This is a genomic window from Thermomonospora cellulosilytica, assembly GCF_014138835.1.
GTDB lineage: Bacteria > Actinomycetota > Actinomycetes > Streptosporangiales > Streptosporangiaceae > Thermomonospora > Thermomonospora amylolytica.
Genome location: NZ_JACJII010000001.1, coordinates 4,641,502 through 4,870,477, shown reverse-complemented (window position 1 = coordinate 4,870,477; position 228,976 = coordinate 4,641,502). Strand labels below are relative to the sequence as shown.

The window sequence follows — 228,976 nt, the reverse complement described above, 5'->3', positions numbered from 1 at the left end:
GCGGCGGCGATCCGGGCGTGCATACGGGCTGTGCGGAGGCGGCTGAGGTCGGCGATGAGCGTGTCCCTGACAAGGGCGTGGACGAAGCGGACGCGTCCGGGGGCGGGCTCGTTCAGCAGCCCGGCGATGACGCCCGCGTCCAGCGCGTCCATCACGCCGTCCTCGTCGGTGTCGGCGGCCTTGACAAGGACGTCCACCGAGCTTTCCCGGCCTGCGACCGCGGCCAGCCGGAGAATGGACACGCCTCCCTCGGGCAGGCGCGCGAGCCGGCGGCGGAGGACGTCCCGTACGCCTTCGGGGACCTCGGAGAGGGCGACCAGCGCGCCTTCGCCCTTCAGCAGCCGGGCGCTTTCTCGCACGTAGAACGGGTTGCCGCCGGTGCGCTCGGCGATCCCTGCGATGGTCTCCTCGTCGGCCTCGCATTCGGCCCGTACGAGCTGCGCGACGGCCTCGGCGTTCAGCCTCGGCAGCGCCAGGCGGAGGGGCGTGGCGCGCGCGAGGGAGGCCAGCGTTTCGGTGAGGTGCCCGCTCTCGTCCGCCCGGTACGCGGCGACGACCAGGATCGGAGCCCGCACGCCGAGGCCGCCGCCGAGCAGCTCCAGCGTGGCGGCGTCCGCCCAGTGCAGGTCGTCCAGCACGACGGCGACCGGGCGTTGCGCGGCGACCGCCGCCAGCCACTTCCACACGGCCCGGCGCAGGCGGAACCGTCCCGCGGTGGCGTCGGCGTTGACCGGCTCGGTGTCGGTGAGCAGCGGCGCGAGGTCGTCGGCGAACTCGCCCGGGGACGTGACCGCGGTGATGGCCCTCAGCGCCTCGGTCCAGGCCCACGCGGGCGGCGCGCTGTCGACCTCGGGGCAGTGGCCCACGGCGACCAACCATCCGTCACGTTCGAGCCGCCTGCCGAGGTGTTCCAGCAGCGTCGACTTGCCGAGCCCGGCCTCGCCGGTGACAAGGGCGATGCGGGCTCCGTCGGCGGCGGCCTCGGCGGCGGCCGTGACCAGCGCCGACAGCTCCGCCCGGCGTCCGACGAACGGCGCCTCGATGACCGGAGCCGGCCGCGGCGGCGGTGCGGGCGGCGGTGGCGGGGGCACGGTCTCGCGCAGGACGTCCGTGCGCTGGGTGAGGATCGCCTCCTCCAACGCCGTCAGGCCCGGGCCGGGGTCGAGCCCGAGCTCCTCGGCGAAGACGCCGCGGGCGCGGCGGAGCGTCGCCAGCGCGTCGGCCTGGCGGCCACTGCTCCACAGCGCCAGAGCGTGCAGCCGCCAGCCCTCCTCGCGGAAGGGCTCGTCGCGGGTGAGCCGCTCGGCCTCGGGAACCACCGCGGCAGGGTCACCGATGCGCAGACCCGCCGCGACGTGCAGCTCGGTGGCGACCAGGCGCAGCTCGTTGAGCCGGGCGGTCTCGGCGGCGGCCCACGGCTCGTCGGCGACCTCGGCGAACGCCGGTCCCCGCCACAACCCCAACGCCTCGGCGAGCCGAGCCCGGGCGGCGCGCGGGTCGGTGACCGTCCGGGCCTGGTCGAGCAGGTCCTCGAACCGCCACGCGTCCACCGACTCCGGCGGCAGCCGCAGCGCATAGCCGGGCGACGCGCTCACCAGCAGCCGGGCCGGCGTGCGCGGCGGGCGCCCGGGCTCCAGCAGCCGACGCAGGTTGGACACATACGCCTGCAAGGACATCAGCGCCCGCGCGGGCGGCTCCCCGCGCCACAGATCCTCGATCATCCGGTCGACCGGCACGACCTGCCCACGCGCCGCCACCAGCAACGCCAGCACGCCCCGCTGCCGCGGCCCGCCGAGGTGAACGCTCTCACCGTTCACCTCGGTCGCGAACGCGCCCAGCACCCGGACGAAGACCATGATCCGCACATCGTACGCGGGCCGTTCCAAGTCGACTCCAAATCCCCTCCAAACACCCGGGAGCAGCCTGAACACGTCGCAACCGATGAAGGGCGGGAACAGATGAGCGTCAACACCCAGGACATGAAGATCGTCCACCGCGCCTTCCGCCGCGAGTCACGGCTGCTGGTGGAACTCGTCGCGGCCGTCGCCCCGGGTGACACCGCCCGCGCCAAGGTGATCGGCGACCACTTCCGCGTCTACCGGCTGGGCCTGCACCGCCATCACGAGGGCGAGGACGAGCTGCTGTGGCCGCCGCTGCTGTCCCGGGTGGACCTGGAGGCCGACATCGTGCTGCGCATGGAGGCCCAGCACGAACGGGTCGCGGCCACCCTGACCAGGCTGGACGCCGCGGTCCCCGCCTGGGAGGCCACCGCCGGGGCCGACGAACGCGACGCACTCGTGGCGGCCCTGTCCGAGCATCGCGTGGTCCTGCTGGAACACCTCGACGACGAGGAGGCCACCCTCCTGCCGCTCGCGGCCGAGCACATCACCGAGCAGGAGTGGGCCTCCCTGGGCGACCACCTGGTCAACAACACCCCCAAGCCCACTCTGCTCACGCTCTTCGGCGCCGTCCTGGAAGACGCCGACCCGGCCGAGCGCGCCCTCGTCCTGCGCGGCCTTCCCGCCCCGGCCCGCGTCATCTGGCACCTCATCGGCCGCCCCCGCTACGCCCGCCACATCCGCCGCGTCCGCGGCTGAAACCCGCCCGGTCCGACCATCGAAGGAGAAGAACCATGTCGCTGAAGAACATCAACACCGTCCTGGCCACCGCCGTCGTCCTGTTCACCTTCTACCTCGGGATCTCCTTCGTCCTGATCCCGGAGACGCAGGCCCCGGGCTTCGGCCTGCCGAACTGGCCCTCTGGCGACGGCGGCGGCTTCCTCAACGTGAAGGGCAACCGCGAAAACGCGATGGGCCTGGCCATGGGCGTCCTGCTGGTGACGGGCCACCGCCGCGCCCTGGGCTGGGTCCTGCTGATGGTGGCCGTCGCCCCGTTCGGCGACATGATCACCGTCCTGGCCCACCACGGCTCCATGGCCGCCGCGTTCGGCGTCCACGGCCTGACCTCGGCACTGATCGCGATCACCGGCCTGCTGATCCTCCGCGAGACCAGCAAGGCCCGCAAGGCCCAGGAGGCCGCGGCGCAGCCCGCCTGACGTCTGCACGCCCCGAAGGGGCGGCCCGAGAACTTGCCGAAGCAGCAGCGTGTTGACGTGCACCAGCGCAGACCACCACAGGTGCAGGGCCGGCATCGAGGTTTCGGCGTGCTCCTTGTCCGGCCGGTCCGGGCGCCGTCCTTCCCGTGGTGCAGCACGGTATTCCTTCGCATTTTCTGAGAACTCGAAAAGGGAGACGACGATGACGATCAACGATCTGCGCGGTGTCCTCAAAGGGCGCGTGCTCCTGGCCGACGACGACGGCTTCGAACAGGCGGCCACCGCGTGGAATCTGACCGTCGGGCAGCCCGTGGCGGCCGTGGCCGAGGCCGCGGACGCCGATGACGTGGCGGCGCTCGTGCGTTACGCACGGCGGACGGGTATGACGGTGACCGCGCAGCCGAGCGGGCATGGCGCCTCGGGTGATGTGGAGGGCCTGATCCTGTTGCGCACCGGCCTGCTGAACGAGGTGGAGGTACGCGCGGAGGAGCGCGTGGTCCGGGTGGGCGCGGGCGTGAAGTGGGGGCAGGTGCTGGCGGCGGCCGGACCGCTGGGTCTGACCGGCCTGTCCGGCAGCGCGCCGGGGATCAGCGTGACCGGCTACACCCTGGGCGGTGGGGTCGGCTGGTTCAGCCGCAAGTACGGCTTCGCCTCCGACAGCGTGCGGGCCATCGACATCGTCGACGCCGATGGCGAGCCGGGCCGGGTGACCGCCGAGTCCGATCCCGAGCTGTTCTGGGCGCTGCGCGGCGGTGGCGGGGACTTCGCGGTGGTGACCGCCCTCGAACTCGAGCTGTATCCCGCGCCGGTCCTGTACGGCGGGCGCGTGATCTGGCCGGAGCACCGGACCAGGGAGGTGTACGACGCGTTCCTGGAGATCACCGCCGAGGCGCCGCGTGAACTCAGTGTCTGGATCAACCGACTCCAGCCCCCCGGCGCGCCGCCGATGGTGACGCTGGATCTGGCCTACCTGGGTGAGGCGGCTCAGGGGGAGGACCTGCTGGCGCGCATCGACAAGATCGAGGGCGCGATCTCCGACAGCCGCGGCGTCGTCCCGGTCGCCGACCTGGGTGACATCGCCGCCGAGCCCAGCGATCCGGCCCCGTCCATCGCTCGTGCGGAACTGCTCACCGGCCTGGACGCGGACGCGGTGGAGCTCCTGCTGGCCAAGCCGGTCGAACCGCTCATCAACGTGCAGATCAGGCACCTGGGCGGGGCGCTCGCCGAGCCGGGCGGCGGGGCCGGTGCCGGCGGCGCGGTGGCTGAGCCGTACCTGCTCGGCCTGCTGGGTCTCGGCCTGCCGCACGCGGCCGACGCGACGCGCGCCAAGCAGGCCGAGGTCGCGGCCGACCTGGAGGCCTACATCAGCGGCCGCAAGCCGTACACCGTGCTGTCCCCCGGTGACACGGCGGCGAAGTCCTTCTCCGGCAGCGCGCTCGCGCGGCTGCGGGAGATCAAGCGGGCCCGTGACCCGCACAACGTGTTCCGCGCGAACTACCCGGTGCTCGGATAGATCGGTTCCCAGCAGGTCACGGCCCCTTTGCCCACCGGGGCGGCGGGGCCGCGCCGAACCCGCGTGACAGATGTCGCCGCGAGCGCTGTGAAGGGCACACCCAGACCCCGGGCCCTGCTCGACGACGTGTGGGCCGGTCTTCCGTTCCCGGAGGTCGGAGCCGACGACTTCCCCGTGATGCTCGACGCGCTGAAGGCGGCCTACGACACCCGAAAGGAGCCCTTCGCGGTCCGCCTCCTGTTCGCGGTGCGCTGGAAGCTCGGCGCCCTGCTCGGCTGGGACACTCCCCAGGCGGGCCTGGGCGGCCGGGTCGCCTCGCTGCGTGACCGCCTCCCACCCGACCTCGCCAAGACCGCGGACGACGCCACCCCCTGCACCGACCCGTTCACCGAGGCGTACCAGCTCGGCAACGAGGCCGCCCGCGAACTGGCCAACAAGACCGTCCACGACATCATGCACCTGGGCTGGGCGGCGACCGGCGACGGCGAATACGAACTGCGCATGGCGGCCCTGGTCAAACCCAACGGACTGTTCGGACGGCTCTACATGGCCTTCATCGCGCCATTCCGCCACCTGATCATCTACCCGGCACTGACCCGCCAGTGGGAACGCGCCTGGCGAGACCGCGCCCGCCTGCTCGACAGGACCGACCGCACCATCTGACATCCCCCAGCCACCGGGGATCACCGTCTCGGCACCCGAGCGCCGGCCCGAACCCCTGGGCGGACAACGCCCCCCGCGCCCAGCCCCCTCGAAGGCCCGCGCCCACCCCGCTACCCTCACCCCACATGGACGCCGCACACCAAACGGTCACCGTCGACCGGGTCCACGGCACCACCGGTGAACTCGTCCTGCGCCGCACCGGCCCCCACCACGAGATCATCAGCAACGGCGTCTTCCTCATGGACACCCGCGACGGCACCTCCGAACGCCTCCTGGTCACCGCCGCCCTCGACCACCACACCCCACCCGCCGCCGTCCTCATCGGCGGCCTCGGCGTCGGCTTCACCCTCCACGCCGCCACCCGCCACCCCGCCGCCGGCACCATCACCGTCATCGAACGCGAACCCGCCGTCATCACCTGGAACCGCACCCACCTGCGCCACCACCACGACGACGCCCTCAACGACCCCCGCGTCCACCTCCACCAGGCCGACCTGCACACCTGGCTGCACACCACCACCGACACCTACGACGCCATCTGCATCGACACCGACAACGGCCCCGACTGGACCGTCACCGACGACAACGCCCGCCTCTACCACCCCCAAGGACTCGACCTCGCCGCCGCCCGCCTGTCCCCCCACGGCACCCTCGCCGTCTGGAGCGCCGCCCCCTCACCCGCCTTCGAACACCGCCTCCGCGCCCGCTTCACCCACGTCACCACCCGCACCGTCCCCACCCGGCACGGCCCACCCGACGTCATCTACCTGGCACACCACCCCGTGGCCCACACCACACCGCACATCTTTTGAACGGGTTCAACTCTCCCGTACAGTGGACCCCGTGAAGCCCGCAGTGGACTCTCCCCCACCACTGACCGTCCGCACCGTCCCGGTCCCCGACCCCGGCGACCTGCCGGCCCGCCTCCCCCACCCCGACGCCCTCGCCTGGATCCACCACGGCGAAGGCATCGTCGCCTGGGGCCAGGCCGCCCGCACCACCATCCCCGGCGGACCCGACCGCTTCACCCGAGCCCGCGCCTGGCTCGACGACCTCTTCACCACCGCCCACATCGACGACCCCCTCGGCCTCCCCGGCACCGGCCCCGTCGCCTTCGGCAGCTTCACCTTCGACCCCGCCGCCCCCGGCTCCGTCCTCATCGTCCCCCGCCACATCCTCGGCCGCCGCGACGGCCACGCCTGGCTCACCACCATCGGCGAACCCACCGGCGACCCCCTCACCCTCGCCCACCCCCCCACACCCCCCACCGGCCTGCGCTGGAGCGACGGCACCCTCACCGCCCCCGCCTGGCAGCACGCCGTCGCCACCGCCGTCCAGCGCATCCGCCACGGCCGCCTCGGCAAAACCGTCCTCGCCCGCGACCTCACCGTCCAGGCCGCCCAGCCCATCGACCCCCGCGTCCTCCTCGACCGCCTCACCACCCGCTACCCCGCCTGCTTCACCTTCGCCGTCGACGGACTCATCGGCGCCACCCCCGAACTCCTCATCCGCCGCACCGGCGACCACATCGACTCCCTCGTCCTCGCCGGCACCCTCCCCCGCGGCGCCACCCCCGCAGACGACCACGCCCGCGCCCAACGCCTCCTGAACTCCCCCAAAGACCGCCGCGAACACGCCTACGCCGCCGACATGGTCCGCGACGCCCTCACCCCCCTCTGCGCCGACCTCCACGTCCCCCACCAACCCGAGATCCTCACCCTCCCCAACGTCATCCACCTCGCCAGCCCCGTCCACGGCACCCTCGACAAAGAACGCTCCGTCCTCGACGTCCTCGCCGCCCTCCACCCCACCCCCGCCGTCTGCGGCACCCCCACCGGCCCCGCCCTCGACCTCATCCGCGAACTCGAAGCCATGGACCGCGGCCGCTACGCCGGCCCCGTCGGCTGGATCGACGCCACCGGCGACGGCGAATGGGGCATCGCCCTGCGCTGCGCCGAACTCGACCCCGCCGACCCCACCCGCGCCCGCCTCTTCGCCGGCTGCGGCATCGTCGCCGACTCCGACCCCGCCGCCGAACTCGCCGAAGCCCAGGCCAAATTCCGCCCCATGCGCGAAGCCCTCCAAGGCTGAACCCGCGCCATCCTTGACCACGTGCGCGCCGACCGCCTCCTGACCCTCCTGCTCCTGCTGCAGAACCGCGGACGCCTCACCGCCCGCCAGCTCGCCGCCGAACTCGGCGTCTCCCTGCGCACCGTCTACCGCGACATCGACGCCCTCTCGGCCGCCGGCGTCCCCGTCTACGCCGACCGCGGCCCCGACGGCGGCTACCGCCTCCTCGACGGCTGGCGCACCCGCCTCACCGGCCTCACCACCGGCGAAGCCCACACCCTCTTCCTCACCGGCATGCCCGGCCCCGCCACCGAACTCGGCCTCGGCGCCGACCTGGCCACCGCCCAGCTCAAACTCCTCGCCGCCCTCCCACCCGACCTGCGCACCCGCGCCGAACGCATCCGCGAACGCTTCCACCTCGACACCCGCGGCTGGTTCCACCACCCCGACCACACACCCCACCTCGCCACCGCCGCCCAAGCCGTCTGGGACCGCCGCCGCATCCACATCCGCTACCAGCGCTGGCGGCACCCCCACGAAGTCACCCGCACCCTCGGCCCCCTCGGCCTCGTCCTCAAAGCCGGCCGCTGGTACCTCATCGCCCACGCAGACGACCGCACCCGCACCTACCGCGTCGCCCGCATCCTCGACCTCACCGTCCTCCCCGACCACTTCACCCCACCCGACGGCTTCGACCTCGCCGTCTACTGGCAGGACTGGGCCGAACGCTTCGAAACCGACTCCTACCGCGACACCGCCACCGTCCGCCTCTCCCCCCGAGGCCGCGAACGCGCCCAGCACCTCCTCCCACCCGTCATGGCCCGCGCCGCCTGCGACGAGACCGCCACCCCCGACCCCGACGGCTGGACAACCGTCACCATCCCCACCGAATCCATCCGGCACGCCATCACTGAATTCCTCAAACTCGGCGCCGACGTCGAAGTCCTCGAACCCCCCGAACTACGCCGCACCCTCGCCGCCACCGCCCACGCCCTCGCCCGCCTCTACCCCCCACCCCCCGACCAACCCTGACCACCCCACCGACGATGATCGAGGACATGGCACTACGCGTCGCACTCATCGGCTACGGCACCGGCGGAGCGTTCTTCCACGCCCCCCTCATCGAGGCCGTACCCGACCTCACCCTGGCCGCCGTCGTCACCGGCAACCCCGAACGACAGCAGGCCGCCCGCACCCGCCACCCGGACACCACGATCATCCCCACCCCCGACCGGCTCTGGGACGACGCCGACGCCTACGACCTCGCCGTCATCACCGCCCCCAACCGCCACCACCTCCCCCTCGCCCGCGCCGCCCTCGACGCCGGCCTGCCCGTCGTCATCGACAAACCCGTCGCCGTCACCGCCGACCAGGCCCGCGGCATCGCCGACCTCGCCGCCGAACGCGGACTGGCCGCCATCCCGTACCACAACCGCCGCTGGGACGGCGACTTCCGCACCCTCCGCCGCCTCATCGCCGACGGCGCCCTCGGCCACGTCCAGCGCCTCGAATCCCGCTTCGAACGCTGGCGCCCCACCGTCAAACCCGGCTGGAAGGAAAGCGCCGACCCCGCCGACGCCGGAAGCATCCTCTACGACCTCGGCTCCCACCTCATCGACCAGGCCATCGCCCTCTTCGGCCGCCCCACCCGCGTCTACGCCGAACTCGACATCCGCCGCCCCGGCGCCCTCACCCACGACGACGCCTTCGTCGCCCTCCACCACCCTGGCGGCACTCGCACCCACCTGTGGATGAGCGCCACCGCCGCCGACCTCGGCCCCCGCTTCCGCGCCCTGGGCGACCGCGCCTCCTACGTCACCCACGGCATGGACGGCCAGGAGGACGCGCTCCGCGCAGGCCGCACCCCGCTCGACGAAAACTGGGGGCTGACACCGCCGTCCCAGTACGGGCACCTCGGCACCCCCGGCGACACCCGCCCAGTCCCCACAGAACCGGGCGGCTACCAGGACTTCTACATCGCCACAGCCCAAGCCCTACGCGGCGAGGCACCCCCACCCGTCACCATGGCCGACGCCATCACCGGCCTGGAAGTCATCGAGGCGGCCTTCCGCTCCGCTGATTCCGTCGATCTTGTTGATCTTGAAGGCGAATAACCGCGACCCTTTACAATGTAGATCATTAAGCTTCTCATGGTGCCGACGGGTCGTACCGCCTCAGAGGAGACGGCGTCTGCTCGGCGGTGAACGGCTGCCACAGCCCACCCTGGGCGACCGCCACCGCCGAGACAGAGGCCCTCCCCCGACCCGGTCGGTCCTCTCGACGGTCTCTCGGCCTGCGCTCCCCCGAGACGACCGAAATAGGGCCCCAGTCGGAATACGGCAGAAGGACACCGCAGCCTGAGATGCGGCATCTCCCCCTCCCCCAGAGGGGGCTGAGTGCAGGAATTGGCGGTAGTCGTGCTGGTAGCCAGGTGACTGTCGGCGTCTGGGCTGTGGCGCAGTGCCATGGGGCCGGCATGATCTCGTCCGGGAACGGGCCTGCCGGCGCGTCCACCGTGACCGGCCACCTGGTCACGCCTATGTGCTCGACGGCCGGCGCATCACTGACGTTCCCGGCCTCTACCTGGCGCTCGGCGAGGCGGTGAACGGGCCGGGCGGCTGCTTCGGCGACTGCCTGCGCGGCGATTTCGGCTACACCGCCCGGCGACCCTGCTCTGGCGGGACGCCGCAACGGCGCACGAGCACCTGTCCCGGGCCCTGGCACCGGACGGCGCGTTCTACGACCTGTTCGCCGAGGTCTTTGATGTCCTGGCCGAGGGGTATGGACGTCGCGCCGGCGTAGGCCTTCCCAAAATCGGTGCGCTCGGGATGTCGAGAACGACCGGCGGGCTCCGTCCCAGGGACATCGGCGGCCGCGACGGGCCGCCCGGCCGACGGAGGAACGACCATGGACCAGAACGAGATCACCGAGATCCTGAACCGGCCGCTCAGCCAGGAGCTGCTGGCCCGCGACCTGACCCGCCTGGCCTACGTCGCCACGGACGGCACACCGCGCAACATCCCGATCGCGTTCACCTGGAACGGCGCGGAGATCGTCATGTGCACCTCGACGAACGCGCCGAAGCTCCGGTCCCTGCGCGCGAACCCGATGGTCGCCCTGACCATCGACACCGAGGTACACCCGCCGAAGATCCTGCTCATCCGCGGCCGGGCCGAGCTGGACCTCGTCGAGGGCATCCCGGACGAGTACCTGCAGATGAACGGCAGCTACCAGATGACGCCCGAGCAGCGGGCCGAGTGGGAGGCCGAGGTCCGCTCGCTCTACGACGGCATGGTCCGGATCGTCGTGACCCCGACGTGGGCGAAGCTGATCGACTTCGAGACGACGCTGCCGAGCGCGGTCGAGGAACTGGTCCGCCGGCGGGAAGAGCGTGCACGCGCCTGAAATCCGCCCGGAAACGCTCCGGCGGAATGTCGAGAATCCGTACCCCGCCCCGTCCCAGCACTGAACGCGGCCACAATGGGCCGTACCCACCAAGGAGATCATGATGGCCAAGTACCTGCTGCTCAAGCACTACCGCGGCGCCCCGGCACCGGCCAACGACGTGCCGATGGACCAGTGGACGCCGGAGGAGATCTCGGCGCACGTGAAGTACATGGAGGATTTCGCGCACCGCCTGGAAGAGACGGGCGAGTTCGTCGACGCCCAGGCGCTCTCCCCCGAGGGCACGTTCGTCCGCTACGGCGGCGAGGGACGGCCGCCGGTCACCGACGGCCCGTTCGCCGAGACCAAGGACCTGATCGCCGGCTGGATGGTGATCGACGTCGAGACCCGCGAACGGGCGCTCGAGCTGGCCGCCGAGCTGTCCGCCGCCCCGGGCGCCGGTGGGAGGCCGATCCACGAGTGGCTCGAGGTGCGCCCGTTCCTGACCCCGCCCCCGACCATCACGGAGTGACGCACGGTGGACGAGGCCCTGCTACGGACTCTCACGCCCACGGTGATCGGCGTTCTGGTCCGCCGCGGAGCCGACTTCGCGGCGGCCGAGGACGCCGTGCAGGAAGCCCTGGTCGAGGCCCTGCGCGTGTGGGCGGACGATCCGCCGCGGGACGCCAAGGGCTGGCTGGTCACGGTGGCCTGGCGCAAGTTCCTCGACGCCGCCCGCGCCGACAGCTCCCGGCGGCGCCGCGAGGAGCTCGTCGAGGGCGAGCCCGCCCCCGGCCCCGGCGAGGCGGTGGACGACACGCTCCAGCTGTACTTTCTGTGCGCGCACCCGTCCCTGACGCCGGCCTCGGCGGTCGCGCTCACGCTGCGCGCGGTCGGCGGCCTGACCACGCGCCAGATCGCGCAGGCCTACCTCGTGCCGGAGGCGACCATGGCCCAGCGCATCAGCCGGGCCAAGCGGACCGTCTCGTCCGTCCGGTTCAACCAGCCCGGTGACGTCGCCACGGTGCTGCGCGTGCTCTACCTCGTCTTCAACGAGGGCTACTCCGGCGACGTCGACCTCGCCGCCGAGGCGATCCGGCTCACCCGCCAGCTGGCGGCGAAGACCGAGCATGAGGAGGTGGCCGGCCTGCTGGCGCTCATGCTGCTCCACCACGCGCGGCGCCCGGCACGGACCGGTCCCGACGGCAGGCTCGTGTCTCTCGCCGAGCAGGACCGGAGCCTGTGGGACACCTGCCTGATCGCCGAGGGCGTGGACATTCTCCAGGCGGCCCTCGCCCGCGACCGGCTCGGCGAATTCCAGGCCCAGGCCGCCATCGCCGCGCTCCACGCCGACGCCCGGACGGCGGAGGAGACCGACTGGGTCCAGATCGTCGAGTGGTACGACGAACTCGTGCGCCTCACCGGCAACCCGGTGGCCCGCCTCAACCGGGCCGTCGCGGTCGGCGAGGCCGACGGCCCGCGGGCCGGGCTGGCCGCCCTGGCCGACCTCGACCCCTCGCTGCCCCGCTACGCCGCCGCCGCGGCGTACCTGCACGAGCGGGACGGTGACCTGGCGACCGCGGCACGGCTCTACGCCGAAGCCGCCCGGTCGGCGCCCAACATCCCCGAACTCGACCACCTCACGCGCCAGGCCGCCCGGCTCAACGCGCAGCTGCGCGGTGGAACCGCGACGTGACCGGCCACGGATGACGGGCGCACCACCTACCTCCACGGTGACCCGCTGGAGGAGACCGGCGGCCGGTCCCGGCTGGTTGGATCGGCCCGCGAGCCGGCGCCGGCGGAGGCTCGGCGCCGCGACATCGTCCGCAAGACCAAACGACTCGGCGCGATACAGGCCAGTCCAGGAGCGTCCCGGCCTGGGGCAAGGCGGTTTCGGTCCCGGCCCGATAACCCTTTGCCCGTGCCGCGAACGCGAACCTAGGCTCGCACCCCATGCGAGCGATTACCGAACGCGACCTGCGGTCCTGCTTCGTCAACTGCTCCAAGGGCGACGCCAAGCGCCTCAACCTCCCCAAGGACTTCGCCCAGTCACCCTGGGACGACCTCGACTTCCTCGGCTGGCGAGATCCCAAGGCCCCCGACCGCACCTACCTGGTCGCCGAGACGGGCGACCGGCTCACCGGGATCGCGCTGCGACTCGCGTCCGCGCCCGGCAAGGCACGCGGATTCAACTCGACCAGCCTGTGCTCGTTCTGCCAGACCGTGCACACCGGCGGCGGTGTCGCGTTGATGAGCGCGCGGCGCAGCGGCGAGGCCGGCAAGCAGGGCAACACCGTCGGGCGGTACCTGTGCACCGACCTGGCCTGCTCCCTTTACGTGCGGGGCAAGAAGCAGACCCTGCTGGGCGACGGCCACGACGACGGTGTCCCCCTAGCGGAGAAGATCGCGCGCATCAGGGCCAACCTGGACGCCTTCGTCACCTCGGTCGTCGCCTGATCAGCGGGTGCGCAGGGCCGGCGTCAGGCCCTCGACCGCGAGCCGCGCGTGTGACGTGCCGGACCAAGCCCGGCAGGCCCACGTCACGGTGGTCGTCCACCGGATGAGGGTCGATGCCCAGGAGACCACCGGCGGCTGGAGGCCGCCGCCCGCGCCAGCAAATGAATGCTCATCTTGGGTACGGCCGCGCGCCCACTCGACAGGAGCCGACGAATGCACTCTGCACCGTACGAGGGGACTTCCCCCGACGTTTGGCGGGAGCGGTTGCGCCACGTCTACTGGATCGGCGGCGGCAGCGGATCCGGGAAATCCACCATCGCCCGGCGCATCGCCGACCGGTATGGGATGCGCCTGTACGACACCGACGCGGTCATGCCCGACCACGCCCGCCGCATGTCCGCGGAACAGGCTCCTTACCTGGGCGAGTTCGCCGCCATGGACATGGACGAGCGGTGGGTGGCCAGAAGCCCGCGCGAGATGCTCGAGACCTTCCACTGGTTCCGCGGCGAGGGATTCGACCTGATCATCGAAGACCTTCTCGCCCTCCCCGCCGACCGGCCGGTGGTCGCCGAGGGATTCCGGCTGCTGCCCGACCTCGTCCAACCCCTGCTCACCGAGGTGGGCCACGCCGTGTGGCTGCTGGCGACCCCCCGGTTCCGTCAGGCGGTGTTCGACGGCCGTGGCGGCCCGGCATGGGGATTCATCGCCAAGACCGGCGACCCGCGGCGGGCGCTGCGGAACCTGCTCCAGCGCGACGCGCTGTTCACCGACCGGATCGCCGAGCGGACCCGGCGCCTGGGCCTCCACGGGTTCAGGGTGGATTCCACGGTCACTGAGGAGGATCTCGCACGGCGGGTCTCCGCGGTGTTCGGCCTTGAGAACCAGGCGATCACGACGTGGCCGCAGCCACCGGCGAATCCCTGACGTGTGATCCCCCGGCGCAGGTATGGCTGGGCCGTTCTCCTGGGCCGGCGGTATCGCCGTACGCGGCGTGCCGCCGTTTTCGCGAGGGGGAGGTCGTCCGTCCGCAGTGGACGATGAGTGGAAAGGAGAATGTCATTCCTTTCCACTCTCAATGTATAGCGCACCGGGGGGCTTGCGGCAAGACCCGGGTCGTGCCGCAGAATCGTCGGCCGAGGCCGGAAATGGGGGGTCGCGAGATGCGTGTGCCGTTGTCGACGATCGGGTCGCGTGGGGACGTCGAACCGCTGGGGGGACGCGCGGAGCGGCCGATCGTTTTCGGGGATCACTGCGGCCCGTAGGCCGGTCGACGCGGCAATGCCCGAAGCCGCGGCGTCAAGTCGGAGAAGGTCCCGCCGGGCGGGATCGTGGAGGCCGGAGCAGCATCAGCTCCCGGAGCACCTGGCCGGCTCGTCGAGCAGCAGTGCCGCGAGGCGCGCCAGCCCCGTGTAAGGGGGCCGCGTAGAGCCCGGCGAGCAGGCCAGGCGAAGCGTTGCTCGCCATGACTACCGGGTTCGTCCCGCCGGTCCGAACGCCTTGCTGCGCGCAATGGTCGCAGCGACTCCCCTTTCTCCTTCACAGCAAGTCCAGCCGCGCTCGTGAGCGCCGCCAACATTGACGACCCTCAGATCGGAGCCGATGACGTGAGCCCCTTGACCACCAGTGCGTTCGACCTTCCCGACCATCTCGCCGCCAAGGCCGACCCGGCGCTGATCGCCGACGACGAGCGGCATTTCGCGGCCATCGCGGAGTGCCTCGAGCAGTCGATCGCCGCCCTGTCCGAGCGCCTCGACGCCGAGCGCAGGGCGCCCGGCGGCATCGGCCAGGCGGCGATGGACCGGGACATGGAGATTCACCGGCTGACCGTCCGTCTGCGCACTCTGCGCCGCTTCGGTCTGGACCTGTGCCTGGGACGCATGGTCGGCGCAGACGACCCCGAGCCCGTCTACATCGGACGGCTCGGCCTCACCGACAGCGCGGGTCGCCGGCTGCTGCTCGACTGGCGCTCCCCCGCGGCCGAGCCGTTCTTCGGCGCGACCCACGCCAACCCGATGGGCCTGGCGAGCCGCCGCAGGTATCGCTGGACCAACGGCCGGATCAGCGACTACTGGGACGAGGTGTTCACCTCCGACGGGTTCGAAGGGCACGCCGCGCTCGACGACCAGTCCGCCTTCATCGCCAGCCTGGGCGGCCACCGGTCGTCCCGGATGCGGGACGTGCTCGGCACCATCCAGGCCGACCAGGACGCCATCATCCGCGCGGGATCCAGCGGCGCCCTGGTCGTCGACGGCGGTCCGGGTACGGGGAAGACCGTCGTCGCCCTGCACCGCGCCGCCTACCTCCTCTACTCCGACCCCCGCCTCGGTCACCGCCGGGGCGACGTGCTGTTCGTCGGTCCGCACCAGCCCTACCTGGCCTATGTCTCCGACGTCCTCCCCAGCCTCGGGGAGGAGGGCGTGCAGACCTGCACCCTGCGGGATCTCGTTCCCGAGGGAGCCGCGGCGGCGATCGAGACCGACTTGGACGTGGCCCGCCTGAAGTCGTCCGCGGACATGGTGAAGGCGATCGAGAAGGCCGTCAGGTTCTACGAGAACCCGCCCGCCAAGGGGATGACGGTCACGACCCCCTGGGCCGACGTCCGGCTGAGCCCCGACGACTGGGCCGAGGCGTTCGAGGCACCGGAGCCCGGTACTCCGCACAACGAGGCGCGTGACCAGATCCTGGAGGAGCTGGTCACGATCCTGATGGACAAGCACGACGGCGACGTGCCGGTCGACCTGCTCCGCAAGTCGCTGCTGCGGAACAGGGAGCTGCTCATGGCCCTCAACAGCGCGTGGCCGCTGATCGAAGCGGCCGACCTCGTCGGGGACCTGTGGTCGGTACCCGCCTACCTGCGGATGTGCGCTCCCTGGCTCACCCCCGACGAGATCCGGAAACTGCAGCGCACGGACGCCCAGGCCTGGACGGTGTCCGATCTGCCGCTCCTGGACGCGGCACGGAGGCGGCTCGGCGACCCGCAGGCGTCACGGCGCAGGCGTCGGCACGAGGCCGCCGTCGCCGCCGAGCGCGAGCGCATGGCCAGGGTCGTGGACGACCTCATCGAGGCCGCCGACGACGAGTACGGCGTGGGCCTGGTCACGATGCTGCGCGGCGAGGACTTCCAGGACGCCCTGGTCGACGAGGCCGCACTGTCCAGCGCCGACCCCGACCGGCTCGCCGGCCCGTTCGCGCACATCGTCGTGGACGAGGCCCAGGAACTGACCGACGCCGAGTGGCAGATGCTGCTGCTGCGCTGCCCGTCCCGGAGCTTCACCATCGTCGGGGACCGCGCCCAGGCCAGGCACGGGTTCACGGAGTCGTGGCGGGAACGGCTGGAGCGGGTCGGGTTCGACCGGATCACCCTGGCCTCCCTGAGCATCAACTACCGGACGCCGGAAGAGGTCATGGCGGAGGCCGAGCCGGTCATCCGGGCCGCGCTCCCGGACGCCAACGTGCCGACCTCCATCCGCAGCAGCGGCGTCCCCGTCGTCCACGGATCCGTTTCGGAGCTGGACCCGATCCTCGACGGCTGGCTCGCCGAGCATGCCGACGGGATCGCCTGCGTCATCGGCGACCCCACGTTCCGGTCGACGTCCCGCGTCCGGTCGCTGACCCCGGAGCTGGCGAAGGGACTCGAGTTCGACCTGGTCGTCCTCATCGATCCGGAGGCGTTCGGCGAGGGCATCGAAGGAGCGGTCGACCGCTATGTCGCGATGACCCGGGCGACCCAGCGGCTCGTCATCCTCACGAGCTCCTGACGTCGGTCTTTGAGGCGGATCGGACCGGTTTCGGCAGCACCTCGAAGGGACGCTCCGGCCGCTCTGCGCGCCGAACGTCAGGCCGAGGGCTTCCGTCCGGGTCCGGCCTGGTCGATCCAGAGATATTCCTTGACACGAATATTCGTCATGGAGAATCCATGTCTCCATGGACGCACTCCTCACCGCACTGGCCGACCCGGCCCGCTGGCGGCTGGTGCACCTGCTGGCCGAGCGGCCCCGCTCGGTCGGCGTCCTCGCCCAGCTCGCCGGGGCGCGCCAGCCGCAGACGACCAAGCACCTGCAGACCCTCCAGCGCGCCGGCGTCGTCACCTCCCAGCGCACCGGCCAGCGCCGCATCTACGCGCTCCGGTCCGCTCCCCTGCGGGACCTGGCGGCCGCGCTCAGCCGGCTCGCCGACACCGCGGACCAGGTCGGCGGCCTGCGCGAGACCTACGACCGCTACGGACTCAGCCTCCGCGCGGAGCGGCTCGCGGCCGAGGAGCCGGGGTGGGCCGACGGCCGCTCGTTCAGGTTCCTCCGGTCGCTGACGGGGCGCCCCGAGCTGGTCTGGCGCCACCTGACCGAGACCTCGCTGCTCGCCCGCTGGTGGACGCCCGACGACCTGCGCGTCTCCGAGCTCGTCTTCGAGGCGCGACCGGGCGGGCGGATCGTCCTGGAGTACCGCGACGCCGAGGACGCCGACGGCTCCGACCTGGTCGCCGGGCGCGCGGAGGGAGTCGTCGACGACGCACGTCCCGGTGAGCGCCTCGCCTACCGGCTCTCCCCCGCGCTTCCCGACGGCGGCCCGGCCTTCACCGCCCACGTCGACTTCGACCTCCGGCCCACCGGCACCGGCACGGACCTCGAGGTCCACTACCGGATCACCGGCAGCACGGTCGACTCCGCGGACTTCATCGCAGGCATCGAGATCGGCTTCGGCCAGAGCCTCGACAAGCTCGCGGCGGCCCTCGCCGCGGATCCCCACAGCACCGACGACACCGAGCACGACACCGACACAAGGAGCACGAAGTGACAGAGCAGACCGGCGGCCGCAGGGTCGTCACCAACATGAACCTCTCCCTCGACGGCCGCTACGCCCGGCCGGACGACCCCCAGGACATGAGCTGGGTGATGCCGTACGCCGTCACCGACGTCTCCCGCGACCACCTGACCAGCCTCTGGGAGCCGGCGACGACGGCCCTGCTCGGCCGGGTCAACGCCGAGGGGTTCCTGGGTTTCTGGCCCACCGTCATCGGCATGGAGGGCGCCGACCCGCGCGACGAGGCCTTCGCCAAGTGGCTCGCCGACACCGACAAGGTGGTGCTGTCCTCCACCCTCGGCGAGGCCCCGTGGGAGCGGACGACGATCGTCGACAAGCCGGCCGCCGAGGTGGCCGCGGACCTCAAGGCGACCGAGGGCGGCGACATTCTCGTGCTCTCCAGCGCGAGCGTCATCAAGGCGCTGCTGGCGGCCGACAAGGTCGACCGGCTGGCGCTCACGATCTTCCCGGTCTTCCTCGGCGGCGGACCGCGCCTGTTCGACGACGGCCTGCCCGCAGGACGGTGGACGCTCGTCAGCCAGGCCACCGGCGAGCACGGCACGTTGGCCCTCGTCTACGACCGAGTCCGCTGAACCTGCCGATCAGCGGACTCGACCGGCAAGGCGACCCCGGCGCGGAGCCCCTGACGCCATGGACCGGTAGCGGCCTCGCTCGCGACGAGAACGCGGACTGGCTCAGCGAGCGGTGCCGGATGTCGCGGCCGGTCATTGACGAAGCGACGACGGCTGTGAGCCGTGATCCACGCGGTTTTCAATTTCCCGAACGCGGCCTTTACATTGTAGATCATTGATTGAGCTGGGTCTCGATGCCGTCCAGGACGACGTTCAGGCCCAGCAGGAAGCCCTCCTCGAAGTCGTCCATGTCGAGCCGGGCGTGCCGGGTGAGCACCGGATAGCGGTCGGCGTGCCGGGCGATGTGCTCGGCGGCCCGGTGCCGCAGGTCCGACTCCCCCGCCGGGTCGCGGTGGCGGGACCGCCAGGACAGCTCGGTGAGCACGAAGCCGTTGACGTAGCTGGAGAGCGCGCCGACCGCGCCGAGCAACTGCGGGCCCGTCAGGCCGGCCTCGTTCAGCACCGCGTAGACGCGTTCGGAACGGGCCAGCGCCTGCGGGCCCAGCAGCGGGCGCGTGCCCAGCAGCGCGGGGATCCACGGGTGGCGCCGCATCACCTGACGGCTGCGGGACATCAACCGGGTCAGCGTGTCCCGCCATGTCGGCCCGGCGGCCTCCGCGAGGTCGATCTCCCCCAGCGCGGCGTCCAGGGCGAGGTCCAGCAGATCCTCCTTGGACGCCACGTACTCGTAGATCGACATCGTTCCGCAGTCCAGGCGAGCGGCCAGCCGCCGCATCGACAGGCCGCCGACGCCCTCGGCGTCCAGCAGGGCGACCGCGGCCTCGGTGATGCGCTCCCGCGACAGGCGCGGTCGGCGCGGACGCTCTTCTTCGAACCACACCGGCACCGATATCGTCCTTTCAGGGCACGGCCTTTACGTTGTAGATCATTTGATCCGTGCAGTGTACGGAAGATCGTACGGTCGGCGGAATCGGGCCTCTCCCCCACCGTGGGCCCGTCCTCAGGTGACCTGGAATCTCCGCGCACCTACCGAGGACGGGAGATTTTCCACACCCCGGACGGAATCGCTACAGACCCGGCATATAGGGTTTCGGGGTGATGAGCACGCACACACGGTGGATCGAGTTGGAAGGCGCGGTCAACGTCCGTGATCTCGGCGGGCTGACCACGGCCGACGGGCGGACGACCCGGTTCGGCCGGGTCCTGCGTTCGGACAACCTGCAGGGGCTCACGCACGGGGATCTGCGGACGCTGCTCGGCGACTATGGGCTCACCGACGTCATCGACCTGCGCAGCGGCGCCGAGGTGCGGCTGGAGGGGCCGGGGCCGCTGACCCGGGTGCTGGCGGTGACCATCCACCACCTGTCGCTGTTCTCCGAGGGCGGCGTGCACACCGACGTGGCCGCAGACCTGCCGAAGGTGGACGTGGACAAGGTGCTGCCCTGGCAGACCCGGTCCCGGGAGGGCGACGAGCACGACCGTTCCATCCGGCACTACCTGGGCTACCTCGAGGACCGCGCGGACTCGGTGGTGGCGGCGCTGCGGGTCATGGCCCGCACCCGCGGCTCGGCGCTGGTGCACTGCGCGGCGGGCAAGGACCGCACCGGCGTGGTGTGCGCGCTCGCGCTGGAGGTCGTCGGGGTGCGCCGCGAGGAGATCGTCGCCGACTACGTGCAGACCGGCGAACGCCTGGAGGCGATCCTGGCCCGGCTGCGGGCCAGCGACACCTACGCCGCCGACCTGGACTCCCGCCCGGCCGACACCCACCTGCCGGACGCGGCGATCATGGAGAAGTTCCTGGCCGCCGTGGACGAACGGTACGACGGGGTGCTCGGCTGGCTGACCGGGCACGGCTGGGACGACTCCGACACCGAGGCGCTGCGGGCCCGCTTCCTCGACTGACCCTTCCGCCGGGAAGAAGCCCCGGACCCCCGCGACGCTCCGCCGCGGTCGCCCACGCAGGCCGCGGACCGGGTCAGACGCCCAGCACCGCGCGGACCGCCTCCTGGGCGGCCTGCCGCATCCGGGCGTGCAGCGCCGCGTTGGCCTCCCGGTCGGTGCGCGCCTCCACGATCCGCAGGCCCTGCCCGGAGATCGCCTTCGGCAGGTCCCCCGCCGACTCCAGCAGCGTGTACGGGATCCGGTGCGCCGCCGCCACGTACGCCAGGTCCACCTCGTGCGGGGTCCCGAAGACCCGCTCGAACGGGTCCGCCAGCGCCGCCTGCGGCAGCAGCGAGAAGATCCCGCCGCCCCGGTTGTTGACCACCACGATCGCCAGGTCCGGACGCGGATCGTGCGGGCCCAGGATCAGGCCGTTCTGGTCGTGCAGGAACGACAGGTCCCCCAGCAGCGCGTACGACCGGCCGCCGTGCGCCAGCGCCGCGCCCATCGCCGTGGACACCAGCCCGTCGATGCCGCTGGTCCCCCGGTTGGCCAGGATCCGGATGCCGCGCCGCGGCCGCATCGTCTGGTCCAGGTCCCGGATCGGCATGCTGGCCGCGCAGAACAGCAGCGACCCGCCCGGGATCGAGGCCACCAGGTCGCGCGCCAGCCGCGGCTCGGTCACCTCGTCGCCGGCGTCCAGCACCGCGTCCACGGCCCGGGTGGCGGCCAGGTCCGCGGTCCGCCACGACCGCAGCCAGCCGTCGTCCCCGGACATCACCGGGATCTCCACCTCCTGGGCGACCTGGGTGGCCGACCGGACCGGGTCCGGCCAGCGGCTCAGGTCCGGGGAGACCACGATGTGCTCCTCGGTGCGGCGCAGCAGCGACAGCAGCGGCCGCGACAGCCCCGGCTTGCCGAGCGTCACCACCACGTCCGGCCGGTGCCGTTCCACGAACTCCGGCATCCCCAGCAGGAAGTGGTGCGACGACAGGGCGTGGTCGCCGTAACGGGCGTTGCCGTTCGGCTCGGCCAGCACCGGCCAGCCCGCCATCGACGCCGCCGCCACGTACCGCTTGACGTTCGCCGCGCCGTCCCCCACCACCAGCACGCCGCGGCGGGTCGGCGGGACGTGCAGCACCGACCCGGGCGTGGCGGCCCGCACCCGCGTCCACGCGCCGGTGGCGTCGCCGTCCAGCGGCTCGCACCAGGTGTCGTCGCCGTCGGGGATCAGCGGCTCGCGGAACGCCGCGTTCAGGTGCACCGGCCCCGGCGACGGCGCCAGCGCCAGCCCCCACGCCCGGCTGACCAGCGACCGCCAGTACGCCACCATCCCGGGCCGCTCCTCGGGCACCCCGATCTCGCAGCTCCACCGGACCGCGGTGCCGTACAGCCGCATCTGGTCGATGGTCTGGTTGGCGCCGGTGTCGCGCAGCTCCGGCGGCCGGTCGGCGGTCAGCACGACCAGCGGCACCCGCGCCTCGTGCGCCTCGATCACCGCCGGATGGAAGTTGGCCGCCGCCGTCCCCGACGTGCACACCACCGCCACCGGCCGGCCCGACCGCTTGGCCAGCCCCAGCGCCAGGAACGACGCCGACCGCTCGTCGATCCGCACGTGCAGCCGCATCCGGCCGGTCCTGGCCACCTCCTCCAGCGCCAGCGCCAGCGGCGCCGACCGGGATCCGGGGGCCAGCACCGCGTCGGTCATCCCGCACCGCAGCAGCTCGTCGACCAGCACCGTGGCCAGGGCGGTCGCCGGGTTCATCGCACGACTCCGATCACGGGCGGCGCGTCCATCAGCGCCTGGGCGTCGGCCACCCGGCGCCGCCAGGCGGCCCCCGTCGCCGCGTCGGCCTCATGGCGGTCCAGCTCCGCCGGATCGGGCTCCGGACGGCGCACCGGGATCTCCCCGTCCACCGGCACCAGCGGATCGGCGGTCACGTCGCCCTCCAGCAGCGCCATCGTGGCCAGCCCGCACGCGTACGGCAGCTCCGGCAGCGCGGCGGCCAGCGCCAGCCCGGCCGCCAGCCCCACCGAGGTCTCCACCGCGCTGGACACCACCACCGGCAGGCCCGCCTGCTCGGCCACCCGCAGCGCGGCCCGCACCCCGCCCAGCGGCTGGACCTTCAGCACGGCGATGTCGGCGGCCTCGGCGGCCCGGACCTTCAGCGGGTCCTCGGCGCGGCGGATCGACTCGTCGGCGGCGACCGGCACGTCCACCAGCCGCCGCACCCGGGCCAGCTCCTCCAGCGTCGCACAGGGCTGCTCGACGTACTCCAGGTCGAACCGGCCCAGCGTCCGGATCATCCGGGCCGCGTGGTCGACGTCCCAGGCGCCGTTGACGTCGACGCGGATCCGCCCGTCCGGGCCGAGCGCGTCACGGACGGCCTCCACCCGGGCGATGTCGTCGGCGTCGCTCTGCCCCCGCTCGGCGACCTTGACCTTGGCGGTACGGCACCCGGACGCGCGGGTCAGCTCGGCGGCCCGCTCCGGGCCGACGGCGGGGATCGTCACGTTCACCGGGATCGAGTCGCGCACCGGCGCGGGCCAGCCGTCGTAGGCCGCCTCCCGCGCCGCCGCCAGCCAGCGGGCGCACTCGCGGGGGCCGTACTCGGCGAACGGGGAGAACTCCCCCCACCCGGCGGGGCCGCAGATGAGCACGCCCTCCCGGCGCGTGATGCCGCGAAACCGCGTCCGCATCGGGATGGAGTAGACCCGCACCCGCTGACCCCCTGCCCATGCGCCGTATCGCCTCGTACCGGCACGTACCGAACCGTACCGGCCTTTAGTAGTACCAGGGGAACCGTGACCAGTCGGGGTCGCGCTTCTCCAGGAACGAGTCCCGGCCCTCGGCCGCCTCGTCGGTCATGTACGCCAGCCGGGTGGCCTCGCCGGCGAACACCTGCTGGCCGACCAGACCGTCGTCGATCAGGTTGAAGGCGAACTTCAGCATCCGCTGCGCGGTCGGGCTCTTGCCGTTGATCTTACGGGCCCACTCCAGCGCCGTGCGCTCCAGCTCCGCGTGCGGCACCACGGCGTTGACCATGCCCATCCGGTGCGCGGCCTCGGCGTCGTAGGCGTCGCCGAGGAAGAAGATCTCCCGGGCGAACTTCTGCCCCACCTGCCGGGCCAGGTACGCCGAGCCGAACCCGCCGTCGAAGCTGGCCACGTCCGCGTCGGTCTGCTTGAACCGGGCGTGCTCGCGGCTGGCCAGCGTCAGGTCGCACACCACGTGCAGGCTGTGCCCGCCGCCGGCCGCCCAGCCGGGCACCACGCAGATCACGACCTTGGGCATGAACCGGATCAGCCGCTGCACCTCCAGGATGTGCAGCCGCCCCGCCCGGGCCGGGTCGATCGTGTCGGCGGTCTCCCCCTCGGCGTACTTGTAGCCGTCCCGCCCGCGGATCCGCTGGTCGCCCCCGGAGCAGAACGCCCAGCCGCCGTCGCGCGGGGAGGGGCCGTTGCCGGTCAGCAGCACGCAGCCCACGTCGCTGCTCATCCGGGCGTGGTCCAGCGCCCGGTACAGCTCGTCGACGGTGTGCGGCCGGAACGCGTTGCGCACCTCCGGCCGGTTGAACGCGATCCGCACGGTGCCCTGGTCGACGGCGCGGTGGTAGGTGATGTCGGTGAAGTCGAATCCCTCGACTTCCTTCCACGCCGCCGGGTCGAACAGCTCCGAAACCATGTGTCCCTTCCCTCGGCCGGCGCCGCTCGCCGGCCGGGTCCATTCAACCGCCATGCCGGTACGACCCTGTTGGGAAGGGGTCCTTTAGGCTGGGCCGCGCCATGGATCGCCCGCTGCACGCCCTCGTCCTGCCGCCCGGACCCCGGCTGCTGCGGGCGCTGGCCGAGGCGCTGGACGGCACCGGCCCGGCGATCTGCCCGCTGGACCCCGGCCTGCCCGGTCCGGCGCTGGAGTCCCTGCTGAACGCGCTCGCGCCGCAGGCCGTCGAGACCGCCGAGGGGGTCCGGCCGCGCGGCGGGGGCGAGCCGGTGGCGCCGGACGTCGCGGTGCTGATCGCCACCTCCGGGTCCACGGGGACGCCCAAGTTCGTGGAGCTGACGGCGGGCGCGCTGCGGCACTCGGCGTCGGCCACGCTGGAACGGATCGGCGCCGCGGACGGGGACCGCTGGGTGTGCTGCCTGCCCACCAACCACGTCGCCGGGCTCCAGGTGCTGGTGCGGTCGCTGGTGGCCGGGACCGACCCGGTGATCGTGCCGCGCTTGTCCCCCGCCGCGGTCTCCGAGGCCGACGCGCGTCACCTGTCGGTGGTGCCCACGCAGCTCCGCCGCCTGCTGGACGCCGGGGCGGACCTGTCGCGGTTCGGATCGATCCTGCTGGGCGGCGCGGCCGCCGCGCCCGGGCTGGTGGAGGAGGCGCGGGCACGGGGCGGGCGGGTCTTCACCACCTACGGGATGAGCGAGACCAGCGGCGGCTGCGTCTACGACGGCGTTCCCCTGAACGGGGTGCGCGTGAAGGTCGGCGGGGACGGGCGGATCCGTCTGGCCGGCCCGGTGCTGTTCTCCGGGTACCGGCTGCGGCCCGACGCCACCGCCGAGGCTCGGGACGGGGACTGGTTCCGCACCCAGGATCTCGGGGCGTTCGAGGACGGCCGGCTGCGGGTGCTGGGGCGGGTGGACGACGTCATCAACACCGGCGGCGAGAAGGTCCTGGCCACCGAGGTCGCCGCCGTCCTGGCACGGCACCCGCGGGTCGGGGACGTGGTCGTGGTGGGCCGCCCGGACCCCGAATGGGGCGAGCGGGTCACCGCCGTGGTCGTCCCCGACGGCGACCCGCCCACCCTGGCCGAGCTGCGCGACCTGGTCCGCGCCACCCTGCCGGTCTACGCCGCCCCCCGTGAGCTGGACCTGCGGGAGGCGATCCCGTTGCTGCCCTCCGGGAAGCCCGACCGGCAGGCCCTGCGCAGGCCCCGCTGACTCCGGCGGGAGGTTCAGCGGAAGGCGGCGGCGTTGCGCCGGGCCCAGGCGGCGAAGGTGCCGGGCGGTCTGCTCGACGAACCGGACGGGCTCGCCGAGCGCGTCGCCGTCTATAGTCAGTCAGGTGACCGACTCAACGAGGGTCCGGGCGCGCGGGGCCGACAAACGCCGTCGCCTGACCGCCGCGGCGGCCCAGGTGCTGCACCGGCAGGGCGTCGAGCGCACCACCATCGCCGACATCGCCAAGGCCGCCGGCGTGCCCGTCGGGAACGTCTACTACTACTTCAAGACCAAGGACGAGCTGGTCCAGGCCGCCCTGGCCGAACACGAGGGCAGCCTGGCCGAGCTCACCGGCGCGCTCGACCGGCTCCCCGACCCCCTCGACCGCCTCAAGGGCCTGGTCGACGCGTGGGTCGGCCGGCGCGACGTCGCCGCCCGCTACGGCTGCCCCACCGGCACCCTGGCCGCCGAGCTCGACAAACGCGCCGACGGCGTCCTCGACCTGGAGGCCGGACGGGTCATCCGGAGGCTGCTGGACTGGGTGGAACGCCAGTTCCGGGAACTCGGCCTCCCCGACGCCGCGGACCACGCCGTCACCCTCGTCGCCGCGTACCAGGGCATGTCGCTGCTGGCCAACGCCCTGCGCGACCCCGAGATCATGACCAGCCAGGGGGCCCGCCTGACCCGCTGGCTCGACTCCCTGACCGCCGACGGCGACGCCTCCTGACCCCGGCCGGATCCCCTCGGCACGCCCCTCCGGCGGCCGCGGGCGACCATGGCATTGCGCTCGTGGAACCGCCGTGCCACAGGTCGGGTTCATTCGGTGCAATGAGCGGCGCTTCTGGGGCGATGACCGGGGTCGCGGCCAATACCCGCTGCCTTGACAAAGTAAGGTGGGGCTTGAGCAGGCGGTTTCAGGGCGGTGGGAACAACTTCGGCGGTCGGAGGCGTTCCGACTAGTGCGCACAGCCGCACAATCCACCACCCATGAACGCATCCACCGCAGGTGAGGCATGCGTCGATCGCTTACGTCACAGAGAAGGGAGGGGGGTGTCCCCATGCCGCGTACCGCCGTGTCGACCCCGACCAGGGAGACGACGCCCGGACCGCTCGAGGACCTCCTGGAGCGCGGTCGGGCACGGGGCCACCTCTCTCTCAGCGAGGTCCGCGAGGCCTTCGATGCCGCCGGGATCAGCCCGGCGCAGGGCCGTTCGCTGCTGCGGCAGATCTCCGAGGCCGGCGTGAGCCTGGCCACCGAGGACGAGACACCCGCCCCCGCCCGCCGTCGCGCCGCCAAGGCCGCCGGGACCGCCGGCGCCTCCGGCCGCACCCGCAGGACCGCCGCCAAGGCGGCCCCCCAGACCGGTCCGAAGGCGGTGCCGGACGAGCCGGTGCTCCCCGGCGGGGACGTTCCCGTGGACGACGACGAGGCGTTCCAGATCGAGGCCGTCGAGACCGAGGCCGACGAGGTCGCCGACCTGGACGACGTCTCCAGCGCCATGGGCGACTCGGTGCACACCTACCTGAAGTCGATCGGCCGCCGCCAGCTGCTGACCGCCGAGCAGGAGGTCGAGCTGGCCAAGCGGATCGAGGCGGGCCTGTACGCCGAGTACAAGCTGGAGACCGAGACCGGCCTGTCCGCCGAGGCGCGCGAGGAGCTGGAGTGGGTGGCCGAGGACGGCCGCCGCGCCAAGGCCCACATGCTGGAGGCCAACCTGCGCCTGGTGGTGTCGGTCGCCAAGAAGTACTCCGACCGCGGCCTGTCCCTGCTGGACGTGGTGCAGGAGGGCAACCTCGGCCTGATCCGCGCGGTGGAGAAGTTCGACTACACCAAGGGCTTCAAGTTCTCCACCTACGCCATGTGGTGGATCCGGCAGGCCATCCAGCGCGGGTTCGCCGACTCGGCCCGCACCATCCGGCTGCCGGTGCACGTGCTGGAGATGCTGAGCAAGCTGAGCCGGGTCGAGCGGGACATGCACCAGCGGCTGGGCCGCGAGCCCACCCCCGAGGAGCTGGCCGTCGAGCTGGACAAGAGCCCCGAGCAGGTGCGCGAGCTGCTGCGCACCAGCCGGCAGCCGATCAGCCTGGACTCCACCATCGGCGAGGACGGCGAGACCCGGATCGGCGACCTGATCGAGGACATCGACAGCCCCGAGGCCTCGGAGATGGTCGACCGGCAGCTGATGGCCGACCAGCTGCGCCGCACGCTGTCCATCCTCTCCCCGCGGGAGGAGATGATCATGTCGATGCGGTTCGGGCTGTACGACGGCACCCCGCACACCCTGGACGAGATCGGCAAGCACCTGGGCCTGACCCGCGAGCGGATCCGCCAGCTGGAGAAGGAGTCGCTGTCCAAGCTGCGGCACCCCAGCAACGCGATGCCGCTGCTGGACTTCGCGGTCTGACCGCCCTTCCGCACGCCCCCCGGCGCACCGCCGGGGGGCGTCGCGCTCTCCGGGGTCCGGGCCCCCGGAACGACGGGGTCAGTCGCCGCGGCGGAACCGGGCGATCGCGACCGCCAGCAGGACCAGCCCGATGCCCGCCACCATGACCAGCTCCAGCCAGACCGGGACCGGCCAGCCGTTCCAGGTGATGCCCGAGTTGAACGTGCGCTCCAGCTCCGGCGGCAGCTCCAGCCGGCCGAACACCGCCTGCCGCATCGGGTCGACGGCGTAGGTCAGCGGGTTCAGCTTGATCAGCACGTTCAGCCAGGACGGCAGCCCGGTCAGCGGGTACAGCGCCCCGGACAGGAACAGCATCGGCATCATCGCCATCTGCACCACGGCGAAGAACGACTGCATGGTGGAGATCCGCGCCGCCAGCATCACCCCGAGCGCGGTCAGCGCGAACGCCCCCAGGAACAGCTCCGCCACCAGGGTCAGCATCAGCGCCGGGTGGTAGGGGACGCCGACCAGCCCGCCCAGCGCGACGATCACCAGCCCCTGCGCGGTGGCCACCGACGCCCCGCCCAGCACCTTGCCGAGCACGATCGCGCCGCGGCTGACCGGCGCCACCAGCATCTCCCGCAGGAACCCGAACTCGCGGTCCCACACGATCGAGGCGGCCGAGAACATGGCGGTGAACATCACCGTCATCGCGCACACCCCGGGATAGATGAACGTGCGCAGGTCCACCTCCCCGCCGCCGGCGGCCGTCAGGCTGGACAGGCCGGTGCCCAGCACCAGCAGCCACAGCACGGGCTGCACCAGGCCGGAGACGATCCGCATCCGGTCGGCGGCGAACCGCAGCAGCTCCCGGTGGAACACGATCTTGACGGCGCGCAGGTCGTGCCGGACGCTGCGTTCGGGCACCCGGACCCGCACGATCTCCGCGGAGGTCCGCGTGGACGTCGTCATCATCGCCTCACCGGTTCCGCACGGCCAGCCGCATCCAGTCCCGGGACGAGCCCTCGGCGTCCCGGATGGTGGTGCCGGTGTAGGCCATGAAAACGTCGTCCAAAGAGGGCCGGGCCAGGTTGACCGACCGGATCGGCAGTCCCAGCTCGGTGAACAGCCGCGGCACGAACTCCTCCCCCCGCGCGACCGCGAAGGTGACCGCCCCGTCGCGCACCTCGGCGTCGATGCCGAATCCGTCCTTGAGCGCGCGGATCGCCGCCCGGTCGGTCTCCTCGCCGCCGGTCTGCAGGCGCACCCGGTCCTTGCCGACCCCGGCCTTGAGCGCCTCGGGGGTGTCCAGCGCCACGATCCGGCCGTTGTCCATGATCGCGATGCGGTCGCAGTACTCGGCCTCCTCCATGTAGTGGGTGGTCAGGAAGATCGTGATCTGCTCGGCCCGCTGCAGCCGCCGGATGTAGTCCCAGATCGACGCCCGGGTCTGCGGGTCCAGGCCGATGGTCGGCTCGTCCAGGAACAGCACCCGCGGCGAGTGCAGCAGTCCCCGTGCGATCTCCAGCCGCCGCCGCATGCCGCCCGAGTACGTCCGGACCTTGTCGCGCCGCCGCTCCCACAGGCCCACCATCTCCAGCACCTGCCGGATCCGGTCGGCCACCACCGAGCGGGAGATCCCGTACAGCTCGGCGTGGAACCGCAGGTTCTGCTCCCCGCTCAGGTACGCGTCCAGGGTGGGGTCCTGGAACACCAGCCCGATGTTGCGCCGCACGTCGTCGCGCTCGCCGACCACGTCGTGCCCGGCGACCCGCGCGGTGCCGGCGGTGGGCCGCAGCAGGGTGGCCAGCATGTTGATCGTGGTGGACTTGCCCGCCCCGTTCGGCCCCAGGAACCCGAACACCTCGCCGGGCGCGACCGTGAAGTCGATGCCCCGGACCGCCGTGACCTCACCGAACCGCTTGACCAGACCCGCCACCGCGATCGCGGGCTCCGACATCACGCCCCCTCGGGATCGACTCGATGCTCTGGAGCCTAGCCGGGCGCGGGCGGATCAGTCTTTGGGCGTGAAGACCATGAAATGCGCCCCGCACGGATCCGCCATCAGCGCGAACCGCCCCGGCGGGATGTCGGTCGGCGGGACGCGCACCGACCCGCCCAGCGCCCTGCCCTTGTCGGCGGTGGCGTCGCAGTTGTCCACCGCGAAGTACGGGATCCAGTACGGCGTCGCGTCATCGGGCCAGCGGTGGTCCATCCGCACCATCCCCGCCACCGACCGGCCCTCCAGCAGCCACTCGGTGTAGGAGAACCCGCCCTCCTGCTCCTCGGTGAACTCCCAGCCGAACACCGTCCGGTAGAACGTACGGGCCGTCTCCACGTCCCGGCAGGCCAGCTCCGTCCACAGCAGCGTGCCGGGCTCGTCGACCCGCCGGGCGCCGGCGAACGCCGCCGGCTCCCACACCCCGAACCCCGCGCCCAGCGCGTCGGTGAAGACCGCCATGCGTCCCAGGTCCATCACGTCCATCGGCGGAACCCGCACCCGCCCGCCGGCCGCCCGCACCAGCTCGGCGGTCGCCCCGGCGTCGGCGACGCTGAAATAGCAGATCCAGTCGGACGGCTGGGCCGGATCGGCGGCCTTCAGCAGCCCGGCCACCTCGGTGCCCGGAGTCCCGCCGAGAGTGAACGTGGTGTAGCCGCCGTACTGCGGTCCCGGTGAGGCGCAGTCCCAGCCGAACAGCCCGCCGTAGAAGACCTCGGCCGCCTCGACGTCGGGACTGGCCAGCTCCACCCAGCAGGGCTCTCCGGGGGCGTAGGACGTCTTCTCGGCCATCAGCAGCCTCCCTGATGTCGAGGGGTCTGCCGTTCAGGCTATGCGGGGTCCCGGTAAACGCTCACGCCGCGGGCGGCATCGGCATTGCCAAGCGCCGCGGTCAGCCCGCCGCGACCGGGCGGCTCCCGGCGTCCCGCGCCCCGGCGCGGGCCTGGTCGAAGCGCCGCAGGACCAGCCGGGCGACCGCGTCGTGCGCCCCCAGCGGAGCGCTGACCACGTCCGCGCCCGCCCCGGTGATCCGGTCGTGGAAGAACCCGGGCGCCAGCAGGTACGAGGCCACCGCCACGCGCCGCGCCCCGCGCGCCCGCAGCCCGGCGACCACGTCGGGCAGGGCGGGCCCGCCCGCGGCCACGAAGCCGTGCGCCACCGGGCGCCCCAGCCGCCGGGTCAGCAGCCGCGCCGCCGCCCGCACGTCGGCCAGCCCGGCCGGGTCCGAGGACCCGGCCGCGCCCAGCACCACCGCGTCCACCCCGTCCGGGCCGCCCGCCGCGACGCCCTCGGCGCGGCAGGCGGCCGCCAGCCGGTCGGCCAGCGCCTCCCCGAGAAGGGCGTCCGGCCCCAGCGGGCGGGCGAGCGCGACGGGACGCGGCCCCGCGGCCTCGCAGGCCCGCCCCGGGATGTCGATCAGCGCGTGGTAGCCGCGGGCCAGCAGCAGCGGCACCGCCACCACCGGGCCGCGGGCGGCGCGGACCGCCTCCTCCAGGGAGGGCTCGGCGAGCTCGGCGTACGCCTCGGCGACCGGCAGCCGGGGCCGCAGCGCCCGGACCCGGTCCAGCAGCGCCCGCACGGTGGCGGGGCCGGCCGGATCGCGGGTGCCGTGCGCCACCGCGACCAGCGTGGGAACGCTCACCGCGGCACCTCCACCCGCACCGGGTCGCACGCCAGCCGGTAGCCACGCTTGACCACGGTCTCCACGATCCCGGACCGGCCCAGGCCGCGCCGCAGCCGCGCCACCGCCATCTCCACCGCGTGCTCGTCGGCCTGCGGGCGGCCGTCGCGGGCGAACGCGGTCCCGTTGCCGCCCCCCAGCATCCGGCTGGGCAGCACCGTGCACAGCTCGGCCCGGGACACCACGTGGCCGGGACGGCGGGCCAGCGCCCGCAGGATCGCCATCGGCGCCGGGGCGATCGGGCGGAGCTGGCCGTCCAGCACCACCGCGTGACCGCGCAGCTCCAGCGCATGGCCCCGCACGTTGATCAGCCGGGCCCGGCGGCGCGGCAGGTCGGAGACGATCGCGCGGACCAGCGCCCCGATCCGGGCCCGTTCGGGCTGCACGGTCGGCACCCCGCGGGCGGTCAGCGGCTCGGCCGTCACCGGTCCCACGCAGGCGGCGACCGCATGGGTGCGCAGCGCCTCCAGCAGCGCCTCCTCCAGGCCGTCCTCGGCCGCCACCGCCAGCGTCGCGGTGACCGCCGGGGCGCTGGTGAAGGCGATCGCGTCGACCGTGCCGGCCACCGCCTGGCCCACCAGCCGGCGCAGCGGCGTGGAGTCGTCGGTGCGCGACCAGCGGTACACCGGCACCTCGATCACCTCGGCCCCGGCCCCGCGCAGCGCCGCGGTGAAGTCCGGCAGCGGCTGCCCGTACAGCTGGACGGCGATCCGGGTGCCGGCCAGGTCCCGGGTGAGCAGGTGCCGCAGCACCTCCTCGCAGCTCTCGGACTCCGGCGACCACCGCTCGGTCAGCCCGGCCGAGCGGATCGCGCCGCGCGCCTTGGGGCCGCGCGCCAGGATCGGCACCTTGTGCAGGCACTCGATCAGGTCGTCGCGCATCCCCCAGCCGTCCGCCGTCTCCAGCCACGCCCGGAAGCCGATGCCGGTGGTGACCACCACGTAGTCCAGCCGCTCGCCGATGCAGGTCGTGGTGGCCTGCAGCAGTTCGGCGTCGTCGGACAGCGGCACCAGCCGGATGGCGGGGGCGTGCACCACCCGCGCCCCGCGCCGCTCCAGCAGCGCCGCCAGCTCCTCGTGCCGGCGGGCCGCGGTCACCCCGACGGCGAACCCGGCCAGCGGCTCGCTGTCAGTGTTCATGGCCGCCGCAGCCCGCTCCCCCAGGTCGGTCGGAACGTTCACGCAAGCGCCACCTCCACCCGGTCCCCCGGTGTTCGGCGGATCCGGAACGTGGGCAGGGCGACCTCGGCGTCGTCCAGGCACCGCCCGGTGGCCAGGTCGAACACCTGCTTGTACATCGGGGACGCCACGGTCGGGGTGCCGCCGCGGGTGCCCAGGATGCCCCGGGCCATCACGTACGCGCCGCTGAACGGGTCGAAGTTGGACAGCGCGTACAGGTCGCCGTCGAACGTCCGGAAGATCGCCACCTGGACGCCCTCGACCAGCGCGGCGGCGCCCCGCTCGGGCAGCAGGTCGTCGTAGGCGCACACGTCGTGCCAGCGGGTCGCCGTCCGCTGCGGGACGGCGGCGACGGGCTGCATCTGCACGTCTGCGGTCATCGGCTCAGCACCTCCAGCTCGGGTCCGGCCACCAGTACCGGCTTGATCTGGTCGCGTTCGGGTTCGAAGACGATGCTGGGATCGGGCACGTCGGGGGCGTTGACGAAGGACACGAAGCGGCGCAGCTTGTCGGGGTCCTCGAGGGTGTCGCGCCACTCGTCGGAGTAGGAGTCCACGTGCCGGTCCATCGCCGCGTCCAGTTCGGCGCAGATCCCCAGCCGGTCCTCGATGATCACTTCGCGCAGGTAGTCGATGCCGCCGTCCAGGCTCTCCAGCCAGCTCGCGGTGCGCTGCAGCCGGTCGGCGGTGCGGATGTAGAACATCAGGAACCGGTCGATGTAACGGATCAGGGTCTCGTCGTCCAGGTCGGAGGCGAACAGGTCGGCGTGCCGGGGACGCATGCCGCCGTTGCCGGCCAGGTAGAGGTTCCAGCCCTTCTCGGTGGCGATGACCCCGAAGTCCTTGCTCTGCGCCTCGGCGCACTCGCGGGCGCAGCCGGACACCGCCGACTTGAGCTTGTGCGGGGCGCGCAGGCCGCGGTAGCGCAGCTCCAGCCGGATCGCCATGCCGACCGAGTCCTGCACCCCGTACCGGCACCAGGTGGAGCCGACGCAGGACTTCACCGTGCGCAGCGCCTTGCCGTAGGCGTGGCCGGACTCGAACCCGGCGTCCACCAGCCGCTTCCAGATCAGCGGGAGCTGGTCGACCCGGGCCCCGAACAGGTCGATCCGCTGCCCGCCGGTGATCTTGGTGTAGAGGCCGAAGTCGCGGGCCACCTCGCCGATCACGATCAGCTTGTCGGGGGTGATCTCCCCGCCGGGGATCCGCGGCACCACCGAGTAGGTGCCGTTCTTCTGCATGTTGGCCAGGAAGTGGTCGTTGGTGTCCTGCAGCGCGGCCTGCTCGCCGTCCAGGATGTGCCCGTTGCCCAGGCTGGCCAGGATGGAGGCGACCGCCGGCTTGCAGATGTCGCAGCCGCGGCCGCGCCCGTGCTCGGCGATCAGCTGGGTGAACGTGGTGATCTGGCGGGCCCGCACGATGTCGAACAGCTCGGCGCGGCTGTAGTCGAAGTGCTCGCAGATGGCCTTGCTGACCTCGATGCCGGCCGCGACGAGCTCGGCGTCCAGCAGCTTCTTGACCAGCGGGACGCAGCTTCCGCAGGAGGTGCCGGCCCGGGTGCAGCCCTTGACCCCGCCCATCTCGGTGAGGCCCTCGTCGCGGATCGCGCACCGGATGGTCTCGGCGGTGACGTTGTTGCAGCTGCAGATCACGGTCGCGCCGGGCAGGTCGCCGCCGGCCGGCTCGGTGCCGCCGAACAGCGTCTGCTCGGGGCTGCCCGGCAGCGTGGCGCCGACGTAGGCGCGCAGCGTCGGGTAGGCGGAGGCGTCGCCCACCAGCACGCCGCCCAGCAGTGTCTGGGCGTCGTCGCTGACGATGAGCTTCTTGTAGACCCCGCCGACCGGGTCGGTGTAGGTGACGCCGAGCGTGCCCTCGGCCTGGTCGGCGAACGGGTCGCCGAAGCTGGCCACGTCCACGCCCATCAGCTTCAGCTTGGTGGAGGTGTCGGCGCCCTCGAAGCGGGCCTGCCCGGCGCCGCCGGTCACCTCGGCGACCAGCTGGTCGGCGACCACCTCGGCCATCGAGAAGCAGGGCCCGACCAGCCCGTACACCTGGCCGCCGATCAGGGCGCACTCGCCGATCGCGTACACCGCCGGGTCCTCGGTGCGGCAGGTGGCGTCCACCACGATGCCGCCGCGCTCGCCGACCGGCAGCCCGCAGCCGCGGGCGAGCTCGTCGCGGGGCCGGATGCCCGCGGAGAACACCACCACCTGCGCGTCGATGGCCGAGCCGTCGCTGAGGGCCACCCGGGCGACCGTGCCGTCCTCGCCGGCCTCCAGGCCCGCCATGGGCGTCCCGGCGTGCACCGTGAGCCCGAGCGCCTCGATGTGGCGGCGCAGCATCGACCCGCCGCCCTCGTCGAGCTGGCGCGGCATCAGCCAGGGCGCCACCTCGACCACGTGGGTGTCGATGCCCAGGTCCTGCATGGCGCGGGCGGCCTCCAGACCCAGCAGCCCGCCGCCGACGACCACGCCGCCGGCGCCCGGCCGGGCGGCGCAGTGGTCGCGCAGCGCGTCCAGGTCGTCGATGGTGCGGTAGACGAACACCCCGGGCAGGTCGCGGCCCGGGACCGGGGGCACGAACGGGGACGAGCCGGTGGCCAGCACCAGCGCGTCGTAGCCGAACTCGCGTCCCGAGGCGGTGGTGACCGTGCGCGCCGCCCGGTCGATCCCGGTCACCGGGTCGCCGGTGTGCAGCGCGACCTCGGGTCCGTGCGCCGGGAAGGCCAGATCGGCGCCCTCGGTGAGATGGGAGGTCAGCGCCACCCGGTCGTAGGCGGGGCGGGTCTCCTCCCCGATGACGGTGATCTGCCATGCGCCCGCGGCGTCCCGCTCGCGCAGCGCTTCGACCAGGCGATGTCCGGCCGGGCCATGACCGACCACGACCAGCCTTTTCTGGGTTTCCCCTCCGACGTCCATGGGGCGATACTCAGCAGGAGGCGTTTCGCGACTGGGTCCCCTTTGTCACCGGCGTGTTAAAAGCCGCTCACCTCGAGATGCATTCGTGGTCATCCCGTGACCTCCCACAAAGGCGAAACCCGCCGCGGACGGCGGGTTTCGGTTTCGTCGTTCGGTTTGGGCGGGACCGCCGGAGCGGGCCGCAGCACGGTGTCACGGGTCAGCCGGTGGGCGCGGACTCCTGCTCGTCCAGCCAGGCCACGATGCCCTCCACCGCGTCCCGGCAGCTGCCGCACCCGGTGCTGGCCCGGGTCTGCCGGGCGACGTCGTCGGCGGTCCGGGCGCCCCGTTCCCAGCAGGCGCGGATCTGGCCCTTGGAGACGTTGTTGCAATGGCACACCGTCGCCGCGTCCGGCATCCGCACCGGCGAATCGCTCACCGCGGCGCCGTTGATGCCGGGGAACAGCAGGCTGAGCCGGTCCGACGGCAGCGGCGACTCCCGGTCGTACAGCTGGGTGAGGGTCCCGGCGGTGCTGGTCTCCCCCAGCAGGATCGCGCCGATCAGCCGGTCGTCCTTGATCACGACCTTCTTGTAGGTGCCGCGGGCGGGGTCGGCGAACTGCACCACCTCCACCTCGGGGTCGTCGTCGGTGTGGTGGGTCTCCCCCATCGCCGCCAGGTCCACGCTGGCCGCCTTGAGCCGGGTGATCTGCCGCGCCCCGGTGAACCGGGCGGCGGCGTCGGTGCCGGCCAGCAGGTCGGCCAGGATCGTGGCCTGCTCCCACGCCGGCGCCACCAGCCCGTACACCATGCCGCCGTACTGCGAGCACTCCCCGATCGCGCGGACCGACGGGTCGGTGACCGACCGCAGCATCTCGTCCACCACGATGCCGCGGTCCACCTCCAGGCCCGCCTCGCGGGCCAGCCGCACGTCCGGCCGCACCCCGCAGGCCATGATCACCAGATCGCCGGGCAGGAACTCCCCGTCGGCCAGCTCCACCCCGACGGCCCGGCGCTCCCCGTCCGGTCCGGTCCCGGTGCGCAGCGCGGACACGTTGGCCTCGACCCTGGTGCGGATCCCCAGCCTGGCCAGGGTCCGTGCCAGCACCCGGCCGGCGCCCTGGTCGAGCTGGCGTTCCATCAGGTGCCCGGCCAGGTGCAGCACCGTCACGTCCAGGCCGCGGCCGGCCAGCCCGCGGGCGGCCTCGATGCCCAGCAGCCCGCCGCCGACCACCACCGCGCGCTCGGCCCGGTCGGCCAGTTCCAGGATGCGGTGGCAGTCCTCCAGCGTCCGGAACGCCAGCGCCCCGGCCGGCAGGCCGCCCTCGGTGCCCGGGATCGGCGGCACGAGCGCCACACTGCCGGTCGCGACGACCAGGGTGCCGTACTCGGTCACGCTGCCGTCGGCGGCGTACACCAGCCGCTGGTCACGGTCGATCTTGACGACCTCGACGCCCAGCCGGGCGTCCACGTCGTGCCGGTCGTACCAGGCGGGGTCCACCAGGCCGATCTGGTCCGGCCTGGCCGCCCCGGCCAGCACGTTCGACAGCAGCACCCGGTTGTAGGGCTGCTGCGGCTCGGCGCCGAACACGGTCAGCGGCACGGCGCGGTCGCGGGCGCGCATCTCGGTGACGAACCGCGACCCCGCCATGCCGTTGCCGACGACGACGATCCGATCGCTCCCCGATTTCACTGATCGGCTCCGTTCTGCTCGATGGGCTCGATCCGCACGGCGCACACCTTGAACTCGGGCATCCGTGACAGGGGGTCGAGCGCGGGATTGGTCAGCAGGTTGGCGCGGCCCTCCCCGGCCCAGTGGAAGGGGATGAACACGGTGTCGTGCCGGATGGTGTCCACCAGCCGCGCCCGGACGGCGACGGTGCCGCGCCGGCTGGTCACCCGCACCATGGCGCCCTCGGCCACGCCGTGCCGCTCGGCCAGGTCGGGATGCAGCTCGACGAACGGCTCGGGCGCGGCCTCCACCAGCGGCGCCACCCGGCGGGTCTGCGCGCCGCTCTGGTACTGCGCCAGCACCCGGCCGGTCGTCAGATGGATCGGGTAGTCCCGGTCGGTGCGCTCGGCCGCGCCGCCGTGCTCGACCGGGGTGAACCGCGCCCGCCCGTCCGGTGTGGCGAAGCGGTCCAGGAAGGGCCGGGGCGTGCCCGGATGGTCCTCCGACGGGCACGGCCAGAAGACGCCGCCCTCCCTCTCGATGCGTTCGTAGGTGATGCCCGAGTAGTCGGCCAGGCCGCCGGCGCTGGCGGCCCGCAGCTCGTCGAACACCTCGGCCGGGTCGGTGCTCCAGGTGCCGGGGGCGTCCAGCCGCTCGGCCAGCCCGGCGAGGATCTCCAGGTCGGACCGGACCCCGGCGGGCGGGTCGACCGCCCGGCGGCGGCGCAGCACCCGGCCCTCCAGGTTGGTCATCGTCCCGGACTCCTCGGCCCACTGCGTCGTGGGCAGCACCACGTCGGCGCGCAGCGCGGTCTCCGACAGCACGAAGTCCGACACCGCCAGGAAGTCCAGCGCGTTGAGACGGTCCTCGATCCGGTTGGACCGCGGGGCCGACACCACCGGGTTGGAGCCGAACAGCAGCAGCGCCTTCGGCCCGTCGTCGGTGCCGAGCGCGTCCAGCAGCTCGTAGGCCGACCGGCCCGGCCCGGGGATGATGCCGGGGTCCACCCCCCACACGGCGGCGACGTGGGCGCGCGCCGCCGGGTCGTCGATCTTGCGGTAGCCGGGGAGCTGGTCGGCCTTCTGGCCGTGCTCGCGGCCGCCCTGCCCGTTGCCCTGCCCGGTCAGGCAGCCGTACCCGGAGCCCTCCCGGCCGGGCAGCCCCAGCGCCAGCGCCAGGTTGATGAACGCGGTGACGGTGTCGGTGCCGCGGGCGTGCTGCTCGGCGCCCCGGGCGGTCAGGATCAGTGACCTGCGCCCGCGCGCCAGCAGCCGCACCGCCTCGCGCATCTGCGGCACCGGCACCCCGGTGATCCGCTCGACCCGGTCCGGCCAGTAGGCGTTCACCGACAGCCGCACCTGCTCGAACCCGCCGGTGCGCGCGTCGATGTACTCCTCGTCGATCAGCCCTTCCTGGATCGCCAGGTGCAGCATCCCGTTGGCCAGCGCCAGGTCGGTGCCGGGGGTCGGCTGCAGGTGCAGGTCGGCCTGCCGGGCGGTGGCGGTGCGGCGCGGGTCGATGACGATCAGCGCCCCGCCGCGCTCGCGCATCTCGGTCAGGTGCCGCATGAACGGCGGCATGGTCTCGGCGACGTTCCCGCCCGCCACCATGATCGCGTCCGCCCGCGCCAGGTCGGTGATCGGCACCGGCAGCCCGCGGTCCAGCCCGAACGCCCGGTTCAGCGCGGCGGCGGCCGAGGACATGCAGAACCGGCCGTTGTAGTCGATCTGCGAGGTGCGCAACGCGATCCGGGCGAACTTGCCGAGCTGGTAGGCCTTCTCGTTGGTGAGCCCGCCGCCGCCGAACACCCCGATCGCGTCCCGGCCGTGCCGTTCCTGCAGCCGGGCGATCTCGGCGGCGATCCGGTCCAGCGCCTCGTCCCAGGTGCACGGTTCCAGCGGCGCGTCCAGGTGCGCGCGCATCAGCGGCGTGGTCAGCCGGTCGGGCACGGTCAGCAGCTCGGCGGCCGTCCAGCCCTTCTGGCACAGCCCGCCGCGGTTGGCCGGAACGTCCTCGCGGGGCGTCACCCGCACCGGGGCGCCGCCCACCGTCATGCCGCACTGCAGCGCGCAGTACGGGCAGTGGGTGGGGGTGTCGCCCACCACGGCCGGAGCGCCCGGCGCGCTGGTCTGTTCACTCACCGCCATGGCCCCGATCGTGTGCGTGGGGCGTTTCGCGGGCGGGTCCCGGCTGTGTCCCGGATGTTAAAAGCGCTTCACCGAGTCGCGTTCGGCGAGGTCAGAGCCCGGCGTGGCACGGTCCAGCCAGATGCCCCGCACCGGCCCGCGAACGCCCCGGGGCACGACCGCGTCTTCGCTGTTCTCACCGCCGGTCACGGCCGTATTCGGCGCCCGGCGCCGCCGCCTCGAACGGATCGACGGCCCCTCCCGGCACCGGGCCAGATTGCGGACGGACGCCCCGGAGGGGGCCTTCGCGCACGCCTTAGCCTCGTCTGCATGCCCGACACCGCCTACTACGCCTCCCTGCCCCGCACCCGGGGCGCCGCCGCCGCCCTGCTGCTGGACGATCTCGGCCGGGTGCTGCTGGTCAAGCCCACCTACAAGGAGGGCTGGTTCCTGCCGGGCGGAGTGATCGAGGAGGGCGAGTCCCCGCTGGCCGCCTGCATCCGCGAATGCGAGGAGGAGCTCGGCTTCGTCCCCCGGCTCGACGGGCTGGCCTGCGTGGACTGGGGGCCGCCCCGTGAGGGCGTGGACGCGGTCAACGTGTTCGTGTTCGGCGGCGGCATCACCGCCGAGGAGGTCGGCGGCATCCGGCTGCCCGCCGACGAGCTGTCCGACCACGTGCTGGTCGCCCCGGACAAGGTCGCCGAGCTGGCCGCCCCGCACATCGCCCGGCGGATGGCGCCCAGCCTGCGCGGTCTCGCCGAGGGCCGCACGGTCTACCTGGAGGACGGGTACGAGCCTGCCTTCGGCCCGGCCCGGTCACCTGGCGGGGGGCGGTAGAGGCCCGCCCCCGGCGGGTAGGTGGCACCGCGTACGGCCGGCGAACCGGGGGGAGATACCGCCATGGCCACATGCGAGGTCTGCGGAAACGACTACGAGCTGTCCTTCGAGATCCACGCGCAGGGCGCGGTGCACACGTTCGACTCGTTCGAATGCGCCATCACCAAGATGGCCCCGATCTGCGAGCACTGTTCCTGCCGGATCCTCGGCCACGGCGTGGAGGTCGACCGCCACTGGTACTGCTGCGCCCACTGCGCCCGCGCCGAGCACCCGCAGCAGGCCGATCTGGTCGCCGACCACGTCTGACGGCGCCGACGACGAGCGGCGCCGGCGGGCCCGCCCGCCGGCGCCGCTTCGGCACGCCCTCCGTCACACCCCGGCCTGCGCCAGGCTCATCCGGGTCTCCCCGATGCGCACCTTCCGCAGGTAGACCGCCCAGGTGAGGGTCATGCACAGGGCGTAGAAGACGGTCAGCCCCACCAGCGCCGGGCCGATCCCGCCGGTCTGCTCCAGCGAGATCCGGAACGCCTGCTGGACCAGCACGCCGCCGAACGCGCCCACCGCCGAGGTGATCCCGATCGCCGCCGCCGCGTTGCGCCGCGCCCTGGTCAGCGCCCGCTCCACGGCCGGCCCGTCCGCCGGGTCGACCCCCTCCATCGCCTTGGCCCTGAAGATCGCCGGGATCATCTTGTAGGTCGAGCCGTTGCCGATGCCGGTGGTGATGAACACGAACAGGAACGCCGCCAGGAACACCGGCCAGCTGCCGGCCCGCACCGCCATCGCCACCGCCCCGATGCCCAGCGCCATCAGCAGGAAGTCCACCGCGGTGACCCTGGCGCCGCCGAACCGGTCGGCCAGCCAGCCGCCCAGCGGGCGGGCCAGCGACCCGGCGAACGCGCCCAGCCAGATGTAGTCGGCGCCCTTGATGTCGGGGAACTGCGACTTGATCAGCACCCCGAAGGAGAACGAGTAGCCGATGAACGACCCGAACGTGCCGATGTACAGCACCGACATGATGACCGTCTGCGGCTTGCGGGCGATGGCGCCCATCTCGCGGACGGTGTAGGCCGAGGTCGCCTTGCGCAGGTTGTTCATGAACAAGTACGCGCCCGTGGCGGCCAGCAGGACCAGCGGCATCCACACCCAGCCGACCGCGACCAGCCCGAACGCCACGATCAGCGGCGGCATCGCCAGCTGGGTGACGCTGGTGCCCAGGTTCCCGCCGGCGGCGTTCAGGCCCAGCGGCAGGCCCTGCTTGCCGGTCGGGTAGAAGTGCGTGATGTTGGCCATCGAGGAGGCGAAGTTGCCGCCGCCCAGACCGGTGGTCGCCGCGATGACCAGCAGCACCCAGAACGGGATGTCGGGGTTCTCGATCGCGTACACGAACAGCCCGCACGGGATCAGCAGCAGCAGCGCGCTGACGATCGTCCAGTTGCGGCCGCCGAACCGGGCCGGCGCGAAGGTGTACGGGATGCGCATCGCCGCGCCGACCAGGTTGGGCAGCGTGGTCAGCCACAGGGTCTGCCCGACCGACAGCTGCATCCCCACCGAGCTCAGGTTGAGGACGGCGATGCTCCACAGCAGCCAGACGCAGAACCCGAGGTGCTCGGTCAGGATCGACCAGGCCAGGTTGCGGGCGGCGACCCGGCGACCGATCCGTGCCCAGAACTGCTCGTCGTCCGGTTCCCAGTGGTCGATCCAGCGGCCGCCTTTCGGGACCGCGGCGGCCGTGCGGGCCTCCTCGGGCCCGGTCAGAACCGTCATTGCGCTGCCTCCAGATGTCGAGTGGACACCTGGACGCTAGGAACGGCGGGTTACACGGGACGCCCGTCGGTGTACCCGCAGTGATACATCCTCCGCACAGACGCAACCCCCCGGTGTGAAACCGACGCCGGATCGTCACCTGGCCCGAACGAAACGCCTCGTCCGCCGGGTCTCATCGACGTCGGGCCAGCGCGGTGAGCGTCCCGACGAGCGCAGCACCGACTCCCACGGGTCGCCCCCGGTGAGCGGCAGGTGCGGCACCCCCCAGTGCCAGGCGGGCACCAGGACCTCCGGGTCGCGCGGCCGGTAGTCCAGGCCGATGGCCCTGGCCAGGTCCCACGCGTGCAGGTGCCACTCCACGCAGGCCGCGCCCGCGTGGTCGCCCACGGTGTACTTGGTGCCCCGGTAGATCAGGTGGGTGCGGTCCCAGGCGTCCGGCATCAGGTCGGCGTACGCCCCGGCCGACACGGTGAACGACATGATCCGTTCCGGGCCGGACTCGGCCGGCAGCACCGCCAGCTCGGCGGCGTTCTGCCGGGCCTGCTGGCGGATCAGCACCGCCGACGGCGCGTTCTGCGCGAACAGCTTGGCCAGCCGGCTGTCGGGCGCGTCCTGCAGGTACTCCAGCTGGTTCTCGGCCACGCAGCGCAGGTGCCCGGCCAGGTCCAGCGCCGTCCACTCGGTACAGGGGGTCGGCACCGACCAGTCCTCGACCTGCGCGGCCAGCCCCCGGATCGCCTGGACCCCGTCCTGGTAGGACTCCAGCAGGCGATGCCTATCTGGCGGCGTGCCCTCCAATGGATCTCCCCGTCCCCCGACTGTTCACCGATGCGCCACCGCATCGTCTGGCTCGCGGCGATCCCGGCGCATCCTCGAGTGCGTAGGGTCTCAAAGTTCCGGCCCGGGTGCCACCCGCCGTGGCACCCGTTCCCCGGGCCGGTCCGCGCCGCCCGCCGTCAGGCCGCCACGCCGCGCCCGACCCGGAAGGTCAGCCGGTGCGCCTCGCGGGCGGTGCGCAGCCGGTCCACCTCGTCGGTCCACGGCCGCACACTGGTGCGGGCCTTGGCCTTGCGCCGGGCGATCTCGGCGGCGCGGCGGGCCTTGGCCGGGTCCTTGGCGTCCTGCGGGGCGTAAGTCTTGGGGCCCATCGCCACCCGCTCGGCGGCCTCGGCGGCGCGCAGCGCCTCGGTCAGCGCCCGGTCCAGCTCGACCGCCAGCGCCCGCAGTTCCTCGGTGGGCCGGGCCGCGCCCTCGGCCTGCGCCCGCCGGAACGCGTCCTCGGCCCGCACCGCGTCCGCCAGCCGGTCGCGGTAGGTGCCGGCCAGCTCCTGATCGGCGGCGTACCGCTCCATGACATCCTTGGTCATCCGGCGGCCCAGCGGCATGGCGGGGGTCCTTCCTCTCGCTGCGGTCGTTTCCGGAGGACAGGGTACGCGCATGGCCGCTTTCCCGGGGGCGGGGGCACCGCGTCGGACGGGATCTCTACCGGCCCGTGCCTTTACGCAGTAAGGTGCAGCCATGGTCAGACAGCCCAGCGTGGCGGCCCAGAACCGCCCGCCGCTCACCCGCGAACGCATCATCGAGGCGGCGCTGCGCATCGTGGACGGCCAGGGACTCGGCCGGCTCACCATGCGGCGGCTCGGCGACGCCCTCGAGGTCGAGGCGATGGCGATCTACCACCATCTGCCGCGCGGCAAGGAGGAGCTGCTGGACGGGCTGGTCGCCCATGTCGCGGTGCACCCCGCGCAGATCGGCCGGACCGGCCGGGCCGCCGACTGGCGGGCGGCACTGCGCGGCTGGGCCGGCGACTACCGCGCCCGGCTGCTGGAGCACGCCGGGGTGCTGCCGCTGGTGGTGACCCGGCGCAACCCCGCGGCGTTGGCCTCCACCACCGCGTCCCTGCGGGAGATCCTGCGGCTGGCCGGGCTGCCCGAACGCGCCGCCGCCGACGGCGCGCACGCCCTGCTCGGCTACGTCATCGGGCACGCCGCCCTGGAGGTGCGGGGCGAGGCCGCCGGCGAGGAGGCGGTGGACTGGCAGGCCCGCTTCACCGCCGGGCTGGAGCTGGTCCTCACCGGGCTGGCCGCCCAGAACCCCCGCTGAGCCGGGCCGGGCACCCGTCCGGGCGGTGCCGGGGAGCCGGTCGTGGCTAGTCCGGCGGTAGGAAGGTGTCAGATCAACATCGTCCCAACGGGCTATGTCGCGGTGACCTGAACCACAGCAAACTGGTGAACGTCCAAGGAGACAGTTCCGAACATCCGCGAGTAGTCGAACCCGGAGGCACGCCGATGTGCCCGCACCAGCCGCCCTGTCCGCCCCACGACGCCCCCGACCGCGACGCCGCCCGCACGCTGGCCCGCCATCCCGAACAGGGGTGGAGCCTGCTGTGCAACGGCGTGGTGGTCTTCGAGGACACCGGTGAGCTGCTGCCCGACGGGGAGGTCATCGCCCCGCAGCGCCCGATCGCAAGGTCGGCCACGCCCGCGGTCTGAGCGGTCTCCACGACGGGGGCCTGTTCAACGCAGTGATCACTTCGGGGGCACAGCCGCCTGCCCGATCCCGGGCCACCCGGCCCGGGATCGGCTCACGCGCGTGTCCGCCCGTTCACGCCGGGGCGCCGATCCGGGCCCAGCGGCGCAGCCACGGCTCCACCGCGGCGCCAACCGCGGCCGGGTTCCTGTCGAGGTCGTGCCGTTCGCCCGGCAGCACCGTCACCTGCGTGGCGTCGGCCGGGTCGGGGATCCCGAACGGATCCCGGTCCCCGTTGACCACCAGCACCTCCGTCCCGGCGGTGCGCAGTTCGCCGGCGCGGGAGACCCCGGGCCGGCGCGGCGGACACAGCGGGAACGCCAGCGCCACCACCCCGGCGGCGCCCGCGGCGCGGGCGGTGCGGCAGGCCACCCGCGCGCCGTTGCTGCGGCCGCCCTGGACGAGCGGCAGGCCGCCGATCCGGTCGCGCAGCGCGCCGATCACCTCGAGCCACGCCTCGTCCTGCTTGACCGGTGAGCCGGGGGCGCGCCGCCCCGCCAGCCGGAACGGCTGCACGACCCGCGCCACCGCGCCGCCGAGCCCGAGCGCCGCCGCGCGCACCGCCAGCAGGTCGGGGGCCTGCACTCCCCCGTTCGAGCCGTGCGTCAGCACCAGCCAGAACGCCGGGTCGCCCGGTTCGTCCAGGGTGACCTCGGCGGGCCCGTGCGCCGTCATGATCCGCATGGGGCCACGCTAACGGCGGCCGGTCCGTCCCCGGCACCCGGCCCGCCGGGTCAGCGCTCGGGCGTGTCGGGGCCCAGGGCGCGGCGGGCCCGGTCGTCGAAGCTCTCGTGCAGCAGCCCGCCCCACCAGTAGTCGTCGGGGACCCGGATCGCCTCGCCGAGCACCTGGTGCGTCTCGGCGGGATCACCGGCCGGTCCCTGGACGTGGCGCAGCGCGGCCAGCGCGTAGATGTGGTCGAGCGCGCCGAACACCTCGCCGGTCAGGGCGGGCAGGCTCCCGTCGGCCACCGCCGACTCCACCACCGGCTCCCACCAGGGGATCTCGGCGTCCTCGTCGCGCTCCCCGAACCCGCGGCGCAGCCTGGCCCGGACCTGCCCGGCGACGGCGGACCGGGTCAGCCCCTGCGCCCACACCTCGCCGGCCTCCTCGGCGCGGCCGCGCAACGGCAGCGTCCGCGCCAGCAGCTCGGTCGCCAGCGGCCCCACCTCCGGGTCGGTGGCGGCCTCCTCGTCCTCCAGCACCGTCCGGAACGCCCCGATCGCCTGGTCCAGGTAGGCGATGCCGATCGCGGTGGCCAGCCGGGCGTAGGCGTACGGGGAGGTCTCCCGGTCGATCATCCGCAGCGCCGCGGTCAGCACCCGCTGCGCCCGGGCCGGCTCGCCGCGTTCCAGCAGCCGCTGCGCCAGGTCGTGCGCGGCGACCGGGGCGTACTGCGGGTTGCCGGTCTCGATCACCCGCTCCCACCAGCCGCGGGCGGTCTCGAAGTCGCCGTCCTCGTCGGCGAGCTGCGCCAGCGCCAGCAGCGCGGGCGGCAGGTAGCCGGGGTTGCCGAAGTCCACCACCGTCCGCCAGGCCCGGGCGGCCTCGTCGCGCTCCCCCGCGCGCTCGTGCAGCAGCGCCAGGTGGTAGGCGGCGCGCGGCCCGTACTCGGGGTCCTCGGTGCCGATGGCGATCCAGTCGGCGTCCCGGGCCCCCGCCACGTCCCCGACGTCGTCGAGCACGACCGCCAGCCCGAGCGCGGCCCGCGCCCGGTGCGGCCCCTCCCCCATCCTCAGGACCTGCTCGAACAACCGGGCGGCCGCCTCCGGCTCACCGCCCTCGGCGAGCCGGCGGGCCTCCTCGCACAGCAGCGACGGATCTGCGGTCGCCTCGTCCGGGGTCGTGCTCATGGTGCCTTCCGGGGGGTGGGCCGACAAGTCCCTGAAACCCTACCCAGCAGGGGCCGGAAGACCCGGTGAAACGCCGGGGCGTGCCCGGCGTTCCACCGGAAAACGATCTCAGTCCTCGAAGGCCTCCGGGGGCGGGCAGGCGCACACCAGGTTGCGGTCGCCGTACGCCTGGTCGATGCGGCGGACCGGCGGCCAGTACTTGGCCTCGCGCAGCGACGGCAGCGGGTAGGCGGCCTCCTCCCGGCCGTAGGGGTGCTTCCAGGAGTCGGCGGCCAGGTGCTCGGCGGTGTGCGGGGCGTTCTTGAGCGGGTTGTCGGCGCGGTCGTAGGTGCCGTCGGCGACCCGGGCGATCTCCCGGCGGATCTGGATCATCGCGTCGCAGAACCGGTCCAGCTCGGCCAGGTCCTCGCTCTCGGTCGGCTCGATCATCAGGGTGCCGGCCACCGGGAACGACAGGGTCGGGGCGTGGAAGCCGTAGTCGATCAGCCGCTTGGCCACGTCCTCGGCGGTGATCCCGGTCTCCTTGGTGATCTTGCGCAGGTCGGCGATGCACTCGTGCGCGACCAGCCCGTTCCGCCCGGTGTACAGGATCGGGTAGTGCGGGGCCAGCCGCCGGGCCACGTAGTTGGCGGCCAGGATGGCGCCCTCGGTGGCCTCGCGGAGCCCGTCGGGGCCCATCATCGCGATGTAGGCCCAGGAGATCGGCAGGATCCCCGCCGAGCCCCACGGGGCCGCCGAGATCGGGCCGACGCCGGTGTCGGCCGGCCCGGCCTCCGGGCGCAGCGGGTGGCTGGGCAGGAACGGCACCAGGTGCTCGGCCACGCCGACCGGGCCGACGCCCGGGCCGCCGCCGCCGTGCGGGATGCAGAACGTCTTGTGCAGGTTCAGGTGCGAGACGTCGGAGCCGATCTCGCCGAGCCGGGCCAGGCCGACCAGGGCGTTGAGGTTGGCGCCGTCCACGTACACCTGCCCGCCGGCGTCGTGCACGGCCTTGCACACCTCGACGATGGTCTCCTCGAACACCCCGTGGGTGGACGGGTAGGTGACCATGATCGCGGCGAGGTTCGCGCCGTGCTGGGCGATCTTGGCGTGCAGGTCGTCCAGGTCGATGTTGCCGCCGGAGTCGCACTTGACCACCACGACCCGCATCCCGGCCATCGCGGCGCTGGCGGCGTTGGTGCCGTGCGCCGAGGACGGGATGAGGCAGACGTTGCGGTGCTCCTCGCCGCGGGAGGCGTGGTAGCCGCGGATCGCCAGCAGCCCGGCCAGCTCGCCCTGCGAACCGGCGTTGGGCTGCACCGAGACCTTGGCGTAGCCGGTGATCTCGGCCAGCCAGCCCTCCAGCTCGCCGATCAGCTCCAGGTAGCCGCGGGCCTGGTCGATCGGCGCGAACGGGTGGATGTTCGCGAACTCCGGCCAGGTGATCGGCTCCATCTCGGTGGTGGCGTTGAGCTTCATCGTGCACGAGCCCAGCGGGATCATCGTGCGGTCCAGCGCCAGGTCCTTGTCCTGCAGCCGGCGCAGGTAACGCAGCATCGCGGTCTCGGACCGGTGGGCGTGGAACACCGGGTGGGTCAGGTAGACGCTGTCGCGCCGCAGCCCCTCCAGCAGGTCCCCGGCCGGCGCGGGCCCGCCGGGCCCCTCGATCCCGAACGCCTCCAGCACCCGCGTGACGTGCTCGGCGGTGGTGGTCTCGTCGCAGGCGATCCCCACGTGGTCGGCGTCGACCGGACGCAGGTTGATCCCGCGCTCCAGGGCCGCCCCGACGACCTCGGCGGCGCGGCCCGGCACCCGGGCCAGGACGGTGTCGAAGAACACGTCGTGAACGATCTGCACGCCGCCGGACCGCAGCCCCTCGGCCAGCGTGCGGGCGTGCCCGTGCACCCGCTCGGCGATCGCCCGCAGCCCCTCCGGGCCGTGGTAGACGGCGTACATCCCGGCCATCACCGCCAGCAGCACCTGCGCGGTGCAGATGTTGCTGGTGGCCTTCTCCCGGCGGATGTGCTGCTCGCGGGTCTGCAGCGCCAGCCGGTACGCCTGGCGGCCGTCGGCGTCCACCGACACCCCGACCAGCCGGCCGGGCAGCTGCCGCTGGATGCCCTCGCGGACCGCCATGTAGCCGGCGTGCGGGCCGCCGAAGCCGTACGGGACGCCGAACCGCTGCGAGGAGCCCACCGCGATGTCGGCGCCCAGCTCGCCCGGCGGGCGCAGCAGCGTCAGCGCCAGCAGGTCGGCGGCCACCACCACCTGGGCGCCGCGCTCCTTGGCCTGGGCGATCACCGGGGCCAGGTCGCGGACCGCGCCGCCGGCCCCCGGGTACTGCAGCAGGACCCCGAAGCAGCCGTCGCGCTCGGGCAGGCCCTCCGACAGGTCGGCGACCTCGACGGCGATGCCGAGCGCCGCCGCGCGGGTCCGCACCACCTCGATGGTCTGCGGCAGGACGTCGGCGTCGATGAGGAACGCGCCCGGCTCCTTGGCCTTGGACACCCGGTGCGCCAGCGCCATCGCCTCGGCGGCGGCGGTGCCCTCGTCCAGCATCGAGGCGTTGGCCACCGGCAGCCCGGTCAGGTCCGCCACCACGGTCTGGAAGTTCAGCAGCGCCTCCAGCCGGCCCTGGGAGATCTCCGGCTGGTAGGGGGTGTAGGCGGTGTACCAGCCCGGGTTCTCCAGCACGTTGCGCAGGATCACGCCGGGGGTGATCGTGCCGTGGTAGCCCAGGCCGATCATCGAGGTGAGCACCGTGTTGCGGGAGGCGATCTCGCGCAGCCGGGCCAGCGCGGCGCTCTCGTCCAGCGCGGCGGGCAGCGCCAGCGGCCGGCCGGTGCGGATCGCGGCGGGAACGGCGTCGGCGACCAGCGCGTCGATGTCGCTGTAGCCGATCCGCTCCAGCATCCGGGCGTGGTCGTCCGGCGAGGGTCCGATGTGCCGGTCGGCGAACGTGGTGTGGGCTGTCGTCATGGCTGGGGAGCCTCCTGGGCTGCGGCGCGGGCTGTCGCAGTGGTCCGGCCCGCGGGCGGGCCCGCCGGCCGTCTCCCCCTCTGTCATCTGCACCTGAGAGCTTCACCCGCCGGGCGGCGGGCTTGCACCTTCGGTGAGACGCCGTTCCCCGTTCGCACCGGGAACACGCCTGCTTTCCAGAGATGCCTTCCCCGCACGGTCCTTTTGCCTGAGAGGTTCCGGGGAGGGTTGCCCCTTCGGCGCCCCGCGCCCTGCGGCGCGAGGTCTCTCCCGCGCGGGGTTTGACGGCTACCTCCGCCACTGTACTCAACCCCTGGGCCAAGCGATCACAACGGTCCCGCCTCGAGACGGAAAACGCAGGTCGACGTGGGGATGCACACGCTTTGCCGACCGCTACGATGGCCCCCGACAACACGACGGGGACCCCAGGCCGCTCCGGCCGCGGGACGGGGCTGGGGGTTGGTGCAGTGGAGCCGACGAGGGGCCCTCGACGCGTCGCGCCCGGTTCTGGGACGCTGATCACGATGAAGTGTCCGGACGGCGGTGTCACGTGACACCGACTCACGACAACGCGGTGGACCGGCGGCAGGCCGGCACCGCTCCCGGCGAGCCCGGCGGGCGGGAGCCCCGGGCGCAGCGGCCGGAACCGGCCGAGCCGACCCCGGCCGCCGCGGCGACGGTGGACGAGCCGTCGCTGCCGCGCCGGATCCGCCGGCCCGGCGACGCGATCCGGTTCGCCGCCTCGGTGGCCGGGGTGGCCGGGGTGCTGCTGCTGGTCAACATCGCCCAGGGCACCACCCAAGGGCTGCAGACCGACATCCGGGAGGGCACCGAGCGGGCCCCGCACGTGCTGCTCGGCCTGGCCACCCTGGTGTCCAGCTTCGGGGTGCTGGCGGTGCCGGTGGCGTTCGCCGTCGAACGGCTGCTGCGCCGCGAGGGGCTGCGGGTGGCGGTGGGCCTGCTGGCCGCGGTGATCGCGTTCGCGCTCACCGTGCTGCTGGACGGCTGGGAGATCCCGGCCGCGCCCGGCGGGGTGCTGGACTCGCTGATCTGGGGCGGCTCGCGGACCGCGCCGCTGCACACCGACATCACCCCGGTGATCGCGTTCGTCACCGCGGTGGGGACGGCCGGCCGGCCGCGCTGGCAGGCGGCGATCTGGACGATGATCGGGCTGGCCGCGCTGACCGGGCTGACCGCCCAGTACGCCTCGGTGTCGGCGCTGGCAGCCACCTACTTCCTGGGCCGCGCGATCGGCTACGGCACGCTGTACGCGGTCGGCGCCCCCAACCCGCGGCCGCCCGGCGCCGCGGTGCTGGCCGCGCTGGGCCGGCTGGGGCTGCGGCCGGTGCGCGCCCGGCGGCTGCCCGACCGCGACGACGTCCGCCGGTACGGCGTCGCCGTGGAGGACGGCCGGCGGCTCGGCGACCCGCCGCATCCGGACGCCGAGTGGCGGCTGGAGGTCACCGTCCTGGACCGCGACCAGCAGACCGCCGGGATGCTGTACCGGGTGTGGCGGCTGGTGCGGCTGCGCGACCGCTCCACCCGCCGCGCGGTCCGGTCGCTGCGGCGGTCGCTGGAGCAGGAGTCGCTGATGGCGTACGCGCTGCACGCCGCCGGCGCGCGCACCCCGCAGCTGCTGGGCACCTGCGAGGTGGGCACCGAGGCGGCGCTGCTGGCCTACGAGCACGTCCCCGGCCGGACCCTGGACGCCCTCGACGACGCGGAGCTGACCGACGAGTTCCTCACCGACCTGTGGCGGCAGTTCGGGCTGATGCAGGAGGCGCGGCTGGCGCACCGGCGGCTGGAGCAGGGGTCGGTCCTGCGCGACGACTCCGGCGCCGCCTGGATCGTCGATCTGCGCGCCGGGGAGACCGCCGCCAACGACCTGCTGCTGCGGCTGGACCTGGCGCAGCTGCTGACCACGCTGGCGCTGCGGGTGGGCGCCGAACGGTCGGTCGGCACCGCCGCCGCCGTGCTGGGCGCCCGCGCCCTGGCCGGCGCGGTGCCGCTGCTGCAGCCGGTGGCGCTCAACCGGGGCACCCGCGCCGCGCTGCGGCACGACCGGGAGCTGCTGACCCGCATCCGCGAGCAGATCCTGCGGCTGGAGCCGGAGACCGAGGCCGCCCCGGTCCGGCTGGAGCGGTTCCGGCCGAGCACCATCGTCAGCATCGTGGCGCTGACCATCGCCGCCTACATCGTCTTCCCGCAGCTCAGCGATGTCGACGTGGGCGGCCTGGTGGCCAACGCCCACTGGTGGTGGGTGCTGGTGGGGATCGCCGGCGCGGCGGCCTCCTACCTGGCGGCGGCCTGGATGCTGATGGGGTTCGTGCCCGAACGGCTGCCGCTGGTGCGGACCGTGCTGGTGCAGCTGGCCGCCTCGTTCGTCAAGCTGGTCGCCCCGGCCGCGGTCACCGGCGTCGCGCTCAACACCCGCTACCTGCAGCGGGCCGGGGTGCGGCCGGGGCCGGCGGTGGCCAGCGTCAGCGCCTCCCAGCTGATCGGGCTGGCGATGCACGTGCTGCTGCTGGTGCTGTTCGGCTTCGTCACCGGCTCCACCGGCACCGCCACCGAGAACCTGGCCCCGTCCCGGATGATCGTGATCGTGCTGCTGGCGGTGGCGGTGGCGGCCGGCGCCGCGGCGATGGTCCCCCCGATCCGCCGGCTGGCCGCCGATCGGCTGCGGTCGATGTTCTCCGGGGTGCTGCCGCGGCTGGCCGACGTGCTGCAGTCGCCGCGCAAGCTGATCACGGGGTTCGGCGGGACGCTGCTGCTGACCGCGTCCTTCGTGCTGTGCCTGGACGCCTCGATCCGGGCGTTCGGCGGGGAGCTGGCCTGGACGTCGGTGGTGGTGGTGTTCCTGACCGCCAACGCGCTGGGTTCGGCGGCGCCCACCCCCGGCGGGCTGGGAGCGGTCGAGGGCGCCCTGTCGGTGGGGCTGACCATCTCCGGGCTGCCCGCCGAGACCGCCACCTCCGCGGTGCTGCTGTTCCGGCTGCTGACGTTCTGGCTGCCGGTGCTGCCGGGCTGGGGGGCGTTCGCGTACCTGCAGCGCAAGGAGATCATCTGAGCGCCGGGGGCGGCTCGGGGGAACCTCCGGGACTATATGATCGTTTGTGGGTTATGTGCCGGGTTTTCCGGGTATAGGGGCGGGCACTGATCGTCTGATGTGTGTCTCAGCTGGTGCGCCGGACCCGCCGACGTGCCAGCTCGTCATGAGGATGGGGGGCGTCATCGCGGACCGCGCGCTCGGCGGGCAGCTCGGCCAGGCTGCCCTCGACCTCCTGCCAGACCCGGCCCAGGGCTATGCCGAACACGCCCTGCCCCCCGGCCAGCAGATCCACCACCTCGTCGGCGGAGGTGCACTCGTAGACGCTCACGCCGTCGCTCATCAGGGTGATCTGGGCCAGGTCCTTGACCCCGCGGTCGCGCAGATGGGACACCGCGGTGCGGATCTGCTGCAGGGACACGCCCGTGTCCAGCAGCCGTTTGACGACCTTGAGCACCAGGATGTCCCGGAAGCTGTACAGCCGCTGGCTGCCCGAGCCGTGCGCGGCCCGCACACTGGGCTCCACCAGCTGGGTGCGGGCCCAGTAGTCGAGCTGGCGGTAGGTGATCCCGGCCGCCGCGCACGCCGTGGGACCGCGGTAACCGACGTTCTCAGGCGGGGGCGACACCTGGGTGTCGAACAGCAGTCCCTGCTCTCCGGCACGCTGTGAGGCGACGTGCCTGTCAGGGTGCTCAGAGTGCGCCTTGCCCTCGCCGCTGCTCACCGCCACGCGGACCTCCGGCTTCTATCAGCCCGTGCCGCTTCGTCAAGGGGGTTTGACGAATTACACCACGGGTGTTCCACCAGCACGGTAGGTGCCGGTCAGGGTGTGGTCAACGTTCGGCGTCGGCGCGTCGCATGCCCGGATGAACCGGCTTCACGTGGGCAAACTGCGCGCAGGCGCCCTCATCGCTTCCCTTACCCCGTTCCCCAGCGTAATCAACGGCCAGGAGCGAACCGGTCCGCGGGGGGCCGGTGGGCGCGTCGTCAGCCGGCCCGGCCGAAGTCCTCCGGCGAGATGGTGTTGAGGAACTCGCGGAACTTCTCCACCTCGTCCTCCTGCTCGTCGGGGATCGCCACCCCCGCCTCCTCCAGCACGTCCTCGCTGGCGAAGATGGTCGCCCCGGTGCGCAGCGCCAGGGCGATCGAGTCCGAGGGGCGGGCGCTGACCTCGACCCCGTTGGAGAACACCAGGTCGGCGAAGAAGATGCCCTCGCGCAGCGCGGTGATGTTGACGGTGCGCAGCTGGACGCTGAGCGCCTCCAGGACGTCCCGGAACAGGTCGTGGGTCAGCGGCCGCGCCGGCAGCACCCCCTGCTGGGCGAAGGCGATCGCGGTGGCCTCCACGGCGCCGATCCAGATGGGCAGGTACCGATCCCCGGCCGTCTCCTTCAACAGGACGATCGGCTGGTTGGAGGGCATCTCGACCCGGACGCCGACGACCTCCATCTGCTTCACAGCGGCTCCCTGCTGCTTCTCGGCTGTTTCGATCGGCTCGTGACGGACCCTTATGCCAACGTACACCCTCCGGTCGGCGGCGATCCCCCGCCGGGCGCGATGATCCGTCGCCGGATCGGGCGGTTCACCGGTCCAGGGTCTCCCGCAGCCCGGCGCAGACCAGCGCCGCGTGCACCCGCGCCAGCAGGTCGGCGATGGCGCGGGCGGTCCGCTCGGCCTCCTCGGGCCCGCCGGGGCCGCGCCGCCGCAGCAGCGGGGCCACCGCCTGCTCGATCAGTCCCAGCTCCCGGTCGGCGGCGGCCTTGACCGCGCGCAGGTGCCGCACCTGCACGCCGTGGCGGCCCAGCGCGGCGGCGGCGCGGGTCACGGCCAGCGCCTCGGCGCCGTAGTGCCGGCCGGTCCGCCGGACCAGCCCGGCGTCCTCCAGCTCGGCCAGCAGCTCCTCGTCGGCGGCCGCGCCGTCCAGCAACTGGCGGCGGGTCAGCCGGACGTCCGGGACGTCCTCGCCCGGCGCGGCGGCGGCCCCGTCGGCGGCGACCAGGCGGCGCGGCGCCCGCGCCGGCCGGGCCGGTGCCGCCCACGGCGGGTCGACCTCCTCGCCCCGGTCCCTGGCCTGCAGGTACTCCTTGATCACCCGCAGCGGCAGATAGCGGTCGCGCTGCGCGGACAGGATGAAGCGCAGCCGGTCCACGTCGGCCGGGGTGAACTTGCGGTACCCGGAGGGGGTGCGCTGCGGCTCGATCAGCCCCTCGGCCTCCAGGAAGCGGATCTTGGAGACGGTGACGTCCGGGAAGTCGGGCCGCAGCAGCGCCAGCGCGTCCCCGATCGTCATCGTCCGCCGGGCGGGCTGGACGCTCACCGGCCTCCTCCCGGGCACGCCGGCGGCGGGCCGGTCCCACCGGCCCGCCGTGCCGTCGGTTCGGTTCGCGGCTCGCTCACGCCCGTGTCACACCCCGCCGCGGACGGCCTCAGCCGTAGTGCTGCGGATTGGTGAGGAACACCAGCCGGAACTTGCCGATCTGCACCTCGTCGCCGCCGGACAGCCCGGCCTGGTCGATGCGCCGGCGGTTGACGTAGGTGCCGTTCAGGCTGCCCACGTCGCGGACCGAGAAGGTGCCGCCGTGGCGGGCGAACTCGGCGTGCCGCCGCGAGACGGTGACGTCGTCGAGGAAGATGTCGCTCTCGGGGTGGCGGCCGGCCGAGGTGCGGTCCTTGTCCAGCAGGAACCGGCTGCCGGCGTTGGGGCCCCGCTTGACCACCAGCAGGGCGGTGCCGGGCGGCAGCTGCTCCACCGCGATCTGGTCGGCGCCGGTGTCCTCGGCGGGCTGGGCGTCGGGTTCGTAGGCCTCGATCCCGGCGATCGAGATGGTGGACGTGGACTCGCCAGGCGACTCCCGCGGGGGCATGGGCGGCGGTCCGCCCCGGGTGAGCGGAGTGCCGCACTGGGAGCAGAAGCGGGCATCATCCGGATTGGCGTGACCGCACTGCGTGCAGTAGACGCTCGGCATCGATCGGCTCGGCCTCCTACCTTCGGCGTGCCCCGGCGCGCCCGCGTTCCGCGAGCGCGACGACCCGCGCTGCTCTTCCCGACTCCCGCCCGTCACGCGACGGTTGCCGCAACTTATGCCGGGCGAGCCCGGAGGGTCAACCGAGACAGGGACCCGGGACTCCCCACGCTACTTCGTCAATGATCGCAGGTCCACGCCGCCGCGCGGGACGTCCCCGCCCGCGGCCGCGACCTGGCCGGAACCGGACCGGCACCTTTACATCGTAGATCACACGATCGCGGTGGTCAGCGCCCGGACGCGCGGACCGGCAGCGGGTCCAGGGCCAGCCGCACCGCGCCGTGGTCGAGGGCCTGCGGCAGCGGGCGCCCGGGACTCAGGCCGCGCGGCCGGCGCAGCAGCCGCGGGTCGTGCCCGCGCAGCAGGCTCGCCAGCAGCGAGGTGGTCACCAGCAGCGCCAGGCTCTCCCCCGGGCACCGCCCGGCGCCCGCCCCGAACGGCGTGACCGCCCCGTCCGCCGCCGCCCGGCCGTCCAGCCAGACGTCGGGGTCGAACCGGTCGGCGTACGGCAGCGTCGCGCGGTCCCGGCCGAACAGCGGCAGCAGCACCATCAGGGCCGATCCGGCCGCCAGGACCCGGTCCCCCCACCGGGTGTCGGCGGTGCTGCGCCGCCAGACCACCGGGGCGACCGGCCACAGCCGTGCCGACTCCAGCACGCAGGCCCGCAGGTACGGCACCGACACCGGGCTCGGCGGATGGGCGGCGTGCAGGCCCGACAGCTCGTCGCGGACCCGGGCGAGCCGGTCGGGATGGGCGGCCAGCAGCACCAGCGTCCGGTACGCCGTCACCCCGGCCGCGCCGAAGCCCGACAGCCAGCGGGCCACCTGGCTCAGCGGGTCGCCGCCCTCCCCCGCCGGGCTGCGCGCCAGCTGCCCGGCCAGGCTCTCCGGCTCGGCCCGTTCGACGTACATCCGCAACCGGCGGCGGAACGTGTCCTGCAGCGCGGCGGGCGGCCTGCGGCGGCGGAACCGGCCCGCGCCCGGCGCGGTCCCGGCCAGCAGCGCGCCGAACATGTCGGTGAGCATCCGGTCGTCGCGGGCCGAGTCGCCGAGCACGATCCGGCGGGCCAGCCGCCGGTACGCGGCGGCGTAGGCGCCCCACGTCAGCTCCCCGTCGGCGGCGACCGCGTCCAGCAGCCGCGACGTCTCCCGCTGCACCCGCAGCATCATCGGCCCGGCGATCCGGTGCACCTGCTGGTGGGCGTCCAGCACGTCCTCGTCGACGCTGCGGCGTTCCACCGCGTCCTCGCCCGGCGGCGACGGCACCCGGTGGGGCAGCAGGTGCGGGGGAACCCCGTCCCCGCCGGTGAGGTCCGGCGGGGCGAACTCGGCGGACCCGCCGGTCAGGACGCGCCGCGCGTCGCGCCGCGACAGCACCAGCACCAGGCGGCCGCCGGGCAGCGCGATCCGCACCGGGCCGGGCCCGTACCGGCGGCGCAGCCGCAGGACGCGCCGGTCGGTCCACAGGGCCGGGCGGGGGCCTCGCGGCGCCAGCAGCGCGCCGCCCAGGCGGACGGTGTCGACGACCGAGGTCCGTCTGATGCCTTCCCTGCCGGATGTCCGCCTCATGTGCCCCCTCCGCGATCGGTGAACGCCGGTGTCCCCGGCGCTACCCGGCAGGGGCACCGTCATTCCTCGGCGGGGCGGGCGGCCCGGCTGTGGAGCTTTCACCGCCCTTTCAGGGGCCCCGGTGGGGAGGCTCCCAACGTTGCCTCCGGCGTCTTCAACGGCCGTGCGGCGCGTGCTGGACTTCTGGACCACCCGAACCCGAGCAAGGGGAGGATCCCATGACCATCGCGCGTTCGGCCGCGCTGATCGGCGGCGGCGCCGCGCTCGCGCTCGCGGTCTCCGGCTGCGCCTCGGCCGTGCAGGTCCGGCAGGTGGCGCAGCAGGCGGCCGCCGCCTTCGAGAGCAGCCCGGTGGGGTACGCCAGCCTCAACGGCGGCACCACCGGGGGCGCCGGAGGGACCACGGTGACGGTCACCGGCGCGACCGACTTCGTCCGGTACGCCACCGCGAGCGGCCGGTACGTCATCCGGGTGAACGGCACCGTCCGGCTGTCGGGGATGCAGAAGGTCGCCTCCGACAAGACGATCATCGGGGTGGGCACCGCCGGGCGGATCACCGGCGGCGGGCTGAACCTGAGCGGCGTCCGCAACGTCGTCATCCGTAACCTGGCCTTCAGCGGCTCCTCCGACGACGCGATCAACGTCGAGCGGTCGACCAACGTCTGGATCGACCACAACGACCTGACCGACGCCTATGACGGGCTGATCGACATCAAACGCGGCTCGGACTACATCACGGTGTCCTGGAACCACGCTTTCGGTCACGACAAAACGTTCCTGCTCGGACATTCCGACGACAACGGCGCGGAAGATCGCGGACACCTGCGCGTCACCTACGTGCACAACTGGTTCGACCGCACCAACCAGCGCCACCCCCGGGTGCGGTTCGGCAACCCCGTGCACGTGCTGAACAACTACTTCTACGGAATCGGCAGCTACGGCGTCGCCTCCACCGAGAACGCCGGCGTCTACGTCGAGCGGAACTACTTCGAGAACACCTCCAAGCCGACCGTCACGCAGACCGGCGACTCCGCCTCCGGCAACATCAAGCTGCTCAACAACCACCTGGTCAACTCGGGTGCCCCGGCCTCGCGCAACTCCACGCTGGTCGCCCCGATCCCCTACTCCTACACCCCCGACGGCGCCCCGGACGTGAAGTCCATCGTGACCGCGGGAGCCGGCGTCGGAAAGATCTGAACGACCGGCCGGTCCGGGCGGGAAGGACGAAGAATCCGGCCCGCCCGGGTCCGCGGCGCGAAGGAATTCAATGCCGCGAGCGTGATATCCCTTGGCATCTCACGACGTTCACGCCATGCTGTTGCGCCACGGAAGACGGACACCGGTCATCGGATCATCGGGACTGCCATGGCGGACAACGTCGTCGACATGGTCGTCGTGGAGTGCGACGGATACACCGTCGCGCTGCTCTGCGGCGAGATCGACTGCCACACCGTGCCGGACCTGCACGGCCGGCTGCGCCGGCTGCTCGTCCGGCTGGACCGCCCGCTCATCGTCGACATGAGCGGCGTGGCGTTCTGCGACGGGAGCGCGCTGCGGATGTTCTCCGCCGTGGAGGGCGAGTGCTCGCGGCGGCGCGTCCCGCTGGCGGTCGTGGGGCTGCGCGAGTACCTGGAGGGGCTGTTCCGGGCGTTCGGGCTGCACGAGCGCATCCCGCTGTGCACCACCCACCAGGACGCCCGGTGGTGCCTGCTGCCGCTGAGCGACGCGGAGATCGCCGCCTGGCCCACCGGCTGACCGCCCCGGCCGCGCCGGGGCCTCAGCGGGCGCCGGGCGGCTCCAGCCCGGCCGCGGCCAGCTGCCCGGAGGTCAGCAGGGCGGCGACCGGCCCGGGTTCGCGCAGCCGCCGCAGGCGGTCGGCGGCCTGCCGCTTGCGCGCCGCCAGCCGCCGCCGGGACGCCACCCGCCAGAACCTGGCGCGGTCGGCGGGCGAGGGGGCGGGCGCGCCGGACAGCTCGTAGCCCAGCGACCGCAGGTGCCGGCCGGCCTCCGCCTCGCACAGCGCGACCTCCCAGGGCGCCAGCCGCCGCACCCAGGTCCCCGAACGGGCCGCGCTCACCCTCTCGTGGGTGCGCCGGTGCCAGACCTTGCGGCTCGGCACCGCCTCGGGGGCCACCGCCGACGGCTCGGCCATCTGCGGGCCGTACTCGACGCCGAGGAACTCGCACAGCCGTCTCAGCTGGTGCTCGGGGTCGTCGACGAGGTCCTCGTAGCGCAGCTCGTGGTAGGAGTCGGGGCCGAGCAGGCGGGCGGCGCGGCGGCCGGCGTCGATCGCCTCGATCCAGGTCGACAGCGCGTGGTAGGAGTCCAGCTTGTACCAGGGCATCTCCTTGAGCGAGGCGACGCAGTCGCGGCCGTCGCGGATCAGGTGCACGATCTGCGCGTCGGGGAACAGCCGCAGCAGCACCGGGATGTACTGGAAGTAGCCGGGCCGCTTGTCGCCCCAGCGCGGCTTGTCGAACCGCCGGGCGTACGCGCGGAACACGATGCCCAGCGCCGACCCGAGCGTCCCAGGTCCGGCGACGATCTCGTCGATCACCTTCTGGGCGTCCAGGCCGAGGTCGCCGAACCGGGTCTTCCTGCGGTCGGTGATCCACCGCGCCAGCGTCTCCCGGTTGGCGGGGTCGGCCAGATCGCCGAAGCCGGTGCGCTCCTCATAGGCGGCCAGCAGGAACCGGGTCTCCGGCGGAATCGCGATCTGCGGATGGGCGTGCAGCATCAGCTGCAGCAGGGTCGTCCCCGACCGGGGGCAGCCGACGACGAAGATGGGCCGGTCATTCGTCGGACGCATGCAGTCAGACTCTACTTGCGCAGCGTATCGCCCGCTAGAGGGGGTCCGGCGGCGTCCCGTGGCGCCCGCTGCGGAACGGGCGCCACGGGCGCGGGTCAATCGCGCGGCCGCGGGATCGGGGCCTTGTCGACGACGCCCGCCTTGAGCATCGTGGCGTAGGACAGCACGGTGCCGGCGGGCGCACGGGCGACGGCGGGGTCCACCACGACGGTCCGCTCGCCGAGGAACGCGTACGTCCTGGGGTCGAAGACGTACTCCACCCGCGTCCCGGCGCGCCGGTCGATCCGGGCGGCCGCGACGCCCTTGCGGCCGGTGCCGTCCCGGGCGTCCCGGACCACCGTGACGCCGGGGATGGCCCCGGCGGCGCGGAACAGCGCGGCCCGCTGCGGCGCCGGCATGTACGCCTCGTAGAGCATGCCGAGCACTCGCGACCAGGCCTCCCGGTGGGCCTCCTCGTCGTCGCCCAGGCCGGTATACAGGTGCCGGTACATGCCCCGGGGATCGGCCGGCAGCCGGCTCAGGTAGGCGTAGTCCGTGCGCAGGTATTCCGGACGCTGGTCGAAGTCCAGCAGCTTCTCGGGCACGCCGGTCCGTGCGGTGCGGGGCGCGGTGGCCGGCAGCGGGTATCCCGGGTACGGCCGGGCGGGCAGCACCGTCTCGAGCACCACGGCGTCCAGCGACGGGCCGTTCACCGGCCACCACGTCGTCCGGCGCCCCCGGGACAGGTAGCGGCCGTACACCCCGCCGCCCACGTCGCCCTCGACGCCGGCCATGGATTCGGTCTCGAAGACCAGGTACTGGCCCGGCCGGGGCCGCAGCTCGGTACGCGGGGCGTGGTCGGCCGCGCGGTCGAGCACCTCGACGGAGGCGTTGGGCATCACGTGCACGACCGGCCGCCGAGGCGAGGGGTCGTCGCCGCGAACGGCGAGGGTCCCTCCGGCGAGGACGAGGGCGGTGCCCGCCGCGGCCAGCATCACCACGGATCCACGGCGCGGCCGGAACGCGCGGCGGCCGGGGCGTTCCGCGACGGAGGCCCCGGAGACGGCGGCCATCAGCCGCTCCTCTTCGGCGCGCAGGTCGGCCGGGTCCGGCACCGGGACCTCGGCGCGCAGGTTCTCCAAGCGGGTCATCTCATCCACCGACGGGCTCCTCGCTAACGGTCGAAGTGGGGTTGACCCCGCCGAGCTCCCGGCGCAGCCTGGCGCGCGCACGGCTGATCCGCGATCGGACCGTGCCGATGCGCACGCCCAGGGCCTGGGCGGTCTCCTCATAGCTGAGGCCGCCCCAGGCGACCAGCAGGAGCGCGTCGCGGTGCCCGGCGGGCAGCCCGGCCAGCGCGGCGGCCAGCGCCCGGCGGGCCGCGACGGCGCTGACCCGCTCGTCGCTGCGCTCGGTGAACGGCGCGGTGACCGGGTCGACGCCGGTGCGCTGCAACGCCCGCAGCGCCCGGACCTCGGTGCGCACGTGCCGCCCGATCAGGTTGGTGGCGATGCCGTACAGCCACGGGCGCGCGTCCGGGCGCGCCGTGTCGTAGCGGCCGCGGCGGCGGAACGCCGCCAGGAACGTCTCCGCCACCACGTCCTCGGCGGCGTCGGCGCCCAGCCTGCGGGTGACATAGCGCTTGAGGGCGGGCGCGTGCCGGTGGAACAGCTCGGCGAACGCCTCGGGCTCGTGCCGGGACCGGGCGATGAGATCGGCGTCGGCCGATCCCGCGATCCGGCTGGTTTCGCTCATGTGGGGGCCTTCCGGCTCTCGGTCGGGACACCCGTTGTTGCCCGCCCGAGCGCCGCCGGTTCCCTCGGGAACCCGCTTCCCTCAGGAACCCGCGCGTTCGACCACGGCGGCCCACTCCTCCAGGAGGGCCTGGGCGGCGTCGTCGTCGGCGGCCTCGGCCCACAGGTGGGTGACCGCCTCGGCCGGGTCGGGCAGCACCAGCACCCAGCGGCCGTCGTCCTCGACCACCCGCACCCCGTCGGTGGTGTCGATGGTGCGCCGCCCGGCGGCCTCCACGACGCTGCGCATCACCCCGCCCTTGGCCGCCCACGGGGTCGGCACGGAACGGCGCAGCAGGTGCGCCTGGGGGATGCGCGCGTCGATCTGGGAGAGGGTCAGCCGGGTCCGGGCGACCAGGCCGACCAGCCGGACGAACCCGGCGATCCCGTCGACGGTGTTGCTGAACTCGGGGAACACGAACCCGCCCCGGCCGTCCCCGGCGAAGATCACGTCCGGTGCGGCGGCCGCCTTGGTCAGCGCGTCCTGGGAGGTGGAGATCCACTCCACCTGGACGCCGTGGAACCGGCAGACCTGCTCGGCGACCCGGGTGGTGGTGACCGGCAGCGCCACCCGCCCGCCCCGCCGCTCGGCGGCGACCAGGTCCAGGAACACCAGCAGCGCCCGGTCGTCGCCGATCAGCTCGCCGTTCTCGTTCACCATCGACAGCCGCTCGCCGACCGGGTCGAACCGGGCGCCGAACGCGGCCCGCGAGCTGGACACCAGGTCGCCGAGCCGCTGCAGGTCCCGCATCCGCTCGGCGAGGGTCTCGGTGGGGTTGGCCTCGTCCAGCCGGTTGTTCCTGGTGAGCACCTCCACCCCGACCAGGCCGAGCAGGCTGGGCAGCACCAGCGAGGCGGTGCCGCCGGCGCAGTCCAGCACGATCTTCAGCTCGGCCTCGCGGACGCCGCGCTGGTCGACCCGGGTGAGCAGGTCGCGGGTGTAGGTCTCCAGGGTGCGGGCCGGATAGCTGAGCTGGGCGATCTCGCCGGGGAAGGCGCGGCGGAACTCCTGCCGGCCGAACACCCGCTCCAGCTTGCGCTGCGCCGCCAGCGACAGGTCGGCGCCGTCGGCGTCCAGGAAGATGATGTCCACGCCCTGCGGGTCGCCGGGGGTGGTGCGGATGTAGATGCCGCCGCCGGCGTCCTCGCGGGCGGTCTCGAACCGGGTGACCGGCAGCGGGCAGGCCTCCAGGTCGGCGACGTCGATGGCGCTGGCGGTGAGCGCGCTGATGATCGCGCGCTTGAGGGTGCGGGCGGCGCGGGAGGCGTCGCGGCCGGTGACGACGGTGGCGCCCTTCTTGAGGGTGGTGGCGTAGGCGCTGGCCAGCCGGACCGCCAGCTCCGGGGTGATCTCCACGTTGACCAGCCCGGACACCCCGCGCGGCCCGAACAGGGTGCGCTGGCCGCGCGACTCCCAGATGACGCTGGTGTTGACCACCGCGCCGGCCTCGATGGTCTTGAACGGGTAGACCTTGACGGCGCTGGAGACGTACGCCTCGGCCTCGATCACGCACTCGTCGCCGACGACCGCGCCCTCCTCGACCCGGGCGCCGGCCATCACGTCGGTGTTCTTGCCGATGACGCAGCCGCGCAGGTTGGTGGAGGGGCCGACGAACACGTTGTCGTGCACCACCGCGCGGTGCAGGAACGCGCCCTCCTTGACCACCACGTTGCTGCCGAGCACGGTGAACTCGCGCAGTTCCACCCCGGCCTCGACCTTGGCGTAGTCGCCGATGTAGAGCGGGCCCTTGAGGACGGCCTCGGAGTCGACCTCGGCGCCCTCGGCGATCCACACGCCGGGCGAGACCTCGAAGCCGTCCATCTCCACGTCGACCTTGCCGGACAGCATGTCGGCCTGGGCCTTGAGGTAGCTCTCGTGGGTGCCGACGTCCTCCCAGTAGCAGTCGGCGACGTACCCGTACAGCGGGGCGCCCTCGGCGAGCAGCTTGGGGAACACGTCGCTGGACCAGTCCACCGGGACGCCCTCGGCGACGTGGTCGAGGACCTCGGGCTCCATCACGTAGATGCCGGTGTTGACGGTGTCGGAGAACACCTGCCCCCAGGTGGGCTTCTCCAGGAACCGCTGGATGCGGCCGGCCTCGTCGACGATGATGATCCCGAACTCCAGCGGGTTGGGCACCCGCTTGAGCCCGATGGTGACCAGCGCCCCGTTCTGCTCGTGGAAGCGCACCATGTCGGTCAGGTCGATGTCGGTCAGGGCGTCCCCGGAGATCACGCAGAACCGGTCGTCGCGCAGCGCCTCCTGGGCGTTCTTGACGCTGCCGGCGGTGCCGAGCGGGATCTCCTCGGTGGCGTAGCTCAGCGACATGCCGAGCTCCTCGCCGTCGCCGAAGTAGTTGCGGATCAGCGCGGCCAGGAACTGCACGGTGACCACGGTCTCGGTGAGCCCGTGCCGCCGCAGCAGCCGCAGCACATGCTCCATGATCGGCCGGTTGATGACCGGCAGTAGCGGTTTGGGCTGGTTGGCGGTCATCGGGCGCAGCCGGGTTCCCTCTCCGCCCGCCATCACAACGGCCTTCATGGAGTGTCGCGCTCCCTTCGCTCAGCCGGCCTGAGGTCCGGGGTCCAGCCCCGTCCCGCCGCCGCGCGGCGGATCGTGGACGCCGGTGCGGTCGGCCAGCAGGAGCTGCCGCACCTGGACCCAATAGAGGACGGCCGCCCACCAGTACAGCGCCGTTCCCCAGATGGCGAAGGACCAGCCGATGATCCTCGCTCCGGTCGCCACCGCGCCGGAGTGGTCGCCCAGCAGGAGCAGCGGGAAGGCGTACAGCAGGCACAGCGTGCCCGCCTTGCCCACCATGTGCACCGGCAGCGTGCCGTTGTAACCGAGCCTGCGCAGCACCGGGACGATGGGGGTGATGGCGACCTCCCGGCCCACCAGCAACAGGGTCAGCCACAGCGGGATGATCTCCCGTGCCGTCAGGCCGACCAGGGTGGCCAGGATGTAGAGACGGTCGGCGGCCGGGTCCAGCAGCACGCCCAGCCGGCTGGTCTGCCCGAGCGTCCGCGCCAGCATGCCGTCCAGCCAGTCCGACAGGCCGGCGGCGGCCAGCAGCGCCAGCGCCCACCAGTCGTGTCCGGCCAGCACCAGCCACAGGAACAGCGGCACGCCCAGCAGCCTGGCCAGGCTCAACGCGTTGGGCACCGTCCACACGCGGTCCACGGCCCGCCCGGCCGGCTCGACCGGTGCCTCCACCAGCTCACCTCCAGTCCCGATGATCCCGACCCTACCCGCCGCGCCGGGCCGGGCTCGGGTAGCGTCCCACCTCATGCGCTGGACCCTGCACGGAGAACGCTCCATTTACGTCAGTCCGTGGCTGGATCTGCGACTGGCCGACGTGGAACTTCCGGACGGACGCCGATTCGATCATCATCTGGTGCGCGTACGGCCGTCCGCCGGGGTGGTGGCCGTGGACGGGGAGGGCCGCGCGCTGCTGATCTGGCGGCATCGGTTCATCCCCGACAGCTGGGGCTGGGAGATCCCCGGCGGCCGGGTGGAGCCGGGCGAGGATCCGGCCGCCACCGCCGCCCGGGAACTGGAGGAGGAGACCGGCTGGCGGCCGGGACCGCTCCATCATCTGCTCGACGTCCGCCCCTCCCCCGGCCTCACCGATGGGATTCATCACATTTTCCGGGCCGAGGGCGCGGTGCCCGCCGGCGAGCCGACCGACGTGGAGGCCGAGCGGATCTCCTGGGTGCCGCTGGAGTCGGTGCCCGCCCTGATCGCCCGGGGCGAGATCGTCTCCGGGTCCACCGTGGCGGCGCTGCTCTACCTCATGACCGGGGCTTGCGGCAACGGGGCGGGCGCGGGTTAACGTCTGGGCGGCAAGACGCGGGAGCCCGGCGAACCGGGCTGAGAGTGCGGCTGACACGGCCGCAGACCGCTGGAACCTGACCGGGTAATGCCGGCGTAGGGAGTAGTCGAGTCGCCATGACCGAAGCTGCAGTGTCCGCTGCCCGCAAGACCTACCTCACCAGCCCCACCCGCCCCGACCTGCGGGTGCCGATGAAGGAGGTGCCGCTCAGCACCGGCGAGTCCGTGGTGCTGTACGACACCTCCGGCCCGTACACCGACCCCGCCTACGAGGTGGACGTGCGGCGCGGGCTGCCCGCCCTGCGGGCGAAGTGGATCGCCGAACGCGGCGACACCGCCGAGTACGACGGCCGCCCGGTGCGGCCCGAGGACGACGGCCGCCGCTCCACCAATCGCGACCGGGCCGCCCTTTCCTTCCGCCCCCCGCGCAGGCCGCGCCGCGCCACCGGCGGGCCGGTGACGCAGCGGGCGTACGCGCGGCGCGGCGAGATCACCCCGGAGATGGAGTTCGTGGCGCTGCGCGAGGGCGTGGAGCCGGAGTTCGTGCGGGCCGAGCTGGCGGCGGGCCGGGCGGTGCTGCCGGCCAACGTCAACCACCCGGAGATCGAGCCGATGATCATCGGCCGGAACTTCCTGGTGAAGGTGAACGCCAACATCGGCAACTCGGCGGTGGCCTCCTCCATCGAGGAGGAGGTGGAGAAGATGACCTGGGCGACCCGGTGGGGCGCCGACACGATCATGGACCTGTCCACCGGCCGGGACATCCACACCACCCGGGAGTGGATCTTGCGCAACTCCCCCGTGCCGGTGGGCACGGTGCCGCTGTACCAGGCGCTGGAGAAGGTCGGCGGCAACCCGGCCGACCTGACCTGGGAGGTCTTCCGGGACACCGTGATCGAGCAGGCCGAGCAGGGCGTGGACTACATGACGGTGCACGCCGGGGTGCTGCTGCGGTACATCCCGCTGACCGCTCGGCGCAAGACCGGCATCGTCTCGCGGGGCGGGTCGATCATGGCGGCGTGGTGCCTGGCGCACCACGAGGAGAACTTCCTCTACACCCACTTCCGGGAGCTGTGCGAGATCTTCGCCGCCTACGACATCACCTGGTCGCTGGGCGACGGGCTGCGGCCCGGCTCGATCGCCGACGCCAACGACGAGGCCCAGTTCGCCGAGCTGCGCACCCAGGGCGAGCTGACGAGGATCGCGGCCGAGTACGACAACCAGGTGATGAACGAGGGTCCCGGCCACATCCCGATGCACAAGATCAAGGAGAACGTGGACCTGCAGCGGCAGTGGTGCGACGACGCGCCGTTCTACACCCTCGGCCCGCTGACCACCGACATCGCGCCCGGCTACGACCACATCACCTCGGCGATCGGCGCGGCCATGATCGGCTGGTACGGCACCGCGATGCTGTGCTACGTCACCCCCAAGGAGCACCTGGGGCTGCCGGACAAGGACGACGTCAAGGCCGGCGTGATCGCCTACAAGATCGCCGCCCACGCCGCCGACCTGGCCAAGGGGCACAAGGGGGCGCAGGCGTGGGACGACGCGCTGTCGGACGCGCGGTTCGAGTTCCGCTGGGAGGACCAGTTCAACCTGTCGCTGGACCCCGACACCGCGCGCTCGTTCCATGACGAGACGCTGCCGGCCGCCCCGGCCAAGACCGCGCACTTCTGCTCGATGTGCGGCCCGCACTTCTGCTCGATGAAGATCACCCAGGACGTGCGGAGGTTCGCCGAGGAGCGCGGGCTGTCGGAGCAGGAGGCCCTCGCCGAAGGCATGAAGGCCAAGGCCGAGGAGTTCACCGCCTCCGGCGGGCGGGTCTATCTCCCGCTGACCCCCACGGACGGCTGACGGCCCCGGAGACGTTCGACCAGGACGACACGGACGGTCATCCCGGACGGTCCCGTTTCAGCCCGGCGTACAGGCGGCCCCCCTCGGCACGGGCCGCCTGGAAGCTCGCCCATGAGGTGAGGCCGATCAGCGCCGCGTCGCCGGGCCGGGCACGGCGGAAGTCGTCGACGACCGTCCGGTCGACCTGGTAGGAGGCCCGGGCGGTGAGCAGCGCCAGCCGCCCGGCCGGCACGTCGGCGGCGGGCAGCCCGGCGAGCATCGGCTCCACCCAGGCCCGGCTGGGCATGGCCGGGCCGTTCTCCCCGGCCATGCCGTCCGGCGGGTCCGGCAGGAGGGCCCGGACGGATTCCGGCACCGAACGCCGCCCGACCTCGGCGAAGGCCGCGGCCGCGCGCGCGAAGGCGCCGGCCACGTGCGGGCTGCCGGCCGCCCAGCGCATGTCCTCGGGCAGTGCCGCGTCGGGCAGCAGGTCCAGCGACCGCCCGGGGCGGCGGCCCCGGGCACCGGCCCGCATCACGCGGGCGAGCAGCCGCCTGGCGCCGCCTCGCAGCGCCGCCGGCACGCCCGGTGGGAGAGGCGAATCGCCCAGGAACACGTTGACCATGCGATTGAGGTAATGGAAGGTGACCGCCACCCCGACCAGCTCGGCGGCCTCGGCGTCCGTGCGGAGCATTCCGGGCGGTGCCGCGGGACCTCCGGACGGTCCCCCCATCCCCCAGGCCGCGATCTCGCGCAGCCGTGGATCGGCGACCGACGCGAGCCGTCCCTGGGAGACGGCGGTGGCGTCGCGCCCCGAGGCCAGGCCGTGCAGCACGGTGCCGTGCACCTCGACGCAGTAAGGGCAGGTGTTGCCCAGCGACACGGCGGCCGCCGCCGTCTCCTTGACCGCACGCGGCACGCGGCCCGAGGCCAGGAGCGTCTCCCGCAGCATCATCCAGCAGGCCGCGAGGGACTCCGGCACGGGGGCGTGCAGCGCGACCGGTGGGGCGAGCATGCCGAAGTCCTGCTCGACCTGCGCGTAGACCGCGCCGGCCAGCCCCTCCGCGGCGCCGTACGGCACCGCGGAGACGTGGCGGATCTGGACCTGTGCCCCTCTGCGGGCCGCCCGGGCCAGCATTCTGCTCATTGCCGGGCCGTCATCCGCGGATCACGCCGGGCACCAGCGGCTCCACCGCGCGGCGGGCGCTCGTGGCGCCGTCCGGCGCCGGCGCCCCGTACCTGACCGGTATGCCGCGCTCCTGCGCCGCCCGCACGATGGCGGGCATGGCACGTTCGGCCAGCGCGGCGATGGTCATCGCCGGGTTGACCGTCAGGCCCGTCGGCACGGCGGAGCCGTCGGTGACGAAGATGCCGGGATGGCCGCGTAACTCGTGGCGGTCGTCCAGCGCCGAGGTGGCCGGATCATCGCCGATCCGGCAGGACGCGAGCGGATGCACCGTGTAGGCGCCGACCAGGTCGTTCGTCCACGGCCGCACCTTGGCCAGCCCGTCGCGCTCGAGGATCTCGCGCACCGCGGCGTCCGCCTCGGCCCAGCCTCGCGCCGTGTTCAGGGTGGGGCTGTACCGGAGGTTGCCGCGCCCGAGCATCTGCTGGGAGATGCGCATGGCGTTGCCGGTGGCCGGGGGCGGGCCGAAGACCCCCTCGTTGTCGTCCTCGGACATGATGAAGATCGTCAGCCAGGACTGCCAGCGCCGCAGCATCTCCTTCTTCCGCACCCCGAACCAGGTCGGGGCGCCGGCGTCCTCGGCGTCCGGCGCCTGGGCCAGGATCGTGCCCAGGCCCGGCGGGAAGTACAGCTGCTCCAGCGAGAAGCGGGAGAACTCGGGCAGGTCTCCGTCCAGCCGGTCCCAGTTCGCCACGACCGGGCCGCGGCCGATCTGGTTGGCGGCATAGGCCAGGCCGCCCTCGCGGGAGAGCCCGAGCACCTCGCGCACCCGGTCCTCGTCGATGACCGCCGTGTTGAGGCGTTCGCCGTTGCCGGAGAAGTACCGGCCCACCGCGTGGGGCATCTTCCCCAGGTCGGCCTCGGAGCGCTGCAGGATCACCGGGGTGGCCCCGGCCCCCGCGGCGAGAACGACGATCTTGGCGTCGATCGTCCCGCTCGCCGTGTGGATGCGGTAGTCCTCGTCGTCGATGACGTTGTAGTGGACCCGGTAGCCGCCGTCGTCGGTGCGGGTCAGCCGCTGCACCTCGTGCAGCGGGCGGATCTCGGCGCCGTGCGCCAGGGCCGCGGGAAGGTAGTTGAACAGCAGCGACCGCTTGGCGTCGAAGCGGCAGCCGGCCATCATCCAGTTGCAGTTGGTGCACTTGTCGTTGTCGACGGCGACCGGCACCGGATTGGCGGTCAGGCCCGCGTGGGCGCACGCCGCCGCCCACAGCCCGCCGGCGTAGGTGACCTCGTTCCAGTCCTGCCCGGTGACCGGCAGCGCCTCGGCCACCCGGTCGTACCAGGGCTCCAGCGTGTCCCGGGAGATCGCCTTCGGCCAGATCCGGCGGCCGATGCTGCCCTGGCGGTCGAAGACGAAGCGCGGTGCGCGGGGCATCGCGGCGAAGTACACGACGCTGCCGCCGCCCACGCAGTTGCCGCCGAGCACGCTCATGCCGTCGCCCACCACGAAGTCGAAGATCCGGGTGTAGGACGAACCGAGCTTGAAGTCGTGCTCGAACTCCCTGCTCTCCAGCCAGGGGCCGCGTTCGAGCACCACCACGCGGGCGCCGCCCGCGGCGAGGTGGTACGCGGCGATCGCGCCGCCGAAGCCGCTGCCCACCACCAGGACGTCGGTGCGTTCGACACTGCTCATCGCGGGCTCCCCGAAGGCGTGGTGTCGGGATGGACGTCGGCCAGCCGGCGGCCGTAGGAGTAGGCGGGGAAGCGCCACAGGCCGTCGGGGGAGGGCTCCATCAGCCCCATGGCCAGCAGGCCGGGATGCCCCTCGGCCAACGCGTCCCGGGTGTGCATGTGCGCGGCGGTGTCGAAGGCCATGTTGCTGAACAGGGCGAGAAGGACCCAGGCGTCCTTCTCCGGATGGCCGGGGGCCACCAGGGAGCGGACCAGGGCGGTCCGGTCCTCGAACGCGAGCGCGACGAAGGCGGGGACGCCGGGGTCCAGCGTCAGCCCGTGCTGGTCCGCGTACGCGCGCGCATGCTCGTTCAGCATGTCCGCCAGCACCGGCAGATCGGTGTGGATCCCGGTCGCTGGCGTCCGCAGCAGCTCGACCGCGCCCGCCGCGACCGCCCCGGGGCCCTCGGCGGCGCCCGCGACCGCCCTGTCGTCGGGGGAACGCCGTTCACCGGGAACGATGGTGTCGGCGAATGCCTCGAGTGTCATTGTCTCGGCTTCTTTCTCTTCCGCGGATGCCGATTCCATCGGCGGCACACCTCCCGTTCGCCGTGCGAAACCCATGGATATACGGAACATATGAGGCGAATCGGCGTCATCGACTCATCGCGCGCGATACCCGTCAGGAATCTCATTCCTGTCCGTTATCGTCCACTTCTTCCGGCGTCCCCGGCATCCTTGAGAGTGTCGTCCGCGGGGCCGGCGCGCACTGAAGACGCGTATCGGTACCGGTCCCCTTCTCGGCGCCGCCACTGGAAGTTGCACGACCGGTTGCCCGGTGCTATAACCCTGCTCCCATCGAACACTTGGACAGGAGATGCAGAAGAGAGCCGAACGGACCCGTCAGGCGATCCTGATGGCCGCCGCCGAGATGTTCGAGGCCAAGGGATACCAGGCCACCAGCCTCCAGGACATCGTGACCGGGCGCGACGTGAGCAAGGGCGCGGTGTACTTCCATTTCCCGAGCAAGCAAAACCTCGCAGTCGCCATCCTCCAGGAGCAGCTCGGCCGCTGGCCCGCCCTGGTGGACGAGCTGCGTCAACATAACCAGCGTGTGATCCGGCTGCTTCCGGAGCTGCTGTGGCGCGCCCACGCGATCTTTCACGACGACGTGCTGACCCGCGCGAGCACCCGGCTGGCGTGTGAGGGGGACCTGATCGGCGCCTCGGCGCCGCACCTGTTCTGCGGGCAGGCCGACGTCATCGACGCCCTGCTCCAGGAGGCGCGGGAGCAGGGCGACCTGCGGCCGGACGTCGACACCCGGATCGTGGCCGAACTCATCGTGGCCACGTTCGCCGGGCTGCAGCGCATGGCCGTGCTGCACAGGACCGGGAACGCCGACGTGCGCGCCCACCTGGCGGAGATGTGGCGGTGGCTGCTGCCGGGACTGGTCAAGGCCGAGCACATGAACGAGGTGATGCGCGGCATCAACGGAATCGGGCCGACGCCGGACACCGGCACGCCGCGCCCGGATCTGTCCAACTGAGATCCCGCCGGGCCCGTCGGGCGTCCCGGCGGCAGGACGGGCGGCAGCGGCCGCCCGGCACGCCTGCGGGAAGCCCCCGCGCCGGTCCCGGCGATGTGCCGGTCCCGGCGATCACGGGCGCCGGAACAGGGGCGCCCCCGGGTCCGGATCGCCACCCTCGCGGGATGGCGATCCGTGTTCACCCGGCCCGGCCGTCGGCGGCGACGGGCTTGTCGAACTGCCCCGGCCTGCGGCCCGGACCGGCCGGGCCGCGGTACGCCTGGGCGATGTCCAGCCACTGGTCGGCCTCCTCCCCCGACGCCGTGACCGCCAGGTCGTCGCGATGCCGGCGCCTGGTCACCAGGAGGCAGAAGTCGACGGCGGGACCGGTGACGCGCTGCGGGGAATCGGCCGGGCCGAACTCCCAGACCGCGCCCGACGGCGCCGTGATCTCGAACCGGAACTGGGTCCTGGGCGGGGTCATGCCGCGCGCCTCGTATCCGAAGTCCCGGGTCAGGACCGCGAAGCCGACCAGGTGCCCGATCCTGTCGGTCCGCTCGATCTCGACGCCCAGCGCGTCGGCGATGTCCTGGCCGTGGGCGAACACCTCCATGATCCCCGCGCAGGCGAGGATGGTCGGCGGGAGCGGATTGACCAGCCAGGGCACCGTCTGCCCGGCGGGCACCGAGCTGAGCGCCTCGACCGCCGCCGCGCGCTCGTCCTTCCAGCGGGCCAGCATGACGTCCGGTTCGGCACGGTACTGGGCCAGCGCGGCGTTGACCGCCCCGTCGAAGTCCGCCTTGGCGGCGGCGGCCATCGCCTTGAACGCCTCCGGCTCGGCGGCCGCCATCCCGGCCAGCCGGAAGATGAACGACAGATGCGCGACCTGGTCGGCGATGCTCCAGCCGGGCGCGGGCGTCGGCAGTTTCCATTGGCGCTCGTCCAGGCCGGACACCAGGTCGTCGATCTGCAGGCTTTCGGCGGTCAGATCGGAGAACACGTCCAGTTCGGCCACTTCTCGCTCCTCGGATGGGTTCACAACGGTCGGGAGTGGCCGCCGGCGTCATCCCTTTTCCAGCGCATGGTCCTGGGACCGCGCGGCGGCCGGGAACGGCGCCGGAAAAGGATCATCGGCCGGGCGGCGTGAAAGGGGTCGCCCACCGATCGCACCGCCTTTGTGCAGCCGAGGCCAGTATCGATCAGATCGCCCCGGCCGGCTTCGCGCATTGTGCTCCATGGTCCCGGCATTTCAGGGAATCGGCTCCGGTGGCGGGCGCACCGGCCCGCATGGCGAACGCCCGTCTCTTCCGGCTCCGGCACACCGCCGCGCACGACGCCGAGCTCACCGATGCCTTCATCAGGGTGGCCGGACTGGTGGACCCGCCGGTCACCCTGATGCGCCCTCGTACGGCATTCCGGTGGTGCCGCATTCCCCGCGCCGGTCAGCGGCTCCCCTGCACCGATCCGAGACGAGCGGCATGCCGGCGAGCGAGGCCGATCCGACACGTGTCCCCGGGACCGGGCGCATCGGCCTTCCGCCGGCCCGGACCTCGCCTGTCTCGGAACGCTCCCAGCATGCCCCACCGGAGATCCCGCGGGCTTCTTCCAACGCGCCGCCGGCGCCCGGGATCCGGCGGCGGTCACGGACGACCGAGTCGTGCACGTCAGGCCGGCCGGAACCCGGTCTCCGCAGCGAGTCCCCCTCCGCGGGACCGCCCAGCGCGAGCCCTCCGGAACCGCGCCGACCAGCCCCGGCGCCGGAGACGACACGACCATGCCTGGCCGCTGACTCCCGCAGTTAGGAAAGTCTTGCCTAGCGTGCTGTTTACATCGGCCGGCCGCCGCCCGGAGGATCCGTCCAGATGACGGGCGTCCCCAGGAGCAGGCAGGGAACACGGTGGGCGATACGGACATCACGAGGTGCTACGGACGGGCCTCGTTGCAAAATTCCGGCCAACCGGTATCTTTCTGGACAAGTGCCAGCCATCCTGCGATGTTCGCTCCATGCGGGACCACTGGCGCACAGTCCTTACACCGTTCCAAGGGTGCAGGGGGCATCGTGGACAAACTTTTGCAGGCAACCGCATGCCCTCCGGATGGAGATGATCAGCCGAAGATATCCAGGGCCTCCGGCGCGGAGGCGCAGAGCGTACCCATAGAACTGCTGCGCTCCGGCATATCCCCGAGAGCGGCCGAGGACGAGAAGCACATATTCCGCCTGGCGCAGACCGAGAGCCCGCTGCCGCCGATTCTGGTGCACCGGCCGAGCATGCGCATCATCGACGGCATGCACCGTCTCAAGGCGGCCATGCTGCGGGGAGAGACCGAGATAAAGGCGATCTTCTTCGACGGCAGCGAGGAGGACGCCTTCATCCTGGCGGTGCAGGAGAACGTCACGCACGGGCTGCCGCTCCCGCTGCCCGACCGCAAGTCCGCGGCGGCGCGCATCATCTCCTCCCACCCCGACCTGTCGGACCGGGCGATCGCCGCGCGCACCGGGCTGGCCACCAAGACCGTCGCCGCCCTGCGCCGCCGTTCATGCGGGGATTCACCGCAGTCGAACATCCGCCGGGGCCTGGACGGCCGGCTGAGGCCCCTGGACGCGGCCGAGGGCAGGCGCCGGGCCGCCGCGGTGATCGAAGAGCACCCGGGGGCGTCGTTGCGCGAGATCGCGCGCATGGCCGGGGTCTCCCTCGGCACCGCGCACGACGTGCGCTGCCGGCTCGCCCGCGGCGAGGATCCGGTGCCCCTGCGGCTGCGGGACCGGCGCCTGGCCGCGCCCGTCGCCGACGCCGCCCCCTCCCGCCGGCCGATCAACGTCGAGGTCCAGACCCTGCTGCGCAAACTCGTCAAGGATCCCGCCCTGCGGCAGACCGACTCCGGCCGCCGGCTGTTGCGGCTGCTGCACGAGTGCTCGTCGGCGATGCGGGAATGGGGCGCGCTGATCGACTCGGTGCCTCCGCACTGCGCGGCGATCATCGCGCTGATCGCCCAGCAATACGCCGAGCACTGGAACTGCCTGGCGAGCGCGCTCGAAAACCGGGAGAAGTCGGCGCCGTGAGCTGACCGGGCAACACGGTGACGGCCGGTCCGCAGCGCCGGACCGGCCACAACTCCCGGCCGCGGTGCCGGCGACGGCTCCGCCCACCCCGCCGCCGCCGCACCGGCCGCCGAAGCGCGAGTCCGTTTCGAAAGAATTCTCGATCCACGGTGCGCGAGCCCGGTCGCGGGTTAACCCGGTGATACGTCCCGCCATACCGGGCGGCATCCTGCGATAAGCAGGACTCCCGCACTTGGGCTAAGCGCCGGAATACTTTACCCAGCGTTTCCGGGACATCACCTGGAGTCCGCCGGCGTTCAGGTGGGGACATACATTTCTTGACACCCCCATGATAACCTCAGCGCGGCGTTTACCACCCGGCAGCATCACCATCGCGGTCCACCACGCACCCTGTTTCTGACATAACCGCACCCGCCAGAACATGGCTTCCGTAAGGCATTAGAGGGAAGGGTGAAATGGACAGTAGGACGGAAGAGAGCATCCAGCGGGCGATCGAGAGCATCCACCAGAACATTGACAAGAGAATAACCATTGACGACATGGCGAAGACCGCGATGTTCAGCAAGTTCCACTTCACCCGCCTCTTCCAGCGGATGACCGGGGTCTCCCCCGGCAGGTTCCTCTCGGCGGTGCGCCTGGAGGAGGCCAAGAAGCTCCTGCTGACCACGTCCCTGAGCGTCACGGAGATCACGTACCGGGTGGGCTACAACAGCGTCGGCACGTTCAGCACACGTTTCAAGAACAGCGTGGGCCTGTCCCCCACCGCCTACCGCGAACTGCACGGGTTCACCCCGCGGATCTGCGACGAGACCCGGCGTCCGGGCAAGCGCACCGCGGTCGTGCACGGGGATTTCGCGACGCCGGACTCCGGCGGAGCGCAGGGAACGGTCTTCATCGGGCTCTTCCCCGACACCATCCCGCAGGGCACACCCGTCAGGTGCACGATCCTGGACCGGCCGGGCCCGTTCCGTCTGGAGAGCGTTCCCGAAGGGGTGTGGTACCTGCTGGCCCAGTGCGTGCCTTCGGAGCTGAGGGACAGGTCCGACGCGGTGCCGGTCGTCGCGGCGCACGGGCCGATCGAGATCCGGCCCGGGACCATCACCCCGCCGCTGGAGCTGCGGCTCAGGCCGATGCAGCTCCTCGACCCGCCGGTGCTGATGGCGCTCACGGACGTCCGCAGGACGGCGCTGAGCTCGGCCGCGAGCTGACCCGGCGAGCCGGAGGCCGCACCCCGTCCCGGGGAGGGGACGGGCGCCGGCCGGAGGGTCGAAGTGAACTTGGGGCGGTCCCGCCGATCCGGCGGGACCGCCTTCTCTTGCGGGCGGGCGCGGCACCGGCCCGCTCGCGTCATCGCGGCCCGCGCGGGTGGGCTCCGCAGATGACGACAAGCCGGAAAAGCGTCCCGGGCCGGCAGGCCCGGGACGCTTTTCTCCGTGGTGGGCGGGTCCGTGGCGGCCGGGTCACGGCCCGGCGGCGTGCACCGTCATCGGCAGGCCGCCCCGGATGCGCAGGGACAGCATCGGCTCGGGAACGGCCTTGCGGCCCGGCACCCCGGTCAGGCGCAGCTCCCGTCCCACCATGGCGAGCACGAAGACGGCCTCCATCGTGCCGAGATGGCTTCCCACGCAGAACCGGGGACCGGCGCCGAACGGTATGTAGGCGTACCGTGGCCGGGGCGCGGAATTGGCCGGGGCGAACCGCTCGGGATCGAAGTCCTCGGGCGAGTCCCAGAACTCCGGATGCCGGTGCAGCGTGTACGGGCAGACCATCACGTCGCTGCCGGCCGGCACGTGGAAGCCGCCGACCTCGTCCGCCCGCTGGGCCACCCGCGTCAGGATCCACACCGCCGGGTACAGCCGCATGGTCTCCTGGAGGACCATCGTCGTGTAGGACAGCCTGGGCAGGTCGTCGACGACCGGCGTCCTGTCGCCGAGCACCTCGACGGCCTCCTCGCGCACCCGCCGGGCCGCCTCCGGATGCCTGTCGAGCAGGTGGAACGCCCACCCGAGGGTGCTGGCCGTCGTCTCGTGGCCCGCCAGCAGCAGGGTCACCAGCTCGTCGCGCAGGCGCCGCCGCCCGACCCGCGGGTCCGGCTCCTCCCGGACCGAGGCGATCAGCCGGGACAGCGCGTCGTCCCCGTCGGCCGGGCGCGCGGTGCGCTCGGCCACCAGGCTGTCGACGACGTGCTCCAGCCGCCGGCGGGCCCGGCGGAACCGCCGCTGCCGGGGCAGCGGCAGCCACATCGGGACCAGGCCCTGGGTCACCATCTCGAACATCGCCTGGTCCTGGACCGCCTCGAAGTCCTCGCCGATCGACCTGTGCGCGTGCAGGTCCGCGTCGAGCAGCGAGCGGCCGAGCACTCCGAGGGTCAGCCCGGTCAGCTCCCGCACTATGTCGACCGGCGGGCCGCCCGCCCGGGCCCGCAGCCGGGCCACCAGCTTGGCCGCCTCCTCGGCGACCACGTCCGCCTGCCCGGAGACGCGCTTGTGCTGGAAGGCGGGCTGGACGACCCTGCGCTGCCTGCGCCACAACTCGCCCTCGCTGGTCAGGAGCCCGTCCCCGAGAGCGCGCCGGGCCTGCACGAGACCGATTCCCTTGTGGTAGTTGGCGCTGTTGTCGGCCAGCACGTGCTTTGCGTGGTCGGGATGGTTGAAGAAGTAGAGCGTCCGGGGGCCGATCGCGATGCGGACCGCGTCACCGTAGCGCGCCGCCGACCTCATCAGGTCCAGCCGGTCCATCGCCAGCTTCCTCAGCAGGCTGAAGGTCGCCGTCCTGGGCGGGCCGGGCGGCACCCGCCGGGCCCGCCCCGGGGCGGGCCCGGCGCCTGCGGAACCGCGCGTGGAGGTCATGCCGTCACCTCGCTCCAGCCCGGTTGGAGCTGGTGGAAACGTCCCTGGTAGAACAGCAGGGCCGCGTCCCCCGACTCCGGCCGGTCGATGGACAGCAGCCGGCCGAGGAAGATGGTGTGGTCTCCCCCGTCGTAGGACTTCCACAGCTCGCATTCGAAGTGCGCCAGCGCGCCGCTGATCAGCGGGATGCCGGTGACCCGGCCCGGCTCGCAGTCGATGCCGTCGAACTGGGCCGCCCCCATGGGCCGGGAGAAGTCCGCGAAGTGCCGGGCCACCGCCTGCTGGTGGGAGGCCAGCACCGACACCCCGAAGAAGCCGACGGCCAGCCTGCGGTGCAGGATGGCGGTGCGGCCGACGCAGATCAGCACGAGCGGCGGATCGAGCGACACCGAGGTGAAGGAGTTGGCGGTCATGCCGTGCGGGGTGGCGCCCCCGGTGGTCACCACCGTCACCCCGGTGGCGAAGGTGCCCAGCACACGCCGCAGCCGCCGGGGGTCCGTCATCTCGGGGGGCGGTGGCGCGGGATCGGAGCTCATGCCGCCCTCCCCGGCTGCGCCGCGGACTCGGGAGGGAACTCGCGGCCCGCCTTCGGGGTGAACGGCCTCAGGTCGTCCCGCGGCCGTGCCGGCACCTCCGGGGCGCGCTCCTGGAGTAACCTCTCGCGGCGGCTCCCCTGCCACCTCGGGTGGTTGACGTGATGCACGTTGTCGGCGATGTCGTTCTCCTCGAATCCGGCCGTGTGCCGGTACTCGTAGTGGTTCTCCATGGTCATGGCCGTCCTTCCACCGGGACTGCGAACACCAGCGGGCCGGGGATGTCCCGCGAGATCGTGACGGGCGTGGCGATCCGCGCCTGCGGAGCCCCTCGCCGGGGTCGGCGAGGAGCGCGGGCTCCTCGCCGACCCCCGCCGGACGCGGCGGCCGTTCGCGGAACGGCGCCTCGTTCCGGACCGGAGCCCCCGACGGCGCAGGCGAGCCGGTGACCGGCGGCCTCGGGCCGGGTGACGCCGCCCTGCCGGCCGGAGGAGACGCCCCGGCCGACGACGGCGGCGCACCCGCGGTGGCCGCCGCGGCGGGCCGTGCCGACGAGGGCGGGCCCGGTCATGCGGGAACGACCTTCTTCCCCAGGTCGATGGACTCCGCGGTGCCGTCGACGGCCTGCCGTGCCCGCGCCTCCGCCTCACGCTGCTCACGGGCGCGGTCCACGAAGTGCAGCGACCACAGGAACACGCCGCGGATCAGGCAGACGGCCGCGGTGGCGAAGAACAGCCCGTAGGCGATCGACATGCCGGTGAGCAGCCCGTAGATCACCGCGACCCCCGCGCCGAAGGCGAACTGCGAGGCGGGCTTGGACGGGGTGGTGCCGGGGTCGGTCACCATGTAGTTCGTGTAGAGGACGAACGCCACCCCGGTCATCATGATCAGCGCCGCCGGGATCGAGGTGTCCAGCACGATCCCGCGGAAGACGGCCTGGACGACGTAGAACGAGACCCAGCCCATGATCAGCCAGGTGCGGCCGGTGAGCTTGGCGTTGAGCATCGTGCCCGCGGCCAGGATGACCGCCGGGATGATCCAGTCCACCGGGCCGCCGACGTGCTCGGTGAAGTGGTAGGGCGGGGCGATGCTGGCCCACGGGAAGACCAGCAGGATGACGGTGATGCCGAAGTTGGAGGGGTTCATGTAGTGCCGCATCCGGCCGCGCACCGGGGCCCGCAGCACCCACTTGGTGCCCACCGCCACGACCACGCCGAAGACCATCACCCAGACCTGGTCGTTGACGTAGATCAGCATGTTCATGGCCAGCGAGGTGATGTGCGCCGGGTAGAGGAACTCCACCAGCCCGCGGAACCCGCCGCCCCGGTAGCGCGGGGCGCGGCCCTCCACCCGGGCGCCGACGGCCTCCAGCACGATCTCCGTGGAGTAGCCGGTGGCCAGGGCGATGAAGGGCCACAGCCACGGCTGCTCGAAGCCGAAGACCGTGTAGCCGAGGATGTTGAACACCGACATCGAGATGGCGAAGTTGCGCAGCGCCTTGACGACCTTGGGGTCGTGGTGCTTTCCCCCGGGCGGCCGGACCTGGCCGTTCGTGCTCGCGGTCGTGCTCGCGGTCATCTGCCTCACCTCTCCTTGACCTGGGACCCGAGCAGCAGCGTGTGCCGTCCCGGGGCGAGCTGGAGTTCCTGCCGGCGCACCTGGCCGGTCCGGTCCCGCCAGCGCAGCTGGACCCGCACCGGTCCGCTGTGCGCGCCGAGCCCGACGTGCACCTCGTGGCTGCGCTTGCCGGAGTGGCCGCTGCCGCCGTCGACCCGGGCCAGCTGCCTGCGGCGGTCGGGGGTGATCACCGTCACCTGGGCGCCGACCACCGGGGAGCCGGAGGCGGGCAGCGCGTCCTTCGCCGGGCCCTGCGCTCCGGCGGCCGGCGTGTCGTGCAGCAGCCGCAGGTTCAGGTGGTTGCCGGGCGAGGGGCTGACGTTGCGGTAGAACACCGGCTCGTCCCACTGCCGGGCGACCGCCAGGTCGAGCCGGCCGTCGCCGTCGGCGTCGCCGGTGGCGATGCCCCGGGTGGGCACCGGGACGCCCAGGCCGAGCCGGTCGGCGATGTTGACGTAGCGGCCGTCGTCGTTCTTGGCGTAGAAGTGCAGCTTCTGGCTGCCGGCGATGTCGTCGCCCTCCCTGACGTTGGGCCAGAACTGAGGGTGCTCCAGCACCAGGTCGTTGGAGGCGGCCAGCTCCTGCAGCTGCGGCCACCGGTTGACGTCGCCCTTGACGAACCCTGTGGTCTGGGCGATCGCCAGGTCGCCGCTGTTGTCGAAGTCGGCCATCTTGACGTCCCAGCACCAGCCCGACCAGGCCGTGCCCGCCTGGGTGCTGCGGTCCTCGTACGGCGCCCTGCCGTTCAGCAGCTGCGTCCGCAGGTCGGTGACGTTCTTGGCCGTGGCCATGAACTGGAAGTTGCTCTCCTGGATGCCGAACGTGGTGGTGATGTTGCTGACGAACATGTCGTACAGGCCGTTGCCGTCCAGGTCGGCGAAGTCGATGCCCATGCCCTTGAAGGAGTCGACGCCGACCCGCTTGGACTTGGGCACCGTCGGGGTGCGCGGCGCCTGCACCGTGTCGAACCTGATCCGGCCCGGCACGGAGCGGTTGTGCAGCAGCGCGTCGGTGCCGTGGTCCTGGGCGATGTACAGCTCGGGGCGGTGGTCGCCGTCCAGGTCGTTGGCGCCGGCGGCCAGCACCCATCCGCCGGAGACGTCCTTGGGCAGGACGTTGTCCAGCAGCTGGTAGCGCGCGCCGTTCCCGTCGGCCCCGGTCCAGCGGAAGAAGTAGTCCGGGCCGCCGTTGGTCGCGGCGGACAGGGACCGGTTCATCGCCACGCCGTAGCTGACCCGGTCGTCGAGCACGGGCCCGTGGGGGAAGTAGTTGCCGATGTAGATGTCGTCGTGGCCGTCGCCGTCGAAGTCGTCGACCGCGGCGGCGTTGCTGTTCCACTCGGGGCCGGTGTAGGTGCCGCCCGTGCCCGCTCCCGGGACCAGCTCGGTGGCCGTGTAGGCGGCGGCCGTCAGCGTCTTGGCGTCGGCGCGCGCCAGGTGGATGATCGGGGTGCGGCCCCACAGGTAGACCAGCAGGTCCGTGCGGCCGTCCTCGTTGAAGTCACCGGGCACGCAGCCCATCGGCGCCATCGTGTCGTTCATCGGGAGCGTTCCCGGGCTGAGCGCGAACGGCGCGTAGCGGTCGGCGCCCGCGCCGGGCGTCGGCGTCACCACGACCTGGTCGATGCGCGGGTCGGTGATGCACAGGTCGTTGGCCAGCCCGTCGCCGTCCAGGTCGTTCATCGCGATGCCCGCGCCGACCGAGGAGATCCAGGCGTCGATGTGCTTGTAGTCCTTGTTCACCCGGCGGATCGTCTTCTGCGTGTATCCGCCCGGCATGGCGATCGACATCGGGGTGAACGCGTACCTGCGGGCCAGCTCGGCGCCGTCGGCGGCCGGCGCGCTCGGTGGTCGCACCGCGTAGAACAGCGCCACGATCAGCGCCAGGGCCAGGACTCCCGGCAGCTGTCTGCGCAGCCAGGCTGCGATTGCGGTCACGGCCTAACACCTCCCAAGGGTTGCGAACTCGTCGGCGATGCGCCGCCGCCATGTCTCGTAGGCGGGCCAGGGGCCCGGGACCGGGCCGGTCGGCCTGGTCCGCGCGCAGATCCGTGCGGCCTCCTGCGGGCTCATGCCGCAGATCGCCTGGGTGGCCGTCTCGGTGTGCGGGACGAGCAGGCCGGCCCGCAGCCTGGCCTCGGCGGCGAACGCGCTGCCCTGCGCGACCTGCGGCCGGTGCTCCCCCGCCCGCTTGAAGAACCCGCGCAGCTCGTCCTCGTCGGCGCCGCCGGCATAGGTGGCGGCCAGCCCGGCGCCGCTGTACAGGTCCGCCCTGCGGGACGGCGGGAAGTCGTCGATCATCCGGGTGACCAGGTCGGCGTCGGCGCCGGCGACGAACCACAGGGCCCGGCCCACGCCCTGGTCGATGGCCCGCCCGGCATAGCCGGTGAAGTCGTCGGCGGGCCAGGGGAACGCCGGGTCCCGCCACTTGCGGCGCACGTACCGCTCGGTGCGGAAGTAGGCCTGGTGGAAGCCGTAGCCGTCGAGCACCAGCCAGCGCAGCAGCGGATCGAGGGGCTCGTCCGGCCAGCGGAACCTCGGCAGCCGGGCCATCGCCCAGCCGATCCCCACGTAGACCATGTAGACGTGCCGGTCGCCGCGCCCGGCCAGCAGGCCGGCGACCCTGCCGCCGCCGCTGAACGGCAGGGCGTCCACGACGGTGAATCCCATCGCGGCGCCCTCGTAGGCGAAGCCGCGGAACCGTTCCGGGATCTGCTCAAGCCGTTCTTCGGCAGCCCTCACCGAAGCCGCCTCGGCGGCATGGGCATAACCTGCCAGAAACATTTCACCGATCGTTTCCAGCAGTTTCCTGGCATCCGGGCTTTTCACATGGAACCCGCGCCGGTCCAGCTTGGTCTCCCCGATGCCCGGGGTGAGGACGCGACGCCGAAGCGTCCGCAAAACGTTGGACAACGCTATCTCCAAAGCTCCCTCGAGTAGCCTCTGACCTGGCATTGCACATGCCGGGGCAGGTGCGACTCAGACGTTCGGCACGGGACGCCCGGACATCCTGGAACGCCTGTCGACAGACGGAGAAAGACCTCGCGACAATCTCTCTGACCTACTTGGAACAAATACAAGCATTCGCTCTGACGGCTCGGCCACTTCGTCCGTGCGGACCGCCCCGGGAGGGATCGATCAATTTTTCGAATTGACGACCGAGGATGCGTGAGGGAAGGGGCCGCAGGTGCTGCGGGCGCACCGTTGGCGACATGGGGCGCGACCGGCCGGCGCCGGTGCGGGGCGTGCGGAAAGGCCGGTCTCAGCCGGCGGAGCGGTTTCCGGAGACGGCGAAGCGCGCCTGCACGTTGCGCCGCCACCGCTCGTAGGCCGGCACCGGGCCGGGACCGGTCTCCTCGACGGCCCCGGCGTCGGCGAGCGCCACGGCGGCCTCGACCGACGAGCCGGCCAGGACCTCCGCGGCGGCCCGGGTGTGGCCGGGCACGTGCCCGGCGTAGTGCCGCGCCTTGACGGCGAACACCGCCCCCTGGGCCAGCTCGGCCTGGAAACCGGCGGCCTCCTCGCGCAGCACGGCCAGGCCGTCGGGCTCGCAGCCGCCCGCGAAGCCCGCGGCCAGGCCCACACCGCTCCACAGGTCCGCCTGCCGCCGGTCGGCGAAGCGCCGTACCGCGGCGGCCACCCGGAGGGGCTGCGCGGCGTGGATGAACCACAGCGCCCGCCCGATGCCCTGGTCCACCGCCCGGGGGAAGTAGTCCCGCGACCCCTGCCACGGGTAGGACTCCGGCACGCGCTGCTCGTCCACCACGCGCCGGGTGTCGAAGTAGGCGCGGTCGAAGCCGTAGCCGTCGACCGCCAGCCAGCTCATGGTCGGGTAGTACGCCGAGCCGCTCAGGTCGGGCAGGACCTTCTTCCACAGCGGCCGGGGCAGCCGGGCCATGGCGAAGCCGATCCCGATGTAGGCCAGGAAGATGTGCGGCCGCCCGGGTCCGAGCAGCAGGTCGCGGGTGCGCCGTCCACGGCCGCCGCGCATGGCGTCCAGGATGGTGAAGGCCATCGTCACGCCCTCGTAGGCGAACCCCCGCAGTTCCTGGCCGACCATGTCGAGCCGCCGCTCGACCTCCCACTGGTCGCGGGCGTCGATCCCCCACTCGAAACCGCAGACGACCGCCTGGGGGATGGCCTCCAGCCGCCGTACCGGCTCCGCAGGGGCCTGGGGGAACCCGCGCGCCCCGAAGGTCACCTCGGCCAGCGACGGCGTGAGGAGCAACCTGCGGAACGACCCGAGGACGGTGGGCATGGTCCCCCTCCAGACGTCACCCGAACAGCCGGTTCATGCGCAATCGTCCCTTTTGGTCTTGTTGCACTGCATCTTTCGCCGTGCGGCGCCCGGTCCAGGACCGGCCTGCGGCGGCTCAGGAGGGCAGCCGCATCGTGCGCATGAACACCGGCAGCAGCCACGGGCGGCGGCCACGGACCGTCACCTTCCCGGTCAGCGCGGCGCGCACCCGGCCGACCCGGCCGAACAGCATGAGGTTCAGCGTCACCGGGTCGAACGACAGGCGCACGTCGGTGGGGCCGCCCGGCTCCTCGACCGACACCCGCCCGTCGGTCAAGGCCATCGTCACCGGCACCGTGTGCCGGGAGCGGAACTCCACGGCGATGCGGCCGGGCCGCGGCGGCGGGGCGCCGTCCAGCAGCCGCCCGTAGCCGTAGCGCGTCACCCCGACGAGGAACAGGTCGAAGAACAGCGCGGCCTCCCCGGGCGGCACCGCCCACGGCGCCCGCAGGGCGCGGGCGACGTCGCGGCCGTGGATCTGGAACTCGTTGAGCAGGTGGGCCAGCACCCCGGCGAGCGGAACCCGGGAGCCGCCCAGCCAGTCCACCGGCGCGGCGGGGTCGAGGTCGCCGGTCGTCCCCAGGATCCGCGCCACGTCCTCGCGCAGCCGCCGCGCGAGGACGCGCGGGTCGCGCTCGGTGTGGACCCGCAGCCCCACCTCGTTGAAGCCGGCGACGGTGTCGACGGTGGTGAACGGGATGCGCTCGGCGAGGGCGGGCACCGGCAGCGCGGCGTGGCCCTCGCTCACTATGACGGCGTACATGCCGGAGATCACCGCCACGTGGGCGGCGGTGTCGGCGACCGACCAGTCGGCGGTCGCCATCGCGTGCGGGTCGGGCGCGGACTCCACCATGCCGGCGAACCGGTCGCCGGTGCTCTGCAGCGCGGCGCGCACCGTCCGCCACCTGTCCCCGATGATCAGCGGATCCACGGTCCCTCTCCTTCGGCGGGCGCCCGGCGGGGCGCCGGGCGCCGGTCGGCCGACGTCTCCCGGTCCGGGCCGGGGACCGGCGTGGGATGCCCGGGGAGCCAGACGGCGCGCCGGGTCACCGGCAGCCCCAGCGGCAGCCGGACCACCGCCCGTGGCGGGCCGGCGATGTCGAGCGCGTCGAACGCCAGCAGATGCCCGCGCCGCCGGGCGGGGTCCTCGGTGAGGACCACGACCCAGCCCGCGCCCTCCGCGGCCCGCCCGGCGTCCGGCACGAAGAGCGGGCGGCTCACCGGGCCGCCGCCGAGCCCGCGGACCGTGGTGGCGCCGGTCCGCAGATCGTGGCGGCACAGCCGTACGTCGGCCGCCCCGCCGGTCAGGCCGAACAGGTACCGGTGCCGGTGCCCGAAGACCCGCTCGTCCACGACCGCCGTCCGTCCCGCCTGGGGGATCGCCCGGTCCGCCACGGCCCCGGTGTCCAGGTCGAGCGTCCACCTGTGCACCCGGGGCGGCGGCACGGCGCCCGGGTCCGGATCGTCGAAGGCCCGCGCGTGCCGGACCGCGTCCAGCACGACCGTGCCGCCGTCGTCGTAGGCGTTGACCACGTCGAAGACGTAGCAGGGCTCGATCGGGAACCAGCGCGGTTCGGCGTCCTCCCCGGGGTCCCGCGGCAACAGCCCGATCCGGGCGGGCCGGCCGGGCCGCCAGGCGTAGGGGAAGCGCGCCCCGACCAGCGCCGCCGCGCGATGGTGGACGACCGGGAGGTCGAGCACCACGACGTACCGCCGGGTCAGCGCCACCGCGTGCATGAGGGGCGCGCCGTCCAGCGCGAACGGCCGGGCGCGCAGCACGCCGCCGTCGGGCCCGGCCACCAGGTGCTCGGCGTGCCCGAGACCGGGATAGGCGGCCACCGTGTGCCACTCGGCGGAACCGGCCGTGCGGACCGGGCGGGCGAGCGTGATGTACGCGGGCTCGTCCCCTCCCGCGGCGTCCGGCGCCCACACCGTGGGCGCCAGGGCGGGCACCGGGCCGAACGGCCTGTGCCGCCGCACCGGCAGCGCGGCCCGGTGCCATCGCGCGACACCGCCCTCCAGCCGGATCCCGTGGAAGACATGGGGGCCGGCATGACCGTGCGGGACGCCGGGTCCGGCGGCCAGCGGATGCGTCGCCGCCTGCAGCAGGCAGCCGTGCAGCCCCTCGGGGAGCTCGCCCACGACCGGCAACGGCTCGTCACCGGGCGCGTGCCCGGGGTCCGGGTCCCTGGCCAGCACAGCCATGCGAGGACCTCCTCGGAGGGGCGGCCACACGTAGCATAACAGTGTTTCACTTAAAAAATATCGGCGTTATGCAACAATGTCAATATGAGCCCCCGCAGACTGGACCCCGCGATCCGCACCACGCTGATCGACATCGCCGCCCGGCTGCTGGCCCAGGAGGGACCGCAGGCGCTGTCCACCCGGCGGCTGGCCGCCGAGGCGGGAAGCTCCACGATGGTCGTCTACACGCACTTCGGCGCGATGAGCGGCCTGGTCCGCGAGGTGGTGCACGAGGGCTTCGCCCGGCTGCAGGGCTACCTCACCCGGGTCGAGCGCACCGGCGACCCGGTCGCCGACATGGCGCTGCTGGGCCGCGCCTACCGGCACAACGCGCTGGCCAACCCGCACCTGTACGCGGTGATGTTCGGCGGCGCCTCGCTGGCCGGCTTCTCGCTCACCGAGGAGGACCGCCAGCACGGCCGCTACACGCTCGCCAACGTCGTCGAATGCGCGGCCCGGTGCCTGGAGGCCGGCCGCTTCCGCGCCGGCGACGCCGAACTGGTCGCCCACCAGATGTGGAGCGCCATCCACGGGCTGATCACCCTGGAGCTCGGCGGCTACCTGATCCCGCCGTACGACGCCGAGCGCTGCTTCGAGGCCCAGCTCGTCGCCCTGATGGTCGGCGCCGGGGACGCGCCGGAGGCCGCCACCCGGTCGGTGGCGGCCTCCCGTCACCGCCTGCGCGGCGAGGTCGAGCCCGTCCCGGAGCCCACGGGCTGATCCCGTCCCGCGGTCACAGGGGGATGTTGCCGTGCTTGCGCCGAGGCGGCTCCCTGCGCTTGTTGCGCAGCATCGCCAGGCCGCGGGCCACCGCCGAACGGGTCTGCACCGGGTCGATGACGTCGTCGACCACGCCCCGTTCGGCCGCGTAGTAGGGATGCACGAGCTGCCGCGCGTACTCCTCGGTCAGCTCCGCCCGCAGCGTCGCGGGGTCGGCGGCGGTGGCCAGCTCCTTGCGGAACAGCACGTTGACGGCGCCCTCGGCGCCCATCACCGCGATCTCGTTGGTCGGCCAGGCCAGCGACAGGTCGGTGCCGACCGAACGGGAGTCCATCACGATGTAGGCGCCGCCGTAGGCCTTGCGCACGATCACCTGCACCCGCGGGACGGTGGCCTCGCAGTAGGCGTACAGCAGCTTGGCGCCGTGCCTGATGATGCCCTCCCGTTCCTGGTCGACGCCCGGCAGGAAGCCCGGCACGTCCACCAGCGTCACCAGCGGGATGCCGAACGCGTCGCAGAACCGCACGAACCGCGCCGCCTTCTGCGCGGCGTCGGCGTCCAGCACCCCGGCCAGCACCAGGGGCTGGTTGGCCACCACGCCGACGACCTCGCCGTCGAGCCGCGCCAGCGCGCACACGACGTTGCGCGCCCAGCCCTCGTGCACCTCCAGGAAGTCCCCGTCGTCCACCAGCTCCTCGATCACCAGCCGCATGTCGTAGGGCCGGTTGGGCTCCACCGGGACGATCTCGGCCAGCCGCGGCCGGACGTCGGAGTCCGCCCCGCACGGCGGGCAGGCGGGCGGCGGCTCCAGGTTGTTGCCCGGCAGCAGCGACACCAGGTACCGCACGTCCTCCAGGCAGTCGGCCTCGTCGTCGTAGACGAACGAGGCCACCCCCGACTGCGATCCGTGCACGCCCGCGCCGCCCAGCTCGTCATGGCTCACCCGCCGGCCGCTCACCGCCTCGACGACGTCGGGGCCCGTCAGGTACATCTGCGCGGTGTCGCGCACCATGAACGTGAAGTCCGCCAGCGCCGGGGAGTAGGCCGCTCCCCCGGCGCACGGGCCGAGCACCACGCTGATCTGCGGGATCACCCCGGAGGCCTGCACGATGCGCCGGAAGATCCCGCCGTACCCGTGCAGCGACATCACCCCCTCCTGGATCCGGGCGCCCCCGCTGTCGTTGAGCCCGATCAGCGGGGCCCCGTTGTCGACGGCCAGGTCCATCACCTTGTGGATCTTCGCCGCGTGCGCCTCGCCCAGGGATCCGCCGAAGACGGTGAAGTCCTGCGCGTACACGAAGACCCGGCGCCCGTAGATCGTCCCGGACCCGGTGATCACGCCGTCGGTGTGCGGCCGGTGCCCGCCGAGCTTGGGGCCGTGCGCCTGGTGCCGCCGGTACAGCTCGATCTCCGTGAACGAGCCCTCGTCCAGCAGCAGCTCGAGCCGTTCCCGCGCGGTGCGCTTGCCCAGCGCGTGCTGCCGATCGACCGCCTCCCGGCGCCCGGCCACCACCTCCCGGCGCCTCGCGCCGAGCCGCTCGCGCAGCGCCTGCATCGACGGCGCCCGCGCGGCCTCCTGTGTCCGCTCCTGTGTCCGCTCCTGTGTCCGCTCCTGTGTCCGCTCCTGTGTCCGAGCGGTCCCGTTCCCGTGCGCCGGCCGTGGCCGCGGCACGGGGACCGGCACGAAATCCAGCTCCGAGGCGCTCACCGCCTCTCCCCCTTCCGGTCATGTCGGCGGCCCGGTCAGCGCCGGACCGCCGGCTGGCGTTCCCCGGCGGGACGGCCCGCCTGCCGGGCCGACAGGTGCCCAGCCCGATACAGCCACCGCACGGTCTCCTCCAGGGTCCGGGTGAACGGACGCGGAGCGATCCCGCCGGTGGGGGCGTCCTCGCCGACGCGTGTCGCGCGGGCGCACACGTAGATGGCCCCGTAGGGCGCGGGGATGTGCCACGGCCAGGCCCGCTGGACCAGGTCGGCGAGCAGGCCCACCGGCACCAGCGCGGCGGCCGGCGCGAACACGGCCGGCAGCCTGCGCCCGGTGATCTCGCGCAGCGCCCGCACCTGATCGCGGGTGGCCAGGTAGCGGCCGGGGCCGAAGTACCTGTTCCCCTCGCGTCCCGGCGTGGTCAGCAGCGTCGCGTGCAGCTCCGCGGTGTCCCGCACGTCGCCCACCGGGAAGCCGCCGCGCGGCCAGATCGGCATCAGCCCGCGCAGCGTGTCCCGGATCCGCGCCGTCTGGTCCCCCAGCCTGGGGTCGTCGGGGCCGAGCAGGGCCGGCGGATAGGTGATGACGACCGGCGCCCCCTGCTCCTGGTGGCGGCGGGCGACCGCCTCGGCGGCGGCCTTGCTGGCCAGGTACGCCTCCCGGGGCCTGCCCACCGGGGATCCGGCGCCGACCGTCCGCCCGCCGGAGGGGGCCAGCGCCCCGAAGGTGGACACGTGCACGATCGGCCCGTCCACCGCCCGCCGCGCGGCGGCCAGCACCACCTCGGTCCCGGCGACGTTGGTCCGCCGGATCCGCGCCCGGTCCCGGCTGTCGAAGGAGTACACCGACGCCGCGTGCAGCACGGCCTCGGCACCGCGCACCGCGGCGGCCACGGCGGTCTCGTCGCGGACGTCCCCGGCGGCCACCTGCACCGCGTCCAGGTCGACGCCGAGCGGGGACAGCGCCCGCTCCACCGTCGAGGGGTCGCGGGCCAGCAGCCGGACCCGGTGGCCCCGCGCCACGATCGCCGCCACGGAGTGGGCGCCGACGAACCCGGTGCCACCGGTCACGGTCACCAGCATCAGATCATCTCCCGGTCGGTCCGTTCCGGCGGCACGTCCTGCGCGGCTCCCGGGCCGGTCTCAGGCCCACGGGGCGACGGGGTACCAGATGAGGTCGCGGCGGGCCAGGATGCGCACGTCCCAGTACAGGAGGGTGAAGACGCCGGCGACCAGGAACGCGGCGGCCACCAGCACGGTGGCGCGCCGCGGGTCGGCGGCCAGCCACCCCCGCAGGCGGTCGCCCGCCAGCGCCGCCATCAGCAGGAACAGCAGGGCCATCACCACGATGTTGCCGAGCGACTGGAGGCTGAAGGCCACCGCCCCGTACAGCACGTTGCCGCTCTCGGCGGCGTCCCGGAACATCTGCCGGAACAGCGCGAAGGGCCGTCCGATCAGGAAGCCGCCGATCAGCGCGCCCATCAGGACCATGGGCGCGTTCGGGAACCGCGCCGACACCCGCGCCAGCGGGTCGGGGAGCACCCCCAGCGCGGCCAGTCCCAGCCAGATCAGCACCACGCCGATGATCCCGAACACGATCATCGCCTGCACCAGCCGCGGGGAGAAGCCGGTGGCCGGGCTCGCCGTCTGGAACTGCGGCATCCGGGTGCCGACCAGCGCCACCACGACCCCGTAGAGGGCCGACACCGTGATCATGCCCGCCGACAGCCAGCCCAGCGGCCGGAGCATGCTCAGCATCCGCCCGCGCGCCGTGGTGGTCTGGCCGACCAGCGGCGCCAGCGCGCCGAAGGCGGCCACGTTGCAGGCGGTGAAGGTGCCGGCGATCCCGGTGACGAAGGCGAAGGCGATCCCGGCGACCACGCCGTCGATCGGCCGGTCCCGGACCTCGTGGCCGAGCATCGTGTTCGCCACGTTGTCCCCGATGGTGCGGTCGACGAACTCCGCCGACCACACCACGGTGAGCAGGAACCCGGCCAGTGCGGACAACCCGATGACCAAGGCGCGGCGGCGCGGGAAATGGCCGTTCACGAACATCGACGTGGGCCGGGCCACCGGTGGGGTCACGGCGCCGCGGGCGGTCTGCGTCATGGCCGACTCCTGGAATGTCGCCGAATCCGGAGGGCCGCTGCGAACCCGCCCTCCCGGCAGGAAGTCTCCGGACGCGGCGCGGCCGGACGCATCTCTGTGATTGCGAAGGGCGATCGGCGCCGGGCGCCCGCCGCCCGGCGCGGGCGTTCCGGGCGAAGTCCGCACTCTCGAAGTGGCCCGCGCCGCCACCTGTCCCTTGGATGAGGGAACGGGCGGCCGTCCAGGACGCGCCACATGAGGGACATTCGAGGGGAACGGAGGAACCTCGATGGCAATGGCCACGACCATGACGAGCCGCCTGCGGACCGGACTCGAACCGATCAACGCCGATCGTCACAAGGCCGCGCTGGGGATCTTCCTGGTGATCGTGATCGCCCACTGGGCCGAGCACGTCGCGCAGGCCGTCCAGATCTGGGTGCTCGGCTGGCCGCTGCCCGAGGCGCGCGGGGTGCTCGGCGTCCCCTTCCCCTGGCTGGTCACCTCCGAGTGGATGCACTACGGGTACGCGCTGGTGATGCTGGTCGGCCTGATCATGCTGCGGCCGGCGTTCACCGGAAGGGCGCGCCTGTGGTGGAACATCTCGCTGGCGATCCAGGTCTGGCACCACCTGGAGCACCTGCTGCTGCTGATCCAGGCGCTGGCCGGGGCCAACCTGGCCGGCCGGCCCGCCCCCACCAGCATCGCCCAGCTCCTCGTCCCGCGGGTGGAGCTGCACCTGTTCTACAACGCCCTGGTCTTCGCCCCGATGGTCGTGGCGATGATCCTGCACCGGCGTCCGAACCGGGCGGAACGGGACGCCATGCGCTGCACCTGTGCCCCGGCCGCCGGGCGGTAGGCGGGTGCCCGCCCGGCGGCGCAGGTCCGCGGTGCTCATCGCGGTCCTCGTGGCGGTGGCGCTGTACCTGCTGTACCTGGCGCTGCCCAATCTCGGGCCGGCGCTGCGCGCCGCCCGCCTCGACGGCACCGCCGGAACGTTCACCGCCCAGCGGCTGCAGTGCGTACGGCACCCGGGGCACGAGAGCTGTTCCTGGCAGGGGACGTTCGTCTCCGACGACGGCGCGGTCCGGCGGGAGGGGGTGTGGCTGCACGGCAGCGACCGGAGCTCCCATCAGGCCGGGCAGCGGACCAGGGCCTACGACACCGGCCGGGAGAGCCGGGTCTACGGGCCCGGCGGGTCCCGCGAGTGGGTGCCGATCGCGCTGATGGTCGCGGTGAGCGGAGCGCTGCTGGCCTTCGCGTTCTCCCGGCCCCGCGAGCGCCGGGATCCCGGGGCCGGTGAGCCGGTCCCGCCGCTCCCCCGCGACTCGCGGCCCGGTTAGCCGGCGGCCCCTTCCGCCGGTGAGGATCGTCCCCGCGGCACGGCGGGCCGCGGGGACGATCGGGTCAGCGGCCGGCGTGCCGCCGCACGAACTCCCGCACCGCCGGGGCGACGGCCCGGGGGTCCACGTCGTGGGTCTGTCCCTCGAGGACCTGGTGGCGACCGTTCTGCACGGTGTCGGCGACCTGCTGGGCGACCGTCCTCATCCACTCGGGGCTGGCGCCGCCGGACAGCACCAGGGTGGGCGCGGTGATCTTCGAGACGCGCTCGACGGGAAGGCAGCCGCCCTCGCTGTCGCACATCACCGCCGAGTCGTAGGCCAGCGTCGGCGCCAGCGCCTCCAGGTGCGCCCACATCGGCCCGCCCCGCATCTGGGCGATCATCTCCGGCGGCAGGCCCACGGTGCGCATGAACAGTTCGGCGGCGTCGCCGTTGCGCCGTTCCGCCAGCAGCGCCGTCAGCTTGGTCGCGTACTCCTTGGACTCGCGCATCAGCTCGCCGACGCCCGCCGGGTTGTACGGCGGCTCGAACAGCACCAGCCCGTCGATCGGCACCCCCCGCACGGCGGCCTCCAGCGCCAGCGCGCAGCCGGAGGACATGCCGTAGACGAACGCCGAACCGCCGGACTCGGCGATGACGGCGGCCAGGTCCTCGATCTCCCGGCCCACCGCGTACGGCTGGGTGTCGCCGCTGTCGCCCCTGCCCCGCCGGTCGTAGCAGTGGACCGTGCAGGAGCCGGCGAGCAGTTCGGCCAGCGGCGCCCCCGAGTTCCGGTCGTTGAACGCGCCGCCCACGTACACCAGCGCGGGCCCCTCGCCCCGCGACTCCACCGCGATGGGCGTCCCATCGCGCGATGTCACCTTGTGCATGACCGGTCTCCTTCTCGACGTGGACTGCTATCCGTACCCAGCGACGAACGGAAACGCCGCCGCAGGACACCTCAGCGCCCGGAGATCTCGGCGAGGCGGCGGGCCAGGTGGCGGCGCTCGGCGTCGACGGCGGCCAGGTCCAGCGCCCGCCGGTAGTCGGCGGCGGCCTCGGCCAGATCGGCGCACTCGATCACGGCCAGCCCGCCGACATGCTCCTTGGTCTCCGCGAAGGGGCCGTCCGTCACGACCGGCCCGCCGTCGCGGACCCGCACCGTCGCCCCCTCGGCGGCGAGCACCAGCCCGGCCTCCTCCACCAGCACGCCGCGCTCGCGCATGTCCCGCGTCCAGGCGCCGCAGCCCGCCGGTTCGGTCCCGGCGGCGTCGATCGCGTCCCGGATGATCAGCAGATATCGCACCCCGATCACGCTAGCGGGCGGGTCGGACACTCCCGGTCCGGCGCGGGGGCGGTCAGGGCTTGCGGCCGACCGCGCCGAAGAACCCGATCTCCCGGTCGGTGAACAGGGTGCCGGGCCCGGGCCGCCACTGCGGCAGCGGCACCACGCCGGGCTCCAGCAGCTCCATGCCGTCGAAGAAGCGGGCCAGGTCGGCGGCGCTGCGCAGCACCGCCGGGGTGGCGCCGCTGGCGTTCCAGCGGTCCACCACCTCGATCATGGCCTCGGTGTTGACGTCGGAGGCGGGGCAGGCGATCGTCAGGTGGCTGCCGGAGGGCACCGCGTCCAGCAGCCGGCGCACCACCGGGTAGGCCTGCTCGTCGGGCAGGAACTCCAGGATGCCCAGCAGCATGATCCCCACCGGGCGGGACAGGTCCAGGGTGCGCCCGGCCTCCCGCAGGATCCGCTCCGGGTCGCGCAGGTCGGCGTGGACGTAGTCGGTGGCGCCCTGCGGGGAGCTGGTCAGCAGCGCGCGGGCGTGCGCGAGCACGACGGGGTCGTTGTCGACGTAGACGATGCGGCTCTCGGGCGCCAGCCGCTGGGCCACCTCGTGGGTGTTGTCGGCGGTGGGGATGCCGGTCCCGATGTCCAGGAACTGCCGCAGCCCGGCCTCGGCGACCAGGTGCCGCACCGCCCGGCCGAGGAACTCCCGGTCGGCCCGCGCCCAGACCACCACCTCGGGCATCGTCTCGTTCAGATGGTCGCCCAGGGCCTCGTCGGCCGGATAGTGGTCCTTGCCGCCCAGCCAGTAGTCCCAGACCCGCGCGGGATGCGCCACGGAGGTGTCGATCTCGATGTCGGGCTCCGGCTCATGGCCGGTCGGGATGCCTGTCACGGGGGCGCCTCCCGGACGTCGTCGGTGCGGTACGACGCCCAGTGTGGGACCTATGGTCAAATTCCGGCAACCGACATGCCGGAAACGCAGGAAAACACCGGCGTGCGGCGGCTCAGCCCAGTTCGGCCAGCAGCTCGGCGAGGATGTCCGCGGTGGCGGTCGGCGGCATCGCCTGCACGCACAACCGGTCCAGCCGCTGCTTGTAGACCGCCAGCTCGGCGGGCTTGTCCAGGTACAGCGCGCCGGTCAGCTGCTCGACGTAGATCACGTCGGGCAGGGTGGGCTCGGCGAACCGCAGCAGCGCGAACGACCCGGTGACCGCGGCCAGCGAGCTGCGCCGCACCGGGATGATCTGCAGCGTGACGTGCCGCTCGCGGATCGCCTCGGCCAGCGCGGCGAGCTGGGCGCGCTGCACGTCCAGGCCGCCCGGCCGGCGGCGCAGCGCCGCCTCGTCCACCACCGCCCACAGCTGCGGGGCGTCCGGCCGCGACAGGATCTGCTGGCGCCGCATCTGCACGCTGACCCGGCGTTCGATCTCCTCCGCCGAGGCCTCGGGGTGGCCGAGCGTCTGGGCGGCCCGCGCGTACTCCTCGGTCTGCAGCAGCTCGGGAACGAACCGGGTCTCGTGGATGCGCAGCGTGGCGGCGGCCTCCTCCAGCCCGAGGTAGACCTCGAACCAGGGCGGCAGGATGTCGTTGAAGCTCTGCCACCAGCCCGGCTGGTTGGCCTGCCGGGCCAGGGTCAGCATGGTGTCGCGCTCGGTCTCGTCGTCGACGCCGTACAGGGTGAGCAGGTCGGCGACGTCGCGCTCCTTGAAGCCCACCCGGCCCAGCTCCAGCCGGCTGATCTTGGATCCGGAGGCGCGGATGGCGTACCCGGCCTGCTCCCGGGAGATGCCCTGGGCCTCGCGCAGCCGGCGGAGCTGGCCGCCGAGCAGGATCCGCAGCACCGTCGGGCCGCTCTGCTTCAGGTCGTGCACGCGTCCGCCACCGGAGGACGGCTCCACGTTCGGCTGCGTCGCTCTCACAGCTGCCCCCTGTACGGGTGAAGTCGGATGACGATGGCGGATGTTCTCCAGTCTCCCACCGGAACGGTCCGGGAGCGGGCATTCCGGCGGTGCCGATGCGGGCGGGATGCGGGCGAACGGCCGCGAACGGGCGCCCCGGCGCCCGGGGTCCGCTCCACACCGTGCGGGAGAAGCCCTCTCAGGGACTCCTACCCAGGGCGGACGCCATGTCGAAACCCCGGCGGCCCCTGCCGGTCCTGTGCACCGGCGGCACGCTGGGGCGGGGGCGGTGCTCGGCCGCGGGATCACCTTGCGGAGGTGTCCGCCGTAGCGGGGGGCGCTTTCAGGCATCGGCTCCGACCGGACCGATGCACGGTCTCCGCCCCGGCACGGGCGGGGCCGCCGGCCGCCTGGCGTCTTCCAGGTGGCCGACGGCCCCGCTCCCGGCCGGGACCTGACCGGCGACCGCCGGTGGAGCCGCGCCGGTTCCGCCGGGCGGTGGACGCGGCCGGCTACCGGGGCCAGGTCGAGGTGGGGATCTTCGGCGGCGCGCTGTGGGACGCTCCCGGCGACCGTGCCCTGGCGTTGTGCCCGGACCGGTTCCGGGAACGCGTCATGCGGTCCCGCCCTCGGGCTTGAGCGGGTCGTGGCCGACCGTCATCAGCTCGTGCCGCCATCGCTCGTTCTGCGCGCCCTCGGCGGGCGGGTCGGCGAGGCGTTCGGAGACGAACTCGACGACCTGGCGCATGATCCGGGTGTCCTCGTCGGTGAGGTCGACCTTGCGCTTGCCCAGGATCCCGACGACGTGCCTGCCCACGTCGGGCAGCTTCAGATCCGGGTCCGCGGGGAAGGCCACCTCGCCGCTGGCCTCGGTCAGCAGCCACGTGCGCAGCTCCTGCGAGGTCATGGTGACGGCGTGGTGGAACTCCTCCCACAGGGACTCGACCTCTGCGGACGTGCGTTCCGGCACTGCGGCCTCCTCTCCTCGGGTGCGCTGACCCCTGTCGTTGTCACCGGAGCGGAGGCGGGCATGCGGGCCGGAGCGGCTTTTTCGGGAACGACGCGGACCGGCCGGCCGCGGGCGGGGTCGCGGCCGGCCGGGTGCGCGGGACGCCGCAGGTGCGTCGGGCGCGTCAGTAGACGCTCACGCCGTAGGCGTTCAGCGCCTCGACGACGGGCTGGAAGAAGGTCGTTCCGCCCGTGGTGCAGTTGCCGCTGCCGCCGGAGGTCAGGCCGAGCGCGGTGTTGCCGGAGAACAGCGGGCCGCCGCTGTCGCCCGGCTGGGCGCACACGGTGGTGCGGATCAGGCCGGACACGGTGCCCTCGGCGTAGCGGACGGTCTGGTTGAGCGCGGTGACCTGGCCGCTGCGCACGCCGGTGGTGCTGCCGCTGCGCTGGACGCTCTGGCCGACGACCGGGTTGGCCGCGCCGGTGATGTCGCGCTCGCCGCTGCCGTACAGGTACACGGTGCCGGGCTTGGCGATGCTGGTGTTGGTGTACCGGACGATGCCGTAGTCGTTGCCCGGGAAGCTGCTGCCGGCCCGGGTGCCGAGCACGGTGGTCAGGCTGGAGTTGGCGTACCAGGTCGAGGAGATGTTGGTGCAGTGCCCGGCGGTCAGGAAGTAGTAGGTGCTGCCGCTGACCACGTTGAAGCCGAGGGAGCACCGGCCGCCGCCGCCGGCGTAGATGGCCTGCCCGCCGGCGATGTTGGTGCGGAACGTGCCGGCCACGTGCTCGATGCGGACGGCGTCGCCGTACCGGGCGGCGATGGCGCGGACCTTGGCCAGCTTGGCCCCGGTGACCGACTCGTCGACCGACAGCACGACCTGGTTGCTGGCCGGCTGCACGGCCCAGGCGGTCCCGGCCACGTCGAGGGAGCGGTCGAACGCGGCGGTGATCTTCTCCAGGTCGGCGCCGCTGCGGGCGACCTTGCGGGGCACCGCGCCGGCCTGGCGGACGGTCTGCGCGGCGGCGTCGTCGGCGACCGTGACGACCAGCTTGCCGCGGTCGAGGTAGGAGCCGGCGGACCGCGATCCCAGCCGGTCGGCCAGGGTGTCGGCCAGCGCGGCGGGGTCGGACGGCGCCGCCGCGGCGTTCGCCGGAGCGGCCAGCAGCGTGGTGGCCGCCGCCATGCCGACGACGCCGATCAGAGCAGCGGGGTGGACGGATCTCATCCTCACTGTGCCTCCTGCGGGGGAGGGACGGGCCCCGGTTGGCCGTCCCTTGATCCACGCCAAATCGTGATGAACGACCCCAGGGGAGGGCAAGAATGAGAAATTAAGTTAATTGGGCGCAAATTGATGGAACGTGCCCGGCGCTTTGATAGAACGTGCCCATCGCTCCGGCGGGCCGCGGCGGGCTACAGTACGGGCATGAGACGCCGACATTGATCCTCGCCCGAGTCCCGGCTCGCCGTACGGCTGTACGCCTACGCGTGCTGCGAGGACTTCGTCCTGCTGTATCCGGTCTACGCCGTGCTGTTCGCGCGGACCGGGCTGTCGGGGGCGCAGATCTCGTCCCTGTTCGTCCTCTGGTCGGCCACCACGATCCTCCTCGAGGTGCCGTCGGGGCTGTGGGCCGACCGGTTCTCCCGCCGGCGGCTGGTGGTCTGGTCGCCGCTGGTGGTGGCGGCCGGGTTCGCGACATGGACGTTCGCGCCGTCGTATCCGGCGTTCGCGGCGGGGTTCGTGCTGTGGGGCGCGGGCGTGGCGATGCGCTCGGGCGCCCTGGAGGCCCTGGTCTACGAGGAGATGGCCCGGCTGGGCGCCGCCGGCCGCTACACCCGGCTGGTGGGCCGGGCCGAGGCGGTCCGCACCACCGCGGAGATGGCGGCGACCGGCGCGGCCGCGCTGGTGCTCGCGGCGGGCGGGCACACGGCGGTGGGGGTGGCCAGCGTCGTCGTGCCGGTGCTCGGCGCGGCGGTGGGGCTGACGTTCCCCGAACATCGGACCGGGCGCGAGCCGTCCGGCGGGGGCTTCGGCGCCCTGCTGCGCGAGGGGCTGGGCGAGGTGCGCCGGGTGCCCGCCGTCCGCCGCACCGTGCTGCTGGTGGCGGTGCTGTCCGGGGTGACGGCGCTGGACGAGTACCTCCCGCTGCTGGCCGAGGCGACCGGGGTCGCCGACGCCACCGTTCCGCTGCTGATGCTGCTGGTCGTGGCGGTCACCGCGGTCGGCGGCTGGCTGGCCGGGCGCGGCACGCGGGCCGCCCCGGCGGCGCTGGCGATCGCGGCGGCGCTGCTGGCCGGCGGGGCGTTCGCGCGGAGCCCGGCGGGATTCGTGCCGATCGCGGTGGCGTACGCGGCGTTCCGGTGGGCGATCGCGGCGGCCGAGGCCCGGCTGCAGGACCGGTTGTCGGACCGGACCCGCGCCACGGTGACCTCGCTGAGCGGGCTGGGCGCGGAGCTGGTGGGGATCGCCGCGTTCGCCGGGTACGCGCTGGCGTCCCGGTGGGCCGAGCCGTGGCTGGTCTTCTGCCTGGCCGCACCGGTGTACCTGGGGGTGGCGGCGGCCATGCGCCGCTAGCGGTCCGCCCGGGTGCGAGCGCCCGCCGGGCCGTGCGAAGATCAGGACGGCGGCGTCACGACGAGGAGGAGACGGCATGCACGGTCCGGGCGACGGCGGTCAGGGTCTTCCCGCGGAGTTCCTCGCCGTCGGCACCACCTCGTTCGTCGACCTGATCGCCCGGTCGGCGCCCGAGCTGCTGCCGGTCAACCGGGTCGAGGACGCGCCCGACCTGCCGCACGGCACCACCATCCTCGCGCTGTCCTACCGGGACGGCGTGATGGTGGCCGGCGACCGGCGGGCCACCGCGGGGAACCTGATCGCCCAGAAGGACCTGGAGAAGGTCTACCCGGCCGACGAGTACTCGGCGGTGGCGATGGCCGGGACCGTGGGGCTGGGCCTGGAGATGATCCGGCTGCTGCAGGTGGAGCTGGAGCACTACGAGAAGCTGCAGTCCGTCCCCCTGTCGCTGCCGGGCAAGGCGCGCCGGCTCGGCGCGATCGTGCGGGCCAACCTCGGGATGGCCATGCAGGGGATGGCCGTCGTGCCGCTGTTCGCCGGGTACGACCTGGACGCGGGCGTGGGCCGGATCTACAACTACGACGTCACCGGGATGCCGCAGGAGTCGCGGGACTACCACGCCGACGGCTCCGGGTCCCCGTTCGCCCGCGGCGCCCTCAAGAAGCTGTACCGCCCGGACATGACCGAGGAGGACGCCGCGGCGGTGTGCGTGCAGGCGCTCTACGACGCCGCCGACGACGACTCGGCCACCGCCGGGCCGGACCTGATCCGCCGGATCTTCCCGGTGATCGCGGTGGTCACCGCCGACGGCTACCGGCGGCTGCCGGAGGGGGACGTGGCCGAGCTGACCGAGTCGGTGGTGCGGGCCCGCCGCGAGCGCCCGGACGGCCCGGTGGCCCCGCTGCGCTGACCGGCAGTCCCCGGCCGTCCTCAGTCGTCCTCGACCGGAACGGCCAGCCCGCGTTTGACGGTCTCCAGGACCATGCCGGACCGGCACCTGACGACCGCCGGGTTCTCGGCGACCAGGCGCCGCAGGAACGCCCGGTAGCCGGCGGCGTCCCGGGCGGTGGCCACCAGCGTGTAGTCGGCGTCCCCGGCGACCTGCCAGGCCTGCTGCACGGCGGGCTCGGCGGCCAGCCAGCGGTCCAGCGCGGCCGGGTCCTGCGGGCCGCGCCGGTCGATCTCCACGGTGACGATCATCGTCAGCGGGCGGCCGGCCGCCGCCGGGTCCACCACGGCGATCTGGGCCCGCACGACCCCGTCCCGCCACAGCCGCTGCACCCGGCGGTGCGCCGCCGAGGGCGACAGGCCGACCCGCTCGCCCAGTTCCGCGGCGGTCAGCCGGGCGTCCCGCTGGATCAGCGCGAGGATCCGCCGGTCGAGATCGTCCAGATCGATGGTCCACCGCCCCGAAGGCCCGGCTCGTACGCGTTCACGGGTGTTGGCACCCGCATGTCGCGATCAGCATAGCCCCGGGGCGGGGTGCGCGATCAGGTCCAGTCCCAGCGGATGCCGTACAGGCCGGGCCGGACCTCGTGCTCGAGCAGGTGGACCGTGTCCCAGGTGTTGAGCCGCAGCTCCTGCCCGTCGGTGCTGACGGCGCCGACGTTGGGCTGCCAGATCCGGAAGCAGCGCCGCGGGGTCGCCTCGGGGGCGAACCGGACCTGCAGCAGGTACTCGCGGGCGGGGAACCGGAACCCGCGCACGTACCGGTGGGCCTCCGGCTGCCCGCCGCCGCAGGAGAACTCGTACTCCACCACGTACGTCTCCCCCGCCGCCAGCGGATGGTCGAACAGCAGCTCCACCGCGGTCAGCCCGTCGTCCGGCCCGACCCGCACCCGGCCCACCCGGCACATCTCGCTGCTGAACCCGTCCGGGGGCGGACCGCCCTCGCAGTGGTGGATCGCCACGTGCCGGTCCACGCCGTCGCGGCGGGCCCGGAACACGATCCGCGACCGGGCCGAACGTTCCCGGTGGTCGGGGCCGACGGTGTAGACCTCGTGGTGGCTGAGCGTCTCCAGCTGCCCGTCCACCGGGTCGCCGATGTCGCCGAGCAGCGGACGCAGCCCCGGATAGGCCGAGCAGACGTCCCGGTAGGACAGCGCGCCGGAGGTCTTGCCCAGCCAGCGCCCGCGCGGCCGGCGCGGCCCCAGCAGCGCGATCAGGGACTTGGGCGGCAGCCCGAGGATCTCCTCGAGCTCCTCCACCGCCCGCAGCGACTGGCGGCGCTCGGGACGGCACCGCCCGCGCTGCCAGTAGCTCAGGCTCGCCACGCTGACGTTCACGCCGCGGTTGCGCAGCCGTGCGTGGATGCGTTCCAGGCTCAGTCCCCGTGCCTGGATCGCCAGATGCAGCGCCCGGTCGAAGGGACCCGTGCGCAGGACATCGTCGAGAATCGCCCCCGGTCCTTCGGTCTGCTGCGTCATCACACACAACTCCAGGAAACCGTCGACCGCCGCCCTTATCTTGCTGTAGTCGTCCGTGCACCGCCAGAGTGAACAGTTGTGAAATCTCCCTGCCCGCCGCAGGGCGGGCGACGGGATTCACCATCGGGCCGGTGATCTGCGCGATCAGTCGGGGCCGACGGCAAAACTCTTAACGCCGGCCGCCGTCCCCCGCGCTCGGCCGGTACGACGCCGCAGGCCGGAGGGGCGGTGGCGGCGAGGAGCGACCGGGGATCATGAATTTTTCAGTTTTTACCCTCGCTTGACGACCCATCGGGTATCGGACCAGACCAGTTCACGTCACGATGTGGACCAGCGTGAACTGCGAGGCTTTCCCGGCGAACGGGAAATGCATTGACCGCAACAGATCGCCTGACAACGGAGTCGACCAACGGTCCAGTTCCGGGAAACCCCGGACACGGCGAGGGCGCACGGTGGGTGCCGTGCGCCCCGATCGCGGTCGTCCCGGAACGAACCGGGGGCCGGATGCTCAGATGGCCTCGGCGAGCTGCGCCCGCTCGTTGTGGACGCAGTGGGTCATCTCGAGGTCCGCGACGTCACGCGGCCCGTTCTTGCCGAGGTTGGCCATCCGCCGCCGATCCTCGTCGGTGAGGGTCTGGCTGGCCAGCGGCTCCAGCCGCTTGACGTCGTCGGGCGAGATGCCCAGGCCGTCGCCGACCCGCAGGCCGAGCTCGTCCTCGCACATCAGGAAGTGCCACACCATGCGCTCCTGGATGGCCCGGTCGCACTGGGACAGGTTGGTGACGAGGTTCTTGACCAGGTCGTCCTTCTCCCACTGCTCCATCAGCAGGTAGCGCTGGCCGGCCTGCTCGTAGTCGTTGGTGAGCGGGATCCGCTTGCGGGTCAGCCGCCCGGTGATGACCGGTCCCTGGTCGTCGGAGGTGGCGAACTCGGCCTCGCGGAGCCCGCCGCGCAGGGACGGCTCGTAGTTGATGTGCGGGTTCTCCCCGCCGGTGTCGATGACGTAGGTCATCTGGCCGTCGCGCTGGTTGGTGGCCACCTGGGCGTTCTTGGGGCTGTTGACCGGCAGCTGCAGGTAGTTGGGCCCCACCCGGTAGCGCTGGGTGTCGCTGTAGGAGAAGGTCCGGCCCACCAGCATCTTGTCGTCGGAGAAGTCCAGGCCGTCCACCAGCACGCCGGTGCCGAAGGCGATCTGCTCGTTCTCGGCGAAGTTGTTGTCCACGTTGCGGTTGAGCACCATCCGGCCGACCGGCAGGGCGGGGAACTCGTTCTCCGGCCACACCTTGGTGTCGTCCAGCGGGTCGAAGCCCAGCTCCGCGTGCTCCTCGTCGGTCATGATCTGCACGAGCAGCTCCCACTCGGGGTGGTCGCCCCGGTCGATCGCCTCGTGCAGGTCCCTGGTGGCGTGCCCCAGGTCGCGGGCCTGGATGACGGCCGCGTCGTCCTCGGTCATGCTGCGCACGCCCTGCTTGGGCATCCAGTGGTACTTGACCAGGTGGGTCCGGCCCTGCTGGTTCACCCACTTGTAGGTGTTGACGCCGAAGCCCTGCATGTGGCGGTAGTCGGCGGGGATGCCGCGCGGGCTGAACAGGTTGACCAGCATGTGCATGGACTCGGGCACCTGCGACATGAAGTCGAAGATCCGGTTCGGGTCCTGCCGGAACGTCACCGGGTCCGGCTTGAGGGCGTGGATCACGTCGGGGAACTTGATGGCGTCCCGGATGAAGAACACGGCCAGGTTGTTGCCCACCAGGTCCCAGTTGCCGTCCTCGGTGTAGAACTTGACGGCGAACCCGCGCGGGTCGCGGGCGGTCTCGGCGGAGTCCCGTCCCCCGATCACGGTGGAGAACCGGACCGCCACGTCGGTGCGTTTGCCGGCCTCCTGGAACAGCTTGGCGCGGGTGTAGCGGCTGATCGGCTCGTCGCCCCACTTGCCGTACGCCTCGAAGAAGCCGTAGGAGGTCACGCCGCGGGCGTGCACCACCCGCTCGGGGATGCGCTCGCGGTCGAAGTGGCTGATCTTCTCCAGGAACTGGTAGTTCTCCAGGGTGGCCGGTCCCCGGGCGCCGACGGTCCGCTGGTTCTGGTTGTCGTAGACGGGATGGCCCTGGCGGTTGGTCAGGATCGGTCGCTCGTCACCAGGCGTGGAGCCCTGGCTCGAAACGTCCGTCATGGCGGGGTCCTTCCGTTGGAGTGTGCGGACATCCGGCGCTCCTGTCCGGCACCGGACCCGCCCCCTACCCGGGGATCAGGGGCCTAAAGGCATGGAACGCCAAAATCGGGCGCCGGTTGGCCCGGCGGCGGCCGGGTAGGACCCGCTCGCCGATCACCACAGGTACGGAGGGCACGAGTGTCCGGGGCGACCATGGGCGTGGAGGAGGAGTTCCTCCTCGTGGATCCGGTGGACGGCCGGACGGCGCCGAAGGCTCCGCAGGTGCTGGCCCGGGCGGGCGGGCGTCCTCCGCACTCGCCGGGCGCCGGGTTCCACGCCGAGCTGCTGCAGACGCAGGTCGAGGCGGTGACGGGGGTGTGCACCGGGCTGGACGACCTGCGGCGTCAGCTCCACGAGGGCCGGTCGCGGCTGGCCGGGGCGGCGATGGCGGAGGGGCTGCGGCTGGTGTCCACGGGCACGCCGGTGGTGGCCTGCCCTGATCCGCCGTTCACCGAGGGCGAGCGGTTCGCGCGCATCGCGGACATGTACGCCGGTGTCGTGGCCGGTTACCAGTCGTGCGGCTGCCACGTGCATGTGGGCGTGGAGGACCGGGAGACGGCGGTGGCCGTGGTCAATCACCTGCGGCCGTGGCTGCCGACGTTGCTGGCGCTGTCGGTGAACTCACCGTTCGACCGGGGCCGGGACACCGGGTACGCGAGCTGGCGGATGCTGGAGCAGGCCCGCTTCCCCGGAGCGGGGGTGCCGCCGTGGTTCTCCGACGCGGCCGACCACGACCGGCGGGTGGAGCGGCTGGTGGAGGCCGGGGTGCTGGCGGATCCGGCGATGACGTTCTGGCTGGCCCGCCCGTCGCCGCGACTGCCGACCGTGGAGGTGCGGGCCGCCGACGCCGCCGCGACGGTGGACGAGGCGGTGTTGCAGGCGGCGCTGACCCGCGCCCTGGTCCGCCGTGCCCTGGACGACCTGGCGGCGGGCCGGGAGGCGCCGCGGGTCGACGACCAGGTGTGCGCGGCGGCGGTGTGGTCGGCGGCACGGTACGGGCTGGACGGGCCGGGAGTGGATCCGGTGCGGGAGGTCCGGGTGCCCGCCGCCCGTCTGGTGGCGGACCTGGTGGCCCATGTCCGGCCCCACCTCGAGGACACCGGGGATCTGGCCGAGGTGCGGTCGGGGCTGGACATGCTCCGCCGGGCGGGCACGGGAGCGGCGCGGCAGCGCCGGGCGGGCTCCGCCGAGGCCGCGGTGGCGATGCTGATCACGCAGACCGCGCCGGGCGCATGGTCGCCTGACGAGCGGGTAGGCAGCACCGCCGGACGAACGTGACGAAACGGAGGCACGATGACCGCTGACACCGCCCTTCCCGTGGACGCCGGGTGCGCTCTTCCGGAACCGCGCGGCCCGGTGTCGGAGGCGGTGGTGTCGGCGTTGCGGTCGGTCCCCGGAACCGTGGACCTGCCGGCCGGGACGGGTGACGCCGACCCGCTGGGCGAGGACCTGCAGCTGGCCCTCTACACCGCCTACGAGCTGCACTACCAGGGGTTCCGCGAGGTGGATCCGCGGTGGGAGTGGGAGCCGGGGCTGCTGCGGCTGCGGGCGGCGATGGAGGAGGCGTTCCTGGCCGAGCTGCGGGCCCGGGTGCCCGGCGGCGACGACGTGGACGACGTGCTGGCGGACCTGCTGGTCGAGCCGGTCGACGGCCGGGGCGTCTCGCACTTCCTGCGGGACGAGGGCCGGTGGTGGCACCTGCGGGAGTACCTGGTGCACCGGTCGATCTACCACCACAAGGAGGCCGACCCGCACGCCCTGCTGATCCCCCGGCTGCGGGGGCAGGCCAAGGCGTCGCTGGTGGCGGTGGAGTTCGACGAGTACGGCGGCGGGCGCTTCGCGCGGATGCACTCGAAGCTGTACGCGGACCTGATGGACGAGGTCGGCCTCGACGACGGCTACCTGCGGTACCTGGACCTCGTTCCGGCGGTGATGCTGGCGACGGTGAACATGATGTCGCTGTTCGGGCTGCACCGGGCGCTGCGCGGCGCGATGGTGGGGCACTTCGCGGCGGCCGAGATCACCACCGCGCCGAGCGCCGCCCGGATGGCCGCCGCGCTGGAACGGCTGGGCGTCGGGCCGCGCGGCACGACCTTCTACACCGAGCACATCGAGGCGGACGCGGTGCACGAGCAGGTGCTGCGCCGCGACGTGATCGGGGACCTGCTGCGCCGCGAGCCCGGCCTGGCCGCCGACGTGGTGTTCGGGGTGCGGGCCACCGAGCTGCTGGAGGAGCGGTTCGGCGAGCACGTGCTGGAGTGCTGGCGGGCGGGCCGGACCTCGCTGCTGCGTCCGCTGGACGGCTGAGCGTCAGGACTCCGGCCGCCTGCGGCGGCGGTGGCTGGTGTCGCAGAGCGGGTAGCGGCGGCTGCGCCGGCAGGTGCACAGCGCCACCATGAAGCGGTCGCAGACCACGGTGCCGCCGTCGTCCAGCACGATCTCCACCGGCCCCTCCACGAGCATGGGACCGCCGGGCTCGATGACGACGCGGCGCGGCTCAGCCGCGCGGTTCGGTTCGGTCGGCACGGATGACCACCAGTTCCTCGTAACGCTGCCCGCGCCGGATCAGCCCGGCGTCCTCCAGCTCGGCCGCGCGGGCGTGCATGACCGGGCCGAACGGCTCGCGCCGCCGGGCCGCCACCGACGCCTTGAGCCCCCGGTCGCGCAGCGCGTCCAGGGTCTCCTGCACGCCGCACAGGGCCGAGTGCACCACCAGCATCGTTCCGCCGTGGTTCAGCAGCGCCGGGGCGGACGCGCACAGCCGGTCCAGCTGCGACCGGCCGCGCGGCCCGGCGGCCCAGGCGCGGGCGGCGCCGTGCCGGGGCGGTTCGCCGTCGCGGCACGGCACGTACGGCGGGTTGGCGGTGATCAGGTCGAAGCGCTCGCCGGCGACCGGCTCGGCCAGGTCGCCGCGCAGCACGCGGACCGGCAGGCGGCGCAGCGCGGCGTTGGCGCGGGCGGCGAGCACGGCGCGGGCGGACACGTCGACGGCGGTGACATGCCGCGCACCCCACAGGGCGGCGGCCACGGCGACCGCGCCCGTGCCGGTGCACAGGTCCAGAACGCGCGCTCCCGGAGGGATCGCCGCTTCGCGCAGGGCCTTCATCAGCAGGGCGGTGTCGCCTTGAGGCCGGTACACCCCGGGGGGTCTCAGCATGAACACCACCACCAACTACCGCATAAAGGACACCCCAAACGTGTCCTCTCGCCGGCGGGTCAGCGCAGGCCCGCCGTCCAGGGCGTCTCGTCGGAGTCATGGGCGATGAAACGCACGTCGCGGAACGCCGCGTCCGCCTCGGCGAACTCCAGCATCCGCGCCCCCTCCTCGGCGACCTCGGTGTACTCGGCGCGGGTCAGCCGGCGGAACGGCCTGACCACGAGGGTCGCGGCGTCCCGGTCGCGGACGATCTTCCAGACGCCCTCGGTGACCCCGTCGACCAGCAGCAGGCACGGCTGGACGTTGCGGGGGAAGACCTGCCGGCGGTACGCGGGGGTGATCACGCGGGTGCGGTCGGCGTGGGACAGGAACAGGTTGTCGAAGTCGTACATGAACCGGACCGGGGCCGGAACGCCGGGGTCCGGCCGGGGCGCGTCCGGCAGGTCGAACAGCTCCCGCCCGTCCTCGGCGCGGAACGTCACCAGCCGGGGCCGGAGCCGTTCGACGACCTCGCGCAGCCGGGTCAGCCCGGACCAGGTCTGGACGTCCTTGACCGAGGCGGGCCCGAACGCGGCCAGGTAGCGCAGCACCAGGTCCTCCACCGGCGGGTCCTCGGCCAGCGGCGCGCCCAGCCAGGACTCGGCGCTGGTGTGCGCGACCGGCCCGCTCCTGCCCCACACGCCGCGCGGGGGGACCTGCACGAGCGGCACCCACATGCGGATGGCCTGGGCCAGCGACGCGGCGGGCCGTTCACCCCAGCCGGCCGCCCGGCCGTGCTCGGCGAGCCGGGCGCCCAGCGCGGCCGGGGTCAGCGGCCGCTCCTCGACCAGCGCCCGGCCCACCGCGGCGACCTCGGCCCGGTCCAGGCCCGCCAGGTCCCTGCCGAACGCGCCGAGGGTGCCGCGTTCGATGACGACCTGCACCAGGGGCCGCAGCCACCGGCAGTCGCGGGCGGTGACCAGGTGGATGGTCGACCGCATCAGCGCGATCCGCACCGCCTCCCGCGACGGCAGCAGATCGGCCGCCTGCTCGGGCCGGAAACCGGCCACGCGGTTCCACAGGCCGAGGTACCAGGAGTGCGGAGTCTGCGCCTGCAGCCCCGCGAGCCGTTCGATCACCTCGGTCACCGGCAGCGCCGAGCGCTCCAGCAGCATCTGGCGGGCCAGCGTGGCGCGGTTCAGCGCGCGTTGCCCGATGACCTGGCCGTCCGGCATCCCGGTCCCCCTTCGCGGAGCCTGTGTTCTCGGGCTCCACGCTAGGGACGATTGCGGTCGGTTTCCGGCCGCAATGTCGCCGGTGCTAGTGGCCGCGGGCGATCCACTCCTCCAGGTGCGGCGCCTCGGCCCCGATGGCGGTGTCCTGGCCGTGCCCGGTCCGCACGATCGTGTCGCCGGGCAGGGTGAGCAGCCGTTCCCGGATCGAGGTGATGATCGTCCCGAAGTCCGAGAACGACCGCCCCGTCGCGCCCGGTCCCCCGTTGAACAGGGTGTCGCCGGTGAACACGGTCGACAGGTCCGGGGCGTACAGGCAGATCGCGCCGGGGGCGTGCCCCGGGGTGTGCAGGACCTTCAGGGTGGTGCCCGCCACGGCGATCTCGTCGCCGTCGGCCAGGTCCCGGTCGGGCCTGCGGTCCGGGTGGACCATCTCCCACAGCGGGGCGTCGGCCGGGTGCAGCCAGATCGGCGCGCCGGTCCGGTCGGCCAGGGCCGCGGCGGCGTTGACGTGGTCGTTGTGGGCGTGCGTGCAGACGATCGCCTTCAGCTCCCGGTCGCCGACCGTGTCGGCGATGGCGCCGGCGTCGTGGGCGGCGTCGATCACGACGACCTCGCGGTCGTCGCCGATCAGCCAGACGTTGTTGTCGACGTCCCAGGTGCCGCCGTCCAGGGTGAACTGGCCCGAGGTGATGAGGTGCTCGACGCTCACAGGATCACCACCGAGCGCAGCACGTCGCCGGAGTGCATCTTGTCGAACGCGGCCTCCACGTCGTCCAGGCCGATCTTCTCGGTGACGAACGCGTCCAGGTCCAGCCGGCCCTGCCGGTACAGGTCGATGAGCATCGGGAAGTCCCGCGAGGGCAGGCAGTCGCCGTACCAGGAGGACTTGAGCGCCCCGCCGCGGCCGAAGACCTCCAGCAGCGGCAGCTCGATCCTCATCTCCGGGGTCGGCACGCCCACCAGCACCACGGTCCCGGCCAGGTCGCGGGCGTAGAACGCCTGCTCGTAGGTCTCCGGGCGGCCGACGGCCTCGATCACCACGTCCGCGCCGAACCCTCCGGTCAGCTCGCGGATCGCCTCGACCGGGTCGGTCTCGGCGGAGTTGACGGTGTGGGTGGCGCCGAAGCCCCTGGCCCACTCCAGCTTGCGGTCGTCCACGTCGACGGCGATGATCCTCGCCGCGCCGGCCAGCCGGGCGCCCGCGATGGCCGCGTCGCCCACGCCGCCGCAGCCGATCACCGCGACGCTGTCCCCGCGGGTCACTCCCCCGGTGTTGATGGCGGCGCCGATCCCGGCCATCACCCCGCAGCCCAGCAGGCCCGCCGCGGCCGGGTCGGCCTGCGGATCGACCTTGGTGCACTGCCCGGCGGCCACCAGCGTCTTCTCCGCGAACGCGCCGATGCCCAGGGCGGGCGACAGCTCGGTGCCGTCGGCGAGGGTCATCTTCTGCCCGGCGTTGTGGGTGTTGAAGCAGTACCAGGGGCGGCCCCGCAGGCAGGCGCGGCACTGCCCGCACACCGCCCGCCAGTTGAGGATCACGTAGTCGCCGGGCGCGACCTCGGTGACGCCCTCCCCCACGGCCTCGACCGTCCCGGCGGCCTCGTGGCCGAGCAGGAACGGGAACTCGTCGTTGATGCCGCCCTCGCGGTAGTGCAGGTCGGTGTGGCACACCCCGCAGGCCTGCACCCTCACCAGCGCCTCGCCGGGCCCGGGGTCGGGGACCAGCACCGTCTCGATCGACACCGGTTGTCCCTTGGCCTTGGCCACCACGCCGCGGACCTCGTGAACCATATGTCCTCCCTGGTCAGGGTGCTTTCCCACTATCTCACCGGACGCCGAGCGCCCGGTCGAGCACGGCCTGGGCCTGCGTCGCGCCCGCCTCGTCGCCGAGCGCGCGGTAGATCTCCAGTGCCTGCCCGGCGGGACGGACGGCCTGCCCGGCGCGTCCCGCGCCCAGCAGCACCTCGGCCAACGTACGCAGGGCGCGGGCCTCCCACCAGCGATCTTCCAATGAACGGAACGACTCGACCGCCGACTCGATGGCCGCCACCGCCTCGTCCTTGCGGTCCAGGCGGTCCAGGGCGCGGCCGACCGACAGCCGGGTGCGCGCCACGCCCCAGGTGTCGCCGAGCGCGGCCAGCATCTCCTCGGCGCGGGAGACGAACGCCAGCTCCCGCAGCCCGTTGCGGTGGTCGCCGACCTCCCCGGCGGCACGCAGGCAGCGGGCCTCCTCCCACTGCTCGTGGCGCAGCCGGAACGCCTCGGCGGCCCGTTCCAGGATCGCCGCGGCCTGCACGAACCTGCCCTCGGCCTGCCGGACCCGGTCGCGGGCGGCCAGGTCGCGGGCCTCGGCGGCCATCACCTCGCCGAGGGCGCGCAGCGACTGGGCGTAGGAGTAGGCGTTGCCGTTGGCCTGGAACGTCGCCAGCGCCTGTTCCAGCAGCTCGCGGGCCTCGGTGTAGCGGCGCTGCGCCTGCCACAGCTCGCCGAGGTTGCGCTGGGTGCGGGCGAGCCACCACTGGTCGCCGTCCTCCCGGAACGTCTCGACGGCGCGTTCGAGGTACCGCTGGGCCTCGTCCAGGTTGCCGGCGTTGCGCAGCGTCATGCCGACCGCCCGCAGCGCCCGCGCGGTCCACCAGCGTTCCCGCAGCTCCTCGAACAGCCGCAGGGCCTCGCGGGCGTCGGCCTCGGCCTCGGTGAGCCGGCCCTGGCCGCCGAGCACGGCCGACCGCTCCAGCAGCGCGATGCCCAGGGCGCGGGGGTCGTCCAGCCGCCGGGCGGCCCGGCAGGTCAGCTCGGCGACGTCCCGCCACTCCTGCCAGAACACCCGCAGCGAGTGGAACAGCGAGCACGCCGCCCGGCCCAGCCGCCACACCGGCGTCCACGCCTCCAGCTCGGCGGCCTGCCCGAGGAGCGCCAGCAGCGCCAGGCGCTCGCTGCCCAGCCAGTCCATCGCGGTCGCGCCGCCGGGGTCGGGGGGCCGGGGGCGGGCCTGCCGCTGCCAGTCCTGCGGCCAGCGGGCGGCGGCCACCTGCTCGGCCCGTTCCCGGTAGCCGTCGATCACCCGTTCCACCGCCTGCCGGCGCCGCTCGGGCGTGTCCTCCTGCTCGGCCCGCTCCCGGGCGAACAGCCGGACCAGGTCGTGCATCCGGTAGCGGGTCCCGCCGGTGGCGTCCCGGCCGGAGTACTCCACCAGCTGGGCGTCCACCAGCGCCTCCAGCAGGTCCTCGCCCTCCAGCGGGGACGCGCCCAGCAGCTCCCCCGCCGCCCAGCCCTGCACGTCGGGCGCGGCCAGCAGGGCGAACGAGCGCAGCAGCCGCCGCTGGGCGGCGGTGCAGTCCTCGTACGACAGCCGCAGCGAGGCGCGGACGCTCTTGTCGATCTGCTCGGCGACCTCCAGCTCGTCGAGCCGGTCGCGGCTCTCGTCGGCCAGCCGGCCGGCCATCTCGCGCAGCGTCCAGGAGGCGCGGGCGGCCAGCCGCCCGCCGCAGATGCTGATCGCCAGCGGCAGGTGCCCGCACAGCTCCACCACCTCCACCGCGGCGGGCAGGTCGGCGGCGACCCGGTCGTCCCCGGCCAGCCGGGCCAGCAGCTCGATGCCCTGCGACTCGGTGAACTCGTGCAGCCGCCGGTCGTGGGTGTTGCGCAGGTACAGCGGCTGGCGGGAGGTGACCAGCACGGCGCAGCGCGGCTCGGGCGGGATGATCGCCTGCACCTGCTCGGCGTCCCGGGCGTTGTCCAGGAAGACCAGGATCCGCTTGCCGTGCGCCCAGCTCCACCACAGCTTCTGCAGGTCGGCCAGCCCGCCCGGGTCGGTGGTCAGCCGGACCCCCAGCGCCAGCAGGAAGCCGGTCAGCACCTCCTCGGGCCGGACCCGGGCGTCCCGGCCGCCGCGCAGGTCGAAGTACAGCTGGCCGTCGGGGTAGCGGTCGGCGATCTCGTGGGCGAACCGGGTGACCAGCGCCGACTTGCCGACCCCGGCGGGGCCGTGGATCGACACCACGTGCGGCGCGGTGCGGGCGGGCGCCTTGGCCCGGCGGCGGGGGGCGGTGTCGGCGAACAGCTCGTGCAGGTCGGCCAGCAGCGCGTCCCGGCCGGTGAAGTGGGAGATCACCGGCGGGAGCTGGGCTGGCGGGGCGCCCTCGGCGGCGGGCCCGGCGACCGGTTCGGGCTCCCGCCCGGCGGCGCCGCGCTGGGACAGCCAGGCGACCGTCCCGGCCAGCACGGTGACCCCGGCCATGATCGCCGCCTGGGCCTGGGTCGGCAGCGACACCAGGTCCAGGGACATCGTCAGCGCGGTGACCACGGCGGTGAGCCCGCCGACCGCCCACGGCGCGGCGTTCCGCGCAGCCCGCGCGGAACGCGCCGCCCGCCCCCGCTCGCCCCGTCCGGCCGACCTCTTGGCCACTGTCATGCTCCGCCGCCTCCGCCCCGGTTCGCCCCGTACGCACACGATGATCCATCCGGGCGCGGGGTGCCACCGGTCCGGCGGGGGTCGGCGGGCGTTCGCCGAGTGTTCACCGTACGGAAAAGGGACGCGGCCGCCCGGCCGCGTCCCTGCCCCCGATGGTGGCCGCGGGTCAGATCTCCTCGGCCGCCACCGCCGCGGGGACGGCCACGGCGCGGCGGCGGCGCAGCAGCGGCAGGACGGCCACGGCCAGTCCCGCCAGCGCCACGAACGTCACGAAGACCAGGCCCGGCCGGAAGGCGTCCAGCATGTCCTCCGCCGAGGCGGCCGCGCCCTCGCCGGTGGTGGAGATGAGCGCGGTGGTGACGGCGAGCACCAGCGCCGCGCCGACCTGGCCGGAGGTGTTGACCAGGCCCGCGGCCAGCCCCTGCTCGTCGTCGTGGATGCCGGAGGTGGCCTGCACGCTGATGGACGGGAAGCCGAGCGCGAACCCGGCGCCCAGCAGCAGCACGCTCGGCAGGATGGCGGTGGCGTACACCGGGGCGGTGCCGATCGGCAGGAACAGCAGGTACCCGGCGACCAGCGAGACCAGCCCGGCGACGATGAACCGGGCGGTGCCGAACCGGTCGATCATCCCCCCGGCGAACGGGGCGCTCAGCGCGACCAGCAGGCCGGCGGGCAGCAGCGCCAGCGCCATCGTCAGCGGCTCCCAGCCGAGCACGTCCTGCAGGTAGAGCGTGACGATGAACTGGAACGACAGGTAGGAGCCGAACAGCGCGACGATCGCCAGGTTGGCCCGCACCAGGCTGCCGGTGCGCAGGATGCCCAGCCGCACCAGCGGGTGCGCCAGCCGCCGCTCGACCGCCACGAACGCGGCCAGCAGCGCGGCGGACGCGGCGAACAGGCCGATCGTCAGCGGGTCCGCCCAGCCGCGTTCGGGGGCCGACACCAGGTTGTAGACCAGCAGCAGCATCGCGCCGGTGGAGGTCACCGCGCCCCACAGGTCGTATCCGCCGCCGGCGGCCGGCTTGTCGCGGGGCACCAGCACGTAGGCGGCGGCCAGCGCGGCGAGGGCGATCGGCACCGGCATCAGGAACGTCCACCGCCAGCCGATGCCGGTCATCAGCCCGCCGAGGATCAGGCCGGAGGAGTAGCCGCTGGCGCCGAAGACGGTGTAGATCGACAGCGCCTTGTTGCGGGCGCGGCCCTCGGCGAACGTGGTGGTGATGATGCTCAGCCCGGTGGGAGCGGTGAAGGCGGCGCTGACGCCCTTGATGAAGCGGGTGGCGATGAGCAGCGGGCCGGAGTCGACCAGCCCGCCGAGCAGCGAGGCCAGCGCGAACACCGCCAGCGCGGTCAGGAAGACCCGGCGGCGGCCCAGCAGGTCGGCGGTGCGCCCGCCGAGCAGCAGCAGCCCGCCGTAGCCGAGCACGTACCCGCTGACGATCCACTGCAGGCTGGCGGTGCCCAGGCCGAGTTCGGCGCCGATCGACGGCAGCGCCACGCCGACCATCGAGACGTCCAGGCCGTCCAGGAACAGCACCAGGGACAGCACGACCAGCAGCGCCCACAGCCGGGCCGGCCAGCGCTGGCGTTCGTCGGGGTGATCGGTGAAGGAGGAGTTGTCCCGGGGGGTCCGGGTGACTGTCGCGGTCATGCCACGGGAACTTACATGCACACGCATCAAATGTCCACGCATAAAATGCAGATGCATAAGTTGCGCCAGCATGGTAGAGTCCGGGCATGACCGGCACGGACGAAGAGGAGATCGTCCGGCGGTGGCGCGCGCTGCTCGGCTGCTACAGCCGGGTCTCGTGCGCCCTGGATCGGGCGCTGCAGGACACGCACGGCATCGGGATGAGCGAGTTCGAGGCCCTCGACCGGCTCGCCGAGACCGGCGCCGACAAGTGCAAGATGCACCGCCTGGGCGCCGACATGTACCTCAGCCAGAGCGCCCTGTCCCGCACCGTGGCCCGGCTGGAGCGCGCCGGGCTGGTGGAACGCGGCATGTGCCCCGACGACCGGCGCGCCGTCTTCGTCTCGCTGACCGACGCCGGCCGGGACCTGCTCGCGCGGGCCCGCGTCACCCAGCGGGCCGTGCTCGCCGAGCATCTGGCGGACGAGCGGGAGGCCACGGCGGACGCCGCGGCGCGCTAGACCCGTCCGGGGTCGACGTTCGTCACATCATTGACGGTCGTGACGCACGTGCCTAGATTCGTGTCTCGCCGGGCGCGCCGCAGCCACCCCATGCGTCGAAGGAGACCGCCATGCGCCAGACCCCGCCGTTCCGCGCCGACCACGTCGGAAGCCTGCTGCGCCCGCCGGAGCTGCTGGCGGCGCGGGCCGACGCCGCCGCCGGGCGGATCGACCGGGACCGGCTCCGCGAGATCGAGGACGCCGCGATCCGCGAGGTGATCGCGCTGCAGCGGGAGGCGGGCCTGCGGTCGGCCACCGACGGCGAGTTCCGCCGCACCTCCTGGCACATGGACTTCATCTACGGCCTGGGCGGGATCAGCCCCACCGACGAGCAGATCAAGGTGAGGTTCCACAACGCCGAGGGCGACATCGAGTTCACCACCGCCGCGCTGCGGGTGCACGACAGGGTGCGGCTGGAGGAGACGATCTTCGCCGACGCGTTCGCGTTCCTGCGCGACGAGCTGGCCGGCACCGGGGTGACCCCGAAGCTGACCATCCCGTCGCCGAACATGGTCCACTACCGGGGCGGCCCGGCCGCGATCGACCCGGACGTCTACCCCGACATCGAGGAGTTCTGGTCGGACCTGTCGGCCGCCTACGCCGAGCAGGTCCGCCGGCTCGGCGAGCTGGGCTGCCGCTACCTGCAGTTCGACGACACCAGCCTGGCGTACCTGAACGACCCGGCGCAGCGGCGGATGATCGCCGAGCGCGGCGACGACGCCGACCACCTGCACCTGCGCTACATCAAGCAGCTCAACGACGCGCTGGCCGGCCGTCCCGAGGGCATGGCGGTCACCACCCACATGTGCCGCGGCAACTTCCGCTCCTCCTGGACCGCCGAGGGCGGCTACGACTTCGTCGCCGAGGCGCTGTTCAACGAGCTGAACGTGGACGGCTTCTTCCTGGAGTACGACGACGAGCGCTCCGGCGGCTTCGAGCCCCTGCGCTTCGTCCCCAAGGGCAAGCAGGTCGTCCTCGGCCTGGTCACCACCAAGCGCGGCGAGCTGGAGAGCAAGGACCACCTCAAGCGCCGCATCGAGGAGGCCTCCCGCCACGTCCCCGTCGAGCAGATCTGCCTGTCCCCCCAGTGCGGCTTCTCCTCCACCGTCGAGGGCAACGCCCTCACCCGCGAGGAACAGGCCGCCAAGCTCCGTCTGATCGTCGAGGTCGCCGAAGAGGTCTGGGGCTCCTGACCGGCCCGCCGCCCAGCCGGCAGTCCCGCACGGCGGGCCGAGACCGGCCGGTCGGTGCGGATCTCCGCCTCCGCCGGCTCGGCGCTCGGCCCGCCGTGCGCGTCAGATCTCATCCGGCGCGTTCCGACACCGAACCCCACAACCGCCGGGTTCCCGGAAGGCGCCGAGTCGGCCTTTCCGGTCAGCCCTTTCCGCAGGTGGTGCCGTTGAGGGCGAACTGTGCGGGGGCGGAGGTGTCGCCGGTGTGGGTGGCCTGGAAGCCGATGGACACCGAGCCTCCGGGGGCGATGGCGGCGTTCCAGGCGGCGTTGGTGGCGGTGACCTGCCCGCTGGAGGGGCGGTAGGTGGCGTTCCAGCCGCCGGTGATGGTCTGCCCGGCGGGCAGGGTGAAGGCCAGCGACCAGCCGTTCACCGCCGCCGTCGAGGTGTTGGTGATCGTGATCGACGCGGTGAAACCGCTGTTCCAGGCGTTCACCTGGTACGACACCCGGCAGGAGGAGGTGGGCGGCGGGTCGTCCGGCGGCTGCTGCCCCTCGTAGACGGTCGCCTCGCGGGCGGTCTGGCGGATGCCGTTCGGGCCGTTGAAGATCCGCTCGCCCCACGGGGTGAGGCTGGCGGCGTTGAAGCCGTTCACCATGTCGAGGTACTCGACGCCGCCGCCGTTGCCGCTCCACGACCAGCCGATGTAGCCGACGCCGCGGGCCTGCGCCTCGGCCATGATCGTGTTCTCGTCGGGGTCGCCGTCGGAGTGGTTGTGCCCGAACTCGCCGACCACCAGCGGCAGCCCCGCCCGGTCGAACGCGTCGAGGTAGGCGGTGACCTCGGCGGCGGTGTCGAACACCCCGTACATGTGGACCGAGAACACGGTGTTGCGCGCCGGGTCGGCGTCGAAGACGGTACGGGCGTTGTCGCGCATGGTGAACCGCCAGTCCTGGCCCCAGTTCGGCGCGTCCACCATCAGCAGGTGCTCGAATCCGGCGGCGCGCAGCCGGCGGATCGCGTCGGTGGTGGCCTCGGTCCAGCCGGGGGTGACGGCGTTGTTGCCGAACGGCTCGTTGCCGATGTTGATGACGACGTAGTTCTCCTGCCCGGCCAGCACGTCCTTGAGGCCGAGCCAGTAGTCCACCGCCTGCGCCAGCGTCCGGGCCCCCTCCTGCTCGCCGTAGCCGGTGGTGTCGTGGTTCTCCAGCACGCAGATCAGCCGGTTGCGCTTGCACAGCGACACCACGTTCGCGACGTCGGCGGCGCCGTTGGCCGTCCACCGCCCGCCGCTGAGCACCACCCGCACGGTGTTGGCGCCCATCTTCTTGATGTCGGCGAACGCGCCGGTCTGGGACGTGTACCAGGCGTGCGGGTGGCTCACGCCGCGCATCACGAACCGGTTGCCGTTGGCCTCGACGATGTCCGTGCCGCTCACCCGCAGTCCCGTCGCGGCGTGCGCGGGGACGGCGGGTACGAGCAACGCGGCGGCCAGGGCGGCGAGTACCGCGAGGGGACGAAATCTCATCCGGGGATCCTCCTTTTGGGCGCGACCGCTGAGCGCACTCCGAAAGGTAGGAACCCCGCGCCGATCCGAAAACCCGCCGCCATTGGGCATGCGTCCGCCGTGCTCCGCCGGATGGCGGCTCAGCAGGCGGAACACCGCCGTGCGCCGATACCGGTGCGACCGCCGGGGCCATGAAAGATTCACCGCCGCCCGGCCGCTTCGTTGACCCCCGGGCGGCGCCCGCCGAACAATCGGGCGCCCGCTCACCCCTGGGAGGAAACGATGAAACGACGCGCCCTGCGGCTCCTGGCCGCCGCGGCGCTGGCCGTGCCGGCCGGGCTGACCGGCCTGGCCGTGCCGGGACCGGCGGCGGCCGAGGCCGCCACGCTCGGGGCCGCCGCCGCCGAGCACGGCCGGGTGTTCGGCGCCGCCGTGGCGGGTCACCGCCTCGGCGAGGCCGACTACGCCCGCGTCCTCGACACCGAGTTCAACGGCGTGACGCCGGAGAACGAGATGAAGTGGGAGACCGTCCAGCGGACCCGGGGCTCGTTCGACTACACCGCCGCCGACGCCATCGTCGAGCGCGCCCGCGCACGTGGCATGGCGGTGCGGGGGCACACGCTGGTCTGGCACAGCCAGCTGCCGTCCTGGGTGCAGAACATCACCTCCGGCAGCGAACTGCTGACGGTGATGCGCGACCACATCGCCAACGTCGCCGGCCACTACCGGGGCAAGATCGCCTACTGGGACGTGGTGAACGAGGCGTTCGAGGGCGGGTCGCGGCGCCAGTCGGTCTTCCAGCAGCGGATCGGGGACTCCTACATCGAGGAGGCGTTCCGGGCCGCGCGGGCCGCCGACCCGTCCGCCAAGCTCTGCTACAACGACTACTCCACCGACGGGATCAACGCCAAGAGCGACGCGATCTACGCGATGGTGCGGGACTTCAAGGCCCGCGGGGTGCCGATCGACTGCGTCGGCTTCCAGGCCCACCTGATCGTCGGCCAGGTGCCCGGCGACATGCGGCAGAACCTGCAGCGGTTCGCCGACCTGGGCGTGGACGTCAACATCACCGAGCTGGACATCCGGATGCCCACCCCGCCGAGCGCGGCGAACCTGCAGGCGCAGGCCGCCGACTACCGCAAGGTCGTGGAGGCCTGCCTGGCGGTGTCCCGCTGCACGTCGATCACGGTGTGGGGCATCACGGACCGGTACTCCTGGATCCCCGACGTGTTCCCCGGTCAGGGCGCGGCGCTGCTGTTCGACGAGCAGTACGCCAAGAAGCCCGCCTACCACTCCACCCTGGAGGCCCTGGGCGGCACGAGCGAGCCGGACCCGGACCCGGATCCGCCGGGGGCGTGCCGGGTGTCGTACCAGGTGAACGCCTGGAACAGCGGTTTCACCGCGTCGATCACGATCACCAACACCTCGACGGCGGCGGTGAACGGCTGGTCGCTGGCCTTCACCCTGCCCGCCGGGCAGACCATCACCGGCGGCTGGAACGCCACCTACCGCCCCTCCAGCGGGCAGGTCACCGCCACCAACGCCGCCTGGAACGCCGCCATCGCCCCCGGAGGCTCGGTGTCCATCGGCTTCCAGGCCACCCACACCGGCGACACCTCCCCACCCCAGGCGTTCGCCCTCAACGGCACCACCTGCCAGAAAGCCTGATCCGAACGACGCGGATCCGCCGGTCCCGGGGCGCTCGGCCCCGGGACCGGCGGCGTTCTGCTCCGCCGGCCGCGGAACCACGGAACGGTCAGGGGATGTCGGGCCAGGCGGTGGCGATGTCGCGGGACAGGGCCCGGGCGGCGGTCAGCACGGTGGGGGCCAGGCGGCGCGGGTCGGTGGCGCCGCTGCGGGCGACCAGGGAGATCGCCGCGATCACCCGGCAGCGGCCGTCGCGGACCGGGGCCGCCACCGAGCAGGAGCCCAGGGTCATCTCCTCGCGGGTGAGCGCGTAGCCCTGGCGGCGGACCTCGGCCAGCTCGGTGCGCAGCCGATCGGGGTCGGTGATGGTGTGGGCGGTGTGCGCGGGCAGGCCCGCGGCGATGATCTCCTCCTGCCGGGCCGGGTCGGCGAACGCCAGCAGCACCTTGCCGACCCCGGTGGCGTGCAGCGGCAGCTCGGCGCCGACCCGGGTGACGATCGGGACCGAACGGGGGCCGCGCAGCCGTTCGATGTACAGCGCGCGGCCCTCGCGGAGCACGGCGAGCTGGACGTTCTCCTGGGTGGCGGCGTACAGGTCCTCCATGTGCGGCAGCGCCAGCTCGCGCAGCCCGGCGGCGACCGGGGTCCGGGTGGCGATCCGCCACAGCCGCAGCCCGATCCGGTAGGCGCCGTCGGCGGAGCGCTCCAGGAACCCGCCGGCGGTCAGCTCGCCGACCAGCCGGTGCCCGGTGGCCAGCGGCAGCCCGGCCCGCCGGCAGATCTCGGTGAGGGTGAGCCCGCCGTCCCCGGGCGGCATGCCGGTGAACGCCTCCAGGATCGCGATGACCTTGGCGGTGACCCCGATCGGGCGGCGCTGCGGCGTGGCGGCGGTCATGACGCGGCCGTCCCGCCCTCCGCCCGCCAGGCCGCCAGCGCCCGGTCCACCAGGGCCGGGGCGGGGCCGGTTCCGGGGTCGGCCCCGTGCTCGCCGAGGGTGGCCAGCAGCCGGTCCAGGTTCTCCTTCATCCGGTCGGGGAAGACCTCCAGGCCCCCGGTCAGCTCGGCGGCGGTCGCGGCGGCCCCGCCGGTCAGCCGCAGGCAGTCGCGCAGCGGCTGCCATTCGGCGTGCCACTCCCCCGCCGGGCGTTCGTGGGCGGCGCCTCCCGCGGCGGCCAGCAGCACCGACGCCTGGGCGGGCACCTGCAGCGCGGCGGAGCGGATCATCGTCGCCAGCACCGGGTTGCGCTTGTGCGGCATGGCCGACGAGCCGCCCCGGCCGGGCGCGGCGGGCTCGGCCGCCTCGCCGACCTCGGACTGGGCCAGCAGCAGCACATCGGTGCCGATCTTGCCGAGCGCCCCGGCGGCCTGCGCCAGCGCCGCCCCCAGCTCCACCACCGGGGTGCGGACGGTGTGCCAGGGCAGCACCGGCTCCTCCAGCCCGGTCTCCTCGGCGTACAGCGGCAGCAGTTCCAGGGCGCGGTCCCCGTACCCGGCCATGGTCCCGGCGGCGCCGCCGAGCTGCACCGGCAGCGCGACGGCCGCCAGCCGCCGCCGGGCCTGCAGGCAGCCCAGCAGCCAGCCCGCGGCCTTGAGCCCGAACGTGGTCGGCATCGCCTGCTGCCCCAGGGTGCGCCCGGCCATGGGGGTGGTGCGGTGCCGTTCGGCCAGGTCCGCCAGGGCGGCGCAGGTGCGGTCCAGGTCGGCCAGGATCAGCGCGCGGGTGCGGGACGCCACCAGCATCGCGGCGGTGTCGACGATGTCCTGGCTGGTCGATCCGTGGTGGGCGTGCGGGGCGGCGGCGCGCAGGTCGGCGGCGATGGCCACCACCGGGTTGCCCGCGCCGCGCGCCCGGACGGCCAGTTCCGCCGGGTCGGTGATGGCGCGGGCGGCGCGGGCGACCTCCTCGGCGGCGCCGGGCGGCAGGACGCCGAGCCGTTCCTGGGCGCGGGCCAGCGCGGTCTCGGCGTCCAGCAGCGCCCGCAGCCACGCCTCGTCGGCGGTGGCCGTCTCGGCGGCGGTGCCCGCCCGTACCGGTGACAGCAGCCCGTCAGTCATGCGGCCCCTTTTCGAACGGCAGGCCCACGTAGTTCTCGGCGAGGGTGGTGGCCGCGGCCTCCGAGGAGGTGACGTAGTCCAGGTACGACAGCTGCAGCCGCCGCCCGTAGGCGTCGTCGCTGTCGAACGTGTGCAGCAGGGTCGTCATCCACCAGGAGAAGTGCTGGGCCCGCCAGACCCGCTTGAGGCAGGCCCGCGAGTAGCCCTCCAGCAGCTCGGCCGACCCGGTGCGGAACCAGGCGACCAGCGCCTCGGTCAGCACCCGCACGTCGGCGACCGCCAGGTTCAGGCCCTTGGCGCCGGTCGGCGGGACGATGTGGGCGGCGTCGCCCGCCAGGTAGAGCCGGCCGTACTGCATGGGCTCGACCACGAAGCTGCGCATCGGGGTGATGCCCTTCTCCATGATCGGGCCGGTCTCCAGGGTGAAGCCGGGGACGGTCTCCAGCCGGGTCTTCAGCTCGGCCCAGATCCGCTCGTCCGGCCACGCCTCCAGGCCCTCGTCCGGCTCCACCTGCAGGTAGAAGCGGCTGACCTCGGACGAGCGCATGCTGTGCAGCGCGAACCCGCGTTCGGTGCGGGCGTAGATCAGCTCCTCGGCCGACGGCCGCACCCGCGCCAGGACGCCCAGCCAGGCGAACGGGTAGTCGCGCTCGTAGACGGTGAGCACGCCCTCGGGGATGGACGGGCGGGTCACCCCGTGGAACCCGTCGCACCCGGCGATCACGTCGCACTCCAGCCGCACCCGCTCGCCGGAGGCGTCCACGTAGGTCACCGAGGGGGCGTCGGTGTCGATGTCGTGCACCGCCACGTCGGAGACCTCGAAGTCGATGCGGCCCCCGTCGGCCAGCCGGGCGGCGATCAGGTCCTTGACAACCTCCTGCTGCCCGTAGACGGTGATGCGGCGGCCCGGCACGAGCCTCTCGAACGCGATGCGGTGCCCCCTGCCGCCGTACCGCAGCTCGATCCCGTGGTGCGGCAGCCCCTCACGGGCCATCCGCTCGCCGACGCCGGCCTCCATGAGGGTGTCGACGGTGCCCTGCTCCAGCACTCCGGCGCGCACCCGCCGTTCCACGTACTCGCGGCTGCGGATCTCCAGGACCACCGAGCCGATCCCGCGCCGGTGCAGCAGGTGCGACAGCAGCAGGCCGGCGGGTCCCGCGCCGACGATCGCCACCTGGGTGCGTTCGGTCCGCATGCGTTCTCCTCGTCCGGGGGAAGGTCTCCCCGGAATCCTGCCGCCGGGCGGACCGCGGGCGAACACCGGCCTTCCACCCAGTGGAAGACCTCGGCGGCACGAGGCGGAGGACGCTCAGGAGCGGGTGAACTCCTCCAGGCTGTCGTAGATCTCGAAGGCCCGGCGCATCCCGGTGATCTCCAGCACCCGCGCCACCCGCGGCTGCAGCCCGACCAGCACGAAGCGCCCCTGCATCCCGGCGACGCGCTTCCAGCAGCGCACCAGGCCGCCCAGCCCGCAGGAGTCCATGAACGTCACCGCGGACATGTCGATCACCAGCCGGGGCGGGCCGTCGGCCGCGCTGATCTCCTCCACCCGCTGCTGCAGCGCGGGCAGACCGGCCACGTCCAGCTCGCCGGTCAGCTCCAGCACCGCCCAAAGGCCGACCGTGTGCTGTTCCACACGCAGTATCTCGGCCGTTCCCGTCATCCCGGGCCTCCCTACCCGAAGCCTGTCCAGCAGCTACCCACCGGATCGGATCCCAACCGGCCGGCGGGCGTTCGGTTCGGAGAGGACGTCCCGCGCAGCGCCGTGGCGAAAGCGTCCCCCGTCGGACACGTACCGTCATCCCTATCCGGGAAATCGGTCCGTTATCAACCCGACATCGGGAAGTGGTCCGGATGTCCCCGTCCGGTCACGCGGCCGGACGCCGGAAGATCGAGACCCGGTACGGCCGGAACGAGCCGCCGGCGTCGTCGTGGTCGGCGACCGGGACGAGCGGCTCCGCGAACGGCGCACCATCGGCGTTGTCGCCGCGGTGACGGGGCATGATTCTCCCTCGATCCCGACGTCCCGTCCATCTCCATGGTGACCCGGGTCATCGGGACGTCATGTGATCTTTCTCGCCGATCCGGCCAACTGGGAACCGCACCCGGGCGTCAGGACAAGAAACGTAGAGGAATATTCACGATCTACGGGGCATACCCGCCTACGGCGAAGGAGTAGCAGGTGACGGGGTGGCGGCGTAAGGCCAGGGGCGTCTCACGGAGGACGGCGGGACGGCTGCAGCGGCTGGTGCGCAGATCGGCGCTGCTGCTGCTGCGGCTGCTGCTCGCGCTGCGGGGCCGGCGCGGGCGCGGGGAGCGGGTGCGGATCCGCATCCTGCTGCAGACCGCCTACGGCATGGGCGGCACGATCCGGACCGCGCTGAACCTGGCGGGCCATCTGGCCGCCCGGTACGACGTGGAGATCATCAGCGTGATCAGGAACGCGGAGCAGCCGTTCTTTGCGTTCCCGCCGGGGGTCACGGTGATCGCCGCCGACGACCGGACCGGGCCGCAGGGCCCGGTGGCCCGGCTGCTGTCGCGGCTTCCCAGCGTGCTGACCCCGCGCCGCGACGTGACCGCCAAGAGCGTCTCGCTGTGGACCGACCTGTGCCTGGCGCGGACGCTGCTGACGGGCCGCCAGGACGTGCTCATCGGCACCAAGCCGGTGCACAACATGCTCATCGCCGAGGTCGCGCCGCGTTCGGTGGTCAAGGTCGGCCAGGACCACATGAACCTGACCGCCTACAAGCCCTGGCTGCAGTCCGGGATCGCCCGGTCCTACCCGCGGCTGGACCTGCTGACCGTGCTGACGCAGGCGTCGGTGGAGGCGTTCGGGGAGCTGCTGGACGGCGACCGCCCGCGGATCGTGCAGGTGCCCAACGCCATCCCCGAGCTGAACGGCGGGCCCGCCGACCCGGACCAGAAGGTGATCATCGCCGCCGGGCGGCTGACCCGGCAGAAGGGCTACGACATGCTGGTGCGGGCGTACGCCGAGGTCGCGCCGCACCATCCGGACTGGGAGCTGCGCATCTTCGGGTCGGGCCCGAAGCAGGAGCAGCTCGAGCGCCTGATCGACCGGCACGACCTGCACAAGCACGTCCGGCTGATGGGGCGGTCCACCGACCTGGGCGTCGAGCTGGCCAGGGCGTCGGTGTGCGTGCTCAGCTCGCGGTTCGAGGGGATGCCGATGGTGATCCTGGAGGCGATGAGCAAGGGGCTGCCGACGGTGGCGTTCGACTGCCCCACCGGCCCGGCCGAGCTGATCACCCACGAGGTGGACGGGCTGCTGGTCCCGGCCGAGGACGTGCCCGCGCTGGCGGCGGCGCTGCGCCGGATCATCGCCGACGACGAGCTGCGGCGGCGGCTCGGCGAGCGGGCCCGGCGGTCGGCGGAGGCGTACGCGCTGCCCGTGGTCGGAGCGCGCTGGGAGGAGCTGATCGAGGAGATCACCGGGCGCTGAAACGCACGGGACGCCGCCCCGCCGGTCGCGGGGCGGCGTCCGGTGCCGGGATCAGCGGCGCGCCACGTCGTAGACGGCGCAGCCGATCAGCTCCAGCGACACCTGCAGCCGCTGGAGGCTGATGTTCTTGGCGATGGTGTCCTCCGGGGTGTGATAGATCGGCTCGAGCTGGCTGGGCGCCTCGCCGCCCCGCCAGCTGAAGTTGCCGGCGTCGATGCCGCGCTCGAAGAACGCCTCGTGGTCGCTGGACCCGCGGGCGGTCGGGCCCTTGACCTGGCCGGAGTAGCCGAGCCGCTCGGCCGCGGCGGCGACGGCGGCCGTGGTGGTGTTGTCGGCCCCGTCCACCGACAGCAGCCAGTAGGTGCCCGCCGGCGGGTGGCTGGTGGCGACCATGTCGTTCTGGAAGCAGCCGCTGATCTGGGCGACCTGCTCGTCGGTGAGCTGGCCGACGTAGTGGCGGGCCCCGATGAGGCCGTACTCCTCCGAGCCCCACAGCGCGATCCGGATGTCCTGCTGGGTGGGCAGCCGGCGCAGCACCCGGGCCAGTTCCAGGCACAGCACGGTGCCGCTGCCGTCGTCGTTGGCGCCCGGGGATCCGGGGACGCTGTCGTAGTGGGCGCTGACGATCACCGTCTTGCGCTCGGGGTTGGGCAGCGTGGCGCGCCGTTCGGCCAGCACGTTGTAGGAGGTCAGCCCGCTGTGGTGGGTGACGGTCAGGTCCAGCCTGGACACCCCGCCGCGGATCTGCTCGCCGTGGTACTGGGCCACGCCCAGCACCGGGATCGCCACGTCCTCGGTCAGCGACGGGGTGAACGCGGCGGCCTTGCGCTCGGGGAAGGTCGCCGAGGGCACGTTGGCGATGAGCACCGCGGCCGCGCCCTTGGCGGCGGCGGCCTTGGCCTGGGCGGTCTCACTGCCGGCGACCCGGGTGAACAGCACCAGCCTGCCGGTGACGTCCTCGGTGACGTCGGTGGCGGTGCCCAGGTCGACGACCGGGCCGCTCGCGGAGGCGACCGCCCCGCGCGGGGCGGCGCTGCACTGCCAGTGCACCTGCGGCGCCTTCATCTCGGCCAGGTACTTGTCGGCCACCGGGAACGGCTGCAGCGTCACCTTGTAGCCGAGGTCGCGCAGCACCTTGGCGATGTAGCGGGCGGCGCGGTGCTCGCTGGAGGTGCCGGCGATGCGCCAGCCGATCTCGTCGCTGAGCACCTTGAGGTGCTGCAGGGCGCGGCGGGCGTCGACCCGGCCGACCACTGCCCGGTCCCCCACCGTGAGGGAGGGCAGCCGGCTGGCCCCCGGGCGCTGCCTGGTCGCGGCGGCCGCCGCGCCGGGGCTGAGCCCGACGGTGGCGAAGCCCGCGAGGGCCGCGGCTCCGGCGAGCAGCTGACGGCGTCTGAGCTCGGGCATGGCGTCTCCTGGATGCCGGGCAGGCCGCCCGGCGGCCCGGATCTCGGACCGCGACGGTGACCTGCGATGGACTTGTCGGGAGGGCGCCCTGTTCGCGGCGAACCTACGAAATGACCGTTCCGCCCACAAGATGCATGATTCCCGCGAAACCGTTTCGTGATCGCGCGCCGGCCGCGGCCCGGGGTCCGGCGCGCCCGCCCGGCGGCCCGTCCGGCCGGGCGCATAAGGTGAGGCGTCGGGTGTCGGAGACGGAGGCGAGGCTGTGATGAGCACCGGTCGATCCCTGCGCGACCAGCTGCTGGACGCCTTCACCGAGCTGCTCACCGAGCGCGGCTACCGGGGCGTCCGGATGCAGGACGTCGCGGACGCGGTCGGGGTCAGCCGGCAGACCGTCTACAACGAGTTCGGCGACAAGTGGCGGCTGGCGCAGGCCCTGGTGATCCGGGACAACGAGGCCTATCTGGACGGGATCGACCAGGTGCTGGCCCGGCACACCGACCTGTACTCGGCGGTGGAGGCGGCGGTGTCGTTCACGCTGCGCACCTCGGCCGACGACCCGGTCAAGAAGGCGGTGCTGACCGGCACCGGCGGCGAGGAGCTGCTGCCGCTGCTGACCACGCGGGCCGAGCCGGTGCTGTTCGGCGCCAAGTCCCGGCTGATCGAGCACGTGCTGCGGCGCTGGCCGCATCTGGACCCCGACGCGCTGACCGAGGTGGCGGACGCGGCGATCCGGCTGACCATGAGCCATCTGCTGCTGCCGGCCGACCCGCCCGACCGGGTCGCCCGGCGGATCGCCCGGCTGGTGGCCCGGCATCTGGGCGAGCCCTGCCCGGCCGGGCCGGACCGCACCGCCGAGGTGTGTCAGTAATCCCTTACTGCACTTGGTACGGTGTCCCCGCGACACGAGCTGAGGAGGAACGCGGTGGACTTCGACCTTCCGGAGAGCGCGATCGCGGTGCGCGACGGGGTGCGGGCGATCGCCGGACGGTACGACCAGGCGTACTGGGACCGGTGCGACGCCGACAAGCGCTGGCCCGAGGAGGTCTGGCGGGACCTGGTCGAGGGCGGCTGGACGGCGCTGGCGATCCCCGAGGAGTACGGCGGCGGCGGGCAGGGGCTGCTGGAGCTGGCGGTGGCGCTGGAGAGCCTGGCGGCCGGCGGGGCGGGCGGGGCGGCCTCGTTCCTGTACCTGCTGACCCCGGCGTTCGGCGGGCTGACCATCGCCCGGCACGGCACCGAGGAGCAGCGGGCCGAGTTCCTGCCGAGGATCGCCGCCGGGGAGCTGGACACCTGCTTCGCCATCACCGAGCCGGACGCCGGCAGCAACGCCATCAACATCGCCACCCGGGCGGTCCGCGACGGCGACCACTTCGTGGTGCACGGGCAGAAGATCTGGATCTCCGGGGTGGAGCGCGCCGACTTCATGGTGCTGGTGACCCGCACGATCCCGGCCGCCGAGGCCAGGCCCCGGGTCAGCGGGTTCACCGTGCTGCTGGTGGACGTCAAGGAGGCGGTGGCGGACGGGACGCTGACCTACCGGCCGATCCCCAAGCTCGGCACCAACACGGTCGCCTCCAGCATGGTGTTCCTGGACGGCGTGCGGGTGCCCGCCGACCGGGTGCTCGGCGAGGTCGACCAGGGCTTTGCGGTGCTGTGGGACATCCTCAACCCCGAGCGGATCCTGGCCGCCGCCGGCGGGGTGGGGTCCGGTGAGATGGTGCTCGAGGTCGCCTGCGCCTACGCCCGCGAGCGGGCCCCGTTCGGCCGGCCTATCGGCGCCAACCAGGCGGTGGCGTTCCCGCTGGCGCGGATCAAGGCCCAGCTGGAGCTGGCCCGGCTGATGACCTACAAGGCCGCCTGGCTGTGGGACCGGCAGCGGCCGTGCGGCGCGGAGGCCAACATCGCCAAGCTGACCGCCGCCGAGGCGGCCTGGCAGGCGGCCGACCGGGCGTTCCAGACCCACGGCGGGATGGCCTACTCGCTGGAGTACCCGGTGGCCCGGTTCTTCCGCGACGCGCGGATCGCCAAGAACATCCCGGTCGCCGAGGAGCTGGTGCTCGCCCACATCGCCCAGCACGAACTGGGACTGCCCAAGTCCTACTGAGCCGGGTGTCGCCCGTGTCGCACCGGGGAGCGATCATGGTGCCGGGCTCGGCGCTGGATCTGCTACGGCGCCGGTTCGGCCGACCGGCCGGCGGCGAACGCCGCGCGCAGCCGGGCCGCGGCCAGCGCGCGGGCGTGCGCCCCGTCCTCGAAGATCTCCGGCAGCAGGAAGAACGAGTGGATCATGCCGGGGTAGCGGCGCAGCTCCACCGGCACCCCGGCCTCGGCCAGCCGCCGCGCGTACGCCTCGCCCTCGTCGCGCAGGATGTCGTACTCGGCGGTGATCACCGTGGCGGGCGCCAGGCCGGACAGGTCGGCGGCGCGCAGCGGGGCCAGCCGGGGGTCGGCGGGGTCCGCGCCGCACCGGTACAGGTCCAGGTAGGCGGCCATCATCGCGGCGTCCAGGCCGAGGCCGGAGCCGTGCTCGGCCCAGCTCGGGGTGTCCATCGCCGTGTCGGTGACGGGATAGACCAGCAGCTGGTGCACCAGCGCCAGGCCCTCGTCGCGGGCGCGCTGCGCGGTCACGGCGGCCAGGTTGCCGCCGGCGCTCTCCCCCGCGACCGCCAGCCGCGCCGGGTCGGCGCCGTACCGCCCGGGACGCGCGGCCACGTCCGCCAGCGCGGCCCAGGCGTCCTCGACGGCGGCCGGGAACGGATGCTCGGGGGCCAGCCGGTAGCCCACGTTCACCACCGCGCAGCCCACGCGGGCCGACAGCTCCCGGCACAGCCCGTCCACGTCGTCGATGTCGCCGAGCACGAAGCCGCCGCCGTGCAGGTACACCAGGGCGGGCAGCGGCCCGGCCGAGCGCGGGCGCGGCCGGTACAGGCGCACCGGGACCGGGCCGCCGGGGCCGTCCGCCTCCAGGTCCCGCACCTCGGCCGGCGGGGGGTGCGGCGTGTGCGCCGCGGCCGGGACGCGCCGCCGGGCACGCCGCAGGTCCTCGATCGAGGGGTCGTCTCCGGTCAGCTGCCCCCACAGGGCGAGCAGCTCGCGGAACCGGCGGATCTGCGGGTGCGGCGGCATGGGATCTTCGGGCCTCCGGGCGTGCGGGACGGGATCGGACGGGGCGGCTACCCCCCGGCGGCCTCGGTGACGAGGCCGGCGAACAGGCGGGGGTCGTCGCCGTCTTCGGGATGCCACTGCACGCCCAGCCCAAACCGGTGTCCCTGCAGCTCCACCGCCTCCACCACCCGGTCGTCGGTCCAGGCGACCGGGACCAGCCCGGCGCCGAGCCGGTCGACCGCCTGGTGGTGGTAGGTGGGCACGTCGGCCTGGTCGCCGAGCATCTTGCCGAGCAGCCCGGCCGGGTCGATGCGCACCCGGTGGCGGCCGATCCGGCCGGGGGCCGGGCCGTGCTCGTCGTGGCCGACGGTCTCCGGCAGGTGCTGGACGAGGGTGCCGCCGAGGGCCACGTTGAGCACCTGCATGCCCCGGCAGATGGCCAGGAACGGCAGGCCGGCGTCCAGCACGGCGCGGACCAGGGCCAGCTCGAAGCGGTCGCGCCGGGGCTGCGGCGGGCCGGTCTCCGGGTGGCGGCGGGCCCCGTACAGCACGGGATCCACGTCGGGGCCGCCGGCCAGGACGACGCCGTCCAGCCGCCGCACCAGGGCGGGCAGGCCGCCGAGCGCGTCCGCCGGGGGGATCAGCACCGCGACGCCGCCGGCCCGCTCGATCGCCCGCGGGTAGGACGCCGGGAGCAGCGCGGCCTCGCGGATCCACACGCCCCAGCGGGCGGGCTCCTCGTAGGAGGTCACCCCGATGATCGGCGGTGCGCCGCGCGGCGCACCGGTCACGCCGTCGCTCATGCCCTGCTCCCCTCTCCGGGAACCGGGCCGTCCGGGTTTTCGGACCGGCCGGTTCGGGATATGGATACCCGCCCCCCGTCTTACCGATCACGGTCCCGCGTCCGGCACATCGCGGCAAGGAAATTCACTCCCCGGGAGAGGATCTTTCCTCTGCCGGCCGGGCCGTTCGTCACCGACCGTGCCGGGCGGGACGGTCCGGTCGAGTGCCGCTCACCGCCGGTGACCGGGAGCCATCGGCAGGACACGTTCGATATCCGAACACCGGAACCGAACCGGATACGCCCGGCGCAATCGCGACGGCATTCCACGCGACCGAATATTCCATTCGTCGGCGGAACCGGTTGAGCCCTTCCTAAACCGGTGCGAGACTCTCAGCAAGCCGGACATGCCGCTGGCAGGGATCATGTTCGCATCGCTCCCGCGGCGCTCCCGGAGTCCCCGGAATACGCCAGAGGGCGAGTGGAACCTATGTCGTCTGATGCCCGGATCGTCAAAGAGACTTTCGCCCTGCTGGAACCGAACGCCGATCGGGCGGTCGCGTATTTCTATGGCCGGCTGTTCGCCGAGCAGCCGCGGCTGCGCGCGTTGTTCCCCCCGGCGCTGGACGCCCAGCGCGACCGGGTGCTGCGGGTGCTGACCCGGCTGGTGTGGAGCCTGGAGGAGCCCGCCGCGTTCGAGGACCGGCTGCGCCGGCTCGGCCGCGAGCACCGCAAGCTGGGCCTGTGCCGCGAGCACTACCCGGCGGTGGGCGCGGCGCTGGTGGCGACGCTGCGCCGGTTCGCCGCCGACGCCTGGAACCCGCGTGTGGAGGCGGCCTGGACCACGGTGTTCGCCGCCGCCGCGCGCACGATGGCCGACGCCGCCGAGGCCGACGCGGCGCGCACGCCGCCCTGGTGGCTCGGCGAGGTGGTCGGCCACGAACGCCGCCGGCACGACATCGCGGTGCTGACGGTGCGTCCCGGCCAGCCGCTGCCGTACGCCGCCGGGCAGCACGTCACGGTCCAGACGTCCCGGTGGCCGCGGGTGTGGCGGCCCTACTCGGTGGCCAACGCGCCCCGCCCGGACGGCGCCCTCACCCTGCACGTGCGGGCCGTTCCCGCCGGCTGGGTCAGCGGCGCGCTGGTCCGGCACACCGCCGTGGGCGACACCGTGATGCTCGGCCCGGCGCAGGGCGACATGACCCTGGACCGTGCCAGGGACCGGGACCTGCTGCTGGTCGCCGGCGGGACCGGGCTGGCCCCGCTCAAGGCGCTGGCCGAGCAGGCCCTCGCCGCGGACCCGGGCCGCCGGATCGACCTGGTGTGGGGCGCCCGCACCGCCGCCGAACTGTACGACCTGCCCGCGCTGCGGACCCTGGAGGCGGCCTGCCCGGCGCTGCGGGTGATCCCGGTGACGGCCGACGACCCCGGGTCCGGCGGGCCGCACGGCGCCGTCCCGGACGCGCTGAAGCGGCTGGAGGACCTGCCCGCGGCCGACGCGCACGCCTACGTGTGCGGGCCCGCCGCCATGGTGGCCCGGACCGTGCGGGCGCTGCGGGAGCTGGGGATGCCGCCGGACCGGATCGCCCACGACGAGCCCGACCTGGACGCGGCCGTCGCCGGCCTCGGCCCGGTCGCGGCCGCCGGCATCACCCGGTCATAGCGCGCCAGCGCACCGGCGGGCCGTCCAGCATCCGCACCCGCTGCTGGGCCGCCAGCATCACCAGGTGGGCCAGCGTCTCCAGCATGGCGGTGCGCCGCATGAACGGCTGGATCTCCTCCCACGGCCGCGACCAGGTCAGCCGGCGCGCCAGCTCCCACGCGGTGGCCCCGTTCTCGCCGGAGGCGATGACCAGCAGGGCGATCTCGTCGAGCCGGGTGGTGTGGTGGGCGGCCAGCGCGGCGACCCGGTCGGCCAGCCCGGCGAACCGGTACTCGTGCGCCGGCAGCACCTCCTCCACGTCCAGCCCGCGCACCTTGTCCAGGGAGTCGAAGAAGTCGGCCAGCGGGTTGTGCCGCTGCTGCGGGTGGACGGAGATCGCCGGGGTGATCCGCGGCAGCACGTGGTCGCCGGACAGCAGCAGCCGCCGGTCGGGGTCCAGGAAGCACACGTGCCCCGGCGAGTGGCCCGGCGTCCACACCGTGCGCAGCCGCCAGCCGGGGATCGGCACCTGCTCGCCGTCCTCCAGCAGGATCTCCGGGTCGGTGTGCCGGACCAGCGGCAGGATCGTGCGGGACGCGTCGGCCAGCGGCCCGGCCTCCTCGTCGGGCACCCCGTGCACGGCCATCTGCTCGCGGATCGCCGCGATCAGCCCGTCGAAGTCGGTGTAGCGGGCGCGCAGCAGCCCCGCGTCGGCCGGGTGCAGCGCCACCCAGGCCCCCGACGCCTCCCGGATCCGCCCGGCCAGCCCGTAGTGGTCGGGGTGCAGGTGGGTGACCAGCACCGCCCGCACGTCGGTGATCTCACATCCGGCGGTGGCCAGCCCCGCGCACAGCGCGTCCCACGCCTCGGGGGTGTCCCAGCCGGCGTCCACCAGGGCGATGCCGCCGTCCGGCAGCTCCAGCCCGTACACCAGCACGTACCGCAGCGGGTTGTCGGGCAGCGGCACCGGGAACGACCACAGCCCCGGCCGGACCTGTTCCACCGGCGGCAGCACCTTGTCCTGCCACGCCTGATGCTGAACCGTCCCCGTGATCTTCACCGCGCGCTCCCTCGGCCGTCCACCCCCGGTCGCCCAAGGTGTCTATCACGCGTGTTACGGGCCGATTCCGGCGGGTCCTCACCAGCCGGCGCGTTCGCGCAGGAACGCCGTGGTGGTCTCGTCGGCCGGATAGAACGACTCGATGGCCAGCTCCGCCAGCGTGATGTCGACCGGCGAGCCGAACGTGGCGATGGTGCTGAAGAACGACAGCTCCCGGTCGCCGGCGCGGATCCGCAGCGGCACCAGGACCTCCCCGCCGGTCGGCGCGGGGAACGTCCCGGCGTCGTCGGCGACCGGGTAGTCGCGCAGCTCCCGGTACAGCTGGGCCAGGGACTCGTCGGCGGTCAGCGCGACGTGCCGGCGGACCCGGTCGACCATGTGGGCGCGCCACTCCCCCAGGTTGACGATGTTGCGGGCCATCCCGTCCGGGTGCATGCTCAGCCGCAGCACGTTCACCGGCGGCTCCAGCAGGTGCGGCGCGGCGCCCTCCATGAAGAACGCGGCGGCGGCGTTGGCGTCGATCAGGTTCCAGAACCGGTCCACCACCACCGCCGGGTAGGGCTCGTGCCCGGTGAGGATCTTGCGCAGCGCGGCCCGCACGGTGTCCATCCGGGGCTCCTCGATCGGCGTCTCGGCGTACACCGGCGCGTACCCGGCCGCGACCAGCAGCAGGTTGCGGTCGCGCAGCGGGACGTCCAGATGCTCGGCCAGCCGCAGCAGCATCTCCCGGCTGGGCGTCGAGCGCCCGGTCTCCACGAAGCTCAGATGCCGGGTCGACACGTCGGCCTCCAGCGCCAGCTCCAGCTGGCTCAGCCGCCGCCGCTGCCGCCAGGCCCGCAACTGCTCCCCGACCGGCCGCACGTCCCCCAGCGAGGTCGTCATCGTCGTCACGGCCCCGACGCTATCGACCGCCCGATCATGGCGGCGATTACCCGGCGGGTAATGGCCCCTGCGCGGCGGCGGGAACGAGGGTGGTCACGACCCGTTCGCAAGGGATCCACGAGGGAGCCGCCATGACGACCGAGGACCTGCTGGAGGCCATGCCGTTCGCCGTGGCGCTGGGCGTGCGGATCGACGCCGCCGCGCCCGGCGAGGTGACCGGCCGCCTGGACTGGGCGCCGGAACGCTGCACGGCCGGCGGGGCGATGCACGGCGGCGCGCTGATGGCGCTGGCCGACAGCCTCGGCGCGGTGTGCGCGTTCCTCAACCTGCCGCCGGAGACGTGGACCACCACATTGGAGTCCAAGACCAACTTCTTCCGCGGCGTGCGCGAGGGGACGGTCCGCGCCGTGGCCCGCCCGCTGCACGCCGGCCGCACGTCCATCGTCGTGCAGACCGACCTGTACGACGACCGGGACCGCCGCGTCGCCCAGGTCACCCAGACCCAGGCGGTGCTGGCGGCCCGGTGAGGGTCACTTCGGGACGGGGACGTAGAGGCGGTCGGCGTACTCCGGCCCGTAGTAGCGCTCCAGTTCCTCCAGCGTCTCCTCGACCTTCTGGACGCTCTTGGTGATCTGCGCCGTCGAGGGCAGCGCCCCCGGGTCCCAGGTGGCCGGGTCCCACAGCGACGAACGCAGGAACGCCTTGGCGCAGTGGAAGAAGATCTGCTCGATCTCCACCAGCAGGGCCAGCGCGGGCCGGTGCCCCTTGACGGTCATCTCGTCGAAGAACGGGGCGTCCCGCAGCAGCCGGGCCCTGCCGTTGACGCGCAGCGTCTCGCCCCGGCCGGGCACCAGGAAGATCAGCCCGACGTGCGGGTTGGCCAGCACGTTGCGGAAGCCGTCGGCGCGGCGGTTGCCCGGCCGTTCCGGGACGGCGATCGTGGTGTCGTCGATGACGTGGGCGAACCCGGGCGGGTCGCCCTTGGGCGACACGTCGCAGTTGCCGTCGGCGTCGGCGGTCGCGATCAGGCAGAACGGGGAGGCCGCCAGCCACCGGCGGTCCATCTCGTGCAGCCGGGTGCGCTCCTTGGTCACCGCCCGGGGCATCGGCGGCCCGAGCAGGGCCCGCAGTTCCGCCTCGGAGGTGACCTCCGTGAGCCTGCCGCCGTCCGCCATGGGCCCTCCCGTGATCGATTCCGCGGGCTTCACGCTAACCCGGCGCCGAGGGCGGGACCAGATCCGGCGACCGCCTTTACGTTGTAGATTCCGCCCTCGGCGTCCGGGACGCGTTCACGACCTGTGCGGGCCCTGCACGGTGAGGGGGCCGGGCTCGCCGGACCGCTTCCCGGCGTCCTGCGGCGGAGCCTCCGGGGCGTCGGTCCGGTAGGCGGTCATGCGGGCGACGCGCCGGCCGAACAGCGCCAGGACGGCGGCGGCCGCCACGGTCGTCAGGCCCAGCAGCAGGTAGTACACCCAGTCCGGCAGCACGTCGATGAGCAGGACCACGCGGCTGCCGACCGCCACGCCCAGGGCGCAGAACAGCCACCACAGCCCGATCACCCGTCCGCGGAACTCGGCCGGGGCGGCGTCGGCGGCCGCGCTGATGCCGACCGGGCCGAGCGTGATCTCCCCGCAGGCCAGCAGCAGGAAGACGGCCACCAGCCACAGCGGCGACACCCGCTCCCCGTCCGCCGCCGCCGCGGCGGCGGCGGACATCAGCCAGAACCCGGCGCCGGCGAAGCACAGGCCCAGCACGAACTTCAGCCGCACCGAGGCGCGCGGCCCCAGCCGCAGCCACAGCATCGCGAACAGCGGCGCGGTGATGAGGATGAACAGCGGGATCGCCGACTGGAACCACGCCGCCGGCACGGTGAACCCGGCCAGCCGCCGGTCGGTGGAGTCCTGCGCGAACAGGTTCAGCAGCGAGCCGGCCTGCCCCACGCCCATCCAGAACAGCGCGGCCGCCAGCAGCAGCCGCACGTACCCGTCCAGGCGGGCCCGCCCGTCCGCCCCCAGCCGGGGGTGCCGCCGCAGCGACCGGTAGCCCAGGAACGGGACGACGAAAGCGACCAGCCCCAGCCCCGCCAGCACGTGCTCGATGGCGAAGGTGCCCGCCGCCAGGTCCACGGCCAGCAGGGCCCCGGCCGCCGCCAGGCACAGGGCCGTGCGGCGGGCGGCCGTGCGCAGCTCCTCGCGTGCGGCGGGCCGCTGCGGCGCCGCGCCGACGTCGCCGAAGCCGCGGGCGCCCACCGCGAACTGGATCACGCCGAGGGTCATCCCGACCCCGGCCGCCATGAACCCGGCGTGCCAGCTCACCCGCTCGCCCAGGTATCCGGTGACCAGCGGCGCCAGCAGGGCGCTGACCTGCACGCTCATGTAGAAGACCGAGAAGCCGGCCTCCCGCTGGACCGCCTGGCCCGGCCCGTAGAACCGGGTCAGCAGGCCGCTCATGTTCGGCTTGAGCAGCCCGGTGCCCAGCCCGATGAGCAGCAGCCCCAGATAGGTGCACGCGCGCGGGGGCAGCGCCATGCAGAAGTGACCGGCGGCCACCGTGATCCCCCCGTAGATCACCGCACGGCGCTCCCCGAGGATCCGGTCGCCGACCCAGCCGCCCGGCAGCGCGAGCATGAAGACCATCGCCATGTAGACGCCGAACAGCGCCGCCGCCGTGGCCTCGGGGAGCCCGAGCCCGCCCTCGTCGGCGGGGGCGGCCGCGTACAGCACCAGGATCGCCTGCATGCCGTAGAAGCTGAACCGCTCCCAGATGTCGGTGAGGAACAGGGTCACGAACCAGCGGGATCGCGTCCATCCCGTCGCCGAAGGAGCGACGGGACGAGGGCCAGCCGTCATGGGTGCGTCCTTCCTGCGGGTGCGCCGGGGTCCGCACCACCGTGGCCGCCCCCGTTCGACGGCGCTTGGAAGACCGCTGGACCGCCGGACTACCGGGACACCAGCGCACGTGACGGGGCCCGGCGGCTTTAGCGAGGGCCGAGGGCGCCTATAGCACCCCCCGGCAGCCTGGCCGGGACGGTCATCCCGCCGCCACAGCCGAGAGGTGCCGGATCATGTGGAGTGAGACTGAGTCCGTACGCGACGAGGGCGCGATCGCGATCATCGGCATCGCCTGCCGGCTTCCCATGGCCCCCGACCCGGCCGCGTTCTGGCGGCTGCTGCGGGAGGGCCGCAGCGCCGTCACCGAGGTCCCCGAGGGACGCTGGAACGCCGAGGGCGCCCCCCGGCACGGGGCGTTCCTGCCCGACCTCGACGGCTTCGACGCCGCGTTCTTCGGCATCTCGCCGCGCGAGGCCGCCGGCATGGACCCGCAGCAGCGGCTCATGCTGGAGCTGAGCTGGGAGGCGCTGGAGGACTCCGGGATCGTCCCGCAGGAGCTGCACGGCGCCCGGACCGGGGTGTTCATGGGGGCGATCTGGGACGACTACGCCATGCTGGCCGACCGGCAGGGCGCCGCGGCGATCACCCCGCACACCGTCACCGGGCTGCACCGCAGCCTGATCGCCAACCGGGTCTCCTACGCGCTCGGCCTGCGCGGCCCCAGCCTGGTCGTGGACGCGGCGCAGTCGTCGGGGCTGGTGGCCGTGCACCTGGCGGCCGAGAGCCTGCGCGCCGGCGAGTCGGACCTGGCGATCGCCGGGGGCGTCAACCTCAACATCCTGGCCGAGAGCGCCGTGGCCACCGGCCGGTTCGGGGCGCTGTCGCCGGACGGGCGGTGCCACACCTTCGACGCCCGCGCCAACGGGTACGTGCGGGGCGAGGGCGGCGCCGTCGTCGTGCTCAAGCCGCTGGCGCGCGCCCTGGCCGACGGCGACCCGGTGTACTGCGTGATCCTCGGCGGGGCGATCAACAACGACGGCCCGGCCGAGGGGCTGACGGTGCCGAGCGCGGCCGCCCAGGAGGACGTGCTGCGCCGGGCCTACGACCGGGCGGGGGTGGCGCCGGCGGACGTGCAGTACGTGGAGCTGCACGGGACCGGCACGCGGCGCGGCGACCCGGTGGAGGCGGCGGCGCTGGGGGCGGCGCTGGGCTCGCGGCGGCCCGCGGGCGATCCGCTGCGGGTCGGCTCAGCCAAGACCAACGTGGGGCATCTGGAGGGCGCGGCCGGCATCGTGGGCCTGCTCAAGACGGTGCTGTCCATCCGGCACCGCCGGCTGGTGCCGAGCCTGAACTTCGAGACCCCCAACCCCGACATCCCGCTGGACTCGCTCAACCTGCGGGTGCAGACCTCGACCGAGCCGTGGCCCCGGGAGGACCGGCCGCTCATCGCCGGGGTGAGCTCGTTCGGCATGGGCGGGACCAACTGCCACCTGGTGGTCGGCGAGCCGCCGGCCGTCCGGGTCCCGCGGCGGCCCTCCCCGGCCCTGCGGCCGGTGCCCTGGTTGATCTCGGCCCGCGGCCCGGAGGCGCTGCGCGGCCAGGCCCGGCGCCTGCGCGACTTCCTGGCCGACGCCGGTGACGACGCCGACCTGGACGGCGTCGCCGCCGCGCTGGCCACCTCACGGACGGCGTTCGCGCACCGCGCGGCCGTCCTGGGCGCCGACCGGGAGGCCCTGCTGCGCGGGCTGGACGCCGTCGCGGAGGGGACGGCGTCGGCCGACGTCGTCCAGGGCCGGGCGCGGCAGGGCGAGACCGTGGTGGTGTTCTCCGGGCAGGGCGCGCAGCGCGCCGGGATGGGCCGTGAGCTGTACGAGACGGTGCCCGCCTTCGCCGCCGCCCTGGACGAGGTGCTGGCCCACCTGGACCCGGGGCTCAAGGACCTGATGTTCGCGGCGCCGGGCACCCCGGAGGCGGCCCGGCTCGACCAGACGGCGGTGACGCAGCCCGCCCTGTTCGCGTTCGAGGTGGCGCTGTACCGGGTGCTGGAGGGATGGGGCCTGCGGCCCGGCGCGCTGATCGGGCATTCGGTCGGCGAGCTGGCCGCCGCCCACGTCGCCGGCGTGCTGTCCCTGGAGGACGCGTGCGCCATGGTGACGGCCCGCGGCCGTCTCATGCAGGCCGCGCCCGCGGGCGGCGCGATGCTCTCCGTCCGCGCCTCGGAGGAGGAGGTCGCGGAGCTGCTGGAGGGGTGGTCGGACCGCGTGCAGATCGCGGCCGTGAACGGCCCCGCCTCCACGGTGGTGTCCGGTGACGAGGAGGCGGTGCTGGCCCTGGCCGAGGCATGGCGCGAGCAGGGCCGCAAGACCGTCCGGCTGCGGGTCAGCCACGCCTTCCACTCCCACCACATGGACCCGATCCTGGAGGAGTTCCGCGAGGTCGCGGCGGGGCTGTCGTTCCGGCCGGCGCGGATCCCGGTGATGTCGAACGTCACCGGGATCCAGGCCACCGACGAGGAGCTGGGCTCGGCGGACTACTGGGTCCGGCACATCCGCGGGACGGTGCGCTTCCACGACGACGTCCGCGCGCTGCGCGACCACGGCGTCGCCGCCTTCGTCGAGATCGGCCCCGACGCGGTCCTGGCCCCGCTGGTCCGCGGCTGTCTCGACGGCGCACCGGACGAGCGGCCGGACGTCATCGCCACGATGCGCCGCAACCGGCCCGAGGCCGAGACCCTCGTCCGGGCGCTGGCCCAGGCGCACACCGCGGGCGTGCCCCTCGACTGGGAGGTCCTGGCGGGCGGCCCGTTCCGGCTGCCCGGGCTGCCGACCTACGCCTTCGAACGGCGCAGTCACTGGCTCGGCGCCGTACCGGACCGTTCCGGGGAGCACGCCCCGGCCTCCGCAGAGCCTGCGTCCGCCTCCGCGCAGGATGCTCCGCCGTCCGGCCCGGCCCCGGCGCCGGACGGCGGACGCGACCTGCTGGATCTGGTCCGCGCCCAGGTGGCGCTGGTGCTGGGGCACGGCGACGCCGGCGAGATCGCGCCGGACCGGCCGTTCAAGGAACTGGGCCTGGACTCGATGCTCGCGGTGGAGCTGAGCAACCGGCTCGCCGAGACGCTCGGGATGCGGCTGCCCGACACGCTGGTGTACGACCATCCGACGCCCGCGGCGCTGGTCTCGTGGCTGCACGCCGAGCTGCACGGCCAGGACGCCGGCGCCGCCGCCGTCGTGCCGGGGGGCGCGGACGCCGACGAGCCGATCGCCATCGTGGGCATCGGCTGCCGCTACCCCGGCGGGGCGGCGGGCCCGGAGGCGCTGTGGGAGCTGGTGGCGTCCGGCGCGGACGTCGTGGGCCCCTTCCCCGCCGATCGCGGCTGGGACCTGCGGCGCCTGTTCCATCCCGACCCCGACCATCCGGGGACCACGTACGCGCGGGCGGGCGGCTTCCTGCGGGAGGCGGCGTCGTTCGATCCGGAGTTCTTCGGGATCAGCCCGCGTGAGGCGCTGGCGATGGATCCGCAGCAGCGGCTGCTGCTGGAGACCTCCTGGGAGGCGCTGGAGCGGGCGGGGATCGACCCGTCGTCCCTGCGCGGCAGCCCGACGGGCGTGTTCGTGGGCGCGACCGGGATGGACTACGGCCCGCGGCTGCACGACCAGGGCGGCGGGTACGGCGGGTATCTGCTGACGGGCGGTTCGCCGAGCATCATCTCCGGCCGGGTGGCCTACACGTTCGGGTTCGAGGGCCCGGCGGTCACGGTGGACACGGCCTGCTCCTCGTCGCTGGTGGCGGTGCATCTGGCGGTGCAGGCGCTGCGCAACGGCGAGTGCGGCCTGGCGCTGGCCGGCGGGGCGACGGTCATGGCGACGCCGGGCATGTTCGTGGAGTTCAGCAGGCAGCGGGGGCTGTCGGCGGACGGGCGGTGCAAGGCGTACTCGGCGGCGGCCGACGGCACCGGCTGGGCCGAGGGCGTCGGCGTGCTGCTGCTGGAACGCCTGTCGGACGCCCGCCGCAACGGGCACCCGGTCCTCGCGGTCATCCGCGCCACCGCCGTCAACCAGGACGGCGCCAGCAACGGCCTGACGGCGCCGAACGGTCTCGCCCAGCAGCGGGTGATCCGGCAGGCCCTGGCCTCCGCCCGCCTGCGGCCCGCCGACATCGACGCGGTCGAAGGCCACGGCACCGGCACCACCCTCGGCGACCCCATCGAGGCCCACGCCCTGCAGGCCACCTACGGGCAGGACCGCGACCGGCCGCTGTGGCTCGGATCCGTCAAATCCAACATCGGCCACACCCAGGCCGCCGCGGGCGTCGCCGGCGTCATCAAAATGATCATGGCGATGCGGCACGAACTGCTGCCGCGCACCCTGCACGCCGACGAACCCAGCCCCCACATCGACTGGGACGCCGGAGACGTCCGCCTCCTCAGCGAACCCGTCCCCTGGCCCCGCGACGAGGAGCGCCCCCGCCGCGCGGCGGTGTCGTCCTTCGGGATCAGCGGCACCAACGCCCACCTCATCATCGAAGAGCCGCCTTCCGCTCCGGAGGAGCCGGCCGGATCCGCGGGGCGGCCCGGACATCCGTTGCCCGTCGTGCTGTCCGGCAGGAACGATCGGGCGCTCGGCGACCAGGCCCGGCGGCTGCTGGACCACGTGCGGGACAACGGCGACGTTCCGCTGGCCGACATCGCGCGCACCCTGGCCCACCGGCCGGTGTTCTCCCACCGTGCCGTGTTCCTCGCCGACGACCACGACACGCTGGCAGAGGATCTGGCGGCCTTCGCCGACGGGGATCCCGGCGATCGCATTGCCCGCGGCGCCGCCCGACCGGGCAAGGTGGCCTTCCTGTTCTCCGGGCAGGGCAGCCAGCATCCGGGCATGGGACGCGGCCTGTACCAGGCCTTCCCGGTGTTCGCCGAGGCCCTCGACGAGGTCGCCGAACATCTCGACCGGCACCTGGACCAGCCGATCAAGCACCTGCTGTTCAACGACGACGGGACGCTGCTGGACCAGACCCGCTACACCCAGCCGGCCCTGTTCGCCTTCCACGTCGCCTCCCACCGGCTGCTGGAGCACCTCGGCCTGCGTCCCGACCTGCTGATCGGCCACTCCCTGGGCGAACTGTCGGCCGCCCACCTCGCCGGAGTCTGGTCGCTGGAGGACGCCGCACGCCTGGTCGCCGCCCGCGCCCGGCTGATGCACGGCACCCCGCCCGGCGCCATGCTGGCCGCCCACGCTCCGGCCGACGTCCTCACCCCGCTGCTGGAGCGGCATCCGAGCGTGGCCGTCGCCGCCGTCAACTCCCCCACCAACACGGTGCTGTCCGGTGCCCCCTACGCCCTGCGGGATCTGGCGGAGCACCTGGCCGAACACGGTGTCCGCACCACGTCCCTGCGCGTCCAGAACGCCTTCCACTCCGCGCACATGGACGGCATCCTCGACGACTTCCACGCCGTCGCCGAAACCGTCACCTACCACCCGCCCGCCGTTCCCGTCGTCTCGAACCTGACCGGTCAGATCGCCGACCCCGGCCACATCACCACCCCCCGCTACTGGACCGACCACATCCGCCGGACCGTGCACTACCGGCAGGGAGTCCAGACCCTTCACGAGAACGGCGTCGCCCACTACCTCGAGATCACCCCCAAGCCCGCGCTCACCGCCCCCACCCACCAGACCCTCGACGACGACACCGCCACCGTCGTCTCCCTGCAGAACCCCAGGAAGCCCGCCGCCGACCAGTTCCTCAAGGCCGTCGCCGAAATCCACGCCACCGGCCCGACCGTCGACTGGCGGCGGCTCACCCCCGGAAAGCACACCCCGCTCCCCACCTATCCCTTCGAGAGGACGCGCTTCTGGATCAGCCCCTCGGGCTCCCAGGACCCGGCCGCGCTGGGCCTGGGCACGAGCGGGCACCCGTTCCTCGGGGCGTCCCTGGACCTGGCGGAGGGCGGCAGCGCCGTGTTCTCCGGGCGGTTGTCGCTCGACACGCACCCCTGGCTCGCCGACCACGTGATCGCGGGCACGGTGCTCCTGCCCGGGACCGCGTTCGTCGAGATGGTCCTGCACGCGGGCGAGCAGCTCGGCGCGGGACGGCTCGAGGAGCTGGTGCTGGAGAACCCGCTGCCGCTCGACGGCGAGGGCGCCGTGCGGCTGCAGGTCACGGTGGCCGCCCCCGACGAGACCGGCCGCCGCGCCGTCAGCGTCCACTCGCGTCCCGACGCCGATCCCGACATGCCGTGGACCCGGCACGCCGGCGGCCGGCTCGCCCCCGCGGCCGCCGGGACCGCCGACGACACCGCCCTGTCCGACGCGGCCCTGCCCGTCGACGTCGCCGACCTGTACGCGCGGCTCGACGCCCAGGGATACGCGTACGGGCCCGCGTTCCAGGGCGTCCGGGCCGCCTGGCGGGACGGCGGCGAACTCGTCGCCGACCTGCGGCTCTTCCCGGGAGCGGGCGACGACGACGCGGCGTTCGGCGTCCACCCGGCCCTGTTCGACGCCGCGCTGCATCTGGCGGTCCTGAACGGCGCCGACGACGGCTCCGCGGCGGCCCCTCGGCTGCCGTTCGCCTGGACCGGGGTGACCCGGCACGCCGCCGGTGGCACCGACCTGCGGGTCCGCGTCCGCCCGGCGGACGCCGACACGGTGTCGCTGGTCATCACCGACCCGGCCGGTGCGCCGGTGATCACCGTCGACCGGCTCACGCTGCGGGAGGCGGACCCCGGCCGCCTGACGGGGGCGCGGCACCGGGACGCGCTGTTCTCGGTCGAGTGGACGCCCGTCCCGACCGGCCCGGCGACGGCCGGGGAAGGATGGACGGTGCTGGCGGACGGCGACGCGGCCGTGCTGCCCGGCGTTCGCCATCGCGGGCTCGACGCCGTCAGGGCCGCCCTCGACGAGGGGGCGCCGCCCCCCGAGGTGCTGGTGCTCCCGGTGCGGCCCCCGGCGGAGGGGAACGTCGCCGAGCAGGCGCACGCGACCGCCGCCGAGGTGCTGCGCACGGTGCAGGAATGGCTCGCCGACGACAGGCTCGCCGCGTCCACCCTGGTCGTCCTCACCCGGGGCGCGGTGGCGACGGCATCCGACGACGACGTTCCCGGACTCGCCCAGGCACCCGCCTGGGGGCTGGTGCGGACCGCGCAGACCGAACATCCCGGCCGCCTGGTCCTGGTCGACGTCGACGGCACCGACGCGTCCCGGGACGCGGTCGTCGCGGCCGTGGCGGCCGGGGAGCCGCAGCTCGCGCTCCGCGAGGGCCGGGCGTTCGCGCCCCGGGTCGCCCGGATGACCGCCCCGGCCGTACACGACGACGCCGCCCGCCCGGACCCGGACGGCACGGTGCTGGTCACCGGAGGCACCGGTTCGCTGGGCCGGCTGGTGGCCGAGCGGCTGGTGACCGGGCACGGCGTCCGGCGCCTGCTGCTGACCAGCCGCAGCGGCCCGCGCGCCGAGGGCGCCGCCGAGCTGGTCGCCCGGCTGCGCGAGCTCGGGGCGGAGGCCACCGTCGCGGCGTGCGACACCGCCGACCGCGACGCGCTGGCGGAGCTGCTCGCCGCGATCCCCGCCGAGCACCCGCTCACCGCGGTCGTGCACGCCGCGGGCACCCTCGACGACGGGATCCTCACCTCCCTGACGCCGGAACGGGTGGACGCGGTGCTGCGGCCCAAGGTCGACGCCGCCTGGCACCTGCACGAGCTCACCCGGGACATGCCCGGGACGGCGCTGGTGCTGTTCTCCTCGGTGACCGCCACGCTCGGCAACCCCGGCCAGGCCGGCTACACGGCGGCCAACGCCTTCCTGGACGCCCTCGCCCGGCACCGGCGGGCGCTCGGCCTGCCCGCGATCTCGCTGGCCTGGGGCCTGTGGGAGCAGGACGGCGGGATGGCCGGGCGGCTGGACGAGCGCGACATCGCCCGGATGGGCCGCGGGGGCCTGCTGCCGCTGCCCACCGACCTGGGACTGGAGCTGTTCGACCTGGCGCTGCGGCTGGACGCGCCGTTCGCCCTGCCCGCCCGGCTGGACCTGGCCGCGGCCCGCGCCGGGGGCGAGGCCGCGCCCGCGATCCTGCGGGGACCGGCCGGGACGCGGGCGGACCGGGCCGCCGGGCCGGCCGCCGCGTCGTCCTCGTGGAGCGCCCGGCTGGCGGAGCTGCCGGAGGCCGAACGCGACCACGCGGTGCTCGAACTGGTCCGGGCGCAGGTGGCGACCGTGCTGGGGCACGCGACCCCGGAGTCGATCGACCTGGCGCGGGCCTTCAAGGAACTCGGCTTCGACTCGCTGACCTCGGTGGAGCTGCGCAACCGGCTGATCGCCGCGACCGGCCTGCGGCTGCCGGCGACGCTGGTGTTCGACCATCCCACGCCCGCCTCGCTGGTGGACCGCCTGCGCGACCTGGCGCTGGGGGCGGCCGAGGCCGAGCCGCGGATCTCCGTCCGGGAGCCCGCCGCGGCCGCCGACTCCACCGACCCCGTCGTGATCGTGGGCGTGGGATGCCGCTACCCGGGCGGGGTCACCACCCCCGAGGAGCTGTGGGAGCTGGTGGCGACGGGGACCGACGCGATCGGGCCGTTCCCAGGCAACCGCGGCTGGGACCTGGACCGGCTGTTCGACCCCGACCCGGACCACCCCGGCACGTCCTACACGCGGTCCGGCGGTTTCCTGTACGACGCCGACCTGTTCGACCCCGCGTTCTTCGGGATCAGCCCGCGCGAGGCGCTGGCGATGGACCCCCAGCAGCGGCTGCTGCTGGAGACGGCCTGGGAGGCGATGGAACGCGCCGGGATCGACCCGTCGAGCCTGCACGGCAGCGCGACGGGGGTGTTCACCGGGATCATGTACTTCGACTACGGCACCCGGGTGCGGCGGGCGCCGGGCAGCCTGGAGGGCTACCTGGGCAACGGCAGCCGGGGCAGCGTCGCCTCCGGCCGGCTGTCGTACGTGTTCGGCCTGCAGGGACCGGCCGTCACGGTCGACACCGCCTGCTCGTCCTCGCTGGTGGCGCTGCATCTGGCGGTGCAGGCGCTGCGCAACGGCGAGTGCGACCTGGCGCTGGCGGGCGGCGCCACCGTGATGTCCACGCCGAGCACGTTCGTGGAGTTCAGCCGGCAGCGGGCGCTGTCCCCCGACGGCCGCTGCAAGCCGTTCTCCTCGACCGCCGACGGGACCGGCTGGGGTGAGGGCGCGGGCATGCTGCTGCTGGAGCGGCTGTCGGACGCCCGCCGCAACGGACACCCGGTGCTGGCCGTCGTCCGCGGCACCGCCGTCAACCAGGACGGCGCCAGCAACGGGCTCACCGCGCCCAGCGGTCCCGCCCAGGAGCGGGTGATCCGCCAGGCGCTCGCCCAGGCCGGGCTGTCACCCGCGGACGTGGACGCGGTCGAGGCGCACGGCACCGGCACCACCCTGGGCGACCCGATCGAGGCCCAGGCGCTGCAGGCCGCCTACGGACGGGACCGCGACCGGCCGCTGTGGCTCGGGTCGCTCAAGTCCAACATCGGCCACACCCAGGCCGCCGCGGGCGCCGCCGGCGTGATCAAGATGATCATGGCGATGCGGCACGGGATGCTGCCGCGGACCCTGCACGTCGAGGAGCCCACCCCGCACGTGGACTGGTCGGCGGGCGCGGTGCGGCTGCTCACCGAGCCCACCCCCTGGCCCGAGGAGCGGGACCGGCCGCGCCGCGCGGCGGTGTCCTCCTTCGGGGTGAGCGGCACCAACGCCCACGTCATCCTGGAGCAGCCGCCCGCCGCCGAGCCCGCCGCCGAGCCCGCCCGCCCCGCTCCCTCCGTCATCCCCTGGGTGATCTCGGCCCGTACCGAGCAGGCGCTGCGGGCGCAGGCGGAACGGCTGCGCGACCGGATCGCCGCCGACGCCGACCTGGACCCCGCCGACGTGGGCCTGTCCCTGGCCACCGGCCGGACCGCGTTCGAGCACCGCGCCGTGGTCCTCGGCGGCGACCGCGCCGAGCTGCTGGGCGGGCTGGAGGCGGTGGCGGCCGGGACGGCGGAGCCGCCGCCGGGGGTCGCCGCCGACGTCGGCAAGGCGGTGTTCGTCTTCCCCGGGCAGGGCTCCCAGTGGCCGGGCATGGCGCTGGAGCTGGCCGAACGCTCCCCGGTGTTCGCCGAGCACCTGCGGGCCTGCGGTGACGCGCTGGCCCGGCACGTGCCGTGGTCGCTGACGGAGGTGCTGGCGGACGAGGCCGCGCTGGAGTCGGTGGACGTCGTGCAGCCCGCCCTGTTCGCGGTGATGGTGTCGCTGGCCGGGCTGTGGCGGTCCTACGGGGTCGAGCCCGCCGCCGTCGTCGGCCACTCGCAGGGCGAGATCGCCGCCGCCCACGTGGCGGGGGCGCTGTCCCTCGACGACGCCGCCCGCGCGGTCGCGCTCCGCAGCCGGGCGCTGGCCCGGCTGTCGGGCAGCGGCGGCATGGCGTCGGTCGCGCTGCCGGCCGAGCAGACCGCCGAACGCCTGGCGCGCTGGGAGGGCAGGCTCGCCGTGGCCGCCGTCAACGGGGCGGCCTCCACCGTGGTCTCCGGCGACCGGGAGGCGCTGGAGCTGTTCGGCGCCGAATGCGAGGCCGAGGGGGTCCGGTTCCGGCTGGTGCCGGTGGACTACGCCTCGCACTCCCCGCACGTCGAGGCCGTCCGGGACGACCTGCTGGAGCTGCTGGCGCCGATCGAGCCCCGGCCGACCCGGATCCCGTTCTACTCCAGCGTCACCGGCGGGCCCGTGCAGGGCACCGACCTGGACGCCGCCTACTGGTACCGGAACCTGCGCGAGCCGGTGCTGTTCGCGGCCGCGGCCCGGGCGCTGCTGGACCGCGGGCACGGCGCGTTCATCGAGGTCAGCCCGCATCCGGTGCTCACCGTGGGCCTCCAGGAGAGCATCGACGCCGCCGGGCGTTCGGGCGCCGTCGCCGTCGGGTCGCTGCGCCGCGAGGAGGGCGGCCTGGACCGGTTCCTGGCGTCGGTGGCCGAGGCGTACACCGCCGGGGTCCCGGTGGACTGGGCCGCCGCCCTGCCCGGCGCCCGGCGGGTGGACCTGCCGACCTACCCCTTCCAGCGGAGCCGGTACTGGCTGGAGACCCCCGCCGAGACCGCGGCGAACGTGGCCGCGGCCGGGCTCGAGTCCGCCGGGCACCCGCTGCTGGGGGCCGCGCTGAGCCCGGCCGGCCGCGACGAGCGGCTGTTCAGCGGCCGGGTGTCGCTGCGCGACATGCCCTGGCTGGCCGACCACGCGGTCGCCGGAACGGTGCTGCTGCCGGGGGCCGCCGTGCTGGAGGCGGTGCTGCACGCCGCCCGCGAGGTCGGCTGCGACCACGTCGAGGAGCTGACGCTGCAGGCGCCGCTGACGCTGAGCGGCGACGGCGACGTGCTGCTGCAGATCGAGATCGGGACGCCGGACGGCGGGCGGCGCCCGGTCGGCGTGCACGCGCGGCCCGCCGACGCCGCCCCGGACGAGCCGTGGACCCGGCACGCCACCGGCTGGGTCGCGCAGGCCGCCCCGGCGGCGCGATGGCCCGAGGAGGAGGCGTGGCCGCCGCCCGGCGCCACGGCCGTCGACCTGGACGGCGCCTACGAGCGCCTGGCGGACAAGGGCTACGCCTACGGCCCGGCGTTCCAGGGGCTGCGCGCGGCCTGGCGGCACGGCGAGGACGTCTACGCCGAGATCGCGCTGCCCGGTCCGGACGCCGCGGACGCCGACGGCGCGGCACCGGAATTCGGGCTGCACCCGGCGCTGCTGGACGCCGCGCTGCACCCGATCGTCCTCGGGCTGCTCGGCGACCGGGCCGACGGCGTGCTGCCGTTCTCGTGGACGGGGGTGTCGCTGCTGTCGGCCGGGGCGACGGCCCTGCGGGTCCGGCTCTCGCCGGGAGCGCGCGGCGAGGTGGCGCTGTGGGCGTCCACCCCGGCGGGCGATCCCGTCGCCGTCGTCGAGTCCCTGGTCCTGCGGCCGATGACGGCGCAGGCGCCCGCACGGCACGCCGCCGGGGCGCTGTACCGGGTCGAGTGGTCCGCCGTCGCCGCCGAGGGCGACGAGCCCTCCGTCGTGGTGCTGGGCGACGACCTGCTGCCGGGGGCCGCACGGGTCGGGTCCCTGGAGGACGCGGCCGCCGCCGCACCCGAGGTCGTCGTCGCCCCGGTGCCCGCCGGAACCGCCGACGCGGTCGCCTGGACCCTGGACCTGGCACAGCGCTGGCTGGCCGACGACCGCCTCGACGGGGCACGGCTGGTGCTGGTGACCCGGGAGGCGCTGGCCGCCCGCCCCGGCGACCGGGTGGCCGACCCGGCCCAGGCGGCGGTGTGGGGCCTGATCAGGGTCGCGCAGACCGAGCAGCCCGGCCGGTTCGCGCTGGTCGACCTGGACGGGTCGGCGGACTCGCCGCGCCTGCTGCCGCAGGCGGTGCGGGCCGGGGCCGGCGAGCCGCAGCTCGCCGTGCGGGCCGGGGCCCTGTTCGCCCCCCGCCTGGCCCGGGTGCCGGCGCGGCGGGAGCCCGGCGCGCCCGCGTTCCGGCCCGGCGGCACGGTGCTGATCACCGGCGGGACCGGCACGCTCGGCGCCCTGCTGGCGCGGCATCTGGTGACCGCGCACGGGGTGGGGCACCTGCTGCTGGTGAGCCGCCGCGGGCCGGCGGCGCCGGGCGCCTACGAGCTGGCCGAGGAACTGGGCGGGCTCGGCGCCGAGGTGACCGTCGCGGCCTGCGACGCCGCCGACCGCGACGCCCTGGCGGAGCTGCTGGCCGGCGTTCCGGCCGAGCATCCGCTGACCGCGGTGATCCACGCCGCGGGGGTGCTGGACGACGCCCCGCTGACCGCCCTGACCGACGAGCGCGTCGCCGCGCTGCTGCGGGTCAAGGCCGACGCCGCCCGCAACCTGCACGAGCTGACCGCCGAGCACGACCTGTCGGCGTTCGTGCTGTTCTCCTCGATCGCCGGGACCCTGGGCACCGCGGGCCAGGCGGCCTACGCCGCGGCCAACGCCTACCTGGACGGGCTGGCCGCGCGGCGCCGCGCCGACGGGCTGCCCGCCGTCTCGCTGGCCTGGGGCCTGTGGGAGCAGGCCAGCGAGATGACCGGGCACCTGGGCACGGCCGAACTGGCCCGGCTGGCCCGCGCCGGCATCCTGCCGATGGACGCCGCGCGCGGCCTGGAGCTGTTCGACGACGCGCTCGGCCGCGACGAGGCCGTGCTGGTCCCGTTCCGGCTCGACCCGGTCACCCCGCGCGACGAGCCGCGGATCCCGCCGATGCTGCGCGGGCTGGTCCGGCCCCGGCTGCGGCGCGCCCCGGCCGCGACCGCCCCGGCCGCGGCCGGGACCGCCGCCGCGCCGGAGAACCGGCTGGCCGGGCTGCCGCCCGAGCGGCGCGCCGAGGAGCTGCTGGGCATCGTGCGCACCCAGCTCGCCGGGATCCTCGGGCACGCCGACGCCGGCGCGGTGCCCGCCGAGCAGCCGTTCACCGAGCTGGGCATCGACTCGCTCACCTCGGTGGAGCTGCGCAACCGGCTCTCCGCCGCGATCGGGCTGAAGCTGCCCGCCACGCTGGTGTTCGACCACCCCACCCCGGCCGCGCTGGCCGCCTTCCTGAACGCCGAACTGGGCGGCGGCGAGCCCGCCCCGTCGGCGGCGCCGGCCCCGGCCCCACGGCCGCGGACCGACGAGCCGCTCGCGATCGTCGGGATGGCCTGCCGCTTCCCCGGCGGGATCGGCTCCCCCGAGGACCTGTGGCGGGCGGTGCTCGACGGCGCCGACGTCACCGGCGAGTTCCCCGCCGACCGCGGCTGGGACGTGGACGGCCTGTACGATCCCGACCCCGAGCGCCCCGGCAGGACCTACACCCGCCGCGGCGGGTTCCTGGAGGGCGCCACCGAGTTCGACGCCGGGTTCTTCGGCATGAGCCCGCGCGAGGCGCTGGCCGCCGACCCGCAGCAGCGGCTGCTGCTGGAGGTCGCCTGGGAGGCGGTGGAGCGGGCGGGCATCGACCCGCTGAGCCTGCGCGGCTCGGACACCGGGGTGTTCGCCGGGCTGTTCAAGAACGGCTACGACGCCCGGCCGGGCGCCGTGCCCGACGAACTGGAGGGCTACCTGGCCACCGGGAACACCGGCAGCGTGGCCTCCGGCCGGGTGGCCTACGCGCTGGGGCTGGAGGGCCCGGCCATCACCGTGGACACCGCCTGCTCGTCGTCGCTGGTGGCCCTGCACCTGGCCGCCCAGGCGCTGCGCGGCAGGGAGTGCTCGCTGGCCCTGGTCGGCGGGGTCACCGTGATGGCCACTCCGGAGCTGTTCGTGGAGTTCAGCAGGCAGCGGGGGCTGTCGGCGGACGGGCGGTGCAAGGCGTTCTCCGACGACGCCGACGGCACCGCCTGGTCGGAGGGCGCCGGTGTGCTGGTCGTCGAACGGCTGTCGGACGCGCGCCGGCGCGGGCACCGCGTCCTGGCGCTGGTCCGCGGCTCGGCGGTCAACCAGGACGGCGCCAGCAACGGCCTGACGGCTCCCAACGGCCCGTCCCAGCAGCGGGTCATCCGGCAGGCGCTGGCCGCCGCCGGGCTGACCCCCGGCGAGGTCGATGCGGTGGAGGCGCACGGCACCGGCACCTCCCTCGGCGACCCGATCGAGGCGCAGGCGCTGCTGGCCGTCTACGGGCGGGACCGGGAACGGCCGCTGCTGCTCGGCTCGCTCAAGTCCAACCTCGGGCACACGCAGGCGGCGGCGGGCGTCGCCGGGGTGATCAAGATGGTGCAGGCGATGCGGCACGGCGTGCTGCCCCGGACCCTGCACGTGACCCGGCCGACCCGGCACGTCGACTGGAGCTCCGGGGCGATCTCGCTGCTCACCGAGCAGACCGCCTGGCCGGACGGCGACCGGCCGCGGCGGGCGGGGGTCTCCGCCTTCGGCATCAGCGGCACCAACGCCCACGTGATCCTGGAGCAGGCGCCCGACGTCCCCGAGGAGCCCGCGGCCGGCCCGCCGGCCGGGACCCCGGTGCTGGTGCCGGTCTCGGCCCGCACCCGGGACGCGCTGGCCGAGCAGGCCCGCCGGCTGCGCGACCACCTGGACGCCCATCCCGAGGCCGAGCCCGCCGACATCGGGTTCTCGTCGGCCACCACCCGGCCGGCGTTCGAGCAGCGGGCGGTCGTCGTCGCCGCCGACCGGGACGGGCTGCGGGACGGGCTGCGGGCGCTGGCGGCCGGCGAGCGGTCGCCGGCCGTGGTGCGCGGCAGGCCGGGCGGCCGGATCGCGTTCATGTTCACCGGCCAGGGCAGCCAGCGTCCCGGCATGGGACGCGGGCTGTACGCCGCGCATCCGGTCTTCGCCGCCGCGTTCGACGAGGTCGCCGAACACCTCGACGCGCACCTGGAACGGCCGATCCGCCGGGTGGTGTTCGAGGACGGCGACCTGCTGGCGCAGACCCGCTACGCCCAGCCGGCCCTGTTCGCGCTGCAGGTGGCGTTGTTCCGGCTGCTGGAGCACCACGGGGTGACCCCGGACTTCCTGATCGGCCACTCGGTCGGGGAGCTGGCCGCCGCCCACGTGTCCGGGGCGCTGTCGCTGGCGGACGCGGCCGCGCTGGCGGCGGTGCGCGGCGCGCTGATGCAGGCGCTGCCGGAGGGCGGCGCGATGATCTCGCTGGACGCCCCGGCGGACGTGGTCGAGGCGCTGCTGCCCGCCGACGGGCGGGCGGTCATCGCGGCGATCAACGGGCCGGCCTCGACGGTGGTGTCCGGGGACGAGGCGGCCGTGCTGGAGGTCGCCGCGTCCTGGGAGGGCAAGGGCGGCCGGGCGCGCCGCCTGAGCGTGGGGCACGCGTTCCACTCCCCGCACATGGATCCGATGCTGGAGGAGCTGCGGCGGGAGGCCGGGCGGCTGACGCACCGCCCGCCGCGGATCCCGGTGGTCAGCAACCTCACGGGGGACATCGCCCAGGGCGGCGAGCTGGCCTCCGCCGACTACTGGGCCCGGCACGCCCGCGAGGCGGTCCGCTTCTCCGACGGCATCCGCACCCTGCACGAGCAGGGCGTGACCACCTTCCTGGAGCTCGGCCCGGACCGGGTGCTGGCCTCGCTCGGCGCCGAGTGCCTCGCCGAGGAGTCCGGCCCGCTCGCCTGGGCCGCGGTGCTGCGCCGGGGACGGCCCGAGGAGGAGTCCTACGCCCTGGCGCTCGCCGAGGCGGTCGCGCACGGGGCGGCCGTGGACTGGACCACGGTCCTCCCCGGCGCCCGCCGCACGGAGATCCCCACCTCGGTGTTCCAGCGCAGCCGGTACTGGCTCGCCCCGGCGGCGCCGGACGCGGCCGGGCCCGGGCTCGGCGCGACCGGCCATCCGCTGCTCACGGCCGTCGTCGACCTGGCCGACGGGGACGGTCTGGTGCTGACCGGCCGGGTGTCGCCGCGGCGGCACGGCTGGATCCTCGACCACACGGTGCACGGGGCCGTCGTGGTGCCGGGCACCGTGTTCCTCGACCTGGCCGCGCACGCGGGCGGCCGTGTGGGGCTGCGGCGGGTCGAGGAGCTGACCCTGGAGGCCCCGCTCGTCCTGCACGACGAGGGCGAGGTCTTCATCCAGGTCGCGGTGTCGGGGCCGCAGCCGGACGGGCGGCGTGAGGTGACCGTCCACGCCCGGCCGGACGAGACCTCGCCCTGGACCCGGCACGCCTCCGGTGTGCTCGGCGAGGCCCCGGCCGTCCCCCCGGAGCCGGTGGGAGAGGTCTGGCCGCCCGCCGGTGCCGAGCCGGTGGACGTGGCCGATCTCTACAGCGGGCTCGCCCGGCAGGGACTCGGGTACGGGCCGGCGTTCCGCGGGCTGCGGGCGGCGTGGCGTTCCGGTGACACCGTGTACGCCGAAGCGGCGCTGCCCGGGGAGCTTGCGGACGGCGGCTTCTCGCTGCACCCGGCGCTGCTGGACGCGGCGCTGCACCCGCTGGCGGGCTCGGACGGAGACGACGCCGTCCGGCTGCCCTTCAGCTGGAGCGGCGTCGACGTGGCCGGGGAGGGCGCGGACGTCCTGCGCGTACGGCTGACGGCCACCGGGGACGGCACGCTGCGGCTGACCGCCGTCGATCCCGAGGGACGCGCGGTGCTGTCGGCCGAGTCGCTGACGACACGGCCGGTGGCGGCGGAACGGCTCGCCGCGGCCGGACGGACGGTGCGCGACGCGCTGTTCCGGCTCGAATGGGAGCAGGTCACGGCGGCCTCCGCGGCCCCGGCGAACGGGGTGGTGCTGGCGGCCTGCGGCGAAGGGGCCCCGGCGGCGGAGCCGCCCGGGTTCTCCTCGCACGAGGACCTCGACGCCCTGCGCACCGCCCTGTCCGAGGGGCGGGGCGCACCGGACGTGGTGGTGCTCCCGGTCGGCGCCGCCGAGCCCGGAGCGGACGGGGCCCGCGAGCTGACCGCCCGCGTGCTGGCCGTGCTGCAGGACTGGCTCGGCGACGCGCGCTGGGACGGCGCCCGGCTGGCGGTCGTCACCCGCGGCGCGGTCGCGGCGGGCGGCGGGCACCCCGTGGACCTGGCCGCCGCGGCCGTGTGGGGCCTGGTCCGCACCGCCCAGACCGAGAACCCCGGACGCTTCGTGCTCGTCGACGTCGACGGCGCCGAAGCCTCCCTCCGGGCGTTGCCCGCCGCGGTCCAGGGCGGCGAGCCGCAGCTGGCGTTGCGCGAGGGCCGGGCCCACGCGCCGCGGCTGGCGCGGGCCGCCGCCGAACCGGGCGCGTTCCCGTTCCGGCCGGAGGGCACGGTGCTGGTGACCGGCGGGACCGGGGCGCTGGGCGCGCAGGCGGCCCGCCACCTGGTGACCCGGCACGGGGTGCGGCGCCTGCTGCTGGTCAGCCGGCGCGGGCCGCAGGCGCCGGGCGCGTCCGAGCTGCGGGCCGAGCTCACCGGCCTGGGCGCCGAGGTCACCATCGCGGCCTGCGACACCGCCGACCGGTCGGCGCTCGCCGCGGTGCTCGCGGACGTGCCGGCCGAGCACCCGCTGACGGCCGTCGTGCACACCGCGGGGGTGCTCGACGACGGGGTGCTGGGCTCGCTGACCCCCGAGCGTCTGGACACGGTGCTGCGGCCCAAGGTGGACGCGGCGTGGAACCTGCACCTGCTCACCGCGGGCATGGACCTGACGGCGTTCGTGCTCTACTCGTCCCTGGCGGGCGTGCTGGGCAACGCCGGGCAGGGCGGCTACGCGGCCGGCAACGCCTTCCTGGACGCGCTGGCCGAGCATCGCCGCGCCGCCGGGCTGCCGGCCGTCTCCCTGGCCTGGGGCCTGTGGGACCAGGACGGCGGCATGGCGGGCCGGCTCGACCGCGCCGGCCGGGCCCGGCTGTCGCGCACCGGGGTCGCCCCGCTCACCGCCGAGGAGGGCGCCGCCCTGTTCGACGCGGCGGTCGCCGGTGACCGGCCCGTGGTCGTCCCCGCCCGGCTCGACACCGCGGTGCTGCGGGACCTGGCCGCGCGGGACGCGCTGCCCGCCGTCCTGCGCGGCCTGGTGCGGGCGCCGGCCCGGCCCGCGGCACCGGCCGCCGACGCCGGACCCGGCCTGGTCGAGCGGCTGGCCGGGCGGTCCGAGCGCGAGCAGGAACGGATCCTGCTCGACATGGTCCGCGCCGAGGCCGCCGCGGCGCTCGGCCACGCCGGCGGCGAGCTGGTCGACGACGACCGGGGCTTCATGGACATGGGCTTCGACTCGCTGACGGCGGTCGAGTTCCGCAACCGGCTCGGCGGCGTCACCGGGCGGCGGCTGCCGGCGTCCCTGCTGTTCGACCATCCGACGCCGAACGCGCTGGCCCGGCATCTGCGCACGGTGCTGGTCAACGGCGACGGCCACGGCTCAGGAAACGGCTCGGGCAACGGTTCCGGGAACGGCCGGGCCGCCTGGGCGGAACTGGACCGGCTGGAGGCCGGGCTGCCCGAGGTGCTGGCCGACGAGGACGCCCGCGTCCGGCTGGCCGGCCGGCTGCGGGACCTGCTGGCGCGCGTCGACGGGAGCGCCGATGTCGCCGTCCGGCTCGAGGACGCGACCGACGAAGAGATCTTCGACCTCATCGACCGGGAGCTGGGCGAGCGCTGAACCCCGCGAACCCGGCGTCCACCTGCGAGGAGAGCACACCGCATGGCGAACGAGGACAGACTCCGCGACTACCTCAAGCGGGTCACGGCCGACCTCAAGGTGACCCGGGAACGGCTCCGGGAGGTCGAGTCGGCCTCCCGGGAGCCGATCGCGATCGTCGCGATCGGCTGCCGCTACCCGGGCGGCGTCGAGTCCCCGGAGGACCTGTGGGACCTGGTGGTCTCGGGCGCCGACGCCATCACCGGGTTCCCCGCCGACCGGGGCTGGGACGTGGACGGCCTGTACGACCCGGATCCGGAGCGTCCCGGCAAGAGCTACACCCGGCACGGCGGGTTCCTGCACGAGGCCGCGTACTTCGACGCGGAGTTCTTCGGGATCAGCCCGCGTGAGGCGCTGGCGATGGATCCGCAGCAGCGGCTGCTGCTGGAGACCTCCTGGGAGGCGCTGGAGCGGGCGGGGATCGACCCGTCGTCCCTGCGCGGCAGCCCGACGGGCGTGTTCGCCGGGGTGATGTACGGCGACTACGCCTCCCGGCTGCGGCCGGCGCCCGAGGAGGTCGAGGGATATCTGACCGCCGGCAGCGCGGGCAGCGTCGCCTCCGGGCGGGTGGCCTACACGTTCGGGTTCGAGGGCCCGGCGGTCACGGTGGACACGGCCTGCTCCTCGTCGCTGGTGGCGGTGCATCTGGCGGTGCAGGCGCTGCGCAACGGCGAGTGCACGCTCGCGCTGGCCGGCGGAGTGACGGTGATGTCCGACCCCGGCAGCTTCGTGGAGTTCAGCAGGCAGCGGGGACTGTCGGCGGACGGGCGGTGCAAGGCGTACTCGGCGGCGGCCGACGGCACCGGCTGGGCCGAGGGCGTCGGCGTGCTGCTGCTGGAACGCCTGTCGGACGCCAAGCGCCACGGTCATCCCGTCCTGGCCGTCCTGGCGGGCAGCGCGGTCAACCAGGACGGCGCCAGCAGCCGGCTGACGGCGCCGAACGGCATGGCCCAGCAGCGGGTGATCCGGCAGGCCCTGGCCTCCGCCCGCCTGCGGCCCGCCGACATCGACGCGGTCGAGGGGCACGGCACCGGCACCACCCTCGGCGACCCGATCGAAGTCCACGCCCTGCAGGCCGCCTACGGGCAGGACCGTGACCGGCCGTTGTGGCTGGGCTCGGTGAAGTCCAACATCGGCCACACCCAGGCCGCGGCGGGCGTCGCCGGGATGATCAAGATGATCATGGCGATGCGGCACGAACTGCTGCCGCGCACCCTGCACGCCGACGAACCCAGCCCCCACATCGACTGGGACGCCGGAGACGTCCGCCTCCTCAGCGAACCCGTCCCCTGGCCCCGCGACGAGGAGCGCCCCCGGCGCGCGGCGGTGTCGTCCTTCGGGATCAGCGGCACCAACGCCCACCTCATCATCGAAGAGGCCCCCGCCGCCGAGCCCTCCCCGGCACGGGAGCGGCCCTCCCCGTCGATGCCGCTGCCGGTCCTGCTGTCCGGCAAGACCGGCCAGGCCGTCCGCGACCAGGCCCGGCGGCTGCTGGACCACGTACGGGACAACGGCGACGTTCCGCTCGCGGACATCGCGCACACGTTGGCCCGCCGTCCGGCATTCGCCCATCGCGCCGTCGTGCTCGCCCATGACCACGATTCCCTGGCGGAGGCTTTGGAGGCCGCCGCCGACGGCCGTGCCGGCGACGGCGTCGCCCACGGCGTCGCCCGGCCGGGGAAGGTGGCCTTCCTGTTCTCCGGGCAGGGCAGCCAGCATCCGGGCATGGGACGCGACCTCTACCACGCCTTCCCGGTCTTCGCGGAGGCGATCAACGAGGTCGCCGCGCACCTGGAGCCGCATCTGGACCGGCCGATCAAGCCGCTGCTGTTCGACGACGACGGGACGTTGCTGGACCAGACCCGCTACACCCAGCCGGCCCTGTTCGCCTTCCACGTCGCCTGCCACCGCCTGCTGGAGCACCTCGGCGTCCATCCCGACCTGCTCATCGGCCACTCCCTGGGCGAACTGTCGGCCGCGTACCTGGCCGGGGTCTGGTCCCTCCCGGACGCCGCACGCCTGGTCGCCGCCCGCGCCCGGCTGATGCACGGCACCCCGCCCGGCGCCATGCTGGCCGTCCACGCCTCGTCCGAGGCCCTGGCCCCGTTCCTCGACCGGTCCCCGGACGTGGCCGTCGCCGCCGTCAACTCCCCGGCCAACACCGTCCTGTCCGGTGACCCCGGCACCCTGGAGGCCCTCGCCGGACGACTCGGCGAGCAGGGCATCCGCACCACGCCGCTGCGCGTCCACCACGCCTTCCACTCCGCGCACATGGACGGCGTCCTCGACGAGTTCCACGACGTCGCCGCGGCCCTCACCTACCACCCGCCCCGGATCCCCCTGATCTCCAACCTGACCGGGCAGATCGCCGACCCCGGCCAGATCACCGCCCCGCAGTACTGGACCGACCACATCCGCCGCACGGTCCACTACCGGCAGGGCGTCCAGACCCTCCACGAGAACGGCGTCGCCCACTACCTCGAGATCACCCCCAGGCCCACGCTCGCCGCTCTCACCGAGCAGACCCTCGACACCGCGAACGTCATCCCCCTGCAGAATCCCAAGCGGCCTTCCGCGCACCGGTTCCTGGAAGCCCTCGCCGAACTCCACACCACCAGCACCGCCGCCATCGACTGGCGGCGGCTCACCCCCGGAGAGCACACCGCGCTCCCCACCTATCCCTTCCAGCGAACCCGCTACTGGCTCGATCCGTCGGCCGGTTCCGGGGACGTCGCCTCGGCGGGGCTGGATCCGGCACGGCATCCGCTGCTGGGCGCCGTGGTCGAGGACGCCGACGACGGCGGGCTGCTGCTGACCGGGCGGATCAGCGTGGAGCAGACGCCCTGGCTGGCCGACCACGCGGTGCACGGCGCCGTCATGCTGCCCGGCGCGGCGCTGGTCGAGCTGGCCCTGCACGCGGGCGGGCTGGCGGGCGCCCCGCGCGTGGAGGAACTGACCCTGCAGGCGCCGCTCATGCTCGGCCCCGCCGATCAGGTCCGGTTGCAGATCTCCGTCGCGGCGCCGGACGAGGCGGGCCGGCGCGGCATCACCGTTCACTCCCGTCCGGCCGGGGCCGAGGACGCGCCGTGGACGTGCCACGCCACCGGAGTCCTCGGCGTCGAGGCCGGGCCGGAGCCCCCCGCGATGGCGGGCGCGTGGCCGCCGCCCGGTTCCGAGCCGCTCGACGTCGCCGACCTTTACGCCAGGCTCGAAGATCTGGGCCTGGGCTACGGTCCCGCCTTCCGGGGGGTCACCGCGGCCTGGCGGAACGGCGCCGACGTGTACGCGGAGGTGCGGCTGCCGGAGGACGTGGACGCCGAGGGCCACGGGCTGCATCCCGCCCTCCTCGACGCCGCCCTGCACGCCGCCGCGCACGACGCCTCCGACCTGCGGGTCCCCTACTCGTGGTCCGGTGTCGCGCTGCACGCCACGGGCGCCACCGAGCTGCGGGTCCGCGCCGCCCTCGACGGCGACACGGTGACCGTTCACCTCGCCGATCGGGACGGCGCGCCCGTCGCCACCGTGGAGGCGCTCGGCGTACGGCCGATCAGCGCCGCGCAGACGGTCTCCGCCGGAGCCCCCGGCGTCCTGTACCACCTGCGGTGGAGGCCGACCGAGCTGCCCGCCGCGGACGCACGCTCCGCCGAGGCCGACATCGTCGCCGTCCCGGCCGGGGGCGCGGACGCCGAGGCGGCGCAGGCCGCGGTCTGCGACGCCCTGCAGGCGTTGCAGGAGCGGCTCCCCGGCCAGGCCCCGCTGGTCTTCGTCACCACGGGCGCGGTCGCGGTCGACGCGGACGAGTCACCGGACCTCGGCTCGGCCCCGGTGTGGGGGCTGATCCGTTCCGCCCAGACCGAGCATCCCGACCGCATCGTCCTGCTGGACGTCGACGAGGGCGACGTCTCCCGCGAGGCGGTGGCCGCGGCGCTGGCCTCCGGTGAGCCGCAGCTCGCCCTGCGCCGGGGCAGGGCGTACGTGCCCCGGCTGGTGCGTTCCGCCGCTCCCCCGCCGGACGGCTCCGAGTCCCCGGCGGGGAACGGGACGGTGCTCGTCACCGGAGGGACCGGCGCGCTCGGCTCGCTGATCGCCCGCCATCTGGTCGAACGGCACGGTGTGCGGCGGCTGCTGCTGACCAGCCGGCGGGGTCCGGCCGCGGCGGGCGCCGCCGAGCTGGTCGCCGAGCTGGCCGGGCTGGGCGCCGAGGCGGTCGTCGCCGCCTGCGACGGCGCGGACCGCGCGCGGCTGGCGGAGCTGCTGGAGTCCGTTCCGCCCGAGCACCCGCTCGTCGGGGTCGTGCACACCGCCGGCGTCCTCGACGACGGCGTCGTCACCTCGCTCGGCCCCGGCCGCATCGCCCGGGTCTTCGCCGCCAAGGCGGCCGGCGCCTGGCATCTGCACGAGCTGACCCGGGACCTGGACCTGCGGTTCTTCGTGCTGTACTCGTCGCTGGCCGGTGTGCTGGGCAGCGGCGGGCAGGGCAACTACGCCGCCGCCAACGTCTTCCTCGACGCGCTCGCCGAGCACCGCCGCGCCGCCGGGCTGCCCGCCGTCTCCCTGGCCTGGGGCCTGTGGGCGGAGAAGGGGGCCATGACCGGCGGGCTGGCCGACGCCGACCGGGCCCGGCTGAGCCGTGCCGGGGTCGAGCCGCTGGGCTCCGCCGAAGGACTGGCCCTCTTCGACGCCGCGCTGCGCTCCGGCGAGCCCACCGTGACCTGCGTCCGCTGGAACCTGCCCGCGCTGCGCGCGCAGGCCGGACCGGACGGTCCCCCCGCCGTGCTGCGCGAGCTGGTCCCCGCGCGGGCCCGCCGCCGGGCCGCCGGCGGTGACCCGGCCGGGTGGGCGCGGCGCCTGCTCGGGCTGCCGGAGGCGGAACGGCACGAGGCCGCGCTGGACCTGGTGCGCGAGACCGCCGCCGTGGTGCTCGGCCACTCCGGCGCCGACCGGATCGAACGCGAGCAGGCGTTCCAGGAGATGGGCCTGGACTCCCTGTCGGCCATGGAGCTGCGCAACCGGCTGGGCGCGGCGTGCGGGCGGCGGCTGCCCTCCACCGTCGTGTTCGACCATCCGACCCCGGACGCGCTGGCCGCGTACCTGTGCCGGGAGATCTCCGGGGACACCGCCGGGAACGTCGCGGAGGCCGACCGGCCCGTCCCGGCCTCCGCCGCCCCCGCCGTCGCCGACGACCCCATCGCGATCATCGGCATGAGCTGCCGCTTCCCCGGCGGGGTCGGCACTCCCGAGCAGTTGTGGGAGCTGGTCGCCGAGGGCCGTGACGCCATCGGCGCGTTCCCCGCCGACCGCGGCTGGGACCGGGTGGAGGAGCTGCCGGGTTCGGGGGGCGGCTTCCTGGACGACCCCGCCGCCTTCGACCCCGCGTTCTTCAAGATCTCTCCGGAGGAGGCCCTGGCCATGGACCCCCAGCAGCGGCTGCTGCTGGAGCTGTCCTGGGAGGCCGTCGAACGCGCCCGGATCGACCCCGCCGGGCTGCGCGGCAGCCGCACCGGCGTCTTCGCCGGGATCATGAACAACGACTACGGCGCCCGCGCGTACCTGCGGGATCCCTCCGCCGTCCCGGACGGGCACGTCATCACCGGCAACACCGCCAGCGTCGCCTCCGGGCGGATCTCCTACGCCCTCGGGCTGCAGGGCCCGGCCATCACCGTCGACACCGCCTGCTCGTCCTCGCTCGTCGCCCTCCACCTGGCGGCGCAGTCGCTGCGCAGCGGCGAGTGCGAGCTGGCCCTGGCCGGTGGCGCCACCGTGCTGGCCACCCCGACCCTGTTCCGCGAGTTCGGCCGCCGGGGCGGGCTGTCCCCCGACGGCCGGTGCCGGGCGTTCTCCGCCGACGCGGCCGGAACGGGCTGGGGCGAAGGCGCGGGCGTGCTGCTGCTGGAACGGCTGTCGGACGCCCGCCGCAACGGGCATCCGGTGCTGGCGCTGCTCCGCGGCTCGGCCGTCAACCAGGACGGCGCCAGCAACGGGCTCACCGCGCCGAACGGTCCCGCCCAGCGGCGGCTCATCGAGCAGGCGCTGGCCGCCGCCGGACTGTCCCCCGCCGACGTCGACGCCGTCGACGGGCACGGCACCGCCACGTCCCTCGGCGACCCCATCGAGGTGCACGCCCTGATGTCCGTCTACGGCAGGGACCGCGAGCGGCCGCTGTGGCTGGGGACGGTCAAGTCCAACATCGGGCACGCCCAGGCCGCCGCCGGGGTCGCCGGCGTGATCAAAATGGTGCTGGCGATGGCGCACGGCACGCTGCCCCGGACGCTGCACGTCACCGAGCCCACCGGGCAGGTCGACTGGAGCGCGGGCGCGGTGCGGCTGCTCACCGAGCCCGTCGCCTGGCCGGACACCGGGCGGCCGCGGCGGGCGGCGGTGTCGGCGTTCGGGCTCAGCGGCACCAACGCCCATGTCATCCTCGAGCAGGCCCCGCCCGTTCCGGACGCCGCGCCCGCACCCGCACCGGCCTTCCCGGCGACCGTGCCGCTGCCGCTGTCGGCCAAGAGCCCCGAGGCGCTGCGCGACCAGGCGCGGCGGCTGCACGACCATCTGCAGGACCGCCCGGACGCGGACCTGCGCGGGATCGCCCGTTCCCTGGCGGTCACGCGGGCGACCTTCCGGCACCGCGCCGTGGTGGTGGGCGAGGACCGCGAGGAGCTGCTGCAGGGGCTGGCCGCCCTGGCCAAGGACGCCGCCGCGCCCGGCGTGTGCGCCGGAACCCCGGACCGGCGGCGCAGGATCGCCTTCGTCCTGCCCGACCGGTCCGGGGACGGGCCCGCCGACGACGACATCGCCCGGTTCCGGGAGTCCGCGGAGTCCTTCCGCGCCGGATTCGACGCCTGCCGCGACGTCGTCGCCGGGGCGGAGCCGTCCGCGGAGGAACGCGACGACCTGCGGCACTTCGCCGTCCTGGTCGCCCTGGCGGGGATGTGGCGCGCGCACGGCGTCCGCCCGGACGCGGTCCTCGGCCACGGTGTCGGAGAGATCGCCGCCGCCCATCTCGCCGGCGTGCTGCCCCTGCGGGAGGCCGCCGAACTGGTCGTCGCGCGCCGCCGGGGCGCCGAGCGCCGCCCGGAGCTTCCCGCCGGGAAGACGCCGTCCGGGATCACGGTGCACCCGGCCGACGCGGCCGGGCGGCTCGACGACCACGTCCTGGTCGAGCTGAGCCTCCGGGATCGCCGGTTCGTCACCGACCTCGCCCGGGTGCACACCGTCACCGCCGCGCGCGTCGACTGGTCGCCGCTGCTCACGGGCCGCCTGGTCGACCTGCCGACGTACGCGTTCCAGCACGGCCGGTACTGGCTGGAGGGCTCCTCCTGACGGCGGCGGGGCCGCCCGCGGGCTCAGCCGCGGGCGGCCCCGTCCTGCGGGAGGATCGTGACGGCGGTGGCGATCAGGCCGCCGTCGACCGCCCAGCGCCCGTGGAAGACCGGCAGCGGAGGGTCGGGGGCCAGGAGGCGGGCGGTGAACGTCCCGTCCGGAGCGAACGTGACGGAGGCCTGCTCGAAGCCCAGCCACCGCCCGGTGAGCGGGAACCACGCCTTGTAGACGGCCTCCTTCGCGCTGAACAGCAGCCGGTCGGCGTGCACGCCGGGTCCGGTCATGCCCAGCGCGCCGTGTTCCTCCGGGCGCGCGACGCTCTCCAGGACCCCTTCGGGGAGCGGCAGGTGCGGCTCGGCGTCGATGCCGATCGCGCGCACGTCGCCGGCCCTCGCCACGGCCGCCGCCCGGTAGCCCTCGCAGTGGGTCATGCTGCCGACGACGCCGTGCGGCCAGCGGGGCGCCCCGCGCTCCCCGCGCAGGATCGGCCCGGGGGGCTCGCCCAGGTCGGCCAGCGCCCGCCGCGCGCACCAGCGGACGGACGCGAACTCCCGGCGCCGCCGCTCCACCGCGCGGCGCACCATCGCCTCCTCCTCGGGGAACAGGAAGGCGTCGGGGACGTCGCCGTACACGCAGACGGCCGCCGCGCTCGGCGGCAGGATCCGCTCGATCACGAGTCCGCGAGCCGTGCCCGGAGCCGGGTCAGGCGTTCCAGTACGACGTCGGCGACGCCCTGCGGATCGCTCTCGATGAAGAAGTGGCCGCCGGCGAAGACGCGGACCTCGGTGCCGGCCGTGGTGTGCCGGGCCCAGTCCCGGGCCTCCTCCAGGGTCGTCAGCGGGTCCGACTCGCCGGTCAGCACCGTGATCGGGCAGTTCAGCACGGGTCCGGGGGAATGCCGGTACGCCTCGATCGCGCCGTGGTCGGCCTGCAGCACCGGCAGGAACAGCGCGCGCATCTCCGGGTCGTTCAGCAGTCCGGCGCCGGCGCCGCCCAGGGTGATGAGCCAGCCGACGAACTCCTCCTCGTCGCGCGGCCGCAACGCCGGGCGCGCCCGGGACGGGGCGCGGCGGCCGGACGCGAACAGTTCACGGAGGACGACGCCGGCCTCGCGCTCCAGGCGCCGGGCCACCTCGTAGCCGACCACGGCCCCCATGCTGTGCCCGAAGAACGCGAGGTCCGCGTCCACCGGGACGTGCGGGGCGATCCGGTCGGCGAGCTCGCCGATGTCGTGGACGAGCGCCTCGCGGCGGCGGTCCTGCCGGCCCGGATACTGCACCGCCAGCACCTCGACGGCGGGCCACAACCGGTCCGCCAGGCCGCGGTACATGACGGCCGATCCCCCGGCGTAGGGGAAGCACACCAGCCGCACGCCGGCCTCCGGCGCCGGGCGAAGGCGGCGCAACCACAGTTCCCGGCTCATTCAGCCTCCCAGCCGTCGGTCCATGCGCCGGTCGCGCCCGTGCGCGACCGCATCTCGGATCGTGGCGCGGCACGGCCGTCACCGGATGGCGGGACGCTGGAGCCGCGCTGGGGGCCGGGTCCGGGGGTTCAGGCTCGCGGTCTCGACTGCGACAGCCAGACCAGGACCGCCGCCGCGATGCACGCGACGACCTCGAGCACGCAGATGACGCGGACCGCCGCATCGCCGTCGCCGATGCCGTCGAACGCCCGCAGCACCGCGAAGACCAGCGGCACGCTGACCCCGATCCGGCCGGCGGGGCCGGGCAGCAGCACCAGCCAGGCCGCGGCCAGCAGCACCGCCGCCAGGCCGAGCACGAAGGTCGTGGTCGGCTCGCCCTCGTCACGGGTCAGCCAGGACACCAGCCACTCCAGGCCGACCAGCGCCGCGGCGCCCACCACCGCCAGCGCCGCCCACAGCGGCCGCACCCGCGCCAGGGCCGAGCCGGAGGCCGGCCCTCGTTCGTAGGTCATGTCTGCTCCAATAGCATGCCAGGCTACATGTAGACAGACACAGTATTGCACGGACCCGGTTCCCCCGGGGGTCGCCGCGGCCCGGACCACCGAGCCCCCAGAACTCCTCGAGCACCGGCGCCCACGATGCTCCCGTGACGGCCGCCCGGCCGTCCCGAGCACCCCTCGCCGACCCGGGAGACCTCCGATGACCGGAATGCTGGGAGCCTCGGTCCTGATCGGCAGCGGGCTGGTCGCGGGCGTGCTGTTCGCAGTAGCGCTCAGCACGCTGCCCGCGCTGATGGCCATGCCGCCGGACCGCTACATCTACGCGCACAAACTGCTGGGCCGGAACTGGGATCCGACGATGCCGATCATCGTCCTCGGCTCGACGCTGCTGGATCTGACGCTCGCGGCGACCGTCCAGGGGACGGTCCGCTGGCTGTTCCTGACCGCGGCGGTCCTGCTGCTGGGCGTGTCGGTGGTGTCCCACCTGTGCAACGTGCCGATCAACAAGCGGATGCGCGCGCTGACCCCCGAGACGATCCCGGCCGACTGGCAGGACCCGCGGCCGCTGTGGCGTTCCTGGCATCTGCTGCGCACCGCCCTGGCCATCGCGGCGCTGTGCGTCAACAGCGCCGCGGTCACCCTGATGTGACCCCCCGAGGAGCACCGATGACGGAGACCACGGCCCCGGAGATCGACTTCAACCCCTTCGATCCCGCCTATCGCGCCGACCCCTACCCCTACTACCACCGGCTCCGCGAGCGCGCGCCGATCTACCGCAACCCCCTCGGCCACTGGCTGCTGAGCCGGTACCGGGACTGCACCGCGGTGCTGCGCGACGACCGGTTCGGCCACGGATCGCCGGACCTGCTGCGCGAGAACACCTTCCGCAAGCCCGTGGAGGGCCGCGCCCGGCCGTTCATCCTGCTGGACCCGCCGGAGCACACCCGGCTGCGGTCGCTGGTCAACAAGGCGTTCACGCCCCGGACCGTCCGCCGGCTGGCGCCGCGCATCCAGGAACTGGTCGACCAGATGCTCGACGAGATGATCGACGCCGGCGAGGTCGACTTCATGGAGGCGTTCGCCTACCCGCTGCCGGTCACCGTGATCAGCGAGATGCTGGGCGTCCCGGCCGCCGACCGGGACGCCGTGCGCGAGCTGTCGCACATCGTCGCGCGCAGCGTGGACCCCGACTTCCGGCTGTCGGAGGAGGACAAGCGGGCGCGCGACGAGGCCTTCGCCCGGTTCGACGACTACTTCCGCGAGCTGGTCGCCGAGCGCCGCCGCAGGCCGGCCGACGACCTGCTGACCAACCTGGTGACGGTGCACGAGGACGGCGAGCGGCTCACCGAGGCCGAGCTGCTGACCACCTGCATCCTGCTGTACGTGGCCGGCCACGAGACCACCACCGACCTGCTCGGCAACGGCACCCTGGCGCTGTCGCGCAACCCCGACCAGTTCCACCGGCTGCGCACCTCCCCGGGGCTGGCCGAGTCCGCCGTGGAGGAGCTGCTGCGCTACGACCCGCCCACGCAGATGTCCCGGCGCACCGCGCTGACCGACGCCGACGTCAACGGGCATCCGATCGCGGCGGGCGAGCAGGTGGTGATCCTGCGCGGCGCCGCCAACCGCGACCCGGAGGTCTTCCCCGACCCCGACCGCCTCGACCTGGGCCGGATGGGCAACCGGCACCTGTCCTTCGACGGCGGCATCCACTACTGCCTCGGCGCCCCGCTGGCCCGGCTGGAGGGCGCCATCGCCTTCGCCACGATCACCCGGCGGCTGAGGCACGTCGAGACGACCACCGACACCCTGCGCTACCGGGACAACCTCATCATCCGCGGCCTGGCCGAGCTCCCGGTGCGCCTGCGGTCCTGACCTCTTCCGACACCAGCGACCTTCCAGGAGTGCACGATGCCCTTCGCAGCCATCACCTACGACATCAAGCCCGGATGCGAGGACGAGATCGCCGAGATCTTCACCGACTTCAAGCGCGTCAGCGACCCGGCGGTGCGGGACGAGTCGGGCCGGGAGGTGGCCCGGGTGCTGGGAACCGCGCTGTTCATCCAGGACGACACGATGGTCCGCTTCATCGAGTACCAGGGCGAGCTGGAGGCCGTCGCCCGCTTCATGGCGACGCAGCCCGGGGTCCAGGAGGTGGAGCGCAGGCTCAAGCCCTACCTGGCCGGCCCGCGCGACACCGACACCGTGGAGGGGTTCGTGGCGACGTTCCAGAAGAGCACCATGCGGTGCATCTCCCAGCTGTTCAAACCGCGGGACTGAACGCCGCCCGCAACGGATCGGCGCCGTCTCCCTCCCCGGTGCGCCCGGGGAAGGAGACGGCGCCGAAGCCGCCTCGAGCGGTGCCACCGTGGAGACGCGGGCTATCCACGGTGGGTGTCACGCCGTCCGATCCGGTCAGCCCTGCGGCCGGGCCGCCACCGGGGTCGCCTGCCGTTCCCTGGAACGTTCTGGCTCGCCGTCGCAGCGTTCCACCGACACCAGGGGCCGTGGCCGGTCCAGCACGGGGCTCAGCGGAATGACCGGGTGCGGGGCGACGCCGTTGCGGCCCCTGCCGTCCGGTCCCGCGGCGGGGACCTGCGGGCGGTACGGCCCGGGGCCGGCGGACGGGCCGGTGGAGTGCCCCGAGATCAGCTGCTCCAGCCGTTCCCGCGCGTAGATCCGGCTCAGCTCCGGGAACTCGTAGTACAGCGGTCCATCCGGCGTCTGCCGCACGACCCGCAGCAGGTGGCTTTCCACCAGCCGCCCGAGCACGGCCTCGGCCGCGGCGCGGTCGCAGCCCAGCAGGGTGGCCGCCTGGTCGGCGGAGAAGGCGCCGGTGGGCAGCAGCGCCAGCAGCTGGAAGATCGACTTCTCCCGGTCGCCGATGCGCCGGTAGGTGGCGTCGTAGGCGGCCCGCAGATCCAGGTCGCCGATGCGCAGCGCGTTCAGCCGGGTGGTCGGGTCGGCCAGCTCCTCGGCGAACTTCTCCAGCGGCCAGGACGGCCTGGCCGCCAGGCGCATCCCGGCGACCCGCAGCGCCAGCGGCAGCATGCCGCACATGGTGACGATCCGGGCCGCCGTCGCCCGTTCCATCTGCACCCGCCACTGCCCCACGATCCGGCCCAGCAGCTCCATGGCCTGCTCGAAGCTCAGCACGTCGAGCGCCACCGTGCACGAGGAGGGCAGGCCGTGGCCGCGGCCGGTGACGATGACGGCGCAGCCCGGCGAGCCGGGCAGCAGCCGGGTGACCTCGGCGGAACTGACGGCGTCGTCGAGCACCACCAGCAGCCGGCGGCCGGCCGCCCAGGTGCGGAACTGCTTGGCGCGCTCGTCGACCGACGCGGGGATCTCCTCGGCGGGGAAGCCGGCCGCCCGCAGGAACTGCTGGAGCACGTCGGCGGGGCTGGCCGGCCGGTCGGTCATCCCGCCCAGGTCCGCGTACAGCTGCCCGTCGGGGAAGTGCCGGCTGATCCGGTGGGCCAGCCGCACCGCCAGGGCCGTCTTGCCGACCCCCGCCATGCCCACGATGCTCGCGACCCGGACGGAGTCGCGGTCGTCCTCGGCCAGCAGGTGCCGGGAGAGCCGGTCCAGGATGTCCTCCCGGCCGGTGAAGTCCTCGATGTCCGGGGGAAGCTGGGCGGGCGGGACCCGGGTGAGCGAGGACACCCCGCCCGCGTGCGGGGCCTGCGGCTCGGGGCGGGACTCCTCCCGGGGACGCCGCTCCCCAGGAGGCAGGGACCGGGCGGCCGCGTCCGGCTCCGCGGGCTGGTGCTCCCGCGGAGCCGTCATCACCGCGGTGCGGCGCATCGGCGGCTCGGGGGTCCAGTCCGACGACAGCAGCGACTGGTGGAGCTTGACCAGCGAGGCCGACGGCTCCAGGCCCAGGTTCTCCACCAGCGTGTCGCGCAGCCTGCGGTACACGTCCAGGGCCTCGTAGCGCCGTCCGGCGCCCTGCAGCGCCAGCATCAGCTTGGCGTGGAAGACCTCGTGCAGCGGATGCGCCGTGGTGAGCGTCTTCAGCTCGCTGATCAGCTCCTGGTGCCGGCCGAGCTGCAGATCGGCGTCGATCCGCACCTCCAGCGCCCGCAGCCGGCGCTCCTCGAGCCTGGTGACCTCCGCCGACAGGATCGGGCCGGTGTCGACGTCGGCCAGCGCCGGGCCGCGCCACAGCGCCAGCGCCTGGCCGAGGATCCGGGAGGCCCGCTCCGGCTCGCCGCCGTCGAAGGCGGCCTGGCCCTCCTCGAGCAGCCGCTCGAACCGGCAGTGGTCCAGGTCCTCCGGCGAGACCGTCATGACATAGCCGTAGGCCTTGGTCCGCAGCGTCTCGTTCGACGGGTCGGCGGCCAGCACCTTGCGCAGCTTGTAGATGTAGGTCTGCAGGGTGGCCAGCGCGCTCGGCGGCGGGTTCTCGCCCCACAGCTCGTCGATGAGCGTCCGGCTCCGCACGATATGGCCCTGGTGCAGCAGCAGCAGCGCCAGGACCTCGCGCACTTTGGGCGCCGACGGGGTGCGGTCCCCCTCCGGCCCGATGACCTCGAGGGGGCCGAGTACTCGGAATCTCATGCCGCACCTTCCCGCAGGTCGGCGGCATTGTTCATTACCGCATGCCCAAACCGCCCTGCCGAGCGGGCATTCACTCTTCGTCGTCCGGGATTCACCGACCGCACAGCGCCCCCTTGGTGCCGTTTGTGCCAATTCACCGTCTCGGGCAACATTAGACAACGTCTAATCTCACTCGTCCAGACCCGTCATCGCCGCTGGCAGATATCCACCAAAGCGGTTTGCTGCTCTTATAGACAGCCTACATACTGTTTGCCCTGACAGTGGGCACTGCACGGTTTGACACCGAACATGCACGCAGAGCACCGAACTGATGGTGAGAGGCCCTCTCGCACAAAGCCTGACCGCCCCGGGTGGCGCGCACCCCGCAACGCGCGTAACGGTCCTGAAACACAAGAAAGACCTAAGATACTTCGACAAACCCGTTCTCGCCACTTGGCGTAAATTGAGTGTTCAATCACTGGACACTGACCAGATCCGGCCAGCCGAAGTCCGGACACCGGATACCCGATTATTGGGCATGCCGGCGCAATGCGGGAAACCCCTGACGGGGACCCGCCGGCAGGCGTATCTGCTGATCAGCGCAGAAAGCGCGCGGCATATCCGGCCAGCGCGGCCGGATCGTCGACCGGGCCACGGAACGCGATGTGACCGTCCGGCCGCACCAGGTGAACCGTCGACCCGGGTTCGGTGAGCCGCAGGCGCACCGCGGCGTACTTGTCGGCCAGGGCCCGCAGTTCCGCCAGCGGCACCGGCGGCGCGCCGGCGGAGTCACGGGGGACCAGCAGCGTCCACTCGGTGCAGCACGGACGGGTCCCGGCGGCGAGGTCGAGCAGGCCCGGCATCGGGTCGCCCGCCTGGGGCCCGCCGGGACGTCCCTGGTCCTGCGACAGCGGGCTCTGCCGGTAGGTGACCGACGGCTGGGTGCGCATGTCCACCCGGCCCTGCCTGATCCGGGGGCCGTGCGTGGCCTGCGAGTCCTCGCTGGTGCCCATGCCCAGCACCCGCTCGGTCACCTCGACCAGCTTCCGCGCCACCCGCCTGCGCTCGACGGTGTAGGAGTCCAGCAGCACCTCGTCGCCGAGCCCGCGCACGACCATGCCCAGCTTCCAGGCGAGGTTGAAGGCGTCCTGCATCCCGTTGTTCATGCCGTGGACGGTCAGCGGCAGCGCCGTGGCCGATCCGCCCGCCAGCAGGACCCGCCCGAGGCGGAAGGTCTCGGCGATCCGGCTCTCCGGCCGGGCCCACCAGGGGCAGGCCGGCTCCACCGCCGTCAGCGGCAGTCCGCTCACCCGGGCGACCGCGGAGACGATCTCCCGTGCGCCGGGCCGCTCCCCGCCGGCCGGATCCGGCTCCATCAGGAACAGCCGGTGCAGGCCGCCCGGCAGCGGCACCAGCCCGGCGCTCCGCGAGGCGGCCAGATAGATGTGCTCCTCGTCGGGGCCGATGCCGTCGCGGTTCTCGAGCCGGGCGTCCGCGTGCAGGATGCGCACCCCGGGGAAGCTGCGCACGGTCCGGCGCACGCCCAGCAGCTCCTCGGCGCCCGTGCCCATGCCCTGGGCGGCCACCAGCCAGCCCGCCCGCACCCGCTCGGCGGGGGCGTCGGAGGCCGGGCCGGCCGGCCGCAGCACGACCGTCACGCCGTCGTCGTCCGGGTCCACCCGGCACGCCTCGACCCCGTACTCGATCGCGACGCCGAACCGTTCCAGCCGCGCCGTCAGCATGGCGTCGACGACGTCCTGGCTCTGCGTCAGCGGCACCGGGGACACCGCCCCGTACTCGGTCAGGTCCGAGGAGAACGAGTCCTCGCCCAGGTGGAAGACCTTGTGGCGCATCGGCTGCGAGCGTTCCAGCAGCTCCCCGACGTCCAGCCCCATGAACGCCATCGCGTCCAGGGTGGCCGGCCACAGGTTCGTGCAGCGGGTGCCGGAGTCCGGTCCAGGACGCCGGTCGACGATCCGCAGCCGAACTCCGTACTCGGCCAGCACCGCCGCCGCCGTCATGCCGACCGGGCCGGCACCGATGACGAGCACGTCCACCTCAGTGTTGCGTTGCACGCGTCACTCCCACACGGTCGTCGTTCAGTGAACTCTTTTCGGTGCGGCGGGGTGGGCCTGCGCCGGATCGCCCGCAGACGCGCCCGCCCTGTCATGCGATCTCACCGGCGCAGGCGGAGCGACGTTGCAGAGGCATTCCCGGCAAGGCCACCACGCCGTTCTAGCGGCGCCGTCGAGGTCCGCTGGACTCCGTCCTCCCGCGGCGCGGGCGGCCCTGCGGCGGTGCTCGACCGCCCTCCCAGTCCCGCTGGTCACCCTGGAGCGGCGGACGCCCACATCCGGCCATCCATCCGGCCATCGCGTCCGGCCGTCACACCCGGCCGCACACGCGCGCCGGTCGCAAGGAGGACCACGGTGGAGGAGCACACCCCTGTCTTGATCGTCGGAGGCGGTCTGGTCGGCCTGTCGGCGGCCGCCTTCCTGAGCTGGCACGGAGTACGGACGGTGGTGGTCGAGCGCCGCCCCGGAACCCTGCTGCACCCCCGGGCGCGCGCCGTCAACCCGCGCTCGGTCGAACTGCTGCGCGGCATCGGCCTGGAACGCACGGTCCTGGAGGCCACGTCACGGGCGTACGACGAGCGCTCGCAGATCGTCCACGCCGAGTCGCTGGCGGCTCCCGAGCGGGGGCGGACCCCGATGGCGCCGCCGCGCTCGGCCGACGGGACGACCGGCGTCTCGCCCTGCCCCTGGGCCCCGATCGACCAGGACCGGCTGGAGGTGCTGCTGCGGGCGCACGCCGAGGAGCTGGGCGCCGACGTGCGCTTCTCCACCGCGCTGCGCGCCCTGGAGCCGGCCGGGAACGGCGGCGCGATCGCCAAGATCGAGGACGACCGGGGCGTCACCACCGTGCACGCCGACCACGTGATCGCGGCCGACGGCCACCGCAGCCCGTTGCGGGAGCAGCTGGGCGTCGGCGTCACCGGGCCGGGCTCCCTGGGCAGCTCGGTCAACTTCGTCTTCAGCGCCGACCTGGACCGGGCGCTGCGCGGGCGCAACGTCGGGGTGGGACACTTCGACCTGCCCCGGCCCGGCACGGTGCTGCTCCCCCACGACGGGCGGGGACGCTGGGTGCTGGGCGTTCCCTTCGACCCCGGGTCGGGCGAGGCGCTGGGCGACTTCACGCCCGAGCGCTGCGTGGAGATGGCCCGTGCCGCGATCGGCCTGCCGGACGCGGAGATCACCGTCCTCCCCCAGCTCGCGGACGGGACGAGCGTGCTGGTCTACGAGGTCGAGGCCAAGGTCGCCGAGCGGTTCCGGGAGGGGCCGGTGCACTTCGTCGGGGACGCCGCGCACGTGTTCCCGCCCACCGGGGCGTTCGGCGCCAGCACCGGGATCCAGGACGCCCACAACCTGGCCTGGAAGCTGGCCGCGGTGCTCAAGGGCCAGGCCGGCCCGGACCTGCTGGACACCTACGACGCCGAGCGCCGTCCCGTGGCGTGGTTCACGATGGAGCAGGCGTTGCTGCAGACCCGCGACCGGACCGGGCGCAAGGTGCCGATCGACGCGGACCGCACCGCGGCCGACTACAACTCGGTCGTGTTCGGCTACAGCTACCGGTCCACCGCCGTCATCGCCGAGGAGGACGGTGCGGACGAGCCGTTCGCGGTGCCGCCGGAGCGGCTGACCGGCCGGCCCGGCACCCGCGCGCCGCACGTGGAGATCGAGCGCGACGGGCGGCGGATGTCGGTTCTCGACCTGTTCGGCCGCCGCCCGGTGCTGCTGGCCGGCCCGCGCGGCGGCGCGCTGGTGACCGCGATGCGGCGGGCCGCCGACCGGCTGGGGCTCGACGTCGACGCGGTGGCCGTCGGCGCCGACGTGGGCGACCCGGCGGGCCGCTTCGCGCAGGCGTACGGGCTGGGCCCGGCCGGCGCGGCGCTGGTCCGCCCGGACGGCTTCGTGGCCTGGCGCACCCGGGACGCAGTCGAGGACCCCGTCGAGGTCCTCGACGGGGTCCTGCGCAGAACGCTGTCGCTCAGGGGCTGACGCCGACGGCGTCCCCCTGCCGGAACGTGCGCCCGGCGGCCAGTGCGAACACCTCGTAGTGGCCGCCGGGCCTTTCCCTGTCCTGGTAGGGGCGCAGCGGCGAGCGATGCCCCCGCTCGCGGTGCGCCTTCTCCCAGGCCGCGTAGGCCCGCCGGCTCTCCCACTCCATGACGAGGGTGAACCGGCGGGGATCGGTCACCGACCTCAGCAACTGGTCGCCGCGCAGCCCCGGGGTGCCCTCGAGCAGTTCCCGCGCGCGGCCGTAGGCCTCGGCGATCACGCCCCGTTCGCCCTCCGGCTCGCGCAGGTAGACCAGCACCCGGATCTCGGACCGCTGTGACGTGTCGCGCGCGGACACCTTGACCTGGGCCATCGTTCAGACCCCGGTCGCGGCGGGCGCGGCGACGGCCAGCACCCGGGTCATGGCCCGCCGCAGCTCCCCGCCCGGGTCCTCGGGAAGGGACCGGGACCGCCAGGCCACGAACCCGTCCGGGCGGACCAGCACCGCGCCGCCCGGGTCCACCCCGTAACCGGCCGCCCAGCGCCCCTCCAGGTCGTGCAGGTGCCCGGTGTCCTCCCCCGCGCCATCGGTGATCGTGTAGACGTCGAACGGGACGCCGAGGTCCCGTTCCACCTCCGCGCACGCCTCCCGCCAGGCGGCGCCCTCGGCGGGCCCGGCGAAGACGACGAACCGCCGCCGCACCAGGTCGATGGTCGACCCGGCCGCCAGCGCCACGTGCGGGGCGCGGGTTCCCGGCTCCCCGGCGGCCTGCGGAGCCCACACCGTCTCCTCGCCGGACGCGGCGCCGTCCTCCGGCACGACGGCCGACGACCGGTACCGGTAGCCGAGCACCACCACGGGGTCGGCGACGATCCGCGGGTCCACCGGGGCGGCCGCGTCGCGCCCGGCCCCCGGGCGGTCCTTGGAACGCAGCACCGCCTGGAGCATCGTCTCCCGGGCCACCGGCAGCCGCTCGGCCTCGTAGGTGTCCAGCAGCGCGTCGCCGGCCCGGCCGCGCAGCACGGCGGCCAGCTTCCAGGCCAGGTTGTGGGCGTCCTGGATGCCGGTGTTGGAGCCGAACGCACCGGTCGGCGGCATCACGTGGGCGGCGTCACCGGCCAGGAACACCCGGCCCGCGCGCATCCGGTCGGCGACCCGGCCGGCCGACTCCCACGGCAGGGCGCCGGCGATCCGCACCTCCAGGTCCGGCACCCCCGCCGCGGCGCGCACCAGCTCCACGCAGCGTTCCTCGGTGATCCCGGGGACCTCCTCCGGCTCGCACATGACGTGCAGCATCCACCGGCGCGCGTTGTCCACCGGCAGCAGGGCGCAGCGGACGCCCGCCTTGGTGATGTAGCACATGATGAAACGCCGCTCGCCGAGCTGGGCGCTCAGGTCGGCCTCGAAGCTGATGTTCAGGAAGTGCCCCAGCCGCCCCGGCCCGGACGTCCCGATCCCCAGCCACTGGCGGATCCTGCCGTTCGCGCCGTCGGCGGCGATGACGTAGTCGGCGCGCAGCCGCCGCTCGGTCCCGCCGTCGGCCGGCCGCAGCCGCGCCCAGACCCCGTCCCCGTCGGGCTCGACCGCCGTGCACTCGACCCCGAAGTGCACGTCGGCGCCCAGCTCGACGGCGCGGTCGCGCAGGATCGGCTCGAGCTCGTCCTGGTGGCACATGCACCAGGAGGTGGGGCTCAGCTCCTCGAAGTTGGGCGAGCCGAACTGGAAGTACGGCTGGCGCATCTGCCCCAGCGGCCGCCCGGCCAGGCTCTCGGCCAGGTGGATGCCGTCGTTGGCGGCCAGCTCCCGGGCCGACGCGGTGCCGCGCACCCGCTCCTCCAGGCCGATGACGCGCAGCAGCTCCATCGTCCGCGGGGTGATGCCCCGGGCGCGCGGATGTCCCGACAGGCCCGGATGCCGGTCCACGACCACCGAATCGATGCCGTGCCAGCCGAGGAAGGCGGCCGCCGACAGGCCGACCGGGCCCGCGCCCACGACCAGCACCGATGTTCTCTCTGGAAGCATGATCGTCCTTACCGTCGGGGCGCCGCCGGCCGGCGCCGCGCGGACCGATGATCCGCGCGGCGGGTCCACCGGCGCTGGAGGCTGGCTGGACCGCTCCGGCCGCGGCCGGGCCCGCCGCGCGGTCACCAGCGGGACTCCAGGCTCCGGTGACCGGCCGCGGGCAGGCTGCCGTGCAGCGCCGGGGCCGTCCCGGCGGCGTTGGAGGACGTCATGACGGCCGAACCAGGACCCCAGATCGACTTCCCGCCGGACACCCCGGTGCCGTCGGAGCCCGCGCCGGTGTACGCGTGGCTGCGCCGGAACCGGCCCGTGACGCGGGTGCGGCTGCCCAACGGCGACCACGCCTGGCTGGTCACCCGCTACCGGGACAACCGGCGGCTGTTCGCCGAGCCCGCGCTGAGCCGGGCGGCGGCCGCCGCGCCGGGCGCGCCGCGGCTGCGCGCCGCCCCGCTGGAGCGCAGGTCGATCACCACCCTGGACCCGCCCGAGCACACCCGGCTGCGGCAGCTGGTGCTGCACGCGTTCACCTCCGGCCGGGTGGCCGCGCTGCGGCCGCGCATCGAGCGGTTCGCCGGGGAGCTGCTGGACGCGCTGGTGGCGGCCGGCCCGCCGGCCGACCTGGTGGAGGGCTTCGCCCGGCCGCTGCCGATCACGGTGATCAGCGAGCTGCTCGGCGTTCCGGCCGAGGACCGGGCGCGGTTCCGGGCGTGGACCGAGGACTATCTCGGCCAGTCGGCGCAGGGCATCGAACGGGCGGCGGCGCGGTTGAAGGGCTACTTCGCCGACCTGCTCGCCCGGCGCCGCAAGGAGCCGGGGGACGACCTGTTCAGCTCGCTGGTCACGATGCCCGCCGATCAGCGGCTGTCCGACGAGGACCTGGTGGTGCTCGGGGTGACGCTGCTGGTGGCCGGGTTCGAGACGGTCGCCAACCAGATCGCGGCCTCGACCGTCGTGCTGCTGCGCCGTCCCGAGCTGTACCGGACGCTGTGCGAGCGGCCGGAGATCCTGCCGTCCGCGGTGGAGGAGCTGCTGCGTTACACGCCGGTGTCGGTGAGCGGCGGCACCATCCGGGTCGCCACCGAGGACGTGGAGATCGCGGGGGTCCGGATCCGCGCGGGAGAGGGCGTGCTGCCGGCGATCGTCTCGGCCGACCGCGACCCGGAGGTCTTCGCCGATCCGGACACCCTGGACCTGACCCGCTCCCCCAACCCGCACATGGCGTTCGGCCACGGGGTGCACCGCTGCCTCGGGGCCCAGCTCGCGCGGGCCGAGCTGCAGGTCGCGTTCGCCGCGCTGACCGGCCGCCTGCCCGGCCTGCGGCTCGCGGTCCCCTGGGAGGAGCTCCGGTGGCGTACGGAGGGGATGATCAGGGGACCGCGGGCGCTGCCGGTGGCCTGGTGAGGGACGCCCGGCGTCACAGCGGGAACGGCTCGGGGGCCAGTGGCAGGATCCGCCACTGGTCCGGGTCGTGCCCGTGGACGATCCGGGCGTTCTCCCGCCGGGCCAGGTCGGCCAGCTTGCGGGTCGACTCGCGGACCCTCTCCTCGTCCATGTCGAACGGGTAGATGGAGCGTTCCGCGGCGTCCAGGTCCGCCGAGGTGGGGATCGCGTCGATGGCCAGCAGGACCGGCCGCGCGCCGGGGGGCCGCAGCAGCACGGACTGGTGACCGGGGATGTGCCCGCCGGACTCGACCAGCTCGATGCCGGGCCGGAACTCCTGGTCCCCCTTGACCAGGGCGAACCGGTCCTCGGGCAGATCCCACAGCGCGCGGAAGCGTTCCAGGCGGGGCACCGCCCCCGACCGGGCGGTGTCGTAGTGCTCCTCCTGCACCCAGAAGGTGGCCCGGGGGAAGGCGTCCATGTTGCCGGCGTGGTCGGGATCGAAGTGGGAGATGATGACGTCCCGGACCTCGCCGGCGTCGATCCCCAGCCCGGCCAGCCGGCTGACCACGTCCTGGCCGTGGTCCAGCTGCACCGGCTCCTTCAGCTCGCCGGCGTACGCCCCGGCCCGCGCCCGCGGGTATCCGGTGTCGATGAGGACGTCGCCCTCCTCGTGCCGGACCAGGTAGGCCGCCACCGGCCCCCCGGTCGCGCGCATCGTCCCCACCCGCATCAGATACAGCTCCATGAGATGCCCTTCCTCGTCGCGGCCGGTAACCGCTCCGGCCGGTGGCCGTATTCGCTTCGGCGTCGACGTCGCGTGAGGAACTGACGACGCGGACGGCCGGAAATGAAGATATCCACCGTCCCTAGAGCCCGACTGGAGCACCGGCCGCCACCTGCGCCTGCTCCCAATTAACACGGGAATGACAAGCGCTCCTGACAATTGTGATCAACCCAGTCGCCCAATCCGCCACCAGGACGACTCCCGAGGTAAATCGATCCATTTCTTCCCCGCCCGGGGGAGGCCTTTTTCGCGTTCATCATGTAGACTGCCGACATGAGGCCGGACTCGCTGCGCGGACACATCGACGCCTTGATCCTGGCGGTCCTCGAAGACAGGGCGCTGCACGGATACGCGATCATGGAGGAGCTCGCGAAGCTCAGCTCGGGTGCCATCGACCTGCCGACCGGCACCCTCTACCCCGCGCTGCGCCGCCTGGAGCGGCTCGGCTACCTGCGCAGCAAGTGGAGCGTGGTGGGCGGCCGGCAGCGCCGGACCTACCAGCTGACCGCGGCGGGCAGGCGGGCGCTGGCCGACGAACGCAGCGCATGGCAGACGTTCACCTCGACCATCGGCGCCGTGCTGGGACCGGCGACGCCCGATCGCGCCGCCGACCGCACCTAGACCGTTCCCGGCACCCGTTCCGCCCGCCGTCCCAGCCGTTCCGCCTCGCACAGCTCGCGGTACCGGCCGGGCACGGCCGCCAGTTCCGCCGGGGCGCCCCGCTGCACGACGCGCCCGGCCTCCAGCACCACGACCTCGTCGGCCGCGGCGAGCCCGGCGAGACGGTGGGTGACCAGCAGGGTCGTCCGGTTCTCGGTCGCCGCCAGCACGTCGGCCAGCAGCGCGTCCGCGGTGCGCGGGTCCAGTCCCTCGGTGGGTTCGTCCAGCAGCAGCACCGGCGGGTCGGCGAGCAGCGCGCGGGCCAGCGCCAGCCGCCGCCGCTGGCCGCCCGACATCCGGGCGCCCTCCTCCCCGGCCAGGGTGTTCCAGCCGTCGGGCAGGGCGTCCACCCAGTCCAGCAGCCCGGCCGCGCGCAGCGCCGCGCGCAGTTCGGCGTCGGTCGCCTCGGGTCTGGCCAGCAGGAGGTTCTCCCGGAGCGTCGTGTGGAAGACGTGGTCGTCCTGGGTCACCGCGGCGACCCGGTCGCGCAACTGCGCGTCGTCGAGCCGCCGCAGGTCCACCTCGCCGAGCAGCACCGCTCCGGACTCCGGCCGCACCAGTCCCAGCAGGGCGGCCACCAGGGTGCTCTTGCCCGAACCGCTCGGGCCGACCAGGACGGTGCGGCGTCCGGGCCGCAGCCGCAGCGAGACCCCGTCGAGCGCGGGCGGGCGGTCCTCGTCGTAGCGGACGCGCAGGTCGCGCGCGGTGACCGCGACAGGTCCGTGCGGCGGGTCGGCGGCCGGTTCCCGCGGGCCCTGCGGCGCCGGCAGGTCCAGGACGGCCAGCACCCGCCGCGCCGCCGCGGAGATCTCCACCGCGCGCTGCGCCACCGCCGGCAGCGGGGCGACCGGTTCGAACGCGGTGAGCGCCACCAGGGCCAGGACCGCGACGAGCACCGGGTCGATCCGCCCGGCCGCGCTCGCCTGGAGCGCGACGGCGGTGACGGCGGCCGTGGTGAGTCCCTGCAGGACCAGGCAGGCCGCGGCGGCCCGGGCCGACACCCGGCCCGCCCGCCGTTCCAGTGCGGCCAGTTCGGCGGCGGTGCGGTCGGCCTCGGCCAGCGCCCGCCCGGTGGCGCCGAACACCGCCAGGTCCGCCGCGCCGTGCAGCAGGTCGACGTGCTGGACGGCGAGCCGGTCGCGGACCGGGGCGATCAGCCGCCCGGACCGGCGCCAGGCGACGCCGGTGAGGACCGGCGCCAGCCCGCCGGCCAGCAGCAGCCCGGCCGCCAGGATCACCCCGGCGACCGGCAGGATCACCGCCGACAGCGTCACCGCGACGGCGGACACCGCCATCGCCGCCAGGTACGGGATGACGCACCGGACCACCAGGTCCTGGATCGCCTCCGCGTCGGACACCACCCGGTTGAGCGCCTCGCCGCCGCGCGGCGCCCGCGGCCCGGGAACGTGCGGGATCAGGGCGCGGAACACGGCCGTCCGCAGTTCCGCCAGCGCGCGCAGCGCCGCGTCGTGCGAGACCAGCCGCTCGGCGTAGCGGAACACGCCCCGCGACAGCGCGAAGGCCCGCACCGCGACGATCGCCAGGCCGAGCGCCTCGATGGACGGCCGCTGCGCCGCCCGGGCGATGAGCCATGCCGCGGTCGCCATCAGGCCGAGCCCCGACAGCTCCGCAAACACCCGGCCCAGCGCGCCCAGCCCGAGCCGGCCGCCGGCGGGCGCCAGCAGCAGCGCGAACCGCACCAGCGGCCGGGCGCGCAGCCTCCCCGCCGCGTTCACCGGGCGATCCCGGCGATCTCGGCGGTCCCGGTGCGCGCGGCGGGCTCGTCGGCGACGATCCGGCCGTCCGCCAGCCGGACGATCCGGTCCACGTGCCCGAGCACGGCGGGGCGGTGCGCGACGACGATCGCCGTCCGGCCGTCCATCAGTCGGCGCAGCCCCTCCAGCAGGGCGGCCTCGCTCTCCTGGTCGAGGTGGGCGCCGGGCTCGTCGAGCAGCAGCAGCGACACCTCGCCGGTATGGCAGCGCAGGAACACCCGGGCCAGCGCCAGGCGCTGGCGCTGGCCGCCCGACAGCCCGGTGCCGCGCTCGCCGAGAACGGTCCGGTAGCCGTCCGGCAGCGCGGTGATGAACCCGTCGGCCATCGCCTCCCGCGCGGCCTGGCGCACCTGCTCGTCGGTGGCGTCGGGAACGCCGAGGCGGATGTTGTCGGCCACGGTCCCGGCGAACAGGTGCGCCCGCTGCGGCAGCCAGCCGATGCCGCGCCGCCACCGCTCCAGGTCCAGGTCGGCGAGCGCGGTGCCGCCGTCCGGCCCGCCGAGCGCGACCGTTCCGCCGGCGGGGGCGGCCAGGCCGAGCAGCACCGCCAGGACGGTGCTCTTGCCGGCCCCGCTGGCGCCGACGAGGGCGACCCGTTCACCCGGTGCCACGTCCAGGTCGACGGCGTCCAGCGCGGGCGCGTCCCGGTCTTCGTAGCGGACGGTGACCCGGTCCAGCCGCAGGCCGGGGGGCGCGGCGGGCGGCGCGGCGCGGCCGGGCGGCGGGGCGGGCGCCGCGGTGTCCAGCACCCCGAACAGCTGCCGCGACACCGCGACGCCCTCCACCGCCTCGTGGAAGCGCGTCCCCACGGCCCGCAGCGGCAGGTACGCCTCGGGCGCCAGCAGCAGCACCAGCATGCCGGTGCGCAGGTCCAGGCCGCCGTCCAGCAGCCGCAGCCCGACCGGCACGGCGATCAGCGCCACGGAGAACGTCGCGACCAGCTCCAGCACCAGGGCCGACAGGAAGGCCACCCGCATGACGCCCAGGGCGGCGGCGCGGTGCGCGTCGGCGGACTCCCGGATCGCCCGGACCTGGGCCTCGGCCCGGCCGAACACCCGCAGCGTGGGCAGTCCGGCGACCACGTCCAGGAAGTGACCGCCGAGCCGCGACAGCAGCCCCCACTGCCGTTCGGCGGCGGCCCGGGTCTGCAGCCCGATGAGGATCCCGAAGATCGGGATGAGCGGCAGGGTGACCAGGATGGTGAGCATGGCGGCCGGGTCGGCGGCGCCGAGGCGGGCCAGCACCGCCACCGGGACCGCGGCCGCCAGGAACAGCTGCGGCAGATATCCGGTGAGGTAGGGGTCCAGGGCGTCCAGGCCGCGGCCGAGCGCGGTGGTCAGCTCCCCGGCGCGGTGGCCCGACAGCCGGGCCGGCCCGAGCTCCTGGGTGCGCCGCAGCACCCGGGCCCGCAGCGCCCGCTTGAGCCGTGCGGCGGCATGGTGCGCGGCGGCCTGGTGGACCCGGGTCAGCAGCGCCCGCAGCGCCAGCACCCCGGCGAACAGCGCCAGCGGGACGGCGAGCCGGTCCGCGCCGGCGCCCTCCATCACCCCGTCCGCCAGCACGCCGGCCAGCAGCTCGGCCTGCAGCACGACGAGCACGGCGACCGCCAGGGCGGTGAGCCCGGTCCACGCCAGGTGACCGCGCCCGCCGGGCAGCTCCCGCAGCAGGCGCCGTTCCTCGGGTCTCATCGCCCCCGGCCCCCTGCGCTCAGAAGAAGGCCACCGAGTCCCGGCCCACCCGGTGCCGGAAGATCCACCACATCCAGACCTGGGACAGCAGCAGCAGCGGGATCACCGGCAGCGCCAGCGTGGCGAGCTGCTCCAGGCTGGTCTGCGTCGCCGCCCCGTCCCGCAGTTCGGGCGCCTGCCCGAACCCGACGGCGAGCACCGGCAGCAGCGCCGCCAGCGCGGTGCACGCGAACGCCCGCCCGTACCGCCGCCCGGCCAGGAACCGGCCCGCCAGGACCACGGCGGCCAGCCCGGCCAGCGCGACGGCCAGCGCCGGCCACGGGCGGGCCAGGTCGCCCAGGACGAAGGTCAGCGCGACGACCACGGCGCCCAGGGCGGCCACCGGCCAGCTCAGCCGGGCCGCCAGGGCCGCGGCGGCCGGAGCCTGCTCGGCGGGCAGCCGCAGGCTCAGGAAGACCGCCCCGTGCAGCGCGAACACCCCGGTGACCAGCACGCCGCAGGCCAGCGCCAGCGGGTCGAGCACGCCGGCGCCCTCCGGCGCCGAGGGCAGCCCGCCGAGCAGGTTGCCCAGGGTGATCCCCGCGGTCAACGCGAGCCCCAGGCTGCCCGCCGTCAGGGCGCCCTCCCAGAACCGCTGCCAGGACCGCGACTCCCGGCGGCTGCGGAACCAGAAGCCCGCGTCGCGCACCACCCAGGAGACCAGCAGCGCGGTGATCACCGGGTACAGGCCGGGCATCACGCCCGACTCCAGCGCGGGGTAGGACGCGGCCATCAGCCCGGCGGTGGCGACCAGCCACACCTCGTTGGCGAGCAGGAAGGGCCCGACGGCGGTGAGCGCGGCGCGGCGCGGCGTCCCCGGCCCGGTCACCATGCGCATGGTCAGGCCGACGCCCACGGTGAAGCCGTCGAGCACGAACCAGGCGCCGAAGAACAGCCCGACGATCAGCAGCCACATCAGTTCCATGAGGTACTCCCTCGCTTCCGGCCTACAGCCGCAGCAGCCGGCCGTCGCCGGGCCGGTCGGCCTCGCCCTCGGCGACCGGCTCGGTCACCGGCAGCGTGCCGCCGAGCACCGCGGCGTCCGGACCCGACCGGGCGAGCCGGGCGATCAGCAGGTAGTCCACGACCGCCAGGGCGACGAACAGGACGGAGAAGAGGATCAGCGAGGTCAGCACGCTGGCCGTGCCCACCGGGGAGGCGCCGTCCTCGGTCCGCAGGTATCCGTACACCAGCCACGGCTGGCGGCCGACCTCGCGGACCAGCCAGCCGGCGATGGCCGCGACGAACGGGATCGGGATGATCCACACCAGCAGCCGCAGCAGCAGCGGGCGCCGTTCGACCCAGGTCTTGATCGCCATCACCAGCGGCAGCCAGAACAGGTACTCGAACAGGAAGGACCCGATGTAGGTCATCACCTTGAACGTCGGGGCGACCCATTCGGGCGGGGTGTAGTCGCCGGGACCGTACCTGGCCACGGCCTGGGCCTGGAGCTGTTCCAGGGTGGGGCCGGTGCCGCTGTCCTCGCCCCACAGCAGGGCCCACTTGATCGGCTGGATCTTCTGCACCACGTCCAGCTGGGAGTAACCGGTGGCCGCCACGAAGAATCCGGCGACCCCGGCGACGACCAGGCCGAGCTTCATGGAGCGGCGGAAGAATTCCACGTCCTCGGTGCCGCGCCGGAAATGCCAGGCGCTCACCCCGGCGACGAAGAACCCGGCGGTCGCCAGCACCACGGGGATGATGTGCATGATCGCCGAGGTCGCGGCCTCGTTGGTGAGCAGCGCGCCGTAGTCCACCAGCTCCAGGTGGTCGCCCTGGACCCGGTGGCCGACCGGGTGCTGCAGGAAGCCGTTGGCGGTCAGGATCCAGAACACCGAGGTGTAGGCGGTCAGCACCACCACCCAGAACACCGCGGCGTGCACCGCCCGGGGCAGCTTGCCCCAGCCGAAGATCCAGATCCCCAGGAACGTGGACTCCACGAAGAAGGCCACCAGGGTCTCCATCGCCAGCGAGGTGCCGAACACGTCGCCGGCGAAGTGGGTGAGCCCGCTCCAGTTCATCCCGAACTGGAATTCCAGGGACAGCCCGACCAGGATGCCGAGCACGTAGTTGATGACGTAGATCTGGCCCCAGAAACGGGTCATGCGCTCGAACACGGGCTTGCCCGTCAGCGCAAAGCGGGTCTCCATGATGGCGACCAGCGGACCGAGACCCAGCGTCAGGATCACGAACAGAAAGTGCAGGCTCGTGGTAATGGCGAACTGCAGCCGAGCCAGATCAACCGCCATGAATGCACGCCTCTTTCCGCAGCACGCCGTCCACCTGCTCTCCGCTCCGAAAAAAGCTACATGTAGGACGCCTACTTGTCCACCGGATCGTCCCGCCCCGCGGCCCGGCCGGCCCGATCCGCTCCCCCAGCCTGAGCGCGCGGGCTGGTGTCCGGTTGGCGCGACGCTCGATCCCGCGGCGGGCCGCGTCCAGTGCCCTTCGACCGGCCGGAGAGTTCCGCGCGCGACGCTCGTGTCCGGCCGATCACCCGGAGGGACCATGCCGGACGCGAGACCCCCGACACACCCGACGACCGTGCTGCAGAACCTGCTGCGGCACGTCCAGACGGGACTGATGCACGTCGGCGCCTACATGTGGCTGGTCGCCGGCGTCAGTCCCGACCAGATCGCCGCCGGCTTCGCGGATCCGGCCTCCGCGTCCGACCGCCCGGACCTGCGCCCGGCGCCCCAGCCCGAGACCGGTCCCGGACGGCCCCGGCCCCTGTGACGGCCGCCCGGACCGCAAGAGCAGAGCAGACAGGAGAACGGGAGATGACCGACGATCCGGTATCCGGCCCGGAGCCGCTGCTGGACGCCGTGGTGCGGCGCGCCGCGCAGCTCGAGGCGGCCACCGCGGCCCCGGTCCGGCGGATGAAGATCCAGTCCGACGGGATGACGGTGGAGATCGAGTGGTCGGTGGAGGGCGGCGGCGCGCCGCGTCCGGCCGCTCCGCCGCCCGCCGTCCGGGAGCCCGCGGCCGACGAGGGCGCGGTCGCGATCACCGCGCCCGCGGTGGGCGTGTTCTACCGGGCGCCCGAGCCCGGCGCCGAGCCGTTCGTGAAGGTCGGCGACCGCGTGGAGCCGGGCCAGCAGGTCGGGATCCTCGAGGCGATGAAGCTGATGAACCCGATCGAGGCCGACCAGGCCGGCCTCGTCACCGAGATCCTCGTCGACAACGAGACCCCGGTGGAGTACGGCCAGCCCCTGATGCTGCTCAAGGTCGATCCGGAATCGGCCGGCGGCGAGTGAGGAAGGCGACCCCATGTTCAAGACCGTGCTCATCGCCAACCGCGGGGAGATCGCCCTGCGGGTGGCCCGGACCTGCCGCGAGCTGGGCATCAGGACGGTGGTCGCGCACTCGACCGCCGACCGCGACTCGGTGCCGGTGCGGTACGCCGACCAGGCGATCCAGATCGGCCCGGCGCCCTCGCGGCACAGCTACAACAACGCCGCGGCGATCGTGGCCGCCGCCCAGCTGACCGGTGCGGACGCGGTGCACCCCGGCTACGGCTTCCTGTCGGAGGACCCGTACTTCGCGGAGATCTGCCAGGCCGAGGGGCTGACCTTCATCGGCCCCTCCGCCGAGGTGATCTCGCTGCTCGGGGACAAGATGCGGGCCCGCAGGTTCGTCTCCGGGCTCGGGCTGCCGGTGCTGCCGGGCAGCGACCCGGCCGTCGACGACGCCGCCGAGCTGGCCCGCACCGCCGAGCGGATCGGCTACCCGGTCATCATCAAGGCGTCCGCCGGCGGCGGCGGGCGCGGCATGACCATCGTCGAGGACCCCCGGGACTTCCCCCGCGCCTACGCCGAGACCAGGCGGACGGCGCAGGCCCTGTTCGGGGACTCGCGGGTGTACGTGGAGAAGTACCTGGAGACCGCGCGGCACATCGAGGTGCAGATCCTGGCCGACAGCCATGGCAACGCGCTGTACCTGGGGGCCCGCGACTGCTCCGTGCAGCGGCGCCGGCAGAAGCTGATCGAGGAGAGCCCCGCGCCCTCGGTGTCGCCCGAGGACGTCGACCGGGTGGGCCTGCTGGCCGCCAAGGTGGCGCGGGAGGCCGGCTACGTCGGCGCCGGGACGTTCGAGTTCGTGGTCGACGAGCAGGACCGGTTCTACTTCCTGGAGGTCAACAGCCGGATCCAGGTGGAGCATCCGGTGACCGAGATGGTCACCGGGGTCGACCTGGTCCGCGAGCAGCTCACCGTGGCGGCCGGAGGACGGCTGACGCTCCGCCAGGAGGACCTCGTGCCGCGCGGCGCGGCGATCGAGTGCCGGATCAACGCCGAGGACCCGGACCGGGGGTTCCTGCCCACCCCGGGGACGATCGAGGAGTTCGTGGCCCCGGGCGGGCCGTTCGTGCGGGTGGACACGCACGCCGCGCCCGGCGCCCGGATCACCGCGGACTACGACTCGCTGCTGGCGAAGATCATCGTCTGGGCGCCCGACCGGGAGCAGGCCATCGCCCGCATGGACCGGGCGCTCGGCGAGCTGGTGGTGGGCAGCCGGGAGGTGCGGACCACCGCCGGCTTCCTGCGCGAGGTGCTGGCCCATCCGCTGTTCCGGGACGCCAAGCACGCCACCTCGCTGGTCGACCAGATGTGCGCGGACTGAGAGGCGGCCATGGTGAACCCTGCCATTGAGGCCGAGGGCCTGGTCAAGCGGTACGGGACGACCGTCGCCCTGGACCGGCTCGACCTGGCGGTCCCGGCCGGCACCGTGCTCGGGCTGCTCGGCCCCAACGGCGCGGGCAAGACCACCACCGTGCGGATCCTGGCGTCCCTGCTGCGGCCCGACGCCGGCCGCGCGGTGGTGGCCGGTCACGACGTCGTCCGGCGGCCCGACCTGGTGCGGCGCTCCATCGGGCTGTCGGGGCAGTACGCGGCGGTCGACGAGAACCTCACCGGGCGGGAGAACCTGGTGCTGTTCGGCCGCCTGCACCGGCTGCGGGCGGCCCGGGCCCGGGCCCGGGCCGACGAGCTGCTGGAGCAGTTCCACCTGGTGGACGCCGCCGACCGCGTGGTCAAGGGATATTCGGGCGGGATGCGGCGCAGGCTCGACCTGGCCGCCGGGCTGATCGCCCGGCCCGCGGTGATCTTCCTGGACGAGCCGACCACGGGGCTGGATCCGCGGGCCCGGATGGACATGTGGGAGGCGGTCCGCGGGCTGGTGGCCGACGGCGCCACCCTGCTGCTGACCACCCAGTACCTGGAGGAGGCCGACGCGCTCGCCGACGAGATCCTCATCGTCGACCACGGGCGGGCCGTCGCCCGGGGCACGCCCGACCAGCTCAAGGCGCAGGTGGGCGACGAGCACCTGGAAGTGGTGGTGGCCGCCCAGGAGGACCTGGCCCGCGCGGAGCTGGTGCTCAAGGACGCCGTCCAGGTCGAGGACCGCATCGACGTCCAGGAGGCGACCCGCACCCTGGTGGCCCCCGTCAGGGACGGGGTGGGGGCGCTGGCCGAGGTGTCGGCCGGGCTCGCGGCGGCCGGGGTGCCGACGCGCGGGCTGTCCCTGCGGCGCCCCACGCTCGACGAGGTGTTCCTCACGCTGACCGAGCGGGCCCCCGCGCCCGCCGCCGGAAAGGAGTCCGCCCCATGACGTCCTCCGTCACCGCGGCGGCCTGGACCGTCCACGACATCTGGGTGGTGATGCTGCGGCATCTGCTGCACCTGCGGCGCGTGCCGCAGCTGCTGTTCTTCTCCGCCGTCCAGCCGGTGGTGTTCCTGCTGCTGTTCGCCTCGGTGTTCGGCGGGGCGATCGCGGTGTCCGGGCTGGCCTACGAGGCGTTCATGGTGCCGGGCATGTTCGCGCAGACCATGGCGTTCGCCGGGGCCGCCACCTCGGTGGGGCTGGCCGACGACCTGCGCGGCGGCTTCATCGACCGGTACCGGTCGCTGCCGATGTCGCACTCGGCGGTGCTGGCCGGCCGGATGATCGCCGACGGGGTGCGCAACCTGTCGGTGATCATCGCGCTGGCCGCGGCCGGGCACCTGATGGGGTTCCGGTTCACCACCGGGCCGCTGGAGGTCCTGGCGGGGCTGGCGATCCTGCTGGCGTTCAGTTTCGCGATCTCCTGCGTGGGGGCGGTGATCGGGCTGACGGCGCGCTCCCCGGAGGCCGCGCAGATGGCCGCCAGCATCTGGATGATGCCGGTGGTGTTCATGAGCAGCGCGTTCGTCCCGCTGGACAAGCTGCCCGGCTGGCTGCGGGTGTGGGCCGACCACAGCCCGGTCACCGCGACGGTGGACTCCATGCGCGCGCTGTTCTTCGGCTACGGCGACACGAGCGGGCCGGTGCTGATGGCGCTGGCCTGGTTCGCGGTGCTGGTCGGGGTGTGCCTGCCGCTGGCGGTCCGGCTGTTCCACCGGACCGCGAGCAAGTGAGCGCGACGCCGTAGACGCACGACGAAGCGGCCGGGGCCTGGCGCCCCGGCCGCTTCGTCGTGCCGTTCTCAGTAGGAGGCGACGACGTCGTAGATGCCGAAGGGGGATCCCCGCCGGCGGTCCTGGTAGGGCCGCAGCGGAGCGGTGGTGCCGCGGTGCCCGGCGCCCTGCTCCCATGCGGTGAACGCCTCCGGGCTCTCCCACTCGCTCATCACGATGAAGGAGCCCGGCTCGGTGGTGGAGCCCAGCAGCTCGTTGCCCAGCAGCCCGGGGGTGCCGGCCAGCGCCTTGCTGATCTCGTGGTACGCACGCTCGACCGCCCCGGGGTCGTCCTCCGGGGCGGTCGCGTAGAGCAGCACTCGCAGCCGGCTCATCGGTCCCCGTGGGACGCCGAGGCGGCACCGGTCATGCCGTACACCACGTGCATGGTGGTCATCGAGCCGCCGGAGCGGTACGGGTGCAGCTTGGTGCGGTGCTCCAGGTGGTCGTCGCTGCGCTCGAACTCGCGGAAGCGGGGCTCGTCGACCCAGTCGCTGACCACGTAGTAGACGCTCGGCTCCTCGGCGTCCCGCGACAGCCAGTGCCCCAGGTTCGCCGGGTGGTCGACGATCGCCTTGCCGACCCGGTACCAGGTCTCCTCGAACTCCTTCTCCATGCCCGGGTGGATGTTCATCCGCAGCATCACCCGGAACGCCTGCGCGGCCATCAGATGCCCCCGTCCACGTGGATGGTCTCGCCGTGCACGAACGAGGCCAGGTCGCTGGCCAGGAACAGCACCGCCCCGGCGATCTCCTCGCCGCGGCCCAGCCGGCCCAGCGGGATCATCCGCCGGTACCGCTCGCGGACCTCCTCGGGCACCTCGGCCTCGGTCTCCACCGGGCCCGGCGCCACCACGTTCACCCGGATCCCGCGCGGGCCGAGCTCCTTGGCCGCCGACCGGGTGAACCCGATCAGGCCCGCCTTGGAGGCGGTGTAGTGGGCGCGCTGCGGGATGCCGATGGTGGCCACCCGCGAGCCCACGTTGATCACCGACGCCCCCTCCGGCAGCAGCGGCAGCAGCGTCTGCAGCAGCGTGTAGGCGGAGGTGAGGTTGGTGTTCAGCACCCGGTCCCACTCCTCCAGCGGCAGCTCCTCGAACGGGATGTGGCTGATCACGCCGGCGTTGTGCACCAGGACGTCCACCCGGCCGTACCGGGTGCGCGCCTCCTCGGCCAGCCGCCGGACGTCGGCGGGCTCGCCCACGTCGGCCTTGACGACCTGGTGGTCGCCGCCGAGCTCCTTCAGCTCCCGGGCCAGCGACTGGGCGGCCTCGCCCTCGCCGCGGGCGCAGGTCAGCACGTCGGCGCCGGCCCGGGCCAGCGCCAGCACGACCGACCGGCCGATGCCGCGGGTGCCGCCGGTGACGACGGCCTTCTTGCCGTTGAGATCGATCATCTGTTCCTCCAGGGAAGACAGGGGCTACATGAGCGCCGCGGCGCCCGCGGCGTTGGCGGCCAGCCCGACGATCGCCAGGCTGGTGCGCAGCAGGTTCCAGGCGCGCCAGCGGGTGCGCGGGTCACGCCGCTCCCAGTCCGCGGGCGGGGCCGCGGCGTCCAGCGACATCACGTACCGGTTGATCGGGACGTTCTTGATCACCGAGATGGCCATGACGACCACCAGCAGGACGCCGGCGGCCCCGAACAGCGCCCGCGCGGTCGGGTCGTCGACCGTGACGACCAGGGCCAGGTCGAGCACGACCGTCAGCGCGTGCGTGATCGGCATGAAGGGGTCGTAACGGGGCCACAGGAACTGGATGGTCTCGACGTACCGGTCGTAGGACTGCGCCAGGGTCATCGGCACGATGCCGATGACCGTCGAGAACATGACCCCCGCGGCCAGCCCGTTGCCGAGCAGCATGACCACGATGAGCAGTCCGGTCACGGTCACTCCGGGTCGGGCAGCCCGCGCCGGCCCGCCGCCGCGGCCTCCTCCACCAGGCCCTTGATCCGCGCCATCTGGACGGCGGTGTTGCGGTTGAGCCGTTCGGTCATCGCGGCGTCGTCGATGGGGGCGTCGGGCTTCATCCGGAAGTCCTGCACCCACCGCATGACGACGCCGTCGTCCTCCTGCCGGTACTCCCAGTACAGGTTCATGTACTCGAACACGCCGGTCTCGACGCGGCGGGCCCGCACCGTCCGGGTCACCGGGTCCGGGGTGCGCTCCGACACCCAGCTCCACACGGTGCCGTTCTCGTCGGGGTGCAGCGCGAGCCGGAAGGTGATGGTGCCGTTCTCCTCCTTGAGGATCTCGGCCGAGGAGTACTCGCTGAACAGCCGCGGCCACGACTCGATGTCGTTGGTCATGTCCCAGACCAGGTCCATCGGCGCGTTGATCTTGATCTCGTTGTCGGTGTGCCCGACGGTCGTCATCGCTTCGCCTCCTTCGCTCAGGCCGTGGCGAGCCGGCCGCTGATGTAGTCGACCGCCTCCTGCGGCGTCCGCATCTGCTCGACCGCCTCGTCGGGCATCGGAATGCCGTACTCCTGCTGGACCTTGGCCGCCATCTCCAGCACGGCCAGCGAGTCGTAGCCCAGCTCCTCGAAGGTGATCTGGGCGATGTCGCCGTCGAGCTCGGCCCCGCTCTCACCCGCGCAGGCGCGGATGAGGCGTCGCACGTCGTCCAGCGTGAACTGCGCCATTGGTTCCTCCGTCCTCGGTCCGGTCAAGGAACGCCGATGCTTGCTGTCAGGAGGGTCCGGCAGTCCGCTAAAGAGGCGGTCGAAGACCGATGGGCGCGCGGCGCGCCGCCGGCGCCCGGCGGCGGTTCAGCCGGGCGCCAGGAGCGCTAGAGCCCGGCGTGTCACGTTGCCCGCAGGGACGTCCGGACGACGAAAGGCACGCGCCCATGACCGAAACACCGACGATTCACGGGGACGGGGGCCGCGACGCCGCCGGTCCCTCCGCGTTCGAGCAGCTCGCCGCGGCGCCCGCGCGGCACCAGCTGGTCATGCTCACGATGGGCCGGGTCATCGCCCCGGTGATCTGGGCGCTCACCGAGCTGCGGGTGGCCGACCACCTCGCCGCGGGGCCGCTGCCCGTCGGCGAGCTGGCCCGCCGCACCGGCACCGACGAGCAGGTCCTGCTGCGCATGCTGCGCTGCGCGGCGGCCTACCAGGTGTTCGCCGAGCGGCCCGGCCGCGAGTTCGCGCTCACCCCGATGTCGGAGCTGCTGCGCGACGACGTCCCGCAGAGCGTGCGCGACCTGGTGCTGATGAACGGCACCGAGCTGTTCTGGCGGCCGTACGAGGCCGTCCTGCACACCGCGCGGACGGGCCGGCCGGCGTTCGAGGCGGTGTTCGGGATGCCGCTGTTCGACTACCTGGAGACCAAGCCGGACCTGGCCGGCACGTTCCACCGCGCGATGACGGCGGTGAACCGGGGCGGCGTCGACGCGATCGCCGAGGCGATCGCGTCGCGGCCGTTCACCCGGGTCGCCGACATCGGCGGCGGGCAGGGCTACCTCCTCGCCGCGCTGCTGGAACGCCGCCCCGACGGCACCGGGGTGCTGTTCGACCGGCCCGCCGCGCTGGAGGGCGCCCGCGCGCTGCTGGACGAGCGCGGGATGTCCGGGCGCGTGGAGCTGGCGCCCGGCGACTTCTTCTCCGAGGTGCCCGGCGGCTGCGACGTCTACGTGCTCAAGCTGGTCCTGCACGACTGGGCGGACGCGGACGCCGTCCGCATCCTCAAGGGCGTCCGTGCGGCCATGGCGGACGGGGCCGGCGCCCGCCTGCACGTGGTCGAGCACACCGCGGGCGAACCGAACACCCTGGACATGGTGCGGTTGCTCGACATGGACATGCTCTTCTGCCTCGGCGGGCGGGAACGGTCGGTCGAGGAGTACCGGGCTCTCGGCGAGCAAGCCGACCTGCGGCTCACCGCGCAGCGGCGGGCCGGGCGCTTCACCGTGATGGAGTTCGCGGCGCGCTGAGGCGGCACCGGTCCCCACACGCGCGATGGCCGCCGCCCCCGGGAGGGGCGGCGGCCATCGTTCTCACCGTTCAGGACGCCCCGGGTAGGGCGCCTGGGGACAAAAGGGACGTCCTCAACGGCTGAGCACCATCGCGGACTGGAACCCGCCGAATCCGCTGCCGACGCTCAGCACCGCGTCCAGGCGCTGCTCACGGGCGGTCAGCGGCACGTAGTCCAGGTCGCATTCGGGATCGGGGTGGTGCAGGTTGGCGGTGGGCGGCACCGTCTGGTGCTCCAGCGCCAGGGCGCAGGCGGCCACCTCGATGGAGCCGATCGCGCCCAGCGAGTGGCCGATCATCGACTTGATCGAGCTGACCGGCACCTCGTAGGCCCGGCCGCCCAGGCTGCGCTTGAACGCCGCGGTCTCGTGCCGGTCGTTCTGCTTGGTGCCCGAGCCGTGGGCGTTGATGTAGTCGATCGCGTCGGGGTCCAGCCGGGCCCGCCGCAGCGCGACCCGGATGGCCTCGGCCATCTCCCGTCCGTCCGGCTTGAGACCGGTCATGTGGTAGGCGTTGCTGCGGCTGGCGAACCCGGCGATCTCGGCGTAGATGTGCGCGCCCCGCCGTTCGGCCGCCGAGCGCTCCTCCAGCACCAGCACCGCCGAGCCCTCGCCCAGCACGAAGCCGTTGCGGGTGGCGTCGAAGGGCCGGGAGGCGTGCTCGGCGTCGTCGTTGCGCGGCGAGGTCGCCTTGATCGCGTCGAAGCAGGCCGAGGTGATCGGCGAGATCGGGGCGTCGGTGGCACCGGCGATCACCACGTCCGCCGATCCCTCCCGCAGCAGCTGCGCACCGTGGCCGATGGAGTCCAGCCCGGCGGTGCAGCCGGTGGAGATCAGCGCGACCGGCCCCTCCGCGGCGCAGTCCTGCGCCACCTCGGCGGCGATCGTGCTGGGCGCCATGTAGCCGTACAGCTGCGGCACGCCGTACCGCCAGTCGACGTTCCACTGCCGGCCGCCGTCGCTGAGCACCACGTACTCCTCTTCCAGGCCCATGGTGCAGCCGACGGCGCTGCCGATGCTGACCCCGACCCGCTCGGGCGGGACCGACTGCAGCTCCAGCCCGCTGTCGGCCAGCGCCTCCCGCGCGGCCACCACGCCGAACTGGGCGGCGCGGTCCATCCGGCGGATCTGCTGCGGGCTCAGTCCCTCGGCGGCGGGGTCGAAGTCGCATTCGGCGGCGATCCGGGAGCGGAACCCGGTGGCGTCGAACAGCGAGATGGGACGGGTCGCGGTGCGCCCGGCCACCAGCATCTCCCAGAACGCCTTCTGGCCGATGCCGCCCGGGGCCACGACGCCGATGCCGGTGACGACCACGCGGCGATCATCCGTCGGACGGTTCATCGCGGGGCCCCCACCTCCGGGTTGGGCTGGTCGGCCCCGGGCAGCTCCTCGGTGTCGACGTGGCCCAGCTCGGGCCGCGGCGCCAGCGGCGACAGGTGGAACACGGCGAAGACCTCCTCCTCACCGGGGTTGGAGACCCGGTGCCGCACCCCGATGGGGATGAACACGCCCGTGCCGGCGCCGACGGTCATCTCCTCGGTCCCGTTGATCCGCACCAGCAGCTCGCCCCGCACCACGTAGAGGAACTCCTCGGAGTACGGGTGGTAGTGCTCGGAGACGTACTCGCCGGGCCGCAGCGTGAGGTCGCCCATGAACCCGGAGGTCGACTGCACCGTCTTGGGGCTCAGCACGACGCGGATCCGGCCGCCGCGGCGGCTGTTGACCACGGCGTCGTCGGCGCAGAACACGCACGCGGTCCGCTCCTGGGTCCGCTCTGCGACGTTGTCGGACATCGCTCACGCCTCCCACTGGTAGAAGGGAATGGCCATCGCGTCCTTGGGTTCCTTCCAGTTGGGGTCGTACGGGCGCACCTGCTTGGCCAGCCGGGTGTTGATGTCCTCGTACAGCGGGTGGCTGCGCGCCTTGTACAGGTTCGGGGTGATGTCCTGGTCGGCCTCCACGAGGTGGAAGTACAGGTCGTGGAAGCGGAACAGGGTCCGGCGGGACACCCCGATCATGTGCGGCAGATCGGTGGCGTCCGACTCGGCGAAGATCTCGGCCACCGCCTCGGCGTTGGCCGGCTCCATCCGGGCGACGATCAAAGTCCGGTGCACCATCCACATCTCCTCTCCCGGGACGGCGCCGCTGCCGGGCCGACCCCGAGGACTCACTCGGGACGCCTCATGCTCTCCGCGCCGGTTCGCGACCGGGTCGAGACGTGCTGGACCGGGCCGATCGAGCGGCGGTGGTACCGGGTCGAGAGGTGCTGGAGCCGCGGCCGCCGGCGGTGCGCCACGGCCCGACCGCCGGGGCGCGCCGGGCGACCTCGAGCTGTGCACCAGGTGCGCACCAGGGGGTGCGGCGACGATTTCGGCAATCCCCAAGTTTCGGAGATGCCATGCGTAAAAGACCGTTTCCCCTGATCACGATCGGAACCGCCTGGGCGGCCGCGCTGGCGCTGGTGCCGACGGGCACCGCCGCGGCGGCCGTGCGGGCCGGCGGTCCGCACGGCGGCCCGCACGGCACCACCGCGATCTCGGGCACCTCGCCGTTCACCGCGTGCACCGCCGACCACGGCTTCGACGAGATCGACCTGTCCACCGAGGTGGAGCCGTGGCTGGCGGTCAACCCCCGCAACCCGCGCCACCTGGTGACGATCTGGCAGCAGGACCGCCGGAGCTACGGGAACGCCCGCGGCATCATCGCCGGGGTGAGCCGTGACGGCGGCCGCACCTGGCGGCAGGTGACGCTGCCCGGCTTCACCCAGTGCAGCGGCGGCACCCACAACCGGTCCGGCGGGCCGTGGGTCAGCTTCGCCCCCAACGGCGACCTGTACGCGGTGGCCTCGTCGTTCAGCTGGCCGGGAGAGTCCGCCGTCCTGGTGGCCAAGTCCACCGACGGCGGCGACACCTGGAGCGAGCCGGCCAAGGTCATCGGGGACGACATCGCCCACGCCTGGAACGACAAGCCGTCCATCACCGCCCACCCGCGCGACCCGCGTCAGGTGTTCGCGGTGTGGAACCGCCGGGTCATCCCCACCGACGAGCACGACACCATGCTCGCCCGCAGCCGCGACGGCGGCCGCACCTGGGAGGAGCCGGTGTCCATCTACCGGTCCGAGCGCGGCCACCAGGCGACGATCGGCAACCAGATCGTGGTGCTGCCCGACGGGTCGCTGGTGAACGTGTTCGTGGAGAACGAGTTCCCCATCGGCGGCCCGCCGATGCCGCCCGCCGACCTGCCGGAGCGGGTGCGCGTCGTGCGCTCCTCCGACGGGGGGCGGACCTGGTCCCCGGCGGTCACCATCAGCGAGCACGAGCTGAACGCGCCCAAGCTCCCCGACGACGGGACCTCCCCGGTGCCGCAGCCGGGCATCATCCCCGACATCGCGGTCAACGAGCGCACCGGCGACCTGCACGTGGTGTGGGCCGAGGACGGGCTGTCGCGCAGCCGCAGCGCCATCGGGTACGCGGCCTCGCGCGACGGCGGGCGCACCTGGACCCGGCCCCGGAAGATCAACCAGACCCCCGACAGCGAGCCGGGCGGCAACGGGCAGGCCTTCCTGCCGCAGGTGGACGTCGCCGGCAACGGCACCGTGGCGGTGACCTACTACGACTTCCGCCGCAACACCGACGCCGCCGGGACGCCCACGGACCTGTGGATGGTCACCTGCAACGCGGGGGCCGCGTGCCTGGCCGGCAAGCGCCCGTGGCGGGAGCGGCACCTGGCCGGCTCCTTCAACATGGAACGGGCCACCAACTGGGACGGTCCCTACCTCGGCGGCTACTACGCGCTGACGCACTCCCCGGGCTGGTTCCTCTCGGCGTACGTGGCCACGACCGAGCGGCCCGACAACAAGCAGGACGTGTTCTTCACCCGCACACCGGCGCGCTAGCCGAAACGGCGCACAACGAAAGTGCCGCGGTCATCGGAGACGATGACCGCGGCACTTTCTCGGTGCCGGAGGAGGATCACCCGGCGGAGCCGTACCGGCGGAACCGGTCCCGCCGCTCCATCACCAGCACCTGCGGGGAGCGGTCGGCCAGCTCGTCGAGCATCTCCAGGATCGCGGCGCGGACCAGGTCGGCGGCCGCCGCCGGGTCGCTGTGCGCGCCGCCCTCGGGCTCGGGGACGACCGCGTCGACGATCCCGTGCCGCAGCAGCGAGCCGGCGTCCACCCGCAGCGCCGCCGCCGCCTGCGGCGCGGCGGCGGAGTCCTTCCACAGGATGGACGCGCAGCCCTCGGGGCTGATCACCGAGTAGACGGCGTGCCGCAGCGCGAGCACCCGGTCGGCGACGCCCAGGGCCAGCGCGCCGCCGCTGCCGCCCTCACCGGTGACGACCGCCACGATCGGCACCGGCAGCCCGGACATCAGCCGCAGGTTCTCGGCGATCGCCACCGCCTGGCCCTGCTGCTCGGCCTGCAGGCCGGGGAAGGCGCCGGGCGTGTCGATCAGCGTGACGACCGGCAGCCCCAGCTTGCCGGCCAGCCGCATGAGCCGGGCCGCCTTGCGGTAGCCCGCCGGGGTCCCCATGCCGAAGTTGCGCACCGCCCTGTCCCGGGTGGTGTGGCCCTTCTCGTTGCCGATGAACATGATCGGCCGGCCGTCGAGCCGCCCGATGCCGCCCACGATCGCCGGGCAGTCGCCCGACATCCGGTCCCCGTGCAGCTCCTGGAAGTCCTCCAGCAGGTAGCCGGCGTAGTCCAGGGTGGTGGGCCGGTCCACGTTCCGGGCCAGCTGCACCGCCTCCCAGGGGTCGCCCGCCGGCACCTCCTCGGGCACGCGGAACAGCCGCGCCGGCGGCCGTTCCCGGCCGTCCCGGCCGCCGGCCCGCCCGGCGTCCAGCAGCCGGGCCAGCACCGGCCGCAGCTGGGGCCGCGGCACCACCCCGTCGACCAGTCCCGACTCCAGCAGGAACTCCGCGGTCTGGAAGCCCTTGGGCAGCCGCTCCCGGATCGTCTGCTCGATCACCCGGGGGCCGGCGAAGCCCATCCGCGCGCCCGGCTCGGCCAGCACGATGTCGCTGAGGGTGGCGAACGAGGCCGCGACACCGCCGTAGGTCGGGTCGGTGACCAGGGTGATGGTGAGGACGCCCGCCTCGTCGAGCGCGGCCATCGCCTGGCTGGTCTTGGCCATCTGCATCAGCGACAGGGCGCCCTCCTGCATGCGCGCCCCGCCCGAGGAGGTCACCAGCAGCAGCGGGGTCCGCTCCAGCAGCGCCAGCTCCGCCGCCGCGGCGATCCGCTCCCCCACCGCGCAGCCCATGCTGCCGCCGAAGAACCGGAAATCCATGATCGCCGCGATGACCGGCCGGCCCTGGACGGTGCCGCGCAGGCACACCACCGCCTCGTCGGGGCCGTCCGCCCCCCGGGCGCGGGACAGCGCGGCGGCGTAGGAGGTGCGGCCGTCGCTGAACTCCAGCGGGTCGTCGACCACCCGCGGGGCGGGCAGCGTCTCGATCGAGCCGGGGTCCAGCAGCTGCGCGGCGCGCTCCTCGACGCCCATCCTGCCGTGCAGCCCGCACGACGGGCAGACGCGCAGCTCGCGTTCGTAGCGGGCGGCGTAGACGAAGCCGCGGCAGGACGGGCAGCGCAGCCATTCCGGCTCCGGCCGCAGCTCCCGCGCCGGCGCGGTCTCCTGTGGAGCCGTCATCACCGCCCCCCTTCGCCGGATCCCAGCTCGACGATCACGGCGGCGTCCTTGTCACCGTCGTCGGCCGCCACCACCTCGGCGAACCGCCGGGAGGTCAGCTCGATCAGCGGCAGCCGGGCGCCGTCGGAGGCCTCGGCGGCCAGCCGCAGGTCCTTGGCCATCAGCCGGGCCCGGAACCCCGCGGGCTGGTAGGCGCGGGTGCGCATGAACTCCGCGCGGAAGTTCAGCACCGGGGAGCGCCAGCCGCTCTTCTGGATGGCGGTCAGCAGCGTCTCGCGGGGGATTCCGGCCTGCTCGGCCAGGACGACGGCCTCGGCGAGCCCCGCCGTCATGACGCCCAGCAGCGCGTTGAACGCCAGTTTCAGCGCGGTGGCCCGGCCGGTCTCGCCGAGGTGGAGCATCCCCTGCCGGCCGAGGGAGCCCAGCAGCGGGCGGACCCGTTCGACGTCCTCGTCCCGGCCCGCGGCGAACACCCGCAGGTCGCCGGCCTTGGCCATCGCCGGGTTGCCGATCACGCAGGCCTCCACCCGGTGCACCCCGAGGGCGGCCAGCCGTTCGGCGGCGGCGCGCGCGTACTCCGCCGACAGCGTGGACATCTCGATCAGCGTGGTGCCCGGCCTGAGCCGGGAGGCCATCTCGCCGAAGACGACCTTCTCGACGGCCTCCTCGTCGCTCAGGCTGACCACGACGACGTCGGCCTCGGCGGCGGCGTCGGCCGGGGAGTCGGCCGCGCGGGCGCCGGCCTCGACCAGCGGCACGGCCTTGGACCGGGTGCGGTTGTAGACGACGACGTCGTGGCCGGTGGCCAGCAGGCGGTGGGCGATCCCGCCGCCGATGCCGCCCAGCCCGACGACCGCGGTGACCGTGTTCTCGGTGGACATGCCGCCCCCTACGCCGGGTGGGTCTCGACCGACAGCTGGGAGACCGAACGCATCAGCGCGTTGCGGAAGTACGCGCCGAACGCCTCCGGGGTGCTGGTGTCGCGCTGCTCGACCAGGTACGGCGCGAGCCGCTCCTCGATCTGGTGCACCCCGGGCTGGGTCGCCATCTTCCGCGCGATCGCCACGAAGTCGCCCTCGTAGTGGATGACCCGCACCATGACGTCGTCCTTGACGAACACCCCGGTGCCCAGCAGCCTGCCCACCACCTGGCCGTTCTCGTCCAGCAGGTCGGGGGTGTCGACCCGCTGGAAGTCGGCGAAGATCTCGGCGATCGCGTCCTCGTTGCCGGGCTTGACCCGGTAGGTGATCGCTGCGTACGGCATCACATTCCTCCATCCACGTTGAGGGTGCTCCCGGTGATGCACCGGGCGTTCTCGCCGGCCAGGAACAGCACGGCGCCGGCCACGTCGGCCGGGCCGGCCAGCCGGCCCAGCGAGGTCATCGCGCGGACCCGGTCGAGCATCCGCGCCGGCAGGTGGGGATCGTCGGGGTCCTCGACCAGCCCGGGGGCCACGGTGTTGACCCTGATGTCGCGCGGCCCCAGCTCCTTGGCCAGGGAGGCGGTCAGCCCGATGACGGCGGCCTTGGCCGCGCCGTGGTGCGCCGCCCCGGGCCTGCCGCGCAGCGCGCTGGACGCCCCGACGTTGATCACCGAGGCGCCGGGGGCCAGCAGTGGCAGGACCGCCTGGGTGACCAGGTAGTAGGCGGTGACGTCGACGTTCAGCACCCGCTCCCAGTCCTGCGGCGGCAGGTCCTCGAGCGCTCCCGAGCCGTCCACGCCCGCGTTGTTGACCAGGACGTCCAGCCCGCCGAGCGCGTCCGCGCACCGCTCGGCCAGCCGCCGGACGTCGGCCTGGTCCGTCACGTCGGCGCGGACGACCAGCGGCACCGGGACGCCCTCGTCGGCCAGTTCCCCGGTGAGGGCGTCCGCGGCCTTGGCGTCCCGGTGGTAGCACGTCACCACCCGGGCTCCGGCGCGGGCGAAGGCGCGCACCGTGGCCCGTCCTATCCCCTTGGTCCCTCCGGTGACCAGGACGCGTCTGCCGTCCAGGGCTGTACCGACCGACACCAGTCCACCTCCGTGCTCTGTGGCCTCCCGCCGGGCGGGGGCGTCCGTGACCAGCCTCGGTGCGGTGGCTGGCGGCGGGCTGGAGGCGCGGTGGAGGCCCCCGGGCGCGCCGGACGGGGCACGGCCGCAGGGGCGGGGCCGCAAAGGCGGAGGCCCCCGTGCGCCTGACGGCCGGCGCTCGGGGGCCTCCTCGGCGAGACCAGGACGGGGGCACACCCGGCCTCACCGCATTCCCGGATCGGCTACGGCTTGAAAGCCAGCAGCACGTGCCCGGGAATGCCCATGGTGAGCTGGTAGCCCGCGTTGACGTAGAGCATGCCGTGCGAGACCACCGCACCACCGTTGCCCGAAATCGATCCGCCCGGGCCGGACAGACCGTTCACCCCGGTGTACATCCGGACGGCGTCGTACACCCACAGCGTCTCGCCGGTGCGAGCGGAGTAGATGCGCATCTTGCCGTCCTCGCCGCCCTCGTAGACCAGCCCCGGGGTGGAGGTGACGGCGGAGATGTTGCCGAGGATGCAGCGCGCCGGGTCCGGCGGCGGGTCGATCTCGATCGGGTCGGCCGCGCCTCCGGTCTCGCACGCGTCCGCCGGCAGCGGCGAGCGCCAGTTGATCTCACCGGTGTCCGGGTCGAGGGCGAACAGGGTGCCGGGGCTGGCCCGCCAGGTCGCCACGTACAGCTGGTGGCCGTCGTAGCTGGCGCCCCACTCGATGCCCCGCCAGGGCTCGTTGTGGGCGGGGATGGACAGCTGCGTCTGCCAGACGATCTCCCCGGTCCGGGCGTCCAGCACGTGGTAGATGCCCGACTTCTGGGTGATGCCGACCAGGGTGCGGCCCCGGCTGGTGAACAGCAGCGGGGAGCCGACGTCGTGGTCCATCTCGTCCTGCAGCTCGTCGCCCAGACCCGGGCACGAGCCGCCGGGCGGCAGCGGGATCAGGCAGCGCACCGTCCAGGTGTCCGGGTGGGTCATCTGGCGAACCCAGCGTTCCCGGCCCGTCCTGAGGTCGAGGGCCACGATCGAGTCCGAGCGGCCCTCGGTGCCGCTGTAGTTGTTGCCGGTGCCGAAGTAGATCGTGTCGGTGCGGGCGTCGATGGCGGGGGTCGACCACACCGAGCCGCCGGACGGGGCGTACTTGGGGGTGCCGTTCGGCCAGGTGCCGTCGCGCCGGACCGGGGGCATGGTGCGGTACGTCCAGTCGATCTCGCCCGTCCGCGCGTCCAGCGCGACCATCTTGCCGCTGAACGTGCAGCAGGGGTACGAGTCGTCGCCCGCCACGCTGTACTCGTAGCTGGACACGCCGACGTAGACCTTGCCGCGGTGGTGCACCGGCGACCCGGTGATCAGCGCGTTGGGGTGGTCGTCGATCTCGGTCATCCAGGCGAGCCGGCCGGTGTGCCGGTTCAGCGCGAAGATGTTGCCGCGCGAGTCGCCGAAGAAGACCTTGTCCCCGGCGACGGCGGGGCCGTCGCGGACCGGGTTCTTGGCGAACAGGTGGCCTTCGGGCGGTGCGACCTCGCCGGCGTGCGGCCGCAGGTCGAACACCCACCGGGTGGCCCCGGTCCGGGCGTCCAGGGCGTAGAACCGCGAGTCCGGGCCGCCGACGTAGAGGGTGTCGCCCACCCTCGCCGGCTGGCTCGCCGTGGCCCCGGTGTGGTTCGGGAACACGAAGGCCCAGGCGAGCTTGAGGTTCTTCACGGTCTTCGGGGTGATCCGGCGTTCGTGCGGGTTGTGCCTGCTGCCCCTCGGGTCGTGGTTCCAGGCAGTCCAGTCCCCGAGGGCGGGATTCGTCGCGGCCGTGGCGGGCGCGGGGCCCGGGGCCGCCGCCAGGGCCGCCAGCAGCACCGCGACCAGGACCAGCACGGGCCCGGGAGCGGTGCGCCAACGTCTGAGACGTCCCGATGGCGCGAGGGGGGTCATGGCGACCGACCTCCTGATGGATATCAAGGCGCCCTACATGTAGGGACTCTACATATATGCCCGTCGGGCGGCAACGCCGGCCCAGCGGGACTTCAGTCGGGCACCAGATCGGCCGGGCGCCGGCCGTCCGGCCGGCGCCCGCCGTTCAGCGCGCCCTGATCAGCGCACCTTGATCAGCGCGCCTTGAGCGGCGACGGCATCGGCACGATGCGCAGGCAGCGCCATGCCGAGCCCAGCACGTAGCAGGTCGGGATGATCCACACCAGCAACTGCTGCACCGCGCCCATGAGGCTCAACGTCTGCTGGAACATCCCTGGAACCAGCGCCACCAGCAGCAGCGCCATGACGGTCTTGGCGACCAGGGCCACGATCGCGAACAGCCCGACGCCCCACACCATCCCCGGCCGCACCGGGACCCGGCGCCCCAGCCAGCTGAACGCCGCGATGGCCAGCGCGCCCACGATCACCGTGACGTACTGGAAGACGTCCAGCATGTGGGCGAGCAGCATGTACCCCTCGCCGGGAGAGAACCGGGGCGGCGCGGCGACCGGCTCGTTGGTCCAGATGAACTGCGCGATGAGCGCCTGGATCACGATCAGGAAGGACAGCAGCCAGGCGGTGCGCCGGCCCTGCGCGAAGTTCAGCTCGCGCTGCAGTTGCGGGGCGATCTCGGCGACCTCGCCGAAGTCGGCCACGGCCCGCCGGCCGGCCGCCTCCCGGTCCAGCCCCGAGTCCAGATACGCCTCGACGGCGTCGTCGAGGCCGTCGCCCAGCTCGTTGAGGATGTCGACCTTGGCGCCGGCGGGTCCGCGCAGCTCACGCCGCATGTCGGCCAGATAGCGGCGCACCGCCGGGGGCCGGTCACCACGGACGTCGTGATGCACCCTGCGCAGCATCGACCGCACCTTGCCACCTCCGCCGCCACGTGGCCGCCCCTGCTCCGCCCCAGAGCATGCCGATACGCCCCCCATCATCTCCCATGCCGATCGAGCCCGAAACCACAAATGTCACCGAAAAGGAGCCCGGACGCCCGATGAGCAACCACAAAGAATATATGTAGGCTTTCTATCTATAAGGGCGTGCGCATCCGCCGCCACCGGCAATCGTCCCCCGCCATTTCCGGGTCCGGCCGCGTCGCCGGAAAGCCGCGCCGGGGCGACGGCGCCCCCCGGGGGGACGGCGGCGTACCGGGCCGCGAGGGGTCCTCGATCGGGGCACGAGCCGCAGTGACCACTCTCATCGCGAGTGCGACGACACCGCGACGGGAGGAGGCGGCACATGAGCCGACCTTCATCGACCAGGACGGTCCTGTTCTGTCCCGAGCCGGCCCGGGGCGGGCCGGGGCCGCTGATCGGACTGGCCGGGCGTTCCATGGTCGGGCACGTCCTGCAGGCGGCCGGTGCCGGCGCCACCCACCTGACGGTGGTCGGCGCCGACGACGAGGTGGCCGGTCACCTCGAGCAGACCCCCGGGCTGAAGGCGCCGGACCGCCGCGCCGGCAGGATCGTCGAGGCGCTGGCCGACGACGCCGGCGCCATGATCACCGTGGTCGTCAGATCCGACACCCCGCTGCTCACCCCCCCGACCGTGGCGCGCCTGGTCGAGCCGGTGCGGACGGGCGGGTACACCGCCGCCTGCCTGGGCCCGGCCTGGGCGTTCCGCAGCGCGGAGCTGTCCAAGGCCCTCGACGGCGGCGTACGGGACTCCGCGGACCTCGACGAGGTGATGGCCGACGTCGTCGACGCCCTGGAGACCTCCGGCCATCCGATCGCCACCGTGTCGGCGCCCGACGACGACCTGCTGCAGGTCACCGACCAGATCGTGCTGGCGCGGGCGCGCGCGATCATGCGCGACCGCCTGCTGCGGCGCTGGATGGCCGAGGGCGTCACCGTCGTCGACCCCGCCACCACCTGGATCGACGCCGACGTGGTGCTCACCTCGGGGGTCACCCTGCTGCGCAACACCGAACTGGCCGCCGGCACCACGGTCGGCGCCGGCTGCGTCATCGGGCCGGACACCACCCTGGTCGGCACGCGGGTCGGATCGGGCACCCGGATCCGCAGCTCGACCTGCGAGTACGTGCGGATCGGGCCGGACAACAACGTCGGCCCCTACTCCTACCTGCGCGGCAACACCACGTCCGGCCGGGGCGTGATCATGGGCTCGCACGTGCACATCAAGGCGGCCACCATCGGCGCCGGCTCGTCGGTCCCCCACTTCGCCTACCTGGGCGACATCACCATCGGCGAGCGCAGCAACATCTCCGGGTTCTCCGGAACGGTCAACTTCGACGGCAGGCAGACCCACCGCACCACCGTGGGGGACGACGTGATGATCGGGGCCGGGACCATCCTGGTCGCGCCGATCGAGGTCGGCGGGGGCGCCTACACCGCGGCGGGCTCGCTGCTCACCCGCGACGTTCCGGCCGGGGCGCTCGCCCTCACCCGGATCCGCCAGGAGCACATCGAGGGCTGGGTGGAGTCCACGATGCCGGACAGTCCCGCCGCGCAAACCGTCCGGCGGCTCCGGCTGGAGCACGACGGGCACGACGAGGACTAGGACGCGACGCCATGGCCATCCCCACCGTACTGGCGGTCTTCGCCCATCCCGACGACGCGGAGCTGGCGTGCGGCGGCACGCTCGCCGGATTCCGCAACGCCGGCTACGACGTGCACATCGTCGCGATGACCGACGGCTCCAACAGCTCCTCCCCCCGTTCCGGGGACCGGGTCGCCGAGGCCGCCGCGGCCGCCTCGGTGATCGGCGCCACCATCACCGTGGAGGACCTGCCCGACGGCGAGGTGCGGATCGCCGCCCCCACCTACGCCAAGATCGAGCGGCACATGCGGGCGCTGGCCCCGTCGGTGGTCATCACCCACCACACCAGCTCGCTGCCGCTGGACGACCACCAGGACCACCACGCGACCGGCGTGGTGGCCACGATGATCGCCAAGCGGGCGGTGACCCCGCAGCTGATCCTCCAGGGCGAGCCGCCGGTGCTGAACTCCGGGTTCGTCCCCAACTTCTTCGTGGACGTCACCGAGTACATGCCCAAGAAGCTGGTGGCCGTCGCGCAGTACCAGTCCGAGGCCGCCAAGCCGTACATGAGCGAGCAGGCGCTGCTCGCGCGCGGCCGGTGGTGGGCCCGGCAGGCCCAGGTCCACGAGGCCGGCGAGGACGCCTTCTTCGAGGCCTACCAGCTCATCAAGTGCCGTTCGACCGCTCCTCATCTGCTGATGAACCTGTGAAAGGAAGTGCTCACATGACCACCGGTCACAGCCAGGCGATCACCAGGCGCTCCGCGCTCGGCGCGGCCCTGCTGGGCGGCGCCGCCGTGCTGGCGCCCGCCGCGGCGGGCCTCGGACGCGCCGAGGCCGGCACCCGGGGCCTGCCGCACCCGCCCGTCCTGCCCATCACCCTGGCGCCCGAGGGCTTCGAGTTCCCCGGGCCCAACCCGCGCCCGGCGGGGATGGTGACCCTCAAGGTGGACACCCCCGACCCGGCCGGCCGGTTCATGGGGCTCGGCGCCACCCGCAACGGCATCACGTTCGAGCAGGCGATGTGGCTGTTCTGGCAGAGCATGTCGGAGGACCCGGCGGTCGCCATCCCCGCGCTGCAGGCCCTGTACCGCGACGTGGAGTTCTTCGGCGGCGCCGGAGTGTTCCCGGCGACCAGCCCGCTGTCGGTCACGATCGACCTGCCGCCGGACACCTACTACGGCATCGAGGGAGAGCACTTCCGCCAGCTCCAGGTCACCGGCCCCCGCCGGCACACCCGGATCCCCAGGATCGACGGGGTCATCCGCATGGTCGAGCGGGACGGCCGCTCCAGGTTCATCACCCCCCGGGTGATGCGCGCCCGGGGCACGTACCTGGTGGTGAACCAGTCCGCGCAGCCGCAGGAGGCGGTGTTCTGCGGGGTCGCCCCCACCACCACCGAGCGGACCGTGCAGGACTACTTCGACGCGGTGGCCGCGGGCCAGAACCCGCCCAACCCGCTGCTCACCCAGGTCGGCGGGCTCATGGCCATGTCGCCCGGCCGCAAGGCGATCCTCAGCTTCGACTTCCCCCCGGGCCGCTACAGCGTCCTGTCGTTCTACCGCAACCCCAACACCGCACGGAAGATCGCCGAGGAGGGCATGCACCGTGTGGTCGAACTCCGCTGAGCCCGCCCGTCACGACCGGAGGTGATCCCGTGCGCGTCCTGCTGGCCACCTGGCCCACGCCCTCGCACTACTTCTCCATGGTGAGTCCCGGCTGGGCCCTGCGCTCGGCCGGCCACGACGTGCGGATCGTCAGCCCCCCGGGCGCGGAGGGCGCGGTGCTGCGCTCGGGGCTGACGATCTCCATCACCGGCCCCCGCCTGAACCCGGCCGCCGCCTGGAAGGGCTTCGAGATGCGGCCGGGCGCCGGGGTGGACGAGGCCGAGCACGAGCGGGAGCGTTCGGCCCGCGCGTTCTCCATGTTCGCCGCCGGCGCCCGCGAGATGGTCGACGAACTGGTCGCCCTCGCCCGGAGCTGGCGGCCGGACCTGGTGCTGTACGAGCCGCGCATGTACGCGGCGCTGAAGGCCGCCCGCGACCTGGGGGTGCCCGCGGTGCGGGTGCTGCCCGGGCCGGACTACACCTACACCCGCCTGGCCGACGAACGCGAGCAGCTCGACGAGCTGTGGAAGGAGCTCGAACTGGAGGACGCCGACCCGCTCGGCGACCTGACGCTCGACCCCTGCCCGCCGAGCCTGCAGGTCGACGACGGCGGGACGGTGTCGCGGCTGGGCGTGCGGAACGTGCCCTACAACGGGTCGGCCGTGGTGCCGCCCTGGCTGTCGGAGCGGCCCGCCCGGCCCCGCGTCTTCATCAGCCTGGGCACGATGGTCGCGACGCTGCTGGGCAGCATGAACTTCGTCCACGACACCATCTGCGCCCTGGCCGGGCTGGACGTCGAGGTGCTGGCCGGGGTCTTCTCCGACCAGCGCGAGCTGCTGGGGGCGGTGCCCGGCAACGTCCGGCTGGTGGAGGACATGCCGCTGCACCTGATGCTGCCGACCGTCGACGTGGCGGTCCACCACGGCGGCTCGGGCACGCTGCTCACCACCGCCGCCCACGGCGTCCCCCAGCTGGTGCTGTCCTCGTTCGGCGACACCGTGCTGGCCGCCCGGCAGATCGCCGGGACGGGCGCCGGCAAGGCCCTGCGCGCCTGGGACGCCACCCCGGACCGCGTCTGCGCGCTGGTCGGCGAACTGCTGGAGACGCCGTCGTTCGGCGAGGCGGCGACCCGGCTGGCGGAGGAGAACGCCCGCCGGCCGGCCCCCGCCGCGATCGTCGGCGCCCTGGAGGAGCTGGCCGCCAGGGCGCCGGTCGGCGCGGGCGCCGGATGAGGGGGCGCCGATGAGCACCGCCCTGGTGACCGGGGCGTCCAGCGGCCTGGGCGAGGCGTTCGCCCGGGCCCTGGCGGCCCGCGGCCACGACCTGGTGCTGGTGGCGCGGCGCCGGGACCGGCTGGAGGCCGTCGGGCGCGAGCTGAGCGCGGCGCACGGGACGGCCGCCGAGGTGATCGCCGCCGACCTGACCGACCCGCGCCGGCGCGTCGCCGTGGAGGAACGGCTGGCCGACCCGGAACGCCCGGTGGACGTCCTGGTCAACGGGGCGGGCGCGCTGGGGGCGGTGGGGCCGCTGGCGATGCTGGACCCGCACGGAGAGGAGGACAAGATCCTCCTCAACGTGCTGCCCCTGGTCCGGCTCACCCGGGCCGCGCTGCCGCAGATGGTGCGGCGCGGCCGGGGCACGGTGCTGAACATCTCCTCGGTGGCCGCGTTCGCCCCCGCCCCCGGCGGGGCCACCTACGCGGCCGCCAAGGCGTTCGTCACCTGTTTCAGCCAGGCCGTGCACGCCGAGGTCGGTCCGCTCGGGGTGCGCGTCACCGCGGTCTGCCCGGGCGCCACCCGCACCGCCGGGCGCGCCGCCCGCGGCGCCCACCGCGGGCGCATGGGCCCGGTGCTGGAGCCGGACGCGGTCGTGCGGGCGGCGCTGCGGGACGCCGAGGCGGGACGCGCGGTGTCCGTGCCGGGCGCCGCGTACCGCCTGCGCACCGCGCTGGCCCGGCACTCCCCCGGGCTGCACCGCCGGCTCTTCCAGCGGGGCTGGCAGGAACGGACCGCCCGGACCCTCGCCGAGTCGTTCGCAGCGGAGGTACATCAATGAGCACAGACACGGTCCAGGCGACCGGCACCGCCGTCGTGACCGGCCTCGGCGTGGTCGCGCCGAACGGGCTGGGCACCGAGGCGTACTGGTCGGCGACGTTGGAGGGGCGCTCGGGGATCGGGCCGATCACCCGGTTCGACCCCTCCTCCTACCCGGTGCGGTTCGCCGGGGAGGTGAGCGACTTCGTCACCGCCGAGCACGTGCCCAGCAGGCTGATCTCGCAGACCGACCACTGGACCCACATGGGGCTGGCGGCGGCGGAGATGGCGCTGCGGGACGCGCAGGCGGACCCGGCGGAGCTGCCGGAGTACACCGCCGCCGTGGTCACCGCCAGTTCCTCGGGCGGCACCGAGTTCGGCCAGAACGAGATCTCCCGGCTGTGGAGCAAGGGGCCGCAGTGGGTCGGCGCCTACCAGTCGATCGCCTGGTTCTACGCCGCCACCACCGGCCAGATCTCGATCCGGCACGGGATGCGCGGACCGTGCGGGGTGATCGTGGCCGAGCAGGCGGGCGCCCTGGACGCGGTGGCGCAGGCGCGCCGGCTGGTCCGCTCGGACGCCCGGCTGATCGTCACCGGCGGCACCGACGCCTCGCTGTGCCCGTACGGTCTGACCGCCCAGCTCAGCAACAGGATGCTCACCCGCGTCCCCGACCCGGGCGCCTACCGTCCGTTCGACGAGCGGGCCACCGGCTACCTGCCCGGCGAGGGCGGCGCGATGATGATCGTCGAGGACTCCGGGCACGCCGCCGCCCGGGGCGCCCCGCACCGGTACGGGGAGATCGCCGGGCACGCCGCGACCTTCGACCCGCCGCCGGGCTCGGACCGCCCGCCCGCGCTGCGCCGGGCGATCGAGCTGGCGCTGGCCGACGCCGGGCTGGCCCCCTCCGACGTCGACGTGGTGTTCGCCGACGCGGCCGGGGTGCCCGAACTGGACCGGATCGAGGCACGGGCGCTGGCCGAGGTGTTCGGGCCGCGGGGCGTCCCGGTCACCGCCCCCAAGACGATGACCGGCCGGATGTACGCCGGCGCGGCGCTCGACGTCGCCACGGCCCTGCTGTCGATCAGGGACGGCGTCATCCCGCCCACCGTGGGGGTGCGGCCCGCCGCCGAGCACCGCCTCGACCTGGTCGCCGAACCGCGGTCCGGCACCGTCCGGACGGCGCTGGTGGTGGCCCGCGGCTACGGCGGATTCAACTCCGCGCTCGTCGTACGGGCGCCCCGGGAGGACGACAGGAGTCCGGCATGACCGTGTCCACCGGCCGCCCCGACGCGGCCACGATCCAGGAGCTGCTGATCCGGGCGGTGTCCGACGAGACCGAGCGGTCCGCCGCCGCCCCGCCCATCGATCCGGAGGAGGACAGCTTCCAGGATCTCGGGCTGGATTCGCTGGGGGCGGTGAACGTCGCCAAGCGGATGGAGGCCGACCTGGGGGTGCCGGTCCCCCCGGTGCTGTTCTTCGACCACCCGACGATCGACGCGCTCTCCCGGCACCTGGCCGACGAGGGCTGACCCCCGCAACCGCAAGGGGCGAGGCGGCACCGGCCGCCTCGCCCCTTGTCGGTTCTTGTCGGTTCGCCGTCCCGTGCGGTCAGTCGACGACCTCGAGCTGGGCCATCATGCCCATCGTGGAGTGGTCGATCAGGTGGCAGTGGTAGAGGTAGCGGCCGCGGTAGTCGTCGAACCTGACCCGCACCCGCACGTTGCCGCCGATCGGCACCGCGACGGTGTCCTTCCAGCCGGCCTCGTGGCCGCTCACCGGCTGCCCGTTGCGCTCCAGCACCTCGAAGTGCACGCCGTGCACGTGGAAGTTGTGCGGGATGCCGAACTGGTCGTCGCGGTTGTGGATGGTCCACACCTCCACGTCGCCCTTCCGCACCTGCATGTCGATCCGGTCGGGGTCGAAGTGCTTGCCGTCGATCACGAAGTGCTGCATCTCCAGGTCCAGGTAGAAGGAGATGTCCCGCTCACGGTCGACGGCGCCCGGCTTGCCCCGGCCCCGGCCGTACATCGGGCGGAGCCGCCCCGGCAGCCTGCTGTCGTCCTTGGCCGGGCGCACCACATCAAAGCGCATGATCTCGCGGATGTCGGTGGTGTCGGGATCGGCGTTCGCTAGGACGAGCCTGGTGCCGAGGGGGTAGCGGGAGAAGTCCACCACCACGTCGACCCGTTCGCCCGGCGACATGGTGATCCGGGTGGTCGGCACGGGCCGGGGCAGCAGGCCGCCGTCGGAGGCCACCTGCACCATCTCCTCGTCGTCGCCCAGCTTGAGCTGGTAGTAGCGCTCGTTGGCGCCGTTGACGAACCGCAACCGGTACTTGCGGGCGGCCACCTGGAAGTAGGGCTGCACCCTGCCGTTGACGAGCTGGACGTTGCGGTTGCGGAAGTCGCCCAGCTCGAACACCAGCTGTCCCTGGTCGTCGAACCGCGCGTCGCGCAGCATCAGCGGCACGTCGTACGGGCCGGACGGCAGCCGCAGCGCCGCCTCGGACCTGTCCTCCACGATGTAGACGCCCGCCAGCCCCCGGAAGACCATCTCGGCCTCCATGTGGTGGGTGTGGTCGTGGTACCACAGCGTCGCGCCGGGCTGCCGGTTCGGGTACACGTAGGTCCGGGACTGGCCCGGGGCGATCACGTCCATCGGGTGCCCGTCGTGCTCGGGCGCGACGATCCCGCCGTGCAGGTGAACCACGGCGTCGTGGTGCATGGCGTTGGTCTGCTTGACGACCACCCGGCGCCCCGAGGTGGCCCGGATGGTGGGGCCGGGGAACAGCCCGTTGTACGCCATGACCTGGGTGCGGACGCCCGGCAGGATCTCGGCCTCCGCATGCCGCATGGTGATCTCGTAGTAGTCCGTCGACGACGACCGGGCCACCGGCCGGAGCACCGGCGGCACGGCGAGCGGAACGGTGAACGGCTCGGGCGGGGCGACCTCCCCGGTGTTCTCGCGGGCCGTCAGGCCGACCAGCGGGGCCGTGACCGGCACCAGGGCGGCGGCACCGCCCGCCGTCCCGTACTTGATCAGATTTCTCCGGCTGAGCATGACCGTCCCTTCGCTCACGGGCGTTGCGTCCGGACGATCCCGCACCCCGCTCAAGGGCCGCTGGACTGCCGATCGCGGCGAAGGCCACGGGCCTGCCGCGCCCCCGCCGGGCGGTAGACGAAAGTCGATGCGGGCCTCGACCGGTGGACACTGCTGCGGTCCGGGAGGCGCCCGTACGGTGGGGCTGTGCCGCGACGATCGTTTCGGGAGTGGGCCGCCGACCTGGCCTACATCTGGTTCGCATGCCTGGTGGGCGGGTTCTTCTTCCTCGCCACGTACACCGATCCGGCGGCCTCGGACGAGACGGCCCCGGTCCGGCTCGAGGCGGCCGTCTGGCTGATACTGGTCGCGGCGACGATAGGGCTGCGCCGTCGACGGCCCGTGCTCCTGGCGGTGCTGTGCCAGGCGGGCGCGATCATGGCGACGGGCGGGCTGGGCTTCGCCGCCATGGCCGTGCTGAACGTGGCCGTCCGCCGGTCCTGGCGGGTCAGCCTTCCGCTCGCCTCCTCCCACGTCCTGCTGGTCGGCACCCTGTGGTGGCTGGTCGGCGAGGGCGAGCCGGGCGTCTGGGAGGGCGTGGTCACCATCGCGCTGCTGCACACCACGCTGGTGGCGGTGGGACTGCTGGTCCGTTCCCAGCGACAGCTCGTGCTGGCGGCGCAGGAACGGGCCCGCCAGGCCGAGGAGGGGCAGCGGCTGCGCGTCGAGGAGGCCCGCCACCACGAGCGGGAACGGCTGGCCCGCGAGATGCACGACGTGCTGGCCCACCGGATCTCGCTGCTGGCGGTGCACGCCGGGGCGCTGGAGTACCGCGGGAACCTGCCCGAGGAGGAGGCGCGCATGGCCCAGGTGATCCGCCAGTGCGCCCACGACGCGCTGGAGGACCTGCGGGAGGTGATCGGGATGCTCCGCGAGGACCCGGCCGAGAACGGCGAGCGCCCCCAGCCCGCCCTCACCGACCTGCCCGGCCTCATCGAGCAGTCCCGCCAGGCCGGAACGCGCGTCACCCTGGAGGAACGGGTGCCCGATCCCCCGTCGATCCCCGCCCGGATCGGCCGGCACGCCTACCGGATCGTGCAGGAGGGGCTGACCAACGCCCGCAAGCACGCCCCCGGCACGCACGTCCGCGTCACGGTGACGGCGGTCCCCGGCGACGGCCTGACCATCGAGGTCGCCAACCCCCTGCCGGTCGGCGGCGTCCCGGCGGCCCTGCCCGGCGCCGGGGCCGGGCTGATCGGGCTGCGCGAACGGGTCGGCATCGTCGGCGGGCGGCTGGAGCACGGCCGCACCCCGGACGGTGACTTCCGCCTGCGCGCCTGGCTACCGTTGCCCCGATGAACGCTCCCGCACGGATCCTGATCGTCGACGACGACGCGCTGGTCCGGCTGGGCCTGTCGATGATGCTGGCCGGGGCCGAGGACCTGGAGATCGTCGGCGAGGTCGCCGACGGGGCCGAGGTGTTCGGGGCGGTCAACGAGCACCGGCCCGACGTGGTGCTGATGGACATCCGGATGCCGCGGATGGACGGGCTGGCCGCCACCGAGCGGCTGCGGGCGCGCCGGGACCCGCCCGAGGTCGTGGTGATGACCACGTTCGACACCGACGAGCACATCCTGCGGGCGATGCGCGCCGGGGCGTGCGGGTTCCTGCTCAAGCACACCCCGCCCGAGCAGTTCGTCGACGCGATCCGCCGGGCCGCCGCCGGGGAGCCGATCCTGTCGCCGTCGGTGCTGCGCCGGCTGATGTCGTACGTGGGCGACCTGTCGGACGCGCCCGCCGACCCGCGGCGCGAGCGGGCCCGCCGGGCGCTGGAACGGCTCAGCCCGGGCGAGCTGGCGGTGGCGCGGCTGGTCGGCGAGGGCCGCGCCAACAGCGAGATCGGCCAGCAGCTGTCGATGAGCGTGGCGACCGTCAAGGCGTACGTGTCGCGGCTGCTGGCCAAGCTGGAGCTCAACAACCGGGTGCAGATCGCGCTGCTGGTGCACGACGCGGCGCTGGACGACTGAGGTCGCCGCGCTCGTCGCCCTCGGTCGCGCGGCGATCGACCGGCGGCCGACGCGGCGGCCGGGCCCGTGCCCGCACGCTGGGCCCATGATCGAGGTCAACGCGCTCACCAAACGGTACGGGGAGGTCACCGCCGTCGCGGACGTGTCGTTCCGCTGCGAGCCGGGCACCGTCACCGGATTCCTCGGCCCCAACGGGGCGGGCAAGTCCACCACCCTGCGGATGATCTGCGGGCTCACCCCGCCCACGTCGGGCGATGCCCGGGTGCTGGGCGTCCCGTACCGGCGGATCGCCAACCCGGGCCGGCACGTCGGGGTGATGCTGGACGCCTCCGCGCAGCATCCCGGGCGCACCGGCCGGGAGACGCTGGCGCTGGCGGCGCGGCTGCTGGGGGTGGACGCCGGACGCGCCGAGGAGATGCTGCGGAAGGTCGGCCTGCCGGAGAACGCCGTCCGGCGGCGGGTCGGCGGCTACTCGCTGGGGATGCGGCAGCGGCTGGGCATCGCGCAGGCCCTGCTCGGCGACCCGCGCGTGCTGATCCTGGACGAGCCCGCCAACGGGCTGGACCCGGAGGGCATCCACTGGATGCGGACGCTGCTGCGGGACTTCGCCGACCGGGGCGGCACCGTGCTGCTGTCGTCCCACCTGCTGCGGGAGGTGGAGGCGGTCGCCGACCGGTTCGTGGTCATCGCCGGAGGCCGGATCGTCGCCCAGGGCACCAGGGGCGAGCTGCTGTCGGCGCGCGAGGAGACGTTCGTGCGCGGGCTGGAGCCGGGCGGGCTGGAGACCGCGCTGGCCGAGGCGGGCCTGGACGCCCGGCGCTCCGGCCCGGACGGCTTCCGGGTGCGGGCCGGCGCCGAGGCGGTCGGCCGGGCCGCCGCCAAGGCCGGCGCCGTCCTGCTGGAGCTGCGGCCCGCCGGCGACGGGGGCCTGGAGGAGTTGTTCCTGTCGCTGACCGCGCCGCCGAAGGAGCCGAGGGAGCCGAAGGAGAACGCGTCATGACCGCCGTCGCCGTGGACCGTCCCGCCGCTCCGTCCCTGCTCACCCTCACGGCGGTGGAGCTGCGCAAGATGACCGACACCCGGGCGGGCCGCTGGCTGCTGACGTTCGTCGTGCTGGTCGGGGTCGCCCTGGTCGGGGTGGTGCTGTTCGCCGTGCCCCGAGCCGAACTGACCATGGCGGAACTGTTCGGCGCCGCGACGTCGGGGGTGTTCGTCCTGCTGCCCGTCGTCGGGGTGCTGTCGGTCACCTCCGAATGGTCGCAGCGCACCGTGCTGAGCACGTTCACCCTCGTGCCCCGGCGCGAACGGGTGGTCGCCGCCAAGCTGGCGGCCGCGTCGGTGCTGACGGCGGCGTTCTGGGCGGTGTCCGCGCTGGTCGCCTGGGCGGGCCGGGCGCTGGCGGAGGCGCTGGACCGCACCGACGCGGGCTGGACGCTGCCGCCGCGGCTGCTGGCCACCACGCTGCTGGTGATGCTGCTCGGCACGCTCGGCGGCGTGGCGTTCGGGATGCTGTTCCAGAACCCGCCGCTGGCGATCGTGCTGCTGTTCGTGCTGCCGATCGCCTGGGGGATCCTGGGCGAGACCGTCTCGGCCCTCAACGACGCGGCCGGGTGGCTGGACGCCGGGCGGACCGGCGCGCCCTTCCTGGAGCCCGGCGCACGGCTCACCGGCGAGGTCTGGGCGCGGCTGGCCGTCTCCCAGGCGGTGTGGCTGGGGCTGCCGCTGGTCCTCGGCCACCTGCGGGTGATGCGCCGCGAAGTGAAGTGAACGCGCGGGTCAGGCGACCCTCGCCGCGCTGCGGTCGCCTGACCCGCCGAAAGCGGTCAGACCTTGCGCCACTGCGGGATCCAGGCGCCGTCCTCGACGGTGTAGTCGCCGAAGAGGGCGGGCGCCTCCCGCCGCATCAGCTCGCCGATCCTGCCGAAGATCAGCCGGATCTCCTCCTCGGCCCCCTCGGCGGTGCGGGCCTCGATGGTGTGCCGCAGGGTCCGCACGTTGGCCGTCCACACCAGCCCGGTCGCCACGCCCTCGGGGGCGAACCGGCGCATGAACGAGGTCTTGTGCTTCTTCTCCTTGAACGGCACGCCCTCGTCGTCGAGGCCGAAGTGGGCGGCCATCCAGCCCTGGAACTCCTCCATCTGCTCCAGCAGCGCGCTCGCCCGCTTCATCAGCTCGGCGTCCTGTCGGGCCCACTCGGGGAACCAGAACGGGATGTCCTGCAGGCGGACGAACCGCAGCGACTCCTGCGAGATGGCCACGCCGGGGCGGTGCCGCACCAGCTCGTGGGTGGCGACCCGGCTGACGTTGTGCAGCACGAAGCTGAAGCTGACGTGCTCGAGCACCGAGCCGTGCATGCTGCGCAGGATGTTCTGCAGGTACTGGGTCTGGTCGGTGCGCACCCGGGTGACGTTGGGGTTCAGGCCCGGCTCCCAGGAGCGGTAGCACAGCCGGCCGGCGAACTCGGCGAGGTTCTGCGGGTCGTTCAGCTCGGCGTCGAGGTCGCCGCGGTCCAGCCGCTCCAGCCAGCTCTCGCCGCCCACGTCCCGCAGATACCGCGCGATCTCGTCGTAGTCGAGTTCGGGTCGCGCGACGAGGAACACCTCGGGTTCGACGCTCTTCACCTGCTCAGGCCCCCTACCGGTCCGTTCGATCCGCCCCATAGCAAACCAGTTCGGGGCGGGTCGCGCGACCCGGGCGCATGTAAGGTCCGTCTCGTGGCTACGGATCTGAAGGTGCTCGGGGCGTGCCCGCTGGACTGCCCGGACACCTGCTCGTGGGAGGTCACCGTCTCCGGCGGCCGGGCGGTGCGGCTGCGCGGCAATCCGGACCATCCGTTCACCCGGGGCGCGCTGTGCACCAAGGTGAACCGCTGGCTGGAACGCGCCGCCTCACCCGACCGGATCCTGCATCCGCTGCGCCGGACCGGCCGCAAGGGCGAGGGCCGGTTCGAGCGGATCACCTGGGACGAGGCGCTGGACGAGATCGCCGACCGGCTGGGCGCGATCATCGGCGAGCACGGCGGCGAGGCGATCTGGCCGTACTGGGGCACCGGCACGCTCGGCTGGATCCAGGGCTGCAACGGCATGGCGGGGCAGCGGCTGTTCAACGTGCTGGGGGCGTCGCGCCATCACATGTCGATCTGCTCGATCGCCGGGTCGCACGGCCTGGTGTACGCGACCGGCACCTCCGCCGGGATCGACCCGGAGACGTTCGCCCTGGCCAAGCTGGTCATCCTGTGGGGCACCAACACCCTCACCAGCGGCCACCACCTGTGGAAGTCGATCCAGGACGCCCGGCGCGACGGCGCGTACGTGGTGGCGATCGACCCGGTCCGCACCCGTACCGCCAAGCAGGCCGACGAGCACCTGGCGCCGCTGCCCGGCACCGACGCGGCGCTGGCGCTGGGCCTGATGAACGTGATCGTCGGGCTCGGCCTGGAGGACCGCGAGTACCTGGCGGAGCGCACGCTGGGCTGGGAGACGTTCCGCGAACGCGTCGCCGCCTTCCCGCCGTCGCGCGCCGCGGAGATCACCGGGGTGCCCGAGGCCGACATCGTCGCCCTCGGGGAGCGGATCGCCCGGACCCGTCCCACCGCCATCCGCGCCACCATGGGCCTGCAGCGCCATGCCGGAGGCGGCGCCACCCTGCGGACGCTGGCCTGCCTGCCGGGCGTGACCGGCGACTGGGCCCTGCCGGGCGGCGGGCTGTCGTACTCGACCGACGCCCACTTCCCCATCGACACCGCCGCCCTGTTCCGCGCCGACCTGGCCCCTCGGCGGACCCGCAGGCTGTCGATGACCCGGCTGGGCGAGGGCCTGCTGGAGGTGGACGACCCGCCGGTGAAGGCACTGTTCGTGATCGCCGCCAATCCGGCCGCCAGCGCCCCGCACCAGTCGAGGATCCGGCGCGGCCTGGCCCGCGAGGACCTGTTCACGGTGGTGCTGGAGCAGTTCCCCACCGACACCGCCGACTACGCCGACATCGTGCTGCCCGCCACGATGCAGCACGAGCACGCCGATCTGCACAACGGCTACGGCCATCTGTACCTGGCCTGGAACGAGCCCGCCGTGGAGCCGCCGGGCGAGTGCCTGCCCACCACCGAGACGTTCCGCCGCCTGGCCCGCCGGATGGGGCTGACCGAGCCGAGCCTGTACGACACCGACGAGCAGCTGGCCGAGCAGGCGCTGCGCCCGACCGGCATCACCCTGGACCGCCTCCGCAAGGAGGGCTTCGCCCGGCTGCCGCTCCCCGACCCGTTCGTCCCGTTCGCCGACGGCTTCCCCACCCCGTCCGGCCGCCTGGAGTTCGTCTCGGACCTGGCCGCGGCGGCGGGGCACGATCCGGTCGCCGGGTACGTGCCCGCCGCGGAGGTCCCCGATCCCGAACGCGCCGCCCGTTATCCGCTGGCGCTCATCGCGGCGGCCCCCCACCACTTCCTCAACACCGTCTTCGGCGACAACCCCGAACTACGCCGCCGCGCCGGCGAACCCCGCGTGACCCTCCATCCCGACGACGCCGCCGCCCGCGGCGTCCGGGCCGGCGACAGGGTCCGCGTCCACAACGACCGGGGCGCGTTCGAGGCCGTCGCCGAGGTGAGCGACGACGTCCGTCCCGGCGTCGCCGCCACCGTCAAGGGCCGCTGGCCGAAACTGTCCGGCGGCGCGAACGCCAACGCCCTCGTCGCCGAACGCGATTCCGATATGGGCGGCGGCGCGGTCTTCCATGACACCCGGGTCCAGATCACCCGGCTGTAGGAAATTGGGCGGCCCTCCGGTCCACGTGGGAGCCACGGGACGGGAGGGCCGGGATTTCACGAAAAGGCGCCGGCGGCGTCATCCGAAGATGCTCACGCCGCCGGGGCCGACCAGCAGCCCGACGACGATCAGGACGATCCCCCACAGGATGTCGCGCCGCGCCACGATGACATAGATCCCGGCGATCACCAGGATCACCGCGAGCAGCCAGAGCAGGGTGTACAAGGCCGTTCCCTCTTTCCTTCGTTCTCTCGGGGTGCAACCCGAATGCCCGCAAGAGCCGAAATCAAACAGATTCTTCGCCGACCAGGGCAAATCATCGGATTTCGGGTCACGGTCGAGGCCGGGGAACGGCCCGTGCGTCAGCGCGCGAGCGCCTCCCGGCGGCACAGGCGCAGGACGTTGGCGATGATGCGGTGGCCGACGCGGCCGGTGGCGGTGAGGATCGACTCCGGGTGGAACTGGACGGCCCACCGGCGGGCGGCCGGGTCCTCGATGGCCATGACGACGTCGCCGGTGAGGGCGGTGACCTGGAAGCCGCCGCGGACCTGGTCCGGGGTGGCGTGCAGGGAGTGGTAGCGGGCGGCGGTGAACTCGTCCGGCAGGCCCTCGAAGAGGTCGCCGCCGGCGACCTTGACCTGGCCGGGCTTGCCGTGCCAGGGCTCGGGCAGCAGGGCCAGCTCGCCGCCGGCGTGCTCGACCATCGCCTGCAGGCCCAGGCAGACGCCGAAGACCGGCAGGTCGCGGGCGGCCAGCGCGTCCAGCAGCGCGGCGGTGCCGAAGTCGGTGGGACGGCCGGGCCCCGGGGACAGCACCACCAGGTCGGGCGCCAGCTCGTCGAGCAGCCGCAGCGGGAAGCCGTGGCGCAGGGTGACCACGTCGGCGCCCTGCTGGCGGAAGTAGTCGGCGAGCGTGTTGACGAACGAGTCCTCGTGGTCGACCAGGACGACCTTCAGGCCCTCGCCCGGCAGCGGATCGTCGGCCGCGGCCTCCCCCGGCCCGGCCGGCTCCTCCCCCGCCAGGGCCTTGAGCAGGGCGCTGGCCTTGAGGTGGGTCTCGCGCTCCTCCTCGTCCGGGTCGGAGTCGTACAGCAGGGTCGCACCGGCGCGCACGGTGGCGACGCCGTCGCGGATCTGGGCGGTGCGCAGGGTCAGCCCGGTGTTCATGGAGCCGTCGAAGCCCACGAAGCCCACCGCGCCCCCGTACCAGCGCCGCGGGGTCTCCTCGTGCTCCTCGATGAACTGCATCGCCCAGGTCTTGGGCGCGCCGGTCACCGTCACCGCCCACATGTGGGTGAGGAACGCGTCCAGGGCGTCCAGCCCGGGACGCAGCCGCCCCTCGATGTGGTCGACGGTGTGGATCAGCCGGGAGTACAGCTCGATCTGGCGGCGGCCGATGACCTTGACGCTGCCGGGGACGCAGACGCGGGCCTTGTCGTTGCGGTCCACGTCGGTGCACATGGTCAGCTCGGACTCGTCCTTGGCCGAGGACAGGATGGTGCGGATCTGCGCGGCGTCCTCCAGGGCGTCGGTGCCGCGCTTGATCGTCCCGGCGATGGGGCAGGTCTCCACCCGGTCGCCGGTGACCCGCACGAACATCTCCGGGGACGCGCCGACCAGGTACTCGCCCTCGCCGAGGTTGAACATGAACTCGTACGGGGCCGGGTTGGTCTCGCGCAGCCGCTCGAAGAACGCCACCGGCGAGTCGCAGCGCCCGTACATGGCGTGGCTGGGGGTGACCTCGAACAGGTCGCCGTCGATGAACTTCCGCTTGGCGTCCCGGACCATCTGCGCGTACACGCCGGGCACCGGCTGCGGCGGCAGTTCGGCGGCGGCGGCGGCCATCGGGGTCGGCTCGGTGACCCGCGGCAGGCCCTCGGTGGAGACGCCGTCGACGACGAACTCGTAGGACATGCGGTGCGAGGTCTCCCGCTTGCGGTCCACCACCGTCAGCTCGTCGGCCAGGTGCAGCACCAGGTCGCGCTGGTCGCCGGGCCGGGCGTGGTGCAGCCGCAGCGGCTCGAACTGCAGCGACAGGTCGTAGCCGAACGCCCCGTACAGCCCCAGGTGGGGGTCGTCGCAGCGGAACAGGTCGATCAGGGCGCGCAGCGCGGTGAAGACGGTGGGCTGGCGGCTGCGCTCCTCCTCGGTGAAGAACTCCTCGGTGGGCGGGACGTGCACCTCGACCAGCGTGCCGGGCTCGTCGCGGACGACCTCGCCGGTGCCGCGCATCGCCGCCGCCATCGCCGGGAGCAGCACCCGGCCGCGGGCGTTGAGGGCGCGCGCCGAGATCCGCCGGCCCCGGGCGACCACCTCGACGCAGGGGTCGACGTAGGCCATGTGCCAGCGGCTGTACCGGCCGGGGTACTCCATGCCCGAGCTGAGCACGCCGCCGCGCCGCTCCCCCACGGAGGCGACGAGGGCGTCCAGGACGTCGGACTTGCGCCGCGGATCGACCGGCGTGGCGGTGCGGAGCACCCGCACTCCCCCGGCGGTCAGATACTCGCTGGTCTGCGGTCGGTCGGTTTCCACCGTGGCGGCCCTTCATGGGATGGCCGACCCCTCGTCCGGCGGCCCGCGTACGCGAAAACGACCGCCGGACGGGGGGCGGTCGCTGGCTGTCGGACAAGCACGAACCGGCGCCGCCTCAGCGGCGCCACCACCACAGGCGCAGTGCGGTTCGCATGATGCGCAAGGCTACCCCATCGCCGGGACGGGGGGTTGGGTTCGGGGCCGATCGTTGCCAGGATGGACCGCAAGGGCTCACTTACGACAGGGCGGTGAGGCGACGTGAACGGCGAGTTCGAGCTGCGCGGGGTCAACCATCTGGCGCTGGTGTGCCGCGACATGCGGCGGACGGTGGACTTCTACTCCGGTGTGCTGGGCATGCCGCTGATCAAGACCATCGAGCTGCCGGGCGGCATGGGGCAGCACTTCTTCTTCGACTGCGGCGGCGGCAACGCGCTGGCGTTCTTCTGGTTCCCGGACGCGCCCGAGCCGGTGCCGGGGGTGTCGGCGCCCAAGGGGCTGCCCGACCGGGGCGAGCTGATCTCGGCGGTGGGGTCGATGAACCACATCGCCTTCGACGTGCCGCCGGACAAGATCGAGGAGTACCGGGAACGGCTGATCGCCAAGGGCGTCGACGTCGGCGTGATCCTCAACCACGACGACAGCGAGTGGGGCGTCGCGCCCGAGCCGCACGAGGGGGTGTTCGTGCGGTCCATCTACTTCCAGGACCCGGACGGGGTCCTGCTGGAGTTCGCGGCCTGGACGCGCGAGCCGGGTTCGCCCGACGACGTCCGCCACGAGCCCAGGACCGCCGCCGACCGCACCGTCTGACCGCCGGGAGAACACCGTGCCCCGACTTCGCCAGGTGAGCCGTTCCGAGGTCACCGACAAGCTCGTTCTGTACTTCTACGACACGCTGTTCGGTCCGGACCGCGACCCGGTGGCCGAGCCGGGCACCGCGACCGGCTCTCCCGGCACGTGGTGGACCACGTTCGCGCTGCGGCCGGCGATCTTCAAGCACTGCGTGCAGGGCTTCCAGATCTACCGGACGGTGAGCCTGGACCCGGTGCTGCGCGAGCTGGGGCAGACGCGGGCGGGCTGGGCGCGCGGCAGCCAGTTCGTGTTCTCCCAGCACTGCAAGCAGATGCGGGCGCTGGGGGTGCCGGACGCCAAGGTGCAGGCGATCGCGCACTGGGAGGTCTCCGACCAGTTCGACGAGCTGGAGCGCGCCGTGCTGGCCTACACCGACGCGCTCGTCCTCGGCGGCGGGCGGGTGCACGACGAGGTGTTCGCCGCCCTGCGCAGGCACCTGCCCGACGAGCAGATTCTGGAGCTGACCTACACCACCTGCCTGTACGACATGCACGCCACGATGTCCAAGGCGCTGCGCACCGAGTTCGACGACCGCGACGACCCGGTCGTGGAGGTGCCCGCGCCCGAGGGGTACGGGACCCGCGACATCGCCGAGGCCTTCGAGCAGGGCTAGGCCGGACCGGACCGGGTCGCGTATCCGGGGTTGGCGACGGCGAGCTTGTCGCGTACGGCGTCCCGCAGGGCGGCCTTGAGCTCGGCGTACCGCCCGTCGAGGTCGCCGGCGCGGATCGCGGCGGCCAGCGACCAGTCGTCGGGGTGGCCGAGCGCGGCGAGGCGTTCGCGGTGGGCGGCCTCGTGGGCGGGGCCGAGCGCGAGCTCGCGTTCCACGACGGCCAGCACGTTGGCGGCGACCAGCCCGTGGAAGCGGGTGCGGCCGGACAGCCCGGGCAGGACGTCGCGTTCGAGGTACTCGCGGACCGCGGCGACCAGCTCGCCGGCGGACGGGGCGTCGTGGGGTGGGGCCATCGCGTCTTCTCCCGCCTGCAGAACGACAGAACGCGATTCTAGACCGGGCCGCCGTTCCATCCCTCGACCATGCCCAGCACTGTGAGCTAATATCTGATTACCAAGAGTCAACAAAGGATCGGCGTGCCCTCGTCTGACCCCTGGCCGGCCGGGGAATCACGCCGCGCGGACGGCGGGGGCGGTCCCCGCCGTCCTGCGATCTCACCGGGGGGAACGTGCGCGTCAGGACCATCGTGGCCGGGGCCGCGGCGACGGCCGCCGCACTGCTCGCCGCACCGCCCGCGCAGCCCGCACAGGCCGCGCAGCCCGAGTGGCCCGCGCACGTCGGGCGGGCGGCCGACCCCGAGCCGGGCCGGTTCGAGATCGACCCCGGCAGCGCCAAGCCCGACGAGACGGTGACCGTCCGGGGGCGCTGCGAACGGCCGGGCGACGAGACCATGCGCATCACCAGCCACGCGCTGCGCGCCGAGGAGATCGAGCTCGACGCCGACGGCGGCTTCAACCGGGCGGCGACGGTGCGGCGGACGCAGCCGGGCCGCTACACGGTGACGGTGGTCTGCCTGCCGTCCAGGGTCTCCTACACCGAGGTCTTCTACGTGCACCGCTGGTCCGACCACTACGAGGCGGTCGCCTACCCCAAGGGCGCGCCGCAGACCGGCGGCGGCGGTGCGCTGTCCGGCGGCCGGGACCGTCCCCCGCTCGCCCTCCTGCTGCTGCCCGTGGCGCTCGCCGGGGCCGCCGGGGCGGCGGTGTTCGCCCGGAGCCGTGGCCGGGCCTGACCGGCGCGGCTATCTCGCCGCCGTCCTGGTGACGGCGGCGTTCGCGGCCTTCACCGGGGGCCGGCAGGACACGGAACGCGACGATGCTGCGCTGCCCGCGGCGGAGCCGGTGCGCGTCGAGATCCCCGCGATCGGGGTCCGGGCCCCAGTGATGCCGGTGGGGCGGGCCCCGGACGGGACGGTGCAGGTGCCTCCGCTGGACGAGGCCCACCGCGTCGGCTGGTACCGGCACGGTCCTGCGCCCGGTGCGCGGGGGCCGGCGGTGCTGCTGGGCCACTACGACGACCTGCGCGGCCCCGCCGTGTTCCATCGGCTGGGGCGGATCAGGCGGGGCGAGGTGGTGAGGGTCGAGCGCCGCGACGGGCGCACGGCGGTGTTCGCGGTGGAGTCCGTGGAGCAGGTGCCCAAGAGCAGGTTCCCCGCCGGGAAGGTCTACGGGCCGGTGGACCATGCGGGGCTGCGGCTGGTCACCTGCGGCGGCTCCTACGACCGGGCCCGGCGCACCTACCGCGACAACGTCATCGTGTACGCGCGGCTGACCACGACCCGCTGATCATGGCATCATCTGCAGCAGGTCCCATTCGTTCTCGGCCACCCGCCGCCCGATCGCGGCCAGTTCCACCGAACGCTCGGACCCCTGCAGATGGCGGCGGGCCTGCATGATGCAGATGACGCCCCAGCGCAGCACCCCGTACATCTCCCACCAGTGCAGCGCGTCCCGGTCGACGCGCACCCCGCCGGCCTCCTCGTAGGCGGCGATGAGGTCGTCGTAGCCGCCGAACCCGCCGACCGGGTGGGGAGAGCCGAAGCGCCAGGCCTTCGCGCACAGCCAGCCCAGGTCCTCCAGCGGGTCGCCGACGTGGGCCAGTTCCCAGTCCAGGACGGCGCGGACGCCGTCGGGGCCGATGATGAGGTTGCCGTTGCGGAAGTCCCCGTGCACGAGGACCGGCGGGTTGGCGGGCGGGCGGTTGCGTTCCAGCCAGCGCAGGGCGAACTCCAGCACCGGGTGCGGCTCGCCGGCGGCGTCCAGCAGTTCCCGCCACCGGTCGAGGCCGCCGTCCCGCTCCAGGCCCGGAACGGGGGGCATGCGGTGGACGGCGGCCAGGATCCGCCCGCACTCGGCGGCCAGCCGGGGCCGCACCCCGGCCAGTGCGGGGTCCCGCAGGACGCGGCGCGGGATGGTCTCGCCGTCGACCCGTTCCATCACCACGAAGTCGGCCCCCAGCGGCCCGTCCTCGGCGGCGCCGGCGGCGATCACCTCGGGGCTGGGGACCCCGGCGCGACAGGCGGCCCGCATCAGCTCGGCCTCCAGGGTCAGCCGCAGGCCGGTGAGCTCCGCCGCCGGGGCGGCCAGCCGCAGCACCAGCGGGTGCCGCCGCCCGGATCCGGTGACCACGTCGAACGTGCAGGTGACGCGGGAGGCCCCGCCGGAGGACCGGTGCAGCTCCGCGACCTGTGCGTCCGGGCCGTACCGTGCGGTGAGCAAGTCCGTCAGAGGTCCGCCGAGCCCGCCGAGATCCACGCCGCCTCCCGGTAAGCGTTCGCTTTCGGGTGCCATCGTGGCAGCCGGCGGCTCAGTCCGGGAAGTGACCCCCGTTGCGGCGCGCCGAGTCCGGCAGCCCGACCAGGATCAGGTCGGCCAGCGCGTCCACCACCGTCTCGCGGGGCACGTCGGGGTGGTCCAGCCACCAGTCCCCGGCGGTCTGCACCATGCCGATCACCGCGTGCCCCCACACGTAGGCGCGGGCGGGGTCGGCCAGGCCGGACTCGGCCATCAGCACCTTGGCCAGCTCCTGGCTGAGCCCGCGGATCATGGTGCTCATCGCGCTGTGCGTGGCCGCGTCCTCGGCGCTGGCCCGGTGCATCAGGAACCGGTAGAGCTGCGGGCTCTGCGAGATCAGCGACAGGTAGGTGTCGATGGTCGTGCGGATCCGGTCCCGCACTGTCCCGGCGGCCGAGAACTGGGCCTCGACCGCCTCCAGCAGCTTGCGGGTGTGCCGTTCGGCCAGCGCCTGGTAGAGCCCGGACTTGTCGCCGAAGTGCCGGTAGAGGATCGGCTTGCTGATGCCGGCCTCGGCGGCGATGGCGGCCATGGAGGCGCCCGGCCCCTCGCGCAGGATCACCCGGTCGGCGGCCTCCAGCAGGGCCCGCCGGCGGTCGGGGTCCCGGGTGCTCGACGGCTCGCCCTCGTCCGGTTCACGGCTCTCCATGGACAGCTCCTTCTCCCACGTGGTCCGCAGGGCGCCGCACCCGGCGGATACCGCGTCCTCCCCGCGCGGCACGGACGACGATTCGATCATGCACCGCCGGCGGCCGGTGCGCAGCCGGCCCCGTCCACGCGCGTCGTGGACGGGGCCGGTCCGCCGGCGGCGGGGGTCAGCGGATCGGCAGCCCGGTGACGGCCCGGCCGATCACCAGCCGCTGGATCTCGCTGGTGCCCTCGAAGATGGTGAAGATCTTGGAGTCGCGGTGCATCCGCTCCACCGGGTAGTCCCGGGTGTAGCCGTTGCCGCCGAGGATCTGGATGGCCTCCTCGGTGACCCGCACGCACATCTCGCTGGCGAACAGCTTGGCCATCGAGCCCTCGGCGTTGGCGAAGTCCTTGCCGTTGCGGGCCATCCAGGCCGCCCGCCACACCAGCAGCCGGGCCGCGTCGAGCTGGGTCTTCATGTCGGCCAGCTTGAACGCCACCGCCTGGAAGTCACCGATCTTGCGGCCGAACTGCTCGCGCTCCTGGGCGTACTGCAGCGCGTACTCGTAGGCGGCGCGGCCCACCCCGAGCGCCATCGCGCCGACGCTGGGCCGGGTGGTCTCGAACGTCTTCAGCGCGGCCTGCGCCTTGGCCCGCTTGCCCTCGCGGACCCGGGCGATGCGCTCGTCGAACTTCTCCTTGCCGCCCACGATGAGCCGGCCGGGGATGCGCACGTCCTCCAGGATCACCTCGGCGGTGTGCGAGGCGCGGATGCCGTGCTTCTTGAACTTCTGCCCCTGCCTCAGGCCCGGGGTGCCCGGCGGGATGATGAAGCTGGCCTGGCCGCGGGTGCCCAGCTCGGGGTACACCGAGGCGACCACCACGTGCACGTTGGCGATGCCGCCGTTGGTGGCCCAGGTCTTGGTGCCGTTGATCACCCACTCGTCGGCGGCCTCGTCGTAGACCGCGCGGGTGCGGATGGAGCCCACGTCGCTGCCGGCGTCGGGCTCGGAGGCGCAGAACGCCCCCAGCTTGACGTCGTCGGCGGTGCCGAACATCTGCGGCACCCACTCGGCGATCTGCTCGTCGGTGCCCACGGCGGCGACCGAGGCGGCGGCCAGGCCAGTGCCGACGATGGACAGCGCGATGCCGGCGTCGCCCCAGAACAGCTCCTCGAAGGCCACCGGGATGCCCAGCCCGGTCGGCTCCAGCCACTGGGTGGCGAAGAAGTCCAGGGAGTACAGGCCGACCTTGGCCGCCTCCTGGATGATCGGCCAGGGGGTCTCCTCGCGCTCGTCCCACTCCTCGGCCGCCGGGCGGATCACCTCACGGGCGAACTCGTGCACCCACTGCCGGACCTCGGCCACGTCCTCGCTGAGGTCGAGCGAGAACGGCACCGCCTCGTTGCTCGTCATGCTTATTGACCTTCCCTCCAACAGGCGTGTTACCAACGGTAGCACCTATGGGTTACCGCTGGTAACACATCACCGCGTCGGAACGGCCCGCACGACGGCCGGCCTCAGCGCTCCGGCAGCAGCGAACGGCCCGTCCCGGCGTAGCCGGGGACCTCGATCATCGGCGGGCGCTCCTGCACCCCCACGTCGTTGACCCGCACGTCATGGCCGCTGCCGTTGCGCGAGAACCAGGCCAGCGCGGTGCCCGGATCCTCCAGCGGCAGCATCCGGCCGTGCCGCTGCAGCCGCGACCAGGCGGTCAGCATGATCTGGCCGGACATGGCCGCCAGCGCCTCGGTGGACTGGTGCGAGTGCACCCGGTCGCCGAGGTCCACCTGGGCGATGGCGTCCAGCCCCGCCTCGGCGAACACGTCCAGCAGCAGCCCCAGCTCCACGCCGTAGCCGGTGACGAACGGCAGCCGCTCCAGCAGCGACCGGCGGCCGGCGTACTCCCCGCCCAGCGGCTGGATCACCCCGGCCAGCGCCGGCCAGTGCAGGTTGATCAGCGGCCGGGCCACCAGCTCGGTGACCCGGCCGCCCGCGCCGTCGACCCGCCGGCCGCCGGTCATCAGCGGCCGGTCGTAGCAGCCCTTGACATAGCCGACCGAGGGGTCGGTGAGCAGCGGGCCCAGCAGCCCGCTCACGAAGTGCGAGGAGAAGTTGCGCAGATCGGCGTCGACGAAGACGATCAGCTCCCCGCCGGTGGCGGCCAGCGACTTCCACAGCGCCTCGCCCTTGCCCGACATCCGCGGCAGCTCGGGCAGGATCGCGTCCTGGTGGACCACCTCCGCCCCGGCCGCCGCGGCGACCTCGGCGGTGCGGTCGGTGGAGCGCGAGTCGATCACCACGATCTCGTCGACCAGCGGCGCCCGTTCCATCAGATCCCGGCGGATCGCGGTGACGATCGCGCCGACCGTCTCCTCCTCGTTGCGGGCCGGCAGCACGACGCTGATCCGCCCGTCGCCGTGTGCGGCCTTGGCCTCGAGGAGCATCTCCACGGGCCAGTCCGCCGCCGTGGTGGTCCGGCGGCGCATCCACATGGTGGCCTCAGTCAGCACGCGCACTCCCTCCGCAAGTGGACGACCTCACTAAGGGAAACCCACATCGGTAGGGATCCTGTACCAGGAGGAACGATCCAACTCATTCGACCCGAAGAGTTAACAACCGCACAACACAGCGGTCACCGAACGAATCGCGGCGGGCGCCGTCCCGGTCGCCCGCCGTGCGGTCAGGGCATCACACCGGCGATGCCGGGAATCGCTCACTCCTGGGCGTGGCGGTCCAGGAAGGCGTAGACGTCGGCCTCGTCCACGCCGGGGAACGCGCCCGGCGGCAGGACCGACAGCACGTGCGAGTGGGCGCGCGCCGACGGCCAGGCCATGCCCTCCCAGCGCTGCGCCAGCTCGGCCGGCGGGCGCTGGCAGCAGTCGCCGTCCGGGCAGGCGGACTTGACCCGGTTGGTGGTCTCCCGGCCGCGGAACCAGCGGGAGTCCTCGAAGCGCACCCCGAGGGTGATCGCGAAGTCCCGCTCGTGGCTGGGGTCGATGTGCGACAGGCACCAGTACGTGCCGTTGGGGGTGTCGGTGTACTGGTAGTAGACCGAGAACCGGTCCGGGGCGGCGAAGACCCTGCGCCCGGCCCACTGCCGGCACATCCGCTGCCCCTCGATGGCCCCGTCGGAGTCCTGCGGGAAGATCAGCCCGTCGTTGGCGTAGGCCTTGTAGATCGTGCCGCTCTCGTCGTTCTTGGTGAAGTGCAGCTGCAGGTCCAGATGGTGGGTGGCCATGTTGGTGAACCGGTGCGCGGCCATCTCGTACGACACCGAGAACACGTCGGCCAGGTCCTCCACCGACAGCTCGCGGGCGGCCTTGGCCTCCTGCAGGTAGGGCACCACCGCCGACTCGGGCATCAGCATCGCCGCGCCGAAGTAGTTGGCCTCCACCCGCTGGCGCAGGAAGTCGGCGAAGTCGCGGGGCACGTCGTGGTCGAGCGCGATGTGCCCGAGGGTCTGCATCAGGATGGTGCGCGGGGTGTGCATCCCCAGCTGCTCGCGCTCCAGGTAGATCCGCCGGTTGCGGAAGTCGGTGATGGAGCGCACCGAACGCGGCAGGTCCTGCACGTACCGCAGGTCGAAGCCGAAGTGCTGCACCAGCGACATCAGCATGCCCTGGGAGACCGCGCCGCCCCGGTAGCCGACCGCGGCCAGGGTGCGCGCGGCGACCTGCTCGATCTCGCCGAAGTAGTTGCCCCGCTCGTGCATCTGGCGGCGCAGCTCGGCGTTGGCCTTGCGGGCCTCCTCGGGGCTGGCGGTCGGCTTGGTGCGGCTGCGTTTGAGCTCCTCGTACAGGGCGAGGATGTGCTCGATGACGTCGTTGGGCATCCGCTTGCCGACCTTGAGGTACGGCAGGCCGAGCGACTGGTACAGCGGGTCGCGCTGGGCCTCCTCCAACGCGATCTCCAGCTGGGCGCGCCGGCTGGGCGGCTGGCGGCGCAGCAGCTCCTCGACCGGCACCTCCAGGGCGGCGGCCAGCGCCTGCAGCAGCGACAGCTTGGGCTCGCGCCGGCCGTTCTCCAGCAGGGACAGCTGGGAGGGCGCCCGGCCGACCTTGGCGCCGAGGTCCGACAGCGTCATGCCACGCGCCCGGCGCAGATGACGGAGCCGTTGTCCGAACGTGACGAGATCTACGTCACTCGACAAGTTCAGCGGTTCTTCTGATCGCAAGGTCGTCACGGCTTGATGATACAGAAAATTTCGCGAATCTTCTGTTACCTCTGAGTAGTTCCAACCGTTCCAACCCGGGCAGACTCGACGCAAGCACCCAGGGGACGACACCAGAAGGGCACCGACATGACTGACAGTCGCCTCAAGGGCGCCGCCGAAGAGCTGCAGCGCCAGTGGGACACCGACCCTCGCTGGAAGGGCATCGAGCGCACCTACACGGCCGAGGACGTCGTGCGGCTGCGGGGCTCGGTCCAGGAGGAGCACACCCTGGCCCGCCTCGGCGCCGAGCGCCTGTGGAAGCTGCTGCACGAGGAGGACTACGTCCACGCCCTCGGCGCGCTCACCGGCAACCAGGCGGTCCAGCAGGTCAAGGCCGGCCTGAAGGCCATCTACCTGTCCGGCTGGCAGGTCGCCGGCGACGCCAACCTGGCGCTGCAGACCTACCCGGACCAGAGCATCTACCCGGCCAACTCGGTGC

191 protein-coding genes, 1 pseudogene and 3 riboswitches (2 of these 195 running past the window's edge) are annotated in these 228,976 nt (G+C 73.7%); of the genes and pseudogenes, 79 read left to right on the top strand and 113 right to left on the bottom strand.

All coding sequences use genetic code 11. From position 1 onward, the window contains the following. On the bottom strand, positions 1-1,886 hold the 5' portion of the coding sequence (locus tag HNR21_RS22755) for an ATP-binding protein (RefSeq protein ID WP_246442301.1). The gene continues 1,360 nt to the left of window position 1, outside the view; the window shows 1,886 of its 3,246 coding nt (coding positions 1-1,886); the start codon lies at positions 1,884-1,886; the stop codon falls past the left edge of the window. Between the two features lie 72 nt (positions 1,887-1,958). On the opposite strand from HNR21_RS22755, the gene HNR21_RS22750 reads away from it, so the two are divergent. The 16 genes from HNR21_RS22750 (at position 1,959) to HNR21_RS22675 (ending at position 18,532) form a co-directional block, all read left to right on the top strand. Then, positions 1,959-2,597, top strand: coding sequence for a hemerythrin domain-containing protein (locus tag HNR21_RS22750; protein WP_182706779.1), 639 nt, complete (start codon positions 1,959-1,961; stop codon positions 2,595-2,597). A 35-nt stretch (positions 2,598-2,632) separates the two neighbouring features. Continuing rightward, on the top strand, positions 2,633-3,055 hold the full coding sequence (locus tag HNR21_RS22745) for a DUF4267 domain-containing protein (protein WP_182706778.1): 423 nt from the start codon (positions 2,633-2,635) through the stop codon (positions 3,053-3,055). A gap of 202 nt (positions 3,056-3,257) precedes the next feature. Beyond that, a complete protein-coding gene (locus HNR21_RS22740; protein ID WP_182706777.1) occupies positions 3,258-4,568 on the top strand; it encodes an FAD-binding oxidoreductase in 1,311 nt (436 codons plus the stop codon). Between the two features lie 126 nt (positions 4,569-4,694). Then, positions 4,695-5,231: a DUF2867 domain-containing protein gene (locus HNR21_RS22735; RefSeq protein WP_312881178.1), complete on the top strand. Its 537-nt coding sequence runs from the start codon at positions 4,695-4,697 to the stop codon at positions 5,229-5,231. Positions 5,232-5,356: 125 nt separating this feature from the next. Continuing rightward, complete coding sequence (locus HNR21_RS22730) at positions 5,357-6,043, top strand: spermine/spermidine synthase domain-containing protein (RefSeq protein WP_182706776.1); 687 nt, start codon at positions 5,357-5,359, stop codon at positions 6,041-6,043. A 31-nt stretch (positions 6,044-6,074) separates the two neighbouring features. Next, positions 6,075-7,322, top strand: coding sequence for an isochorismate synthase (locus tag HNR21_RS22725; RefSeq protein ID WP_182706775.1), 1,248 nt, complete (start codon positions 6,075-6,077; stop codon positions 7,320-7,322). Between the two features lie 21 nt (positions 7,323-7,343). Beyond that, positions 7,344-8,333 (top strand): helix-turn-helix transcriptional regulator, encoded by a 990-nt coding sequence (locus tag HNR21_RS22720; protein WP_182706774.1) that lies wholly within the window; start codon positions 7,344-7,346, stop codon positions 8,331-8,333. A gap of 26 nt (positions 8,334-8,359) precedes the next feature. Then, positions 8,360-9,415 carry a Gfo/Idh/MocA family oxidoreductase gene (locus tag HNR21_RS22715; protein ID WP_182706773.1) on the top strand — a complete coding sequence of 352 codons (1,056 nt, stop codon included), beginning with the start codon at positions 8,360-8,362 and terminating at the stop codon, positions 9,413-9,415. Positions 9,416-10,208: 793 nt separating this feature from the next. Then, a complete protein-coding gene (locus tag HNR21_RS22710) occupies positions 10,209-10,706 on the top strand; it encodes a pyridoxamine 5'-phosphate oxidase family protein (RefSeq protein WP_182706772.1) in 498 nt (165 codons plus the stop codon). Between the two features lie 103 nt (positions 10,707-10,809). Then, positions 10,810-11,217 (top strand): YciI family protein, encoded by a 408-nt coding sequence (locus HNR21_RS22705; protein ID WP_220500260.1) that lies wholly within the window; start codon positions 10,810-10,812, stop codon positions 11,215-11,217. A gap of 6 nt (positions 11,218-11,223) precedes the next feature. Beyond that, on the top strand, positions 11,224-12,381 hold the full coding sequence (locus HNR21_RS22700; protein WP_182706770.1) for an RNA polymerase sigma factor: 1,158 nt from the start codon (positions 11,224-11,226) through the stop codon (positions 12,379-12,381). 257 nt (positions 12,382-12,638) lie between these two features. Beyond that, the gene (locus HNR21_RS22695) at positions 12,639-13,142 is read left to right on the top strand and encodes an FBP domain-containing protein (RefSeq protein WP_182706769.1); all 504 of its coding nucleotides are present in this window, start codon (positions 12,639-12,641) and stop codon (positions 13,140-13,142) included. Positions 13,143-13,355: 213 nt separating this feature from the next. Further along, positions 13,356-14,066: a shikimate kinase gene (locus HNR21_RS22690; protein WP_182706768.1), complete on the top strand. Its 711-nt coding sequence runs from the start codon at positions 13,356-13,358 to the stop codon at positions 14,064-14,066. A gap of 680 nt (positions 14,067-14,746) precedes the next feature. Then, positions 14,747-16,900, top strand: a complete 2,154-nt coding sequence (gene helR / locus HNR21_RS22685; RefSeq protein WP_182706767.1) for an RNA polymerase recycling motor ATPase HelR — start codon at positions 14,747-14,749, stop codon at positions 16,898-16,900. A 166-nt stretch (positions 16,901-17,066) separates the two neighbouring features. Continuing rightward, on the top strand, positions 17,067-17,933 hold the full coding sequence (locus tag HNR21_RS22680) for a metalloregulator ArsR/SmtB family transcription factor (RefSeq protein WP_182706766.1): 867 nt from the start codon (positions 17,067-17,069) through the stop codon (positions 17,931-17,933). Beyond that, positions 17,930-18,532, top strand: coding sequence for a dihydrofolate reductase family protein (locus HNR21_RS22675; RefSeq protein WP_182706765.1), 603 nt, complete (start codon positions 17,930-17,932; stop codon positions 18,530-18,532). The genes HNR21_RS22680 and HNR21_RS22675 overlap by 4 nt, the downstream gene beginning before the upstream one ends. Before the next feature lie 211 nt (positions 18,533-18,743). On the opposite strand, the gene HNR21_RS22670 is transcribed toward HNR21_RS22675, so the two are convergent. Continuing rightward, complete coding sequence (locus HNR21_RS22670) at positions 18,744-19,418, bottom strand: TetR/AcrR family transcriptional regulator (protein ID WP_312881177.1); 675 nt, start codon at positions 19,416-19,418, stop codon at positions 18,744-18,746. A gap of 212 nt (positions 19,419-19,630) precedes the next feature. Between HNR21_RS22670 and HNR21_RS22665 the strand changes: the two genes are divergently transcribed. Beyond that, positions 19,631-20,434, top strand: coding sequence for a tyrosine-protein phosphatase (locus HNR21_RS22665; protein ID WP_119730450.1), 804 nt, complete (start codon positions 19,631-19,633; stop codon positions 20,432-20,434). 73 nt (positions 20,435-20,507) lie between these two features. Here the strand turns inward: HNR21_RS22665 and menD are convergent, their stop codons facing one another. The 3 genes from menD to HNR21_RS22650 all read right to left on the bottom strand — a co-directional run bounded on the left by menD (position 20,508) and on the right by HNR21_RS22650 (position 24,098). After that, the gene (gene menD / locus HNR21_RS22660) at positions 20,508-22,178 is read right to left on the bottom strand and encodes a 2-succinyl-5-enolpyruvyl-6-hydroxy-3-cyclohexene-1-carboxylic-acid synthase (RefSeq protein WP_119730449.1); all 1,671 of its coding nucleotides are present in this window, start codon (positions 22,176-22,178) and stop codon (positions 20,508-20,510) included. Then, entirely contained in the window at positions 22,175-23,134 is a 960-nt protein-coding gene (locus HNR21_RS22655; RefSeq protein ID WP_119730448.1) for an o-succinylbenzoate synthase, read from the bottom strand. Before HNR21_RS22655 ends, menD begins: the two co-directional genes overlap by 4 nt. Before the next feature lie 64 nt (positions 23,135-23,198). Next, entirely contained in the window at positions 23,199-24,098 is a 900-nt protein-coding gene (locus tag HNR21_RS22650) for a 1,4-dihydroxy-2-naphthoyl-CoA synthase (RefSeq protein ID WP_119730447.1), read from the bottom strand. 101 nt (positions 24,099-24,199) lie between these two features. On the opposite strand from HNR21_RS22650, the gene HNR21_RS22645 reads away from it, so the two are divergent. From HNR21_RS22645 to HNR21_RS22635, 3 genes are all read left to right on the top strand, one after another. After that, positions 24,200-25,351 (top strand): AMP-binding protein, encoded by a 1,152-nt coding sequence (locus tag HNR21_RS22645; RefSeq protein WP_182706764.1) that lies wholly within the window; start codon positions 24,200-24,202, stop codon positions 25,349-25,351. A gap of 124 nt (positions 25,352-25,475) precedes the next feature. Further along, complete coding sequence (locus HNR21_RS22640) at positions 25,476-26,078, top strand: TetR/AcrR family transcriptional regulator (RefSeq protein ID WP_182706763.1); 603 nt, start codon at positions 25,476-25,478, stop codon at positions 26,076-26,078. Between the two features lie 331 nt (positions 26,079-26,409). Further along, positions 26,410-27,756, top strand: a complete 1,347-nt coding sequence (locus tag HNR21_RS22635; RefSeq protein WP_119730444.1) for an RNA polymerase sigma factor — start codon at positions 26,410-26,412, stop codon at positions 27,754-27,756. A gap of 78 nt (positions 27,757-27,834) precedes the next feature. Here HNR21_RS22635 and HNR21_RS22630 read toward each other — a convergent pair whose 3' ends face one another. The 9 genes from HNR21_RS22630 to HNR21_RS22590 form a co-directional block, all read right to left on the bottom strand. Further along, complete coding sequence (locus tag HNR21_RS22630; protein ID WP_119732069.1) at positions 27,835-28,707, bottom strand: ABC transporter permease; 873 nt, start codon at positions 28,705-28,707, stop codon at positions 27,835-27,837. A gap of 7 nt (positions 28,708-28,714) precedes the next feature. Then, positions 28,715-29,695 carry an ATP-binding cassette domain-containing protein gene (locus HNR21_RS22625; RefSeq protein WP_119730443.1) on the bottom strand — a complete coding sequence of 327 codons (981 nt, stop codon included), beginning with the start codon at positions 29,693-29,695 and terminating at the stop codon, positions 28,715-28,717. Positions 29,696-29,749: 54 nt separating this feature from the next. Further along, positions 29,750-30,526 (bottom strand): VOC family protein, encoded by a 777-nt coding sequence (locus HNR21_RS22620; protein ID WP_182706762.1) that lies wholly within the window; start codon positions 30,524-30,526, stop codon positions 29,750-29,752. Between the two features lie 100 nt (positions 30,527-30,626). Further along, positions 30,627-31,376, bottom strand: coding sequence for a sirohydrochlorin chelatase (locus tag HNR21_RS22615; protein WP_312881176.1), 750 nt, complete (start codon positions 31,374-31,376; stop codon positions 30,627-30,629). After that, positions 31,373-32,554: a uroporphyrinogen-III synthase gene (locus HNR21_RS22610; RefSeq protein WP_119732067.1), complete on the bottom strand. Its 1,182-nt coding sequence runs from the start codon at positions 32,552-32,554 to the stop codon at positions 31,373-31,375. Before HNR21_RS22610 ends, HNR21_RS22615 begins: the two co-directional genes overlap by 4 nt. 38 nt (positions 32,555-32,592) lie before the next feature. Then, positions 32,593-32,973: a nitrite reductase small subunit NirD gene (gene nirD / locus HNR21_RS22605; RefSeq protein ID WP_119730441.1), complete on the bottom strand. Its 381-nt coding sequence runs from the start codon at positions 32,971-32,973 to the stop codon at positions 32,593-32,595. Next, positions 32,970-35,510, bottom strand: a complete 2,541-nt coding sequence (gene nirB, locus HNR21_RS22600) for a nitrite reductase large subunit NirB (RefSeq protein ID WP_182706761.1) — start codon at positions 35,508-35,510, stop codon at positions 32,970-32,972. The genes nirD and nirB overlap by 4 nt, the downstream gene beginning before the upstream one ends. A gap of 199 nt (positions 35,511-35,709) precedes the next feature. Further along, positions 35,710-37,182: an FAD-dependent oxidoreductase gene (locus HNR21_RS22595; RefSeq protein ID WP_312881175.1), complete on the bottom strand. Its 1,473-nt coding sequence runs from the start codon at positions 37,180-37,182 to the stop codon at positions 35,710-35,712. Beyond that, the gene (locus HNR21_RS22590) at positions 37,179-39,308 is read right to left on the bottom strand and encodes a molybdopterin oxidoreductase family protein (protein ID WP_182706760.1); all 2,130 of its coding nucleotides are present in this window, start codon (positions 39,306-39,308) and stop codon (positions 37,179-37,181) included. The genes HNR21_RS22595 and HNR21_RS22590 overlap by 4 nt, the downstream gene beginning before the upstream one ends. A gap of 309 nt (positions 39,309-39,617) precedes the next feature. Here HNR21_RS22590 and HNR21_RS22585 point away from each other — a divergent pair, with 309 nt between their 5' ends. Further along, complete coding sequence (locus HNR21_RS22585; RefSeq protein WP_182706759.1) at positions 39,618-40,124, top strand: NUDIX domain-containing protein; 507 nt, start codon at positions 39,618-39,620, stop codon at positions 40,122-40,124. A 63-nt stretch (positions 40,125-40,187) separates the two neighbouring features. Beyond that, complete coding sequence (locus HNR21_RS22580) at positions 40,188-40,430, top strand: metallothionein (protein WP_119730437.1); 243 nt, start codon at positions 40,188-40,190, stop codon at positions 40,428-40,430. A gap of 63 nt (positions 40,431-40,493) precedes the next feature. On the opposite strand, the gene HNR21_RS22575 is transcribed toward HNR21_RS22580, so the two are convergent. From HNR21_RS22575 to HNR21_RS22565, 3 genes are all read right to left on the bottom strand, one after another. Next, positions 40,494-41,888, bottom strand: a complete 1,395-nt coding sequence (locus HNR21_RS22575; RefSeq protein ID WP_182706758.1) for an MFS transporter — start codon at positions 41,886-41,888, stop codon at positions 40,494-40,496. A 135-nt stretch (positions 41,889-42,023) separates the two neighbouring features. Continuing rightward, a complete protein-coding gene (locus HNR21_RS22570) occupies positions 42,024-42,686 on the bottom strand; it encodes a maleylpyruvate isomerase N-terminal domain-containing protein (RefSeq protein ID WP_119730435.1) in 663 nt (220 codons plus the stop codon). Positions 42,687-42,844: 158 nt separating this feature from the next. Further along, positions 42,845-43,273, bottom strand: a complete 429-nt coding sequence (locus HNR21_RS22565; RefSeq protein WP_119730434.1) for a plectin — start codon at positions 43,271-43,273, stop codon at positions 42,845-42,847. Positions 43,274-43,406: 133 nt separating this feature from the next. On the opposite strand from HNR21_RS22565, the gene HNR21_RS22560 reads away from it, so the two are divergent. Further along, positions 43,407-43,991 carry a TetR/AcrR family transcriptional regulator gene (locus HNR21_RS22560; protein WP_182706757.1) on the top strand — a complete coding sequence of 195 codons (585 nt, stop codon included), beginning with the start codon at positions 43,407-43,409 and terminating at the stop codon, positions 43,989-43,991. 185 nt (positions 43,992-44,176) lie between these two features. Then, a complete protein-coding gene (locus HNR21_RS22555; protein WP_119730432.1) occupies positions 44,177-44,380 on the top strand; it encodes a DUF5999 family protein in 204 nt (67 codons plus the stop codon). 112 nt (positions 44,381-44,492) lie between these two features. Here the strand turns inward: HNR21_RS22555 and HNR21_RS22550 are convergent, their stop codons facing one another. The 3 genes from HNR21_RS22550 to gcvP form a co-directional block, all read right to left on the bottom strand. Continuing rightward, positions 44,493-45,101: an alpha/beta hydrolase family protein gene (locus HNR21_RS22550; RefSeq protein WP_182706756.1), complete on the bottom strand. Its 609-nt coding sequence runs from the start codon at positions 45,099-45,101 to the stop codon at positions 44,493-44,495. A gap of 50 nt (positions 45,102-45,151) precedes the next feature. Further along, complete coding sequence (locus HNR21_RS22545) at positions 45,152-46,270, bottom strand: tetratricopeptide repeat protein (protein ID WP_182706755.1); 1,119 nt, start codon at positions 46,268-46,270, stop codon at positions 45,152-45,154. 108 nt (positions 46,271-46,378) lie between these two features. After that, entirely contained in the window at positions 46,379-49,228 is a 2,850-nt protein-coding gene (gene gcvP / locus HNR21_RS22540; RefSeq protein ID WP_182706754.1) for an aminomethyl-transferring glycine dehydrogenase, read from the bottom strand. Between the two features lie 73 nt (positions 49,229-49,301). Then, positions 49,302-49,413: riboswitch (glycine riboswitch) on the bottom strand. A 1-nt stretch (position 49,414) separates the two neighbouring features. After that, a riboswitch (glycine riboswitch) is annotated at positions 49,415-49,511 on the bottom strand. 267 nt (positions 49,512-49,778) lie between these two features. On the opposite strand from gcvP, the gene HNR21_RS22535 reads away from it, so the two are divergent. Then, the gene (locus HNR21_RS22535) at positions 49,779-52,295 is read left to right on the top strand and encodes a lysylphosphatidylglycerol synthase transmembrane domain-containing protein (protein ID WP_182706753.1); all 2,517 of its coding nucleotides are present in this window, start codon (positions 49,779-49,781) and stop codon (positions 52,293-52,295) included. A 106-nt stretch (positions 52,296-52,401) separates the two neighbouring features. On the opposite strand, the gene HNR21_RS22530 is transcribed toward HNR21_RS22535, so the two are convergent. The 5 genes from HNR21_RS22530 to HNR21_RS22510 all read right to left on the bottom strand — a co-directional run bounded on the left by HNR21_RS22530 (position 52,402) and on the right by HNR21_RS22510 (position 56,865). Then, positions 52,402-53,004, bottom strand: a complete 603-nt coding sequence (locus HNR21_RS22530) for a MerR family transcriptional regulator (RefSeq protein ID WP_182706752.1) — start codon at positions 53,002-53,004, stop codon at positions 52,402-52,404. A 257-nt stretch (positions 53,005-53,261) separates the two neighbouring features. Continuing rightward, positions 53,262-53,732 carry a bifunctional nuclease family protein gene (locus HNR21_RS22525; RefSeq protein WP_119730427.1) on the bottom strand — a complete coding sequence of 157 codons (471 nt, stop codon included), beginning with the start codon at positions 53,730-53,732 and terminating at the stop codon, positions 53,262-53,264. Between the two features lie 124 nt (positions 53,733-53,856). Further along, positions 53,857-54,591, bottom strand: coding sequence for a transcriptional regulator FtsR (ftsR, locus tag HNR21_RS22520; protein WP_182706751.1), 735 nt, complete (start codon positions 54,589-54,591; stop codon positions 53,857-53,859). A 109-nt stretch (positions 54,592-54,700) separates the two neighbouring features. Beyond that, on the bottom strand, positions 54,701-55,240 hold the full coding sequence (locus tag HNR21_RS22515; protein ID WP_119730426.1) for an FHA domain-containing protein: 540 nt from the start codon (positions 55,238-55,240) through the stop codon (positions 54,701-54,703). Between the two features lie 284 nt (positions 55,241-55,524). Next, positions 55,525-56,865, bottom strand: coding sequence for a cytochrome P450 (locus HNR21_RS22510; protein ID WP_182706750.1), 1,341 nt, complete (start codon positions 56,863-56,865; stop codon positions 55,525-55,527). A 218-nt stretch (positions 56,866-57,083) separates the two neighbouring features. On the opposite strand from HNR21_RS22510, the gene HNR21_RS22505 reads away from it, so the two are divergent. Continuing rightward, on the top strand, positions 57,084-58,061 hold the full coding sequence (locus HNR21_RS22505) for a pectate lyase family protein (protein WP_182706749.1): 978 nt from the start codon (positions 57,084-57,086) through the stop codon (positions 58,059-58,061). 168 nt (positions 58,062-58,229) lie between these two features. Continuing rightward, positions 58,230-58,619, top strand: coding sequence for an STAS domain-containing protein (locus tag HNR21_RS22500; protein ID WP_119730423.1), 390 nt, complete (start codon positions 58,230-58,232; stop codon positions 58,617-58,619). Between the two features lie 22 nt (positions 58,620-58,641). Here the strand turns inward: HNR21_RS22500 and HNR21_RS22495 are convergent, their stop codons facing one another. The 5 genes from HNR21_RS22495 to clsA form a co-directional block, all read right to left on the bottom strand. Further along, positions 58,642-59,673 (bottom strand): sulfotransferase family protein, encoded by a 1,032-nt coding sequence (locus HNR21_RS22495; protein WP_182706748.1) that lies wholly within the window; start codon positions 59,671-59,673, stop codon positions 58,642-58,644. A 95-nt stretch (positions 59,674-59,768) separates the two neighbouring features. Further along, a complete protein-coding gene (locus HNR21_RS22490; RefSeq protein WP_182708785.1) occupies positions 59,769-60,803 on the bottom strand; it encodes a CU044_5270 family protein in 1,035 nt (344 codons plus the stop codon). Position 60,804: 1 nt separating this feature from the next. Continuing rightward, entirely contained in the window at positions 60,805-61,407 is a 603-nt protein-coding gene (locus HNR21_RS22485; RefSeq protein WP_119730421.1) for an RNA polymerase sigma factor, read from the bottom strand. A gap of 81 nt (positions 61,408-61,488) precedes the next feature. Then, a complete protein-coding gene (locus tag HNR21_RS22480; protein WP_182706747.1) occupies positions 61,489-63,987 on the bottom strand; it encodes a mannose-1-phosphate guanyltransferase in 2,499 nt (832 codons plus the stop codon). Positions 63,988-64,008: 21 nt separating this feature from the next. Then, positions 64,009-64,662 (bottom strand): cardiolipin synthase ClsA, encoded by a 654-nt coding sequence (clsA, locus tag HNR21_RS22475; RefSeq protein WP_312881174.1) that lies wholly within the window; start codon positions 64,660-64,662, stop codon positions 64,009-64,011. A gap of 19 nt (positions 64,663-64,681) precedes the next feature. On the opposite strand from clsA, the gene HNR21_RS22470 reads away from it, so the two are divergent. Together HNR21_RS22470 and thiC are read left to right on the top strand one after the other, a co-directional pair. Continuing rightward, a complete protein-coding gene (locus HNR21_RS22470) occupies positions 64,682-65,281 on the top strand; it encodes an NUDIX hydrolase (RefSeq protein WP_512700798.1) in 600 nt (199 codons plus the stop codon). 7 nt (positions 65,282-65,288) lie between these two features. Beyond that, positions 65,289-65,400, top strand: a riboswitch (TPP riboswitch). Continuing rightward, a complete protein-coding gene (gene thiC / locus HNR21_RS22465; RefSeq protein ID WP_182706745.1) occupies positions 65,398-67,137 on the top strand; it encodes a phosphomethylpyrimidine synthase ThiC in 1,740 nt (579 codons plus the stop codon). It overlaps the preceding riboswitch by 3 nt. A 37-nt stretch (positions 67,138-67,174) precedes the next feature. Here thiC and HNR21_RS22460 read toward each other — a convergent pair whose 3' ends face one another. From HNR21_RS22460 to HNR21_RS22450, 3 genes are read right to left on the bottom strand one after another with little or no spacing between them, the layout of a single operon-like run. Further along, on the bottom strand, positions 67,175-68,263 hold the full coding sequence (locus HNR21_RS22460) for a carboxymuconolactone decarboxylase family protein (protein ID WP_119730417.1): 1,089 nt from the start codon (positions 68,261-68,263) through the stop codon (positions 67,175-67,177). A 10-nt stretch (positions 68,264-68,273) separates the two neighbouring features. Continuing rightward, positions 68,274-69,938, bottom strand: coding sequence for a GMC family oxidoreductase N-terminal domain-containing protein (locus HNR21_RS22455; RefSeq protein WP_182706744.1), 1,665 nt, complete (start codon positions 69,936-69,938; stop codon positions 68,274-68,276). Beyond that, entirely contained in the window at positions 69,935-70,465 is a 531-nt protein-coding gene (locus tag HNR21_RS22450) for a DUF5987 family protein (protein WP_233358693.1), read from the bottom strand. Before HNR21_RS22450 ends, HNR21_RS22455 begins: the two co-directional genes overlap by 4 nt. A 328-nt stretch (positions 70,466-70,793) precedes the next feature. Between HNR21_RS22450 and HNR21_RS22445 the strand changes: the two genes are divergently transcribed. After that, positions 70,794-71,462 (top strand): ScbR family autoregulator-binding transcription factor, encoded by a 669-nt coding sequence (locus HNR21_RS22445; protein WP_182706743.1) that lies wholly within the window; start codon positions 70,794-70,796, stop codon positions 71,460-71,462. A gap of 178 nt (positions 71,463-71,640) precedes the next feature. Here the strand turns inward: HNR21_RS22445 and HNR21_RS22440 are convergent, their stop codons facing one another. After that, positions 71,641-72,456, bottom strand: a complete 816-nt coding sequence (locus HNR21_RS22440) for a TIGR03084 family metal-binding protein (RefSeq protein ID WP_182706742.1) — start codon at positions 72,454-72,456, stop codon at positions 71,641-71,643. 978 nt (positions 72,457-73,434) lie between these two features. Here HNR21_RS22440 and HNR21_RS22435 point away from each other — a divergent pair. Then, positions 73,435-74,502, top strand: coding sequence for a ParB/RepB/Spo0J family partition protein (locus HNR21_RS22435; protein WP_119730411.1), 1,068 nt, complete (start codon positions 73,435-73,437; stop codon positions 74,500-74,502). Between the two features lie 455 nt (positions 74,503-74,957). Then, a complete protein-coding gene (locus HNR21_RS22430; RefSeq protein ID WP_182706741.1) occupies positions 74,958-75,710 on the top strand; it encodes a helix-turn-helix domain-containing protein in 753 nt (250 codons plus the stop codon). Between the two features lie 252 nt (positions 75,711-75,962). Here the strand turns inward: HNR21_RS22430 and HNR21_RS22425 are convergent, their stop codons facing one another. From HNR21_RS22425 to HNR21_RS22385, 9 genes are all read right to left on the bottom strand, one after another. Next, a complete protein-coding gene (locus HNR21_RS22425) occupies positions 75,963-77,351 on the bottom strand; it encodes a cytochrome P450 (protein ID WP_182706740.1) in 1,389 nt (462 codons plus the stop codon). Then, positions 77,348-77,887 carry a flavin reductase family protein gene (locus tag HNR21_RS22420; protein WP_119730408.1) on the bottom strand — a complete coding sequence of 180 codons (540 nt, stop codon included), beginning with the start codon at positions 77,885-77,887 and terminating at the stop codon, positions 77,348-77,350. Before HNR21_RS22420 ends, HNR21_RS22425 begins: the two co-directional genes overlap by 4 nt. Then, the gene (locus tag HNR21_RS22415; RefSeq protein WP_119730407.1) at positions 77,884-78,123 is read right to left on the bottom strand and encodes a hypothetical protein; all 240 of its coding nucleotides are present in this window, start codon (positions 78,121-78,123) and stop codon (positions 77,884-77,886) included. The genes HNR21_RS22420 and HNR21_RS22415 overlap by 4 nt, the downstream gene beginning before the upstream one ends. 328 nt (positions 78,124-78,451) lie before the next feature. Next, positions 78,452-79,462, bottom strand: coding sequence for an enediyne biosynthesis protein (locus HNR21_RS22410; RefSeq protein ID WP_119730406.1), 1,011 nt, complete (start codon positions 79,460-79,462; stop codon positions 78,452-78,454). A gap of 5 nt (positions 79,463-79,467) precedes the next feature. Further along, on the bottom strand, positions 79,468-81,438 hold the full coding sequence (locus HNR21_RS22405) for a CRTAC1 family protein (RefSeq protein WP_119730405.1): 1,971 nt from the start codon (positions 81,436-81,438) through the stop codon (positions 79,468-79,470). A gap of 3 nt (positions 81,439-81,441) precedes the next feature. Next, positions 81,442-82,455, bottom strand: coding sequence for a DUF1702 family protein (locus HNR21_RS22400; RefSeq protein ID WP_119730404.1), 1,014 nt, complete (start codon positions 82,453-82,455; stop codon positions 81,442-81,444). Between the two features lie 307 nt (positions 82,456-82,762). Next, positions 82,763-83,758, bottom strand: a complete 996-nt coding sequence (locus tag HNR21_RS22395) for a DUF1702 family protein (protein WP_119730403.1) — start codon at positions 83,756-83,758, stop codon at positions 82,763-82,765. 115 nt (positions 83,759-83,873) lie between these two features. Continuing rightward, complete coding sequence (locus tag HNR21_RS22390; RefSeq protein ID WP_312881172.1) at positions 83,874-84,728, bottom strand: maleylpyruvate isomerase N-terminal domain-containing protein; 855 nt, start codon at positions 84,726-84,728, stop codon at positions 83,874-83,876. Next, positions 84,716-86,002, bottom strand: coding sequence for a carotenoid oxygenase family protein (locus HNR21_RS22385; protein ID WP_182706739.1), 1,287 nt, complete (start codon positions 86,000-86,002; stop codon positions 84,716-84,718). Before HNR21_RS22385 ends, HNR21_RS22390 begins: the two co-directional genes overlap by 13 nt. Before the next feature lie 84 nt (positions 86,003-86,086). Between HNR21_RS22385 and HNR21_RS22380 the strand changes: the two genes are divergently transcribed. Continuing rightward, the gene (locus HNR21_RS22380; RefSeq protein WP_119730401.1) at positions 86,087-86,761 is read left to right on the top strand and encodes a TetR/AcrR family transcriptional regulator; all 675 of its coding nucleotides are present in this window, start codon (positions 86,087-86,089) and stop codon (positions 86,759-86,761) included. Between the two features lie 13 nt (positions 86,762-86,774). Here HNR21_RS22380 and HNR21_RS22375 read toward each other — a convergent pair whose 3' ends face one another. From HNR21_RS22375 to HNR21_RS22365, 3 genes are all read right to left on the bottom strand, one after another. Continuing rightward, positions 86,775-88,316 (bottom strand): acyl-CoA carboxylase subunit beta, encoded by a 1,542-nt coding sequence (locus HNR21_RS22375; RefSeq protein WP_182706738.1) that lies wholly within the window; start codon positions 88,314-88,316, stop codon positions 86,775-86,777. Between the two features lie 188 nt (positions 88,317-88,504). Beyond that, entirely contained in the window at positions 88,505-89,548 is a 1,044-nt protein-coding gene (locus HNR21_RS22370; RefSeq protein ID WP_182706737.1) for an NAD-dependent epimerase/dehydratase family protein, read from the bottom strand. A gap of 60 nt (positions 89,549-89,608) precedes the next feature. Continuing rightward, positions 89,609-90,574: a hypothetical protein gene (locus HNR21_RS22365; protein ID WP_182706736.1), complete on the bottom strand. Its 966-nt coding sequence runs from the start codon at positions 90,572-90,574 to the stop codon at positions 89,609-89,611. Positions 90,575-90,848: 274 nt separating this feature from the next. Between HNR21_RS22365 and HNR21_RS22360 the strand changes: the two genes are divergently transcribed. Both HNR21_RS22360 and HNR21_RS22355 read left to right on the top strand, forming a co-directional pair. Then, positions 90,849-91,409 carry a hypothetical protein gene (locus HNR21_RS22360; RefSeq protein ID WP_220500258.1) on the top strand — a complete coding sequence of 187 codons (561 nt, stop codon included), beginning with the start codon at positions 90,849-90,851 and terminating at the stop codon, positions 91,407-91,409. Between the two features lie 31 nt (positions 91,410-91,440). After that, positions 91,441-91,893: a hypothetical protein gene (locus HNR21_RS22355; protein WP_182706734.1), complete on the top strand. Its 453-nt coding sequence runs from the start codon at positions 91,441-91,443 to the stop codon at positions 91,891-91,893. A gap of 64 nt (positions 91,894-91,957) precedes the next feature. Here the strand turns inward: HNR21_RS22355 and HNR21_RS22350 are convergent, their stop codons facing one another. The 6 genes from HNR21_RS22350 to HNR21_RS22325 form a co-directional block, all read right to left on the bottom strand. Then, positions 91,958-92,761: an alpha/beta fold hydrolase gene (locus HNR21_RS22350; RefSeq protein ID WP_182706733.1), complete on the bottom strand. Its 804-nt coding sequence runs from the start codon at positions 92,759-92,761 to the stop codon at positions 91,958-91,960. Positions 92,762-92,832: 71 nt separating this feature from the next. Further along, complete coding sequence (locus HNR21_RS22345; protein WP_220500257.1) at positions 92,833-93,177, bottom strand: YciI family protein; 345 nt, start codon at positions 93,175-93,177, stop codon at positions 92,833-92,835. A 52-nt stretch (positions 93,178-93,229) separates the two neighbouring features. Further along, positions 93,230-94,048, bottom strand: a complete 819-nt coding sequence (locus HNR21_RS22340) for an SAM-dependent methyltransferase (protein ID WP_312881168.1) — start codon at positions 94,046-94,048, stop codon at positions 93,230-93,232. A 112-nt stretch (positions 94,049-94,160) separates the two neighbouring features. Further along, a complete protein-coding gene (locus HNR21_RS22335; RefSeq protein ID WP_312881167.1) occupies positions 94,161-95,075 on the bottom strand; it encodes a Sco1979 family transcriptional regulator in 915 nt (304 codons plus the stop codon). Positions 95,076-95,667: 592 nt separating this feature from the next. Then, positions 95,668-96,024 carry a DUF3140 domain-containing protein gene (locus HNR21_RS22330; RefSeq protein ID WP_182706731.1) on the bottom strand — a complete coding sequence of 119 codons (357 nt, stop codon included), beginning with the start codon at positions 96,022-96,024 and terminating at the stop codon, positions 95,668-95,670. A 163-nt stretch (positions 96,025-96,187) separates the two neighbouring features. Beyond that, entirely contained in the window at positions 96,188-97,228 is a 1,041-nt protein-coding gene (locus HNR21_RS22325; RefSeq protein ID WP_182706730.1) for a S1 family peptidase, read from the bottom strand. Between the two features lie 246 nt (positions 97,229-97,474). Here HNR21_RS22325 and HNR21_RS22320 point away from each other — a divergent pair, with 246 nt between their 5' ends. Next, positions 97,475-98,575: an MFS transporter gene (locus HNR21_RS22320; protein ID WP_312881578.1), complete on the top strand. Its 1,101-nt coding sequence runs from the start codon at positions 97,475-97,477 to the stop codon at positions 98,573-98,575. Positions 98,576-98,651: 76 nt separating this feature from the next. Then, complete coding sequence (gene prcB, locus HNR21_RS22315; protein ID WP_182706729.1) at positions 98,652-99,485, top strand: proteasome subunit beta; 834 nt, start codon at positions 98,652-98,654, stop codon at positions 99,483-99,485. A gap of 20 nt (positions 99,486-99,505) precedes the next feature. On the opposite strand, the gene HNR21_RS22310 is transcribed toward prcB, so the two are convergent. The 4 genes and pseudogenes from HNR21_RS22310 to HNR21_RS22300 form a co-directional block, all read right to left on the bottom strand. Next, on the bottom strand, positions 99,506-99,829 hold the full coding sequence (locus HNR21_RS22310) for an Lrp/AsnC family transcriptional regulator (protein ID WP_220500256.1): 324 nt from the start codon (positions 99,827-99,829) through the stop codon (positions 99,506-99,508). A gap of 3 nt (positions 99,830-99,832) precedes the next feature. Beyond that, positions 99,833-99,967 (bottom strand): annotated as a pseudogene (locus HNR21_RS36655) (winged helix-turn-helix transcriptional regulator); the annotation flags it as partial. A 98-nt stretch (positions 99,968-100,065) separates the two neighbouring features. Then, positions 100,066-101,001 (bottom strand): helix-turn-helix domain-containing protein, encoded by a 936-nt coding sequence (locus HNR21_RS22305; RefSeq protein WP_182706728.1) that lies wholly within the window; start codon positions 100,999-101,001, stop codon positions 100,066-100,068. A gap of 508 nt (positions 101,002-101,509) precedes the next feature. After that, positions 101,510-103,174: a catalase gene (locus HNR21_RS22300; RefSeq protein WP_182706727.1), complete on the bottom strand. Its 1,665-nt coding sequence runs from the start codon at positions 103,172-103,174 to the stop codon at positions 101,510-101,512. Positions 103,175-103,351: 177 nt separating this feature from the next. On the opposite strand from HNR21_RS22300, the gene HNR21_RS22295 reads away from it, so the two are divergent. Beyond that, the gene (locus HNR21_RS22295) at positions 103,352-104,491 is read left to right on the top strand and encodes a carboxylate-amine ligase (RefSeq protein ID WP_312881164.1); all 1,140 of its coding nucleotides are present in this window, start codon (positions 103,352-103,354) and stop codon (positions 104,489-104,491) included. A gap of 15 nt (positions 104,492-104,506) precedes the next feature. Then, the gene (locus HNR21_RS22290) at positions 104,507-105,520 is read left to right on the top strand and encodes an iron-containing redox enzyme family protein (RefSeq protein WP_182706726.1); all 1,014 of its coding nucleotides are present in this window, start codon (positions 104,507-104,509) and stop codon (positions 105,518-105,520) included. A 3-nt stretch (positions 105,521-105,523) separates the two neighbouring features. Here the strand turns inward: HNR21_RS22290 and HNR21_RS22285 are convergent, their stop codons facing one another. The 7 genes from HNR21_RS22285 to HNR21_RS22255 form a co-directional block, all read right to left on the bottom strand. Further along, positions 105,524-105,739 carry a CDGSH iron-sulfur domain-containing protein gene (locus HNR21_RS22285; RefSeq protein WP_119730385.1) on the bottom strand — a complete coding sequence of 72 codons (216 nt, stop codon included), beginning with the start codon at positions 105,737-105,739 and terminating at the stop codon, positions 105,524-105,526. Continuing rightward, the gene (locus HNR21_RS22280) at positions 105,711-106,370 is read right to left on the bottom strand and encodes a HemK2/MTQ2 family protein methyltransferase (RefSeq protein ID WP_220500255.1); all 660 of its coding nucleotides are present in this window, start codon (positions 106,368-106,370) and stop codon (positions 105,711-105,713) included. The genes HNR21_RS22285 and HNR21_RS22280 overlap by 29 nt, the downstream gene beginning before the upstream one ends. Positions 106,371-106,429: 59 nt before the next feature. Then, positions 106,430-107,584 (bottom strand): winged helix DNA-binding domain-containing protein, encoded by a 1,155-nt coding sequence (locus tag HNR21_RS22275; RefSeq protein WP_182706725.1) that lies wholly within the window; start codon positions 107,582-107,584, stop codon positions 106,430-106,432. 85 nt (positions 107,585-107,669) lie between these two features. Beyond that, complete coding sequence (locus HNR21_RS22270; protein ID WP_119730383.1) at positions 107,670-108,293, bottom strand: MBL fold metallo-hydrolase; 624 nt, start codon at positions 108,291-108,293, stop codon at positions 107,670-107,672. Further along, positions 108,290-109,375, bottom strand: a complete 1,086-nt coding sequence (locus HNR21_RS22265; RefSeq protein WP_182706724.1) for an S-(hydroxymethyl)mycothiol dehydrogenase — start codon at positions 109,373-109,375, stop codon at positions 108,290-108,292. The genes HNR21_RS22270 and HNR21_RS22265 overlap by 4 nt, the downstream gene beginning before the upstream one ends. A gap of 34 nt (positions 109,376-109,409) precedes the next feature. Further along, entirely contained in the window at positions 109,410-111,998 is a 2,589-nt protein-coding gene (locus HNR21_RS22260) for an ATP-binding protein (protein WP_182706723.1), read from the bottom strand. A 166-nt stretch (positions 111,999-112,164) separates the two neighbouring features. After that, on the bottom strand, positions 112,165-113,649 hold the full coding sequence (locus HNR21_RS22255) for an MFS transporter (RefSeq protein WP_220500254.1): 1,485 nt from the start codon (positions 113,647-113,649) through the stop codon (positions 112,165-112,167). Between the two features lie 86 nt (positions 113,650-113,735). On the opposite strand from HNR21_RS22255, the gene HNR21_RS22250 reads away from it, so the two are divergent. Then, entirely contained in the window at positions 113,736-114,149 is a 414-nt protein-coding gene (locus HNR21_RS22250) for a MarR family winged helix-turn-helix transcriptional regulator (RefSeq protein ID WP_182706721.1), read from the top strand. A gap of 110 nt (positions 114,150-114,259) precedes the next feature. Next, positions 114,260-115,381 (top strand): 5-methyltetrahydropteroyltriglutamate--homocysteine S-methyltransferase, encoded by a 1,122-nt coding sequence (locus HNR21_RS22245; RefSeq protein WP_182706720.1) that lies wholly within the window; start codon positions 114,260-114,262, stop codon positions 115,379-115,381. A gap of 181 nt (positions 115,382-115,562) precedes the next feature. On the opposite strand, the gene HNR21_RS22240 is transcribed toward HNR21_RS22245, so the two are convergent. Continuing rightward, positions 115,563-116,888 carry a cellulase family glycosylhydrolase gene (locus tag HNR21_RS22240; RefSeq protein WP_182706719.1) on the bottom strand — a complete coding sequence of 442 codons (1,326 nt, stop codon included), beginning with the start codon at positions 116,886-116,888 and terminating at the stop codon, positions 115,563-115,565. Between the two features lie 261 nt (positions 116,889-117,149). On the opposite strand from HNR21_RS22240, the gene HNR21_RS22235 reads away from it, so the two are divergent. After that, positions 117,150-118,535 (top strand): glycoside hydrolase family 10 protein, encoded by a 1,386-nt coding sequence (locus tag HNR21_RS22235; RefSeq protein WP_182706718.1) that lies wholly within the window; start codon positions 117,150-117,152, stop codon positions 118,533-118,535. Positions 118,536-118,623: 88 nt separating this feature from the next. On the opposite strand, the gene HNR21_RS22230 is transcribed toward HNR21_RS22235, so the two are convergent. The 5 genes from HNR21_RS22230 to HNR21_RS36085 form a co-directional block, all read right to left on the bottom strand. Then, positions 118,624-119,409, bottom strand: coding sequence for an IclR family transcriptional regulator (locus HNR21_RS22230; RefSeq protein WP_182706717.1), 786 nt, complete (start codon positions 119,407-119,409; stop codon positions 118,624-118,626). Then, on the bottom strand, positions 119,406-120,569 hold the full coding sequence (locus HNR21_RS22225) for a lyase family protein (protein WP_182706716.1): 1,164 nt from the start codon (positions 120,567-120,569) through the stop codon (positions 119,406-119,408). Before HNR21_RS22225 ends, HNR21_RS22230 begins: the two co-directional genes overlap by 4 nt. After that, positions 120,562-121,764 carry a 4-hydroxybenzoate 3-monooxygenase gene (gene pobA, locus HNR21_RS22220; protein ID WP_182706715.1) on the bottom strand — a complete coding sequence of 401 codons (1,203 nt, stop codon included), beginning with the start codon at positions 121,762-121,764 and terminating at the stop codon, positions 120,562-120,564. The genes HNR21_RS22225 and pobA overlap by 8 nt, the downstream gene beginning before the upstream one ends. 114 nt (positions 121,765-121,878) lie before the next feature. Beyond that, positions 121,879-122,232 carry an STAS domain-containing protein gene (locus HNR21_RS22215; protein ID WP_119730372.1) on the bottom strand — a complete coding sequence of 118 codons (354 nt, stop codon included), beginning with the start codon at positions 122,230-122,232 and terminating at the stop codon, positions 121,879-121,881. 205 nt (positions 122,233-122,437) lie between these two features. After that, entirely contained in the window at positions 122,438-122,572 is a 135-nt protein-coding gene (locus HNR21_RS36085) for a hypothetical protein (protein WP_281402056.1), read from the bottom strand. 179 nt (positions 122,573-122,751) lie between these two features. On the opposite strand from HNR21_RS36085, the gene HNR21_RS22210 reads away from it, so the two are divergent. Then, positions 122,752-124,029, top strand: a complete 1,278-nt coding sequence (locus tag HNR21_RS22210; protein WP_182706714.1) for a glycosyltransferase family 4 protein — start codon at positions 122,752-122,754, stop codon at positions 124,027-124,029. A 51-nt stretch (positions 124,030-124,080) separates the two neighbouring features. Here the strand turns inward: HNR21_RS22210 and HNR21_RS22205 are convergent, their stop codons facing one another. Further along, on the bottom strand, positions 124,081-125,436 hold the full coding sequence (locus tag HNR21_RS22205) for a M20/M25/M40 family metallo-hydrolase (RefSeq protein WP_119730370.1): 1,356 nt from the start codon (positions 125,434-125,436) through the stop codon (positions 124,081-124,083). Positions 125,437-125,701: 265 nt separating this feature from the next. On the opposite strand from HNR21_RS22205, the gene HNR21_RS22200 reads away from it, so the two are divergent. Together HNR21_RS22200 and HNR21_RS22195 are read left to right on the top strand one after the other, a co-directional pair. After that, positions 125,702-126,304, top strand: coding sequence for a TetR/AcrR family transcriptional regulator (locus HNR21_RS22200; RefSeq protein WP_182706713.1), 603 nt, complete (start codon positions 125,702-125,704; stop codon positions 126,302-126,304). A gap of 54 nt (positions 126,305-126,358) precedes the next feature. Beyond that, the gene (locus HNR21_RS22195; RefSeq protein WP_182706712.1) at positions 126,359-127,540 is read left to right on the top strand and encodes an acyl-CoA dehydrogenase family protein; all 1,182 of its coding nucleotides are present in this window, start codon (positions 126,359-126,361) and stop codon (positions 127,538-127,540) included. A gap of 62 nt (positions 127,541-127,602) precedes the next feature. On the opposite strand, the gene HNR21_RS22190 is transcribed toward HNR21_RS22195, so the two are convergent. Both HNR21_RS22190 and HNR21_RS22185 read right to left on the bottom strand, forming a co-directional pair. Then, entirely contained in the window at positions 127,603-128,562 is a 960-nt protein-coding gene (locus HNR21_RS22190) for an alpha/beta hydrolase (protein WP_182706711.1), read from the bottom strand. A 47-nt stretch (positions 128,563-128,609) separates the two neighbouring features. Then, on the bottom strand, positions 128,610-129,344 hold the full coding sequence (locus tag HNR21_RS22185) for a gamma-glutamyl-gamma-aminobutyrate hydrolase family protein (protein WP_182706710.1): 735 nt from the start codon (positions 129,342-129,344) through the stop codon (positions 128,610-128,612). 468 nt (positions 129,345-129,812) lie between these two features. On the opposite strand from HNR21_RS22185, the gene HNR21_RS22180 reads away from it, so the two are divergent. Then, positions 129,813-130,985, top strand: a complete 1,173-nt coding sequence (locus HNR21_RS22180; protein ID WP_182706709.1) for a globin domain-containing protein — start codon at positions 129,813-129,815, stop codon at positions 130,983-130,985. Here HNR21_RS22180 and HNR21_RS22175 read toward each other — a convergent pair. Then, positions 130,972-132,024 (bottom strand): MBL fold metallo-hydrolase, encoded by a 1,053-nt coding sequence (locus tag HNR21_RS22175; RefSeq protein WP_312881162.1) that lies wholly within the window; start codon positions 132,022-132,024, stop codon positions 130,972-130,974. The two genes, HNR21_RS22180 and HNR21_RS22175, sit on opposite strands and share 14 nt — an antisense overlap. A gap of 78 nt (positions 132,025-132,102) precedes the next feature. Further along, positions 132,103-132,906, bottom strand: coding sequence for a helix-turn-helix domain-containing protein (locus HNR21_RS22170; RefSeq protein WP_119730364.1), 804 nt, complete (start codon positions 132,904-132,906; stop codon positions 132,103-132,105). A 131-nt stretch (positions 132,907-133,037) separates the two neighbouring features. Here HNR21_RS22170 and HNR21_RS22165 point away from each other — a divergent pair, with 131 nt between their 5' ends. Next, positions 133,038-133,433 (top strand): PaaI family thioesterase, encoded by a 396-nt coding sequence (locus tag HNR21_RS22165; protein WP_119730363.1) that lies wholly within the window; start codon positions 133,038-133,040, stop codon positions 133,431-133,433. A gap of 3 nt (positions 133,434-133,436) precedes the next feature. On the opposite strand, the gene HNR21_RS22160 is transcribed toward HNR21_RS22165, so the two are convergent. Both HNR21_RS22160 and HNR21_RS22155 read right to left on the bottom strand, forming a co-directional pair. Beyond that, positions 133,437-134,081 (bottom strand): pyridoxamine 5'-phosphate oxidase family protein, encoded by a 645-nt coding sequence (locus HNR21_RS22160; protein ID WP_182706708.1) that lies wholly within the window; start codon positions 134,079-134,081, stop codon positions 133,437-133,439. 114 nt (positions 134,082-134,195) lie between these two features. Beyond that, positions 134,196-135,755: a peptide MFS transporter gene (locus HNR21_RS22155; protein ID WP_220500253.1), complete on the bottom strand. Its 1,560-nt coding sequence runs from the start codon at positions 135,753-135,755 to the stop codon at positions 134,196-134,198. A 215-nt stretch (positions 135,756-135,970) separates the two neighbouring features. Between HNR21_RS22155 and HNR21_RS22150 the strand changes: the two genes are divergently transcribed. Then, the gene (locus HNR21_RS22150) at positions 135,971-154,786 is read left to right on the top strand and encodes a type I polyketide synthase (RefSeq protein WP_182706706.1); all 18,816 of its coding nucleotides are present in this window, start codon (positions 135,971-135,973) and stop codon (positions 154,784-154,786) included. Positions 154,787-154,828: 42 nt separating this feature from the next. Continuing rightward, a complete protein-coding gene (locus tag HNR21_RS22145; protein WP_182706705.1) occupies positions 154,829-162,148 on the top strand; it encodes a type I polyketide synthase in 7,320 nt (2,439 codons plus the stop codon). 23 nt (positions 162,149-162,171) lie between these two features. Here the strand turns inward: HNR21_RS22145 and HNR21_RS22140 are convergent, their stop codons facing one another. The 3 genes from HNR21_RS22140 to HNR21_RS22130 form a co-directional block, all read right to left on the bottom strand. Next, positions 162,172-162,822 carry a 4'-phosphopantetheinyl transferase family protein gene (locus tag HNR21_RS22140; RefSeq protein ID WP_312881157.1) on the bottom strand — a complete coding sequence of 217 codons (651 nt, stop codon included), beginning with the start codon at positions 162,820-162,822 and terminating at the stop codon, positions 162,172-162,174. Continuing rightward, on the bottom strand, positions 162,819-163,571 hold the full coding sequence (locus HNR21_RS22135) for a thioesterase II family protein (protein WP_182706704.1): 753 nt from the start codon (positions 163,569-163,571) through the stop codon (positions 162,819-162,821). Before HNR21_RS22135 ends, HNR21_RS22140 begins: the two co-directional genes overlap by 4 nt. Before the next feature lie 128 nt (positions 163,572-163,699). Then, on the bottom strand, positions 163,700-164,083 hold the full coding sequence (locus tag HNR21_RS22130) for a hypothetical protein (RefSeq protein WP_182706703.1): 384 nt from the start codon (positions 164,081-164,083) through the stop codon (positions 163,700-163,702). A gap of 187 nt (positions 164,084-164,270) precedes the next feature. Here HNR21_RS22130 and HNR21_RS22125 point away from each other — a divergent pair, with 187 nt between their 5' ends. The 3 genes from HNR21_RS22125 to HNR21_RS22115 are packed head-to-tail and all read left to right on the top strand — an operon-like array spanning position 164,271 to position 166,351. After that, positions 164,271-164,720 (top strand): anthrone oxygenase family protein, encoded by a 450-nt coding sequence (locus HNR21_RS22125; protein WP_119730356.1) that lies wholly within the window; start codon positions 164,271-164,273, stop codon positions 164,718-164,720. 17 nt (positions 164,721-164,737) lie between these two features. After that, the gene (locus HNR21_RS22120; protein ID WP_182706702.1) at positions 164,738-165,946 is read left to right on the top strand and encodes a cytochrome P450; all 1,209 of its coding nucleotides are present in this window, start codon (positions 164,738-164,740) and stop codon (positions 165,944-165,946) included. Positions 165,947-165,982: 36 nt separating this feature from the next. Next, the gene (locus HNR21_RS22115; protein WP_182706701.1) at positions 165,983-166,351 is read left to right on the top strand and encodes a SchA/CurD-like domain-containing protein; all 369 of its coding nucleotides are present in this window, start codon (positions 165,983-165,985) and stop codon (positions 166,349-166,351) included. A gap of 135 nt (positions 166,352-166,486) precedes the next feature. Here HNR21_RS22115 and HNR21_RS22110 read toward each other — a convergent pair whose 3' ends face one another. Together HNR21_RS22110 and HNR21_RS22105 are read right to left on the bottom strand one after the other, a co-directional pair. After that, positions 166,487-168,634 (bottom strand): AfsR/SARP family transcriptional regulator, encoded by a 2,148-nt coding sequence (locus tag HNR21_RS22110; RefSeq protein WP_182706700.1) that lies wholly within the window; start codon positions 168,632-168,634, stop codon positions 166,487-166,489. A 575-nt stretch (positions 168,635-169,209) separates the two neighbouring features. Further along, positions 169,210-170,688 (bottom strand): FAD-dependent monooxygenase, encoded by a 1,479-nt coding sequence (locus tag HNR21_RS22105; protein ID WP_182706699.1) that lies wholly within the window; start codon positions 170,686-170,688, stop codon positions 169,210-169,212. 375 nt (positions 170,689-171,063) lie between these two features. Here HNR21_RS22105 and HNR21_RS22100 point away from each other — a divergent pair, with 375 nt between their 5' ends. Further along, the gene (locus tag HNR21_RS22100; RefSeq protein ID WP_220500252.1) at positions 171,064-172,671 is read left to right on the top strand and encodes an FAD-dependent monooxygenase; all 1,608 of its coding nucleotides are present in this window, start codon (positions 171,064-171,066) and stop codon (positions 172,669-172,671) included. On the opposite strand, the gene HNR21_RS22095 is transcribed toward HNR21_RS22100, so the two are convergent. Together HNR21_RS22095 and HNR21_RS36080 are read right to left on the bottom strand one after the other, a co-directional pair. Then, on the bottom strand, positions 172,661-173,044 hold the full coding sequence (locus HNR21_RS22095) for an antibiotic biosynthesis monooxygenase family protein (protein ID WP_182706698.1): 384 nt from the start codon (positions 173,042-173,044) through the stop codon (positions 172,661-172,663). The two genes, HNR21_RS22100 and HNR21_RS22095, sit on opposite strands and share 11 nt — an antisense overlap. Before the next feature lie 3 nt (positions 173,045-173,047). After that, the gene (locus HNR21_RS36080) at positions 173,048-174,694 is read right to left on the bottom strand and encodes an FAD-dependent monooxygenase (protein WP_182706697.1); all 1,647 of its coding nucleotides are present in this window, start codon (positions 174,692-174,694) and stop codon (positions 173,048-173,050) included. Between the two features lie 210 nt (positions 174,695-174,904). Here HNR21_RS36080 and HNR21_RS22085 point away from each other — a divergent pair, with 210 nt between their 5' ends. Continuing rightward, positions 174,905-176,095, top strand: a complete 1,191-nt coding sequence (locus HNR21_RS22085) for a cytochrome P450 (protein ID WP_119730348.1) — start codon at positions 174,905-174,907, stop codon at positions 176,093-176,095. A gap of 13 nt (positions 176,096-176,108) precedes the next feature. Here HNR21_RS22085 and HNR21_RS22080 read toward each other — a convergent pair whose 3' ends face one another. Further along, entirely contained in the window at positions 176,109-176,822 is a 714-nt protein-coding gene (locus HNR21_RS22080; protein ID WP_182706696.1) for an N-acyl homoserine lactonase family protein, read from the bottom strand. 312 nt (positions 176,823-177,134) lie between these two features. On the opposite strand from HNR21_RS22080, the gene HNR21_RS22075 reads away from it, so the two are divergent. After that, entirely contained in the window at positions 177,135-177,482 is a 348-nt protein-coding gene (locus HNR21_RS22075; protein ID WP_182706695.1) for a PadR family transcriptional regulator, read from the top strand. Here the strand turns inward: HNR21_RS22075 and cydC are convergent. From cydC to HNR21_RS22055, 4 genes are read right to left on the bottom strand one after another with little or no spacing between them, the layout of a single operon-like run. Next, positions 177,479-179,257: a thiol reductant ABC exporter subunit CydC gene (gene cydC, locus HNR21_RS22070; protein WP_312881155.1), complete on the bottom strand. Its 1,779-nt coding sequence runs from the start codon at positions 179,255-179,257 to the stop codon at positions 177,479-177,481. The two genes, HNR21_RS22075 and cydC, sit on opposite strands and share 4 nt — an antisense overlap. Continuing rightward, positions 179,254-180,984, bottom strand: a complete 1,731-nt coding sequence (gene cydD, locus HNR21_RS22065) for a thiol reductant ABC exporter subunit CydD (RefSeq protein ID WP_182706694.1) — start codon at positions 180,982-180,984, stop codon at positions 179,254-179,256. Before cydD ends, cydC begins: the two co-directional genes overlap by 4 nt. A 19-nt stretch (positions 180,985-181,003) precedes the next feature. Then, positions 181,004-181,948, bottom strand: a complete 945-nt coding sequence (locus HNR21_RS22060) for a cytochrome d ubiquinol oxidase subunit II (protein ID WP_182706693.1) — start codon at positions 181,946-181,948, stop codon at positions 181,004-181,006. 22 nt (positions 181,949-181,970) lie between these two features. Beyond that, positions 181,971-183,272, bottom strand: coding sequence for a cytochrome ubiquinol oxidase subunit I (locus HNR21_RS22055; protein ID WP_182706692.1), 1,302 nt, complete (start codon positions 183,270-183,272; stop codon positions 181,971-181,973). A 259-nt stretch (positions 183,273-183,531) separates the two neighbouring features. Here HNR21_RS22055 and HNR21_RS22050 point away from each other — a divergent pair, with 259 nt between their 5' ends. From HNR21_RS22050 to HNR21_RS22030, 5 genes are read left to right on the top strand one after another with little or no spacing between them, the layout of a single operon-like run. Beyond that, positions 183,532-183,759, top strand: a complete 228-nt coding sequence (locus HNR21_RS22050; protein ID WP_182706691.1) for a hypothetical protein — start codon at positions 183,532-183,534, stop codon at positions 183,757-183,759. A gap of 44 nt (positions 183,760-183,803) precedes the next feature. Continuing rightward, positions 183,804-184,280, top strand: a complete 477-nt coding sequence (gene accB, locus HNR21_RS22045) for an acetyl-CoA carboxylase biotin carboxyl carrier protein (protein ID WP_119730341.1) — start codon at positions 183,804-183,806, stop codon at positions 184,278-184,280. Positions 184,281-184,293: 13 nt separating this feature from the next. Next, entirely contained in the window at positions 184,294-185,643 is a 1,350-nt protein-coding gene (locus HNR21_RS22040; RefSeq protein ID WP_182706690.1) for an acetyl-CoA carboxylase biotin carboxylase subunit, read from the top strand. A gap of 9 nt (positions 185,644-185,652) precedes the next feature. Next, a complete protein-coding gene (locus HNR21_RS22035; protein ID WP_220500251.1) occupies positions 185,653-186,630 on the top strand; it encodes an ATP-binding cassette domain-containing protein in 978 nt (325 codons plus the stop codon). Further along, a complete protein-coding gene (locus HNR21_RS22030) occupies positions 186,627-187,415 on the top strand; it encodes an ABC transporter permease (RefSeq protein WP_119730339.1) in 789 nt (262 codons plus the stop codon). Before HNR21_RS22035 ends, HNR21_RS22030 begins: the two co-directional genes overlap by 4 nt. 68 nt (positions 187,416-187,483) lie before the next feature. On the opposite strand, the gene HNR21_RS22025 is transcribed toward HNR21_RS22030, so the two are convergent. From HNR21_RS22025 to HNR21_RS22000, 6 genes are read right to left on the bottom strand one after another with little or no spacing between them, the layout of a single operon-like run. Then, a complete protein-coding gene (locus HNR21_RS22025) occupies positions 187,484-187,789 on the bottom strand; it encodes an antibiotic biosynthesis monooxygenase family protein (protein ID WP_119730338.1) in 306 nt (101 codons plus the stop codon). Beyond that, a complete protein-coding gene (locus HNR21_RS22020) occupies positions 187,786-188,121 on the bottom strand; it encodes an antibiotic biosynthesis monooxygenase family protein (RefSeq protein ID WP_119730337.1) in 336 nt (111 codons plus the stop codon). The genes HNR21_RS22025 and HNR21_RS22020 overlap by 4 nt, the downstream gene beginning before the upstream one ends. Next, positions 188,121-188,849, bottom strand: a complete 729-nt coding sequence (locus tag HNR21_RS22015; protein WP_119730336.1) for an SDR family NAD(P)-dependent oxidoreductase — start codon at positions 188,847-188,849, stop codon at positions 188,121-188,123. The genes HNR21_RS22020 and HNR21_RS22015 overlap by 1 nt, the downstream gene beginning before the upstream one ends. A gap of 24 nt (positions 188,850-188,873) precedes the next feature. Continuing rightward, positions 188,874-189,335, bottom strand: coding sequence for an anthrone oxygenase family protein (locus HNR21_RS22010; protein ID WP_182706688.1), 462 nt, complete (start codon positions 189,333-189,335; stop codon positions 188,874-188,876). Positions 189,336-189,337: 2 nt separating this feature from the next. After that, entirely contained in the window at positions 189,338-189,823 is a 486-nt protein-coding gene (locus tag HNR21_RS22005) for an SRPBCC family protein (RefSeq protein ID WP_119730334.1), read from the bottom strand. A 17-nt stretch (positions 189,824-189,840) separates the two neighbouring features. Further along, complete coding sequence (locus HNR21_RS22000) at positions 189,841-190,092, bottom strand: acyl carrier protein (protein WP_119730333.1); 252 nt, start codon at positions 190,090-190,092, stop codon at positions 189,841-189,843. Positions 190,093-190,298: 206 nt separating this feature from the next. Between HNR21_RS22000 and HNR21_RS21995 the strand changes: the two genes are divergently transcribed. Further along, positions 190,299-191,381 carry a methyltransferase gene (locus tag HNR21_RS21995; RefSeq protein ID WP_182706687.1) on the top strand — a complete coding sequence of 361 codons (1,083 nt, stop codon included), beginning with the start codon at positions 190,299-190,301 and terminating at the stop codon, positions 191,379-191,381. A 114-nt stretch (positions 191,382-191,495) separates the two neighbouring features. Here HNR21_RS21995 and HNR21_RS21990 read toward each other — a convergent pair whose 3' ends face one another. Genes HNR21_RS21990 through HNR21_RS21980 form a run of 3 tightly spaced genes read right to left on the bottom strand, consistent with a single transcriptional unit; the run spans position 191,496 to position 193,537 of the window. Next, a complete protein-coding gene (locus tag HNR21_RS21990; protein ID WP_182706686.1) occupies positions 191,496-192,761 on the bottom strand; it encodes a beta-ketoacyl-[acyl-carrier-protein] synthase family protein in 1,266 nt (421 codons plus the stop codon). Next, on the bottom strand, positions 192,758-193,213 hold the full coding sequence (locus HNR21_RS21985; protein WP_119730330.1) for a cupin domain-containing protein: 456 nt from the start codon (positions 193,211-193,213) through the stop codon (positions 192,758-192,760). The genes HNR21_RS21990 and HNR21_RS21985 overlap by 4 nt, the downstream gene beginning before the upstream one ends. A 3-nt stretch (positions 193,214-193,216) precedes the next feature. Next, the gene (locus HNR21_RS21980; protein WP_220500250.1) at positions 193,217-193,537 is read right to left on the bottom strand and encodes a TcmI family type II polyketide cyclase; all 321 of its coding nucleotides are present in this window, start codon (positions 193,535-193,537) and stop codon (positions 193,217-193,219) included. A 281-nt stretch (positions 193,538-193,818) separates the two neighbouring features. On the opposite strand from HNR21_RS21980, the gene HNR21_RS21975 reads away from it, so the two are divergent. Then, positions 193,819-195,315 (top strand): sialidase family protein, encoded by a 1,497-nt coding sequence (locus HNR21_RS21975; RefSeq protein WP_182706685.1) that lies wholly within the window; start codon positions 193,819-193,821, stop codon positions 195,313-195,315. A gap of 76 nt (positions 195,316-195,391) precedes the next feature. On the opposite strand, the gene HNR21_RS21970 is transcribed toward HNR21_RS21975, so the two are convergent. The 6 genes from HNR21_RS21970 to HNR21_RS21945 all read right to left on the bottom strand — a co-directional run bounded on the left by HNR21_RS21970 (position 195,392) and on the right by HNR21_RS21945 (position 201,902). Further along, positions 195,392-197,074: an acetyl-CoA carboxylase carboxyltransferase subunit alpha gene (locus HNR21_RS21970; RefSeq protein WP_182706684.1), complete on the bottom strand. Its 1,683-nt coding sequence runs from the start codon at positions 197,072-197,074 to the stop codon at positions 195,392-195,394. Next, positions 197,074-197,955, bottom strand: a complete 882-nt coding sequence (locus HNR21_RS21965; protein ID WP_119730327.1) for an NAD(P)-dependent oxidoreductase — start codon at positions 197,953-197,955, stop codon at positions 197,074-197,076. The genes HNR21_RS21970 and HNR21_RS21965 overlap by 1 nt, the downstream gene beginning before the upstream one ends. 8 nt (positions 197,956-197,963) lie before the next feature. Then, complete coding sequence (locus HNR21_RS21960; protein WP_119730326.1) at positions 197,964-198,338, bottom strand: TcmI family type II polyketide cyclase; 375 nt, start codon at positions 198,336-198,338, stop codon at positions 197,964-197,966. After that, positions 198,338-199,084: an SDR family NAD(P)-dependent oxidoreductase gene (locus HNR21_RS21955; protein ID WP_119730325.1), complete on the bottom strand. Its 747-nt coding sequence runs from the start codon at positions 199,082-199,084 to the stop codon at positions 198,338-198,340. The genes HNR21_RS21960 and HNR21_RS21955 overlap by 1 nt, the downstream gene beginning before the upstream one ends. A gap of 242 nt (positions 199,085-199,326) precedes the next feature. Next, the gene (locus tag HNR21_RS21950) at positions 199,327-200,949 is read right to left on the bottom strand and encodes an outer membrane protein assembly factor BamB family protein (protein ID WP_182706683.1); all 1,623 of its coding nucleotides are present in this window, start codon (positions 200,947-200,949) and stop codon (positions 199,327-199,329) included. Between the two features lie 230 nt (positions 200,950-201,179). Beyond that, positions 201,180-201,902, bottom strand: coding sequence for a permease prefix domain 1-containing protein (locus HNR21_RS21945; protein WP_182706682.1), 723 nt, complete (start codon positions 201,900-201,902; stop codon positions 201,180-201,182). A 382-nt stretch (positions 201,903-202,284) separates the two neighbouring features. On the opposite strand from HNR21_RS21945, the gene HNR21_RS21940 reads away from it, so the two are divergent. The 7 genes from HNR21_RS21940 to HNR21_RS21910 are packed head-to-tail and all read left to right on the top strand — an operon-like array spanning position 202,285 to position 208,715. Beyond that, positions 202,285-203,565, top strand: coding sequence for an NTP transferase domain-containing protein (locus HNR21_RS21940; RefSeq protein ID WP_182706681.1), 1,281 nt, complete (start codon positions 202,285-202,287; stop codon positions 203,563-203,565). A gap of 11 nt (positions 203,566-203,576) precedes the next feature. After that, on the top strand, positions 203,577-204,254 hold the full coding sequence (locus HNR21_RS21935) for a PIG-L deacetylase family protein (protein ID WP_119730320.1): 678 nt from the start codon (positions 203,577-203,579) through the stop codon (positions 204,252-204,254). Positions 204,255-204,268: 14 nt separating this feature from the next. After that, the gene (locus HNR21_RS21930) at positions 204,269-205,171 is read left to right on the top strand and encodes a hypothetical protein (protein WP_119730319.1); all 903 of its coding nucleotides are present in this window, start codon (positions 204,269-204,271) and stop codon (positions 205,169-205,171) included. Between the two features lie 29 nt (positions 205,172-205,200). Next, complete coding sequence (locus HNR21_RS21925; RefSeq protein WP_182706680.1) at positions 205,201-206,382, top strand: nucleotide disphospho-sugar-binding domain-containing protein; 1,182 nt, start codon at positions 205,201-205,203, stop codon at positions 206,380-206,382. A gap of 10 nt (positions 206,383-206,392) precedes the next feature. Further along, positions 206,393-207,205, top strand: a complete 813-nt coding sequence (locus HNR21_RS21920; protein WP_182706679.1) for an SDR family NAD(P)-dependent oxidoreductase — start codon at positions 206,393-206,395, stop codon at positions 207,203-207,205. Then, a complete protein-coding gene (locus HNR21_RS21915; RefSeq protein WP_182706678.1) occupies positions 207,202-208,452 on the top strand; it encodes a ketosynthase chain-length factor in 1,251 nt (416 codons plus the stop codon). The genes HNR21_RS21920 and HNR21_RS21915 overlap by 4 nt, the downstream gene beginning before the upstream one ends. Beyond that, positions 208,449-208,715: an acyl carrier protein gene (locus tag HNR21_RS21910; RefSeq protein WP_182706677.1), complete on the top strand. Its 267-nt coding sequence runs from the start codon at positions 208,449-208,451 to the stop codon at positions 208,713-208,715. The genes HNR21_RS21915 and HNR21_RS21910 overlap by 4 nt, the downstream gene beginning before the upstream one ends. A 79-nt stretch (positions 208,716-208,794) precedes the next feature. On the opposite strand, the gene HNR21_RS21905 is transcribed toward HNR21_RS21910, so the two are convergent. Beyond that, positions 208,795-210,264: a multicopper oxidase domain-containing protein gene (locus HNR21_RS21905; protein WP_312881151.1), complete on the bottom strand. Its 1,470-nt coding sequence runs from the start codon at positions 210,262-210,264 to the stop codon at positions 208,795-208,797. Between the two features lie 168 nt (positions 210,265-210,432). Between HNR21_RS21905 and HNR21_RS21900 the strand changes: the two genes are divergently transcribed. The 4 genes from HNR21_RS21900 to HNR21_RS21885 all read left to right on the top strand — a co-directional run bounded on the left by HNR21_RS21900 (position 210,433) and on the right by HNR21_RS21885 (position 214,019). Beyond that, positions 210,433-211,584 carry a sensor histidine kinase gene (locus tag HNR21_RS21900; RefSeq protein WP_312881150.1) on the top strand — a complete coding sequence of 384 codons (1,152 nt, stop codon included), beginning with the start codon at positions 210,433-210,435 and terminating at the stop codon, positions 211,582-211,584. Further along, complete coding sequence (locus HNR21_RS21895; protein ID WP_182706676.1) at positions 211,581-212,252, top strand: response regulator transcription factor; 672 nt, start codon at positions 211,581-211,583, stop codon at positions 212,250-212,252. The genes HNR21_RS21900 and HNR21_RS21895 overlap by 4 nt, the downstream gene beginning before the upstream one ends. An 85-nt stretch (positions 212,253-212,337) precedes the next feature. Further along, positions 212,338-213,252, top strand: coding sequence for an ABC transporter ATP-binding protein (locus tag HNR21_RS21890; protein ID WP_182706675.1), 915 nt, complete (start codon positions 212,338-212,340; stop codon positions 213,250-213,252). After that, positions 213,249-214,019: an ABC transporter permease gene (locus HNR21_RS21885; protein ID WP_182706674.1), complete on the top strand. Its 771-nt coding sequence runs from the start codon at positions 213,249-213,251 to the stop codon at positions 214,017-214,019. The genes HNR21_RS21890 and HNR21_RS21885 overlap by 4 nt, the downstream gene beginning before the upstream one ends. 56 nt (positions 214,020-214,075) lie before the next feature. Here HNR21_RS21885 and thyX read toward each other — a convergent pair whose 3' ends face one another. Continuing rightward, a complete protein-coding gene (thyX, locus tag HNR21_RS21880) occupies positions 214,076-214,873 on the bottom strand; it encodes an FAD-dependent thymidylate synthase (RefSeq protein ID WP_182706673.1) in 798 nt (265 codons plus the stop codon). Between the two features lie 93 nt (positions 214,874-214,966). Here thyX and HNR21_RS21875 point away from each other — a divergent pair, with 93 nt between their 5' ends. Continuing rightward, the gene (locus tag HNR21_RS21875; protein ID WP_312881149.1) at positions 214,967-217,006 is read left to right on the top strand and encodes a molybdopterin-containing oxidoreductase family protein; all 2,040 of its coding nucleotides are present in this window, start codon (positions 214,967-214,969) and stop codon (positions 217,004-217,006) included. 78 nt (positions 217,007-217,084) lie between these two features. Here the strand turns inward: HNR21_RS21875 and HNR21_RS21870 are convergent, their stop codons facing one another. After that, positions 217,085-217,231 (bottom strand): GPGG-motif small membrane protein, encoded by a 147-nt coding sequence (locus tag HNR21_RS21870; RefSeq protein WP_182706672.1) that lies wholly within the window; start codon positions 217,229-217,231, stop codon positions 217,085-217,087. A 137-nt stretch (positions 217,232-217,368) separates the two neighbouring features. Beyond that, positions 217,369-219,537, bottom strand: coding sequence for an anthranilate synthase component I (locus tag HNR21_RS21865; protein ID WP_182706671.1), 2,169 nt, complete (start codon positions 219,535-219,537; stop codon positions 217,369-217,371). Positions 219,538-219,795: 258 nt separating this feature from the next. Between HNR21_RS21865 and HNR21_RS21860 the strand changes: the two genes are divergently transcribed. Next, a complete protein-coding gene (locus HNR21_RS21860; protein ID WP_182706670.1) occupies positions 219,796-220,344 on the top strand; it encodes a VOC family protein in 549 nt (182 codons plus the stop codon). Between the two features lie 16 nt (positions 220,345-220,360). Continuing rightward, on the top strand, positions 220,361-220,999 hold the full coding sequence (locus tag HNR21_RS21855) for a carboxymuconolactone decarboxylase family protein (RefSeq protein WP_119730305.1): 639 nt from the start codon (positions 220,361-220,363) through the stop codon (positions 220,997-220,999). On the opposite strand, the gene HNR21_RS21850 is transcribed toward HNR21_RS21855, so the two are convergent. Next, on the bottom strand, positions 220,996-221,352 hold the full coding sequence (locus HNR21_RS21850) for a DUF6285 domain-containing protein (protein ID WP_182706669.1): 357 nt from the start codon (positions 221,350-221,352) through the stop codon (positions 220,996-220,998). The genes HNR21_RS21855 and HNR21_RS21850 overlap by 4 nt on opposite strands. 215 nt (positions 221,353-221,567) lie before the next feature. Between HNR21_RS21850 and HNR21_RS21845 the strand changes: the two genes are divergently transcribed. Beyond that, entirely contained in the window at positions 221,568-222,131 is a 564-nt protein-coding gene (locus tag HNR21_RS21845) for a hypothetical protein (protein WP_182706668.1), read from the top strand. Beyond that, the gene (locus HNR21_RS21840) at positions 222,118-222,684 is read left to right on the top strand and encodes a class F sortase (protein WP_182706667.1); all 567 of its coding nucleotides are present in this window, start codon (positions 222,118-222,120) and stop codon (positions 222,682-222,684) included. Before HNR21_RS21845 ends, HNR21_RS21840 begins: the two co-directional genes overlap by 14 nt. Here the strand turns inward: HNR21_RS21840 and HNR21_RS21835 are convergent, their stop codons facing one another. The 5 genes from HNR21_RS21835 to HNR21_RS21815 form a co-directional block, all read right to left on the bottom strand. After that, positions 222,685-223,617: a phosphotransferase family protein gene (locus HNR21_RS21835; protein WP_246442298.1), complete on the bottom strand. Its 933-nt coding sequence runs from the start codon at positions 223,615-223,617 to the stop codon at positions 222,685-222,687. Between the two features lie 88 nt (positions 223,618-223,705). After that, positions 223,706-224,341, bottom strand: a complete 636-nt coding sequence (locus tag HNR21_RS21830; RefSeq protein ID WP_182706665.1) for a TetR family transcriptional regulator — start codon at positions 224,339-224,341, stop codon at positions 223,706-223,708. A 166-nt stretch (positions 224,342-224,507) separates the two neighbouring features. Continuing rightward, positions 224,508-225,737, bottom strand: coding sequence for an acyl-CoA dehydrogenase family protein (locus HNR21_RS21825; protein WP_119730301.1), 1,230 nt, complete (start codon positions 225,735-225,737; stop codon positions 224,508-224,510). 104 nt (positions 225,738-225,841) lie between these two features. After that, the gene (locus HNR21_RS21820) at positions 225,842-226,834 is read right to left on the bottom strand and encodes a glucosyl-3-phosphoglycerate synthase (protein ID WP_312881148.1); all 993 of its coding nucleotides are present in this window, start codon (positions 226,832-226,834) and stop codon (positions 225,842-225,844) included. 203 nt (positions 226,835-227,037) lie between these two features. Continuing rightward, a complete protein-coding gene (locus tag HNR21_RS21815; protein WP_119730300.1) occupies positions 227,038-228,474 on the bottom strand; it encodes an XRE family transcriptional regulator in 1,437 nt (478 codons plus the stop codon). A 150-nt stretch (positions 228,475-228,624) separates the two neighbouring features. On the opposite strand from HNR21_RS21815, the gene aceA reads away from it, so the two are divergent. Next, positions 228,625-228,976, top strand: the beginning of a protein-coding gene (aceA, locus tag HNR21_RS21810; protein WP_119730299.1) for an isocitrate lyase. Its footprint extends 941 nt past the window's final position; only the first 352 of its 1,293 coding nucleotides appear in the window; it begins with the start codon at positions 228,625-228,627; the stop codon falls past the right edge of the window.

What these genes read in the sequence shown, in the direction of transcription:
- HNR21_RS22750 (WP_182706779.1), top strand. Translation starts at nt 1,959, where the DNA reads ATGAGCGTCAACACCCAGGACATGAAGATCGTCCACCGCGCCTTCCGC.
- HNR21_RS22745 (WP_182706778.1), top strand. Translation starts at nt 2,633, where the DNA reads ATGTCGCTGAAGAACATCAACACCGTCCTGGCCACCGCCGTCGTCCTG.
- HNR21_RS22740 (WP_182706777.1), top strand. Translation starts at nt 3,258, where the DNA reads ATGACGATCAACGATCTGCGCGGTGTCCTCAAAGGGCGCGTGCTCCTG.
- HNR21_RS22730 (WP_182706776.1), top strand. Translation starts at nt 5,357, where the DNA reads ATGGACGCCGCACACCAAACGGTCACCGTCGACCGGGTCCACGGCACC.
- HNR21_RS22715 (WP_182706773.1), top strand. Translation starts at nt 8,360, where the DNA reads ATGGCACTACGCGTCGCACTCATCGGCTACGGCACCGGCGGAGCGTTC.
- HNR21_RS22710 (WP_182706772.1), top strand. Translation starts at nt 10,209, where the DNA reads ATGGACCAGAACGAGATCACCGAGATCCTGAACCGGCCGCTCAGCCAG.
- HNR21_RS22705 (WP_220500260.1), top strand. Translation starts at nt 10,810, where the DNA reads ATGGCCAAGTACCTGCTGCTCAAGCACTACCGCGGCGCCCCGGCACCG.
- HNR21_RS22695 (WP_182706769.1), top strand. Translation starts at nt 12,639, where the DNA reads ATGCGAGCGATTACCGAACGCGACCTGCGGTCCTGCTTCGTCAACTGC.
- HNR21_RS22690 (WP_182706768.1), top strand. Translation starts at nt 13,356, where the DNA reads ATGCACTCTGCACCGTACGAGGGGACTTCCCCCGACGTTTGGCGGGAG.
- HNR21_RS22680 (WP_182706766.1), top strand. Translation starts at nt 17,067, where the DNA reads ATGGACGCACTCCTCACCGCACTGGCCGACCCGGCCCGCTGGCGGCTG.
- HNR21_RS22665 (WP_119730450.1), top strand. Translation starts at nt 19,631, where the DNA reads ATGAGCACGCACACACGGTGGATCGAGTTGGAAGGCGCGGTCAACGTC.
- menD (WP_119730449.1), bottom strand. Translation starts at nt 22,178, where the DNA reads ATGAACCCGGCGACCGCCCTGGCCACGGTGCTGGTCGACGAGCTGCTG.
- HNR21_RS22650 (WP_119730447.1), bottom strand. Translation starts at nt 24,098, where the DNA reads ATGGTTTCGGAGCTGTTCGACCCGGCGGCGTGGAAGGAAGTCGAGGGA.
- HNR21_RS22645 (WP_182706764.1), top strand. Translation starts at nt 24,200, where the DNA reads ATGGATCGCCCGCTGCACGCCCTCGTCCTGCCGCCCGGACCCCGGCTG.
- HNR21_RS22635 (WP_119730444.1), top strand. Translation starts at nt 26,410, where the DNA reads ATGCCGCGTACCGCCGTGTCGACCCCGACCAGGGAGACGACGCCCGGA.
- HNR21_RS22630 (WP_119732069.1), bottom strand. Translation starts at nt 28,707, where the DNA reads ATGACGACGTCCACGCGGACCTCCGCGGAGATCGTGCGGGTCCGGGTG.
- HNR21_RS22625 (WP_119730443.1), bottom strand. Translation starts at nt 29,695, where the DNA reads ATGTCGGAGCCCGCGATCGCGGTGGCGGGTCTGGTCAAGCGGTTCGGT.
- HNR21_RS22620 (WP_182706762.1), bottom strand. Translation starts at nt 30,526, where the DNA reads ATGGCCGAGAAGACGTCCTACGCCCCCGGAGAGCCCTGCTGGGTGGAG.
- HNR21_RS22610 (WP_119732067.1), bottom strand. Translation starts at nt 32,554, where the DNA reads ATGAACACTGACAGCGAGCCGCTGGCCGGGTTCGCCGTCGGGGTGACC.
- nirD (WP_119730441.1), bottom strand. Translation starts at nt 32,973, where the DNA reads ATGACCGCAGACGTGCAGATGCAGCCCGTCGCCGCCGTCCCGCAGCGG.
- nirB (WP_182706761.1), bottom strand. Translation starts at nt 35,510, where the DNA reads ATGGACGTCGGAGGGGAAACCCAGAAAAGGCTGGTCGTGGTCGGTCAT.
- HNR21_RS22590 (WP_182706760.1), bottom strand. Translation starts at nt 39,308, where the DNA reads ATGGCGGTGAGTGAACAGACCAGCGCGCCGGGCGCTCCGGCCGTGGTG.
- HNR21_RS22585 (WP_182706759.1), top strand. Translation starts at nt 39,618, where the DNA reads ATGCCCGACACCGCCTACTACGCCTCCCTGCCCCGCACCCGGGGCGCC.
- HNR21_RS22580 (WP_119730437.1), top strand. Translation starts at nt 40,188, where the DNA reads ATGGCCACATGCGAGGTCTGCGGAAACGACTACGAGCTGTCCTTCGAG.
- HNR21_RS22575 (WP_182706758.1), bottom strand. Translation starts at nt 41,888, where the DNA reads ATGACGGTTCTGACCGGGCCCGAGGAGGCCCGCACGGCCGCCGCGGTC.
- HNR21_RS22565 (WP_119730434.1), bottom strand. Translation starts at nt 43,273, where the DNA reads ATGCCGCTGGGCCGCCGGATGACCAAGGATGTCATGGAGCGGTACGCC.
- HNR21_RS22560 (WP_182706757.1), top strand. Translation starts at nt 43,407, where the DNA reads ATGGTCAGACAGCCCAGCGTGGCGGCCCAGAACCGCCCGCCGCTCACC.
- HNR21_RS22555 (WP_119730432.1), top strand. Translation starts at nt 44,177, where the DNA reads ATGTGCCCGCACCAGCCGCCCTGTCCGCCCCACGACGCCCCCGACCGC.
- HNR21_RS22550 (WP_182706756.1), bottom strand. Translation starts at nt 45,101, where the DNA reads ATGCGGATCATGACGGCGCACGGGCCCGCCGAGGTCACCCTGGACGAA.
- HNR21_RS22545 (WP_182706755.1), bottom strand. Translation starts at nt 46,270, where the DNA reads ATGAGCACGACCCCGGACGAGGCGACCGCAGATCCGTCGCTGCTGTGC.
- gcvP (WP_182706754.1), bottom strand. Translation starts at nt 49,228, where the DNA reads ATGACGACAGCCCACACCACGTTCGCCGACCGGCACATCGGACCCTCG.
- HNR21_RS22515 (WP_119730426.1), bottom strand. Translation starts at nt 55,240, where the DNA reads ATGCCGAGCGTCTACTGCACGCAGTGCGGTCACGCCAATCCGGATGAT.
- HNR21_RS22510 (WP_182706750.1), bottom strand. Translation starts at nt 56,865, where the DNA reads ATGAGGCGGACATCCGGCAGGGAAGGCATCAGACGGACCTCGGTCGTC.
- HNR21_RS22505 (WP_182706749.1), top strand. Translation starts at nt 57,084, where the DNA reads ATGACCATCGCGCGTTCGGCCGCGCTGATCGGCGGCGGCGCCGCGCTC.
- HNR21_RS22500 (WP_119730423.1), top strand. Translation starts at nt 58,230, where the DNA reads ATGGCGGACAACGTCGTCGACATGGTCGTCGTGGAGTGCGACGGATAC.
- HNR21_RS22495 (WP_182706748.1), bottom strand. Translation starts at nt 59,673, where the DNA reads ATGCGTCCGACGAATGACCGGCCCATCTTCGTCGTCGGCTGCCCCCGG.
- HNR21_RS22490 (WP_182708785.1), bottom strand. Translation starts at nt 60,803, where the DNA reads ATGACCCGCTTGGAGAACCTGCGCGCCGAGGTCCCGGTGCCGGACCCG.
- HNR21_RS22485 (WP_119730421.1), bottom strand. Translation starts at nt 61,407, where the DNA reads ATGAGCGAAACCAGCCGGATCGCGGGATCGGCCGACGCCGATCTCATC.
- HNR21_RS22480 (WP_182706747.1), bottom strand. Translation starts at nt 63,987, where the DNA reads ATGAAGGCCGTTGTGATGGCGGGCGGAGAGGGAACCCGGCTGCGCCCG.
- HNR21_RS22470 (WP_512700798.1), top strand. Translation starts at nt 64,682, where the DNA reads ATGATCCCGACCCTACCCGCCGCGCCGGGCCGGGCTCGGGTAGCGTCC.
- thiC (WP_182706745.1), top strand. Translation starts at nt 65,398, where the DNA reads ATGACCGAAGCTGCAGTGTCCGCTGCCCGCAAGACCTACCTCACCAGC.
- HNR21_RS22460 (WP_119730417.1), bottom strand. Translation starts at nt 68,263, where the DNA reads ATGAGCAGAATGCTGGCCCGGGCGGCCCGCAGAGGGGCACAGGTCCAG.
- HNR21_RS22455 (WP_182706744.1), bottom strand. Translation starts at nt 69,938, where the DNA reads ATGAGCAGTGTCGAACGCACCGACGTCCTGGTGGTGGGCAGCGGCTTC.
- HNR21_RS22450 (WP_233358693.1), bottom strand. Translation starts at nt 70,465, where the DNA reads ATGACACTCGAGGCATTCGCCGACACCATCGTTCCCGGTGAACGGCGT.
- HNR21_RS22445 (WP_182706743.1), top strand. Translation starts at nt 70,794, where the DNA reads ATGCAGAAGAGAGCCGAACGGACCCGTCAGGCGATCCTGATGGCCGCC.
- HNR21_RS22435 (WP_119730411.1), top strand. Translation starts at nt 73,435, where the DNA reads ATGTTCGCTCCATGCGGGACCACTGGCGCACAGTCCTTACACCGTTCC.
- HNR21_RS22430 (WP_182706741.1), top strand. Translation starts at nt 74,958, where the DNA reads ATGGACAGTAGGACGGAAGAGAGCATCCAGCGGGCGATCGAGAGCATC.
- HNR21_RS22425 (WP_182706740.1), bottom strand. Translation starts at nt 77,351, where the DNA reads ATGACCTCCACGCGCGGTTCCGCAGGCGCCGGGCCCGCCCCGGGGCGG.
- HNR21_RS22420 (WP_119730408.1), bottom strand. Translation starts at nt 77,887, where the DNA reads ATGAGCTCCGATCCCGCGCCACCGCCCCCCGAGATGACGGACCCCCGG.
- HNR21_RS22415 (WP_119730407.1), bottom strand. Translation starts at nt 78,123, where the DNA reads ATGACCATGGAGAACCACTACGAGTACCGGCACACGGCCGGATTCGAG.
- HNR21_RS22410 (WP_119730406.1), bottom strand. Translation starts at nt 79,462, where the DNA reads ATGACCGCGAGCACGACCGCGAGCACGAACGGCCAGGTCCGGCCGCCC.
- HNR21_RS22400 (WP_119730404.1), bottom strand. Translation starts at nt 82,455, where the DNA reads ATGCCAGGTCAGAGGCTACTCGAGGGAGCTTTGGAGATAGCGTTGTCC.
- HNR21_RS22395 (WP_119730403.1), bottom strand. Translation starts at nt 83,758, where the DNA reads ATGCCCACCGTCCTCGGGTCGTTCCGCAGGTTGCTCCTCACGCCGTCG.
- HNR21_RS22385 (WP_182706739.1), bottom strand. Translation starts at nt 86,002, where the DNA reads ATGGCTGTGCTGGCCAGGGACCCGGACCCCGGGCACGCGCCCGGTGAC.
- HNR21_RS22380 (WP_119730401.1), top strand. Translation starts at nt 86,087, where the DNA reads ATGAGCCCCCGCAGACTGGACCCCGCGATCCGCACCACGCTGATCGAC.
- HNR21_RS22375 (WP_182706738.1), bottom strand. Translation starts at nt 88,316, where the DNA reads ATGCAGGCGCTGCGCGAGCGGCTCGGCGCGAGGCGCCGGGAGGTGGTG.
- HNR21_RS22370 (WP_182706737.1), bottom strand. Translation starts at nt 89,548, where the DNA reads ATGCTGGTGACCGTGACCGGTGGCACCGGGTTCGTCGGCGCCCACTCC.
- HNR21_RS22365 (WP_182706736.1), bottom strand. Translation starts at nt 90,574, where the DNA reads ATGACGCAGACCGCCCGCGGCGCCGTGACCCCACCGGTGGCCCGGCCC.
- HNR21_RS22360 (WP_220500258.1), top strand. Translation starts at nt 90,849, where the DNA reads ATGGCCACGACCATGACGAGCCGCCTGCGGACCGGACTCGAACCGATC.
- HNR21_RS22350 (WP_182706733.1), bottom strand. Translation starts at nt 92,761, where the DNA reads ATGCACAAGGTGACATCGCGCGATGGGACGCCCATCGCGGTGGAGTCG.
- HNR21_RS22325 (WP_182706730.1), bottom strand. Translation starts at nt 97,228, where the DNA reads ATGAGATCCGTCCACCCCGCTGCTCTGATCGGCGTCGTCGGCATGGCG.
- prcB (WP_182706729.1), top strand. Translation starts at nt 98,652, where the DNA reads ATGCACGGTCCGGGCGACGGCGGTCAGGGTCTTCCCGCGGAGTTCCTC.
- HNR21_RS22305 (WP_182706728.1), bottom strand. Translation starts at nt 101,001, where the DNA reads ATGACGCAGCAGACCGAAGGACCGGGGGCGATTCTCGACGATGTCCTG.
- HNR21_RS22300 (WP_182706727.1), bottom strand. Translation starts at nt 103,174, where the DNA reads ATGACGGACGTTTCGAGCCAGGGCTCCACGCCTGGTGACGAGCGACCG.
- HNR21_RS22290 (WP_182706726.1), top strand. Translation starts at nt 104,507, where the DNA reads ATGACCGCTGACACCGCCCTTCCCGTGGACGCCGGGTGCGCTCTTCCG.
- HNR21_RS22280 (WP_220500255.1), bottom strand. Translation starts at nt 106,370, where the DNA reads ATGCTGAGACCCCCCGGGGTGTACCGGCCTCAAGGCGACACCGCCCTG.
- HNR21_RS22275 (WP_182706725.1), bottom strand. Translation starts at nt 107,584, where the DNA reads ATGCCGGACGGCCAGGTCATCGGGCAACGCGCGCTGAACCGCGCCACG.
- HNR21_RS22265 (WP_182706724.1), bottom strand. Translation starts at nt 109,375, where the DNA reads ATGGTTCACGAGGTCCGCGGCGTGGTGGCCAAGGCCAAGGGACAACCG.
- HNR21_RS22260 (WP_182706723.1), bottom strand. Translation starts at nt 111,998, where the DNA reads ATGACAGTGGCCAAGAGGTCGGCCGGACGGGGCGAGCGGGGGCGGGCG.
- HNR21_RS22255 (WP_220500254.1), bottom strand. Translation starts at nt 113,649, where the DNA reads ATGACCGCGACAGTCACCCGGACCCCCCGGGACAACTCCTCCTTCACC.
- HNR21_RS22250 (WP_182706721.1), top strand. Translation starts at nt 113,736, where the DNA reads ATGACCGGCACGGACGAAGAGGAGATCGTCCGGCGGTGGCGCGCGCTG.
- HNR21_RS22245 (WP_182706720.1), top strand. Translation starts at nt 114,260, where the DNA reads ATGCGCCAGACCCCGCCGTTCCGCGCCGACCACGTCGGAAGCCTGCTG.
- HNR21_RS22240 (WP_182706719.1), bottom strand. Translation starts at nt 116,888, where the DNA reads ATGAGATTTCGTCCCCTCGCGGTACTCGCCGCCCTGGCCGCCGCGTTG.
- HNR21_RS22235 (WP_182706718.1), top strand. Translation starts at nt 117,150, where the DNA reads ATGAAACGACGCGCCCTGCGGCTCCTGGCCGCCGCGGCGCTGGCCGTG.
- HNR21_RS22230 (WP_182706717.1), bottom strand. Translation starts at nt 119,409, where the DNA reads ATGACCGCCGCCACGCCGCAGCGCCGCCCGATCGGGGTCACCGCCAAG.
- HNR21_RS22225 (WP_182706716.1), bottom strand. Translation starts at nt 120,569, where the DNA reads ATGACTGACGGGCTGCTGTCACCGGTACGGGCGGGCACCGCCGCCGAG.
- pobA (WP_182706715.1), bottom strand. Translation starts at nt 121,764, where the DNA reads ATGCGGACCGAACGCACCCAGGTGGCGATCGTCGGCGCGGGACCCGCC.
- HNR21_RS22215 (WP_119730372.1), bottom strand. Translation starts at nt 122,232, where the DNA reads ATGACGGGAACGGCCGAGATACTGCGTGTGGAACAGCACACGGTCGGC.
- HNR21_RS36085 (WP_281402056.1), bottom strand. Translation starts at nt 122,572, where the DNA reads ATGCCCCGTCACCGCGGCGACAACGCCGATGGTGCGCCGTTCGCGGAG.
- HNR21_RS22205 (WP_119730370.1), bottom strand. Translation starts at nt 125,436, where the DNA reads ATGCCCGAGCTCAGACGCCGTCAGCTGCTCGCCGGAGCCGCGGCCCTC.
- HNR21_RS22200 (WP_182706713.1), top strand. Translation starts at nt 125,702, where the DNA reads ATGAGCACCGGTCGATCCCTGCGCGACCAGCTGCTGGACGCCTTCACC.
- HNR21_RS22190 (WP_182706711.1), bottom strand. Translation starts at nt 128,562, where the DNA reads ATGCCGCCGCACCCGCAGATCCGCCGGTTCCGCGAGCTGCTCGCCCTG.
- HNR21_RS22185 (WP_182706710.1), bottom strand. Translation starts at nt 129,344, where the DNA reads ATGAGCGACGGCGTGACCGGTGCGCCGCGCGGCGCACCGCCGATCATC.
- HNR21_RS22180 (WP_182706709.1), top strand. Translation starts at nt 129,813, where the DNA reads ATGTCGTCTGATGCCCGGATCGTCAAAGAGACTTTCGCCCTGCTGGAA.
- HNR21_RS22170 (WP_119730364.1), bottom strand. Translation starts at nt 132,906, where the DNA reads ATGACGACCTCGCTGGGGGACGTGCGGCCGGTCGGGGAGCAGTTGCGG.
- HNR21_RS22165 (WP_119730363.1), top strand. Translation starts at nt 133,038, where the DNA reads ATGACGACCGAGGACCTGCTGGAGGCCATGCCGTTCGCCGTGGCGCTG.
- HNR21_RS22160 (WP_182706708.1), bottom strand. Translation starts at nt 134,081, where the DNA reads ATGGCGGACGGCGGCAGGCTCACGGAGGTCACCTCCGAGGCGGAACTG.
- HNR21_RS22155 (WP_220500253.1), bottom strand. Translation starts at nt 135,755, where the DNA reads ATGACGGCTGGCCCTCGTCCCGTCGCTCCTTCGGCGACGGGATGGACG.
- HNR21_RS22150 (WP_182706706.1), top strand. Translation starts at nt 135,971, where the DNA reads ATGTGGAGTGAGACTGAGTCCGTACGCGACGAGGGCGCGATCGCGATC.
- HNR21_RS22145 (WP_182706705.1), top strand. Translation starts at nt 154,829, where the DNA reads ATGGCGAACGAGGACAGACTCCGCGACTACCTCAAGCGGGTCACGGCC.
- HNR21_RS22135 (WP_182706704.1), bottom strand. Translation starts at nt 163,571, where the DNA reads ATGAGCCGGGAACTGTGGTTGCGCCGCCTTCGCCCGGCGCCGGAGGCC.
- HNR21_RS22130 (WP_182706703.1), bottom strand. Translation starts at nt 164,083, where the DNA reads ATGACCTACGAACGAGGGCCGGCCTCCGGCTCGGCCCTGGCGCGGGTG.
- HNR21_RS22125 (WP_119730356.1), top strand. Translation starts at nt 164,271, where the DNA reads ATGACCGGAATGCTGGGAGCCTCGGTCCTGATCGGCAGCGGGCTGGTC.
- HNR21_RS22120 (WP_182706702.1), top strand. Translation starts at nt 164,738, where the DNA reads ATGACGGAGACCACGGCCCCGGAGATCGACTTCAACCCCTTCGATCCC.
- HNR21_RS22115 (WP_182706701.1), top strand. Translation starts at nt 165,983, where the DNA reads ATGCCCTTCGCAGCCATCACCTACGACATCAAGCCCGGATGCGAGGAC.
- HNR21_RS22110 (WP_182706700.1), bottom strand. Translation starts at nt 168,634, where the DNA reads ATGAGATTCCGAGTACTCGGCCCCCTCGAGGTCATCGGGCCGGAGGGG.
- HNR21_RS22095 (WP_182706698.1), bottom strand. Translation starts at nt 173,044, where the DNA reads ATGGCCCAGGTCAAGGTGTCCGCGCGCGACACGTCACAGCGGTCCGAG.
- HNR21_RS36080 (WP_182706697.1), bottom strand. Translation starts at nt 174,694, where the DNA reads ATGCTTCCAGAGAGAACATCGGTGCTGGTCGTGGGCGCGGGCCCGGTC.
- HNR21_RS22085 (WP_119730348.1), top strand. Translation starts at nt 174,905, where the DNA reads ATGACGGCCGAACCAGGACCCCAGATCGACTTCCCGCCGGACACCCCG.
- HNR21_RS22080 (WP_182706696.1), bottom strand. Translation starts at nt 176,822, where the DNA reads ATGGAGCTGTATCTGATGCGGGTGGGGACGATGCGCGCGACCGGGGGG.
- HNR21_RS22075 (WP_182706695.1), top strand. Translation starts at nt 177,135, where the DNA reads ATGAGGCCGGACTCGCTGCGCGGACACATCGACGCCTTGATCCTGGCG.
- cydD (WP_182706694.1), bottom strand. Translation starts at nt 180,984, where the DNA reads ATGAGACCCGAGGAACGGCGCCTGCTGCGGGAGCTGCCCGGCGGGCGC.
- HNR21_RS22060 (WP_182706693.1), bottom strand. Translation starts at nt 181,948, where the DNA reads ATGGAACTGATGTGGCTGCTGATCGTCGGGCTGTTCTTCGGCGCCTGG.
- HNR21_RS22055 (WP_182706692.1), bottom strand. Translation starts at nt 183,272, where the DNA reads ATGGCGGTTGATCTGGCTCGGCTGCAGTTCGCCATTACCACGAGCCTG.
- HNR21_RS22050 (WP_182706691.1), top strand. Translation starts at nt 183,532, where the DNA reads ATGCCGGACGCGAGACCCCCGACACACCCGACGACCGTGCTGCAGAAC.
- accB (WP_119730341.1), top strand. Translation starts at nt 183,804, where the DNA reads ATGACCGACGATCCGGTATCCGGCCCGGAGCCGCTGCTGGACGCCGTG.
- HNR21_RS22040 (WP_182706690.1), top strand. Translation starts at nt 184,294, where the DNA reads ATGTTCAAGACCGTGCTCATCGCCAACCGCGGGGAGATCGCCCTGCGG.
- HNR21_RS22035 (WP_220500251.1), top strand. Translation starts at nt 185,653, where the DNA reads ATGGTGAACCCTGCCATTGAGGCCGAGGGCCTGGTCAAGCGGTACGGG.
- HNR21_RS22030 (WP_119730339.1), top strand. Translation starts at nt 186,627, where the DNA reads ATGACGTCCTCCGTCACCGCGGCGGCCTGGACCGTCCACGACATCTGG.
- HNR21_RS22025 (WP_119730338.1), bottom strand. Translation starts at nt 187,789, where the DNA reads ATGAGCCGGCTGCGAGTGCTGCTCTACGCGACCGCCCCGGAGGACGAC.
- HNR21_RS22020 (WP_119730337.1), bottom strand. Translation starts at nt 188,121, where the DNA reads ATGGCCGCGCAGGCGTTCCGGGTGATGCTGCGGATGAACATCCACCCG.
- HNR21_RS22015 (WP_119730336.1), bottom strand. Translation starts at nt 188,849, where the DNA reads ATGATCGATCTCAACGGCAAGAAGGCCGTCGTCACCGGCGGCACCCGC.
- HNR21_RS22005 (WP_119730334.1), bottom strand. Translation starts at nt 189,823, where the DNA reads ATGACGACCGTCGGGCACACCGACAACGAGATCAAGATCAACGCGCCG.
- HNR21_RS22000 (WP_119730333.1), bottom strand. Translation starts at nt 190,092, where the DNA reads ATGGCGCAGTTCACGCTGGACGACGTGCGACGCCTCATCCGCGCCTGC.
- HNR21_RS21995 (WP_182706687.1), top strand. Translation starts at nt 190,299, where the DNA reads ATGACCGAAACACCGACGATTCACGGGGACGGGGGCCGCGACGCCGCC.
- HNR21_RS21990 (WP_182706686.1), bottom strand. Translation starts at nt 192,761, where the DNA reads ATGAACCGTCCGACGGATGATCGCCGCGTGGTCGTCACCGGCATCGGC.
- HNR21_RS21985 (WP_119730330.1), bottom strand. Translation starts at nt 193,213, where the DNA reads ATGTCCGACAACGTCGCAGAGCGGACCCAGGAGCGGACCGCGTGCGTG.
- HNR21_RS21980 (WP_220500250.1), bottom strand. Translation starts at nt 193,537, where the DNA reads ATGGTGCACCGGACTTTGATCGTCGCCCGGATGGAGCCGGCCAACGCC.
- HNR21_RS21975 (WP_182706685.1), top strand. Translation starts at nt 193,819, where the DNA reads ATGCGTAAAAGACCGTTTCCCCTGATCACGATCGGAACCGCCTGGGCG.
- HNR21_RS21970 (WP_182706684.1), bottom strand. Translation starts at nt 197,074, where the DNA reads ATGACGGCTCCACAGGAGACCGCGCCGGCGCGGGAGCTGCGGCCGGAG.
- HNR21_RS21965 (WP_119730327.1), bottom strand. Translation starts at nt 197,955, where the DNA reads ATGTCCACCGAGAACACGGTCACCGCGGTCGTCGGGCTGGGCGGCATC.
- HNR21_RS21960 (WP_119730326.1), bottom strand. Translation starts at nt 198,338, where the DNA reads ATGCCGTACGCAGCGATCACCTACCGGGTCAAGCCCGGCAACGAGGAC.
- HNR21_RS21945 (WP_182706682.1), bottom strand. Translation starts at nt 201,902, where the DNA reads ATGCTGCGCAGGGTGCATCACGACGTCCGTGGTGACCGGCCCCCGGCG.
- HNR21_RS21940 (WP_182706681.1), top strand. Translation starts at nt 202,285, where the DNA reads ATGAGCCGACCTTCATCGACCAGGACGGTCCTGTTCTGTCCCGAGCCG.
- HNR21_RS21935 (WP_119730320.1), top strand. Translation starts at nt 203,577, where the DNA reads ATGGCCATCCCCACCGTACTGGCGGTCTTCGCCCATCCCGACGACGCG.
- HNR21_RS21930 (WP_119730319.1), top strand. Translation starts at nt 204,269, where the DNA reads ATGACCACCGGTCACAGCCAGGCGATCACCAGGCGCTCCGCGCTCGGC.
- HNR21_RS21920 (WP_182706679.1), top strand. Translation starts at nt 206,393, where the DNA reads ATGAGCACCGCCCTGGTGACCGGGGCGTCCAGCGGCCTGGGCGAGGCG.
- HNR21_RS21915 (WP_182706678.1), top strand. Translation starts at nt 207,202, where the DNA reads ATGAGCACAGACACGGTCCAGGCGACCGGCACCGCCGTCGTGACCGGC.
- HNR21_RS21910 (WP_182706677.1), top strand. Translation starts at nt 208,449, where the DNA reads ATGACCGTGTCCACCGGCCGCCCCGACGCGGCCACGATCCAGGAGCTG.
- HNR21_RS21895 (WP_182706676.1), top strand. Translation starts at nt 211,581, where the DNA reads ATGAACGCTCCCGCACGGATCCTGATCGTCGACGACGACGCGCTGGTC.
- HNR21_RS21890 (WP_182706675.1), top strand. Translation starts at nt 212,338, where the DNA reads ATGATCGAGGTCAACGCGCTCACCAAACGGTACGGGGAGGTCACCGCC.
- HNR21_RS21885 (WP_182706674.1), top strand. Translation starts at nt 213,249, where the DNA reads ATGACCGCCGTCGCCGTGGACCGTCCCGCCGCTCCGTCCCTGCTCACC.
- HNR21_RS21850 (WP_182706669.1), bottom strand. Translation starts at nt 221,352, where the DNA reads ATGGCCCCACCCCACGACGCCCCGTCCGCCGGCGAGCTGGTCGCCGCG.
- HNR21_RS21830 (WP_182706665.1), bottom strand. Translation starts at nt 224,341, where the DNA reads ATGGAGAGCCGTGAACCGGACGAGGGCGAGCCGTCGAGCACCCGGGAC.
- HNR21_RS21825 (WP_119730301.1), bottom strand. Translation starts at nt 225,737, where the DNA reads ATGACGAGCAACGAGGCGGTGCCGTTCTCGCTCGACCTCAGCGAGGAC.